Below are 227,826 nucleotides of genomic sequence, written 5' to 3'. Positions count from 1 at the left end.
CGGCGACGAGGTGGGCGGCGCGGCGTCGGGACATGGTGATGCGTGGCATCAAGGCCTCCTTCGTCGTTCCATCGTCCTATCTACATGTAGACGACCTACATGTAGGTAGGCAAGCCTATCGCGAATAGATAGGCTGGCTACATGAAGGCAGACGCCCTACGTGGCCACCTGGACGCGTTGATCATGGCGGTACTCGAATCCGAGCCCTTGCACGGGTACGCGATCACCGAGGCCCTGCGGCAGCGCAGTGGCGGGGCGCTCGAACTGCCGACGGGGACGCTGTATCCCGCCCTGCGCCGCCTGGAGCGCACCGGCTACCTGCGTAGCCGCTGGAGCACGGTCGGAGGACGTCGCCGCCGGACGTACGAGCTCACCGATGCGGGTGCACGGGCGCTCGCAACCGAACGGACGGCTTGGCGCGAGTTCACCGGGGTCGTCGAGGAGGTCCTGCGCCCGGGACCCGCGCACTGAGTGAACCGGGCGGGCCCCGACGTCAGGGCACCGTTAGGCAGCGCCGACCGAGCCGTGCCAGGCACGCCAACGGCACGAGCAGGAACGGGACGAGTGCTGCCGCCGCTCGGCCGACGTCGGGACCGAGCACGACCATCACGAGGCCCGCGGCGGTGAAGAGCGCACACGTGGCAAGGGTGAAGTGACCGATGCCGCGCGCCACGCGACGCGGGTCCACCAGCCGTAACCCCGGCCCGCACGCGACCACCGCGACGAGGGCGAGGGCGACCGTCACGGTGCCAAGCCCACCCACCAGGTCGCCCACGAGCGCGTACGTACCGGACGGGCGCCCCGTCGCACCGTCGACGATCGTCCAGAGGTGATCCCACAGCAATGGCTGGAGCGCGAGCAACACGACGATCCACAGCGCCGTCCGTTGGCCCTCCGCCACGCCGAGCTCGGCCTGGAATCCGGGGGCGACCACCGCGACCTCGCCGAACTCCTCGACCGCTCGGCGTTCGGCGGTGGCACGCGAGCAACCGGCCGCCTCGTGGGCATCGGCGGCGTCGTGCAGAGCATCGCGAGCCTCGGTGAGCAGGTCCTGCCGGGCCCGGCGGGGTCCCTGGAGCGCTCGCTCCAGGGCCTCGACGTAGGCGTCGATGGCGCCGCGACCTGTAGCTTCGCTCTCAAGCCGCACGTTCGGGATCATGTCGGTGAAGCTACTCTCATCCGCGCATCGCCGGGATCGGGGATCCCCCCAACCCGGCCAGGGTCAAGCCCGCGGTCGTGCCCGCCTGGCGGTCATCATCGTCCGTGGGCACGGCTCCACCGTCCCTCATGCGCGGATGGTGAGCGGTAGGGAACCCCGAAGCGCTTCTCGGCGGCTCTTGAGCAGTGGCGCGCTCCCGGTCACGTGCACGCGCTGCTACGGCGCCTTCCGGCGGGCACCGCGGAGTCAGCCTCACCGTGCAGACCCGTGGTGGGGGTCTGGCGTCGCCAAGTGCGCTCAACTCGATTTGTGTCGGCGTGTCGGCAGGAACTAAGGTAACCCTAACCTAAGAAGGGAGAGGCGATGGAGCGTACGTCCCGAACCGGGGCTCTCGTCACTGCACTGACCTGCTGCGCGCTCCTGGTGGCCGCGTGCGGCGCGGACGAAACGCCCCAGGAGACGGCCGTCGGCGAGGACGTCGACAACCCCGGCGAGGCGGCGGACGAAGCTGCCGACCCCGACCCGGAGGATGCGGTCGACGCGGATGACGCGGAGGTGACCGTCGAGCACGTGCAGGGCGAGACGACGGTCGAGACCGAGCCCGAGGTCGTCGTGACGTTCGACGTCGGGACGCTGGACACCCTCGACGCCATGGGCGTGCCGGTCGCCGGGGTGCCGGAGGTCGCGAACGTCCCCGCGCACCTCGAGGAGTACGCGGGGGGCGAGACGTCGATCGTCGGCAGCCTGTTCGAACCCGACCCCGAGGAGGTCAACGCGCTCGACCCCGACCTGATCATCGTCGGCGGCCGTTCCTCGGAGGCCTTCGGCGAACTCTCGGAGCTCGCGCCGACGGTCGACCTCACCGTCGACAACACCGACTTCCTCAACAGCTTCGGTGAGCAGCTCGGGGTTCTCGGGGAGATCTTCGACCGCGAGGAATGGGTCGAGGAACGGCTGGCCGTCCTCGACGAGCGGGTGGGGGAGGTCAGCGCCCTCGCCGACGACGCGGGCGACGGGTTGATCGTGATGACCAGCGGCGGCGAGGTGACCGCCTACGGCCCCGGGTCCCGCTTCGGCCTGATTCACAAGGACCTCGGGGTCGCACCGGCCGTCGAGGACGTCGAGGAGGCCACGCACGGTGACGCGGTGTCCTTCGAGTTCATCCTCGAGGCGGAGCCGGACCACCTCTTCGTCCTCGATCGGGATGCCGCGATCGGCGAGACGGGGGAGGCCGCCGAGGCCGTCCTCGACAACGAGCTCGTCGCGCAAACCCCGGCCTGGGAGAACGGCGACGTCCACTACCTCGACGAGGTCGTCTGGTACCTCGTTCCGACCGGTCTGCGCTCCGTCGAGACGATGGTCGACGAGATCGACGCGGCCCTTCGGTGAGCCGAGATGCAGGACCCGGCAGGTCCACGGCGACGACCGCGGGCCTGCCGGGCGCTCGCGCTCGGGCCGCGTCGAGGACGCGCGGCGTTCGGCGCTGGCACCTGGTGGCCGGCGCGCTGGTCCTGGCCGCTGCCGCGGGCGCCTCGCTCTTCGTCGGGGTGACCGATCTCGGGCCCCGGGACCTCGTCGTGGGCGACGACCGGGAGGCCATGGTGTTCCTGGCCAGCCGCGTCCCTCGGCTCGTGGCGATCCTTCTCGCCGGCGCCTCGATGAGCGTCGCCGGTCTGATCATGCAACACCTCGCCCGCAACCGGTTCGTCGCCCCGTCGACGGCGGGCACCGTCGAGTCCGCGATGCTGGGCGTGGTCGTCGCGACGCTGCTGTTCACGGGCGCGTCGCTCGTCGTCAAGATGGCCATCGCCGTCGCGTTCGCGCTCGCCGGCACCGCCATCTTCCTCGCGCTGTTGCGTCGCATCACCTTCCGCGACGTGATCCTCGTGCCGCTCGTGGGGCTCATGTTCGGCGGGGTCATCCGCGCCCTCACGACGTTCGTCGCCTACCGCGTGGACCTCCTCCAGACCCTGAGCTCCTGGACCACGGGCGACTTCTCGGGGGTGCTGCGTGGCCGCTACGAGCTGCTCTGGCTCGCCGCGGTGGTCGCGGTCATCGCCTACACCTACGCCGACCGGTTCACGATGGCGGGGATGGGCCGCGACCTGTCGGTCAGCCTGGGGCTCGCGTACGAGCGCACGGTCAACGTCGGTCTCGCGATCGTCGCGACGGTGACCGGCGTCACCGTCGTGGTCGTCGGTGCGGTGCCCTTCCTCGGCCTGATCGTGCCGAACCTGGTGACCATGGCGCTCGGCGACAACCTGCGGCGCGCGCTTCCCCTGACCGCGCTGAGCGGCGCGGCGTTCGTGCTCGCCTGCGACGTCATCGGGCGCACGATTCGCTTCCCCTACGAGATGCCGGTGGGCACCGTCGTCGGGGTCGTCGGCAGCGCGATCTTCCTGTTGCTCATCACGCGAGGCCGCCACCGTGCACGGTGAGCTGGACGTGGCGCGCTCGTCCGCCGCCCCGGCGCGCGGCGCGGCGACCACCACCCGCCGGCAGCGGCGCGTCCTCGTGACGCTCGGGGCGGCCGCGGTCGTCGCGGTCGTCGCGTTCTTGCTCGTCGACATCTCTGGAGACTGGGGTTTCGCTCTGGCGCTCCGCGGCCGCAAGGTCGCGGCCATGGTGCTCGTAGCGGTCGCAATCGCCGTGTCGACGGTGCTGTTCCAAACCGTCACGCACAACCGGATCCTGACCCCGAGCATCATGGGGTTCGACTCGCTGTACGTGCTGCTGCAGTCGGTCGGCGTGTACTTCCTCGGCGCGGTGGCCCTCGCGAACGCCCCGCCCGAGCTGCGCTTCGCGGTCGAGGCGACGATGATGGTCGCCTTCGCCGTGGTCCTGCACCGGTGGCTCTTCGGCCGCCACGGCCGGGACCTCTACGTGCTCGTCCTGGCCGGCATCGTGTTCGGCACCCTGTTCTCGAGCGGCACCAATCTCGTCAGCCGCCTCATCGATCCCAACGAGTACCAGACGCTGCAGGACCGCATGTTCGCGAGCTTCGGCAGTGTCGACACGCGGCTGCTCGCCTTCTCCGCGGTCGTGGTCGGCGTCGCAGTCGCGGTCGCGTGGGCCTCCCGACGGGAGCTGGACGTGGTCGCGTTGGGCCGGCACCCCGCGACCACGCTCGGGATCGAGCACCGACGCGTGGTCAACCGACAGCTCGTCCTGGTCGCCGTCCTTGTTGCGGTCTCCACGGCCCTCGTCGGCCCGATCACGTTCTTTGGCCTGCTGGTCGCCAACCTCGCCCGGCAGCTGCTGGGCACCTTCCGGCACCACCTGGCACTCCCTGCTGCGGCGCTGCTCGGGATCGTGGCGCTCGTGGTCGGACAACTCGTCCTCGAGCGCGTTCTCGGCTACACGACCGCGTTGAGCATCGTCGTCGACCTGATCGGCGGCACCTACTTCCTCGCCCTGCTGCTCAAGGAGGCCCGACGATGATCGAGGTCCGCAATCTCACGAAGGGCTACGGCGACACCGTTGTGCTCGACGACGTCAGCCTGCGGATCCCCCGCGGAGGCATCACCTCCGTGATCGGCGCGAACGGTGCGGGCAAGTCGACGTTCCTGTCGATCGTGGGCCGGCTGTTGGAGCCCGAGGCGGGGACGGTCACGATCGACGGGCTCGACACGGCCAGCACCCCGAGCCGCGAGCTCGCGCGCCGCGTCTCGATCCTGCGGCAGGACAACCACCTCACCGTCCGGCTGACGGTCCGCGAGCTCGTCACCTTCGGGCGGTTCCCCCACAGCCGGGGGCGTCCGGGGCCGGCCGACCACCGCGCGATCGACGACGCCATCGACTATCTCGAGCTCGGCCCGTTCGCGGACCGGCACCTCGACGAGCTGTCCGGAGGGCAGCGGCAGCGCGCGTTCGTGGCGATGGTGCTCTGCCAGGAGACCGACTACCTGTTGCTTGACGAGCCACTCAACAACCTCGACCTGCGCCACGCCGTGGGGATGATGCGGTTGTTCCGCCGCATCGCCGATGACCTCGACCGCACCATCCTCCTCGTCGTCCACGACATCAACTTCGCGTCCTGCCATTCCGACCGCATCGTCGCCATGCGAGACGGCCGCCTCGTCGCGGACGGGCACCCCAAGCACATCATCGACGCGCCCGTCCTCCGGAACGTCTTCGACACCCATGTCGATGTCCACGACCTCGATGGGGACCGCATCGGGGTCTACTTCCGGTAGGAACGATTGACGCTCACCAGCCACATATGATAAGGGATCCGCGCTGTTGGTGGGTATCGGGTGTCACTACCACTCGTTGGGAAGCATCTGCACACATCGGTCAAGGTGGGACAATGGAACATCATCGTGCTTATGAGGAAGGCATGAGGATCGATCTGGACCTTGAGGACATCGAGACAGGCGATGTCTACACGAGTGCGGGCCGCACGATCACCGGGGCCGACCTCGTGGGGTTCGCTGGGCTCAACGGCGACTTCAATCCCATCCACATGGACGTGACGGTCGCCGAGTACAGTCCCTTCGGTCAGCGGGTGGTGCACGGGATCTTGGGCGTTGCGGTCGCCACCGGGCTCCTCGGCGGGCTCGACGTCATGGTCAACAACGCCGGCATTCAACGCGGTCAGGGGCTCGAGCGCGCGGTCGCGTCGCACGGCTGGCCGGCTCGTCCCCGGCGAACGATCGAGGAGAGGCGATGAGCGAGGTGCAGTGGGGCAGGGGCCGTGGGGGATCGGACCAGTACGGCCGCGCGGACGAGTTGGTGCGCCGGGCCCGGGAGTTCGTGGGCGACGATGATCCGCCGCGCTACCTGGGCCGCGGGCCGGGCCGTCGGGTGCGTGAGTACGTGCTGACGTCGGCGCTGCTGCTGGAGGCGCACGTCGACAACAAGTCCGGGCCCCCCGAGATCAGCAAGTGGGTGGCCTTCCCATTGGGGCAGATCAAGGAAGTGCGTCTGGAGGACGACGTCGTCGTCGCGGTGATGCGCTGGGAGGCCTTCGGTGCCGACGAACTCGCCGTCAGCCTGCCGGGGGAGGCGGGACCGCCCCTGCTGGCGGGGGTCGGTCGCTCACCCAGTGCCGGCGATCCGTTCATGTGACCGGCAGCTCGGCGACCCCGTGCGATTGCGGCCTTGGTCGAGAAGCCTGGAGGGACCGTACGCGACGCCGCGTGGTGGCTCTCGCCGCTACGCCGCGGCCGCCACGTCCCGCACGCCAGCGCGCAGGCTCAGGCTGGCGACGACGACCTGATCGTCTACTGGAAGCCGGGCTGCTCGCACTGCCTCCGACTGCTCGCCGCGCTCGACCGCTCCGAGGGGGCGCGGGTCCGCTGGTCCATCCCCATAGTCATACCGGCGTGGTATTCACGCCGGTACCGCCCTCCGCCATCGGCTGCGTTCCGGCGCGCGCTGTCCGCTAGCTTGACGTTCGCAGGGATCAACGGGAAGGGCGCACGATGGCCGAGACACCCGATGTCCGCCCGGTGGGGGATCTGCCGAACGAGATCGGCAAGACGGCCGCTCGCGAACTCTCCGTCCATGGGATCACCAGCCTCGAGCAAGTGGCTCGGCACTCGCGGAAGGAGCTGCTGGCCATCCACGGGGTCGGCCCCAAGGCGGTCACCATCCTCGGGGAGGCGTTGGCGGCCCAGGGCCTGGATTACACGGGGCCCTGAACAAGCTGCACGAACGGTCCGGTTCCCTCGACGGGTTGTCGCCATCTGCCCCCGGACACGAACCCCACGGAGCTCTCCGGGGGCAGGTCCAGCAGCTCGCGCAGCGACCCCGCCGCCGCGTGCTCGGCAACCGCCGCGATGAGCGCGTCGCTTCGCAGCTGGCGGCTGCGGATGCGTTGCTCTACGGGCGAAGGAGGTACGAGATCTTCGCTGGCTACTGGCCGCACGTGTCCGACGATGCCCACGACGCGGCGCTCGCGCGGACGCTGCACGCGACACCGAAGTTCGTGGCGTCGACGACCCACTCGGCGCCGCTGTCGTGGCACAGCACCAAGGTGCTGGACGGTGAGCTCGGCGCTGAGGTCGCTGGTCTGAAGGCGCGGTACCAGCGAGTGCACGTGACCGGGAGCGCGGCGCTGCTTCAACGGTTGCTACGTGCCCGCCTCGTGGACCTACTCGAACTGTGGACGTTCCCGGTGCTGCTCGGTGGGGGCAAGCGGCTGTTCGCGGACGGTACGTTGCCCGCGTCATTCGACTTGGCGGAGGTGATGAGGGCGGGCTCCGGTGTGGTGATCACCACCTACCGACTCACCCCCTGACGTGGCGCTGCGCCGCGAGCTGCCGCTGCGCGAGCGCGAGTACGCGCACGACCACGACCGGTGGATCGTGGTCGCTGACGACGAGCGCGGACGGCAGCTCGCCGCGGGCGGCCATGGCGGTGGTGACGGCTCGCGCGCCCTCTCGGAGTCGCGCGCAGTCTCCCGCGTCCTCGAGCGGGATGTCGGCCGCCTCCGCAACGAGCAGCTCGATCCACTGGAGCAGATTGGACCATTCGAGCCCGCAAGTGTCCGACGCACGGTGTTCGAGTTCGCGGTGCTCGGCCCCCTCTGGCGGCAGAGATCCGGCTTGGTTCGGGCCCTCATGACGGACGGGAACGCGGGGCATGAGTGGCTCCTCGGCAGCGGGCGATGCCGCCGAGTATGATCCAGTGGTCTCTGCCAATTGTGATCCAATCTGTTGTGAGGTGGTCGTGTCTGCGTTCTCCCCCGAGCAGGTCGCCCGCCGACTCGGCGAGTGGCGAGACGAGGGCGGGCCGCTCTACGAGGCGCTCGCGTCCGCCGTCGCCCGGGCCATCGAGGAGGGCGTCCTGCCGCCGGGCGGGCAGCTGCCGGCGGAGCGGCGCCTGGCCGGGGAGCTCCATGTCTCGCGGGGCACCGTGGTCGCCGCGTACGAGGAGCTCCGTGGTCGGGGGCTGGTCGAGACCCGCCACGGCAGCGGCACGGTCGTGCGCGCGGGCGGTTCCCCCGTGAGCGGTCCGCGCGAGGCGTACGTCGCGTCGTCGCTCGCCGGCGACGGCCTGTTCCGGGGGGCGGTCGCGCGGGAGGACGACGTTCTCGACCTGTACGGGGCGTACTGGTTCGGCACCGAGGCGCTCGACGAGGACGCGGTGGCGCGCGCGACGTCGCGGGTTCTCGCAGCCGGCGCCGATCACGGCTATCACGTGCTCGGCCTGCCCGCGCTCCGCGCCGCGATCGCCGGGTGGCTCACCGACCGAGGGCTCGACACGCGCCCGTCGCAGGTGATGGTGACGACCGGTGCACAGCAGGCGATCTCCCTCGCGGCGCAGCTCTACGTCGGGGCCGGCGACCGTGTGGTGGTCGAGGAGCCCACGTTCGCGGGTGCGGTCGACGCGATGCGTGCCCAGCAGGCGACCGTCCTCCGGGTTCCGGTGGGCGCCAACGGCGCGGACGTCGCCGCGCTCGGAGAGATCCTCGCCCGCGAGTCACCGCGGCTCGTCTACCTCATCCCCTCGGTCCACAACCCGACCGGCGGTGTCATGCCCCGGCTCGCGCGCCAGCGGGTCGCCGAGCTGGTCGCCGACGCGGATGCCGTCGTGCTCGACGACGCGACGCTGTTGGAGACGCAGCGACACGGCGCGATCGTGCCGCCGATCGCGGCGTTCGCCGACGCATCCACACAGCGTCGCCTCGTCACCGTCGGGTCGTTCAGCAAGCCCCTGTGGGGTGGGCTGCGCGTCGGCTGGGTGCGGGCGGAGCCGCCGACGCTCGCGCGGCTCGCCCGGCTCAAGGCGATCGCCGACGTGGGGACGCCGCTGCTCAGCCAGGCGATCGTCGCCGAGCTGCTCGAGGACGCGGACGAGCGCTTCGGGATGCGTCGGGAGGGGCTCGGCGCGCGTCACGACGTTCTCGTGGAACGCCTCGCACGCGACTTGCCGGAGTGGCGGTGGGACGAGCCGCTCGGCGGCCTGTGCCTGTGGGTCGACCTCGCCGGTCAGGACGCCGAGGCGTTCGTGCCGGTGGCCGAGCGTCACGGCGTGGGGCTCGCGCCGCCGGGCGTGTCCTCGGCCTCCACCAGGTACCCCTCCCACCTGCGCGTTCCCTTCGGGCAGCCACCCGAGGTGCTGCACGAGGCGGTGGACCGGCTCGCCGCCGCGTGGGAGGCCTACCGTCACGAGCCGACCGGCGAGCGACGGCGCGTGCTGGTCTGACTCGCCTGCGCGGGTCGCTGGTCAGCTCGAGGGCCCGGAGGCCGTCCCCTCGTCGTACGTGGGGCAGAGCGCGACGGCGTGCCCGGTCTCCTCGAGCACGTGCTCGGCCTGTCGCAAGAGGTCGGTGACGGCCGGCGAGGCAAGGCGGTGGACCGAGGCGCGGCCGACGGGTCGGTCGGTCACCAGGCCGCAGTCCTTGAGGCAGGCGAGGTGTGCGGAGATGTTGGACTGCGAGCCCCCGATGCGCTCGACGAGGTCCACGACGCGCCGTTCACCCCGGAGGAGCTCGAGCAGAATCGCGAGGCGGGTCGGGTCCGCCAAGCCGCGGAACAGCTTGGCTGCGACCGCGGCATCGTCCGGTGCGTGCTCCGCGAGTTCGGTCATGCTCGACCTCCGAACTGATCGTCAAACGCTGTTGTCATCGCCCAGGAGCGATGATAGCCTCAGCATCGATGTCCATCGATGATAGCGGAGTTCGGACGAACTCGGCGACGAACGGCGCCCCGGCCTGTGAGAGCTCCTGCAGCGACGGATGTGGTACGGGCGAGACTGCCCGGGGCCGGACGGTCCCTTCGGTCGTGAGCTGGTGGATCATGGGCGGGGTGGCCGGGATCGTCGTCGCGGCGGCCGTCGGGGAGCGGCTGGGATGGTTCGACGCGGCCCTCGAGCGGCTGCCGTGGTGGCTGCTGGCGGCCGCGCTGCTGGTCGGTGGATGGCCGGTGTTCGCCGGTGTCGTCGCAGCGGCTCGTCGGCGGCGCGTGACCGCCCACACCCTGATGAGCATCGGGGTGCTCGCGGCGGCGGTGATCGGAGAGTGGACCGCAGCGCTCTTGATCGTGTTCTTCATGCGTCTCGCGGACTGGATCGAGCAGCGCACCGGTGAGCGGTCCCGCCAGGCCGTCCGCGAGCTCGCCGAGCTGGCGCCGGTCGTGGCGAGGGTGCTGCGCGACGGCCACGAGATCGAGCTGCCGGTCGAGCGGGTCGCTGCCGGGGATCTGGTCGTGGTGCGGCCGGGCGAACGCATCCCCGTGGACGGCGAGGTGGTCGAGGGGACCGCGCCGGTCGACGAGGCCTCGATCACGGGCGAGAGCGTGCCGGTGGACAAGGCCGGCGGGGATCGGGTGTTCGCGGCCACGATCGCCCAGGCCGGACATCTCGTGGTCGCGACCACCCGGGTGGGGGAGGACACGACCTTCGGGAGGATCCTGCACCTGGTGGGCGAGGCGGAGGCGCGCAAGGCGCCGATCCAGCGGTTCGCGGACCGATTCGCCGGCTACTACATCCCGGTGGTGGCCGCGCTCGCGCTCTTGACGCTGCTGGTCACCGGCGAGGTCCTCAACGCCGTCGCGGTCGTCGTCGTCGCCTGCGCCTGCGCGATCGTCATCGCCACGCCGGTGGCGGTCCTGGCCAGTGTCGGCTCCGCGGCCCGCCGCGGGCTGGTGATCAAGGGCGGCGACACGCTCGAACGGCTCGCGACGGTCGACGCGTTGGTGGTCGACAAGACCGGGACGCTCACCACCGGCAAGCCGGTGGTGACCGACGTGGTGCCCGTCGGTGACGGGCTCGACCCCGATCAACTGCTGAGCGCGGTCGCGGCCGTGGAGCAACGCAGCGAGCATCCACTGGCCCGGGCAGTGGTCGAGGCCGCCACCGCCGCCGGGCACCACCCGAGGTCCGGCCACGACTTCACCGCCCACCCGGGCCGGGGGGTGGCCGCCAGCCTGAACGGCCGGCGTTGGCTCGTCGGCACGCGAGTGCTGCTCACCGAGGCGGACGTCCGGATCCCCGCCGGGGTCGAGCACGTCGCGGGGTCGTTCGAGGCCGAGGGCAAGACCGTGTTCCTCGCCGCCGCCGCCGACACCGTCGTCGGCGTCCTGGCGCTCGCCGACACCGTGCGCGACGCCGTCGCGACGGCCCTCGACGAGCTCCGCCGGCTCGGTCTCGACCGGCAGGTGATGCTGACCGGGGACAACGAGCGGGTGGCGGCGACCATCGCCGAGAGCCTCGGCATCGACCACCGCGCGGACCTGCTGCCCGACGACAAGATCGCCGCGATCGAGCAGCTCCAAGCCGAGGGGCACGTCGTGCTCATGGTCGGCGACGGCATCAACGACGCGCCCGCCCTCGCGCAAGCCGACGTCGGCGCCGCCATGGGCGTCGCCGGCACCGACGCGGCCCTCGACGCCGCCGACCTCGCCCTGATGCGCGAGGACTGGGACCTCGTTCCCGACGCGCTCCTGGTCGGCCGCCGCAGCGCCCGCACCATCCGACAGAACTTGTACTTCACCGCCGGCTACAACCTCATCGGCGTCGCCCTGGCCGCCGTGGGGATCCTTCCCCCCGTCTGGGCAGCCGCGGCCCAGAGCCTGCCCGACGGGGTCGTTCTCGCCAACTCCTCCCGGCTCCTGCGCGCACCGGACCGCACCAAACGCCCCTCGTCCCCCCGGTTGCCGCAGCCTGCGAGGGAAGGCGTCGCGCGGGTTGGGCGCGGTGCCTGAAGCGCCGGAGGCCGATCGGAGCGAAGGCCTCGGGCTGTGTCCCGACGCTCCCGCCCGCGATCGCTCACCCCCGACTCGAGATCTGCTGCACGCCCCACCCGTTCCCGTCGGGATCGGAGAAGAAGACGAAGCCGACGTTGTCGAGCGCCTGCCCGCCGCGGCGGAGCCGGTCGTTGTCGCCGTCGACGGCCCGGACCTCGCTGACCTCCACCCCGCGCTGCGCGAGCTCGGCATGAGCGGCGTGGATGTCCGGGACGACGAGCTGCAGCCCCTGCAGCGAACCCGGCGGCATCTCGGGTACGACGCCTTCGCCGATCACGATCGAGCATCCCGACCCCGGCGGGGTGAGCTGGACAATGCGCTGACCCTCACCGAAGGTGGTGTCGTGATCGACACCGAACCCGACCCGCTCGACGTAGAACGCCTTGGCGGCCTCCACGTCCGACACCGGCACGACGACGACCTCGAGTGTCCAGTTCATGTGTGCCTCCCGTAGCTGTTCGTCCACTGCGTGCTGTCGCGCATACGACGGCACCGCCCCGCCGCTCTCGACATCCGCGCCGCACGGCATGTCCGAAGGGCCGATGGCGATGGTCCCCGGCGAGTTCCCGGGTGGCTGTGAGCGAGCATCCTTGTGCCGGTGTCATGCGTCTACGGGGTGACGAACACGACGCAGCACCGCAGCGACGAGGTGAGGACGAGCCGAGGATGCACACGGGGGGACATTGGTGGTGAACGAAGCGTCGTCGAGGGCCGAGCGGCCCCGAACTCGCCGAGGGATCGGTCCGCTGGGCTGGGCGGTGACGGGGGTGGTCGTGCTTGCGGTCCTGTCGTGGCTCACACCGATCGCGCTCGGCACGCTGCGCCCGGACGCCTTGCCGGGCACGGTGCTCACCGGCGTGCGGGAGTCCGGGGAGGGGGTCGGCCCGGACGCCTCGGGGGTCGACGTCGGGGGCCTCGACGGTGAACAGCTCGAGACCGCGGTCGTCGAGCTCGCGCACGCCCGCCTCGACGAGGAGATCACCGTCGAGTGGGAGGCCCCGGAGGGCGCCGTGGCCGATGACGAGCGGCTGACGGTCACCGCCGGCGAGCTCGGCTACGACGTCGACATCGACGAGACCGTCCAGCGCATCCGCGGCCGCGGCCGGCAGGTGAACCCGATCACGGCGTGGAGCGACCACATCGCGTCCATCCGCAACGGCATCGCGGTGCCCGTCGCCTCCTCCTTCGACGAGGGGCGGGCCGAGGCCTGGGCTCAGGAGACCGCCGACGACCTCGCGCTCGATCCGGAAGAGGGTGAGGTCACGCTCGAGGGGGCCTCGGTGAGCCGGCGCGACCCCGAGACGGGCGCGCGGATCGACGCCGACGAGCTGGCCGGCGAGCTGGCCCAGGCCGCGGCGACCCCGGGGGAGGCCACGCTCACCCCGGAGGTTGAGGCGCTCGAGCCCGAGACGACCACCGAGACCGTCGATGCGGGTGTCGCGGCGGCCGAGACCGCGATCGACGGCGACATCGTGCTCGCCCGGGGCGATGGGGAGGTGCGCCTGAGCCCCGAGCAGATCGGCGATCTGTTCGACGTCGAGCGCTCCGGTGGCGACTTCGCCCTCGATCTCGACACCGACGGGCTCGCCGAGACGATCGACGACGAGACCGTGGAGGCGATCGAGCGCGATCCGATCTCGAGCGAGATCACGCTGGAGGGCGGCGCGATCCAGATCAGCGACAGCCGCCAGGGGTTCGCGTTCGACCTCGACACCGCTGCCGCACAGGTCGAGGCGATCGCTGCAGGGGAGGGCGACCGCGAGCAGGAGCTCGACGTCGAGATCGTCGAGCCCGAGCGCTCCCGCGAGGAGGCCGAGGACATCGGCATCGAGGAGGTCATCAGCGAGTTCACCACCGAGTACACCGCCGGCGAGCCGCGTGCGCGCAACATCCAGCGGATCGCCGACATGGTCGACGGGGAGGTGGTCGAGCCCGGGGAGACGTTCAGCGTGAACGACCACGTCGGCCCGCGCACCGAGGAGGCCGGGTTCGAGGCCGACGGGACGATCATCGACGGGGAGCTCGAGGAGCAGGTCGGCGGCGGCGTGAGCCAGTTCGCGACCACGATGTACAACGCGATCTACTTCGGGGGCTACGAGTTCCTCGTGGCCCAGCCGCACAGCTACTACATCAGCCGCTACCCAGCGGGTCGCGAGGCGACGCTGCACTACGACCTGATCGACTTGGAGTTCCGCAACGACTCGCCGTACGGGCTGCTGATCGACACGAGCCACACCGCGGACTCGGTGACGGTGCGGATCTGGTCGACCGAATGGGTCGAGGTCGAGGCCGAGGCCAGCGACCGCACCCGCCATCGGGAGGGCCAGACCATCGACGGCTTCGACATCACGGTCACGCGCATCCTGCGCTATCCGGACGGGACCGTGGAGCGCGAGCCGCGGCACACGCGCTACGAGCCCACCGACCAGTAGCGCGCCCTCGACCGCGGGCGGCTGTGGGTTCGCTGGGCGGTGGGCTCTCCGTCGCTCCGGCCCCACGGGCAGGGCTCGTCGGCCGTGGTGGTCAGTGCGACACGACCGGTGGGGGGAACGTGATCGCGGGACGTCCCGTCGCGGGGTGGTGGTCGATCACCGCCTCGACGCCGTACACCCCGGCCAGCCGCTGCGGCGTGAGCACCTCCTCGGGCGGCCCGGCCGCCACGACCTCACCCTGGTCGAGCAGCACGAGCGCGTCGCAGAACGTCGCGGCGAGGTTGAGGTCGTGCAGGGCGGCCAGGGTCGTCACCCCGGCGTGCTGGGCGAGGGCGAGCAGCTGCAGGGCATGGGCGATGTCGAGGTGGTTGGTGGGTTCGTCGAGGACGAGCACGGTGGGCTCCTGGGCCAGCGCACGGGCCAGCTGCAGGCGCTGGCGCTCCCCGCCCGACAGGGTGTGCCACGAGCGGTCGGCGAAGCCGGTGAGCCCGACGCGCTCGAGGCAGTGCTCGGCGATCTCGTGGTCGGTGCCACGGGCCTCCTTCCAGGCACGCCGGTGCGGGGTGCGCCCGAGCAGGACGACCTCCCGCGCAGTGACCTCGACGTCGGTGTGGGCATGCTGCTCGACCACCGCCAGTCGCTGCGCCAGCTCGCGTCGGGAGAGTCGCTCGGCGACGTCGTCGCCGATCCACACCGCCCCGGCGTCGGGCGCGAGCAGCCGCGCGGTGGTGCGCAGCAGGGTGGTCTTGCCCGAGCCGTTCGGGCCGATCAGCCCGGTGAAGCTGCCCTCGGGCACGAAGAGCCCGGCCTCGGCGACCACACGTGCCGTTCCGAAGGAGACCGAGACGTCCTGAACGGTGATCGGCTCACCGCGGGCGAGGTGGGTCATACGCGGGCTCGCTGACGACGAAGGATCCACACGAACACCGGCACGCCGACCAGCGCGGTGATGATGCCCACCGGCAGCTCCCGTGGCGCGAACGCGGTGCGGGCGAGGACGTCGACCCACAGCAGCAGCAGACCGCCGGCGAGCAGGCTGGCCGGCAGCAAGCGCCGGTGGTCCGAGCCGACCAGGAACCGCATCGCGTGGGGGACCAAGAGCCCCACGAAGCCGATGGTGCCGCTGACCGCGACGAGCACGCCGGTCAGCAGCGCGCACGCCACGAGCAGCAGCCAGCGCACGCGCTCGACCTGGATGCCCAGCGTCGCGGCCGCGTCCGGGCCGAACGCGAACGCGTTGAGCGCCCGCGAGGAGGCCAGGAACAGCACCAGCACCGGCACCAGGACCGCGGACGCGGTGGCCACCGACGGCCCACGCGCGGCGGCGAGCGAGCCCGACTGCCAGAACTGCACCTCCTGGGTGGCCTGTGGGTCGGCGACCCAGATGATCAGGAACGAGGTCACCGCCGCGAAGAACGCCCCGACCGCGACGCCGGCGAGGATCACCCGGCCGGGTTGCAACGTTCCGGCGTGCTGCCCGATGGCCAGCACCAGCACGAAGCTGCCGATCGCCCCGACGAACGCGCCGCTCGACACCGCGATCAGACCGCCGCCCAACCCGACGACGATGACCGAGACCGCCCCCAGCGACGCGCCGGAGGAGATCCCCAGCAGGTAGGGGTCGGCCACGGGGTTGCGCATCAGCGTCTGCATGACCGCGCCGACGCAGGCCAGCCCTCCGCCGACCAGCACCGCGGTCAGCACTCTGGGCAGGCGCAAGTCCCAGACCAGGCTCGCGCGGATCGGCTCGACCTCCACCCCGTGCAGGCCCAGCGCGGGCCGTTGCACCCACGCGAGGCCGAGCCGCTCGCTGGCGACCGTCCACACCTCGCGTACGGACAGGTCCGCCTGCCCCAGCGCGATCGCGACGAGCACCGACACGACCACGAGGATCGCCCCGAGCGGGAGGATCAGCCGCCCCAGCAGCCGGCGCGCCGCCGACGGGCCTCCCGGCGGTGCGCTCGGGGCCGGGCTGGAGGCTGCTCGGCCGGGGACGGCTCGTCGGAGGGCCCGCCCGCGCGGCGCCTCCGTCGAGCTCGCGCCGCTCACTCCTGGTCCTCGGCCAGCTCCGCGCTGAGGGTGCGCAGGGCCTCGACGTTGTGCAGCCCCGGGGTGGTGTGCGGAAAGGGCAGGACCACGACGCGGTCCTCCTCGAACGCCCGCAGCTGCGACAGGGTCGCGTCCTCGGCGATGAACTCGCGCTTGCGCTCGATGTCGTCGTCACCGAAGTCGACCATGACGATCACGTCGGGGTCCTCCTCGACGACGTGCTCCCAGCTGGCGTCCGACCAGTGCCCGTCGAGGTCGCCGAAGATGTTGATGAGCCCGAGCTCGTCCATGATCATCGCCGGAGCGCCGCAGCAGGCACCGGTCAGCGGGTCGGCGGTGCCCACGTCCCACCAGAACGCGGACATGCCGAGGTTGCCGTCGACCTCGTCGCGCGCCTGCTCGACCTCGTCGCGCGCCTGCTCGACCTCGTCGCGCTGCTCGGCGACCAGCTGCTCGGCGGCCTCCTCCGCGTCGAGCAGCTCCCCGAGGTCGGTGTACTCGCCCCAGATCTCCTCGAACGAGAGCGGCTCGTCCTCGTCGCGGTCGGGGCAGCGGCTCGGGGCGAGGTAGGTGGCCACGCCCAGGTCGTCGAGCTCGTCGCGCGAGGCCAGGCCGTCGTCGCGGAACGTGCTGGGATAGACCGAGTAGAGGAAGTCGGGCTCGAGCTCGATGATCCGCTCGAGGCTGGGATAGTCGTCGCCGCCGGTGTCGAGGGTGTCGACGCCGTCGAGCTCGGGTTGCAGCTCCTCGCTGACGTCGTCGATCGAGCCGGAGGCAGCGACCATCCGATCGCCGAGGCCGAGCGCGAGCAGGTTCTCGATCGATGCGGTGTTGACCGCGACCAAGCGTTCGGGCGGCTGATCGACGGTGACCTCGCGATCGCAGTTGGCCACCGTCGTCTCGGGAACGTCACCCGTCTTCGACGGGTCCGCATCGTCGGCGCCGGTCTCGGCGTCGGGTTCGTCGGTGGTGTCCTCGTCGGGGGAGGAGGGGACCTCATCGGCGGAGGCGTCGCATCCGGCGAGCAAGAGGGCGGACAACCCGATGGCCACAAGCGCGTGCGGGCAGGATCGGACAGGATGCACAGGGGCGAACAGACCCATGAGAGGGACCGCCTTTCCATCACCTTGTGGACGGCTGTGTCGTGCCGTGGCCGGTCTCCTGGCTCCCGGGTCCAACGCGCGATCCGCTACCTTCCCGGACGCTCGTGCGTCCAGTGGCGCCCTGGGCGAGGCCAGAGCACGCGGAGTCCGCTTCCCGGTACACAGTGGCAAGGGCCGCGCCGGGCTTTCACCGGCTTCCCGTGCACCACGACGCGAGGGACGCTAGGGGCCCGCACCCGGCCGGCGCAAGCACGGGCCTGAGCCCCTGGGCGTCGGACGACCGCGAAGGCGGAACACCGGTCCGTTTCGAACGACGATGCAGGGGTAGGGCCTCGCCCGACTGGCGACGTGCCGTGTCGAAGGGCCACCGTGACCGGAGCCGCGGGTGTCGAGAACGAGTTCCTGCTGTGGTGTGTGCGGACCTCGCACCAGTGGGACCCGCTCGGGTTGGCGGTCGCGGGAGCGATGGCCACGATCTTCGGTGTCGCGCTGTGGCGGGGGCGCGGAGCCAAGCGTGTCGCGCGCGCCACGTCGTTCGGCGCGGGTCTCGGGGTGCTGGTCCTCGCGTTGTGGTCGCCGCTGCACGACCACGGGCACTGGTCGTTCGCGGCACACATGGCGCAGCACGTGATCCTCATCGCGATCGTGCCTCCGCTCATCCTCCTCGCACGTCCGGGCCTCGCGGTGCGCGAGGCACTGCCGCGGTCCTGGGTGCGTGGGGTCGCGCCGGTGTTCGCCGCCGGCGCGTCGGCACGTCGGCGGGCACTGAGCGGTCCCGGCCGTGTCTGTATCGCGCTGGCGCACGTGGCCGTCCTCTGGATCGTGCACGCGCCGGTGGTGTACGAGGCAGCCCTGTTCGATCCGACGTTGCACTTCATCGAGCATCTGGCGCTGATCGGCTCCGCCTATGCTGTCTGGTGGGCCGCGATGACCGCCCCGGCGGTTCGTGCCGGCGGAAGCGTGCTGGGACTCGCGCTCAGCGGTGCCGCCGGCGCGGTGCTCGCGACGCTGATCATCGTCTCGCCCACCGAATGGGCCGCCGCCCACAATCCTGCCGCCGTCGGACTTCCGCTCACCCCCGCCGAGGACCAGCAGCTCGGGGGAGGAATCATGGTGCTGGTCGGCAGCGTGGTCTGGACGCTGGCAGCCGCGACCTGTTTCGTCCGCTGGCTGCGCGCGGTCGAACAGCGACAGGCCGTCCGGGAACAGCGCGTACGCGCCGGCACCGGCGCTGGCGCGTCGGCCGACCCGGCTGTTGGGCTGGCCCACCGCGACGTGACGTGACGGCGGTCAGTGGTCGTCGTGATGGTCGGGCATGTCGGCAGTGGCGACGACCGGTACCTCGACCTCCATCGCATCGGCCTCGGCGAATTCGAGGGTGATGGCGAGGCGGTCCCCTTGTTGGAGCGGCTCCGGTTCGAGCAGCATGAGATGGAGGCCGCCCGGCTGCAGGATGACCGATTCGCCTTCGGGGAGCGGGATCTCGTCGAGCTCGGCCATCGAAGCGACCCCGTTCTCCACGGTGGTCTCGTGCAACTCGACGCTATCGGCGACTGGGCTCGAGGCACCGATGAGAGCGTCGTTCTGATCGGCGGTCAGGGTGGCGTAGACCGCAGCGTGCGGGCCAGTCGGTTCGGGCGTGGTGGGCTCGTCGACGGTCACGGTGGGCTGGTCGGCGCAACCAAGGAGCAGGGCGGTCAGGACCGCGAGGGCAGATCGCGGAACGGTGATCGTGCGCATGGGTGCTCCCGACTTCGACTGAACGGTCGACGGCGAGGGGCCGACCCTTATTGCGATTGAATTGCAATAAGTAGTAGTTTGCAGCTCCGTGACCGTGATGTCCATCCGGACGGAGTTGGCGATGCGACGTGAGCTGGTGGTGATCGTGCTGATGGGCGCGACCGTGGGTGTGCTGACCGCCTGTGGCGACCAGGGCGATCCTGGTGGATCGGGCCCGGACCGCACCGGGGCCGACGATCAGACGGAGCAGCACGACGAGGGCGGGGAAGTCCCTGACGACGAGACGCTCGTGATCGCGGTCGGTGGTGAGCCGGACAATCTCAACCCGATCTTCGGCGACATCTTCGGGTCGATCTACGGCGACCACTGGCCGATGTTCTCCAGCCTCCTGTCCTACGACGGCGACCTCGAGCTCCAGCCCGACCTCGCGGCCCGGATGCCCGAGGTCAGCGCCGACGGCACCGAAGTGACGGTCACACTGCGCGACGACGTCGCGTTCCACGACGGCGAGCCGTTCGACGCCGACGACGTGGTCTTCACGTATGAGTCGATCCTCGACGAGGAGGTCGCCACGGGGCTGCGTGAGCAGCTCTATGACTCGCTCGAGGCCGTCGAGGCGACCGGCGACCACGAGGTCTCCTTCTCGCTGTCGCGGCGTGATCCCGCCTTCCTCGACAAGCTCACGCTCGGGATCGTGCCCGAGCATCTGCTAGCCGACGAGGATCTCAACACCGCCGAGTTCAACCTCGACCCGGTCGGGACTGGACCGTTCGAGATGGAGACGTTCGACGGGGGCGAGCGGATGGTGTGGACCGGCTACGACGACTTCCACGGTGGGGAGGTCGCCTTGGAGCGGGTCGTGGTCAGCTTTCTGGGCGACGCCAACGCGCGGGTCAGCCAACTCGAGGCCGGCGCGGTCGACGTGGACGCGGCCGGTCAGCCTCCGCGGGTCGCGGAGCGCTTCGACGGCGACAGCGAGCACGAGGTCGTCACCATCCCGGGAGATCAACTCGCGCTCACCATCCCGACCACGAACGAGCAGATTGACGATCCCGAGGTGCGGCGAGCGATCGGCATGGCCATCGACCGCGACGCGCTCATCGACGGCGTTTACGCGGGCGCTGCCCGGGAGGCGGAAGGGCCCTTCGCGCCCGACCACTGGGCCCACCACCCCGTCGACGCGGGGCACGACCCCGAGGAGGCCGAGGCGGTTCTCGAGGCGGCCGGGTGGACCCGGGACAACGAGGGCGCGCGCACTCGCGACGGTGATCAGCTGTCGTTCCCGATCGTCCACGGCCACGGCGACGAGCAGACCCTCGACGCGATCCTGTCCATTCGTGACGACCTCGCCGATGTCGGCGTCGAGGTCGAGCCCGAGGAGCAGCCGGGTCGCCAGGAACTCGTCGAGCGGGTGGCCGATGGCGCGGCGTCCTTGCAGACACTGGGCAACGCCTACGATCCCGAGTTGGCGATCTACCGCGAGTTCCACTCGGAGCACGCTGACGACGATCCGGGGACGAACCCCGGGCACGTCGAGGACCCTCACGTTGACGCCGCGCTCGAGGCTGGCCGGGAGACCGGCGACCGCGCCCAACGCGCCGAGGCCTATGCCGACCTCGCCGAGGCACTCGCCGAACAGGGCAGCTGGCACTTCCTCGCCCAGCTCGACAACCAGCTGGTCGTCAGCGACCGGGTGGAGGGCGTGGACCCCGCCCGCATGGAGGGGCACATCCACGGGTGGTCGCGCGGGCTCCTGTGGAACCTCCACGAGTGGCGCCTCGAGGAATGACCGCGTGGCTACGGTCCGGCGGCGCTGCGCCCCTCGTCGTTCGGCGCTTGCTCGTCCTGCCCCTCGTGCTGGTTGCCGTGGCGGCGATGACGTTCGGGCTCGTCGCGGTCTCCCCCTACGACCCGATGGATGCCTACATGGCCGCGGCGGGCTCGGTCAGCCCGGAGACCGCGGAACGGATTGCGCGCGTGTGGGGCTTCGACGTGCCGACCCACGAGCAGTTCGGTCGGTGGCTCGCGAACGTGCTGCGCGGCGACCTCGGGCACTCCCGCCTGCTCGGCGGCCAGCCGGTCGGCGAGCAGCTGCTGGCGCGCCTGGGGCCGTCGGCGCTGCTCGTGTCGACCGCGCTCGCGCTCGTCCTCGTCGGGGGCCTCGCCGCCGGGACCCTGGCCGCGGCGTTTCACGGCAGCTGGTTCGACTGGCTCGTGCGGATGGCCTCGTACGTGTCGGTGGCTGCGCCGTCGTTCTGGATCGGTCTGCTGCTGCTATGGGTGTTCGCGGTCTGGCTGGGATGGCTCCCCGCCGGCGGGGCGGCCGACCTACGAGGGGACACCCTTCCGGCGATCAGCCTCCGGCACCTCGTCCTGCCGGCGGTGACCCTCGCCTCGATGCAGTTCGGCTGGTTCGCGATGTACGTGCGCAACCAGCTGCTCGAGGTGCTGGGCGAGGACTACGTGCGCTTCGCCGAGGCCAACGGACTGTCCCGCCTCGCGGTGTTGTTCCGTCATGCCCTGCCCAACGCCCTGCTGCCGTTCGTGACACTGAGCGGGGCGCACCTCTCCGAGCTCATCGGCGGTGCGGTCCTGGCCGAGACCGTCTTCGGCTGGCCGGGCGTCGGGAACCTCGCGGTCGAGGCAGCGACCGTGGTCGACCTGCCGTTGCTCGTCGCGATCACCCTCGCCGGCTCCGTGCTCGTGATCGTCGGCAACCTCGCCGCCGACCTCACCTACCGGGTGATCGATCCGCGTATTCGGGAAGCCGCCCGATGAGGACCGCCGCGCACGTGCGCCCGTGGCGGGCGAGCCGCACCGGGCGGACTCGTCGCCTAGCCGGCACCGGCCCACCGTGGTCGGCCATCATCGCCGGCGCGGGGCTCGCCGGGCTACTTCTCGCCGCCGTCGGGGCCGAGGTGGTGCGCCCCGACGAACACTTGCGCACCGACTTCTCGGTAGTCATGCAATCCCCGTCCTGGTCGCATCCACTCGGCACCGACGACACTGGTCGGGACCTGTTGGCGCTGCTGTTGCGTGCCCTGCGCACGTCGCTGACGGTGAGCGCGCTGGCCGCCGTCGTCGCCCTCGTCGTCGGCGCCGCGGTGGGGCTCGTCGCCGGTGCGGTCGGGGGGCGTGTCGATGCGGTAGCCATGCGGGCGATCGACTTCTTCGCCTCACAGAACCACCTGTTGTTCGGCATCCTCATCGCGGTGCTCGCCCATCCGGTGGTCGGAGGAGCCGGCGCCGTAACCCTCGCCGTCGGGCTGACCCACTGGATGCGGCTGGCGCGAATCCTCCGCGCGGAGGTACTCAGTCTGCGCGAGCGGCCGTTCGTGGCCGCGGCCGTGGGGATCGGCGCGACGCGGCGCCAGGTCATCGCGCGCCACCTCCTGCCGCACGTCTTGCCGGCGGCCGGGGTGGGCTTTGTTCTGCTGTTCCCTCACGCGATCTTTCACGAGTCCGCCCTCTCGTTTCTCGGCGTCGGCATGCCCTCGCACGAGCCGTCGCTGGGGATGCTCATCGCGGACGGACAACAGTCGCTGTTCGCCGGCGCGTGGTGGGTCGTGCTGTTCCCCGGCTTCGCGATCGTGTTCGCCTCGGTGGCGATCGGAACCGTTGGAGAGTGGTGGCAGCAGCGGCAGCAGCCACGGTGGCGCGCGGAGCTCGAGCTGTGAGCACGTTGCCGGTGTGCGCTGAGCGGGTCGCCGAGGAGGTGCTGCACGTTGCCGACCTCGGGGTGCGGTTCCGCACCCGCCGTGGGGTGGTGCCGGCCCTCGCGGGTTTGTCGTTCGATCTCGCCCCTGGGGGGACCCGCGTCGTCATCGGCGAGTCCGGCAGCGGCAAGAGCGTCCTGGCCCACACGCTGCTGGGACTCCTGCCGCGCAATGCCGAAGTTCTTGGGGCCGTGCGCTTGGCGGCGCGCCACCTCGTCGGCGCATCGGCCCGGGAGCTACGAGAGCTGCGAGCCCGGCATGTCGGCTTCGTGCCACAGAGCCCAGCGACCTCCCTCAACCCGGTTCGTCGGCTCGACTCGCTACTCACCGAGCTCGCCCGCGTCAAGGGGATCCCGGCCGAGCAGGCACCCGAGCGGGTCGACGCCGCCCTGCGCGAACTCGACCTGTCCCTCGATGCGGTCGCACGCCGCTATCCGCACCAGCTCTCCGGCGGCATGCAGCAACGGGTCCTGATCGCCGCCGCGAAACTCGGCCATCCCGCGCTCGTCGTCGCGGACGAACCGACCTCGGCGCTGGACGCCGATCTCGCCGCGGACACCGCCGACGGTCTCGTCAGCCTCGCCGAGCATGGCACGGCCGTACTAGTGATCACCCACGACCTACGCCTGGCCGAGCGCCTCGGTGGCGACACCGCCGTGCTCTACGCCGGACATCTCGTGGAGGATCGGCCCACGAGTGCGGTGTTCGACGCGCCCGCCCACCCGTACACCCAGGGCCTCCTCGCCGCTCTCCCCGAGCGCGGTGGCGTGCCCATTCCCGGGATGCCGCCCGAGCTGACCGACCTTCCCCCGGGCTGCCCTTTCGCGCCGCGCTGTGAGCGCCACCAGCTCGCGTGCGACGACGCTGTTCCCCGACCCGTCGCGGTCCGTGGCGGGTACGTGCGCTGTCTCGACCATGCTCACCGCTGAAGCGATCACCTGCCGCTACGGCCGGGGGCCGGGTGCGGTCACGGCCCTCTCCGACGTGTCGCTGCGTCTGGAACCCGGGATGCGCCTCGGCCTTACCGGACCGAGCGGGTCGGGCAAGTCGACGCTCGCGCGTGTACTCGCCCTGCTGTACGCCCCCGACGTTGGGTGCGTCATCGTCGACGGCGTACCAGTCCCCCGGGCAGGTACCGCCGCGCCCCGATGGTTGCGGCGCCGAGTGCAGCTCCTGTGGCAGTCCCCTCGCGCGGCCACCGACCCACGGGCCACTCTGCGACACGTCGTGGGCGAGCCCGCCGCGCTGGTCGGTGACGACCCCGCGCCGGTCGTGGAGCACTGGGCCCCGCGGGTGGGGTTGTCCGCGGAGCTGTTGGGCCGCCATCCGCACGAGGTCTCGGACGGTCAGCTCCAACGGGCCTGTCTCGCCCGGGCGCTGGCCTGTGAGCCCGGTTACCTGGTGGCTGACGAAGCGACCGCGATGCTGGATGTCTCCACCCAGGCGGCCCTCTTGGAGGTCATCGCTCAGGTGCAGGACGATCACGGCATGGGGGTGCTCCTCCTCACCCATGACCGGGCCGTCGCGCGACACTGGTGCGGCGAGGTCGTCCCCATCGACGAGCTCACCAGCGCTCCTGAGCGAGGGTGAGGACCAGGAATCGAGCATCCGATGAGCACACGCGAGTGAGCGGCATGCCCGGACACACCCACTCCAGCGCCGCGCGAGCTCACCGCTCGCGGCTGGCCCTGGCCCTCGTGCTCGTCGCCACGTTCTTCGTCGTCGAGCTCGTCGCGGGTTTGCTCACCGGCTCGCTGGCGCTGCTGTCCGATGCCGGGCACATGCTCACCGACGTCGTCGGGATCGGCATGGCCCTCGCGGCGATCCAGGTCGCGGCCAGCGGGTGGGCCCATCCCCGCCGCAGCTTCGGGCTCTACCGCCTGGAAGTGCTCGCGGCACTCGCGAACGCGGTGCTGCTGCTCGGCGTCGCGGGGTGGGTCCTCGTCGAGGCCGCCCGGCGTGTGGCCGATCCTCCCGAGGTGGCGGCCGTCCCGATGCTGGCCGTTGCCACGGTCGGCCTCGGGGTCAACCTCGTCGCGTTCGTCCTGCTGCACCGGGGGGCGCAGGAGAGCCTGAACATCCGGGGCGCGTACCTCGAGGTGCTCGCGGACGCCTTGAACTCCGTCGGGGCGATCCTCGCGGCGCTCGTGCTGCTGCTCACCGGCTGGCCCTACGCCGACCCGCTGTTCGCGGGGCTGATCGCGCTCTTCATCGTCCCGCGTGCCTGGCGGCTGGGGCGTGAAGCGGGTCGCATCATCCTGCAGGCCGCCCCGCCCCACGCGCCCCCGCATGAGGTGGCAGCACGTCTCGCGCGCGTGGACCAGGTATCGGACGTCCACGACGTGCACGTCTGGACGCTGACGTCGGGAATGGAGGTCCTGACCGCGCATCTCGTCGTCGCCGATGATGCGGAGACCCACGCCGTGCTCGACCGCGCGCGGGAGGTGCTCGCGCGCGAGTACGGGATCGAGCACGCGACGGTGCAGATCGAGCCCGAGAGCCACGAGGGCTGTGAGGAGGTCACGTGGTGAGTTCGGCGTACGCGAAGGAGCGTGGACGCCCCTGTCGCAGGGTGCGGTAGCCTCGCCGGAGCGCGGGGGTCTCGGTGGACTCCGGCGATGACCGGAGAGGGGTTGACCGATCATGGACAGCGACGAGCTGCGCCGACTCCAGTCACCCTTGAAGACGCAGTACCGCAGTGACCCCGACAGCGCGGTCGTCACGCTCGCGGCGGGCGGGAGCGTCGACGGCGACGGCCTGACGTGCTCGGTGGAGACCGGGCGTGCCCTGGTCGAGGCGGGGCTGCACCCCGCGACGGGTGGCGACGGGTCCAGCATCTGCTCGGGTGATCTGCTCCTCGAGGCGCTGGTCGCCTGCGCCGGGGTGACGCTGCGTGCGGTCGCGACGGCGCTGGAGGTGCCGATCCGCGCCGGACGGGTGCGTGCCGAGGGCGACATCGACTTCCGGGGGACCCTGGGCGTCGATCGGGAGGCCCCGGTCGGGTTCCGTGCGATTCGCGTGACCTTCGATCTCGACACCGACGCGGACGCCGAGACCCTCGCCAAGCTGCTGGAGCTCACTGAGCGCTACTGCGTCGTGCACCAGACCCTGGCCGGAAGCCCCGCGCTCTCCATGGAGCTCGGCGGGGCTCCGTCGCCGGCCGACCCGTAGCCGGACCGCATCACTCAATCGGCGGGTCCTCGGGCGGCGAACTGGCCTCGTCGACGCTCGAGAGGGCCGTCTCGGCGTCCATGCCCGAGCAGCGGAGCAGGTCGACGACGGTGCCGCGGACCTGGCCCACGACGCGGCCGAGTGCGACCGCTCGCGGGTCGGGGAGCACGAGACTGGCGCGGTCGACGGCCTTGAGGGCGTGGTAGCGCGTGGCCATTTGCGGGCCCTGCTCGACCGCCTGCTCGCCCAGGGACCGCACCCCGCGGGCGAGTTCCTCCACGGCCTCGACCAGGGCGGGTGGAGCAGCACGGCTCCCCGAGGCGTCGGGTCGCCGCAGGACCGCGATGGCCGCTCGGGCCAGCACGCGGGTGTTGCGTACCGCCAAGTCGACCTGGGTGGCGACGTTGGCGTACGAGTCGACCTGCGCCATCTCGTCGCGCCGCAACGGGGAGAGGTGCGCGGTCTCGTCGGCAGCGGCGAGCGTGTCGTGCAGCGCGCGCACCTGCGGGTCGATCGCGCGCGACGCGTCCAGGGCCTCCCGTGCCCTGGCGAGATCACCATCGGCCAGCGCCCGCGCGATCCGCTCGAGCGAGTCGCTCATCGCCTCGAACACCGGCGCCGCCGCCTGCCGCAGGCTGCGGACCGGGTCCATGGGCAGCAGCACCTGCGCGACCAGCACGGCCACGATCCCGCCGATCAACGCGTGGAAGAACCGGTGCGGCACGAGGCCGGCCATCGGTGGCTCCAGCGTGGCGACCAGCACCGCCGAGACCGCCGCCTGAGTGCCGAGCAGCGGGCTGCGGCTCACCGCGGTGGCGGCGGTCATCGCGAGCACGACGACGACCGTGATCTGCCAGAACCCGGTCCCGAGGCCCAGGATGATGAGGTCGGCGACCGCGATGCCGACCGCGACGCCGACGACCATCTCGATCGCTCGCCGTCCGCGACGACCCGCGGCGGTGCCCAGGGCGATCACCGCCGCGATCGGGGCGAAGAACGGGTCGTCGTACCCGATCAGGGTGCTGGCGACGAACCAGGCGAGGCCAGCCGCGAGTCCGGTCTGGATGATCGGCCGCAGCCCGGTCCGCACCCGCTGCCGGGACGCTGCGACCCGAGGTGATGTCAGGAGCTTGCGCATGGCTCGACAGGATCGCACTGGCGAGGTCGCGACCGCGCCCCGGGTTCGCGACGTCAGCCTCGGACGTTCCCACTCGCCGGGTCCACGACCGGGTTCGCGGGAGGCTCACCCGCGAGGGCCCGCACCACCTCCTCCGCCGCCATCGTGCCCATGCGGTCGATCGCCTCGGCGGTGTGGGCGCTCACGTGGTCGGTGGCGATCAGGTTCGGTGCGGCGCGCAGCGGGCTGTCCGGACCGGCTCCCACGTCGGTCGCGTAACCCCCGAGTCGGCCACTGCGCAGGAACTCGGCCACCGCGGGCTCGTCGACGAGATCCGCGCGCGCGGTGTTGACGAGCAGTGCCCGCCTGGGGAGGCGATCGAGGAGCGCCCGGTCGACCAGCGTCTCGCCGCCCGGGCGGTGCAGGGACACGACGTCGCTGGTGGCGGCCAGCTCCTCGAGGGTGCACAGCCGGACGTTGCCGGCCTCCGCCGGTGGGCGGTCGGCGAACGACGGGTCGTGCCCGAGGACCTGGCCTCCGAAGCCCTGCAGCCGCTCCGCGACGGCGCGGCCGACCCGTCCGAGCCCGACCAGGCCCACCGTGAGGGCTCCGAGCTCACGGGCCTGCGGGGGCGGCGGAGCGGACCCCGGCTCGTTTCGGCCCACGCCCCGCAGGAGGGCGAGCAGTAGCGCCAGCGTGTGGTCGGCGACCGACTCGCTGTTCGCCCCGGGGGTGTTCGTCACCCGGATGCCGCGGGCCGCCGCAGCGCCCAGGTCGGCCGCTTCGACGCCGATTCCGTAGCGGGCGATGACCTCGAGTCGCGGGGCCGCGTCGAGGTGCTCGGTGGTGATCGGACCCGTCCCGGCGATCCAGGCCACCGACTCGTCGAGGAGCGGACGCAGGCCCTCCATCCCGTGGTCGGACGGGCCTCGCCGGACGGTGAGGCCGGCGCGCTCGAGGCGCCGCTCGGGTCCGCGCGACGCGGATGCGAACGAGCGTGACGTCACGAGGGCCGCGGGCTCGGCTGCTGCGGTCACCATCCGTTCCTGCCCATGAAAGCTCTCGGCCTGATTCCGCGGCCGTGGCGTGCTCTCGGGCGACGGTCGGGCGCACCCGCCGACGGCCCTTTGACCACGACAACGCCCGCTGGCTAGACTGCTAGTAAGTATAACCATACAGGTACGAGGACAGCCAGCGGAGTTCGGCCGCGCTCGGTCGCGGGCGGAGCCCGGAGGAGGTGGACGGCGTGGAGAACAGCGGACTTCGAGTTGTCCTGGCCGGAGCGGGGCGCGCCGGGATGGTCCACGGTCGCAACCTCGCTGGCCGGGTCCCGGGCGCCCGGCTCGTGGGGGTGGCCGACGCCGACGCCGACACCGCCGAGGCCGCCGCACGCGAACTGGGCTGCGAGCGGTGGTGGGACGAGCCCGCGAAGGCGGTCGCTGACGAAGGGGTCGACGCCGTGGTGATCGCGTCGCCGACCTTCACGCACGTCGACATCGCGGTGACCGCGCTCGACGCGGGACGCCACGTGCTGTGTGAGAAGCCCCTCGCGCCGACCCTCGCGGACGCCCGTCGCATCAAGGAGGCCGCGGAGCGCTCCTCGGCGGCCTTCGTGATGGCCTTCATGCGGCGCTACTCGCCGAACGTCTCGGCGGCGAAGCGCGCGATCGAAGCCGGCGACATCGGGCGCCCGTTGTTCGCCAGGTCGACGACGCGAGGCCCGGGCCTCCCGCCGGAGTGGGCGTGGGATCCCGAGCGCTCCGCGGGCCTCATCGCGGAGGTGAACTCGCACGACCTCGACAGCGTCCGCTGGTTCGTCGGGCAGGAGTACGTGCGGGTCCACGCCGTGGGCCGCGCGGCGAAGCGGCCCGACCTCGCGGCCCGCTATCCGAACTTCGTGGACCTGATCGCGGCGACGTACGAGTTCGACGAGGGCGGCATCGCCCAGGTCGACGGGGCGTGCCCGGCCGACTACGCCTACGACGCCCGGCTCGAGGTGTACGGGACCGAGGGGGCGCTCTTCGTGGGGGACGCGCGCGAACAGGGGGCGGCCCTGGTCGTGCGCTCCGATGCGGCCCGGAGCGAGCCCGCGCAGAGTTGGCGCACGGTGTTCGCCGCCGGCTACCTGGGGGAGGACGAGCACTTCGTGCGCGTCGCGGCGGGCATCCAGGAACCAGGGACCACCGTCGACGACGGGATCCGGGCGCTCGAGGCCGCGCTCGCCACGAACCGATCCGCAGAGCTCGGCCGTCCAGTGGCGATCGCCGAGCTGTAGCGGTCCGGAGCGGTCCACCAACGCGGAGGAGACACCCATGCGCGATGCCGTCGCCCCCTTCAACGTCCTGATGGAGTTGGACAAGGGCGTGCTCGAACCGACCGACCACACGAAGCGCCGGCACTTGAGCGACATGCACGGCATGTACCTCGAGGAGCCCGACGAGGCGGCCGGCGACGCGCTCGTCTACACCGTGCACGAGATCGTGGTCCCCGAGAGCCCCGACCACATCCAGTGCTCGACGACGATCCTGCAGCCGGGACGGGTCGGGCGCGAGTTCTTCATGACCAAGGGACACTTCCACGAGGTTCGGGGCCGTTCCGAGGTGTACCTGGGCCTCCGCGGCGAGGGTCGCCTCGTCATGGCCACCGAGGGCGGGGACCACGCGGTCGAGCACATCGTCCCCGGCAGCGTGTCCTACGTCCCCGGCGGGTGGGCGCACCGCAGCGTGAACATCGGCAGCGAACTGCTGGTCTTCTTCGCCGCCTACGTCGGGGACGCCGGGCACGACTACGCGACGATCGAGGACGAGGGCCTGCCGGTGCTCCTCACCGATGCGCCCGACGGCCCCCGGGTCGAGCGAAACCCCCGCTACACACAGCGATAGGTATCCCGGGATGCAGGCGCGCGCGACCGCGGACGAGGCCGCGCCGTTGGCGGGACGGGTCGCGGTGGTGACGGGCGCGAGCCGCGGGATCGGCAGGGCGATCGCCACGCGCTTGGCCGAGGAGGGCGCGGCCGTGGGCCTGCTCGCTCGTTCGCGGCCGGATCTCGCGTCCGTCCGCGCGGAGATCTCCGTCGCCGGCATCGCGACGGCCGAGGCGGCTGACGTCGCGGACCCTGCGGCTGCCCGGGCAGCCCTCGCGGCGGTGCAGGAGCGCCTCGGGCCCGTCGACGTGCTCGTGAACAACGCGGGTCGTCTCGTGCCCCGTTCGTTCGAGGCCCTCACCCTCGAGGAATGGGACGCCACGATGGACGTGAACCTGCGCGCGGCCGTCGTGTGCACGCAGGCGTGTCTGCCCGGGATGGTCGAGCGCGGGTACGGCGTGGTCCTGAACGTCGCCTCCACCTCGGGGATCACCGGCGGGACGAGCGGCGCCGACTACGCGGCGGCGAAAGGCGGGCTCGTGGCCCTCACCCGCAGCCTCGCGCGCGAGTTCGGCCCGCAGGGCGTCCGCGTGAACGCGCTTGCCCCCAGCAAGATCGCGACCGAGATGCTCGGCGCAGGGGCGGAGGCCGCGGAGGAGATCGCGGCCCGCATCCCTCTCCGCCGGCTCGGTCACCCCACCGACGTGGCCGAGGCCGCCGCGTTCCTTGCCTCGGACCGCGCGGCCTTCGTGACCGGAGAGGTGCTCACGGTCTCGGGCGGCTACTGAACCCGTGCGCGTGTTCCGGCCTCGCCGGATTCAGCGCGCACGATCGAGCGTGCGTGAGCGCGGGACGGGTCGACGCGATCGTCGGGCGGGTCAGCGGGGACCATGTACGGTATGGCAAGCCCGCCTCGGATGCCCCTCGCTGGTGCACCGGATGGTGCCCCGTTCCTCGGGGTCATCCCGGTGTTCGAGGGTTCGCCAGACGGGTTAGATGCGGCGCGACGGGGCGGGAATGCTCGCCGTCGGCGTCGAGCGCGGTGCGCGCCACTCGGCGAGGCCGAGCATCGGGTGCCGGACCTGTGCGAGCGGCTCCGGTTGGTGGTGGCTCGAACCGAGCGGTCGCCGTGGTGGCACCGTCCATGGAACCGGGGGATCCCGATCCCCTGTGCAGGGGTGATGAACCGATGACCGAGGAACTCGAAGCACGGAGCGAGCCCGGCCCGGCCGATGAGGTCCTCATCGACCGGGAGTCGCCGATCCCGCTGTATCACCAGCTGGAGCGGCGTCTGCGCGACGAGTTCGAGAGCGGCCGTCTCTCGCCGGGCGACAAGCTCCCCTCGGAAGGAGAGCTCGCCGACCGCTACAGCGTCGCCCGCAGCGTCGTCCGTCAGGCCTTGTCGAGCCTGGCGTCGGCGGGCCTCATCTACACGCAACGAGGCCGAGGCAGCTTCGTTGCCGAGCGGAAGTTCCACGGGAGGTTCGTGCCCAGCCCGACGGGGCTCCATGACGAGCTCACGGCGGCGGGTCTGGAGATGCGCACGCGGGTGCTCCGGCAGGAGCGGGTCAAGACGCTGCCCGTGGACGTGCAGGAGTTCCTCGGTGCGACCGGGGGCTTTCGCGTGGACCGGCTCCGGACCGTGAACGGGAAGCCGCTCTCGGTGGTGACGACGTACGTCGCCGAGGACCGCATGCCCGGCCTCGAGCAGCAGGACCTCGAGGACAAGTCCCTGTACGCGTTCGCCGAGCAGGAGTACGGGCTGCGGGTCGCCCACGGGAGCCGCACGGTCGAGGCCGTGCCCGCCGATCCGGTCCTCGCCGAGCTGCTCGAGGTCGAGGAGGGCGCCAGTCTGCTCCTGCTGCGTTCGGCCACCTACGCGGAGGACGGGGATCCCTTCGAGTGGTTCGACGCATGGCACCGGGGGGACCGGACCGCCTTCGAGATCGACATCTCACCGAGCCGGGGCATGCGTCCCGTGCCGGACCGGGTCTTCGAGGCACGGCCCTCCGGCCCGCCCAGGGCCACCACACCGCACGACGACCAGGAGCGAGGTGAGCCCGAGCCAACGGCCGTGCCCCCCACGGCCTGGGCCGAGCTGGTCACGGAGGCGTTCGCGTCCGCGCCGGTGGTCGCGGTTCTGCGCGCGCCCGTCTACGGCGACCCGCAGGCCCTGGCCGAAGGCCTGCGCGACGGTGGTGTCCGGGTCGTCGAGTTCACGCTGACGGGTGCCAACGCACTGGAGGCGATCGACCAGGCGCGCGAGGTCGAGGGCGTCGTGGTCGGGGCGGGGACCGTGGTCACCCGCGAGGAGGCACGGAAGGCGGTGGCGGGGGGTGCGGAGTTCCTCGTGGCGCCCGCCAACGTTCCCGAGATCGTGGACGCGGTCGACGGCCGGGTCCCGGTCGTGCTGGCGGGCTTCACGCCGTCCGAGCTCCTCCGGTCCTGGCAGGCGACGCGGGCAGCCGTGAAGCTCTTCCCCGCTGGGGTGCTGGGACCGTCATACCTCAAGGATCTCGCCGGGCCGCTGCCGTACGTGCCGATCATGCCCTCGGGAGGGATCGACGCGACGAATGCCGCGGACTACCTGGCCGCCGGCGCGCACGCGGTCAACGTGGGCACCGCGCTCTCCCCCGTCGACGCGGTCGAGCGGGGCGACGGCGCGGAGCTCCTGCGCCGCACCCAGGATCTCGTTCGCACCCTGCCCGACACTGAGGCAGCTTGACAGGGTCCCCACTCCGCGCAACGCTACTGTTGTCCGTACAGGCATATCTGATCCGCGGAGGCTGGGTGACGGATCGTTCCTCTCTGGCCCGGCAGAGGAGCGCCGATGCCGCCGACCATGCGCGCCGTCCGCCTTGAGGGCCCGGGTCAGGCCGTCGTCCGCGAGCTCCCGGTCCCCGAGGTCGTCGACGCCGACTGGCGCGTGCTGCAGGTGGAGCGCGCGTCGATCTGCGCGACCGATCGGAAGTGGTTCGCGCGCGGGGCCTCCGAACCCCGAATCCTCGGCCACGAGATGGTGCTTCGTGACGAGGACGGGCGGCTCGTGGGTGTCCACCCCGAGGTTCCCTGCCGCGCCTGCAAGCTGTGCGCCGACGGGTGGGACAACCGCTGTCACGCGCGCTACTCGGTCGGTCTCCAGGCCGACGGGGCCCTGGCCGAACGGGTCGCCGTCCGCGAGGACCGGCTCGTCGACCTGGGCGAGCTGGCCGCCGATCAGGGAGCCCTACTGGAGCCGGTGGCGTGCTGTTGGCACGCGGCCGACATGCTCGGCGCCACCGAGGGCGATGCCGCACTCGTCATCGGTGCGGGCGCGATGGGGATCATCAGCACGTGGGTGCTCCAGGCGCTGGGGGCCCGCGTCGTCGTGATGCAACGCTCTCCCGAGCGCCGGCACCTCGCGGCCGAGCTCGGGGCCGACGCCGCGATCGGCCCCGACGACGATCCCGCCGAGGCCCTCGGGGTGCAGCCGCGGATCGCCGTCTGAGCGCTCCCGGGGCCGAACCGCTGACGTGGGCCCTCGAGCGCGTCGCGGTCGGGGGCGGCGTGCACGCGCTCGCGGGCACGCCCGGAGGCGCGCCGGTCGACGCGAACCTCGTCCACTACCGCCACCTCACGCTCGTGGGCTCGACCGGGTCGGCGCTCAAGCACTACCTGCCAGGATTGGAACTCGTGGCCAGGGGACTCGTGCCGCTCGAGCGACTGCCGGTGGAGCAGGTCGGTCTGGATGAGGTGCCGGACCGCTTGGCGAACGGGCCGGCCGGCTCCGCGCTCAAGACGATCGTTCGGCCGGGCTGAAACGGCCGTCACGTTCGCGAGGGACAAGTGTCGTCCTCTTGTAAGGAGAAGCGACAAGTGCGAACCTGCATTCCGCCGTCCGCGGTTCGGGTTCCGCGACCCGCGCCGGACCGAACGCGACGCCGGTGGCTGGCCTGAGCGACGGGGAAAGGACGCACCATGGCCCTGTTCGTGGGATGTGACCTGGGCACGACCGGGACCAAGGCGGGGGTCGTCAGCGACCGTGGAGAGATCCTGAGCGAGGCCTCCGAGGAGGTCGAGCTCCTGCATCCGCGCCCCGGCGAGGTGGAGCAGGACTTCGCGGACATCGAGGCCTCGGCGCACCGGACGATGAGGCGGGCGCTGGCGGAGGTCGACTCGAGCGAGGTGGCGGGCGTCGCGTTCTCGGGGCAGATGTCGGGGCTGGGGTTCGTCGATGCCGACCACGCGCCGGCGACGAGGTACGACTCGTGGCTCGATCAGCGCTGCGCGCCCTTCATCGAGTTGATGAACCGGCACGCTCGACGCGTGGTCGAGTTGTCCGGGTGTCCCCCGACGTACTCCCACGGGCCGAAGCTGCTGTGGTGGCAGTCGGAACGACCCGAGGAGCTGGCCCGGACGCACTGCTACGTTGTCCCGCACACCTACGTCGCCGGGCGCCTCGGGGGGCTCTCCGGGGACGACGCCTACCTCGACCTCACGTGTACGGGTTTCTCGAACCTGTCCGACACCGTGAACGGCGCGTGGTCGGACGAACTGGTCGGGCTGTTCGACGCCGAGAAGCGGGTGCTGCCGCGCATCGTGCCCCCGACCGAGGTGATCGGCCACGTGACCGCTGCGGCGGCGGAGCAGACCGGACTGCCGACGGGCGTACCGATCGCCGCGGGAGCCGGGGACCAGATCGCCGCGGCGCTCGGGGCGGGCGTCGTGACCCCGGGTGAGGCGTACGACTCGGCGGGGACGGCCAGCGTCTTCGCGGTCTGCACCGACGACTGGCGACCGGACACCGCGCACCAGACGCTGAGCCTCTTCCCGGCCGTCGTGCCCGGCCTCTACATCGCGCTCGCCTTCATCAACGGTGGCGGCTTCGCGCTGCGCTGGTTCCGCGACGAGCTGGCGGGCGACCTCGCCGACGGAGGCGACCCGTTGGAGCAGCTCAACGCGATGGCCGCGGCGGCGGGGCCGGGCGCCGGAGGTCTGCTGTGGTTCCCGAGCTTCCAGGGTGGTGTCCTCCCGCCGCGGCCCCGGGAGCGCAGCGCGTGGATCGGCCTCACGAGTGGTCACGACCGCGGGCACATGTTCCGGGCGATCCTCGAGGGCATCGCCTTCGAGTACGCCGAGTGGGTCGACCTCATCCGCGGCACCGGTCAGGAGGTGCACGACGCGCGCGCCCTCGGGGGTGGGGCGAAGTCGGACCTCTGGAACCAGATCAAGGCGGACGTTTCCGGAGTCACGTGGCACCCCACGTCGCGGCAGGAGGCCGCGATGCTCGGCAATGCGCTCGTCGCGGGAGCGGCCACGGGCTACGTCGACGACCTCACCGGCACCGCGCGCGCGTGGCAGGGGGCCCGCGAGGCGTTCGAGCCCGACGCGCAGCGGCGCGCCGCCTACGTCCCCTACCGCGACGCGTACGCGGAGCTGCGGGAAGGGCTCGCCGGCGCGTTCGCGAAGCTGTCCGCCGCGGTCGAGCAGGGCGGGGGCTGACGGCGACGCCCTCACCGCGTCTGGGCGGGATGATGCCCAATGGCGCACACGCCCCCGCCCGGGCGGGCGCCGCCGAGTGGGGAGGCTCGCCGGCGGGATGTGGGACGGGTCAGAACACCGACCGGTCCACGCCCCCGTCCACGCGGAGGGCCGACCCGGTCACCGAGGAGGCCTGCTCGGAGCAGACGAACATGATCATGGCGGCCACCTCCTCCGGGGTCGAGAGCCGGCGGATCACCGAGGCCGGCCGCTCGTTCGCGATGAAGTCGGCCTCGAACTGCTCGAGGGAGACGCCCTGCTGCTCGGCGAGGCTGCCCATGAACGCCTGGATGCCCTCCGAACGAGTGGGTCCGGGCAGTACAGAGTTCACGGTCACCCCGCTCGCCGGGTAGGACTCGGCGATCCCGACCTGAGCGGTCTTCGTCGCTCCGTAGTGCACCATCTCCGCCGGGATCTGCTGCGCGGACTCACTGCTCACGAAGACGACCCGCCCCCATCCCCGCGCGACCATGCGCGGCACGTGGTGGCGCGCGAGCCGCACCCCGCTCATCACGTTGACGTCGAAGAAGCGCTGCCACTCCTCGTCGGGGATCTGCGCGAACGGCTGCGGCCCGAACACGCCCGCGTTGTTCACGAGCACGTCGACGTCCGGGGCCTCCTCGATGGCTCGTGCGCAGCCCTCGGCCGTGCCGAGATCGGCAGTGATCCCCGTGACCTCGTCGTTGCCCGTCGCCTCCCGGAGGGTCTTGGCGGCCTCATGGACGCGGTCGGGCTCGCGGCCGTTCACGATCACCCGCGCACCCGACTCGGCGAGGCCGAGCGTGGTCGCGTACCCGATGCCGGCCGTCGAGCCCGTGACCAGCGCGCTTCGTTCGCGGAGATCGATCCGCATGTGCGACTCCTGCTCCTGAGGTGTACGCACAACATCCTGTGCTTATGAGGTCAAGCAGGTAAGTGCATCCTGAGTGCTCGGATTCACCGCTCGCGTGTCCGAACCACTACGATGTCGGACACCAGGGTGGCCATCCCGACCCTCGGGAGCGCGGAGCCATGAGCGGTGCGGCGAGTTCACGTCTCGAGCAGGTGCGCGAGCGCTACCACCAGCTGCTCGAGGAGGCCGACGACCCGAACGAGTGGGCCTACGCCTGGCGGTCCGAGCTGAACCGCGGCGGCTTCCGTGCGGTGGATCTCCTCATGGACGAGGTCGTGCACGCGGGGCGGTGCATCGGCTGCGCGGCATGCGTCACGGTCTGCCCCGTGGACGTGTTCGACTACATCGACGAACGCCCCGTCGACACGCGTACCGGCGCGTGCGTGTGGTGCGTGCTCTGCACCGAGGTGTGCCCGGTGCTGCGCCCGCCCGACAAGGACGCGCCCGATCTCGTGGACTACCGCGACGACTGCGTCGACGAGGGCTACGGGCCGTACTCCTACGCGCTGTACACGCGGGCCACGAGGCCGGAGATCCTCGAGGGCGCCCAGGACGGCGGCCTGGTCTCGACGCTGCTGATCCACGGGCTCGAGCGGGGCGCGTGGCAGGGCGCGATCGTCGGGGACACGCTGCCCGAGAACAACCAGATCGGCCGACACAAGCTCGCGACCACGGCCGAGGACGTGCTGACCTGCTCGGCCTCGCGCTACACCTACTCCCCGAACACGCTGGCCTTCGAGGAGGCGATGCAGCGCGACGTGCGCCCGGTCGCCGCGGTCGGCGTGCCCTGCCAGATCGACGGGATCCGGCTGCAGCAGAACAGCAGCATCCGCTCGGCGATGAGCACCTGGTACCGCCGCAACGTCGCGCTCACGATCGGGCTGTTCTGCTCGGAGGCCTTCACCCACGAGTCGATCCAGCGCCTCGGCGAGATGATCGAGGTCGAACCCGAGCGGATCGACAACATCAACATCAAGGGCAAGGTCGTCGTCCGGCTCGACGACGGCGAGAAGGTTGTCACCAGCCTCAAGCAGTACCGCCAGTGGGCGCGGCCTGCCTGCCTGTACTGTCTCGACTACTCGGGGGAGCAGGCCGACATCGGCGCGGGCGGCATCGGCCTCGACGGCTGGACGTACACGCTCGTGCGCACCGAGGCCGGGCACCGGTCGCTGCAGGCCGCGATCGACGACGGCTGGCTCGAGACCCGCCCGCTCGAGGACGAGCCGCGCGGCGAGGAGTTGCTGCACAAGCTCTCGGCCGAGAAGAAGCGCAACCGCCCGCTGCCGGCGAAGATGCCGACGCTCGCCGAGCGCGAGGAGCTCGGGTGGGTCGACCCGAAGACCTTCTACACCAAGGGGCCCGGCGCGCCGGCCGAGGCGGACGCCGGCAGCGCGGGGGAGTCGGGATGAGCACGTCCACAGCAACCGCGCGGCAGGTCGACGACCTCACGGTGATGGTCGCCGGGCAGGGCGGCGACGGGTCGCTGAACCTCGTCAACCTGCTGGCCGACCTCTTCGGGCGGCGCGGCCTGCACCTCTACCAGGCCCGCAACGTCGAGTCGCGGATCAAGGGCGGGCACGCCGCCGCGTTCCTGCGCGCCTCGACCGCCGACCGGCGCTGCCTCGGCGACCACTTCGACCTGCTCATCGCCTTCGACGCCGAGGCCGTCACCGAGGGTGCCCCGTACCTCGCCGACGACGCGGTCGTGCTCTACGACCCCTCCCACGACCCGTTCCCCGAGGTCGCGGTCCCCGACGGCGCCACCGTGCTCGAACTCCCCTCCGGGCGGCTCGCGGTCCGTGAGCTGCGCCGCGAGCTGTACAAGAACAGCCTCGCGTTCGGGCTGGTCGGCCACGTCGCCGGGATCGGCTCCACGGAGCTCGAGGCCGCGCTGCGCCGCGGGCTCGCGCGGCTGCCCTCGGCGGTGGTGGACGCGAACGTCGAGGCGATGACCCAAGGCCTCGCCCACGCCGAGGAGCTCGCCCCGCTCGCCGACGGCGCGACCTGGGAGATCGCCTCGGGCCAGCGCGGCCAGCGGATGTTCATCTCCGGCAACGAGGCGCTGTCGCTGGGGTTCGTCGCGGCCGGCGGCCGGTTCTTCGCCGGCTACCCGATCACGCCGGCCTCGGAGATCCTCGAGACGCTCACCAAGTGGCTGCCGCAGTTCGACGGCGTCGCGCTGCAGGCCGAGGACGAGCTCGCCGCGGTCAACATGGCGCTCGGCGCCGCGATGACCGGGACGCGGGCGATGACCGCCACGAGCGGGCCCGGCGCGGCGCTCATGCAGGAGGGCGTGGCCCACGCCGGCTCGGCCGAGATCCCGGTGGTCATCGTCGACTCGCAACGGGCGGGCCCGTCGACGGGAATGCCGACCAAGCCCGAGCAGTCCGACGTCGGGATGATGGTCAACGGCGCGTCCGGGGACTTCCCACGGGTCGTGCTCGCTCCCGGTGACCCGGTCGACGCGTTCGAGCTCGGCGTGCTCGCGGTGAACCTCGCCGACCGTCTCCAGGGCCCGGTCTATCTCGCCCTCGACCAGGTCGTCTCCCAGGATCAGACCGACGTCGTCCCGCTCGACCTCGACGGGGTCCGCATCGACCGCCACCGGGTGCTCACCGACGGCGAGCTCGCCGAGGCCGGTGAGTACCGCCGCTACCTGCGGACCGAGGACGGCGTCTCGCCGTACGCGGTGTTCGGGGTGCCCGGCGGACAGAGCCTGGTCACCGGCAACGAGCGCGACGAGTGGGGCCTGGTGACCACCAAGCCGCGCAACCGGGAAGCGATGGTCGACAAGCGCGCCCGCAAGCTCGACGCGGTGCGCCCGCACCTGCCGTCCGGGCGGACGTGGGGCGACGAGGCCGCGCCGGTCGGGCTCGTCGGCTTCGGGATGCAGACCGGGGTGATCGCCGAGGCCGCCGAACGGCTGGCCGACCGGGGTCATGCGGTCCGGTGCCTACAGCCCCGCACTCTCTCGCCGGTCACCGACGACACGACCGCGTTCGTCGAGCGCTGCGAGCGGGTCTACGTCGTCGAGCACAACGCGACCGGGCAGTACCGCGACGTGCTCGCCGCCGCGACCTCCGCGGGGCCGCGGCTGCGCGGCGTGCTGCGCTACGACGGCGTGCCCTTCCGACCCGGCGAGCTCGTCGATCGCATCCTCGCTCGGGAGGCACGCTGATGGCGACGCAACAGCTGCCGCTCACCTACCGGCCGGCCGCGCCAATCTGGTGCGCGGGGTGCGGCCATTTCGCGGTGCAGGGCGCGATCGAGAGCGCGCTCGCCCGGCTCGATCTGCCGCCGCACGAGGTAGTGATCCTCGCGGGGATCGGCTGCTCGGGCACGGTGCAGAACAACGTCGGCACGTACGGCTACCACGCCCTGCACGGCCGGGTGCTGCCCGCCGCGACCGGGGTGGCGCTGTCGAACCCGTCGCTCACCGTGATCGGTGCGGGCGGGGACGGGGACGGCTACGCGATCGGCCTCGGCCACCTCGCCCACGCGTTCCGGCGCGACGTGAGCCTGCTCTACATCGTGATGAACAACGAGACCTACGGGCTCACCAAGGGGCAGCACTCCCCGACCCACGACCCGCCGGTGGCGTACGAGAGCCACACCGAGGCCTCGCTCGACGCGGTCGCCCTCGGGCTGTCGGTCGGCGCGACCGGGTTCATCGCCCGCGGCTACAGCGGCTGGTACGAGCAGCTCGAGCGGCTCACCGTCGAGGCGCTGACCTACACACGGGAGCAGCGGGGGTTCGCGTTCCTCGAGGTGATCTCGCCGTGCATCACCTACCGGGACGCCTACCCCGAGTGGGAGCACGCCCTGGTGGACCTGGAGGCCGAGGCGGACTACGACCCCCGCGACCGCGCGGGCGCGTTCGCCCGCAGCGTGCGGCTGCGGGAGGACGGTCAGCTGCCCGCCGGGCTGATCTACCGCGACGGCCGCGAGGCCGGCACCCCCCGACCGTCGCCCGCGCACGCGCGGACCGACCTGGCGGTGATGCACGACCGCTATGTCGAGCTCGCGGCGGCGTACACGCTCGACGTCGACGCGGAGCCCGTTCGCTAGCTCCCGCAGGGAGCCGAGCTGCGCCTCTCACGGATCCCCCGGCCCTGGCGGACCCTTTCCTCAGCAGGCGCCACGAAGGCATGTGCGTTGGTCGCACAGCACGGTTACCCGCGCATGCGCGGGTAACCGTACGGCGATTCTTGGTCACCCCGATCCCGCGCCTGATCCGGCGCCCGATCCCGTGCCAGACTCGGATGCCACTCCGGATAGCGCGCTACGAACCCACCGACCAGTCGCGTGCGGTACAAGGGGGCGCGTGTCGAGCGAGGAACGCGAACCCCGGTGGCTCGGAATCGACGTTGGCGGCCGACGGAAGGGCTTCCACGTCGCCGAGCTTCACCCCAGCGGGCGCCTCGCGTTCGCGTCCGTCCGCGGCCCCCGCGTGGTCTCCGATCTCGCCGATTTCGCGCAGGCCGCACGGCCCGCGTGGGTGGCCATCGACGCTCCCGCGGCCTGGGCACCGCCCGAGGAGGTGTCGAGGGCATGCGAGCGGAGCTTCGCGCGCGCAGGCATCTGCGGGATTCGCTTCACCCCGAGTGCGGCCGTGGCGGCCGCGCGGGCGGATCGCTACTACGAGTGGATCGAGCACGGCCTCGAGCTCTGGGCCGCACTCCGAACTCGCGGAGTTCCCGTGATCGAGTGCTTCCCGACCGCCTCCTGGACGCGATGGCACGGGCCCCGGGGCCCTCGGTCGCGGGCGCAGTGGAGCCGGGCGGCCCTGGCTCAGCTGGCCGCCGGGCTCGATCTGCAAGGCGCCGAGTCGGCGACCAATCAGGATCTCCGGGACGCCGCTGCGGCGGCGCTCACCGCGCGCCAGGCCGAGCAGGGCACGGTCGAGTGGTACGGGCCGCTCGTCGTGCCGGACGGCAGCGACGCGGGCGCCCCCGGCGGTCGGACGTGAGGGTCACCGCGCCCGCGCGAGGTACTTCGCGAAGAAGCCGTCGGGCGAGGACTCCGCCTCGTCGATCGCGAAGCCGCACCGCTCGATCATGGGCTCGAGCAGCCAGGTGAAGGTGGAGTGCTCGTCTCGGATGTGCTCCTCGATCTCGGTGCGGCTCCACGCTCCTTCGACGGTGTCCGCCCCGGTCGCGCACCACGCCTCGAGGCGCTCCTCGGCCTCGGCGACGTCGAAGTCGTAGACGACGTCCCACAAGCGCAGCACCCCGCCCGGTCGCAGCATGCGGTGGACGCGGTGCAGGGCGACGGCCTTCCAGAAGTCGGGCAGGTGGTGCAGGGCGAACCGCGAGTAGACGAGGTCAGCGGGGCGCGAGCCGTGCTCGTAGGTGAGGAAGCCGGCCTGCACGACCTCGACGTTCGCGAGGCCGGCGGCGGTCGTCTTGTCGGTGAGGTGCGCGATCATCACCGGGGACACGTCCACGGCGACCACGCGTGCGCAGACCGCCGCGGCAGCGACCGTGAACTGACCGGTCCCCGCCCCGAGGTCGACGACCTCGGAGTGCTCGCCGAAGCCGACGCCGCGCAGGACGCTGACCTCAGCCTCGGCGTCGGCGTCCTCCTTCGCGTCGTAGCGCGCCACGTGACCGGCGTCCAGGTTCTCCCGGCCGGCGGCCGCCACCTCGTCGAGCGTCCAGGACCGTGCCCGGCTCATCGCATCGGCCCGCCGTGCTGGCGGAAGCGCTCGTGGCGCCACGCGAGGCGTTCGTCGCTGGGACGATCGACCGGCCGACGCGGCAGTACGCGCAAGGACTCGCCGTCGAGGTCCTGCAGTCCGTGGCGCAGCATCGGCCCGTCGATTTCGTCGAGGACGTCCCGAGTGACCTCGATCCGCAGGTCACCCGGTCGCACCCCCAGCAGCCACTGGTCATAGGCCGCGTGATGCAGCTTGCACAGCGACAAACCGTTGGCGGTGACGGCAAGGCCTTCCGGCTCGCTGTGGGGCACGATGTGCGCGGCGTCCAGCAGCGGACCGCGTCGTAGCGCGCACATGGCGCACCGCCGACGGTACGCCTCCAACACGCGTACCCGGAAGCCGTGCTGATGCAGCCGCTGGCGCGTCGGCCGTGTGACGTACGCGCGACCGTCGATCTCCATAGCGACGCCTCGGTCCTCATCCCCGGCCTGGAACACGACGTCCACGGCTAGCTCGGCTGGGCGGTCCCGACCGACGAATGCGGGGTAGACCGGCAGGTAGCGACTCTTGGCGACGCCGTAGAGGTAGACGATCGGCAGCTGGTGCTCGTACGCGAGGCGCAGGGCCGCGTTCTGCCACATGGATGGATCGGTGCCGCGGTAGGCGTAGCGCAGCTGCGTCTCGTCGAGCCAGTCGTCGTCGTACGGCGGCGGCTCACCCGGCTTCGGCGGTGCGGTGAGAATCGACAGCGCGGCGTCGAGGCCGCGTGGCTTCCAGATCCCCGGCCCCTGGCCCATCAGGGTGAAGCGTCGCCCCTGCCACTCGAACCCCTCGAGCAGCCGCGCGGCGGGCACGGCGTCGGGGTGCTGGGCGATGAGCTGGTCGAGGCGCGCGAACGCGGCCTGCCGCACCCCGTGCTCGCGCGTCTCGTCGACCATGCCGAGAGGATCGCAGACCGGCCGCCCTCCTGAGCAGGGCTCGTCGGGTCGGTGCTCGGTGGGCACCGCCCGCGGTCCCCGCTTGACCAGGCCAGCCATCAGGTCGGCATCAAGGTGCTTCATGCTGATGCTATGCGCACCACGATCCGCCTCGACGATGAGCTCTACCGCGCGGCGAAGGACTGCGAGCCACGATGGATGAGGACGAGACGCTTGCACTGGCGACACCCTCTCGACGTGGCTGACGCCCGGGAGTGCGTGAGCGTCTGCCAGCAGGGGCTTCTCGCGGCCTACGAGCGCGACCTCCCGACGGACGAGGCATCGTCGGCCGGGACGTCCAGTCGCGTGCTCATCACCATCACGAGGCCGAGCGTGGCCACGGCACCGCCGGCGAGGAAGGTCCCGGGGCGGCCGAGCCCGGTGGCGACGAAGCCGAGGCCCGCCGGCCCGACCCCCAGGACCACAGCGAGCGGATCCTGGCGCGATCGGAGGCCGGCCGGTCTGTCGGACCGCGAGGTGGAGGTGCTGCGCCTGGTCGCGCGCGGCCTGTCGAACCGGGAGGTCGCGGAGCGCCTGGTGATCTCGCCACGCACCGCCGAGCACCACGTGCAGCACGCCTATGCGAAGATCGGCGTGTCGACCCGCGCCGCGGCGGGCCTGTTCGCCATGGAGCACGGCCTGTTGTGGTGAGGGGCCGCGGAACGACGGCGCGGCGCGCATCAGCGGGGACGAGTTCGTGATGGTCCTGCCGGGGGCCTCACGAACAGCCACCGAGGATCGTGCGGCGGGGCCTGCGGCGCCGTCTCGCCGAGCCGATCCACCTCGCGCACATAGAGTTCGTCGTGAGCGCCAGTCTCGGGATCGCCGTCGACGGCGGAACCGCTCGGACCCCTGACCAACTCCTCAACGCCGCGGATCAGGACATGTACGTCGAGAAGGCCCGCTCCCGCGCGGTGAACCCTGCTCCTGGCCTGCGTGGACACCGCGACACCGAGGACGCTTGATCGCGGTGAGCGCTTCTGGGCTTCGGGTTGGGCTCGCAACAGGCCGAAGCGACTTCGCTTGCTCGTTGCAGAACGAGGCCCCCCGGCCGGCTGTCGTTGGTGAGAGTGCTCATCCGTCGGCGGTGTGGGGACCGATCTCGGCGACCACCTCGACGACGAGGTCGGCGGGGAAGCCGCCGCAGCGGGCGTGCTCGCGGATCGTCTCGACCGCCTCGGTCTCGTGGACGCAGTAGATCTTGTCTCCGGCGACGTAGCTGCGGATCCAGGTGTAGGGAACGCCGAGGTCGGCGACGACCTTGTTCGATGTGATCGCGATGTCGCGCAGCTGATCTTGGCCGAGTTCGCTCGCGCCAGGGATGCTGCGTTCGATGAGGTACGTGGGCATGTCCGCCTCCTGTCTCGGCGGTCGGTGCTGTGGCCGACCGATGGTCGCGTGGCGCCGGCGAATCCGACGCCCGGGGACCAGCTTCCGCCGGAACAGGCCCGCCGCGCATCGGGTGCCGTGCCCTACATGCGCCCTGGGATCGCCCTATATGTGCGAGCTGCTGCGCGTCCTGGGCTGAAGGGGGCGCCCGATGGGGGCCATCTGTCGACGATCGCGGTCCTTTAGGATCCGATGAGGCCGCGGTCGCGGGCGAGGCGGTCGGCCTCCCGACGGTCGGCCACCCCGAGCTTGTCCAGGATCGCCGACACGTGGTGGCCCACCGTCTTGGGGGAGATGTGCAGCGCCGCCGCGATCTCGGCGTTGGTCCGTCCTTCACCGAGCTGACCGAGCACCTCCAGCTGCCGACCCGTCAAGCCCTCGGGGTTGCCCACCGTCGCCCGGGATGGACGCCGAGGCAGATCGTGCACTCCCAACCCACGCAACCTGGCCGCCACCCGGTCGGCCAACGGTGCCGCTCCCAACCCGCCGAGGATCGTGAACGCCCGCCGCAACACGTCTGGGTCGTCCCCATCGGCCAACGCGGCCGCCACTTCGTAAGGGCACCCGATCTGCTCCCACGCGGCTGCCGCTGCGCGCCAGTCTCCGGCGATCTGCAACGCGAAGGGCCCCGCGGCGTGTTCCGGCGGGGCCCGTAGCTCGCCCGCGCACCACAGCCAGAACCCCAGTTCCCCGACCGGCCACGCCTGCTTGAGTCGGACGGCGAGCTCGAAGGTGTCCGCGACCAGCCCGACGATGTCGTCCGGGCGCCCAGCCAGCCACGCCGCCTCCGCACGGCCAGCGGCTACAGGCCACAACCGCTGGAGGTCGCCGGTCGCGCGGGCGAGGTCCCAGGCCTCGGTCAGGGGCTCGTCCGCGTCGGTGTCACCACGGCGGACGCGCAGGCGACCGAGGGTGGTCAACGCCACGATACGTGTGGGTGCGTGCTGGCTCGGACGGTTCGCGGCGTCGGTGGCCAGGCGGTCCGCTTCGGTCCACCGTCCCAGTTCGAGACACGTGCGGGCGAGCCATGCCAGGCAGTAGTCCCCGTGGATGTCCAGGTCGTGCGTCGCGCACCATCGGATCCCCTCGCGGAGCCAGTGGTCGGCGACCTCGTAGCGCCGCACCTCGCCGCTGCCGGAACCCAGCATGCGCATGACGACGCCGACGATGGTGTCGTCGCCCGACCGGTGTGCGGCCTCGAGCGCCCGCGCGAGCGTCCGCTCCGCCTGGTCGGGGTCCACGAACCACTGTGCGGCTCCTACGATGTTGAGTGCCCGTCCGAGCAGCGCGATGTCGTGGTGGTCCTCGGCGATGCCCACGGCCCGCTGCCCCAACTCGATGGCTCGAGGGATCTCGCGAGCCAGCATGTGGAGGTGCGCGCTGTAGGTGTAGGCCGTCGCCAGCGCCAGGCCCGGTGGCCGGGACTCCAACAGCGTGATGGCTTCCTCGACCGACGTCCGGGCCTCCCCGTTGCGCCCCACGCCCCAGAGCGCGTACGCCCGGCGAGCGAGGACGGTCGCGGCCCGCTCGTGATCCCCGACCTCGCGCCAGGCCGTCACGGCCCCGTCGTAGGAGCGCAGGGCGGCGGCTTCCTCGTCGATCGCCGTGCACTCGTCGGCGTGGTGTTCGAAAAGCTCCGCCCGGACGCGAGGCTCGATCCCCTCGGCGTGGGCGACCGCCCGCTCGTAGTGGGCCGCAGCCTCACGATGAGCGCCGAGCCGGCTCGCCCGCTCACCCGCCACCGGCGCATGGGCGAGGACCGCGTCGCGGTCCCCGGCCTGCTCGGCGTGGTAAGCCAAGCGAGCGGGGTCCGCTCCCGGCTGCTCGGTGAGGTGGCCCAGTACGGCCGCATGGAGCGAGAGCCGCCGCGGGACCGAGATCGACCGCTCGACCGCGAGCCGGGCCAGCTCGTGGCGGAACCTCAGCGACCGTCCCGTCGTGAGCAGCAGGCCGGCCTGAACACACGCCTCGATCGCCTCGGTGCCACCGGTCGCGACCGTGTACACCAGCTCGGGGTCGACTCGATCCGGGACGACCGCGGCCACCTCCAACAGCGAACGCGCCGATGGTGAGAGCCGACCCGCACGAGCCAGCACCGCGTCGGTGACGGTGTCGGGCACCTGCTCCGTATCGCCCGCCAGCACCTCGGTGACGAAGAACGGGTTGCCGCCCGTCACCCGGTAGACCTGTTGGCCGTCGGCGTTGCGTTCCGTGGCGAGACCGGTCACCGCGGACGGCGACAACCGTGGCAGGGCCAGGCGCCTGGCCGCAGCGAGCGTCGCCACGCTGCCGAGCACCTGCCGGAGCGGATGGTCGCTGCCGACCTCGTCGTCCCGGTAGGTCGCGACCACCAACGCGTTCACACCAGTCAGGCGCCGCGCCACGAACACCAACAGGTCCCGGGTCGCGTCATCCGCCCAATGGACGTCCTCGAACACCGCGATCGTCGGCTGCAAGGGCCACGACAACGCCTCCAGGAACCCCGAGAACCGCTCGTGGCGGGACGCACCACTGGCCATCAACGACGCCAGTTCCCCGTGCGCCGTCCGGGCGATGTCGTACAACGGGCCCAACGGCCGTGGTGTGCTCAGCGCGTCGCAGGAGCCCCACCACACCCGGGCCGCGTCGTCACGGTCGTCGCAGAACGCCCGGACCAGCGAGGTCTTGCCGATCCCCGCCTCACCGGCCACCAGCACCAGCCGGCCCACGCCGGTGCTGGCCTCCCCCAGCCACGTCCCAAGGGCGGCCAGTGCCCCCTCCCGCTCCACCAGCTCCACGCTGGCAGCGTAGAGCACCGGGTCGGGATCCACCGCCCCAGATTCGACCCCCCCTGGATGACGGGATGTCCGCGGCTCGCGTCACCGCGTCCTGACGGTCCCGTGCGGCAGCACGTGCCGCCTTGATCGCATCGGCGGCCGCGCCGAGGCACCCTGATCAGGGCGCCACAGCGGATCCGGTCATCGTAGGATCTCGGCGCGCAGCGCCCACGCGGTCCCGAACGCGGCGGCGGCCAGGGAGCCGTTCAGCACCATCGCCACGATGGGTGAGTGCCCGAGCACCGCGTGGACCGTGCCGGCAGAGACCATCACGACACCGATCCCGATCAGGCCCACCGGTCGGGTGCGGGGCCACAGCGCGAGCGCCCCGACCGCGAGTTCGGCGGTGCCCACCAGCGTCCGGAACCCCATCGACAGCCCCCAGTCCGCGAACATCGCGACATCGAAGGGCACCGGCAACAGGCGCATCACCCCTGCCCCCGCGAAGAACCATCCCAGCAGCCACCCCAGCCGCAGCGCCCACACGGGGCGGACCGGAAGCCGGACCCATCGCCCGTGCGCTTCCGGCCCCGACGGCTTGTCCACTCGCGTCGTACTCATCGCTCGTGCCTCCCTCTCCGGTGTCTGTTAGGGTTATCGATTGTTAAGTGAGCGATGGCTAGGTTAACGGTCGATAGCCGAGAGGGCAACGGTGAATCGGGAACGTCGAGCGCGCGGCCACGGTGACGAGCTCCGCGAGGAGCTCCTCGACGCGGCCGAGTCGCTGCTCGCCGAGCGCGACGACGAGCGGCAGGTCACGATCCGGGCGATCGTGGACCGGGTCGGGGTCACCCCGCCGGCGCTCTACCTGCACTTCGCGAACAAGCAGGAGCTCGTCAAGGCGGTCGTCGGCCGCCGGTTCGCGGCCCTCGGTGCGGCCATCGAGCATGCCGTGGCCGACCCCGCGGACCGAGGCGAGGCGGCCGCCGCCCTCCGCGCCGGCTGCCTCGCGTACCTCGACTGGGCGCGCGAGAACCCCGGTGGCTACGCCGTGTTGTTCCGCGTCCGGCGCGACACCCAGCTCGTCACCACCGAGGAGGTCGCCTCGGTCGCTTTCGACAGCCTCGTCGGCGGCATCCGCGCGTGTCAGGAAGCCGGCGTCAGCGGCGTCGACGACGCCCGAGCGACGGCCGCACTGGTCTGGGCCTCGCTCCACGGGCTCGCGACGTTGACCTCCCTGCGCACCCAGTTCCCGTGGCCGCCGCTCGAGACGATGGTGGACGACCTGCTCCACGGCGTCGTCGGCATCCCCTCGAAACGGGTGCAGGCCCGGTTGGGTGCGAGCGAGGAGCAAGCGTGAGCGAGATGAAGCAGCGGATGCTGAACGGGGAGCTCTACCTCGCCGACGATCGGGAGCTCGCGGACGACCGGGCGCGCGCCCAGGCGCTGCTCGATCGCTTCAACCGTGCGGCGCACGACGCGCACGGGGAGCGCGCCGCGGCGTTGCGTGAGCTGGTCGGCCATCTCGGTGAGGGCTCCGAGATCCTGCCGACGCTGCGCTGCGACTACGGGTTCCCCATCAGTGTCGGTGCCGGCACGTTCGTGAACTACGACTGCGTCCTGCTCGACGAGGCGCCGATCACGATCGGCGCCTCCTGCCAGATCGCGCCTCGGGTGCAGCTGCTCACCGCCACCCACCCGGTCGACCCGGTCGCTCGACGGCAGGGGTGGGAGTACGGCGAGCCGATCACGCTCGAGGACAACGTCTGGCTCGGAGGAGGCGTGATCGTGTGCCCCGGCGCGCGCATCGGGGAGGACACGGTCGTCGGGGCCGGCGCGGTCGTGACCGGGGACCTGCCCGGCGGGGTCGTGGCTGCCGGGACGCCCGCCCGTGTGGTGCGGGCGATCACCGACGACGACCGCGTCACTCCCGGGTGACCCGGTCGTGGGCCGTGCCGCTGTGGACACCTCTGGGGTCGGCGAGCCCGAACCGGGCCTCGAGGTCGCGGACGTACGCGATGTCGTCGGCGCGCGCCCGGGCGTCACCGGGGGTCTCCACCACCGCCGGCGCGCCGTCGGCGGCCGCGAGCTGGACGGCGATGAGCTCGTCGGGGAGCAGGTTCGCGGGTGCGGCGAGGTTCGCGTGCCGGTCCTGTCGCGAGCCGGCGGGGGCCGCGGAGCCGTTGACGTGCACGAGCTGCACCGTTCCCACGATGTCGAGCAGACCGCGCAGCCACGACTCCGGATCGTGGATGAACGCCGGATCGCCGGCGAAGGTGTGACACGTGTCCAGGCAGAAGCCGACCGGCACGTCGCTCGCGTCGACGAGCCCCCACAGGTGTGCGAGTTGCTCGAGCGTGCGGGCCATCGCCCGATCGCCGTTGCCGGTGTTCTCGATGAGCAGCGGCGTGCGCGTCCTGACGTCGGCGACCGCTCGCAGCAACTCGGTCCACCCTCGCGAGCCGACCTCGTCGGCTGCACCGGCAGTAACGTGCCCCCCGTGGACCACGACGCCGTCGAGCGCGAGCGCGTCCGCGGTTCGCAGGCTCGCGACGACGACCTCGCGCGTCTTGCGGCGCACCTCGGGGTCACCGCTCGCGGGGTTGCACAGGTACGAGGCGTGGGCGACCACCGGCACCGGGAGGTCACGCAGGTGCGGGTGCGCATCGTCGGCGGGAGGCCGCCAGGCGCGGGGCGAGGCCAGGAACACCTGCGCGACGTCCGCGTCCTGCAGCCGCACCTGCCGAGCGGCGGAGGCGGCGGGGACGTGGGCGCCCACCCGGCGTGGCGGGGACGTGGGGGTCATCGTCCCATCCCTACCCTCCGGGGCGCTTCTCGGCAGGCGCAGCCGTCCCCGCTCACGAACGATTCGCGGGAGGCGCGAACCTTTCGGCCCGATACGCTCCGAGTCGTGACGGGGGCGGGCAGCGGCGTGCGGACCAGTCCCGCCATCGCGACGCGGTGGACCGTGAACGAAGGAGGAACCATGGGCAGCGACCATCCGGGCGAGGCCTCCGACCCACCGGGGGCGTCGGAGGCGCTTCCCACGCTCGAGGACGAGGCCGACTTCCTCGACGAGCAGTGGGCGCTCGCGCACGCGCGGGCGGCCGGGGTCCTTCGGCGCCACTTCCCCGAGGCTCGCGGCGTGCCGGCGCCGCGGTCAGGTATCGAGGGGGCACGGGAGCGCCTGGCCGCCGCGGCCGAGCGGGGTGACCCGGCCCTTGCCTGGGGTCTCGCGGCCGCCGAACTCGACCGTGCCGACCTCCAGGAGGCCGACGAGCCCACACTGGTGCGCCTCGTCGCGGCCACGATCGAACTACAGGGCGACCCGGGCGGCGACCCCGAGGAGGACTCCGCGGTCATGGCGATCGAGTTCGCCGACTGGCTGTCGACCATCTCGCACCTGCTGTTGGAGGGCCCCGGCGCCGACGCTGACGCGTCCGCGCTGGCCGAGCGCGCCCTCGCCGACGGTGGCCCCGCCGCCGATGGCGACTTCGATCTGCTGGCCTATGGCTTCGAGCTCGTCGTGCCCCTGTGGCAGCTGGTCGGGGTCCTCGACGAGGAGCGCCGCCTCACCGAGCTCGGGGCCTGGCTGCTGCCACGGGCCGCCTGTCGAGCCTGGGACAGCGACTTCGACGACCCGGACACCCACCAGCCCCGTTACGCGCGCGCCCGCGGCTGGGTGCGCCCGCGCGACCTCACCGACGACGATCCCGAGGGCGAGGCGGGCGAGGAGCCCTCGGGCGGCACGCTGCCCCTGCGGGACGGGCGCGTCGTCGAGCTGTCCGCGCTCTTCGGGCGGGTCGTGGCCACGCACCGCCTCACCGACGAGGAGGTGGGCCACGAGGCGCTGGCACTCGACCCGGATCTGCCCCACTTCAGGTGGGTGGACCGCGAGGACCTGCCGCTCGAGGAGGGTGGGACGGTCGGCGTGCGCTACCGCCACGACGGCGAGACAAGCTTCACCGTCGGTCTGGTGGGCCCTGCGGGCTGGCTGGGCGACGCCGAGCCCGGCGACCTCGTCGCGCTCCGCCTCACCGATGGTCGGCTCGCGGTCGAGACGGTCGCCGAGGCCGACCTCGACACCGCGCGGGGCGAGGACACCGTCGAGCGGCTGGCCGAGACCTACGTCGCCCTGGGGGCCAGCAACGTCGCTGGGGGGCCGCTCGACCTCCCCGAGCTGCTGCTCGAGGCCGTCGGCGCCGACCCGGACCTGCTCGACCGCCCGCAGCCCCCGCTCGGGGAGCTCTGCGATGCCGCTGGCGTCGATCTCGATGGCGACTGGGACTGGGACGACCGCTCCGACCTCCGTGGGTACCAGGACGCGCTGTACGGGGAGGACCACCCCGACGAGCGCGAGCTCATCGCCCGCGAGGTGCACGGACTCGACGAGGAGCGGCTCGCGGCGTGGCACGAGGTGCGCGGTGCGATCGAGACCGTGCGCGTCCACGGCGTCGGGGCGCTGGAGGACCGGTCCCTCGTGCGCCTCGGCGCGCAGCTGGCCGAGCCGGAGGTCGCTCCCGCCGTCGTCGACGACATCCTGGGGTCGGGTCGCGGGGACGTGGAGTCCCTGGACGCGCTGGCCGCCGTGGTGGCACCGCACACGACGCGTACCGGCGCGGCCGCGTGCGCGTTCCTGCGGGCACGCTGCGCCGAGCACGACGGTCGGGACGCCGAGGCGGAGGGCCACGTCGAGGCGGCGCTCACCGCCGCCGGGACCTACGGGCCCGCGTTGCTGGACGCCGCGTGGCACGCCGAGGACCGTGGCCACGCGGCACGGGCGGCCCGGCTCCTCCGTGACGGCGGGGTGCGCGACGACGACGCGCAACTGGTGCGGGTCACCGCGTGGGCCGCCCCGGCGCCGCGCCGCGCCGCCGGTCGGAACGAGCCGTGCCCGTGCGGCTCGGGGCGGAAGTTCAAGAAGTGCTGCGGGGGCGGCGGGTCACCACCGCTGGAGCGTCGCGCGGCCTGGCTGCTCGACAAGGCCGCCGAGTTCGCCCAGCGGCCGCGGCAGCGCCCGTCCGGGATCCCGCTGGCCGAGGCGTGCGCGGGTGATGCCGCGGACTCCTCACGGCTGATGAGCGCCGTGCGCGGCTCGCTCGTCGCCGAGCTCGCGCTGTTCGAGGGCGGGTTGCTGGAGCGCTTCCTCGCGCGCCGCGGCGAGTTCCTTCCGCTCGACGAGCGCGACCTCGCCCGGCGCTGGCTCGACAGTCCTCGCCGACTGATCGACCCCGTCGCTGGTCCCGCGGACGGGAAGGCGGTGCTGCGCGATGCGCAGAGCGGCGAGGAGTTCGACGCCCTATGGTCGTTCGACGAGCCGGCGCCGACGGGTGACGAGGCCGCCTGCGCGCGGCTTCTGGACACCGGCAACGGCCACCTCGTCGGCCGCGGCGTGGTGCGGGTCCCGTCCGACGAGCGCAGCCGGGCGGCCTCGGTGCTGGCGAGCGACCCCGATGCGCTCGACCTCGCTCTCTGGGTCGGGTCGCTGGTGACATCGGCACCCGTCACGGTCGACGGGGACCCGATGATCCGTTGCCGCGCGACGTACCGCGTGCCGGAGCCGGCGGCGGCCGGGGAGGCGCTGAGCGCCCACTTCGAGGAGGCCGAGCCGGGCACCTGGCTCGGCCGGACGCACGTCCACGGCGCGAGCTGGCGGTCGGGCACGATCACGCTCGACGGTGACCGGGCGCTCATCGAGACGCTGAGCGAGGCCCGGCAGGAGCACGTTCAGGCAGCCTTCCTGCGTGCGGTTCCGGCGGCGACGTCGATCGACGAGTGGCGACGGTCCGCCGACCAGGTCGGCCGTGATTGAGATGGACCGGCGCAAGGCCATCGTCGGTCGTGGCTACGACGCGCTTGCGGACGCGTACCGTGAGTGGAGCACGCGGATCGTTGGCGACCCACGCGAGCGGCTGCTCGATGAGCTCGCCTGCCGGCTCGCCACCGGGGCCCAGGTCGTCGATCTGGGCTGCAACGACGGCCTGCCCTGGACGCGGCGGCTCGCGGAGCGGTTCGAAGTCGTCGGGGTCGACATCGCGCCCGGACAGATTGCCCAGGCACGCCGCAACGTCCCCAACGCACACTTCATCGCCGGTGATCTCGCGGCGGTGGAGCTGCCCCGTGAGGAGTTCGACGCGGTTGTCGCGCTGTACACGCTGCACCACCTTCCCCGCGAGGAGGAGGGCGACGCGCTGAGACGGATGGCGGGATGGTTGCGTCCGGGAGGCCGGCTGCTCGCCTCGTTCGGGGCAGGGCAGGTCGACGACGAGGGCGAGTGGCTCGGCGTGCCGATGGTGTTCTCCAGTCACGACGTGGCCACGAACCGCGCGCGAGTGGCCGGTGCGGGTCTCGACGTCACCCGCGAGGAGATCGTCACCATCGAGGAGCCCCAGGGTGTGGCGACGTTCCAGTGGATACTAGGGCGGCGGCCGCAGGCCTCTCGCGTGTGATCGCTGCGTGGGTAGGCTCGGGCCGATCCGACCCCGAGGAGCCCCAGTTGCGCGTCCCCACCACCGCCCGGACGACGCTGACGCCGCGGCCGACGCCTTGGCCGCGTTCGGGGCGTGGCTCACCGACGAGCTCGCACCGCAGGCCCGCGGTCACTTCCCTCTCGGCGAGGAGGCGCTCGGCCGGTTGCTGGCCGACCACCATCTGCTCGACGAGTCACCGGCGGCTGTCGCGGCCCGCGGCGAGGCGCTCTGCGCCCGCACCGACGAGGCGATGGCCGAGCTCGCGCCGCAGGGCGACTGGCGAGCGGCGCTGCACGAGGCCAAGCAGCACCGGCCCGACCACGAGGGATTGCTGCCGGCCTACCGCGAGGCCGCCGAGCGCATGACCGCGCGCTGCGCCGAGGCCGGGGTGGTCACCGATCCGGGCGTGCCGCTCACGGTCGAGGCCACCCCCGAGTTCCTGCGGCCGATGCTGAGCTACGCCGCCTACCTCGCGCCCGGAGCCTTCGACGAGCTCGCCGGTGCCGGCCGATTCTGGGTGACACCGCCGGGTGACGACGGAGGCTTGACCGACCACAACTTCGCCACGATCCAGTCGGTCTCGGCCCACGAGGGCTATCCCGGCCACCATCTCCAGCTGACCGCGGTGGGACGCAACCCGGGCATTGCTCGCCGGATGCGCGTGTCGACGCTGATGACCGAGGGGTGGGGCCTGTACTGCGAGGAGCTGATGGCCGAGGTCGGTGCCTACGACGACGCGGCGCGCCTCGCCCAGCTCGCGATGACCAAGCTGCGGGCGGTGCGGATCTGTGTCGACATGGGGCTGCAGACCGGGGCGATGTCCCCGGAGGAGGCCGTCGACCGCCTGGCGCACGAGGCCGACCTCGCGCGCTCCACCGCCGCGGGCGAGGTCGACCGCTACACGTTCACCCCCGACCAGCCGTTCACCTACCTCTACGGCGCCGAGCAGATCCGCGAGCTCCGCGCGGCCTGGCGGGCCCGCCACGGCGGTGGGCTGCGGGCGTTCCACGACGAGCTGCTGCGCTACGGCCACTTCCCGCCCGAGCTCGCCGCCGAGAGGATGCTCGCCGGGTCGGGCCGGTCCGAACCCGAGGAGTCGCCATGAGCTACCAGCCGCACCCCGAACGCTACGAGGAGATGACCTACCGCCGGTGTGGGCGCAGCGGCCTCAAGCTGCCCGCGGTCACCCTCGGCCTGTGGCAGAACTTCGGCGACGACCGACCGCTCGAGACCCAACGGGCGATCGTTCGCCGGGCCTTCGATCGCGGCGTCACCCACTTCGACCTCGCCAACAACTACGGGCCACCTCCGGGCGCGGCGGAGGAGAACTTGGGCAGGATCCTCGCCACCGATCTGGCCGGATACCGAGACGAGATCGTCGTGTCGACCAAGGCGGGGTACGACATGTGGCCGGGCCCGTACGGCGACTGGGGCTCGCGCAAGTACCTGCTCGCGAGCCTCGATCAGAGCCTCGCCCGCATGGGGCTCGAGTACGTCGACATCTTCTACTCCCACCGCGTGGACCCGCACACGCCCCTCGAGGAGACGATGGGGGCGCTGGACACCGCGGTGCGCCAGGGCAAGGCCCTGTACGCCGGGATCTCGTCGTACTCGGCGGAGCGCACCCGTCAGGCGGAGGCGATCCTGCGCGACCTCGGCACGCCGCTGCTCATCCACCAGCCCTCGTACTCGATGCTGAACCGCTGGGTCGAGGACGAGTTGCTCGACGTGCTCGGGGAGCTCGGCGTCGGGATGATCGCGTTCAGTCCGCTGGCGCAGGGGATGCTGACCGGCAAGTACCTGGGCGGCATCCCCGAGGGCTCCCGCGCGGCCCGCGACGGCACGCTGTCACCCGAGCTGCTCACCGACGACAACCTGGCGCGCATCCGGGCGCTCGACGCGATCGCCCGTGACCGCGGGCAGTCGTTGGCACAGCTCGCGATCGCCTGGGTGCTGCGCGACGAACGCGTCACCTCGGCCCTGCTGGGCGCGAGCAGCGTGCGCCAACTCGACGAGAACCTCGCGGCGCTCGAGCACCTCGCCCTCACCGAGGACGAGCTCGAAGCGATCGACGAGCACGCCACCGAGGGCGGCATCGACCTCTGGCGGGCCTCGGCGCGGAGCTGACCCGACCCCACCGCCTCGATCCCTGCACGGTCTGCGCCTCGTCCGCGGACAACAGTTGTCCGGGTTCCCGGGCAGTGTGCGGCGAGCCGCCCGCACGCGGCTTGATCCCGACCATCCGTTGGCCGAACGAACGGAGTTGCGCATGACCTCCACGAACGGCATCGCCCGCCTGCAGCTGGTCGCGTTCGACTGTCCGGACCCGCGGGCCCTGGCCGACTTCTACGCCGCGATCACCGGGTGGGAACTCGACGAGGACGCGGGGGACTGGGTCCAGTTGCGCAGTGACGCGGGCGCCACGCTCGCGTTCCAGGAGGCCCCGGACCATCAGCCGCCGGTGTGGCCGAGCTCGGACCGGTCGCAGCAAGCCCACCTCGACTTCGAGGTGCGCGACCTCGACGCTGGCGAGGAGCAGGTCCTCGCCCTGGGCGCCCGCAAGACCGAGGTGCAGCCGGGTGAGAGCTTCCGCGTCTACCTCGACCCCGCGGGCCACCCCTTCTGCCTGGTGCTGCACCCCGACGCGGTGACGACCTGATCCCACGCTCCGCGGCCGGGGTCAGCCCTCGTCGAGCGCGTGGCGGACCGCGACCTCACGGCCGGTGGCGAGATGCCCGCTCATGGCCTCCGCTGCGGCTTCGGGATCACGCTCGGCGATCGCGTCCCGGACGGCGGCGTGCTCACGCAGCGCCGCTGCCCACCGCTCGGGGTCGGCGAGGGTGGTGTGGTGCACCGAGTGCAGGTGGAGGCGCTCGATGCTCTGCCGCAGGGTGGGTTTGCGCGCCGCGTCCCAGATGGCGCGGTGGAACCGTTCGTTCGCGGCGATGCGGGTGGCGCCGTCCGCCTCGTCGCGCAGTGCGGCCATCTGCTCGTGGGCGGTGTCGATACGGGCGAGGTCGCTGCTGCGCCGGGCCTCCGCCGCTCGGCGCGCGGCGTACCCCTCGAGCAGCTGTCGGATCTCGTACACCTCGTCGAGCTCGTCGGCGGAGTAGCGGCGGACCTCGAGGCCGCCGTGGGGGGCGCGCTGCACGAGGCCGTCCTGCTCGAGACGCCGCAGTGCCTCGCGCACCGGCGTCCGGCTGACCCCGAACCGCGCGGCGAGCGAGTCCTCGACCAGTGCCGAGCCCGCAGCGAGACGTCCGGCGAGGATGGCCGTGCGAAGACCCTCGTAGGCCTCGCGGGCCCCCGAGCCGCGGACGGTGGCTCGCTGGCCGCTCATGGTCGAGCGCGGTCGGCGACCGTCGGGGTGGTCGGCTCGCCGACCTCGGCCAGGACCTCCGCGGTGTGCTCGCCCACGAGGGGCGGCCTCCGTCGGATCATCCCGCCGAGGCGGGGAGACGAGAAGGGGGCGCGGAGGTGGGCGTAGCGCCCGCCGACGCCGTTGTCGACCTCGTGGACGAGGTCGAGGGCGGCGACCTGCGGGTGGTCGAGCGCTTCCGGCAGCGTGTGGATGGGGCCGCTGGGGATCCCCTCGGCCGCGAACGCCGCGAGCCACTCGTCGCTCGTGCGCAGGGCGAGCGCGGGCCGGACGAGGGCGTTGAGCTCGTCCCGATGGCGCACGCGGGCGTGATTGTCCGCGAAGCGTTCGTCGTCGAGCGCGCCCTCGATCCCCAGCGCACGGCAGAAGCGCGCGAACAAGGCGTTGTTGCCGACGCAGACGCTCACGTGTCCGTCGTTCGTCGGGTACGTGCCGTAGGGGACGATGTAGGGATGCTCGTTGCCGGTGGGCTCGGGCGCCACCCCCGTCGAGAGGTAGGTCGCCGACTGGTAGCAGAGGGCGTTGAGGAGGCTGCCGAGCAGCGAGACGTCGATGACGTCGCCCGTCTCGCCCTGGGGACCTTGTTCGGGGCGGCGTCCTCGCAGCGAGGCGGCGAGGCTCGTCGCCGCGAACAGCCCGGTGACCACGTCCGCCACCGAGGTGTTGGTGCGGTACCCGCCTTCGCCGGGCGGGCCGGTGAGGCTCATCAGGCCGCTGAAGCCCTGGATGATGTGGTCGTAGGCCGCCGCATCGGCCCAGGGGCCGGTGCGGCCGAAGCCGCTGACATGGCACATGATGAGTTCGGGGAAGTCCCGTGCCAGGCGATCGTCGTCGAAGCCGAGGCGGGCGAGGGCGCCAGGGCGCAGGTTCTCGACGCAGACGTCGGCGTGGGTGAGGAGCCGCGCCAGCCTGTCGGCGTCGCCGCCGTCCTTGAGGTCGAGGCAGATCGAGCGCTTGTTGCGGTTCAGCGACGCGAAGTACGGCGAGGTGCCCGGATCGTCCGAGTGGTTGCGGGCCTCGTCGCCGCCTCCGGGACGCTCCACCTTGACGACGTCCGCGCCGAGGTCGCCGAGCAGCATGGTGCACAACGGCCCCGCGATGTTGCGGCTCAGATCGATGACCCGGATACCGTCCAGCGGCAGCCCGCTCATCGGGTGGCCCCGGTGGGGGTGAGACACGCGACGACCTCGCCGACGACGCGTTCGGCCTCGGCCCGCACCTCCTCGGTCGGCAGGTGCCCGAACGGGTGGCGCACCTCGACCACGGTCGCCTCCCGGTGCCCCAGGGCCTGCCACTGCTGGGCGGCCTCGTACGCGAACTGACTGGTGCACAGGGTCACGGTCGGGACGCCCCGGCCTTCCAGGACCGACATGTCGTGCAAACTGCACGACGTGCACGAGCCTCAATCGCCGATCGCGGTCAGCGCGGCATCGTAGCCCTCGAGGTCCGCCAGCAGCTCGGCCGGCGACGGACGCGAGAAGATCGGCTTCTCCGTGAGCTGGGTGTCGGCGACGCCGTGTCGCTCGCGCAGGATCCCACCGAGGGCGTCCAGCAGGACGTTCGCGTTGCCCTTGCGGTTGTCGAGCAGCGCGATCCGGGCGCCGTCGAGCGAGGCCAACCGCTCGGCCATCGGGGTGCCCTCGACGACCTTCGGGTCGACCGGCGGCACGAGCTGGAAGTCGCGGATCGCGGCGTTCAGGTCCATCGGTGGCTCCTCTACGACAGGGCGATCGGTTCGGTGGCGGCGCGGGTCCCCCAGCCGGGGATGAACAGCGAGTGCGGCCCCACGCCACCGGCGACGACCACGTGAATGTCGTCGGGCCGTCGCACGATCGGCACCATCGCGTCGTCCCGGCGGCGGTCGACCCACCGCGGCCACAGGTTGCGGTCCACGTCGTGGCCGTACATCCCCCCGGTGCGCAGCAGCCCGACCGGCAGGCGCGCGTTCTCGAACAGGAACTCCTGCACGGTGTGGCGCTTGAACCCGGCTTCCGCGACGAGGCCCGCGTGGTCGACGCCGAGCACGACCATCACCTCGCCGGAGACGTACATGTTGTTGTTGCCGAGGGACGCCATCGTGTGCGCGATCGCGCCGAGCAGTTCCATCGGGTCGGCCGCGTGGTTGTTGATGTTGTGCGGCGCTTCCCCGGGGAAGACGGTGATGGCGCTCTCCTGGGGGTCGAAGCCGCGTGTGGTGTGGAACGGGGAAAAGGGGCTCTCCTCCTCGTTCTCGCCGAAGAGGTAGGCGTACTTGCCGGGATGCCCGAACGTGGCCTTGTCCAGGGTTCCTGGTGCGGCACCGCCGATGTTGACCATGGCGAGCCGGACCGCACGTCCGATCGCGGCGTTCGCGCGGGTTCCCTGTCCCAGGCAGTTGTGGCCGCTGTTGACGCCCATCGTGTCCCGCGCAGGGCCGTTGACGAGCAGCAGCGGGGCCACCACGTGGGTCGTGCACTGAACGCCGTGGAGGTTGAACCGATCGTCCTTCATCGCGCGGAGCGCGGCCACCACCGCGGGGAAGGTCTCGGCCGGGCACCCGGCCATGACGGCGTTCGCGGCGATCCGTCCGTAGGTCGCGTCGCCCCACACGGGCGGGATCCCACCGATGCCGTCGTCGGGGTCGAGGCCGTGGGCGTCGAGGAGTCGGCGGACCGCTCGGGCGGTGGGCAGGCGGACGGGGTGGCCGTCCGTCCAGCCGGCGTCAGCGAGCGCTTCGTGCGCGGCCTCGGCGTCGTCGTACGTGGACGGGAGCTCGCAGGCCCCGTCCTCGCACTCCGCGAGCGAGGCGGGCAGTGTGGCGGATTCGGTCATCGATTACCTCCCAGGCGGCGACTGTATACAGTCGCATACGACCTGGCAAGGTCACACCGTCGGCCCCTTGCGTACAAGTGACATGTGATACAAGCTCAGATCCGAGCTGAGTGCGCAGTGTCGTTCGTGGGCGCCCGGGCCACGGTGCGCCGGCACGTGCCCAGCTCCTCCACGACCCGAGGAAGCTCGGAACGACCCACGCTAGAAGGGGAGAGGACGATGCGCAGCAACCGCAGCCGTTCGGTCACGCTGGGATTCCTGCTCGGAGCCCTGGCCTTGGTGGTGGTCGGGTGTGCCGAGGACGACGGCGAGGACGAGGCTGACCAGGCACCCGAGGAGGATGTCGAGGCGGCCGACGACGACGACACCGATCCGGACCCCGTGACCCTGGAGTTCGTCACCGCGTTCCCCGAGGACGAGGAGTTGAACGACGGCTTCTGGCACTGGGTCGAGGAGGTCGAGGAGCAGGCCCCGTGGGTGGAGATCGAGTACGCGGGTGGTCCCGACGTGATGGACCCGACCCAGCAGATCGAGGGGATCGGCTCCGGGGCGCTCGAGGCCGGCACGATGCCGGGCGACTACTACGTCCAGCAGGCGCCGTTCGCCGACATGATGCGGTACACGCCGTACACGCCCGCCGAGGAGCGAGAGAACGGCGTCTTCGAGCTCTACGAGGAGATCCACCGGGAGGCGCTCGACGTCCAGTACCTGGGCCGCAGCATGGCCGGGGTCGGGCAGGTGCTCTTCCTGACCGACGAGCAGATCGAGACGCCCAACCTGGAAGGGCTGACCGTTCGAACCTCACCCGCGACAGAACCCGTGGTAACCGGGCTCGGCGGCGCCAGTGCCGACATCCCCGCTGAGGAGATCTACACCGCACTCGAGCGAGGGACGGTCGACGGCTTCGGCTGGGCCGGTGTCGGCCCCCGTGGCTTCGGCTGGTACGAGCAGGTCGAGTACGAGCTCGCGCCCCGCTTCTACGACTCCGCGCAGAGCATCGTCGTGAACGCCGACACCTGGGACGAGCTCGACAGCGAGACCCAGGACACGCTGATGGAGATCACCGCCGAGGTGGAGCCGGAGATCGTCGACATCTACGAGGACATCGCGCTCGAGGAGGTCGAGACCTGGCGCGAGGAGGGCGGCGTCGAGCTCATCGAGTTCACCGACGACGAGGCCGCCGAGGTCCTGGAGCTCGCGTACGGCGACCCGGGCTGGGACGCGATCGACTGGGACGGCATCGTCGAGCAGACACCGCAGGCGGAGGAGATCCGGGACATCTTCGAGGAGGGCTACGGTGACGACTTCGAGGATGCGGTCCCCGGTGGGGCCACCGTCACGCGCGACGGGGAGTAGCGGGCTGGCATGAACGCCGAGCCGTCGGGGCGGTCAACCAGGTCCTCCGGTCGGCCGGATCTGCTCGATGGGGCGGTCTGGACCGGCCAAGCCCTGGCCGGGGTCCTCCTGCTGCTCGTGATGCTGAGTGTGGTGGCGGGGATCGTCGGCCGGGCCGTGTTCGCCAGCCCCTTGCCGTGGGTGCTGGAGTTGAGCGGCACGGCGCTGTTGTTCATGACGTTCCTCGCGACGGCCTACGTGGCGCGTCAGGACGCCCACGTGCGGCTCGAGCTGCTCGACATGGTCCTGTCTCCGCGGGCCATCCGTGGACTCGACGTCCTCGCGCTCACCATCCAGATCCTCGTGACCGCCGCGCTGTTCTACGCTTCCGCGGCCCTGGTTCTCAACGACCTCGACCAAGGGACCACCACCGGGGGCTATCTGCGGCTCGACCGCTGGCCGATCACCGCGATCATCCCGCTCGGGACCGGTCTGTTGCTCCTCCAGCTCCTGCGCACGCTCGTGCAGCGCGTGCGGACCGGGCGGGTGACCCGTGGCTGAGCCCCCTCGCCATCCGCGCACCAGTGGAGGGGGGCCGTAGTGGAGTGGTGGGCGTTCCTCCTGCTGTTCCTCGGCGCGCTGGTTCTGCTGTTGCTCGTGCGGGTGCCGATCGCCTTCGCGATGCTCGGGGTGGGGACCGTCGCCTCCGTCATCATGTTCGGGGGTTGGGATTCGGGCCTGCAGCAGGTCGCGTTGAGCGCGGTGCAGAGCATCGACAGCTTCGTGCTCACGCCCGTGCCGCTGTTCATCCTGATGGGCGAGGTCCTGTTCCGGGCAGGCGTCGCCCACGACGCGCTCCAGGTCCTGAACCGGGTGCTCGGCCGCGTGCCGGGCAGGCTGCCGGTCCTGGCGACCGGGGGCGGTGCGCTCTTCGGGCTCCTGTCCGGCTCCACGCTCGCCAACACGGCGTTGTTCGGCTCGAGCCTGCTGCCGGAGATGAACCGGTTCGGCTACTCCGAGCGGCTGTCGATGGGATCGATCCTCGCCTCCGGGGGACTGGCGATGATCATCCCCCCGAGCGCGCTCGCCGTGCTGTGGGGCGCGATCGCGCAGGTCTCGGTGGGTCCGCTGTTGATCGCGGGGATCGTGCCGGGCCTGCTCATGGCGGTCGGCTACCTGGTGGTGATCGCCTACTGGAGCGTGGCGCTGCGCGGGGCGCCTCGCGACGAGGAGGTCGCCCGCGCGTCCCGCCGGGAGACCGCGCGTGGGCTCTTGCGCCACGTCGCGCCGCTCGCGCTCGTGATCCTGCTGGTGCTCGGGCTCATCTTCTTCGGCATCGCAACGCCCACCGAGTCCGCGGCCGTCGGTGCGCTCGCGGCGTTCGGGGTGGTGGTGCTCGCCGGCAGGCTGAACCGCACGACCCTCCGCGCGGCGATGGTGGGCACGATCCAGACGAACACGATGATCTTCTTCATCGTGGCCGGCTCGGTGCTCTACAGTCAGCTGCTCAGTTTCAGCGGGGCCACGCGCGGGCTCATCGGCGCTATGACCGACGCAGAGCTGGCGCCGCTGCTGATGCTGTTGCTGATGATGCTCGCGGTGCTCTTCCTGGGCGCCTTCCTCGACCAGGTGTCGATCATGCTGGTGACGATCCCGCTGTTCATGCCGATCGTCGAGGCGCAGGCGTGGAACCCGATCTGGTTCGGGATCCTGATGCTGATCAACCTCCAGATCGCCGGGACCACGCCCCCGTTCGGCCTGAACCTGTTCGTCATGAAGGGCGTCGCGCCGCCGGAGACGCGGATGGGCACGGTGTACCTGTCGGCGCTCCCGTTCATCGGCTCCGACCTCGTGGTCATTGGCCTGCTGATCGCGGTCCCGACACTGGTGACGTGGCTTCCGGGGCTCATGACGACGTAGACGGCCGCCCCGCCGGTGGAGGCTGTGCGCCGCCGACGATCACCCCACAGCGGTTCCGGGCGGGGCGGTTGCGGGTGGGGCGGTTGCTGGCCGCGGATGGGCCTGGCCGGGGATGCCCCTGTGACCGCACGCTGGCTACCGGCTGGCGTCCATGATGTCGCGGTAATGAGCAGGGTCGACTCGGACATCGAGTAACCGCGGCCCCGCCGGGCCGCCCGAGACCGCGTCAACCAGCCCGCTCTCACGGTCCACTGTGGTGGCCGGCACGCCGCAGCCCTCCGCGACGCGCGCAAACGCCATCTCGCTGTAGTCGGCGAGCCGCAGACCGGCTGCGCGCGGCGAGGCCTTCACGTCGATCAGTGAGAGCTTGCGGTCGTTCAGCACGGCGACCGTCACGTTCAGCTGCAGCCGGGCGAGCGTCTCGAGCTCGGCGAGGCACATGCCGAGGCCGCCGTCGCCGGTGAAGCACACCACGGGCCGCTCCGGCTCGGCGCGCGCCGCACCGATGGCGGCCGGCAGCGCGAACCCCATCGTGGACAGCCCGTTGGAGATCAGGACGTCGAGCGGCTCGTGCGCCTCGACCAGCGGCATCACCGCGAGCATGTGCGCGCCCGCGTCGACGGTGATCCGAGACCGCGGCCCGGTGGCGGCCGCGACCACGTCGACGACGCGTTGCGGCGCGAGTCCCGCCCCGGCCGGAGCGGCCCCGGACCCGCGACCGCCGTTGCCGGCGGCATGCGCGCCCGTGGCCTCGCGCACCGCTCGGCGCAAGCCTTCGCGCGCGTCCTCCCCCTCGGCGCCGTGCCAGTCGGCGTCGCGTGCGGCGTCGACCAACGGGTGCAGCACCTCGGCGGGCGATCCGACGAGGTCGACCGTCGCCCCGAAGTAGGCGCTGTCCAGCGGCTGCGGGCTCATCGTCACGACCGGTGCCCGGTAGGGCCAGGGCCCGCCGCGGGGTTCGACGGGATCGAGGCCGATCGCGCAGATCACGTCGGCCCGCTCGAGCAGGTCGTGCTCCGGTCGCCCGTTCGTGAAGGGCGGTCCCGTCTGCGGCCACGTGTCGGGAACGAGCCCCTTCGCCTGGTAGGTGGTGAGCACCGGGCAGGGCGTGTCCGCGAGGAGGCTCCGCAGCTCGCCGGCCCACTCGAGCGCGCCGATGCCCACCAGCCACACCGGGCGTCGGGCGCGGCGCACCAGGTCGAGGGCCTCGTCCAGCCGGTGGGCGGCGTCGATCGGGAGCGGCGTGGCCACCACCTCTTCCGGTGGGCTCGGCAACGCGCCCGGGGCGGAGGCGTCCACCTCGACGTAGACCGCTCCCGGAGGCCATCCGCGTGCGTGCTCGTCGCACGCCTCCGCGAACCGGCGGCCGTCCATCTGGCGGCCCAGCACCCCGGTGGCCTTCGTGACGGGCGCGAACAGGGCCTGCTGATCCACGAGTTGGTGGCGTACCCGATGCCGCTGGTCCTGCTGCACCGTGTCGCACGCCAACACGAGCGGGAACCGGTCGAGGGTCGACTGCGCCGCGCCGTTGGCCGCAGAGGCCGCGCCGGGCCCGCGCGTCACGCTGGCCAGCTCGACCCCGCCGCGCACCTTGCCACTGACCCCGGCGGCGATGCAGGCAGCGGTTTCGCCGTGCATGAGCACGTACTGCATCCCAGCCTCGACGGCGGCCTCGCCGATCGCGAGGTTCACCCCGCCACCGGGGACCGAGAACACCGCCTCGCTCCCGGCCTCCCGCAGGGCGTGCACGAAGGTCTCCACGGGGCCCGGCTCGGTCGGGGTGTCGCTCACGGCGCCGCCTCTCGTTCTCGGGTCGGGTCAGGAAAGGCCGCCGCGCAGCGTCGCCGTACGAACCGCGAGATCCACGGCTGCCGGCCGAGGGTGTCCTCGCTGATCCAGGCGCGTTCGACGTGCCACCCGGCCGCGGTGAGCTCGTCGTCGAGCTCGGTGGGCTGCCAGTAGCGGAAGTATCGCAGCTCGCTGTCGCTGGTCGGCTCCCACGCCTCGCCGTCGCCGCGCTTGACGCAGGCGAAGCCCACGCCCGCAGGGCGCGTGAGGCGGTGCAACTCCTCGAGCGCGGCGTGCAGACCCCGGCGGTCAAGGTGCAACAGGCTCGCGGCGGCCCACCAGCCGTCGAGGCTCCCGTCGGGCAGCGGGATCTGACGCATGTCCGCGGCGGCGGCACGCCCGCGCACCTCGGGGGTCGCGAGCATCCCCGTCGACCGGTCGACGCCCACCGCAGCGAGACCAGCCCCGACGAACCACGCGAGGTCGCGGCCGGTGCCGCACCCCACGTCGAGCACTCGCGCATCGGCCGGCAGGAGCTCGAGGAAGGCGCGCTTGGCCCCGACGAGCGGGTCGGTGCCGTGCCATCGCTGACGGTACCGGTCGGCCGTGGCGTCGTAGGCCCGCACGGTGGCGTGCACGAGCTCCTCGTCCATGGCGCCTCCTCGGCCTCGTGATGCCGCGGCACCTTACCGACCTGGGCCGTTCGGACGCGGTGGGGGCACCGCGCTCACGATGGCCGAGCCGACGATCACTCGCTCGGGCGCTCGCCCGTCGGTCGCACCTCGCGCAGGGTGACCGCCGCGACGACGGCCACGGCGAGGAACACCCCGGCGTTGGCGATCGTGACGGTGCGGAGGGTCGCGAGGAAGGCGGCGTGGGCGGCGTCGAGGACCTCGGCGCCGAGGACGACGGGCAGCTCCCGAGCTGTGGCGACCGCGTCGACGATGCTCTCGCGGGCGGTGCCGGCGGCAGCCGAGGGCGTGTCCGGTGGCAAATGCAAGCGCCCGCGGTAGGTGATCGTGGCGAGGCTCCCGAACGTGGCGATGCCCAGCGCGATGCCGAGTTCGCCGCTCGTCGACGCCATGGACGCCGCCGAGCCGGCGCGCTCCGACGGCGCGGCCCCGAGCACGAGCTGGTTGAACAACGCGCCCGGCACCCCGATCCCGGCGAACAGCACGACCGCGCCGGCGAGGAGGAGACCGGTCCGGCCGACGCCCGGCACCGAGGCGAGCACCAACGCCCCGCCCGCGGCGACCACCAGGCCCGTCGCGAGGAGCCGCCCCGGTCGCACGCGGTGGGCAAGATGGGGTGTCGCGTTGATCGTGACGATCAGCGCGAGCGAGGGGATCGCGAGCCAGAGCCCCGCGCGCAGCGGCGAGAGGCCCTCGACCAGTTGGAGGAACTGGGTGAGGACCAGGACGGTGCCGTTCTGCGTGGCCGCGACGAGCAGGGCGATCAGGAGCGTGGCCCCGATCGCGGGGATCCGGAGCAGGCGGAGGTCGATCAGCGGGGTGAGCAGTCGCCGTTGCCGCCCAACGAAGACGGCTCCGAGCGCGAGACCGACCGCCAGGGCGGCCGCGGGCAGCGGCGCCCAGCCGGCGTTGGCCACCTCCTTCAGGCCGAAGACCAGCGACAGCACGGCGCCAAGGGACAGGCCCACGCTCGGGAGGTCGACCACGGCCGGGCCGGGCTTGCGGTGCTCGGGCAGCAGCCAGGGTCCGACGGCGAGCAGCAGGGCCATGACCGGCACGCCCAGCAGGAAGACCGAGCCCCACCAGAACCGTTGCAGCATCAAGCCACCGATCACCGGGCCGAGGGTGACGCCGGCCATGTACGCCGTCGTCCACGCGGCGACGGCGATGCCGAGCTGCTTGGGCTCGCCGAACATGCTCCGCAGCAGCGACAACGTCGACGGCAGGAGCATGGCGCCCGCGATCCCGAGGAGCCCGCGGGCCAGGATGAGCAGCTCCGCGGTGGGCGCGTAGGCCGCGAGCACGGATGCGACCCCGAACGCGGGGGCGCCGATCAGCAGTAGGCGTCGCCGCCCGATGGCGTCCCCGACGGCGCCCATCGTCACGAGGAAGCCCGCCGTCATGAAGACATAGCTGTCGGTGATCCACAGCTGCTGGGTGCTGGTGGCCCCGAGGTCGGCGCTGAGATGGGGGAGGGCGAGGTAGAGCACGCTCAGGTCGAGCGACAACAGCATCGTCGGCAGGGCTAGCACCGCGACCCCGAGCCACTCCCGTGGCCCCGCGCGGCCGGTGTCGCCCGCCCGCATCCCCTGTTCCAGCACGTGCCCACCCTCCCCGATTCGTGGTCTCGAGGGGTGGGACGTTCGGGGACGGCGGGGCTCATCGCCTGCCCGCGATCACCGGACGAGGTGTCCCCGCAGCGTGCGGGGCCGTGTCAACGGTTCGTGTGTCTAGCTCCCGCGGTACTGGCGATCGGCGGCGTCCCATTCGCGGTTGCGTCGCTCGACACGCTGCCGCCACCCGCGGGCGGCCTCCGGCGACTCGTAGGGGCCGAGGCGGTCGACGCCGCGGCAGCCGGGCCCTTCCTCGACCGTGTCGTGCGCGAAACACCAGTAGTAGTCAGCCACGGCGTTGCCTTGCTCTCGGATCCGTTGGCCCGGTGGTGAGCATTGCCCGCGGCAGCCGTGTCGACGCGCTGCTGACCGGCGACGTTGGATACGACGACGAGCGCGCGGCACCGTGCTCGTGTCCGGGTGCCGCGGCGCCGGCTCATCGGCCGAGTCCCCGGTAGCGGTGCAGCGCCGCGGGGACGAACACGAGCAGCAACACGGCGGGCCAGACGACGGCCATCTCGATCGCGTGGGTGGCGACCCACGAACCGTCGGACGGTGATCCGGGATTGCCGAACAGCTCACGCGCCGCCGCGACCGTCGACGACAGCGGGTTCCACTCGGCCACCGCCTGAAGCCACCGCGGCATGAGGTCCGGAGCCACGAACGCGTTCGACAACATCGCCACCGGCAGCATGAGGCCGAAGGTGCGCATCGCGGTTTCGGGTGTGCGCATCAGCAAGCCGAGCCAGATGCCGACCCAGACCAGGGCGATCCGCAGCCATAGGAGCAACCCGATCGCGGCCACGGCCGCCGCCGGCCCGGACTCGATGCGCCAACCGACCAACAATCCGACGCCCACGAGCGCGACGAGGTCCACGAGCGCGAGCGCCAGGTCGGCGCCACTGCGGCCGAGGAGCACCGACCCCGGCGTCAGGGGCATGGCCCGAAGGCGGTCGGTGACGCCACGGCTGGTGTCGGTCACCACGTACATGGCCGTGCCCGCGAGCCCGAACACCATCGTCATGCCGAACAGTCCGGGCATGAGGAACGCGCGGTAGTCGCCCCCGCCCGGGACCGAGATCGCGCTGCCGAAGACGTAGCCGAACAGCAGCACCGCGACCACGGGGAAGGCCAGGGCCGAGATCAGCTCCGCGGGCTCTCGCCGTAGCTGCAGGAGGGCACGACCGACGAGGTTCCCGGCCTCGACCGCTGCGCGGACGATTGGTGGCCGGTCGAGCACGCGGACGGGCTGGCCTTTCGACGTCGCCTCGGCGGAGGTGCTCTGTACCGGGCTCATGCGGGGACCTCCTCGTCGGCGGCCGACGTGGTGGCGTGTCCAGTGAGCTGCAGGAACACGTCGTCGAGGGTGGGTCGGCGTATCCCGAGGTCCTCGGGGGTCACGCCGGCGGAGTGGAGGTCTCGGGCGGCGGTGACGAGCGCCGCGACGCCGTCCGCGACCGGGACGTACAGGCGGCGGCTCGCTGGCTCGTAGTGCGGATCCGTCGTGCCAACGCGTTCGAGGATCCGTTGGGCGAGCTCGGGATCGTCGTCGGCGCTCAGCACGAGTTCGAGCCGCTCGGCTCCTGTGCGCTGCTTGAGATCATCGACCGGGCCCTCGGCGATGACCAGACCGCGATCGATCACCGAGACGCGGTCGGCGAGCCGGTCGGCCTCCTCCAGGTATTGCGTGGTGAGCAGGACCGTCGTGCCAGCGCCGGCCAGCGCGCGCACCGCCTCCCACACCGCTGCGCGGCTCCGTGGGTCGAGGCCGGTGGTCGGTTCGTCGAGGAACAGGACGTCGGGGTCGAGGATCAGGCTCGCCGCCAGGTCGAGGCGGCGGCCCATGCCCCCCGAGTACTCGCGGACCGGACGGTCGGCCGCGTCGGTGAGGTCGAACTGGGCGAGCAGCTCGTCGGCGCGACGCCGCGCGTCCCGCCGCCCGAGGTGCAGCAGCCGTCCGAACAGCGCGAGGTTCTCCCGGCCGGTGAGCAGCTGGTCCACCGCCGCGAATTGTCCGGTGAGGCCGATCCGCGCGCGGACCCGCGCCGGCTCGCGGTGAACATCGAAACCAGCGACCTGTGCCGTCCCCGCCTCGGCTCGAAGCAGCGTCGCGAGCACGCGCACCACCGTTGTCTTACCGGCGCCGTTGGGGCCCAGCAGGCCGTGCACGGTCCCGGACTCGACGGCGAGGTCGAGACCGTCGAGGGCCGTGGTGGTGCCGTAACGCTTGACCAGCCCCTGCGCGCGGACCGCGCAGGGGGTCGTGGGTCCAGGACCAGGGGGTGCGACCATCGATTACCTCCTCGGCAATGAACTGCGTACGCTATACGCAAACAGCGTACACCGTATCCATATCGGTCTCGAGAGGCAAGTGGGGCGCATAGGCTTTGCATCGATGGACCAGGACGTTGAGGAATCCGGCGATGGGGGCGAGGGCCGTCGCGCTGCCGACGAGCTCCGCGACGAGTTGAGGAGCGCGGGGTACGAGGTGCGCCGCGAGCTCGCGGACGCCGCGGGCGAGGTGCGTCGGGAGCTCGCGGATGCGGCCCGAGAGGCCCGCGGGGAGGTGGGGGTCGAGCCGCGGAGGTTCGTCGAAGCCTGACGGTGCTCTGGGGGCTCGACGATCCGCCTCGACGTGGCCCGAAGGCGACGATCTCGCGGGACGCGATCGTGGAAGAGGCGGTGCGGATCGCCGATGCCGAGGGGCTCGACGCCGTCTCGATGCGTGCTGTCGCGAAGGCGCTCGACGTCGGGACGATGTCGCTCTACCGTCACGTCCCGGGCAAGGATGAGCTGCTCGCGCTGATGGTCGACCGCGTGGTCGGCGAGGCACCCCGAGTCGGTGAACGGCCCGGCGGGTGGCGGGCGAAGCTCGAGGCCTATGCATGGGCGGAGTGGCAGCTCGCGCACGCCCACCCGTGGGTTCTCGCGGTGCCGGCCACCTACGCGCGGCCGGTCGCGGGCCCCAACATGCTCGCCGCGTACGAGTCCGTGCTGCACGCCGCCGACGAGACAGGGCTCCCACCCCGGGACGTCGTGCGGCTGGTGGCCGCCGTGGGCTTTCTCGCTGACGGGGCCGCCCGCGCGTCGGTCGACAGCGCGCTCGCCGCGCGCCGTACCGGGATCACGAACGAAGAGTGGTGGGGCGCGCAGGAAGCAGTTATCGGAGAGGTCTTCGACCCGGAGCGATACCCCACCTTCGCGGCCCTTGACGAGGCAGGTGCCTTCGGGTCACCGGACACGGACCAGTACGAGGACCCGATCGACTACGAGGGTGCCTTCGCGAGCGCGCTCGACGCGCTGCTCGACGGGGTCGAGGCGCGGGTGCAGAGGCGCTGACCCAACACTTGACGGTCGGGCACACACGGGTGCGTGCGCTGGCCGTACAGCACGGTTACCCGCGCATGCGCGAGTAACCGTACGGCGACTCTTGACGCCACCCGATACGGGGCAGAGGGGCGCGCAGCTTCCGCCGGTCGCGGTCCGACCGCTCAGGCGGTCGGCTGCTGTGAGTGGGCGGTCGCTCAGGCGGTCGGCTGCTCGTCAGTAGGCGGCTGTTCCGGGGCGAGGCCGGCTGCCCGGGTCACCAGGTACTGCCGCTCACGCGGATTGGTCGCGCGGGCGGCCGCGGTGTCGTAGGCCCGGAGCGCGGCCGCCGCGTCCCCGGCCAGCTCGAGCAGGTGCGCACGCACGGCGTGGAAGCGGTGGTGGTCGCCGAGGTCGGACTCGATGTGGTCGAGCACCTCCAGCGCAGCGGTCGGGCCGTCGGTCATCGCGACCGCGACCGCGCGGTTGAGGCTGACGACCGGGTTCCCGGTCAGCTGCTCGAGCAGGCGGTACAGCGAGGAGATCTCGGCCCAGTCGGTGGCCTCGTGACTCGGCGCCCGGCTGTGGGCCGCAGCGATGGCGGCCTGGAGCTGGTACTCCCCGATCTGACGGCGTCCCAACGCCTGGTCGAGTATCCCGATCCCGTCGGCGATCGAGGCTCGGTCCCAACGCTCCCGGTCCTGCTCCGCCAGGGGGATCAGTTCGCCGTCGGGTCCGGTGCGGGCGGGCCGGCGGGCATCCGTCAGCAGCATGAGGGCGAGCAGGCCCGCTGACTCCGGGTCCTCGGGAACGGCCGCCGACAGCATGCGCGTGAGCCGGATGGCCTCTGCCGAGAGGTCGACGCGGATGAGGTCGGGCCCGGAGTGGCTCGCGTAGCCCTCGTTGAACATGAGGTAGAGCACGTGCCGCACCGAGCGCAGGCGCTCGGTGCGGTCGTCGGCTTCGGGTAGCGCGAACGGGGTCGCCGAGGCGCGCACCTTGGCCTTGGCCCGACTGATGCGCTGCGCCATCGTGGCTTCCGGCATGCCGAAGGCCGTCGCGATCTCACGCGTGGTGAGCCCGCCGATCGCACGCAGCGTGAGGGGGATGGCCGCGCCCGGCGTCAGCGCCGGGTGACAGCACCGCAGCATGAGGTCGAGGGTGTCGTCGTGGCCGGGGACGGTCGGTGGATCGGCCAGCGCCCATGCGGCGGCCTGTGCCTCGCGTCGGCGTCGGCGGCCCTCGCTGCGGTGGTGGTCGAGCAGCCGACGGGAGGCGACACGGATCAGCCAGCCCAGCGGGTTCGCCGGGCGTCCCTCACGTGGCCACGTGGTGGTTGCCGCCACCAACGCCTCCTGGAGGGCGTCCTCCGCCGCGGCGAAGTCACCGTACCGCCGCGTGAGTGCCCCGAGGGCCCGCGGCGCGAGCGCGCGCAGCAGGCCCTCGGTGTCGGTCGCGTCGGTCACGTCCTCGGCCCGTCAGGCGGTCAGGTCGTCGGGCGGTGCACCCATGACCTCGCGCACCTCGATGGGCTGGCGGATTGGCGCGCCGTTCGGGCCGGGGGCGGCCGAGGAGCGCGCGGCGATCTCGATGGCCCGCTCCTGTGAGTCGACGTCGACGATTCGGAAGCCCGCGAGCAGCTCCTTGGACTCGGGGAACGGCCCGTCGGTGATCACCGGCGCGCTGGCGCCGTCGGAGACGACGAACGTCGCGAGCTCGGGGGCGGCGAGCCCTTGTGCATCGACCAGCTCGCCGAGCTCGGTGAGCTCTGCGTTGAACCCCTGTTGGAAGGCGATGTGCGCCTTGATGTCCTCCTGAGCCCACTCCGTCATCGGCGGCACGCCATCGATGGGCGCGTAGTACTGCATCAGCATGAACCGCATTTCCAGGCCCTCCGTTGCTCGGGCGACGTTCCGTCTGCGCCGCACACCCCCATGACGTCGCCGGGCCCGCGGTCTCGACATCGAGCCCTCCCACAAGGGTCGCACCTCGTGCGTGGGGATGGCAGACGCGGGGAGCGCCGTGGTCATGCTCTGTCCGCGCCACGGCTGCGAGCACGACGGGCTCAGGGGAGGTCGAGGCCGCGCACGACGGGTTCAGGGGAGGTCGAGGTCGAGCGCGCCGGGTTCAGCGGAGGTCGAGGCCACCCTCGAGCGCTCCGAGCGCGTCGTGCAGCAGGTCGACGAGCGAGGCCTCGAAGCCGCCCGCGTGCCACGTCCGCAGTGCGGCTTCGATCGCCGCGACCACGGCCCGTGCGAACACCTGGACGGCGAGGTCGTCGCGGTGCATCGCGCGCGCGTCGGCCACGAGCTCCGCGATCGCCTCCGCCGCCGCGTCGAGCTCCTGGCGCATCGCCGCGGTGACCGCCGGCTCCTCGAACGCGAGCCGCGTGGTGCGCTCCACCCGGGCGCGATCCGGTCCGAGGAACTGCGCGCCCACGAGATCGATCGCCAGACGCATCGCCTCGAGCGGGGGATGCTCGCGGAGCTCGGCGGCGAAGCGCTCGAAGGCGGGCGGGTCGTACTCGTCCCAGAGGACGACCCGCTCCTTCGTGCCGAAGTAGCGATAGACCGAGCTCGGCGACACTTCGGCCTGGTCGGCGATCTGCTCGATGGTCACCGCGTCGTAGCCGTCACGCTCGAACAGCTCGAACGCGGTCTCCTGGATCCGACGCATCGCCGCGAGCCGCTTTCGCTCCCGCAATCCCGTCTTCGCCATGAGGGCAGCCTAGCACGAGCTGATAGTGGCTCCTAAATAGAAGTATCTATGTATAGACAGTGACTATCAACCCGGGTACGATTCGGGCTCGGGCCGCGAAGGAGCAACGTCCGGCCCGGCGCGGCCGCGATCGGGCGGCCGCGCGCTCAACCGGAGGGAGCGATGCTGCGCACCGCCATCGAAGTCGCCGACCTCGCCTACCGTTATCCCCGTGCCGAAGCCCTCGCCGTGGACGGGATGACGTTCGCGGTCGAGCCCGGCGAGGTGTTCGGGTTTCTCGGCCCCAGCGGCGCCGGGAAGACGACCGCCCAGCGGGCGGTGCTCGGCCTCGTCGACGGCTGGGAGGGGCGGATCCGCCTGCTCGATCGCGATCGACGGTGGTGGGGCCGCGATCTCCACGACCGGATCGGGGTGTCGTTCGAGCTGCCGGTCGGCTATCCGCGCCTCACCGCCCGGGAGGACCTCACGCACTTCGCGAACCTGCACCGGCGGGCAGGCCGGGGCGTCGCCGACGTGCTCGGCGCCGTCGGTCTCGGGGACGCCGCCGACGAGCCGGTGGGCAGCTTCTCAAAAGGGATGCGCGCCCGGCTGAACCTCGCGCGGGCCATCCAGCACGAGCCAGAACTGCTGTTCCTCGACGAGCCGACCAGCGGGCTCGACCCCGTCAACGCCGCCGAGGTCCGCGCGCTCGTTCACGCCGAGCAGGCGCGCGGCGCGACGATCTTTCTCACCACCCACGACATGGCCACCGCCGCGAGCGTCTGCGACCGCGTCGCGTTCGTCGTCGGCGGCCGGATCGTCGCGTGCGACACCCCGCGGGCACTGCAGCTCGACCACGGGGAGCGGCGCCTGCGGGTCGAGTACCGGGTCGGTGGCGAGGTCCACGTCGCGGCGCTGTCGCTCGAGGAGGCCGCGCGCCAGCTCGCCGGGCTCCCCGAGGGCGCCATCGTCGAGACGGTGCACACGACCGAGGCGAGCCTCGACGACGTCTTCCGCGCGGTCACGGGACACGCGCTGTGAACGCGCGTGCCTGGCGCTCCGTCGTCGCGACCGAACTGCGGCTGCACCGCCGCCACGGCGTGTGGGGGCTCACCGCTGCGACCGCGCTCGCGTGGGGCGCGGTCCTTCTCGCGCTGCCGGAGGAGTGGCGCACCGAGCTCGTGCCGTGGCTCCTGCTCCTCGAGGTCGCCGGCCTCGGGTTCGTCGCCGCTCCCGCGCTCACCGTCGTCGAGCGCGCGAACGGGCTCGCCGGCGCGCTGCGCCTCGCCGGCCTCACCCCCGCGGTCGCGGTGACGGTGCGCACGGCGCTGCTCGGCGCTTACGCGCTGGCGGTCGCCATCGTCCTGCTCCTCGTCGCCGGAGAAGGCTGGGCTCCGACGGTCCTCGGCGGCGCCGTCGGCGCGACGGTGCTGCTCACGCTCGTGGCGATCGCGGTCGTCGGCGCGGCCGAGACCCTGACGGCCTACCTCGCCCGCGTCCCTCTGCTCGCCGCGCTGCTCATCGGTCCCGCGCTCGTTGACGGTCTCGGGTTGTTCGCGCACCCGCTGCTGGCGGTGTCGCCGCTGACCGGCGCACTTGAGCTGCTCGGCGGCGAACCCTCGTGGCCGGCTGCGACGTGGCTGCTCGCCGCGGTCGCCGTGGTGTGGGTCATTGCCGTGCGCCGCAGCCTGGACCCGCGCCCCGCGGCCGGCCCGGCCACGGGCCGCCGCCACCGGCGCGGGCGCATCAGGCGGCGCGAGCCCGGTAGCGGGTGGCAGGCGGTACGCTCGCTTGCGGCGGTCGACCGCGCCACCCTGCTCGGCGACCGGCTGCTGCTTATGCTGCTGGCGGGGCTGCCGCTCATCGCGATCGCCACGCGGTGGCTGAGCGGTGGCGGTGTCGCCTTCGTCGCGGAGCGTTACGGGCTCGATCTCGCCCCTCACCTGCCCGCGGTGTGGGCGTTCGTGGTCGCGATCCACGTCCCGGTGATCGTCGGGTCCCTGGTCGGGCTGCTGTGGTCCGAGGACCGCGACGCGGGGTTGTTGCCGGTGCTCGCGCTTACGCCGGCGGGCTTGCGCGTGGTGGCCGCCTATCGGCTCGGGGCCGCGATGGTCGCCGGTGCCCTCGCCGTCGCTGCCGTGCTGCTCCTCGCCGGCGCAGCGCCGGGAGCCGGCGTCAGCGGGCTGGTCGCGACCGCCGCCGCGGGCGGCGTGGTCGCGGCGGTACCGGTGGCGCTCGTGGGTGGGTTCGCCCGGGACCGGGTCCAGGCCGTCGCGCTGCTCAAGGCGACGACGGTGCCGTTGTACCTGCCGGTCGCGTGGTGGTTCCTCGACACGCCGGGGGCATGGCTGCTCGGGGTCGTGCCGACCGCGTGGGCGGCCCAGGCACTCTGGGCATCCACGCCGGCGACCGCGGCGCTCTCGGTGCTCGCGGCCGTCGCGACGACGGCGGTCGCCCTCGCGGTGCTCGTGCCCCGTATGGTGCGCAGCCCGGCCCACGCGGCGTAGGGACCGCACCGGCACACCTCCCGCCTCAGCCCGACCATGCGGACACCAGCTGTCCGGGATCTCAGGCACGCTTCCCTGGATCTCGGGCACTCTCCCCGGAGTGGTCCCCCGAGCGCGATCGAGGGAGCGGGCCGATGGCCATCGAGGTCATAGCGGCGACGGCGGACCGGTTCGACGACGTCGCCACCATGCTCGGACCGAAGAAGGACCCCGACGCCACCACCTGTTGGTGTCTGAGCCACCGGCTCGATGCGACGACGAACCGCCAGCTGGTCGGGCCGGCGCGGGGGGAGTACGTCCGGTCGCTGTGCGGCCGCGACGAGGGGCCGGGGGTGTTGGCCTACGACGATGGCGAGGTCTGCGGTTGGGCCGCGGTCGCCCCGCGGTCGGAGCTGCCCTTCGCGCGCTCGCGCAAGATCCCCCACGTCGACGACCTGCCGGTGTGGTCGGTGTGGTGCATCCGCGTGCGGCCGGGTCACCGACGGCAAGGGATCTCGCACCATCTTCTCGCCGGCGCCGTCGCGTACGCGCGTTCCCAGGGCGCCCCGGCGGTCGAGGGCTACCCCGTGGACAACCGGGGCGAGAAGGTCGACCTCACCTTGGCCTTCGTCGGCACGCGCAAGCTCTTCGAGGGGGCCGGCTTCACCAAGGCCGCCGACACCCAGTCGGTCTCCGGCGGATTCCCGCGCGTGCTCATGCGGCTGAGTCTGCTTCCTGAAGGCGGGTGACGGGGTCACCGCCACCCGCTGGCCACCGGGTGCTCAGCTCGACGCGGAGGCATCCCTGGCCTGCGCCCTTGTCCCCCTCCGCAGTCCGGGCACGAGCACGGCGGCGACCGCAACGTGCATCGCCGCGAGCGTGGCGGTGGCCGCGGCGCTGACCCCGGCGAGCGGGCCGGCCAGGGACATCAGGAGGGCGGCGAGCGCGGTGGCGGTCCACACGCCACGAGCGCGCGAAGTCAGGCGCTCGAGGAGCGCCAACAGACCCCATCCGGCAAGGCCAGCGGCGAGGCTGGCAATGGTGACCATGGCCGGGCCGACGGTCTCGGGCTCGGTCGTGCCGGGTTCGACCTGAAGCTCGACCCCGATCACGGCGACGGCGAGGGCCCACACGGCGAGGGCGGCGACCACGGCCCCACCCACGGTGAGGGCGCGGGCCGCGATGCGCGGTCGGTTCCAGCCGCGGTCCTGTGGCTGGTCGGTGCGATCGGGTTCATCCATGGCGATCCCCTTCCGCTTGTCTATGCTTGCGCAAGCATATATCTGTTCGGATGCGTGCGCAAGCATCTTTTTGATAGGGTGCAGCCATGGACACAGCCGATTCCCGCGAACGCGCCAACCCCGACGACACGAGCGCCGACGACGGCCCAGAGCCGCTGGTCGTCGAGCGCGCCGACGGGCTCAAGCACCTGCCGCCCACCCGGGCCCACGCCTTCCTCGGCCTCGTGCGCGCCGGCACGGCGCTGTCCCGGGACCTGAGCGCGCGACTCGAGGCTCGTCACGGCCTCAGCCTCCACGCGTTCGAGGTGCTGTTGCATCTCGCGGTCTTCTCTCCCGACGGGCGTCTCGGCCTCCGCCAGCTCGTCGAGCAGGCGCCCCTCAGCCAAAGCCGCGTCTCCCGCATGGTTGCCCGCCTCGAGGCCGATGGATTGGTCACCCGCGAGCACGACCCCGATGACGCGCGAGGCGTCGACGTGGCGATCACTGACGCCGGGGTCGACGTGTTCCGCCGCGCACAGGAGACCCACCTCGCCGATCTCGACGAGCGCTTCTTCTCGCGCCTGTCCTGGGACGACATCACCCGGCTCGCGACGATCACCGAGAAGCTGCTCGCCGACGAGGACGCGTGAGGGGCGTTCAGGCCGGCGTTGTCGCCGCAGCCTCACTGCTTCGCCGAACGGTCGCTGTCTCCTCCGAACGGTTGGGATGGCGTACGAGGGGGACGCTCTGCCCTCGTGAAGGCGGGACTGCTCACAGAACGAGGGGACGGTGTACGCACACCAACGATCGTGGGTGGAGTATCAGGCCTTCCTGCCGCCCGAGCTGCGCTGCGAGGGCGACCGCGTCCCGCGTGAGGAGTTCTGGGCCCACGGGGACATGCGGGTGCACCTCGACCGCCACGTCGACGAACAGGCGCCCCGGAAGCTCGTCGCCCTGCCCGGCGCGGGCGGACACGGGCGACTCATCGCCTCGGTAGGCCTCGCCGCGAGCGGGATCGCCGAGACCGTCGCCCCCGACCTCCCCGGCTACGGGCACACCGAGCTCGGCGCGCGCCGTGCTTACACCTACCACGACTGGGTCGAGGTCGTCGCCGACCTCGTCGCGAGCGAGCAGCCCCGCGACGGACGCCCGGTCGTGCTGTTCGGCGCGAGCATGGGCGGAATGCTCGCCTACAACGCCGCGGTGCGCTCGCCGGCGGTCCGGGGTGTCATCGCGACGAACCTGCTGGATCCCCGGGATCGTCGAGTGCGCCGGGCGGTCGTCCGTCACCCGAGCCTGGCGAGCGGCGTCCCGCTGCTCTTCCCGCTCGCGACGGTCGCCGGCCGGGTCCGTGTGCCGGTCCGTGCGCTCGCGAACATGCGGGCGATCGCGAACGATCCCGAGCTTGCTGCGGCGTGCGCCCGGGATCCGGTCGGCGGGGGCGATGCGGTGCCGCTGTCGTTCCTGGCTTCGTGGCTCGGGTCGCGACGGGAAGTGCCCCCGGAGCGGTTTGATCGGCCGATCCTGCTCGTTCACCCAGGCGACGATCGCTGGACGCCGCCGAACGTGTCCCAGGCCTTTCTCCGCCGCCTGCGCGGCGCCACGCGGTTACGTCCACCTCCCCGCCTGCGGCCACTTTCCAGTCGAAGAGCCGGGGGTGCGCACGATGGGCGAGGCGATCCGCGCCTTCCTCGAGGAGGTCATCCCGGGGGACCGACCTCGGCGATGACCGCGCCCGGCCAGCGAGAACGACGGCCAGGCCCTGGCCTCCCCCGGGTGCGGCCACCTCGGTCGGGAAGCGACTCACGGTCGGCAAGCGTAGGCGCGGAGGAAGACCTCGACGCCGGCGCGTGCCCGGGTCTCGACCGTCGTGGCCGAGGGCGCGTCCGCTTCGAAGAGGGCCCGATCGAGTGAGGCCCCGAGGACGAGGAACGCGAGGTGCTCGGCTGCGAGCTCGGCATCGTCGATATCCAGCAACCCGCGTGCGGCGAGGCGGGCGAGGCCGTCCGCGAGGGTCGTCATCACCCTCCCGGGCGCGCGCTCGTAGTAGTCACGGGCGAGTTCGGGAAACCGTGTCGCCTCGGCGATGAGCAGGCGGCGCAGCGACACGATCCGCCCGCCGAGCACCGACGCGGCCAGCGTGGAGGCAACCCCGCCGAGCTCCGTCGCGACGTCGTCGGTGTCGCCGATCCCCGCGGCGACCTCGACCGAGAACCGCTCGGCGGTGTCGATCGCCTCGGCGAGGACGGCACGGAACAGCTGTTCCTTACCGCCGATGACGTTGTAGATCGTGCGCTTTGATACCCGCGCCTCGCGCGCGACGTCGTCGAGGTTGGCCTCGCGGTAGCCGTGGGCGAGGTAGTGCGCGGTCGCGGCTTCGACGATCACCGCGCGGGACCGCGCGATCCGCGGATCGACCCGCACGGCGGCGGGAGCGGGGTCGGTGCCCGCCGGTTCCTGCACGGCCATCGCGGGTCGCTCCCTTCGCTCGCTGCCTGAGGCGCGCTGGAGCCGAGGGTATCTCTTGCTCTCATGAGTTTCGTATTGCACTCTTCAGTGTCCAGGCGACCGACAGCGGGCAACGAGAGGGAGCGGGAATGGATACGGCGTCAGGTCCGTCCGAGGGCTTCGACCGTTCGGCGGCGGTCACCCGCTCGCTGCTCGGCTATGGCGTCCTCGCCGGGGCGGTGTACCTCGGCGCGGGTCTCGTGCTCGCGCTCACCCGGGAGGGCTTCGAGCTCGCCCGCCACCCGTTGAGCCTGCTGATGCTCGGCGACGGCGGGTGGATGCAGCGCGCGAACCTCGTCGTCGCCGGCGCGATGGTCCTCGTCGCGGCGATCGGGGTCGCCCGCGCGCTGGGGGGCTCGCGGCACGCGGCCTACGCCGGGGGGCTCCTCGGCCTGTACGGCGCCGCGCTGCTGGCGAGCGCGGCCTTCGCTCCCGACGCGATGGCTGGCTTCCCACCCGGTGCGGCCGGAGGGGAGGCGAGCCTCTCGGGCATCCTCCACCTCGCCTCCGGCGCGGTCGGCTTCGTGAGCCTGGCCGCGGGCGCGCTCGTGGTGGCGTCGTGGTGCGCGCAGCGAGGGGCTCGGGCGTGGGCCGCCTTCACGCGTGCGAGCAGCGCGATCATCGTGCTCGGGTTCCTCGGCGGGGCTGCGCTGTCCACCCAGACACTCGGCGTGGTCGCGCTCTGGGTCGCCGTCGTCGCCGGATGGGCCTGGCTCGCCGCGACGTCGGTGCATCTCTACCGCACGGTGCCCCATCCCGACGCCGACCGCAGGGCTCCCGCTGCGTGAGGTCCGGTGATTCCCGCAGGACGTCGATCGGTTAAAGGCGTTCGAACGGTGGGGCGTATCGAAAGCGCCCCTGCAGTTGCGGGGTATAAGCGGCGAGGGGGCGTGCTTGGAAGTACTCGCCCCACTGTGGGTCGGGCGCTTCGATGGCCAGCTCCGACGCCGTCACGAAGCCGAAGCGGCGGTAGTACCCCGGGTCGCCGAGCAGGCACACCAGCGCCTCACCGCGGGCGTCGGCGGCCTCGAGCACGGTGTGCATCAGGGCTGAGCCGATCCCGCTCCCCTGGTGCTCGGGGAGCACGGCGATCGGCCCGAGGCCGAGCGCGGGCGTGCCCTCGGGCTCGATGGTCCCGCGCGTGCACACGGCGTGTCCCACCACGCCAGCGTCTCCGACGGCCACCACGGAGAGGTGTGGCAACCATCCGGGGTCGTCTCGGAGCTCCGCCAGCAGACCCACCTCCACCGGGGCGTTCGCGCCCTCGGGGGTCGGGAAGGCCGCGCCGTGCACGCTCGCCACGGCGGAGCGGTCGTCGGCCCTCTCACGTCTGATCAGCATGGACGCAAGCTACGCCAGTTCCTCAGAAGTGGCGTGGGATACGGGTTGGCCTTGCGGACAGTGGGTAGGTGTGGGTTATTGAAAAACCGAGCGATCGGTCTATGATCTGACGGAATGGAGAGCGAATGTGGGGGCCGATCGAAGGGCGTGGCCGGCCTCGTCGGCGGGGCCCTGGTGGCGGCGCTCCTCTCGACCGGAGTCTGGGGAGGCCTCCGCTGGCTGGCACCGATCTGCGTCGCCGTCGTGGCGGTCGTCGTGGCCGCGTGGCAGCGACGAGCGCGTCGGGAGCCCTCACCCGAGACGCCCGCCACGAGTGGGGGCGCCGGAGCAGGCGAGGACGGGACCATCAGCCGGCGAGTGGTTCTCGGGGGACTCGGGCTCGGGGTCGCGGCGGTCGCGGGCGGCGCCGGCTTCTACCTCGCGACGCGCTATCCCGCCGGCTCCGCGCATCGGGGCGCGCTCGCGATCATCGGGGGAACCGTCCTCGTCGGTCCGGGGCTCGACCCGCGTCGGGCAACGGTGGTGGTCCGCGACGGGGTGATCGAGGACGTGGGCGACCTCGACGTCCCCGGCGACGCCACCGTTCTCGACGCCGATGGCGCGACCATCCTGCCCGGGCTGATCGATCTGCACGTGCACGTCGGCTCCCCCGAACTCGACGCGGGGGAGGAGCCGGGCCTGCTCGCGATGCCGGGCCTGGTGGCGGATTGGGTGCGCTACTTCCCGCGGCATCGTCGCTCCGCGCTCGAGCACGGCGTGACCGCTGTTCGCAGCCTCGGCGACGAGCACCCGTGGATCGCCGACCTCCGCCGGCAGGTCGGCGACCGCGACCTCGAGGGGCCACGGCTGTTCCTCGCCGGCCCCATGTTCACCACCCGTGGCGGGCACCCGGTCGCGACGTTCGGCGCGGACCCTGACGGGGATGCGGTGCGCGTGCCCACCACGCCGGCGTCCGCTCGTGCCGCGGTGCGAGCGTTGGCCACCGCCGACGATCCCGTCGACCTCGTAAAGGTGGTGCAGGAGCGCGGCGGCCCCGACCGAGCGCTCGAACCGCTCACGACCGACGTCCTCGAGGCGATCGTTGACGAGGCGCACGCGCAGGGGTTCGCCGTGACCGCGCACTGGGGCACGTTCGACGACCTCCGCGAGCTCCTGAACGCGGGGGTCGACGGCCTCGAGCACCTCGACTCGCGAGACCTCCTCGAGGGGTGGCCCGACGACGTCCTCGCCGAGCTCGTGGATCGTGGGCTGCCGGTCACGGCCACGCTCGCCGTGGCGGAGGCCTCGCTCCCGGAGGACGTGATGGGCGTGCTGCGCGAGCGTGTGGGCGAGCTGCACGCTGTCGGCGGACGTGTGGTGGTCGGCAGCGACGCCGCGCGGCCCGGCGTCGGGTTCGGTTCCGGTGTCCACCGCGAGCTCGCGCTGCTCGTCGACAGCGGCCTCACGCCGCGCGCCGCGTTGCGGGCCGCGACCAGCGACGCGGCGGATGTGCTCGGCGTCGGGCACATCGGAGCCGTCGAGGCGGGACGTGCGGCGGATCTGCTCGTGGTCGACGGCGATCCGCTGGTCGACATCGATGCGCTCCGCGACGTGCGCGCGGTGCTGCGGGACGGTCGCAGGGTCGTGGGGTGAGCCCCGACGAGGGCGAGCCAACGGAAGGTGAGTCGTGGCCCGAACGGTCGATCCGCAGCGACATCGCGCGCGGCGCGAGCACATCCTGCACGCTGCGGCGGAGCTGTTCGCCGCCAAAGGGTTCGACGGGACGTCGGTCTCGGACATCTGCCGGGCGGCGGGGATCAGCACCGGCAACCTGTTCCACTACTTCGCCAGCAAGCGCGAGGTCTTCGCCGCGCTGCTGCGGGACGGCACGACGGCGACCGAGGAGGCGCTGGTCGCCGCGCTGGCTGACGACGACCCGTGGGAGGCGCTGCTCGGCTTCGTCGACCACCTCGTCGCGCCCGCTGCCGAGCCGCTGGTGCCAGGCCTCGTCCTGGAGGCGATGCTGCAGGCCAAACGCGACCCCGAGCTCGCGGAGCTGCTCGCGCACGACGCGGACGACGAGCGCGCCGGCGTGGTCGCAATTCTCGATCGGAGCGTCGAGGCCGGGATGCTCGACGTGTCCCTCGACGTCGATCACACCGCCGACTGGGTGATGGCGATGGTCGGCGCGGTCTACCTCCGCGCGGCCACCGACGAGCGCTTCGACGCCGCGGCGCAGCGAACAACGTTGCGTCTGACCGTCGAGCGGTTCCTCGGCCCGCACCGGCGCCATGCGTGAGCGGTGCAGGATCGTGGTCGACGATCGGCTGCCTCGCGCGCGATGAGTCGGAGCAGCCGTGTTCGTCGCCCCTGATGGGAGAAACAGCGCATCGGAAGGAACATTGCGATGGGCAACGTGCGAGTCAGCAACTTCTCGGTCTCGCTCGACGGGTACGCCGCCGGGCCGGACCAGTCGATGGACGCGCCGCTCGGCATTGGCGGCGAGCAACTCCACGAGTGGGCGTTCGCGACCCGCTCGTTCCGCGAGCCGCTCGGCATGGAGGGCGGCGTGCGCGGAGGAGTCGACGACGACCTCGTCGCGAAGGGCAACGGCGGGGTGGGCGCGACGATCATCGGGCGCAACATGTTCGGCCCGATCCGTGGTCCCTGGGGCGACAGCGACTGGAGGGGCTGGTGGGGAGCCGCCCCACCCTTCGGGCACTCGGCGTTCGTGCTCACCCACCACCCGCGGGACCCGATCGAGATGGAGGGCGGTACGACCTTCCACTTCGTCACCGAGGGGATCGAGGTCGTCCTCAAGCGGGCGCAGGACGCGGCCGGCGACGCGGATGTGCGCATCGGAGGCGGCCCCGCGACGGTGCGGCAGTTCCTCGATGCCGGACTGGTCGACGAGGTCCACCTCGCGGTGACGCCGATCCTGCTCGGCGCGGGCGAGCGCCTGTTCACCGACGCGGAGAACCTCGCCAGCGGTTACACGTGCACGGGTCAGACCCCGTCGGACGCGGTCACGCACTATCACCTGCACCGGGCCGGATAGTCGGAGTGCGTGCGGTCAGTCGTCGTGGTGATCGTGATCGGCGTCCGGACCGGACGCCCCCCTGCCCACTCAACAGCCCGGCTGGCCGTGGTTGCCGCAGCAGCTCGATCCCGTGCGCGCCTTGATCCACGTGTTGCGCAGCGCCATGCGCGCCTTGTCGGTCAACGACCCGTGCGAGGAGCGCCAGTTCTCGAGGAAGTCGTTCGAGCGTGAGCGAGCCATGCCGCGACCGTACCCACGTGCCGCGAGCGTGCACGCCGGGAGCAACCTCCCGGCACGGCGCTCGACCTCATCGGCCAGCGCCTCGGCGGGCGGCGTTACTCCCTCGCCCTCAGTCCCCATCGCGGTCCCCCGACGTGCCCGTAGAGGCGTCGCCCCACCTGTCAGGCAGACGCCCGTAGCTGTTGCGGTAGACCTTGCCCGGCTTGGGACGGGTGAACTTCAGGGCGGACCAGGTCGCGTCGACGCTCAGGCACGTGCTCTCGACGAGCACGTGCCGGTAGCCGATCTCAATGACCCTCGGGAGGGTAAGGTCGGTGCCCTGCTTGCGCCCCTTCGGCCATGACACCCAGAGGGACCCGGTGGAACCCAGGTGCGGTCTGAGCCGCGGCAGTTCCCGCTCCAGTTCGACCGCGCCCCGGGTGAACAGGTGGATGTAGTCGAACAGCCCGTCGAGCTCGTCGGCGACGTCCAACGGCGGCGCGTCGATCGCGAGCCACGAGGCCGCGGGAGGATCGACGACGAACGCGCGCGCCCCTTCGCGCAGCCCCATCTTCTGGGCCACCGTCCGACCCAACGCCGCCTCCTCCCCTCAACTGCGGTCGACGGCTCGTCGCAGCGCGGCAGCCGTGTGCGAGCCGCTCGCGCGTAGCAAATCGGTCGGCGGGCCTTCGAAGAGCACCGCGCCACCATCGTCGCCCCCCTCGGGCCCGAGGTCGACGACCCAGTCGGCGTGGGCGATGACCTGCAGGTCGTGCTCGATAACCAGGACGGTGTTCCCCCCATCGACGAGGCGGTCGAGGACGGCGAGGAGCGTATCGATGTCGGAGGCGTGCAGCCCCGTGGTGGGCTCGTCGAGCACGTAGACCGCGCCCTCACGGTGCAGCTGCGCGGCGAGCTTGATCCGCTGGCACTCCCCGCCAGACAGCGTTGTGAGCGGCTGTCCGAGCCGCAGGTAGTCCAGGCCGACATCGACAATCGCCCCGAGGATCGTTTGGACCTTGCGCTCGACCGTGAAGAAGTCCAGCGCCACCCCGGCGGTCATCTCGAGCACGTCCCCAATGCTCGCCCCCCGCAGCCGGTGGGCGAGGACGTCGTCGGTGAAGCGTTGGCCGCCACAGGCGTCGCAGGTCGACGTGAACCCCTCGAGGAACGCAAGGTCGGTGTAGATCACGCCGAGGCCCTGGCAGGACGGGCACGCCCCCGTGGAGTTCGCGCTGAACAGCGACGCGCTGACGCCGTTGGCGCGCGCGAAGGCCTTCCGGATCGGGTCGAGCATGCCGGTGTAGGTCGCGGTGTTCGACCGGCGGTTCGTGCTGACCGCGGTCTGGTCGACGACGATCGCGTCGGTGTGGCCGGCGACGAACGCGCCGTGCACGAGGGAGCTCTTGCCGGAGCCCGCGACGCCGGACACGACGGTGAGGGTCCCGGCCGGGAGGTCGAGGTCGAGGCCGCGGAGGTTGTGCTGGTAGGCATTGCGGATCTCGAGCACGCCGGCGGGCTCGCGCGGGTCCTGGCGCAGGGTCGGCAGCCGGCGCACGTGCTCGCCGGTCGGCGTCGCGGCGGTCGCGAGCGCGGCGACGGCGCCGGTGAACACGACTTCGCCGCCGTCAATGCCCGCGCCGGGGCCGATGTCGACAACGTGGTCGGCGGCGGTGATGACGTCGCGGTCGTGCTCGACGACCAGCACCGTGTTGCCTTTGTCGCGCAGCTCGAGGAGGAGCGCGACGAACCGGTCGACGTCGCGGGCGTGCAACCCGACCGTCGGTTCGTCGAACACGTAAAGCATGTCTGTGAGGCTGCTCGTGAGGTGGCGAACCATCTTGATTCGCTGCGACTCGCCGCCCGACAGCGTCGCCGTGCGCCGGTCGAGGCTGAGGTACCCCAGGCCCATGTCGACGAGGTGGCCAACTCGCTCGCGCAGGTGGCCGGCCACGGGGCCGGCTCCCGGGAGGTCGAGCTCATCGAGAAGCATGTGGAGCTCGCGTGCCTCCATCGCCGCCATTTCGGCGATGTTGTAGCCGTGCACGCGGCAGCCGAGCACCGTGTCGTTCAGCCGTGCGCCCTCGCAGGCAGGACAGGACCTCGACGTCGTGAAACGCGCGGCGATCTCGCGGGTGCGCTCGCTCATCTCGGCGACGTCGCGTTCGATCGACAGTCGCCGGAACTTGGTGGCCGCGCCCTCGTAGCTCGCGTTCACCTGGGCGGGACCGTCGCCGATGGGTACCCTGCCCTCGGTGGCGAAGAGCAGATCGTGACACTCGGCGTCGGTGTACTCGGCGAGCGGCTTGTCGGGGTCGAAGCGGCCGGAGTTGGCGTAGACCTGCCACATCCAGGTGCCGACCTTGAAGTTCGGGTGTCGCAGGGCGCCCTCGTTGAGCGAGCGCGACCAGTCGACGAACGCGTCGAGGTCGACGTCGACAACGTCGCCGAGCCCCTGGCACCGGGGGCACATCCCCTCGGGGTCGTTGAATGAGAACGTGTGGGCGTAGCCGACCCATGGCTCGCCGGCGCGGGAGAACAGCAGGCGCAGCAGCGGCGCGATGTCGCTGATCGTCCCGAGCGTCGATCGGGAGCCGCCACCGAGGCGCTTCTGGTCCACCACGATCGCCGGTGAGAGGTGCTCGATGAGGTCGGCGTCCGGCTGGCCGTAGCTCGGCAGGAACCCCCGCTGGAAGGCGGAGAACGTCTCGTTCAACTGCCGTTGGGCCTCTGCCGCGATCGTGTCGAACACCAGCGACGACTTCCCCGATCCGGATACGCCTGTTACGACGGTGAACTGGCCCTTGGGGATCTCGACGTCGACGCTCTTGAGATTGTGCTGGCGTGCGCCGGTCACACGGATCGCATCGGGATACACGGATCGTCCTTTCCGGGGGCCGGAGGTCGTGCGGGCCACCGGTCGCCGTCGGCCGAGCGGACGCGCAGCGGCCATGAGTTCAGGTGTGTGACCGGCTCATCGCGCGCGTGCCGAGGGCCACGCCGACCACGGCGAGTGCCGCGGCGACGAGCCAGCCCTGGAGGACCACGGCCTCGGCGATCCGCCCGGCGAACAGCGCACGCAGCGCCTCGACGATGTAGGTCAGGGGGTTGAGGTCGCCGGCGGTCCGCATCCAGCCGGGCCCCATCTCGAGCGGCAGCATCATTCCGGACAGGAACACGAGCGGGAACAGCAGTGAGGTCTGGACGAGGTAGAACATCTCCTGCTGCTTGCGGCACGCGATGGCGAGGGCGTGCGACAGCGAGCCCATGCTCACCCCGAGGACCGCGAGCATGGCGAGGCCGAGCAGCGCGCCGGCGGGGTGGAGCGTGAAGCCGAACGGCAGCATCACCACGACGATGAGCACTGCCTGGGCGAGCAGCTCCTGGACGTCCTTGAGCGTGCGGCCGACCAGCATCGCATGGCGGCTCATCGGGGTGACGAGCATGCGCTCGTGCGCCCCGGTCTGGATCTCGGTCAACACGGTGTAACCCGTGCCGGCGGTGCCGAACAGCGACAGCATCACGAGGATCGCCGGGACGAACCACTGCCAGTGCGCGTCGGCGGCCCCATCCGGCATGGCGCCGGCCATCCCAGGTACGCCCTCCAGCAGCGGCCCGAACAATCCCAGGAACACGAGCGGCTGGACCATGCCGAACGCGTGGCCCCATGGCTCGCGCCAGCCGGGCAGCGACTCGCGGACGAAGACCGTGCGGGCATCGCGAAGCACGCGGCTCATGCGGCGACCTGCTCGGGGGTGGCGACGGGCAGGTCGCCGGCCTCCTCGCGAAGGCTGCGACCGGTCAGGGACAGGAAGACGTCGTCGAGGGTGGGCCGGGCGACGTCGGCGCTCGACACCTTGAGCCCTTCGGCGTCGAGCGTGCGCAGCCAGGCGGGAAGCAGCGCGCGCCCCTCCGGCGCGCGGACGGTCACCACGGGCCCGTCGGTGGAGGCCTCGTGGACCTCGCCGGCCGTCACCGCCAGCTCCGCGACTCGTGCGGCGTCCTCCGGGTCGGCGGCGACGACGCTGACGCGATCCCCGGCCAACCCGGCCTTGAGACGCTCGGACGTGTCGTCGGCGATGATCCGCCCGTGGTCGATGATCACGACCCGTTCGGCCATCGCGTCGGCCTCGTCGAGGTAGTGGGTGGTAAGCAACAGCGTGGTGCCGAACTGCTCGCGCACGGCGAGGACGTGCTCCCAGAGGTTCGCCCGGTTCTGCGGGTCGAGCCCGGTGGAGGGCTCGTCGAGGAAGAGCACCGGGGGGGCGTGCATGAGCCCGAGCGCGATGTCGAGGCGACGGCGCTGCCCTCCGGACAGCGTCGCGACGGTGCGTTTGGCCAGCTCGGTCAGCTGCAGGGTGTCGAGCAGCTCGTCCGCGCGGCGGTGCGCCTCCCTGCGGCGCAGGCCGTAGGCGTAGCCTTGCACGACCAGTTCATCGCGGACCCGCTGGTAGTGGCCCGCCCCGTTGCCCTGGCCGATGTAGCCGATGCGCTGGCGCACCGCCGCCCGTGCGGAGCGGACGTCGTGGCCGGCCACCGTGGCGCGGCCCTCGCTGGGCTCCAGCAGCGTGGTGAGCATGCGCAGGGTCGTGGACTTGCCGGCGCCGTTCGGTCCCAGCACCGCCGCGAGCTCCCCCTCGCCCACGGATAGGTCGATGGCGCGGACGGCGTGGACGTACTCGCCGCGCGTCACCTTGAACCACTTGGTCAGTCCGTCGGTGTGGATCATCCCTGCCTCCCGATCGCTAAACGTACAACGTACTATACACTGTACGCCCGACAAAGCAAGGCACAAAGGGAAGCAAGGCACAAAGGGAAGCAAGGGACAAGGGAGTAGGGCCCAAGGGCGCAAGGGGCACGGACTCGGGAACGGGTGCCGGGCGCGGTCAGTACGCTTGATCGCGTCCGCCTGCTGGGAGACGTCATGCCGAGAGCCCACGACTACCCGGACGACCTGCGCGTCCTCCAACTCCTCTGGAGGCGGGAGGAGGCGCCGTCGGCGCGATCGGGCCTCACGGTCTCGAGGATCGTCGAAGCGGCGGTGGACATCGCCGACCGGGAGGGCCTGAAGGCGGTCACGATGCGCCGGGTCGCCCAGGGGCTCGGCGTCAGCACGATGTCGCTCTACAACTACGTGCCGGGCAAGGAGGAACTCGCCCACCTGATGTTCGACCACGTGTACGGGGAGGTCCCCGCGGGCGTCCCGGGCGACGGCGACTGGAGGGCGGGCCTCGAGGAGGTCGCGCGGGGGCTGTGGGCGCTGCACGAGCGTCATCCCTGGCTGGTGGATCTCCCCCTGACACGGCCGCTCGTGGGGCCCAACGCGGTGGACCGGTGGGAGGAGCAGCTGCGCGTGGTTGACGGGATCGGTCTCGCGGAGGTCGAGATGAACGCGGTGCTCGAGCTGGTGTACGGGCACGTCGACGGGATGGCTCGCCGCCGGGTGGAGATCTCCCGCGACGCCGAGCGCAGCGGCATGACCGACGACGAGTGGTGGGAGCACGTGTTCCCGGTGTTCACCCGCGTGCTGGCCGATCGTGACCTGGCGGTCTCGGCGCGGGTGGGCGAGGCGGTGGGCGCTCCGCACACCGATCCGGAGCTGGTCTTCGAGTTCGGGCTGGCGCGGATCCTCGACGGCGTCGCGGCCCTGTTGGAGCGGCGCGGCACGAACAGCGGCTGACGCGCGGGACGAGACTCACCCGGTCACGGGCTCGGCGTGAGCGCAGGGGCGGGCTCGTTGGCTTGGTGGGACAGCGTCCGGTCGAGCCAGTCGTAAACGAGCCCCGCGGTATGGACGACGTTACCCACGCCGCAATGCCCGTCGGCGCCATCGGCGGCGACGAGGTGAGTGAGCGTGGTCGGCGCGGGTGCGGTCCGCTGCAGCGCCTCGGCGCGGCGGCGCACCGCCTCCCCCTCGCCTTCGGACCACAGGGACAGCACCGGAACGGTGATCTCTGTCTCGAGCGCGCCGAGGCGGAAGCGCCGGAGCCCGGTGATCGCCTCGCCGGGACTCTGCGCACCGCTGGTCCACATCATGTAGCCGTCGATCATGTTGTCGATCGCCCAGTTCGCCCGGCGCGCGGGGGCGACGATTCGGCTCCACGCCTGAGGTGAGAGTCGATCGAGGGGGTCCCGCAGCCACGGGCCCAGCGGCCCCGGGGCGCGCTCGGCGGCAGTGTCGAGCAGCGTCTCGAACAGGTCGGGCAGCGGTGCGCTCGCGATCACCGCGGCGACACGGTCGAGCCGCGCAGCTGCCCGCAGGACATGGTATCCGCCGAAGCTCAGGCCGTAGAGCGCGGTGCGGTCGGCCTCGGCCCACTGGCGGTCCGCGACGTCCTCGATGACCGCGCCGATCGGCATCTCGCTGTCGGGGCGGAACACCTGCGTCGGGTCACGGTGCAACACCCCACGCTGGCCGGGCGCGTGGAACAGGACGACGTTGTAGCCGTGCTCGAGCGCGGTCGGCACGCCAGCGAGGAAGTACATCTCCCTGGTTCCCGCCGACCTCGGTCTCGCGATGGTTTCCAGCGCATTCGTCGGCGCGCTGTCGTGGTGGCTGGAGCATCCCGACCCGCCGCCGGCCGACCAGATCGCCGGCTGGTTCCTCGCGTTCGCGGCCCGCGGCTACCTGCCCGCGATGGGCTTCTCGGGGGACCCTCGTTCGGCCAACCTCGCGTCGTTCTCCACCCCGCCTGCGGACGAGATCCGTCCGCAACGACCGTCAGAATCCGCGCCATCGGCAAGGCGCGGGCGACGGGAGTGAGGTCGTGGACGATGAGGAGGTCGCCCGACGGCGGCTGGCGGTCCAGCGGCTGCACGGCGAGCCGTTCGACCACGCCGAGGGTGTCGTGCGCGCACTGCTCGCGGTACAGGCCCAGGACGTCGAACCGTCGGAGTGGTCGATCGGGATGCGTGCCGCCGACGCGACGCTCGACTCGATCCGCGCCGCGATCGACGGAGGCGCGCTCCTGCGCACCCATGTCCTGCGCCCGACCTGGCATCTGGTCCACCGCGACGACCTGCGGTGGCTGCTCTCGCTCACCGCGCCGCGGGTGCACGTGCGCAATCGCCCCCGCTACGCCGACCTGCACCTCGACGCCGCACTGCTCGACCGCGCGGCCGGCATCATCCGGGAGGCGGTCAAGGGCACCGCGCTGAGCCGTGCCGAGATCGGGGAGGTCCTCACCGACGCGGGCATTGACGGTGCCTCGGGTCAGCGTCTCGCCCACATCCTCATGTACGCCGAGCTCGAGCAGGTCGTGTGCAGCGGGCCGCGCCGCGGCACCACGCAGACCTACGCGGCGCTCGACGAGTTGGCCCCCGACGCCGGCACCTTCGACCGCGACACCGCGCTGCGTGAGCTCGCGCTCCGATTCGTCACGGGGCACGGCCCGGCCACCCGCGGTGACCTGCAGTGGTGGGCCTCGCTCACGGCTGCCGCCGCCGACCGCGCGCTCGATGCTGCCGGCGACGTGCTGGTCCGGGTCGAGGGCGGCGGGCGGACGTACCACCTGGCCCCGGTGCCCGAGCCGCCTGCGCCGCCACGACCGTCGGTGCTGTTGCTCCAGCCGTACGACGAGTACGTCAGCGGCGCGGCCGACAGCCGCGACGTCCACGACCCCGGGGATCTGCTCCGCGCCGCCCGGTGGCCGCGGTACAGCGGTCTGGTCACGCTCGACGGTCGGCTCGTCGGCTCGTGGCGGCGCCATGTCCGCAGTGCACACGTCGACATCGACCTCGCCGCCGACGAGGCGTTCGCCGGCGCTGCGGGTGAGGCGCTCGAGCGAGCCGCCTGGCACTACGCGACGTTCCGCGAGCGCGAACTGAGCCGGCTCACCGTGGGTGCGCCGTGAGCGAGCCCCGAGGCGGACTTCGAACCGCGGCGTGTCGGCCGCACGACCGCGGCTGCCCGCGCCCCCGGAGGCGCCCACAGGGCGTATCCTGCGGACACGATGACCCCCGACGCCCTCCCGCACCTGCGCCGCGCGCGCGACCTGGCCGATCGGCGGTACGCCGAGCCGCTCGACCTGCATGCGTTGGCGACGGAGGCGGGGTTCTCGACCTATCACTTCGCCCGCCTGTTTCGTGAGGCGTTCGGGGAGACCCCGCGCGCCTATCTCACCCGCCGGCGTGTCGAGCGGGCCAAGCACCTGCTCGCGAACGCGAACCTCACTGTCACCGAGGTGTGCGACCTCGTCGGGTTCGCGAGCCTCGGCTCGTTCAGCTCGCGGTTCACCGAGCTCGTGGGCGTCCCCCCGAGCGAGTACCGGCGCCGGCAAGCCGCCCGTGGCGGCCCGCCACCGGTCCCGGGCTGCTTCGTGATGGCGTGGGCCCGACCTCGTGGCGAGGCCACAGTCGAACGCGCGGACGGGAGCGCAAGCGGGGAGAAGCGCGGGGGTCCGGCGCGGGCGTAGGGTCACCTCGTCAGGCTCCAGCCGTCGACGAGAGGAATCGCGATGCTCACCCACCTGTCCCACGCGAACGTGTACGTGCTCGACCAGGACTCGGCGAAGGCGTTCTACACCGAGAAGCTCGGCTTCCGGGTCGCCGACGACATCTCGATGGGCGACGCGTTCGAGGGTGCCGGCGCCGGCTTCCGCTGGCTGACGGTCAGCCCCCCGGATCAGCCCGACCTGAAGCTGATCCTCTCCGACTACCGGATGGGCAACGACGAGGGCACCGCCGCGACGCTCCGAGACCTCGTCGCCAAGGGCACCTTCGGCGCCGGGGTCCTCGCCACCGACGACTGCCAGAAGGCCTACGAGGAGCTGTCTGCCCGCGGCGTCGAGTTCGTGCAGGAGCCGACCGAGCGGCCCTACGGCATCGAGGCGGTGCTGCGCGACGACTCGGGGAACTGGTTCAGCCTCACCCAGGCTCGGGAGGGGTAGCGCCCCCAAGTCGATGTCACAGCGCGGTCGACCTGCTCGTCAAGGAGGGTGACGACGACAGGAAGGAGCGATCGTGCGCATCCTGGTTGCCGGCGCGACCGGCGTGCTCGGTCGAGCGGTCGTGCCGAGGCTGTACGGGGCCGGTCACGAGGTGCTCGGCGTCTCGCGTCGCGATACCTCGGACCGGTTCCTGCGCGACACCGGCGCGACGCCGGTCCGCCTCGACGTCTTCGACGCGGACGCGACCACGGCGCTCGCGGCCGGTGAGCGGATCGAGGCCGTGCTGAACCTCGCGACCCACGTCCCGCGAGGCAACGCCGCGCTGCGGCCCGGGGCGTGGCGGACCCACGATCGGCTGCGCCGGGACGCGTCGCGGGCACTCGCCACCGCGGCGATCGGCGCGGGCGCGAGGTTCGTGCAGGAGTCCTTCGCGCCGGCCTACCCCGATCGCGGGCCGGCGTGGATCACCGAGGACGTGCCCCTCGAACCGGTCGCGCAGACCGCCACCGTGCCCGATGCGGAGGCGAGCGCGAAGCAGGTCACCGACGCGGCCGGCGCCGGAGTGGCCCTGCGCTTCGGGCTGTTCTACGGCCCGGAGGCGTCGGGGGAGCTGCTCGCCGCGGCTCGCAAGGGTCGGCTGCGCCTTCCCGGGGAGCCGGGAGGCTACGTCTCGCTGATCCACGTCGACGACGCGGCCACGGCGGTGGTCGCGGCGTTGGGCGTGCCGCCGGGCGTGTACAACGTCGTCGAGGACGAGCCCACCACCCGGGCCGAGCACGCGGCGATCCTCACCGAGCTCCTCGCTGTGCGGAGGGTGCGCCCCATGCCGCGGTTGCTCGGTCGCCATCCCATGCTGCGGGCGCTCGCGCGCTCGCACCGCGTCTCGAACGCCCGGTTCCGGGAGGTGGCAAGCTGGCAGCCGGCGCATCCGTCGCCACGGACGGGTTGGCGGGAGGTGCTGGAGGTGCTGGAGGTCGTGGATGTCCCGGGTTGATCGCGAGGTTGACCGCGAGCGGACCGAGCCCGCCGGCGCGGCGGACGCGGCCGCGGTGCACGAGCGCCTCGTCCGCGACGAGCAGGACCGGCTGTTCGGCCTCGCCTACCGCATGCTCGGATCGGTCGCCGAGGCCGAGGACGCCGTCGGGGAGGCGTACCTGCGCTGGTCGCGCATCGACACCACGCAGATCGACGAGCCCGCCGCGTGGCTCACCACCGTCGTCACCAGGATCTGTGTCGACCGGCTGCGGTCGGCGCAACGCCAGCGCGAGACGTACGTCGGTTCGTGGCTGCCCGAGCCCGTCGCGACCGCGGTCGATCCCGCCGACGCCGCGAGCACGGCGGATTCTCTGAGCATCGCGTTCCTCATCCTGCTCGAGGCGTTGTCACCGCTCGAGCGCGCGGCGTTCCTGCTGCACGACGTGTTCGGCTACGCCCACGACGAGGTCGCCGCGATGCTCGACCGCAAGCCCGCCGCGGTCCGCCAGCTCGTGCGGCGTGCCCGCGACCACGTCGCCTCGCGGTCCCATCGCTACGAGACCGACCCGGACCGCCAGCGCGAGGTCGTCGAGGCGTTCCAGGTGGCCTGCGGCGACGGGGACCTGGAGGCGATGATGGAGCTGCTGGCGCCCGACGTGGCGTTCGTCGGCGACGGCGGGGGCGTCGTGCCGGCGGTGCCGGCACCGATCGTGGGCGCCGAGCGGGTCGCCAAGCTCGTCCGCGGGCTCTATGTCACCGGGGAGCGCAAGGGCCTGCGCTCGCAGCCGATGGAGGTCAACGCGGCCCCGGCGGTGTGGGTCCGGGAGCCGGACGGCAGCACCTCGTCGGTCCTCGTTTTCGAGGTCACCGACGGGCGGGTCAGCGCGATTCGCGGGATCCGCAACCCGGCCAAGCTCGCCGCGTTCCCGAACCGGCGGCCAGAGGACACGACCGCGTGACCTCGCACGTGCCTGCGGCGTGGCGGGCGGACGGACAGGTCGCCAGCGCGGCGTTGCTCCTCGTAACTTGTGCCCATGGGTGGTGCCCGGGATGACGCGGTGATGCTCGAGCTCGATGGCCACGAGGTCCGGGTGTCGAGTCCCGACAAGGTGTTCTTCGCCGAGCGGGGCGAGACCAAGCGCGACCTGATCGGCTACTACCAAGCGGTGGCCGAACCGCTGCTCGCCGCGATGGGCGGACGACCGGTGCTGCTCGAACGCCACCCGGACGGCGCGAGCGGGTCGTCGTTCTTCCAGAAGCGCGTGCCCAAGTCGGCGCCGTCGTGGCTGATCACCACCAAGGTCAGCACGGTCAACGGCACCGTCTCCGACGCGCTCGTGGCCGCCGACCTGGCCCACGTGGCCTGGGCGGTCAACCTCGGCTGCCTGGGTTTTCACGTCTGGCCGAGCACCGCCGCGGACCAGAACCACTCCGACGAGCTGCGCCTCGACCTCGACCCGCAACCGGGCACGGGGTTCGCGGAGGCCCGGGAGGCCGCCAAGGAGCTGCGGACCCTCCTCCACGAGGTGGGCCTCGAGGGTTACCCCAAGACCACCGGCAAGCGCGGGATCCACGTGTACCTGCGGCTCGAGCCGCACTGGGATCCTTACGAGGTGCGCTCGGCGGCGGTGGCGGTGGCCCGCGAGCTCGAGCGCCGGCGCCCCGACCTGCTGACCGCTCAGTGGTGGAAGGAGGAGCGGGGGCGGCGCATCTTCGTCGACTACAACCAGAACGCGCCGCACAAGACCGTGTTCGGCGCCTGGTGCGTGCGTGCCCGCCGCGGCGCGCAGGTCTCCACCCCGTTCCACTGGGACGAGCTCGACGAGCTGGATCCCGACGAGCTCACGATCGCCACCGTGCCGCAGCGGGTCGCCGAGCGAGGGGATCCGTGGGCACCGATGGTCTCCCGCCCGCAGTCGCTGGAGCCGCTGCTCGCCATGAACGAGCGCGATCGAGCGAACGGCCTCATGGACGCGCCGTGGCCGCCGGTCTATCCCAAGATGCCCGACGAGCCGCCACGCGTCGCCCCGAGCCGGGCCAAGGGCTCGTCGGAGGCCGACGGCGCCCAGCAAGGGGAGGGCGCGTAGTCGGGGTGGGCGGGCCGCAGGGCAGACACCGAGCCCAGGTGCAGGCACCGATGAGTTCCGGTGCCCCGCATCGTCGATCCCGCCGGGAAGGGCACGAGGGCTGACCGTGCCGACCGCCGGAGCCGAGGGGGCACCATGAGCGGACAACACCAAGACGCCGCCACCGACGAGCATCGCGTCCGTTCGGCCGACGGCACCATGATCGCGTTGCAACGCGGCGGCGCCGGTCCGCCGGTCGTCATGGTCGACCCCGCCGGCGGCTACCGGGACTTCGACAACATCCGCGGGCTGGGTGCGCTGCTCGCGGAGCACTTCACGGTCCACACGTACGACCGTCGGGGCCGAGGCAACAGCACGGACACGCAGCCGTACGCCATCCAGCGCGAGGTCGACGATCTGGAGGCGGTCATCGATGCGGCCGGTGGAGCCGCGATGGTGTACGGCCTGTCGTCCGGGGCGTTGTTGGCCGTGCACGCGGCGGCCAGCGGGCTCCCGATCCGGAAGCTGGCGTTGTTCGAGCCACCGATCGACCCTGATGGCCAGCCGGGCGACGACCTGTCGTCGCGGGTCGCCGAGCGCGTCGACGCGGGCGAGCGCGGCGAGGCGGTGGACCTCTTCCTCGGGTCGATCGGCGTCCCGGACGAGGTGATCGCCGGGATGGGACCGGTCAAGCCCGCGCTCGAGAGGGTCGCGCACACGCTCGTCTACGACTGCACGATCGCCGAGTCGACCCCGCTGGAGCTGCTCGGCGAGGTGACCGTGCCCGCGCTCGTGATGGACAGCGAGGCCAGCTCCGACGACCTCACCGGTGGGGCGGCCGCGGTGGCCGAAGCGTTGCCTCTCGGCGCGCACCGGCGCCTCCCCGGCGAATGGCACGGCGTGGCCGACGAGGAGCTCGCTCCGGTGCTGATGGAGTTCTTCCGCGCCTGACGGACCCGATTCCGGGTCCTTCCGCGCCCGTCGGGCCCGGTCGCCGAAGGTCAGCCGTGCCAGTAGTCACTCGGGACGTGCCTGAGCGGCTGCGCCGCGATGTCCGAGCGCACCGGGCCCTGCCGGCCGGCAGGGAGGGATTGCGCGGCGCCTGTGAGCCTCCCGCGGCAGGCCCGGCAGAGCGACGGGGGCCCGCTGGGGGCATCCGTCGAGGTCGCGAACCGGCGTCGGCAGTGCCGGCACCGTTGCGACTGGGTCAAGGAGTGAGCGACCGGCATGCGGGTTCACGTTCTCCTATCACGGTCTTGAGTGGGGTGAGAGCGACGTCCGATTCGGTTCAGCCTTCCAGCCGGGAGCGAGGCGTGTCCACGACGAAGGTCCCCGCGTCGAAGGGCCGACCGGTCCGCTGCGGGTCTCGGGATGCCGTTTTCGGCCACGAGTCGGGTCGGATCGCTCGTAGGCTCGGTCCTCCACCGGCTACCGAGTGATTCAAGTGATCGGATTCGGGCGATGCCGGGCCTCAAGCGAGGAAGGGGGCGAGGGTGCCGTACCGCACGACCATCGAGCCGTTCCGTATCAAGAGCGTCGAGCCGATCCGATTCACCACTGCCGCCGAACGCGAACGGGCGCTCGCCGAGGCCGGCTACAACCTGTTCACGCTCGCCGCCGACGACGTGCTCATCGACCTGCTCACCGACTCGGGCACCGGCGCGATGTCCACCGAGCAGTGGGCGGCACTCATGCGCGGCGACGAGTCGTACGCGGGAGCGCGCTCGTTCGCTCGGTTCGAGCGCGCGGTGCACGATCTGACGGGGATGCCGTACGTGATCCCGACCCACCAGGGCCGGGCCGCGGAGAGCATCCTCTTCCGTCAGGTGGCCGGCGCGGACTCGATCGTGCCGAACAACACCCACTTCGACACCACCCGCGCCAATGTCGAGCAGACCGGGGCGGTGGCGGTGGACCTGGCCTGCGAGGCCGCACGCGACCTACGCAGCGAGGTCGATTTCAAGGGCGACCTCGACATCGTTGGGCTGAGGGCGACGATCGACGAGGTCGGGGCGGACCGCGTGCCGCTGGTGATGATCACGATCACCAACAACTCCGGCGGTGGGCAGCCCGTGTCGATGGCGAACCTGCGCGCTGCTCGTGAGGTGTGCGACGAGTACGGGATCCCCCTGTTCCTCGATGCCTGTCGGTTCGCCGAGAACGCGTGGTTCGTCACGCAGCGGGAGCCCGGTTACGCCGAGCACGAGCCCCGGGAGGTCGCGCGGGAGGCCTTCGCGCTCGCGGACGGATGCACGATCAGCTTCAAGAAGGACGGCTTCGCGAACATCGGGGGGCTACTCGCGCTCCGCGATCCCGAGCTCGCCGAGCGGTGCCGGACCCAGCTCATCCTCACCGAAGGGTTTCCCACCTACGGGGGGTTGGCCGGACGCGACCTCGATGCGATCGCCCAGGGGCTCCAGGAGGTCACCGACCCTGACTACTTGCGGTACCGCGTACGAACCGCGGCGTACCTCGCCGAGATCGCCGAGGCGGCGGGCGCTCCGACGGTCCGCCCACCCGGGGGCCATGCCGTGTACCTCGACGCGGCCGGCCTGCTGCCGCACATCCCGCCGCACGAACTGCCGGCGCAGTCGCTCGCGCTCGAGCTCTATCGCGAGGGGGGCGTCCGGGGCGTGGAGATCGGCACGCTGATGTTCGGCCGGCCCGACCCCCACGGAGGGCCGGACACAGCGGCGCCCTATGAGCTGGTGCGGCTCGCGCTGCCCCGCCGGGTGTACACGCAGAGCCACGTCGACTACGTGGGGGAGGTCATCGCGATGGTCGCGGGGCGCGCGGGAGAGCTCGGGGGCTACCGGATCGTCGGCAGCCTCGCTGGTTGCGGCACTTCACCGCGCGCCTCGCGCCGCTCACCGGTTGAAGGAGCGGGGCATGATCGACCGGCCCCGAGTAGACGTCGTGCGAGGGAATGCGTGGCGGTCGAGCCACGTTGGTAAAGTCCGTACATACGGATGAATGGAGACCTCGATGGACGTGCAACGCCTGCACACCCCCGGTCTGGGGGACCACAGCTACCTGGTCACGCACGAGGGCCGCGGCGTGCTGATCGATCCGCAGCGTGACGTGGAGCGGTTCGATGCGGCACTCGCCGAGGCGGACGTGCCCCTTCGCGCCGTGCTGGAGACCCACCTGCACAACGACTACGTCTCCGGCGCCCCACACCTGGCCAGCGCCCACGGGGCCGAGCTCGTCCTCCCTGCCGCCGCGGGCGCGGCCTACGCCCATCGGCCGGCGTTCCACGGCGAGGACCACGACCTCGGGGGTGGGCTGGTCATCCACCCGATCCACACCCCCGGGCACACCCCCGAGCACACCAGCTACCTCGTGTTCGTGGACGGGGAGCCGGTCGCGCTGTTCACGGGGGGCAGCCTGCTCGTGGGCTCGGCAGGCCGGACCGACCTGGTCAGCGAGGCCCAGGCCCGCCAGCTGGCCCGCCTGCAGCACGGGTCCCTGCAGCGCTTGGCGCAGCTTCCCGGGCACGTGGGCGTCTACCCCACCCACGGGGAGGGCTCGTTCTGCACCGCCACCGGCGCGGGGCAGAGCGTGAGCGACATCGCGGCCGAGTGTCAGGCCAATCCGGCGCTCGGGCACGCCGACGCGGAGGCCTTCGCCGACTGGCAGCTGGCCGGCCTGCAGCCGTATCCCGACTTCTACGCGCGGATGGGATCGGCGAACCTGCTCGGCCGCACCCCCATGCCCTCGACCGCGATCCCGAAGCTCGACGTCGACGACGTCGACCGTCTGGAGGGGGCCGCGGAGCTGATAGACGTTCGCCCACGCCACGAGGCTGCTGCCGGTCACATCCCCGGTTCGCAGCTCATCGAACTCGGTGACGACTTCGGGGTCTGGACCGGGTGGGTCATCGACCTCGATGCGCCCGTGGTCCTGGTCGCCGACGAGGCGGTTGACGTGTCCGAGGCCGTGCGTCAGCTCGGGCGCATCGGCATCGACGACGTTCGCGGCGCGTTGCCGATCGATGCGTGGACCGCAGCGGGACGTTCGCTGCGGACGCTGGAGGTCGCCACGGTCGCGGAGGTCGCTGGTGTCAGCGAGCGCGACGCCAACCGCGACGTCCTGGACGTGCGCAGCCCCGGCGAGGTGGCCGACGGGACCCTCCTCGGCGCACAGCACCGCTACGTGCCGGACCTCGCCGGGGACCCCGGCCGCTGGTTGCCGGTCGGGCGCGATCCGTACGTGGTCTGCGGGTCTGGTCGGCGCGCCGCGATCGCGGCCGGGCTGCTCGCCCGCCGCGGCTACACGCCGGTGCCGCTGCTCGACGGGGGGATGGACGACGTGCTCGCGGCCGCCGACGGGACCTGAACCCGTCCGGTGAGCCGTTCGGAGCCGCTTGCCTCCCCCTCCGACCCCCGACCACGAGGAACAACGGCCGATGTCCAGGACCCACGCCTCGCCGCGCCACCAGCGGCCGAGGATGGTGCCGGCCTGGCTGCGTGGCTACGACGGGCCCACGGCGCGCGCTGATGGGCTCGCCGGCCTCACCGTGGCGGTGCTGCTGGTCCCCCAGGCGATGGCCTACGCGACACTCGCCGGCCTGCCGCCGGTGGTCGGGCTCTACGCGGCGACGCTGCCGGTCGTGGTCTACGCGTTCCTCGGCACCAGCGGCCAGCTCGCGGTGGGTCCGGTCGCCATCGTCGCCCTGCTCACCGGCTCGGCGGTCGCTCCGCACGCCGGCGACCCCACCGAGGCCGTGGGGTTCGCCGCGTTGCTCGCGCTCCTGGTCGGGGGGATCCAGGTGGCGCTCGCGCTGTTGCGCCTGTCGTGGCTCACCAAGGTCCTCACCCACGCGGTGATCGTCGGGTTCACCAGCGCCGCCGCGCTCGTGATCGCGCTCAGCCAGGCCCAGGACCTGCTGGGTATCGACGGCGCCCGGGGCGACACGGCGCTCGGGACGGTGGGGGCGGTCGCAGCCAGGCTCGACGGTGCGCATCTGCCCACCGGAGCCCTCGCCCTCGGGTCCATCGTGCTGTTGCTCGCGTTCCGGAGATGGGCGCCGCGAGCCCCGGGCTTCCTCCTGCTGCTCGTGGCCGGAGTGGCGGTCTCCGCCGGCTTGGGTCTCGAGGGGGCGGGCGTGGCTGTCGTGGGCGACATCCCCGCGGGTCTCCCCGTGCCGTCGCTGCCGCCCCTCGACGTGGCCGTCGCGGTCTCGTTGCTGCCTTCGGCCGTGGCGATCGCGCTGATCGGGCACGCCGAGGGGTGGAGCGTCGCACGGGCGCTGGCCCGCACCACCCGGGAACAGCCTCGTGCCGGTCGGGAGCTCGCGGCCGTGGGCAGCGCCAACGTCGCCGCGGGGCTCTTCAGCGCGATGTCGGTCGCCGGGGGGATTCTCGCGCAGCGCGGTCAACCACGAGGCCGGTGCCCGCACACCGGCGGCGAGCCTGGTCACCGCGGCGCTCATCGTGGTCGTGGCCACCGTTGCGACGCCGCTGCTGGAGCCCCTGCCCCGCGCGGTGCTCGGTGGCGTCATCGTCGTGGCGGTGCTGCGCCTAGTCGATCTCCCGGAGATCGTTCGGCTGTGGCGAGAGCACCGCGCCGAGGGCACCGTCGCGGGGGTCACGTTCGTGGCGACGCTGACGGTCGGTGTCGAGCCGGGGCTCGGCGTCGGCGTCGTGGCCGGGCTGCTCGCAGCCGCGTGGCGGCGTCGGGAGAGCGCCCACGACGCACGCACCGATAGCGGTCACGAGCACCGGCCCCCGACCTCTTCGAGTGCGCCCGGCGCGCGACTTCTGCGCGTTGGATCGAGCCACTACGGCCGACGTGCCTCAGTCAGCGGGGTCGCCGAGATCGTGGCGGGTCTGGCATCTGACGGCAACAGGTCCGTGGTCCCCGCACGGCCGGGCCCTCCGGCACTGGCCCGGCCCGGGTAGCGGACGAGGATGGGTTGGAGGCGTGGGAGGCGCCGCAACAGCCGGGAAAGGCCCACGCGCCCGGCATCGAGACCGCGCAGGATCAGGAGCCGTCTCGCCGCTCGTCACGGACTCGCGCCGTTCCTGGGACTGAAACGCGGGCGGGTGTCCACGCGCGATCCCGCGGAGCTCGCCCGGCGGGCACGCACGGCGCTCGAGGGCGCCGGAGGCATGTTCACCAAGCTCGGGCAACTGCTCGCGACCCGCCCGGACCTCCTGCCGCCCGAGGCGCTGACCGAGTTCGGTCGGTTGCACGCCTCGGCCAGACCGTTGACCCGCGAGGAGGTGCAGGCGGCGATCGCCGCGGAGGTGGGCGACATCGACGCGGTCTTTGCGGAGATCGACTGGGAGCCGTTGGGCTCCGCGTCGATCGCGCAGGCCCACACCGCGCGCCTGCACGACGGCCGCGAGGTCGTCCTCAAGATCCGTCGGCCGGCGCTTGAGGACGTCGTCGAGCGTGATCTGGCGATCGCCGTGTGGTTGGCCCGGACCGCAGAGCGGCGCACGAACTGGGGCCGCGCGTACGAGGTCACGGCCTTGGCCGAGGAGTTCGCGCACGCGCTGCGCGCCGAGCTGGACTTTCGCCACGAGGGCGAGGCCACCGTCGAGATGGCCGCGGCCGTGGCCGATTATCCCGGTGTGCGGGTGCCCTGGATCGACGAGGCGCACACCACCGAGCGGCTCCTCGTCATGGAGCGTTTGGTGGGTCCCACGCTGTCGGCGGCCCCCCGCGAGCGGCTGGTGGGCGACGCGGGGGTCCTCGGCGACGACCTGTGCGCCTCGCAGGTGACGGCGATGATGGCCGGCGAGCGGTTCCACGGCGATCCGCATCCCGGCAACGTCGTGCTGTGCACCGACGGCTCGCTCGGGCTCATCGACTTCGGGGTGACCGGCAAGCTCGACACGTTCGAGCGCTCGTCGATGTTCCAGATGCTGCTGGCGATCAAGCTCGAGGAGCCCTCCCTGCTCTACGAGTCACTGGTGGCCGTCGGCGCGCTGAGCCCCGCCCGCGATCCCGACGAGATCGAGCGCGCACTGGCACGCTTCATGGCCGCCAACCTCGGGCCGGGGCTGCCGCCCGCGCAGGCATTGACCGACCTGCTGCGGCTGACGACCGAGCTGGGCCTGCGCCTCCCGCCGCAGGCGTCGACGATGTTCCGCGCGCTGGCGACGCTGGCGGGCACCCTGGAGCAGCTGTCCCCCGGCTATCCGTTGATCGAGCGGGTCGCCGCGCTCGGCGGTGCCGAGGCTCGTGAGCGCATGACCCCGGCGTCAGTGGGCGAGTTCGTGCAGCACGAGTGGGCCCAGTTGGGCCCGCTGCTGCGCCGTGCCCCTCGCCACCTCGACCGCCTCGCCACCGTGGTCGAGCACGGTGGGCTGACCGCGCGGGTGCGGCTGTTCGCCGACGCTGCCGATGTCCGCGTCGTCGAGCGGTTGCTCGACCGTGCGGTGCTCGCGGTGCTCTCGCTGGGTGTCGGGCTGCTGTCGGTGCTTATGCTCGGGACCGAGGTCGGCCCGGAGCTCGCCGGCGCCGACGTGCGCCTGATCGAGGTGCTCGGCTGGACGGGATTGTTCGCCGGCACCGTGCTGATGTTGCGCGTCCTGCTCGACGTGTTGCGTGCCGAGCCTCGGGGTCCGTGACCCTCCCCACCCCGGGCTCGCGCGTCGGTGTGGCCTCGCGTGGGGCCACCGCCTCGCATGGCCGGTGGCCCCACGCCGATCCTACGAAGGGCGCAGCTGGTGACCCCTCAGTCGTCGAGGCGCTCGATGCGGCCCTCGACGCCGGTGTCGACGGGTTCGCCGTCCCGGTCCTCGATGGTGTCCATCATGAACTGCGACAGCAGCGGGCCGCCGTCGGCGTCGACGATCACCTCGGCCTCCTCGGCGAGCATCTCGTAGGCGTCACCACCGCCGAGGGTGAAGTCGTTGGTCGCGATCGTGTAGGTCGCGTCCTCGTCGACCGGCTCGCCGTTCACCGTGAACTCGGTGACGCGCTCGCCCTCTGGGGCGCTGCCGTCGAAGGTCATCTCGATGCCGCTGACCTGCAGGAAGCGCCCGTCTCCGGTGTCGATCGCCGACACGCTGTGCTCGAGCATCTCCTCGATGATGTCGCCGGGGATCTCCGCACTGACCACGTAGTTGTCGAACGGCAGGATCTCGACCACGTCGAGCCGGGTGATGTCGCCCGGCTCGTAGAGCTCGTCGGAGCGGATGCCGCCGCTGTTCTGGACCGCGATGTCGGTGTCGTGGTACTCGCGCATCGAGTCCGCGATGAAGTTCCCGATCCCGGTTTCCTCATTGCGGACGACGTCGGTGCGGGTGTCCCACTCGACCGTGCGCTCGCCGATCACCTCGCCTAGGGCTTCGTCGAGCTGCTCCTCGTAGTGGTCGATGACGGCTTGCACCTCGGGATGCGGCTCGAGGTCCAGCTCCTCGAGGTCGTGGCGCGTGAAGTCGTGGCCGCGAACCTCGCCGGTGCTCGGGTTGACCGACAGGGTGAGTTCGCCCAGGTGGTCGTACTCGTCACCCACGAACGAGACCAGCGTGCCGTTGCGCTCCTCTGGCTCGTCGAGCACCTCGGAGCAGTGGTCGCCGACCATCGCGTGAATGTCGTCGCGGGCGTCGGCGACATCACGAGCGTCGGAGCCGCAGAGGTGGGAGGCGACGACGATGACGTCCGCCCCGTCGGCCTCCATCTGCGGGACGACCTCGTCGAGGGCCTCGTTCGCGTCGATCTGCTCGGCCTCGCCGTTCAGCGACGTGATCGTGGCCATCCCCTCGGGACCGAGCCCGGTCACGCCGACGGTGACCTCGCCCATCTCCTCGAGGATGTACGGCTCGACGCCGAGCTCGGCCCCGAACACGTCCCCGGTCTCGGGGTCGCGCACGTTCGCGGTCACCCAGGGGAACTCGCTGTCGGCGAGCAGGTCACGGGCGTTGTCCGGCCCGTAGTCGAACTCGTGGTTCCCGAGCGTGGTCACGTCCAGCGGAGATTCGTTCAGGGCATCGATCATGTGCTGGCCGCGGAAGACGCTCGACATCACCGACGGCGCGATCTCGTCTCCGTTACCGACGAAGATCGCATGGTCGTTGGCTTCCTTGCGCTCCTCCACGAGCGTGCTGTAGGTCGCGAGGTTCGGCTCGTCGGCGTCCCCGAACGAGCCGTGCAGATGGGTGTCGTGCAGGATCGTCACGTCCACGTCGTGACCCGGCGGGTCGACCCCGTCCGGCGGGCCCGGCGGTACGCCGTCCGGGGGTCCCGGTGGTACACCGTCGGGCGGGCCGACCGCGTGGTCCGGCGGACCCCCGGCGTGCTCCGGCGGGCCGGGACTGGCCCCCACGGTCGGGGCGGCCAACAGCATCATCGCGGCGATGGCGCCGATGAGGACCATCGTCGGTCGTCGGTGGTCACGGGTCGTGCGTGGCGGGTGGGTCTTCGACATAGCGGTCACCTCCGGTGACGTGAACCGGCATCTCGAACGGTTCGGACCCGGGTTCCAGCACCAGACACGAACCGTTGCCGGTGAAGCCGTGCTGCTCGGAGGCCGACCCCCGTCTCGACCTCCGAGTGTCGGATCGCGGGGGCGCCCGGTTCGGCCGCCCCCGCGAGGGCTCAGTTGCCCGGCGGGCCCCCGCCTGCCGGCGGGCCGCCGGGACGCTGTTCGAGCTCGATGACGGTGTCGCCGAGCTCGTTGCCGTCGGCGTCGAAGGCGGTCAGCGTCGTATCGCCGGCGGTGTCGGTCGAGAACCGGGCGTGGTACTCGCCGTCCCCACCGCGCTGGTTGACGTCGGCCTCGAAGGTCTCACCGTCCGAGGTCTCCACCTCGACGGTGATGTCGGCGTCGTCGACGGGGTCACCCTCCGCGTCGGTCACGGAGAACGGCACGACGTTCGTGCGGACGGTCATCGCCCGGCCGCGGGGATCGCCGAACTCGGCCTCGATCTGCGGCTCGGGCTCCTCCTCGAACTGGAGGCCCAGCAGGATCGGGTCGTGGTCGGACGAGCGGAACTCGCTCTCGTCCTGGTCCTCCTCGTTGTTCCAGGCGTTGTAGTCGAACGCCGCCGGCTCATCGACGTTGATGTGCCAGACGTCGGCGTCGACCAGCCGTCCGGCGTCCACCAACTCGTCGGAGACGAGTCCGTGGTCGAGCCGGCCGTGCTCCCCGTCGAACACGTAGGTGTAGACCTCGCCGAGCTGGTCGGCGAGCGTGTCCTGGTAACCGGCGTCGAGGATCGCCTGGACCGGGTCCTCCTGGGCGTAGGCGTTGATGTCGCCGATGATGGCGATCTCGTCCGCGCCGGTGCCGGTGGGGTCGTCCTCCTCGAGCCAGCGCACGAGCTCCTCGGCGGAGTCGGTGCGCGTCCCGTTGCAGTTGCCCTGCCACTCGTCGTCGTCGCCGATGTTGCCTTCCTCGTCGCACCCGGAGCCCTTGGACTTCAGGTGGTTCACGGCGGCGACGAAGACGTCACCGGTGTCGGTCTCGAACGCCTGCGTGACCGCTGGGCGGTTGCGCTCCTGGTCCGCGTCGCGCGGGTTGACCATGGCCTCCTGGTCGGAGACCGCCGGCTCGCCGACGGGGGTGACCTCCTCCGGCTGGTAGATCAGCGCGTTCGAGATCGCGTCGTTGCCGATCAGTTCGTCCTGACCGACGTAGTCGTAGGTGCCCTCGCCGGCCTCGTCGTTGAGGCGCTCGACGAGGTCGTCGATCGCCGCGTCCTCTTCACCGAAGTTGTTCTCGATCTCCATGAGCCCGACGACGTCGGCGTCCATCTTCGTGATGGCCGTGACGATCTTCGCGGCCTGGAGCTCGAACTCCTCCTCGGTGGAGGCGCCGCGGTCGCCGAGCGTCGTGAAGTAGTTGAGGACGTTGAAGCCGGCGACGGTCACCGTCTCCGTGCCCTCGTCGGCGCCGGCGAGCACGTCCGGCGGCTCGTCCGGCCGCGGGTTGTCCTCGTTAGTGAACTCGATCGCGTCCTTGTCGGTCGGCTGGACGCGGTAGTTGCCGTGCTGGTAGTGGGTGATGCCCTCGATGACGTCCTCGGTCTGCGCGCCGGCGCGGTCGGCGCCGTTCTCCAGCCACGGCGTCGGGGAGGCGTTCTCCTCGCTGCTGGCGTCGTCGAGCTTGATCCAGCTGTTGAGGTTGTCCTCCTGCTCCTGCTCGACGAGGTCGAGTTCGGTGTGCGGGTCGTACAACTCGGTGGGGTTCCAGAGGCGGCCGGTGGCGCTCAGGTCCAACTCGCCGAACTGCCCCTGGAAGTAGTTCTGGGTGACGGTCATGGCCCCTTCGGCGGAGGTCATGTCCACACGCATCCCGGCGATCGCCGCGAGCTCGGTGCGATCGTCGACCGGCATCTCGAGGTCGATGGCCTCGGGGAGCTCCTGCTCACTGTCGAGCACGTCGATGTCGGCCCAGCTGAGCTGGACGGTTCCGTTGAACTCGTCGACCTCACCGGTCACGCACACCTCGTCGCCCACGGCCACGACGTCGTCGTCATCGTCGGGGGCGTAGACCATGATCCCCTGCGATCCGTCCGCGTCGAGGTCGAGCTCGGGCTCCTGGACGAAGAAGGCGTTCAGCCCGTCCAGGAAGTTCGCGGTGACCACGCCTTCGACGGCGACGTCCTCGTCGAGCATGTCGGTGTCCGGCAGCCCGTCGTCGCCGACGGTGTTGATCTCGGAGATCGCGGTCGGGTCGTCGCAGCTCGGCGCCTCGCCGTTCCCGTTGTCGTCATCGACGCTGCGTGCGTCCTTCTCGAAGTCGGTCGCGTTGTCACCGGTGTCGTCGATCCGGTGGTGCGACAGGCCCTGGTCACCTTCAGCTGAGGTCAACTCCTCGGCGGGGTCTCCCTGGGTGCAGTTGTTGTTGTTCGTCCCGAAGCCGACCCCATCGACCACCACATCGTCACCATCGACCACGCGCGCGCCGCCGTCGTCGGAGATGGAGACGCCGTAGGTCGCGTCCGGCGTCCGGTCCCCGGTGTAGTCGCCGTCCTTCGCGACGAGGTAGTCCTCACCAGCCCCGAGCACGGTCCCGTCGTCGATCGAGACCTGCGTACCGACGAAACCACTTCCGGTGTTGTTGCACCGCTCGATCGCCCAACCGGACACATCGACGTTCGAACCGCCGACGTTCTCGATGCGCACGAAGTTGTCCTGCGCACCCCCAGGTCCACGCGTCGACATCTCCACCAACTGGACCTCACCGTCGGCGGTGTCGTCGACGGACCGTGCGGCCTTCTCGAAGTCGCTCGCGTTGTCACCGGTGTCGTCCACGCGGTGGTGGCTGAGGCCATCGTCGCCCTCCCCGGTGGTGAGTGGATCCCCGGGATCGCCGACGGTGCAGTTGTTCGCGTTGGTCCCGAAGCCGACGCTGTCGAGGATCTCGCCGTCGTCGTTGATGCGCGCGCCGCCGTCGTCGGAGATGGAGACGCCGTAGGTCGCGTCGGGCTCGCGATCGCCCGTGTAACCGTCATCGTGCGCGACGAGGTACTCGTCGCCCGGCTCCAGGGTCGTCCCGTCCTCGACGGTGACCTGGGTGCCCACGAACCCGGTGCCGGTGTTGTTGCACCGCTGGATCTCCCAGCCGGACGCGTCGACCGCCTCGTCCCCGTGGTTCGTGACGAGGATGAAATTGTCCGTGGCTCCGCCGGGTCCGCGGGTCGCCATCTCGTTGATCAACACTTCGTCAAAGTCATCGTGCTCATCCGCGATGACGGGGGCGCCGATCACCAGCACGACGAGTAGGGACAGGCTGAGCAGTAACGCTGCCCGGGATGCCTTCATGACCACTCCCTTCGAGGTTGTGGGGCGGTGGATGTGGGGGCCACCGCTGGTGCCGGGGTGGCCCGCCTCGTGGTGCGGGTCCCAGCGGATCGAGGATCCTTGCAAGCCAAGTTGTTGAACGAAAGGAATCCGTAGGGGACGTTCCGGACACACAACATGTAGGGGTCCGGGAACGCACGGAGCCACGAGCGCTTGAGGCGCGTGAGTCCGGCTTCCGCGCGGATCATGCGGTGGTCGCACGCGCGGAGGGGCGCCGTGCCGAAGCCGCGAGCCTGAAGGCGCGGTCCTTCACTGGAACTCGACCGCGTTTACGCTCAGCCTTCGGGAGGCATTGCGCTGACGGTCCAGGTGAGGGCAGTAGAAGGAGGCGGGATGATCACTCGGAGCATCTTTCCGAACGTCGAGATCCCCGACGTCACGGTGCCCGAGCTCGTGCTGGGTGGCGTCGAGGGCAACGGTGACGCGCCCGCGATCGTCGACGGTGCCACCAACCGGGTCGTGTCGCGGAGTGAGCTCGCGCGAAGCGCGGCCGGGTTCGCGACCGCCCTGCGCAGGCTCGGGATCCGCCCCGACGACGTCGTCGCGCTGCACCTGCCCAACGGTCCGGCCTTCGCCGCGGCGTTCCACGGCGTGCTGCTCGCCGGGGCGATCGTGACGACCGTCAACCCCCTGTACACCGCCGAGGAGCTCGGCCACCAGCTCGCGGACTCGGCCGCGAAGGTGCTCGTCACCGCCGACGCGCTGCTGGCGACGGCCGAGCCCGCCGCGTCGAAGGCGGGCGATCTCACCCTCGTCGTCGTGGGGGAGGCGCCGCAGGGCGCGCTCGCGTTCGACGACCTGCTCGCGACGAAGCCCCGGCTGGAGGAGGACCCCCGCGACCCGCACTCGGCGCTGGCGGTGCTGCCCTACTCGAGCGGCACCACCGGCCTACCGAAGGGCGTCGAGCTCACCCACCGCAACCTGGTCGCCAACCTCTGCCAGAGCCAGCCGTTCCTGCAGATCGAGCCGTGGGACCGGGTCGTGGCGGTGCTGCCGTTCTTTCACATCTACGGAATGGTCGTGGTGCTCAACCTCGGGCTGTGGCAGGGCGCGCGCGTGGTGACCCTTCCCCGCTTCGATCTCGCCCAGTTCCTCGGGGTGATCGAGCAGCAGCGCATCACGCGCGCCTTCGTGGTCCCGCCCATTGCGCTCGCGCTCGCCCACGACCCGTCGGTCGACGAGCACGATCTCAGCAGCCTGCGCATGGTGCTCTCCGGCGCTGCACCTCTGAGCCCCGAGGTGGCCGCCACGATCGAGCGGCGGCTGGGCTGCGGTGTCGCGCAGGGCTACGGACTGACCGAGACGAGCCCGGTCACCCACCTCTCGTCGCTGCAGCCGGGTGGGAACCGGCACGACGCCGTCGGGCTCGTCGTGCCGAACACCGAGGCCGCCATCCGCCACCCGGACGGGACGATGGCCGGCATCGGGGAGGAGGGCGAGCTGGTGGTACGCGGGCCGCAGGTCATGCGCGGCTACCTGGGGCGCCCCGATGAGACCGCGAACACGATCGACGACGACGGATGGTTGCGCACGGGGGACCTCGCGGTGCGTGACGAGGACGGCCGGTTCCGCATCGTCGACCGCCTGAAGGAGCTCATCAAGTACAAGGGGTTCCAGGTGCCGCCCGCCGAGCTCGAGGCGCTGCTGCTCGAGCACGAGGGGGTGGCCGACTGCGCGGTCGTCGGCGTGCCTGATGCCGAGGCCGGCGAGCTGCCGAAGGCCGTGGTCGTCGCCGCGGGCGAGCTCGATCCCGAGGACCTCATGGCGTGGGTCGCCGAGCGGGTCGCGCCGCACAAGCGCGTCCGACAGGTCGAGTTCGTCGACCGGATACCCAAGTCGGCATCGGGCAAGATCCTGCGCCGCGAGCTGCGGTAGGCGGCCCGCTCGAGCGGAGGTGCCCAGCCGGCCGGGAGAGGCCAGCCACGGGGACTCGCCTCGCGACGTAGGGTTCGGATCGGGCGCTGTGCGCCCGTACCGAAGCTCGCGATTCCCGGGGGAACCACCGATGTCCGTCGATGATCCGTGGCTGCCCACGGAGCAGGGCCACACGAACCGCGGACGGACCATCCTGCTGCGGGTTCTACGCGTGGTCGCCTGGACCGTCGCCCTGATCGTCCTTCTCGCGCTGATCGCCGTGCTGTGGGGTGAAGGCTTCCAGTAGCACGTCGGGGGCCGTTGCCTCGGACCCACCAACCGCTGCATCCTCGAAGGTCCCGGCGGCGTCGGACCGGACGAGGAGCAAGCCAAGGCTCGCGTCCGATCGAGCGGGGTCATGCAGGGGTTCCGGAACGGTGACCGCGACCAGTTCGCGGAGGTTTTCGCGGCGCACGTCAGCGAGGTGGGACGACTCGCGCAAGCTCTGTGCGGTAACTCGGAGGTCGCCCGGGACGCGACCGCCGAGGCCTTCGCGAAGACCTACGAGCAGTGGAGGCGCGGGCGCGTCGACCGCGTGGCCGGGTACGTGCGGCGGGCGGTGGTCAACGAGGTCAACAGTCACTTCCGGCGTGTCGGGCGTCAGCGCACGTTCGAGAGTCGCCGTCGTGGCGACGGGCGTGCGGACACCCCGGCGCCCGAGCAGCACGACGATGCCGATCGCGTGCGCGTGCTGCTCGAGGAGCTCCCCGAGCGGCAACGCACCGCCGTCGTGCTCCGGTACTGGGCCGACCTGTCGGTCGAGGAGGTCGCGGAGGCGATGGGCTGTCCGAACGGCACAGCGAAGTCGCTGCTCTCGCGCGGATTGGCCCGTCTGCGCGAGGGCGCCGAGCTCGCCGGCGATCGGGAGGGTGAAGCGCCATGACGGATCCGAGGATTCGCGGAGCCCTGGAGCGGCGTGCAGGCGATGGTCCCGATCCGAGCGAGGTGTGGGTCCGCGCGGACCGACGCATCGTGCGGCGCCGCATCCACCGGTGGGCCGGTGGCGCCGCGAGCGCGGTGGTCCTCGTGGGAGTGGCGCTGGCCGGCACCGCTTGGCTCCTACCGGATCGGCATGCCGACGTGTTCCTCGGTGCGGTCGGTGCAGGCGACGAGGTCACCGTCGATAACGCGGTGCTCACGGTGCCCGACGACTGGGAGGTCCACGAGCCGCCGTTCGGGTCCGCCGAGGACTGGGACGGGGGTCTCGGACCCCCCCTCGAGGAGCCTTCCGGCCGCGACGAGGACGTGGAGGCGGGGGGCCCCGGGGCCGACGACTGCCCCGACGTGGATCCCGATGGATTCGTGCTGCTCATCGTGGACGACGGGCCCGCCGCGACATGCGCGGAGCTGCTCGACGACTGGCGGGGTCTGGCCATCAGTCCGCTGGCAAGGGTCCTCCCGAGTCTGGGCACGGCGCCGAGGGTGTTGACCGATGGGGAGCACGACACCGCCGGAACGGTGCCCGCCCACCGAGTGGATGCGCCGCTCGTCACGGAGGTCGCCCGGGAAGTGCCGTCAGAGCCGCACTGGTCCACCTTCCTCGCGCCGGGTGTCGACGTCGCGGTGGAGGCCCGAGGGCTCGACACGGCCGAGGTCGCCGAGGTCCTGGCCACCCTGCAGCCAGCGGCGGAGCTCCGTTCGGACGCGGTACTGAGCTGGCTGATGTCGGGACGGGACCCCGAATCCGAGGGGCCGGACCCCGTTCTCGGCTGGGCGGTGGACGGTGAGGGCCGGTTCCACGTGTGGCACGAGGAGGAGGTCGAAGGCCGGGAGTTCGGCGCGTCTGCATGGCCCGGGCAGACCGCCGAGCGGTTCGGCGGATTGCTGCGCACACCAGACGAGGCACGGGTCATCGCGACCCGAGCGGACGATGACGAGTCATACGAGTACGTGCTGGGTGGGGACGACGCAGCACGGGTGGCCGAGCGCTGGCAGCCGGACGGTGCGGCCATCGCATGGTTGGAGACCGGGCCGCAGCCGACGCTGCGGGTCGCCGACTGGGGGAGTCCCGACCGTCTCGTCGATGGCGCCGATCCCGACGAGTACGAGGTCTCGCTCCGTGGCGACGGGCTCCGGGAGGACCTCGGGGCGCTCGAATGGGTCGATCGTGACGGGGACGAGGTGCTGCGCCTGTTCGAGACCGGGGTCGACGGCGTCGGACCAAGGGAGTACGAGATCGTCGTGCACCGGACCGAACAAGGCACCCTGGAGTTCGAGTTGCCCACCGAACTGGAGGGTGAGGACTGACGCTGTCCGCGCCCGACCGAGCCGCGTCGGTCGCCGGTTCACGCCCTGTTCGGTAATCTATAGAACCTCGGCCGAAGTGCTTGAGGTCCTAGTTCGGGGCTCCTACGCTGCTCGTTATTCCGGTCGGCTGGCGACCGTTACGGAAGAGACATTCCGTGCCGGCGGCGGCACCCGGGACACCCCCACGCTCGGTGCCCAGGAAGGACGGGAGATGATCGCTCTGCTCGGTCGCAGATCCGCCTCGCTCGTGTGCCTGCTGCTCGTCGTCCTCGTCGCGGCCGCGTGCGGAGCCCCGGACGACGACGAGGCCGACGACGACGCCGACGTCGCGGAGGACGAGACCGACGAGCCCGACGACGAGCCGGACGACGACGAGCCCGACGACGCGGGCGACCGGCCCGACTCGCTGGTGGTGGACAACTCGTTCGTGCTCACGACCGCGGACCCCGGTCGCCAGTGGGAGCCCACCGGTCACACGGTGGCCCGCGCGCTCTACGACACGTTGTTCACCTTCGAGGCCGGCGACGTGAGCGAGCCGGTGCCCATGCTCGTCGATGACTGGGAGATGGACGACGACGCGGAGCACTTCACGTTCGAACTGCGCGACGACGTCACGTTCACCGACGGGAGCCAGCTCACCGCCGACGACGTGGAGTTCAGCCTGCGGCGTCAACGGAACCTCCTCGGCTCTGGATCGTTCCTGCTCGAGGAGGTCGAGCGCATCGAGGCGGTCGACGACCTGACCGTGGAGATGGAGACCGAGCGGCCCCTGCCGACGCTCATCAGCAAGCTCACCTCGCCCGCCCTCGGCATCGTCAACCGCGAGGAGGTCGAGGCCGCCGGCGGCACCGCCGAGGAGGGCGCCGACCAGGACGACGAGGCCGAGGCCCACCTCAACGAGCAGTCCGCCGGCAGCGGTCCGTTCGAGCTCGAGAGCTTCTCCGCGGAGGAGCAGGTGGTGTTCACCCGCAACGACGACTACTGGGGCGAGGTGCCCGAGTTCGAACGCATCGTGCTGCGCAACGTCGAGACGGAGACGCAGCGGCTCAACATCCAGAGCGGCGAGAGCCACCTGGTGCTCGATCTCGCCGGGCGCGACCTGGAGGAGGTGGACGAGGCCGGCCTGCAGGTCGACAGCGACGCGGCGCCAGACAGCTGGGTCATGAGCGCGAACGCGGACGAGGAGCTGTCCCCCGTGACCGCGTCGCCCGAGTTCTGGGAGGCGGTGCGCCACGGGCTCGACTACGAGGAGCTCGTCGACTTCGCCGGGCCGGACACCCGCTTCGCCCCGAGCGTGATCGGCGAGCAGTTCCTCGGCGCGCTCCCGCAGGACGAGGTCCCCGAGCGCGACCTCGATCGGGTGGAGGAGTCCCTCGACGCTGCGGGTTACGACGGCGAGGACGTCGAGCTGACGTACCCGAGCGACATCAACTTCAACGGGTTGGCCTTCGAGCCGGTGGCCGAGATCGTGCAGTCGCAACTGGACGAGGCGGGGCTCTCGGTGGTCCTGGATCCCGCCCCCATCGAGACCTTCCTCGAACGGGATCGCGACGGGGACACGGAGCTGGCGCTGTCGCCGAACGCCCCGAACTTCCCCGATCCTGAGGCCTACCTCACGTTCATGCCCGGCGCGTTGCACGGCGAGCGCGCGGGCTGGCCCGAGGACGCCGCGCCCGCGGTCACCGAGGTCGGGGACGCCGCGCGGGTCGCGACCGACGACGACCGGGAGGAGGCGTACCGGGAGTGGCAACGCGCGCTCCAGGAGGAGTCCCCGTTCTTCCCGTTGTTCCAGCCGGCCGAAGCGCTGGTCGCCGACTCCTCGATGACCGGGGTGGTCTACGACTCGAACTGGCGCGTGAACCTGGCGGACCTCGGCTGGGAGTAGCCGGGGTTCCCCGTTGACGGGCGCGGCGCTCTGGAGGTTCGTCGCCCGGCGGTTGGCAGCGGCGGTGCTGCTCGCCGTCGGGGCGACGCTGGTCTCGTTCCTGCTCACCCAGGTCGTGCCGGGGGATCCCATCTCGGCGAACCTGTCGGAGCAGGCGCTCGAGAACCCCGAGGCCGTCGCCGCGTTCGAGGAGCGGTACGGCCTCGATCAACCGTTGCCGGTGCAGTACGGGCGCTACCTGACCAACGTGCTGCAGGGCGACCTGGGCGAGAGTCAGCAGAGCCGCCGACCGGTCACCGAGGACCTCGCCGACTTCGTGCCCGCCACGATGGAGCTGGCGCTCACCGCGATCGTCATCGCGGTCCTGCTGGGGGTGGCCTTCGGCACCATCGCGGCCGTCCGTGCCGGCCGGTCAATCGACCAGTTCCTGCGGGTGGTGTCGCTGCTCGGCCTGTCGATGCCCCCGTTCTGGTTGGCGCTCGTCGCCGTCTACCTCTTCAACTTCGAGCTCGGCCTCGTCCCGAGCTCCGGGCGCCTCGACCCCGTGTTGATCCCTCCAGAGACCGTGACGGGGGCGATGACGGTGGACGCCGTGCTGGACGGCGACTGGGAGGCGTTCCGCTCGGCGCTGCACCACCTCGTGCTGCCGGCGTCGGTACTCGCGGCCTTCGCGGTGGGGCTCTTCACGCGGTTCACGCGCTCGAGCGTGCTGGAGGTCATCGAGCAGGACTACATCCGCGCCGCCTGGGCCAAGGGCCTGCATGGGCGCCGCGTGGTGATCGGCCACGTGCTGCGGGCGGCGCTCGTGCCGGTCATCACCGTCGCGAGCCTCGCGTTCGGCAGCATGCTGTCCGGTACGGTGCTGATCGAGAGCATCTTCTCCTGGCCCGGGGTGGGCTCGTACGCGTTCCGCAGCGCGCTCAACCTCGACGTGCCGGCGATCATGGGCGTGTCGCTCTTCGTCGCGCTCGTGTACGTGACGATCAACTTCGTCGTCGACGTGCTGTACGGCGTGATCGACCCGAGGATCCGGATCGAGTGAGCACCGAGACCCCCACCCTCGATCGGGCGATGCGGCGCCAGCAGCGCCGCCTCGTCCGTTCGCCCTGGCGCCAGCCGCTCGCGCTCATCGGCGCGGGCATCGTCGGCACGTGGCTCGTGCTCGCGTTGCTCGCCCCGTGGATCACTCCGTTCGAGCCGCTCGCGCAGACCGCCGAGCGGTTGGCGCCGCCCTCGATCGACCACTGGTTCGGGACCGACCGGGTGGGTCGCGACATCCTCACCCGCGTGCTCTACGGCGCGCGGACCTCGATCCCGCTGGCGCTGATCATCGTCGCCGTCGCCGCCACCATCGGTAGCCTCGTCGGCGCGGTCGCGGGCTACGCGGGCGGTGTCGTCGACAACGTCCTGATGCGGCTGGTGGACCTCTTCTTCGCGTTCCCGAACATCATCCTCGCGATGGCGGTCACCGCGGCGCTCGGCCCTGACCTGCGCAACGCGGTCATCGCGATCGTGGTGGTGTCGTGGCCGGTGTACGCGCGGGTGGTCCGGGGCCTCGTCCTGTCGATCCGCGAAATGGACTACTTCCAGGCCAGCCGGTTGGCCGGCGTGGCCGGCCCCGCCGCGCTACGCCGCGACGTGCTCCCGAACGTCGCCGGCAGCGTCGCCGTGCTCGCCACCCTCGAGATGGGCAACGCGGTGCTCCTGCTGTCGGCCCTGTCGTTCCTCGGCCTCGGTGCCCGACCTCCCGCTCCCGAGTGGGGGTCGATGGTGGCCGCCGGCGCGGACTCGTTCGCGGCCTGGTGGGTGGGGATGTTCCCCGGGCTCGCGATCGTGACGATCGTGCTCGCCTTCAACCTGCTCGGCGACAATCTGCGCGACGCGCTCGACCCGAGGACGTCGAAGGGCCTCGGCAGGAGGGCCCTGTGACCGAGGCGCTGCTCGAGCTACGCGACCTGCGGGTCTGGCTCCCGTCGGCCGACGGTCTCGTGCCCGTCGTGCACGGCATCGACCTCGACGTCCGCGAGCGCACGATCCACGGCATCGCGGGCGAGAGCGGCAGCGGCAAGTCGCTGACCGCCTCGTCGGTGCTCGGGCTGCTGCCACCCGGCGGGACCGCCTCGGGCTCGGTGCGGTTCCGCGGGCAGGAGCTGCTGGGGATGCCGATGCGGGCACTGCGCCGGATCCGCGGCAACGAGATCGCGATGGTGTTCCAGGACCCCATGACCACGCTGCACCCCATGCTGCGGGTGGAGCGGCTGCTCACCGAGCACCTGCGGCACCACCGGCGGACGTCGGCCCGCTCGGCGCGCCACCGCGCGGTCGAGCTCTTGCGGATGGTGCGGGTCCCCGACCCCGAGGGCGCGCTGCGGGCATTCCCGCACCAGTTCTCGGGTGGGATGCGCCAGCGGCTCGCGCTCGCGATCGCCCTGGCCTGCGAGCCCCGCGTCCTCATCGCCGACGAGCCCACCACGGCGCTCGACGTGACGGTGCAGGCCGAGATCCTCGGCCTGCTCGACAGCTTCCGGGACGAACTGGGGATCGCGATCGTGCTCATCACCCACGACCTCGGCGTGCTGGCCGCGATGGCCGACGAGCTCGCGGTGTTCTACGCCGGTCGGGTGGTCGAGCACGGCACCGCCGACCAGCTGCTCACCGAGCCGCGCCATCCCTACACCCGCGGGCTGCTGGAGGCCCTGCCCGGGGGAGGCGCCGACGAGGACGCCCAGTCGCCGGACGGGCAGGGACCCGGGTTCCTGCAGTCGATCCCCGGGCGACCGCCGAGCCCGCTCGAGCTGCCCCCCGGCTGCGCCTTCCACCCCCGGTGCGGTTACGCGTTGGCCTCCTGTCGCGAGCACGTCCCCGACCTCGTGAGGCTCGAGGACGGCCGCCGCTCGGCGTGCCCCGTCGATCCGCTCGTGCCGGTGACGGATCGGATGGGATGAGAATGGGGTTGCTCTCGTTCCGCGACGTGCACGTTGAGTTCGCCCGCAAGGGGCGCGCGCCGGTGCACGCGGTCGCCGGGGTCGACCTCGACCTGGAGGAGGGCGAGATCCTCGGCCTCGTCGGGGAGTCGGGCTGCGGGAAGTCGACGCTCGCGCGCGCCGGTGTGGGGCTGATGCCGCTGTCGGGGGGCGAGGTCGTCTTCGACGGCGAGCCGATCCGCCACGTGCGCGGGCGCGCGCGGCCGGAACGCGAGCGCAAGTTGCAGATGGTCTTCCAGGACCCGTTCGCGTCGCTGAACCCGCGGCGCCGGATCGGCGAGCAAATCACCGACGCCCTGCGGGGCCACGCTTCACGGCAGGAGCGCCGCCGGCGCGCCGGCGCGCTCCTCGAGCAGGTCGGCCTGGAGGCGCGCGACGCGCCCCGCTACCCGCATCAGTTCTCCGGCGGGCAGCGGCAGCGGATCGCGATCGCCCGGGCGCTCGCACCCGAGCCGCGGGTGATCGTCGCCGACGAGCCCGTCGCCGCGCTCGACGCGTCGATCCAGGCGCAGGTGGCCAACGTGCTCGTCGAGCTGCGCCGCGATCTCGGACTATCGATCCTGTTCATCAGCCACGACCTCTCCCTCGTACGGCACGTGTGCGACCGGGTCGCGGTCATGTACCTCGGCCGCATCGCGGAGCTCGGGCCGACGGCCTCCATGTGGCGGCTCCCGCTGCACCCCTACACGGAAGCGCTGATCCGCGCCGTCCCGCACCCCGAGCAGGTGGGGGTCGCGCCGAGCGGGCTGCCCGGCGAGGTTCCCGATCCCGCCGATCCCCCCGACGGCTGCGTCTTCCATCCCAGGTGTCCGTACGCTCACGACGCCTGCATGCCGGAGCACCCGTCACTGCGGACCGTCGGTGACGCCCGGCAGGTCGCGTGCGTGCTCCACGAGCCGGGCGGGCAGGCACGGCGTCCGGAGGAAGCAGCACGAGCACCGGCCGGCGAACGACCAGGAGGAGCCCACCCGTGACCGACCTGCTACTGACCGATTGCACCGTGTGGGACGCCTCGGGAGCCGGGGCGCGCCCCGACGCCGGCGTGCTGATCCGCGACGGCGCCGTCGCGGCGGTCGGCCCCGTCGAGGACGTGCGCTCGCGGGCGCGGGAGGGCGATGGGCCGGAGCCGCGCCCGTGCGAGCTCGGCGGGGCGACCGTCCTGCCGGGGCTCGGCAACCTCCACACCCATTTCAGCCTGCGCCACCCGGGCGCGGCCGGCGCCCTGCTGGCGACCGAGAGCGACGCCGAGCTCGCGTTCCGCATGGCCGGCAACGCCGCCGCGGCCCTGCGCGCAGGGGTCACGACGGTGCGCTGCGTGGGCGAGAGCCGTGGCGCGGATTTCGCGCTACAGGCGGCGATCGCGGCCGGGACGGTCCCGGGGCCGCGCGTGTTCACCGCGGGGCAGGGCCTCTGCTGCACGGGGGGACACGGCCACGGGGGCGACGGGACCCTGGAGTGCGACGGCGAGGCCGGGTTCCGTCACGGCGTGCGCGCGCAGCTGCGGGCGGGCGCGGACCTCATCAAGGTGATGATCAGCGGCGGGATCGCCGGCGAGCACGAGGGGATCGACACGCCCCAGCTGGCGACCGACGAGCTCGCGGCAGTGCTGGAGGTCGCCCACGCCTGGGGTCGCCGAGTGACAGCGCACGCGGGACCCGCCGGTGCCATCGCGGAAGCGGTCGAGCTCGGCCTCGACGGCGTCGAGCACGGCTACGAGTTGACGCCCGAGGTCGCGCAGGCGATGGCCGACCGGGGCGTGCAGCTCGTCCCCACCCTGGTGGTGACCCGCTGCCGCGAGTACTTCGAGCGCATGGGCGTGCCGGCATGGATGATGGAGCGAGCGCTCGGGGCGGGCGAGCGGCACATGGCGTCCTTCGCGGCGGCGCTCGAGGCCGGCGTTCCCATCGGCCTGGGCTCGGACATGCTGCCGGCCGAGCCCTACGAGGACACCACCGCCACGGTGCGCGAGCTCGAGTTCATGGTCGAGGGCGGGATGACGCCCGAGGCCGCGCTCGAGGCCGCGACCCTGGAGCCGGTTCGTTGGCTGGGGGCGGCCGACCAGCTGGGCACGCTCGAGGTCGGCAAGCGCGCCGACCTGATCGCGGTCGAGGGGGACCCGCTCGCCGACATCGCCGCGCTGCGGCGGCTGCACCTCGTCCTCCGCGACGGGCGCGTGGCCCGCGACGACCGCGCGCTCCTGCCCCGCGAGCGTTAGCGCAGCTTCGGCAAGACCTCCCGGCCGAGCAGCTCGACCCCCTCCCGGTCGGTGAGGCCGTGGGGGGTGCCGAACTCGACGCGGGCGGCACCGGCCTCGAGCACACCGCGTGCGATGGCCGCGACGTGGTCGGGGTCCCCCGCGAACGCGAAGCGGTCGAGCAGGTCGTCGGGGATCGCCGCGCCCGCCTCGCGGGGCCGACCGGCCTGCAGATGGCCGCGCAGCTCGGTGAGCAGGTCGGATGGCAGCTCCAGCGTGGGGTCGAGGTCGGCGACCACGTCGATGTACATCGCGACCTCGCGCCGGGCGTGGCGGCGAGCCTCGTCGCCGTCGCGCGCGACGACGGTGACCGCGCCGACGACCACGCCGACCTCGTCGACGTCGCGCCCTACGGCGTCCGCGCCGACCCGGATGCGCTCGCGCATGACGCTGACCATGTCGGGGTTGGCGGTGCCGCCGATCTTCACCTCGTCGGCGATCTCGCCGGCCAGGGCCGCCGCGCGCGGACCCCACGTGCCGATGAGCAGCGGCACGCGCGAGCGTGCGGGCTCGTAGGCCAGCCTCGTCCCCCGGGCCAGGCGGAACACCTCGCCCTCGAAGCCCCGATCGTCGGCGCCGAGCAGCCGACCGACGACAGTGGCGGCCTCCCGCAGCGTGGTGACCGGTCGGGTCTGCTCGATGCCCACGTCGCCGAGCCACGCGCCCCGGGCCATGCCGACGTAGGCGCGCCCGTGCGATGCCAGGTCCAGCGCCGCGGTCTGTCCCGCGATCTCGAACGGCGCGAGCGAGTACGGGTTCAGGCACGCGGGCCCGAGGCGCACCCGTTCGGTGACCCCCGCCATGACGAGCAACGGGAAGACCGGCGGTTGATACATGAGGTCGCTGAAGACGCTGAGCACGTCGAAGCCCGCGGCCTCCGCCGCCCTCGCCAGCTCGGCGTACTCCTCGGCGGTCTTGTCGCTCTGGAACCCCAGCCCGATCTCGGGACGGTCACGACGCATGGATGCTCCTGTTCTCGCGCCGGGCGGGGGCGCGTCGGGCGATGGGGTCATGTCAGGTCGTCGGTGCGCAGCGTGACCTTCCGGGTGCGCTCGACCCGCATGATGAGCCGCTCGTCCGGATCGGGGCACGCGACCTCGGCGTCCTGGGCCATCCAGTCGCTGTCGGCGAGCTCCCGCTGCTTCGCGGGCAGCAGCGGCAGCACCGCCTGGAGCGCGTACAGGCAGAAGTGCTTGCCCTCGGGCAGGCGGATCTCGTTCGAGTTGGTCAGCTCGAAACAGTCCCCGGGGGCCATCCCGCACACCGATCGTCCCTCGATCCGGTCGACGGTGACCCGCAGGTCATACAGCTGCATCTCCTCGCTCACGGGCTCTCCTTCATCCCTCGCGAACTCACGGTCCTTCGAACGTGATCCCGATTTTGAGGGCATCGTCCCGCCGCGACGCCGCGTGCTCGATCGCGTCGCCGATCCGCTCGATCGGGTAGGTGTGCGTGAGCCACCCGTCGACGTTCACGGTGCCTCGCTCGATGAGGTCGACCGCGGCGCGGAACGAACGCAGGCCGGGCTCGCTCTGGGCGCCGTACGTGGCGTGCGCGGACGCGCGGCGGCGGAACAGCGTCTCGAACGGGAAGGGCGCGGAGCCGGTGCGCTCGGGGAGGCCGAACAGGCCCAGGGTGCCGTGATCGGCCAGGGCGGCGACGGCCTCGGCCCGAGCGGCATCGTGACCGGCCGCCTCGACGACCAGGTCGGCGCCGCGGCCGTCCGTGACGGACAGGACCGATTCGCCGAGGGCGCCCGCATCCGCTCCGATCGCCGCCTCGGCCCCCAGAGCGCGTGCCCGTTCGCGGCGCGCGGGATCGGGATCGGACACGACGATCGTCCGGACGTCGCGGCGGCGCAGCTCCTGCACGAACAGCAGGCCGGCCGAGCCGGCCCCGACGACGGCGGCATGATCCACGCCGTCGGGTGACCAGAAGCGGTCCAGCGCGGCCAGGACGGTGCCGAGGTGCTGGGCGAGGACGAGCCGCGCGGGCGGGATGCCGACCGGCAGCGGCACGACCGAGCCCGCCGGCAGCGCCTGGTACTCCGCGAAACCGGACGCCGTCGGCGCTTCGGGGACGGTCAGCACGGATCGGCCCGGGGCCAGGCCCGAGGCCTCACCGGCAACGACCGTGCCGACGCCCTCGTGCCCCGGATAACCGGGATGGTAGGGCGGGGACGCCGCGCCGATGCCGCCCTGGACGGCGTGGAGGTCGCTGCCGCACACCGCGGCGAGCTCGGTGCGCACGAGCAGCTCCCCCGAGCGGGGACGCGGGGCGGGGACGAGTCGGCATGTGATCCGCCCGTCCTCCTCGAGGCAGGCCGCGCGCATCATGTCGCGACGAGGTCGGGCGAAAGGTCGGCCACGGTCGGGGCGCCCAGCAGCGTCATCGCTCGCTCGAGCTCCTCGTGCAACTCTGTCAGGACCGCTGCCGCGCCGTCGCGACCGCCCGCGGCGAGCCCCCAGATCACCGGGCGGCCGACGAGCACCCCGCGAGCGCCCAGTGCGAGTGCCGCGGCAACGGCCGTGCCGCTGCGGACGCCGCCGTCGACGTACAGCTCGGCGCCAGCATCGAGGCGCGGCGCGATCTCCCGGAGCGCGTCGACGGTCGACACGGCACCGTCGACCTGGCGGCCGCCGTGGTTCGACACGATGACGCCGCTCGCACCGGCCTCGATGCAGGCCGCCGCATCGTCCGCGCGCAGCACCCCCTTCACGAACAGCGGCAGGTCGCGCAACGCGGCGAGCCAGGCCAGGTCGTCGAAGGTCAGGCCGGGCTCCAGGGCCGCGTCGGAGTACTCGTCCATGGCGCCGCCACTGTCGGAGTTCAGGCTGGCGCGGACGTTCGCGAGTTCCAGATCCTCGGGCAGCTCGAATCCGTTTGCCCGGTCACGCCGGCGAATACCCGGCACGGGGGCGTCGACGGTGACCACCAGCGCCTCGAACCCGGTGTCGGCCGCACGGTCCACGAGATCCCGCGTCATCCCACGATCGCGATGGACGTAGAGCTGGAACCACCGACGCGCGCCCGGCGCGACGCGGGCGACGGACTCGAGCGACTGCGTCGCCATCGTCGCCGCGACGAAGACCGCGCCGACCTGCGCGGCGGCCGCCGCCGATCCCTGTTCACCGTCGACGTGTGCCAGCCGGTGCATCGCGGTGGGAGCCACCATGATCGGCGTGGGGGTCGCGCGGTCGAGGAGGGTGGTCGAGGCGTCGACGCTGCCCACGTCGCGCAGGACTCGTGGCCGAAGTCGCAGGCGGTGCCAGGCGTCCTCGTTGTCCCGGAGCGTCCGCTCATCCTCGGCGCCGCCGACGATGTAGTCGAACGCCGGTTGGCCCATCCGCTCGCGCGCGCGAGCCACGAGCGGCTCGAGATCCATGGCTGCCCTTCCTGCCCTGCCTGCTCGAGCGCCGTCTTCGCCCTAACAGGTCGTCGTCACCACCCCGACGACCGACTTGGCCCGTCGGGACCTCAGATCTCCATCCCCCCGCTCACGCGGAATGATTGGCCCGTGATCCCGCTCGCTGCATCGGAGAGCAGGAACCGCACGGTGGCGGCGACCTCCGAGCCCGTGACGAACCGCCGCAACGGGATCCGTGCCTCGTACTGCTCCTTCAGCTCGTCGAACGGCTGACCCAGGGCCTCCGCTCGGTGGGCGATCACGTCGGTCGACCGTTGCCCCTCCGTGGGGCCCGGCGAGACGACGTTCACCCGGATTCCGTAGGGGCCCACCTCCGCGGCGAGGGTGCGGCTCAACCCTTCGAGACCCCACTTGGACGCGGCATAGGGAGCACGCAGGGGGTAGGACTGCACGCCCGCGACCGAGCCGATGTTCACGATGCTGCCGTGGCCCGCGGCGATCATCGCCGGGAGCGCGTGCCGAGCCGTGAGGAACGGCCCGACGAGGTTCGCCTCGAGGGTGGAGGTGAACGCGTCGGCCGAGAGCTCGTGCACCGGGGCCGTCGGCCCGCTGACCGCGGCGTTGTTGACGAGACAGGTCACGGGGCCGAATGCCTGGTGGGTCTCGTCGAGCGCTCGGAGCACGTCCTCCTCGTGCGCGACGTCGGCCCGGACGGCCACCACCGACTCCCCCAGCTGCTCCGAGGTGGCTTCGAGCGCAGCGGTGTCCCGGCCGGTGATCCCGACCCGGGCGCCGCTGGACGCGAGCTCCTCGGCGATGGCGCGGCCGATGCCGCGGTTGCCGCCCGTCACGAGGGCGACCTCGCCGGCCAGCGAGGGTGGCTCAGCCATGATGCCCCCTCGCGCCGGGCCCTTCGCTCGGCCACGACCAGGGGGCCCGCAGATCGGCGCGCGCCAGCAGTCCGCTGGCTGCGGCGTCGGCGCGGGGAAGCAGCTCATCGAGGTCGATGGTCCGCAGCCGTCCACGCTCGACGAGCTGCTGGCCGTTGACCCAGACGCTCTCGACACTGCGGTCGGGCGCGTTGAGCACCAGGTTCTGGACGGGGTGCAGGAGCGGTCGCCATTCGGGATGCTCGGTCGACCACGCCACGAGGTCGGCGCGCTTGCCGACCTCCAGCGACCCGATCTCGTCGTCGAGCCAGAGGCAGGCCGCGCCCTGTCGCGTCGCCATCTCGAGCGCCGTCTCCGGCGGGATCATGCGTTGGTCCATCCGGAAGTCCTTGTACAGGGTCGCCGCGAGGTACATGAGCTGGAGCATCCGGAAGTGGTTGGAGCCGTTGGCGCTGTCACTGCCGAGTCCGACGGGGACGCCGGACTCGAGCATCTCCGGGATCAGCCCGTAGCGGTGCAGGCCCTTGACGTGCCGAAGGGCGGCGGTCGGGCAGTGGGCGACCCGGACGCCGGCTTCGGCGAAGCGCTCCACGTCCTCCATGTCGACGTAGACCGCGTGGGTGAGCTTGGTTGCGCCGTCGAGCCAGCCGAGCTCCTCGAGCGTCTCGGCGGGCACGAGCTGGCCGCCGTGGTCGGGGTGGACGCTCGCGTGCATCACCGCGGCCCCGGCGCCGCGGTCGGTCGCCAGCTCCTTGGCCTCCCGCAAGAGGGGCTCGCTGGCGGTGCCGAGGCCGAGGAGGATCACCGACGCGCTGACCCGGTCCCCGTAGTCGTCGCGGCAGCCGTCGAGCATCGCCTCGTTCGCGTCGAGCGCCGCACGTGTCGTCTCGAGGCGGGGGAGTCCGTCCGGTCCCTGGTCGCTGGTCCAGCGGCCGAGCTGCCCGCGGATGCCGGTGGCCTCCACCACGTCGGCGGCCGCGCGCCAGTCGAGCAGGGTGCCCGCCTCGCAGAACGTGGTCGTACCGGTCAGCAACAACTCGGCGACCGCGAGCTCCGCGCAGGTGCGTTCGTCGTCGGGCTCCAGGGCACCGTAGAGATGGAACAACCAGTCGGGCAGCCACTCGGTGGGCCCGGCGTGGTCGGGCACCAGACCGCGGCCCAGCTGTTCGCCGAGGTGCACGTGCGTGTCGACGAACCCCGGGGTGATGACCCGGTCGGTGCAGTCGACGATCGCTGCGTCCGACGGCGCCGCCGCGGTCACCTCGTCGGCGGGACCGACGGCCGTGATGCGCCCGCTCCGCTCGTCGAAGGCCACGGCGCCGTCGGGCAGCACCCGCCGACGGTCGTCCACGGTCAACACGAGCGCGTGCGCGAGAATCGTGGTCATTGGGCCCCCTCGTCGCTCCAGGCGAGCAGGCGACGGCGCGCGGTGAGGAACGCGCGGTCGAGGAGCAGCCCCAGCACCGCGATGACGGCGATGGAGACGTACATGTCCGCGGTCCGCAGCAGTCGCCAGCCCACGTCCATCATGTTCCCGAGGCCGTCGCCCCCGGCGATCATCTCGCCCAGGTAGACGCCGATGATCGCGCCCACCAGACCGATCCGTGCCCCGGTGAGGATCCCCGGCAGGGAGGCGGGCAGGACGACCCGGGGGAACGTGCGGCGCTCGCTGGTGCCGAGCGCTCGCGCGGACCACAGCAACCGCGGGTCGATCTGCGAGCTCGCCGCCGCCGTCGCGAGCAGGATGGGAAAGACCGACTCCGCGAAGCCGAGGGCCACCTTCGAGGCCGTCCCCAGCCCGAAGATGATCAACAACGCGGGGTAGATCGCGATCTTGGGCGTCGGGAACAGGTAGGCCACCAACGGTCGCAGTGCGAGGCGCACGGTGGTGAGACGTCCCATGAGCAGCCCGAGTGTCGTGCCGACCACCAGGGCGAGCCCGTACGCGGCGAAGATGCGTCCCAGGGTGGTCACCAGTTCGCCCTGCAGGCTGCCGTCGCCGACCAGTTCCCAGGCGCGTTCCGCCACCGAGACGGGCCCGGGGAGCACGAACGGGGACAAGAGTTCGGCGGTGACGAGCAGCTGCCAGACCACCAGCAGGAGCACGATCGGATAGACCCGCAGCGCGATCCAGCCGAGGCCGCCCACGACACGGACAGGGACCCCGCGATCGATGCTTTCGGTGGCGACAGCCCCGGGCGCGGCGAGCCCGGAGTCGGTCGTGGGACCACGGGGACTCTGCTCGGTGGGGCTGCTCACACCTGCCCCTCCAGCCACGGGACCGCGACGCGCACGAGGCGGACGTACACGAAGTCGAGCAGGAACCCGACGGTGGCGAGGACGAGGCCCGTCGCCCAGACCACCACGTTCTGGCCGTGGTCCCAGTTGGTGAAGAGGAAGGCGCCGATGCCCGCTTGGCGGATCAGCAGCTCCGAGGCCAGGACCGTGAAGATCGAGATCGCGATTCCGATGCGCAGCCCCGAGAGGACCTGCGGCAGCGCGGCCGGCAGGACCACTCGCCAGAGGGTGGCTCGGCGGCTGGTGCCCAGGGCACGGGCCGACCACAGCAGGTGCGGGTTGATGTTCTGTGCACCGTGGTAGGCGGAGATCACGATCGGGATGATCGCGCCGAGGACGACGATGCCCACCATCGACAGCAGACCGACCCCGAACCAGAGCACCAGGATCAGGATCAGGGCCGCCCGCGGGACCGGATAGCTCAACGTGAGGATGGGGTCGATCAAGTAGAAGAGGACGCGCGACCGACCCATCAGGATCCCCACCGCCACCCCCAGAACGATCGCGATGCCGAAGCCCAGCGCCCATCGTCCTGCGGTCGCGGCCATGTTCTCAGCGAAGGCCGGATGTCCGAGCACTTGGACCAGGCCGCCGACGGTGCGGGTGAACGGCGGCATCACGGCGTCGCTCACCCAGCCCACCCGTGGCGCGAGCTCCCACAATCCCAGTACGACGGCCACGGAGGCCGTGGGCAGCAGGACGGTCGCGACGGGCCCCCGACCGGTGGCGCGGGGCGTGGCCGCGGTCGGGTAGGCGTCAGCCGCCATCGACGGGGGCTTCGGCGGTAGCGGCGCCGGTCTGCGTGGAGGGTCTGGTCTCGTGCAGCAGATCCCACAGGTGGTGGTGCAGCTCGGCGAAGCGGGGATCGCGGAGGATCCCCTTTCGATCGCGCGGTCGTGGGATCTCCACGTCCACCACCGACTTGATGCGGGCGGGACGCTGCGAGAACACGACGACCCGGTCCGAGAAGAAGAGTGCCTCCTCGACCGCGTGCGTCACGAACAGGACGGTCTTGCCCGTGCGTTCCCAGATGCTACTGAGCTCGGTCTGCATCTCTGCGCGGGTCTGCGCGTCGAGCGCGCCCAGGGGCTCGTCCATCAACAACACGTCCGGATCGGTCGCGAGCGTGCGGGCGATCGCGACCCGCTGCTTCATCCCCCCGGACAGCTCCTTGGGGTACAAGCGCTCCATGCCCTGGAGGCCCACCATGTGGATGTAGTGCTCGGCGCGTTCCTGCTGCTCGCGCCGGGAGAGGCCCTGCTCGGCGAGACCGTACGTGATGTTGCCGTGCACCGTCTTCCACGGGAAGAGCGCGAACTCCTGGAACACGATGCCCCGCTCGGGCCCGGGGCCGGTGATGGGGGTGCCGCCGACGCTCACCGAGCCGCCGGTGGCCTCGACGAACCCGCCCACGATGTAGAGGAACGTCGACTTCCCGCAGCCCGACGGGCCGAGGATCGAGACGAACTCGCCGGGGGCGACGTCCATGTCGACGTGGGCGATCGCCTCGACGTCGCCGCGACGGCGGTTGGGGAACACCTTCGCCACCCCACGCGCCTGCACCTCCATGCCCTGGGTGGTAGCGCGATCCGAGGTGGTGGCCCGGGGCGGGGGTTGGCTGCGGTCGCTCAGGGCGTCCTCGATGTGCTATCTGGTGGCTGCGGCCGGGGACGCGAGAGGAGGGTGCGCGCCCCGTTGCCCGTTCAGGTTCCTGATCGGGTCAGTCCTCCGCCTCCAGCGTGAACTCCTCGTCCACGTGCTCGCGTACGTCGAGCTCGGGGAGCTCGCCGACCTCGTGGAAGAAGTCCCAGTTGTCCTGGAGCGCTTCCACGTCCAAGCCACCCTGCGGTGGCCGGTTGTAGTCGAGATCGTCGATCAGCAGGAACCCCTCCAGCAGGTCCTCGGGCATTTCCGTGGCCTCGTGGGTCGCGGTGATCACGTCATCGCGGTTGTCCGGATCCAGTACCCATTCGGTGACCGTTTGCCAGTCCTCCTGGAAGGCCTCGACGACCTCGGGATGCTCCTCGATGAACTCGCCCCGGAAGCCCTGGAGCAGCTGCACGAACGGATCAACGACGTCGGTGACGCAGAACAGGGTCTCGAAGTCGCCGCTGTCGAGGGCTTGGATACCGAAGAAGCTGGCGAGCTCCATCACGTCGATCTCCCCCTCGCGCAGCGCTTCCTCGCCCTGCGCGAACGGCACCTCGACGACCTCGTAGTCCTCGTCCTCGGTGAGTCCGGCCTCCTCGAACTCCGCGCGGCCGATGTAGTGGGTGGAGCCCCCGATCGCCGAGGTGCCGCGCACGCGCCCCTCGAGGTCGGCTGGCTCCTCGATGTCGTCGTCGGCCCGTACGACGTACGGGGTCGTGCAGATCTCCCGCTCCTCGATCATCGCGCCGGTCAGGACGATGTCGGCGCCCTCGGCGAGCCCGTTTGCGCTGGAGAGCCCGCCCACGGTGGCTCCGTCCAACGTGCCCGCGGCCAGCCCCTGAACTCCGAGCGCGGTACCGGCGAACTGCAGCCACTCGACCTCGTACTCCTCACCGAGGTTGGGGGCGACCTCGGGGAAGGCCATCATGACGTACTTGTGTTCCTCGACGGGCACGCCCCAGCCCATGCGGATCGTGACGAGATCCTCGTCGTCGGGCTCGTCGTCGTCGGGCTCGTCCTCGTCGTCGTCGGGCTCGTCCTCGTCGGCCGGATCCTCGTCCTCGGGTTCCTCGTCGGGTTCCGGCTCGTCCGGTTCCTCGTCGTCGCCCGGCGGCTCCTCGATCGCGACGTCCTCGTCGTCGCACGCCGCCAACACCAGCGCGAGAAGGACGACCATGGCGAGTATCCCGCTGAACCTCATCGCTGGCCTCTCCGTCCGGTCCCGTGCCGAGGGCGCGGACGAGTGTGCGTGGCGAAGCAGCGTATAACGCGATTGTGACGACGTGCAAGAGCGCAACATACACGGGCTGGCGCTGGTCAATAGCCCTCCGTGCCGTCCACACGCCCTTCGAGATCGCCCTCGGAGAGGTAGGCACGGACGTTACGTTCGATGTGGGCGGCGAGCTCGGGCAGGTGGGCCGACCAGGGAATCCCGTCGTGCGGGTTCGCGATGTGCGGCGTGATCAGGACGTTGGGGAACGACCACAACGGGTGGTCACGCGGCAGCGGCTCGGGGTCGGTGACGTCGAGGGCGGCTCCCCCGAGATGCCCGGAGCGAAGGGAGCGCACGAGGGCGTCGGTGTCGACGAGTCCACCGCGCGCGACGTTCACCACCCACCCGCCCGGCGGTAGGCGATCCAGCAGCTCCTGCCCGACCAGGCCGCGCGTGCGGGGTGTGAGCGCGCAGCAGAGGACCAGGAAGTCCGCGGTGGTCGCCGCATCGTGCAGTTGGTCCGCCGGATGTGTTCGCTCGAACTCCGGAACCGGGCGCCCGTGGCGGTTCACGCCCACGACCCGGGACCCGAACGGCGCGAGCAGCGCCGCGACCCGGCGTCCGATGCCGCCCGTGCCGACGACGAGCGTGGAGGCGTGCTCGAGGCGACGCCCGACCGGGGCGGCACCCCACTCATCGGCCCTGGCGGCGGCGGGGAGCTGCTTCGCGCCCGCGAGCACCATCGCCGCGGCGTGCTCGGCAACGCCCGGGGCGTACACGCCCTTCGCGCACGTCCACGTGCGAGTGTCGTCGATGATGCCCGAGGCCAGCCACTGCTCCACCCCCGCGATCGGCAACGCCACCCAACGGTGCTGTGGGCCGAGCACGGCACGCAGTGCCTCGATGTCCGCGGGACTGGTCCACACGATGGCGTCGGCCGTCTCCGGCGTGGCCAGCGTCGCGCCACCCGCCTGCACCGCCGCTTCGATCTCCTCGACACGCGTCGGCGTGACCGCCACCCGTCCTCGGCGTTGCATCGGGACCTCTCGTCGTCGACGGCAGGGAACTCGGCGATCTCGCCCGGCGCGGCGGGGCCGGCCCGGGTGGCGCCTCGGAGGGTCAGGCCGGGTCCATCGCGTCGTCGAGCGCGTGGAGCAGCCGTTCGGTCTGTGACTCGGTGCCGATCGTGATCCGCAGATGGCCGGGGTGGCCCCACAGACGCCCGCCGCGGACGACGACCCCGTGATCGATGAGCCGTTCCCAGACCCGGTCGTCGTCGCGGCCGGTGTCGGCCCACACGAAGTTGGCCTGGCTCGCCGGCACGGGGAGTCCGCGGGCGTCCAGTGCCTGCGTCAGCAACCGGCGGTTGCGCGCGGTCACCTCGCGGGTGTTGGCGAGGTGCGCATGGTCGCCGAGAGCCGCGACCGCGGCGTGCTCGGCCAGTCGGTTCAATGCGAAGGCGGGGCGCACGCGGGTCACGAGGTCGGCCACCGCCGGATGCCCGACGAGATAGCCCACGCGCAGGCCGGCGAGCCCGTAGGCCTTCGAGAAGGTCCGGACGGCCACGATCCGTGGATCCTGCGCGAGCAGCTCGATGCCGTCGGGGTGGTCGGCATCGCTGTACTCCACGTACGCCTCGTCGAGCACGAGCAACGCCCCCTCGGGCAGGGCGGCCAGGAGCCGCTCGACATCCGCGCGCGCCATCGACGTCCCGGTGGGATTGTTGGGGGTCGCCGCGAACACGATCCGGGTCGCCGGGGTGATCGCGTCGGCCAACGCCGTCGCGTCGTACTCCCAGCCGTCGAGGTCGACCTCGACGGGCGTCGCGCCCGACGCGATCGTCGCGATGCGGTAGACCGGGAACGAGGGGCGCGGCATGACCGCCTCGGACCCCGGCTCGAGGAACGCCTGGGCCAGCAGGCCGAGCGCCTGCTCGGCCCCTCCGGTGGCCACGACGGCGTTCGCTGCGACCCCGAGCACCTCGCCGAGCGCGGCGCGCAGGCTGTTGCTCGCCCCATCCGGATAGAGGTGGGCGTCATGCGCCGCGTCCTGCAGCACCTTCTGGGCGAGCGGGGAGGCCCCCAGCGGGTTCTGGTTGGCCGCGAGCTCGAGCACGTCGGTGATGCCGCGCTCATGGCAGAGGTCGAGCGCCGAACGCCCGGCAACGTACGACGGCAGGCTCAAGACCCGCTCGGAGCCGACCGGGAGCCGGCGATCGATCGTGTCCCCACCGTCCTCGGGCATCTTGATCCTCCGCGGGCGCCGACCCGGGCGCTTGCTCACCGGCCGGGCCGCATGCTGTTGATGGCACCGTGATCTCGGTCGGCAACCTACCAGCGCGCGGTCGGTGGCCTCGCGGTGGCCGGCCCCCGAAGGGCGCGTCAGCGGCTCATCAGCGGTCGGTATCGGCGAACACGTCCAACCAGCCAGCTCCCGGCGAGACCAGCGAAAAGTGGTCGGCATCGCCGCGTTCGTCGAGCTGCACGATCGCCCCGGCTGCGCGGGCGACCGTCGCGTACGCGCGGCTCTGGGACACGGGCACCAGGTCGTCGTCGACGCCGTGCACGAGCGTGAGCGGCACCTCGGTGGGCACCGCCCCGGTGGGGCAGGCCCGTCCGGGGTCGGCGCCGGCGAGCATCCGCTCGAGCGCACCGCCGCCCAGATCGCCCGCGTTGGCGAGGTCCGCGAGGGGGGCCAGGGCGATCACCGCCTCGAGCGGTGGAGCAGTCGGTTGCCCGGCCGCCCAGAGGGCCAGCTGTCCGCCGGCCGAGTGGCCCACCACCATCACCGGTGGGTCGCCGGGACCGCGCGCCCGGTCGGCTGCGGTCAGCACCGCCAGCGCGTCCGCACCGCACCCCGGCCACTCGCCGTCCGTGTCGATGCGGCGGTACTCGGCGTTCCACGTGCGGGCTCCACGTTGCGCCAGGTCGACCGCCAGTCCGTCCATGAGGTCGCGCTCCCAGGGAGCGAGCCAGAACCCGCCGTGCAGGAGCACGACGGTGGACAGCGGGCCATCCGCGCCGGCCGTGTCCGGATCGGGGACCGGACCCGCCCCGGCGCGCTGGGCCCGGTCCGGTTCGCGCACCTCGACGACCTGCTCGGGGTGGCGGCCGTAGGTCCGCGTGCTCGATGGCCACGCGAGCGTCCAGGCGAGGTGGTGCAGCGCCCACCACGCGCCGTCGATGCCGCGTCCGTGCATGACGCGGGCGCCGTGTCGGGCGAGGAACGACGTCCGCGGCTCCGGGCCGCGGCGGGTGAGGTCGCGCAGGTGCAGGTCCACCACCGGGCCGGCGCGTGTGGCCGTGGCCGCACCGACGCGCGGGTCGTCGAAGGCCGCGTCGCCTGCCAGGACCACGACGCCGTCCGCGACGACCTCGGCCAAGCGGTCGGCGCACCGGGAGGCGTCCACCTCCTCGCAGCGGGCCTCCACGTCGAGGTGGGTGGCCCAGCCCTCGATCCAGTCGACGAGCCGGGCGAGCCGCCCGGGGGCGGGGTGCACGAGCCCGCGTCGCGTGGGGTCGGTGCCCGGGCCCAGCAGGACGGCGACCGTGCCGCTGCTCATGCCCCGGCGACCTCGGTGAGGCGGTCGAACAGCGCGTCGATGTCGGCGGGGTCGTGGTAAATGCCGAAACCGAAGCGGATCCGGTCGCCCCGGCGGTCGGTGACGACGTCCCGCTCGGCGAGGCGGGCTTGCAGCGCGCCGGCCTCGGGGGTCTCGAAGGTGAGGAAGTGCCCGCGGTCGGGGACCCAGGGCGGGGGCACGAGGCCATCGAGGTCGACGGCACCGACGGCTCCGGCGCTGAGCATGTCGAGTGCCTGCTGCTGCAGCCCGCCCACGTGGGCGTGGATCGCGGCCACGTCGAGGCCCATCTCGTCGACCCAACGCTGTGCGGCGTTGAAGCGCAGGATCCCGGTGGGGTCGAACGTCGCGCCGAGGAACCGTCGCCCGTCGTCGGGGTAGGCGACCCGATCGGCGGCCCCCTCGTCTCGGGCGCCGAAGGCGGCGAACCAGCCGGTGTCCCGCGGTCGCGGGCCCCAGCCCGGCGGGCAGTGCAGGAAGCACGCCCCTTCACCCGCCATCGCGTACTTGTACGCGCCGGCGGTGTAGAAGGCCCGGTCGGCGATCCCGGACAGGTCGGTCGGGACCGCCATGAACCCGTGATAGCCATCGAGGAGCACCAGCGGATCCTCGGGCAGCGCCGCGACGAGCCCCGGCAGGTCGGGCACCACGTACCCGGAGGAGAAGAACACGTGGCTCACGAGCACGAGATCGTGCGCGCCGGCCCGGGCGGCGTCGACGAAGCGGTCGGGGAACGAGTCGAAGGGCTCGGCGGCCACCCGCGTGACGGTGGCGGCCCCCGCCTCCTCCAGCCGGCGCAACTGGCGCTCGGCCGTGTGGAACTCGGCGTCGCTGGTGAGCACCCGCGAGACCCCGGGCGGCACGCACGAGAGGATCCGCAGCAGGAACTCGTGGGTGTTCGGGGCGAACGCGACCGTCGCGGGGTCGGGCAGCGCGAGGCGACGCGCGACGTGACCGGCCGCCTCGGGCACGACCCGGTCGAAGAGCAGCTCCCACTTGCCGTCGAGGTGGCGCGCGGCGAGGTCCCAGGCGGCGAGCTGCGCCTCGCGGGTGACGTCCGGCCAGGGATGATGGCTGTGCGCGGCGAAGTGCAGCCGACCCGGCGCGGCCTCGAGCGCCTGCCCGAAGTGCGCCTTGTAGCTCACGCCGGGGCGCTCTCGTAACGGAAGGAGAGCTGCTCGCGGACCTCCGCGGGCAGCTCGGGAAGCGCGGATCGTGGGACGAAGAACGTCGGGAGGTCGAACAGGTCGCGGAAGACCCGGTGCTTGCGGGCCGCGGCCTCGAGGTAGGTGTGTCCGGCCGTGCCCCCGGTGCCGACCTTGCCGCCGATCATGCGGTGGGCGAGCAGCGCGTGGCGGTAGCGCCACGCGGCGAAGCCCTCGTCGATGTCCGTGACGGCGGTCAGCAGGCGGAACGGGAGTTGGAACAGCGGCTCGTCACGGTAGAGGCTGATGAGCAGGGCGGCGCAGAACGCGTCCTGAGAGAGTTGACGGTGCCCGCGCTCGCGGAGGCGCTCGTACTGCTCCGCGTCGAACAGCGTCTCGAACTGCGCGGCGCTCTCCTCGACGGCCTGCAGCTGCTCGTCCCGGCTCGCGTCGTCGAGGTTCGGGTGCTCGGAAACCTTCGCGCGTTCGCGCTCGAGCATGGCGTCGACGGCCTCGCGGTAGGCCGCCCAGAAGTCGAAGTCCCCGAACCGCAGGAACGGGGTGCGCGCGAGCCAGCGGTCGATGGCGTCGCGCAGGTTGGGGGCCCGTTCCGTCTCCTCGATCATTCGACGGTGCTCGTCGGACATGACGTCGGTGTAGGACGCCCCGGCGATCGTGAGCCGCTGCTCGGGATCGAGGCCGAGGCGGTTCTCGACCAGACGGAACTGCACGCTCTGGAAACCCGAGGCGGGCGCCAACTGCTCGCGGAAGTCGAGGAAGTCGAGGGGGGTCATCGTCTCGAGCACCTCGAGCTGCCCGGTGAGCAGCCGCTGGATCGCGATGATGCGGTCGAGCCGGTCCACGACCCGTCCCATCTCCTTCTCCGGCACCGTGTCGGCGTGCATCGTGCCGACCGCGTCGTCGAGTTCGACGAGGATCTGCTTGAACCACAGCTCGAAGCACTGGTGGACGATGATGAACAGCATCTCGTCGTGGGCGGGCTCGCCCTCGCCCCCGCTGATCGGCTGCTGGCTCGCCAGCAGCGCGTCGAGGCCCAAGTAGTCCCAGTAGTAGAGCTCGCCTTCGGTGCCCATGGCAGCGCCCTCCGACCGCGTCCGTGTCTCCCGCGTCAGCGCAGCCTACCTGACGAGACGTTGACGGGGGTCATGACTGCGCAATAATCGCGTCCCGCGGCGCGGCGGCCAGCGCGGTGACCGCGGTGCCGACGCGATGGTTCCCGTGTGCCGAGAGGGATCGCACCATGACCGAGGCCGTGCCCGCCGCAGCGTCCGACGCCGAGCTGGGCGAACCCAATCTCCCCGAGACCCTGAACCTGGCCGACTGGTTCCTCACCGCGCGGCTGCGCGAGGGCCGCGGGGACCGGACCGCCGTGCGGACCGGGACCGGGGAGCTGTCGTACACCGACGTCGACGCGCTCGCTCGCCGCTGCGCCACCGCGCTCGCCGAGCTCGGGGCCCGCCGGGAGGACCGGGTGATGCTCGCCCTCCCCGACGGGCCCGCGTTCGTCGGCGCGTTCTTCGGGGCGAGCCATCTGGGGGCCGTGCCGGTCATGGTGAACCCGGGCCTCACGGTCGAGAACCTCGCGGCGATCGTCTCGTACGTGCGGCCGGCGGCGATCGTGTGCGACCGCGGGGACACCGAGCGGCTCGAGCGCGCCACCGGCGAGGCGGGTGCCCGGCCGGCGTGGCTCGACCTGGACCCCGAGGCCGAACCGTCGGAGTTGCCCGCGCCCGGCACGCCGCCGCTCGAGGCCCCCGTGCCCACCCACCGGGACGACCCGGCGGTCTGGCTGTTCTCCGGTGGCACCACGGGCCGCCCGAAGGCGGTCGTGCAGACCCACGGGGCGTTCGTGAACACGACGCGCTGCTACGCGCAGGGCGTCATCGGCTACGCCGAGGACGACATCACGATCTCGGTCCCGGGTCTGTACTTCGGCTACGCGACCGGCTCGAACCTGCTCTTCCCGTTCGCCGTCGGCGCCTCGACGGCGCTGTTCTCGGCGCACCCGACCGCGGACGTCCTGTTCGACGAGATCGCGTGGCACCGGCCGACCATCCTCGTGACCGTCCCGAAGATGGTGCACGAGATGACCAACCACCCCCGGGCGGCCACCGAGGACCTGTCGTGCCTGCGGGTGGCCACGAGCGCGGGCGAGGCCCTGCCGCCGGCGCTGCTGCAGCGGTGGACCGACACGTTCGGGGTGGAGCTCCTGGACGGTCTCGGCACCGCCGAGATGTGGCACATCTTCGTCTCCAACCGCCCCGGCGACGTGCGGCCCGGCACCCTCGGACGCCCGGTCCCCGGTTTCGACGTGCGTGTCCGCGACACCGAGGGGCGCGACGTGGCGCCCGGGGAGGTGGGCCGACTGTGGGTGCGGGGGCACTCGCGGGCGATCTCCTACTGGCAGGACCTGCCCAAGACGATGGAGGCCTTCCGCGGTGAGTGGTTCGTCGCCGGTGACCTGGTGCAGCAGCACGAGGACGGCACGATCAGCTACGTCGGACGAGGCGACGACGCGCTCAAGGTGAGCGGCAAGTGGGTCCTGCCGGGGGAGGTCGAGGACTGCCTCATCGAGCACGAGGCCGTCGGCCAGTGCGCCGTGGTCGGTGTGCCCGACGACCACGGCCTCACCAAGCCGGTCGCCTTCGTGCGGCCGAGCGAGCCCACCGGGGACGACACGGACTCGCTGGCCGAGCGCTTGCGGGCGCACGCGCTGGACCGGCTGGAGCCGAACAAGGTGCCGCGCCGGATCGTCGTGTTGGAAGACTTCCCGTCGACGCACCTCGGCAAGATCGACCGCGGTGCGTTGCGCGCCATGCTCGCCGACGGCTGAGCGCGTCAGCCGAGGCAGTCGGCGAGCCGGTCGATCTGGTCGCGGTCGGCGACCGCGGGGAACAGGATCAGGTGGTCGCAGCCGGCGTCGGCGTAGCCCTCCACGAGCTCGCGGACGGCGAGGGGCGTGTCGAGCAGGCCCTCGGCGATCCGCTCCGCGAAGTGCCCGGTGAAGGCGTAGTAGTCGCGCAGGTACTCGCGGCCGCGGTCCGCTGCGTCCCCGAGCGCGAAGTAGGCCATGCCCCACAGCTGCGGCTCTCCGGGACGGCCCAGGTCGGCCCACGCGGCCCGGGCCTGGTCGGCGGCGCGAGCGAACGCGCGCGGCGGTCCGCCCGCGTGCACGAAGCCGTCGCCCTCCCGCGCCATGCGCGCCATCGCCGGCCCCGAGCTCCCGCCGACGAGCACCGTCGGACGGTCCCGGCCGTCGACGCGTGGGCCGACCGCCGGGTCCTCCCACACCTCGCGGAACGCGCGCAGCTGGTCGTCGAGCCGCCGGCCTCGCTCCTCGTACGGGTGCTCGCCCTCGTCGTAGTCGTCTCTCCGGGCGCCCACGGCGACCCCGAGCACGAGCCGGCCACCCGCGAGCGCGTCCAGGCTCGCGATCTGCTTCGCGAGCGTCGTCGTCTCCCGCAGCGGCGAGATCAGGATCGAGGTCGCGAGCTGGATCCGGCTGGTCACCGCCGCGGCGGCGGAGAGGGCCACGAGCGGCTCGTAGTTGCCGTACCGGACCCGGTCGACGGTGCCGAGGCTGGCGAACGGCCCCGCTTCCGCCGCACGGGCCCAGTCGACGAGCACGTCGGGGCTGCACCCCGGCACGCAGCTCGGCAGACCGACTCCCACCTTCATGTCCAGCTCCTCACAGGTCGTGGGCCCACCCGGGCACGGCGGGATGGGGGCGTCCGAGCACGCACAGGTCGGCCTGACCCCCGGCGAGGACGTGGCTCGCGTCGAGCGGATCGCGGATCGCGCCCGAGGCGATCGTCGGCACGCCCGCCTCGTTGCGGATCAGGTCGGACCAGCCCGCGCCCCAGTGGGGCTCGTAGCCGGGCGCCCCCCGCGGTGTGGTCTGGCCGGCGACGACGTTGAAGAGGCCCACCCCGGCGTCGGCGAGCGTGCGGGCGCCGGCGACCGCGTCCTCGGGCGAGGTCCCGCCCCGCTCGAGGTCGCTGGCGGACCAGCAGACAGAGAGGGTCGCCGCCCCGTCCAGGGCTTCGAGCACCGCCGCGACGACCTCGCCGGGGTAGGCGAGACGGTCGCGCCAGTCGTCGGCGTCGCCCGTGAGTGGTGACCAGTAGCCGCCGAGCAGGAACCCGTGGCCGAGGTGCACCTCCACGAGGTCGAACCCGGCGTGCGCCGCTCGGCGGGCCGCGTCCGCGAAGGCCTCGCGGACCCGCACGCGGCCCTCCGCGTCGAGCGGGGTGGGTGCCGGCGACCGTGGCGTGTAGGGACGGGAGGAGGCGGCGACCAGCGGCCAGGCGTCCCGCAGGGGCACGTCCACCCCCTCACGGCGTGGCCGGGTCGCGCCGCGGGCACCCGCGTGGACGAGCTGCATCCCGACCGCCACGTCGTCCGCGCGCTCGCGTGCGGCCGCCCGGGCGTCGCGCCACGCCGCCTCCTGCTCGTCGGTGTAGCACCCCGGGGTCTCCGGGGTGATGCGCCCCTCGGGGGTCACCGCGACGCGCTCGACCAGCGCGAGACCCGCGCCGCCGGCCGCCAGCGCCGCCAGACGGGTCGGAGTGGCTTCGTCCGGCTGCCCGTCGCGTCCGGTCGCGACCTCCTCGCTGGCGAGCACCATGCGATTGCCGAGCCCGAGCCCGGCGATCCGGGCGGGGGCGAAGGCCGGGGGTGGCGCGGCGGTCGGGGCCGTCGGCTCGCCACGCGGCTGGCTGCGGGCCGCGAACCACCGGTCCACGGCGGTCACGAACGTCGGGTCACGCTGGCGGATGCGCTCGTAGGTCAGGCGCGAACGGGCCAACAGGCCGAACGCCAACTGGGGCGTCGGCAGGTGCACGTAGCGGTCGGTGCGCGAGAACCACTGGAGGCTCTCGCGCGCGACCTCCTGCATGCGCTCGACCACCGGCTTGCGCTCGGCCTCGTACGCGACGAGCGCGCTCGCCACGTCGGTCGTGGTGTCCACGGCCCGGGCGAGCGCGATGGCGTCCTCCATCGCGAGCTTGGTGCCCGAGCCGATGGAGAAGTGCGCGGTGTGGGCCGCGTCGCCGAGGAGGGCGAGGCGGTCGTGGTGCCACGCGCGGTTCGAGAGCGTCGTCCACTCCAGCCAGCGGGAGTAGTTCCCCATCAGGGGGTGTCCGCCGAGGTGGTCGGCGAACAGCTCCTCGCAGAACTTGATCGCGTGCGGGTCGCTCTCGCCGGGCGCGAGCTCACCGGCGGCCCGGGTGTCGAGCCCGGCTCGCTGCCAGACCTCGGGGGCACACTCGACGATGAAGGTGGCCAGCTCGGTGTCGTACGGGTAGGCGTGCGCCTGGAAGACCCCGGCCTCGTGCTCGGCGAAGACGAACGTGAAGGCGTCGTAGCGCCGGGTCGTGCCGAGCCAGATGAACCGTCCCCCTTCGACCCGCCGCCGCGGCGCGAACACGTCCGCGTACTGGTCCCGCACCCGGCTGTTGATGCCGTCGGCAGCGAGGACGAGGTCGGCGCCGCCGAGGTCGGTGGGGTCAACCTCGGTCTCGAACCGCAGGTCCACGCCCAGCTCGCCGCAACGCTCCTGCAGGATCTGCAGCAGACGCTTGCGGCTGATCGCGGCGAAGCGGTTGCCGAGCGCCCGCACGACGCGCCCGCGGTGCTCGACGTCGACGGGGTCCCAACGGGCACAGGCGCGCAGCAGGCGGTCGTAGCTGATCGCGTCGGTGTCCTCGAGCTCGGCGAGGGTCGCGGCGCTGAACACCACGCCCCACCCGAACGTGTCGTCGGGCGCGTTGCGCTCGTAGACGGTGACGTGGCGCGTCGGGTCCCCGCGCTTGAGCAGGATCGCGGCGTACAGGCCCGCGGGGCCACCCCCGACCGTGGTGATTCGCACCGTCTGTCACCCTCCGACGCCGCTCGACGTCACCCCGCGCGGGCCGCGATGCTCGCGCGGGCCGTGACCTGTCGGCATCGTAACCGCCGTCACATCGGTAAGATGCCTCACCCCGCTCCGAGCGTCCGTGAGCGGCCAGCCCGTGAGCGACCCGCGGTGGTCCGCCCACTGAGGGAGCCCGCCCGCAAAGGAGCTGCCATGGCCGACGCCGACCGCCCCGACGACGTGGCCGGGATGACGCTGCCCCTGGATCTCGACGGACGCGTGGATGCGGTGCGCGACGCGGTCGCCTCGTCGGCCGAGGGCGCCCGCGACGACGGGCGGGTCGACCGTGCGCTGCTGGCCGAACTCGGCGCGAGGGGGATGATCGGTCGGATCTTCCCCGAGGAGTTCGGTGGCCGAGGCCCGGCCGCCGCGTCGGCGGTCGAGCTCTGCGTGTTGCGCGAGGGCGCGGCCCGCGCGTCCACGGCCGCCGAGACCGCGATCGCGTTGCAGGGGCTCGGGGCGTTCTCGATCCTGCAGGCGGGCTCCCGGGCGCTCGCGCAGCGGTGGATCCCTGCGGTGGCCCGCGGCGAGGCCGTGGCGTCGTTCGCGCTGACCGAGCCGCAGGCCGGATCCGACCCGGCGGCGCTGGAGCTCGCGGCCGAGCCCGACGGTGACGGCTGGCGGTTGTCGGGCGAGAAGGCCTGGATCTCGAACGCGCCCGACGCGGACGTCTACACCGTCTTCGCGCGCACGAGCCCCGCATCCGACGGCCGGGGCGGCCGTGGGGTGACCGCGTTCGTGGTGGCCGGCGACGCGCCCGGGCTCACCGGGGAGCCGCTCGACCTGATCGCCCCGCACGCGGTCGGACGGCTCGCGTTCGACGCGGTGCCCGTCTCGCGGGACGACGTGCTGGGAGAGGTCGACGCGGGGCTGCGCGTCGCGATGGCCACCCTCGACCGCTTCCGCCCGAGCGTCGGCGCGTTCGCGGTCGGCATGGCGCAGGCCGCGCTCGACGCCGCGATCGCCTACACCCAGCAGCGCGAGACGTTCGGCAAACCGCTGGCCGCGCACCAGGCGGTGGCGCACGACCTCGCGGAGATGGCCACGCGCACCCAGGCCGCCCGGCTGCTCGTCTACGATGCGGCCGCCCGGCTCGACGCGGGTCACCGCGCCACGCAGGCTGCGGCCATGGCGAAGCTGCACGCGACCGAGACCGCCCAGTGGGTCGTCGACCGGGCGCTGCAGTTCCACGGCGCCGCCGGCCTCGAGGAGGGCCACCTGCTCGGGCACCTGTACCGCGAGGTCCGCGCGCCCCGCATCTACGAGGGCGCCAGCGAGATCCAGCGCACCATCGTCGCCCGCGAGCTCCTCGGATGACGCCGGACGAGGCGCGCACCGCGCTGGTGACCGGCGGCGGTCGGGGCATCGGCCGCGCGGTCGTGGCCCGCCTCGCCGCCGAGGACTACGACGTCGTCGCGACCGGCCGGGACCGCGGGACCCTGGAGGAGGCCGCGGCCGAAGCCGACGCGGCGTCGGGACGCCGCGGTGCAGTCACCGTGAGGGAGTGCGACGTCACCGACGAGGCGGAGGTCGCCGATCTGGCGGCGGAGGCCGGGCCGGTGGCGGTCCTCGTCAACAACGCCGGGGTGGCCGGCTCCGCGCCGCTCGGGCGCACGTCCCTCGACCAGTGGCGAGCGTGCCTCGACGTGAACGCGACCGGCGCGTTCCTGATGACCCGCGCGGTGATCGACGGGATGCGCGAGCGCGGGCAGGGCCGGATCGTGATCGTGGCCTCCACCGCGGGCCTCGCCGGCGCCCGCTACACCGCGGCCTACACGGCCTCGAAGCACGCTGCGGTCGGGCTGATGCGCGTCGCCGCGGCCGAGCTGGCGGGCACGGGTGCGACCGCGAACGCCGTGTGCCCATCGTTCGTGCGCTCGGAGATGACCGACCGCACGATCACCACGATCACCGAGGCGACCGGCCGCTCGCGCGAGGAGGCTCTCGACGCGCTCCTCGAGGCCTCGCCGCTCGGACGACTCCTCGAACCCGAGGAGGTCGCCGACGCGGTCGCCTACCTGTGTGGACCGCGCGCGTCGGCGGTGAACGGCCAGACCATCGTGATGGACGGAGGTGAGTTGCAGACGTGAGCCCGTTCCGTGCCTCGCCGGGCTTCACCGGCGCATGGGAGCACTTCGACCTCGCGGTCGACGACGGCGTGGCCACGATCACGCTCGACCGCCCCGATCGCCTGAACGCGTTGACCTTCGAGGCCTACGCCGACCTGCGCGACCTCTTCGCCGAGCTCGAGCACCGCGACGACGTCCGCGCGGTCGTGCTGACCGGACGCGGCAAGGGGTTCTGCTCGGGTGGCGACGTCGAGGACATCATCGGCGAGCTGCAGGGCGCCGAGCCGAAGGAGCTGCTCGAATTCACGCGCATGACCGGCGCGGTCGTGCAGCGCATGCGCGAGGTTCCGCTGCCGATCGTCGCCGGTGTCAACGGCACGGCCGCCGGCGCCGGCGCCGTCCTCGCGCTCGCGGCGGACTTCCGGGTCGTCGCGCGCTCGGCGAGGTTCGCGTTCCTGTTCACGCGCGTGGGCCTCGCCGGCGCCGACATGGGCGCGGCCTACCTGCTGCCCCGACACGTCGGCCTCGGCCGCGCCACCGAGCTGCTCATGCTCGGTGACCGCGTCGACGCGGAGACCGCCGAGCGCTACGGCCTGGTCACCCGACTCGTCGACGACGAGCTGCTCGCCGACGAGGCCGGGGCGCTCGCCCGGCAGCTGGCCGACGGCCCGGCGATGGCGCACGCGGCCACGAAGTCCCTGCTCACGCGCGAGCTCGACATGGGGTTGTCCGCGGCGATCGAGACCGAGGCCATGACCCAGGCCCTGCTGATGGGCGCGGAGGACCACGCCGAGTTCGCCCGAGCGTGGCAGGAGGGTCGATCCCCCGAATGGCGCGGACGATGAGCACCAGCGACCCCGCCCACGGCGAGCCTCCCGAGACCCACGGGGCCCCCGAGCCCCCCGGGGCCGGACGCCCCGGTCACACGCACCGGCTCATCACGGACGTGCCGGGCAACGCTGCGGCCGCCGGGTTCGCGCACGCGGTCGTGCCGGCGGCCGGGCGCACCGTGTACCTGGCCGGGCAGACCGCGCTCAACCCGGACGGGGGCCTCGAGGGCGAGGACATCGTCGCCCAGCTCGACCGCGCGGCCGGCAACCTCCTGCGCGCCCTCGCCGCGGCCGGTGGCGAACCCCACCACCTGGTGTCGCTGCAGCTGTTCGTCACCGACGTCGAGGCCTATCGCGCGCGCCTGCGCGACCTCGGGGGGGTCTGGCGCGCCCATTTTGGGCGCCACTACCCGGCGATGGGGCTGTTCGGGGTGGCTCGCCTGTTCGACGAGGACGCGCTCGTCGAGCTGATGGGCGTCGCGGTCGTGCCGCCGGCCGAGCCGTGAGTCACGTCGCGTCGAGGGTCCCGCCTACCTCGCCGCGTTGATGACCCGCTCGACGTGCAGGCGGGCGGGCTTCTCGAGGCGCTCCAGCAGGGTGTCGAACAGGCGCGCCGCCGTCTCGCCCTGCCAGTTCGCGGGCAACACCTCGGAGGGGAGGCCGGGGTCGAGGTAGGGCATCTGGCGCCACTCGTGCAGCAGGAGCGTGTAGTCCACGAACGCTTGGCGGTGGTCGCCGCCGTCGCGTTCCCAGCGTTCCAGCACCGGCCGCGCGGTCGCCACGAACGAGGCGTACCGGGCCGCGAGGCCGTCCAGGTCCCAGCACCGGGCGATCAGGTCCGGCGGCTCGCGGAACGCCTCGTGATGGGCGTGGAACAGGTCGACGTGGCCCTCGAGGCCGAGTCCGCGCACCGTCTGCGCCGCGGGCTCGAACGTGCGCCACGGGGCGATCCACACGCCGCTCGACAGGTTGCCGAAGCCGAGCCACGTAAGCGCCGACCGCAGCTTGTGCCGTCGATCCCGCTCGCCCTCTGGCACGGAGAACGTCGCGATGACCCAACCGTCGGCGAGGTCGGCCGGCTCGGTGGTCGTGAAGATGGCGACGTCGCCCTCCGCGAACATGCGCTCGGCCTCGTCGCTCAAGGCGTACCCTGCGACGCCGTCCCGGCGTGAGCCGACGAGCAAGCCCTTGCGCTTCATCCTCGACACGGCCGACCGTACCGCCTGCTCGTCGACCCCCAGCTCACCGAGCAGATGGACGAGGTCGGCGACGGCGATCCATCCCCCGGCCGGGCGGACGTACGCGCCGAACAGGTCGTAGATGAGCGACCGGGACCGGGTGGGGCGCATGCGGCATCTCCTGCGACCGAGCGGGCGCCAGCCTACTCATTGGTGGGCGAGGCGATCGATGGCCGTCCGCAGCCGTTCGTGGGCGTGTGCGTCGGCGTGCAACGGGGCGAGGAGCGCGTCGTCCAGCTCGTCGGCGAGCTGGGTGCGCAGGCGGCGCGAAACGGCGGTCTCGTGGCGTCGTCGTCCCACGTGGCGTGCCTGGCGGGTGAGGAGGCCGACCACGACCCGCCCGAGCAGGCCACCCAGGAACAACGCGGTCGGCCACGGGATCTCGCCGACGGCGGTGGGGCTCGGCAGCGGGGGCAGCTGCAGCCACGCCACCACCCCGAGCGCCGCGAGCCAGGCGAAACCGGCGATCAGCGCGAGCTCCGCGGCAGTGCCGAGCACCCGCGCCGCCGCCCACCAGCGTCGCCGCGCCGGGCGCAGCTCGACGCGATCAACCGCTGCTGCCAGGCGCGGCACCGCGTCGTGCACCGCGGTGTCCACGGTGGCGTCGAGGGCGGGCGTGGTCCGTGGCATCTCCTGGTTCAGGGCGCTGGTGAGGCGGCTCGCGGCGGCGTCGCGCGTGGTCGACTCGGCACGGTGGCCGCCGACGACGCCCTCGGTCACGCTGCGCACGATCTGCACCGGCAGCCGCCCGAGGTACGCCATGGGCGAGCGTGCGGCGTCGCGGGCCTCGCGGTCGTAGGCGACCCCGGCCTCCTGGACCGCGCGATGCCCGTCGAGCGCGTCCATGGCCGCGGGCAGCAACGCGTCCCGCTGACGCGGCACGTCCGGTGTCGGCGGCAAGGCGGACCGCAGCGGTCCCGCCAGAGCGGCGGCGTCGGCGGCGATGCGCGTGAGCGCCGCGCTCCGGCTGCGCGCCAGCTCGTCGAGTCGGTCGCGCAACGCGTCGACCCCCCGGCCGGTGTGCGCGGACGTGGCGACCAGCGTGGCCTCCCCGAGCCCCGCCCCCTCCAGCAGGTCGGCGAGGTCGTCGCGGCATGTGCGCAGCGCCTCGTCGTCGAGCTCATCGCTGCGGTTCAGGGCGCAGAGCACGACCCGCGCGTGGGCCGAGAGATCCCGCAGCAGCTCGTCGTGCAGGTCGGCGCGGGCGTACTTCAGCGGGTCGACGACCCACACGAGCGCGTCCACGCGCTCGACGAGTCGTGTGGCCGTCTCGTGGTGGTGGCGCACGACCGAGTCGTGGTCGGGAAGGTCGATCAGCACGAGGCCGGGCGGCCAGGCGACCGGGTGCTGGCGCGGGGCCTCGCTCCTGTCGAGAGCGCGGCGCACGGGGATGCCGAGCCAGTCGAGCAGTTCGTCCACGGCCGCGTCCGGGTCCGCGAACAGGGCGGTGGGGACGTCGGTCGTCGGCCGTCGCACGCCCTCCTCGACCACCGTGGCGCCGGCGAGGGCGTTGGCGAGCGCCGACTTGCCCACGCCGGTGCCCCCCGCCAGCGCGGCGACCGTCCCACCGGCTCCTCGGGCGAGACGCTCGTCCAGACGCGCGCGGAGCTCGGCGGCACGCGCGACGACCGCCTCGTCCAGCCGACCGGGGCCGTCCGCGGCGACGACTCCGAGCCCGTGACGGAGCTCGTCGGCACCCGGTGGGTGGGACGTGAGGTTCCCGGTCAACGGTCCGCCCCCACCGCAGCGCGGAGGGCTGCGACGGCCTCGTCCGGTGGCTCGACGGCCGCGAGCGCGTCATCGAATCGGTGTCGCTCGACGTCGGCCAGGCGACCCACGCGGCCGCGCAGGTCGGTGCGCGCCTCCTCGAGCAGCCGGTTGAGGTTCTGCTCGCCGAAGAGCTTCACGAGCAACGCCTGGCTCGCGGCGCTGGCAGCGGCGGCGATCCCGACCTCACCGCCGGTGAGGCCACCGCTGGTCGCGAAGAGCACGAGGATCGCCGAGGTCGCGACGGCGTTCAGCCCGGTCGACCACCGCCGGGCACGCGCTTTGCGCTCGGCGCCGATCGTGGCGACCAACTCGGCGACGTGCCGCTCCCAGGCATCGATCTCGGCGCGGCCTCGGCGGTCGAGGTCGGTCGAGACCGTCTCGAGCTCGGGGGCGCGATCGAGCACGTGGCGGCCGGTCGCGTCCCCGGCCCAAGCGGTGCGCGCGGTGCGGTGGGCCTCGTGCAGCCGGCGGCGGAGCACTTCGGCGAGGGTGTCGGCGACCTCGGCCTGCACGCGTCGCGCCTCGTCGGCGGGAGGCCGGCCCATGGCGCCACGCACGAACTCCCCCATGCGCTGGGCGGTGGTCTGCACGCGCACGAGCGTCTCGTTGGCTCCCACCAACGCGCGCCAGCGGTTCAGGACGTCGGCGCGCAGCGGGATCCCGGCGTCGAGCTCTGCGTCGACGACGCCGGGGACCTCGCTGAACGGCCGCTCGGCGGCCGCGCGTAGGCGCTCCGCCGCCGCCTGCTCGGCCTCGACGGCCTCGAGCAGCGGTCCGAGTTCGCCGGGAAGGGCGCGCCGTGCCCCGGCGATCGCCCGCTCCCGGACCTCGACGCGCTGCTCGGGGGTCGCGAGGGAACGCAGCCAGTTCGTGATCTCGGCGACCGCGACGTCGGGGATCGCCCCCTCGGTCACGGTCGCGAAGGGAACGACGAACCGGGCGTCGGGGGCGGCCGCGTGCTCGGTGAGCACGCGGGTCGCGTCGTCGACGACGACCTCACGCTCGTGCGGGCGGACCTGGGTGAGCACCAGCGCGATCAGGGCGTGACGTTCGGACGCCCGGCGCAGATAGCCCACCCCGACCGCGTCCGCGTACGTGCGGGGGGTCGAGAGCCACAGCCACGCGTCGCCCGCGTCGAGGGCGTCCTCGGCCAGGAGCCGGTTGGCGCCCTCGACGCTGTCGACGTCGGGGGTGTCGAGCAGCGCGACACCCACCGGCAGCGCGTCCCGCTCGGCGACGATCAGCCGCCGACCACGTCCGCTGGCGTCGTCCGTTTCCGGAGCCCGGGCGAGCTCGGGCAGGATCCGCTCGGCGTCGAACCAGCCGCGGTCGTCGGGGTGGCAGACCAGGACGGGGGTGCGCGTGGTCGGCCGGCGGACCCCCTCAGCGGCGACCGCCGAACCGGCCAGCGTGTTCACCGTCGTCGTCTTCCCCGCGCCACTGCCGCCCGCGACGACGACGAGCAGGGGCGCCCGCGGCTCCGCCGCTCGATCCACGAGGCCGCGCAGGAGCCGCTGGAGCCGGTCGCGCTCGGTACGCCATCCGGATCCGAGCGCCTCGGTCAGCTCGAGTGGCAGCTCCCCCAGCTCGTCGGCCAGACGGCGCAGCACCTCCGGCTCACCGGGCTGCGCGCCGGTGCCGAGGCTGTGGTCGGTCATGGGGCTGCTCCCGCCGGTGACGTCGCGGATCCGCCCGCACAACTACCACACGGGCGGGGCCGCCGCGGGGGAGCCGACCACGAGAGCCCTCCCGACCGTGCCACTCGGAGGGGCCGGCGCCGGGAGGGCTGCTCGGGCGCGGGAGCAGGCGGGAGCGTCAGTCGGTGACGACGACGTCGAGCTCCATGCCGGCCTCGCGGTGGCCGGGCACGTCGCACCAACCTGTGGTGTCCTCCTCGAAGGGGCCGGCCTGGAACGTCCCGGCCTCCCCGGGGTTGACCATGTCGCTCTCGCCTTCGCCGTCGAACACGAGGTCGTGCTCGGCGCCGCCCTCGTTGGCGAGCGTGAACTCGACCGTCGCGCCAGCCGGGACCACGATCTCGGAGGGTTCGAAGAACATGTCGCCCAACTCGAGCTCAATCTCGACGACCGCTCCGTCGGCGTCCGCCTCGGCTTCGTCACCGCCGTCATCGGCCTCGTCGGGTTCGTCCAGCTCCTGCTCCCCTGCGGCGGCGGTCTCCTCGGGCTCGTCGTCGGTCTCGCAGGCGGCCAGCCCCAGGGCCAGCAGCCCGGCGAGCAGGCTCAGCAACAGCGTGCGGGTCATCGGTGTCGTCCTTTCGGCTGTGTCGGGTGGTCGTGTGTGTGTGGTCGTGGGTGGATGGCACGACGCCGGGTGCGAGTGCGCGGGGTGGTGCGACCACCCCGCGCGGCCCGGTTCGGTGGGGTCCCGGTGTTAGTGGCCGTCCTCGTCGGCGTCCACGTCACCGACCTCGAAGACGCCGACCGCGCCCTGGGCCATGTCCGCGAACTCGTGGTCAACAAACGGGTAGACGCCGTCGGTGTCGAAGGTGAACTCGGCGAAGCCCCCCTGGCTGGCCTGCAGGCCGAGCACCTGGGCGCCACCCTCGGTCTCCTCGTCCGGCCGGAGCTGGTAGGAGCCCTCCTTGAAGACCGTGTCGAAGATCGTGCCGATCACGTGGAACGAGCTCGACGCGCTGGGTCCGTTGTTCTGCAGCCACACGCGGACGCGCTCGCCCGGCTCGACGTCGTCGATCGGTTCGTGGGCGTACTGGGCGGGGTAGCCGTTGAACACGACGGCGTCCCAGTCGCGGTCGACCATCTTGTCGTAGTCCTGGATCCCGCCCTGCTCCCCGAAGTAGTACTCGTGCTGGACGAGCCAGAACTCGTGGTCGACGGGCTCGAGGTCGGGCGGGTCGACGATGACCGCGCCGTGCTGGCCCTGGGCGGTGTGCTGCAGCACCGGCTCCGTGCCGCAGTGGTACATGAAGATGCCGGCGTGCTGCGCCTCGAACTCGTAGGTGAGCTCCTCGCCGGGTTGAATGGTGCGCATCTCCTCGTTCGGGGCGACCTTCGAGGCGTGGAAGTCGATCGAGTGACCCATCTCGCCGTCGTTGATGAACGTGATCTCGAACGTGTCGCCGACCGACCCGCGGATCACGGGGCCGGGAACCTGGTCGTTGTAGCCCCAGACGCGTTGGGTGACGCCCGGTGCGACCTCCTGCTCCATCTCGGTCGCGCGGATCTCCATCTCGTGGTGGTCGCCCTCCGGGGCGGGGTCGAGGCGGGGGTCGCGTGCTTCGAAGTCGTGACCCGGCGCGGCGTTCGGGTCGAGCTCGACGTAGTCCCCGCCGTCCTCGTCCGCTTCGTCGCCCTCATTGGCGGCGAGCTCGGGGTCCGCGGGCTCGTCGGCGCCTTCGTCGGCGCCGCCCTCGTTGTTCGCGGTGTCGGGCAGGTCCAGGTCCTCGGGGCCGCCCTCCGCGACGCCGGAGTCCTCGGTGGTTGCACAGGCTGCCGCCAGTAGCACGATCGCAGCCAGGGCGGCCAGCAGCAGGCCTGGTCGCGTCCAGTTCATGGGATCCTCCTCGGCGTGGTCCTTCGCCGGAGGAGTATCCCTTACTGCCTAACTAATCGTTATGTCGAAGGTCACTCGCTGGCGGGACCAACGTCCCTGCGACGGACCGAGGGTCCCGAACGGGTCGTCCGACGCGCGGAGAGCCCGACCGGTGTGACCCTGGCGGGGTGGCCGTTGACCCCCGCAGCACGGACCGCGTACGCTCACGTGCGACGTCGAGCGACGTCGCGACGGAGTGCCACGGCACGGACGCAGGGGGCGCCAACGATGTGGATCGGCATCGCTGCCGAGGGCCACGGGCGACTCGTGTCCGAACGGCGACCGCGCTAGCGCCACCACCGCGCGCCCGCCGGGCCGGCACCGGACGACCCCTCGCCGGTCCTCGCCCCTTCGCATCCGCCCACGTGCGCTCAGAGGCTCCGTGATGTCGCTCCTGCACCGATCGCTGCGCCCGTCCCGTCGGGTCACGACCCCCGCCGCCCACTGGCGCCTGCTCGCCGACCTCGTGCGGCCTCACCGGGGCCGGGTGGCGGTCCTCGCTCTCGTCCTCGCGGTGGCGAGCGCGTTGCCGCTCGCGGGACCGCAGCTGCTGCGAGCCTTCATCGACTCGGCCCTCGAAGGGGCGGCGCTGGGGGTGCTGCTCGGCATCGCCGGCGCCTACCTCGCCGTGGGGGTCGGCGCGCAGCTCGCCACCGTCGGGGTCACCTACGCCGCCAACCGGGTCGCGTGGGACGCGACCAACGCGCTGCGTGAGCGTGCCGCCCTGCACGCCCTGCGGCTCGACCTCGCCTACCACCGCGACACCCGGCCGGGCGCCCTGATCCAGCGCGTCGACGGCGACGCGACCGAGATCGCGCGGTTCATAACCGACTTCGTCGTGCGCGTCGCAGTGGCGGCACTGATGCTCGGCGGCGCGATGGTTCTCGTCGCGCGCGAGGACTGGCGGGTCGCCGCCGGGCTGGGCGCGTTCGTCGCGGTCGGGGCGCTCCTCGTGGTGCGGCTGCGCGACCACGCCGTGCCGGCCTCCACCGCGCAGAGTCGCGCGGAGGCGCGCGTGCACGGCACGGTCGAGGAGCGCCTTGCCGGAGCCGAGGACCTGCGTGCGCTGGGCGCCGCTCCCCACGCGCTCGCGCGGCTGCACCAGGCGAGCGCCGAGCTGCTGACGTCGTCTCGCTGGGCGTTCGCGCGGCAGGCTGACCTGTGGGGCACCCTCACCGCGCTGTCGGCGTTGGCCGCGGTCGGCATGCTGCTCGCGGGCGGCTGGCTGCACCTCACCGGCGCGGTAACGCTCGGGACCGTGGTGCTGCTGTGGCAGTACGTCGACGTGCTGCGCCGGCCGCTCGAGGAGGTCTCCGAGCAGTTGCAGGAGGTCCAGCGCGCCGCCGCCGGTGCGGCCCGCATCGCCGGACTGCTCGACACCGAGCCGAGCCTCGAGCCCGGAGGCGATGCGCGGCTGCCGCCCGGCCCGCTGTCCGTCGTGTGCGACGGTGTCGGCTTCGCCTACCCCGACGACGGCGTGCCCGTGCTCGAGGAGGTCGACCTGTCGGTGCCTGCCGGCACCACGCTGGGCCTCGTCGGGCGGACCGGGTGCGGCAAGACGACCCTCGCGCGGCTGGCCCTCCGCCTCATGGATCCGACGAAGGGAGCGGTGCGCGTCGGAGGCCTCGACCTGCGGGACGTGGCCGACGACAGCCGCCGTGCGCGGCTCGCGATCGTGACGCAGGACGTGCAGTTGCTGCGCGGCACCCTGCGCGACAACCTCACCTTGTTCGGCGCGACCCCGGCGCCCGACGCGACGTTGCGGGCCCTGCTCGGGGAGCTCGGGCTCGGCGCGTGGCTGGAGGCGCTACCCGGCGGCCTCGACACCGAGCTCGGTGCGGGCGGCTCGGGCACGTCCGCGGGCCAGGCGCAGTTGCTCGGCCTGGCCCGGGTGTTCCTGCGCGACCCCGGCGTCGTCGTGCTCGACGAGGCCTCGAGCCGGGTCGACCCGGCCACTCAGGCCCGCATCGACGCGGCCACCGCGCGGCTGCTCGCCGGGCGCACGAGCGTCGTCATCGCCCACCGGCTGTCGACGATCCGTGCCTGCGATGCCACCGCGGTCATGGCCGCCGGTCGGGTCGTCGAGCACGGCCCGACCCGCGAGCTGGCCGCCGACTCGGGATCGCACCTGGCGCGCCTGCTCGCCACCGAGGCCGCCGACGAGGAGCCGGTCTTCCCGATCGACCACGACGACCCTTGGGGGTCCGCATGAGCGCCCCGAGCGGCCGGGCCGCCGCCGACGGTGACGCGACGGTCCGCGACGTCCTGCGCATCGGCGCGGCGATCGCTCGCTTCCGTCCCGGGCTCTTCTGGGGAGCACTCGCGCTCTGGGTCGGCTTCTGGGTCCTGCCGCTCGCGTTCGGGTTGGGACTGCGGTGGCTCGTGGACACCATCGCTGCTGGCGCGCCGTTGCGATCGTTGGTGGGGATCGGCGGGCTCGTGCTGGCGGCGGAGGCCACGCGAATCGTCGTGTTCGGTGGAGCGCTACGCACGTGGATCCGGTGGTGGGTGATCAGCCAGACCCAGATGCGGGCCAACCTTCTGGACGGCCAACTCGCCCGCGAGCCGGACCGACGCGCGAGGCCCGTCGAGGATCCGGCGGCGGCGGTGACCGTGTTCCGCGACGACGTCGACGACGCCACGATCTTCGTCGACACGTGGATGGACGCCGCCGGGGTCGTGGTCTTCGCGGTCGCGGCGCTGGCGATCATGGCGGGCATCGATCCGCTCGTCGCCGCCGTGGTGCTCGTGCCGGTCGCCGTGTCGTTCGCGTTGAACAACGCACTCGCGACGTGGCTGCGCCGGTGGCGCCGCGCCGACCGCGAGGCGACGGAGGGCGTGACCGGGTTCCTCGGCGACGCCTTCGCCTCGGTGCTGACGATCAAGACCGCGGGCGCGGAGCGGGCGGTGGTCGACCGCCTGGCCGTCCGCAACGCGCGCCGGCGCACGACCGCGCTGCGCGACCGGCTGCTCGAGGACGCGCTCCGCGGCGCGAACACCGCCTCGGTGCCCGTCACGATCGGCCTCGTGCTGCTCGTGGCGGCCGGTGGCCTGCGCGACGAGGTCTTGTCCGTCGGGGACCTCACCCTGGTCGCGTCGTACGCGACGACGCTGGTGGCGCTGCCACTGTTCGCCGGGCTGCTGGTCAGCCGCGGTCGCCACCTGCAGGTGGCCGCCAACCGGCTGGCTCGGCTGTTGCCCGGTGACGATCCCCACCGGGCGGTCGCACCCCGCGACGAGCGCGTCGAGGCGCTCACCCGGGTGATCGACCAGCCGGGAGAGACCCCGATCCGCAACGACCCCCCGGGTGCGCCTGCCGGACCGGTCGCGGTCGAGGTGCGCGGTCTCGCGGCCCTGCACCGGGACGGCACCCCGGGCATCGCGGGGGTCGACCTCGACCTGCCGGCCGGCACGGTGACGGTGGTCACGGGTCCGGTCGGGGCCGGCAAGACCACGTTCCTGCGCGCCCTGCTCGGCCTGCTGCCCACGGAGGGCGAGGTGCGCTGGGACGGCGAGCCGATCGCCGACCTCGCCGCGCACATGGTGCCCCCGAACGCCGCCTACGTCGCGCAGGTGCCCCGGCTGTTCACCGAGCCGCTGCGCGACAACCTGCGGCTGGGGCGCGACCTCGACGACGAGGAACTCCACGCGGCAGCGGAGCGGGCCCAGATCGCCGCCGAGGTCGCCGCGATGCCCGACGGGCTCGACACGGTGGTCGGTTCGCGCGGTGTTCGGCTGTCGGGGGGACAGGTGCAGCGGGCCGCGACGGCGCGGGCGTTGGCGCATCGCCCCCGGTTACTGGTCGTCGACGACCTGTCGAGCGCGGTGGACGTCGAGACCGAGCAGGCGCTGTGGAAGGCCCTCCGCGAGGACGGGTCGAGCACCGTGCTCGCGGTCAGCCACCGTGCCGTCGCCCGGCGGCACGCCGACCGGGTCGTCAGGCTCGAGGGCGGCCGCCTGCGCGAGCTCGACTGACCACGCCTGCCGACCCGCGACGATCAGGCCGGCTGCGTGACCTCCACGCCGAGACGGTGCAGGACGTCCCGCGCCGAGTAGTCCTGCGCACCGTCGGGCACGAACCGAGCGACGTGCACGAGGTCGTCCCCGGAGGTCACGATCGGCGCCTCGGTGACGCCCTTGTGGATCTGGGCGAACCCTGCGGTGGCGAGCAGCCCGTTGCACAGGCACTTGCGGCCCTCGGTCTCGGCGACGTCGCCGCCCTTCTTCTCGTAGTCCTCGACCGGCTCGGACGGGCAGCGTTGACCGAGTTTGCCGTCCTCGCGTCGGTAGGTGTGGGTGAGGAAGCCGAGGTCGCAGATGCGCTCGCGCTGCGCGTAGACCTCCGCATCGTCCATGGTCCCCTCCATCTCGGCGACCTTGAACGGGAAGCCGGTGGGGGACGCGTGGGCGTCCGTGCGGACCTTCGCCTCACCCGCAAGGGCCTGCTGCAACAGGCTCTGGCGCAGCGGCTCGCTGATGCCCGACTCCTGGCACATGGCGAAGGCGGTGCCGACCTGGATGCCGCGTGCGCCCACCGACCGGGCGTCCGCGATCGCGCCGGGATGACCCTGCCCGCCCGCGAGCCAGAACGGCAGACCCAGATCGGCCACCTTGTCGAAGTCGACCTCGTCCTTGGCGCCGTAGACGGGCTGTCCCTCGTCGTCGAGCTGCAGGCGTCCTCGCGGCGGGGCGTTGTGGCCGCCGGCCACGTGGGCCTCGACGACGAACCCGTCCGGGCAGGTGACCGGATCGCGGGCGAGCGCCGCCGCGAGCGTCGCGGAACTGACGATCGCCAGGAAGTTGGGGCGTCCGACCTCGATCGGCTCGTGGGCCTCCCCGCTCTTGGGGTCGGTCCACAGCTCCCGCGGGTCGAAGCGCAGGTAGCCGTCCTCGGGGTTCTTCTCGCCCGCGACCTCGACCGCCATCTCGACCACGTCGTGGGTCGCCAGCCGGTCGAGCATCGCGGGGATGTCGCGGGGGATACCCGCACCCATCACGGCCACGTCGACGCCGGCCAGCACCGCCCCGTACAGCGTGGCCGGATTCGGGAGCTTCACCTTGTGCAGCAGGTTCACCCCGACGGGCCCGTCGTGCCCCTCGGCGGCGAGGAAGACCTCCGCGAAGCTCGCGGCGACGGTCAACTCGACCAGCGGCCGCTTCGGCGTGAGGTTCCAGGCGGGCACCGCCTTGTAGGGCTTGCCGGCGGGGCGGCCGCCCTCGACGAAGTAGCGGTCGATGATGCGCTCGCCGACCCCGGGGATCGGGAACGCCTCGAGGGCGCGGCGCATGTGTCCGCCCGGATCGCCGTCCTGCAGTCGGCGGGCGACGACGACGCCGATCGCGGTGCCCGAGACGACGCCCACGCCCCCTGATCGGGCCACCTCCTGGGCGAGCGGCCAGTGGCTGACCGCGACGCCCATGCCGCCCTGGATGATCTCGGGCAGCGGGCCGCGTTCGGCGACGGGTGTGCGGGCAGGGTGGATGGTCGTGCGCACGGTGCCTCCTCGGAAGCGGCTCCGGGGTGGGGTAGGCGCCGGGCTCTGGAGCACCTACGCAAGCGTAGCTTACGGGTCCGTAGCCTACGCCAGCGTAGGTGGTGCGCAAACGTGGTTTCGGCGCTGAATGGCCGCAGATTTCGCTCGCTTCCGCGCCACCGGCGGGTTTCTCGGTCCCGCCCTCGAGGGTGTGCGCGCTCACCGCACGCCCCCGCGGAAGTTCACGCGTGGACGCGTCCCCACAGCCACTGGTGGAAGGTGTCGTCGCCGGCGGCCCAGAGCCCTCCACCCACGGCGAGGCTCACGCCCCGCGCAACGATACGCGCGGAAGGTCGGGCGGGTGCTCGAGGCCGAACACCTGTAGGTAGAACGACAGCTCGGCCTCGAGCGCGGCGATCTGGTTCTCGGCCTTGCGGAAGCCGTGCTGCTCGTCCGGGAAGGCGACGTACGCGTGCGGGATTCCGCGCTCGGCGAGGGCGGCGACCATCGCCTCCGCCTGCGACGGGGGCACCACGAGGTCCTCGAGGCCCTGCAGCAGGATGATCGGACAGCTCGCCTGCCCGGCGTGCTGCAACGGTGAGCGCGCGTCGTAGACGTCGCGCCGCTCGGGGAACGGTGCGATCAGGCCGTCGAGGTAGCGGGACTCGAACTTGTGGGTCTCCTCGGCGAGCAGGGCGGGATCGGCGACGCCGAAGTGGCTCGCGCCGGCCGCGAAGGTGTCGGTGAACGTCAGCGCGCAGAGCGTCGTGTAGCCGCTCGCGCTGCCGCCGCGGATGGCCAGACGTGTCGGGTCGGCGTCCCCGCGTTCGGCGAGGAACCGTGCGGAGGAAGCGCAGTCGTCGACGTCGGCGAGGCCCCATCGTCCCTTGAGCGCGTCACGGTAGGCCCGTCCGAAACCCGTGCTGCCGCGATAGTTCACGTCCGCGACGGCGAAGCCGCGGCTGGTCCAGAACGCCGTCGACAACGACAGCGACGGCGGGCTGTGGCCGGTCGGGCCGCCGTGGCTCGTGACGATCGCCGGGGGCCGTTCTCCCTCCGGGCCCCGGTGCGTCGGGCTCGTCGGTGGGTAGACGAAGGCCTGGGTCCGCTCTCCGTCCCCGGTCGGCAGCCACACCGATTCGGGCTCGGGCAGCCAGTCCGGATCGACCGGCAGGTCGCGGGAGCGATGGACGCTGCGTGGCTCACACGTCGAGGCGGCGACGTCCACCTCCACGATCTCCTCGAAGAGCCGGGGGGACGCGCCCACGTACCAGAGCCGCCGCCCGTCGGTGGCAAGGCTGCGGCAGACGGTGTGTGCGACCGGCAGCGGCGTGACGGTCCCCGCGGCGGGATCGAGGAGGGCCGGCCGCTCCACGGCGTCCTCGATCCGCACCACGGCGATCCGGCCGTCGTCGAGGAAGGCCGCCGGGGTCTGGCCGAACTGCCACGGCGGCAGGGCGAGGTCGTCGGCGACCGGCGCGAGGTTCTGCGGCTGCCGGTCCGCGGCGGCGTCCGGATCCTCGACCCGGTGGAGGTTCCACCAGCCGGACCGATCGCTCATGAAGTGCAGCGCGCCGTCGGGCGCCCACGTGGGCAGGATCACGCTCTCACCACTGCCGTGGCCGCCGGCGACGGCCGCGGGCCGGGACACGGCGGTCCCCTCGAGCCGTGCGACCCACAGCGTCGTCTCGTCCCAGGGCATGCTGGGGTGGTCCCATCCCACCCAGGCCAGATGCCGCCCGTCGGGGCTGGGCCGCGGGGCGGCGACGAAGTCGTGCCCGCCGGCCAGGCGCGTCGGCGCGCCCTGCCCGTCGGCGGGGACCGCGACGAGCTCGTTGACGACGTCGGTCGCGGCCGGGCCGTGGTGGCGTTCGCGCACGCACAGCAGGTGTCGACGGTCCGCGGTCGGGGTGAGGTCGGCGTAGCGCAGCGCGGCGGGCTCGCTCGGCTCGGGGGTGATCGGTCGCGGCGCCCCTCCCGGGTCGAGGCGGTGGATGCGCTGATCCTCGAACTCGGTGTACCAGCACGTGCCGTCGTCGACCGCGTAGGCGCCGCCGCCGTACTCGTGCACCCGGGTGCGAACGTTCGCCTCCTCAGGAGTGACATCGGCCACCGTGCCGTCCGGGTCGCGGCGCACGATCGCGGTGCGGCCGCCTTCGTCGGGCCGCTGCTCGAGCCACCAGAGGCCGGCCCCGTCGACACGCAGCTCACCGAGGCGGCGCGCTCCCTGCACCACGAGTTCGGGCGAGATCGGTGACTCCCAGGCCCCGTACGGCTCGGTGCGCATCCCGCCCCCTCGACGGTCGGCGACGATCGTGGTCCGATCGCTGCCAGCGTCTCATGGCAGGAGGTCGACGGCCACGCGCAGGCGGTCGAGGGTGAGGTCGCCGGCCGCGGTCGCCCAGGCGATGTCCCCGCCGTCGCGCCCCGTGGCGACGCGCACGACCGTGTCCACCGGAGCGAGGCCGGTCGGGTCGAGCTGCCGCCACCCGAGCCCGTCGTGGGCCTCCACGACCGCGTGGAAGTCCGGGGGGTCGAGGCGGGGCGCGTAGACCCCCACCACGCGGGCGGGCACGCCGAGTCCGCGGAGCAGGCTCGTGGCCAGGTGCGCGTGGTCGCGGCACACCCCGGTACGCCGCAGCAGCACCGTGTCGGCCGCCGCCTCGGGGGACGAGTCCTCGCGGTCGTAGGCGATGTGGGTGCGCACCCAGCCGCTCACGGCATCGAGCAGCGCTCCGGTGCGGGGCTCGTCGCCGAACAGGGCCGGTCAGAGGACCGCGCCGGCCCCGCGGGGCGGCGCGGACTTGCGGATCCTCGCACGTGCGTTAGCTTCGCGTGCACTGTCGAGCCGCCGCGGCGCGCGGCGGCTCGGTCCCGGCCTTCGACGGAGGCCGGGCGGGCGACAGGTACCAGGAAGCCGGTGCGAGTCCGGCGCGGTCCCGCCACTGTGACCGAGGAGCGAACCCGACACGCCACTGCGGCCGCCGCCGTGGGAAGGCCGGGGGAGCAACGATTCGGAAGCCAGGAGACTGACCTGCCGCCCCGATCCCGACCGGGGACGAGGACATCCCCACGGAGGTCTCCATGCAGACGGTCACGGCGTCTCCCACCCCGCACCCATCGACGTCGGGGTTCCCGCCCGGCTGGGTTCACCAGGGGTGGCACGTGCGCGACGTGTTCCGCCGCTGAGGGCGGTCATGTCGCGCGCGCAGCTCGCGCGCGGGCTCGGGGACGGCGCGAGCCGTCGCGGCTGTCCCGACGCCCCGTCGCGCGCCCTCGGGGCGTCCCCGCTCGGACCCACGTCCGGCGCGGGCCCGGTGCTGGGGCTCGCGGTCGGCCTCCTCGCCGATCGCGTCGTGGGCGATCCCCGGCGGGCACACCCCGTCGCGGCGTTCGGTGCCGTCGCGACGGCGGTGGAGCACCGCCTGTGGCGCGATGCGCGTTCGGCGGGTGCGCTCCACGTCGTGTTGCTCGTCGGGGCCCCGGCCGCGGCGAGTCATCTGGTCGGACGCTGGCTGGAGCGCCGGGCGGCAGCCGCGTCGCTGACGTGGCTCGCCGCGGCGCTCGCGATCGCGCTCGGGGCCCGGTCGCTCGAGGAGGAGGGGCGCGCGGTCGGTGACGCGCTGGCCGCCGGGGACCTCGCCTCCGCGCGTGCGCGCCTGCCCGCCCTCTGCGGGCGCGACCCGGCACCGCTCGACGCGGCAGGCCTCGCCGCCGCCGCCGCGGAGTCGGTCGCGGAGAACACGGCGGACGCGGTCGCCGGACCGCTCGTGTGGGCTGCGATCGGCGGGCCCGCCGGCGTGGTGGCGCACCGGGCGGCGAACACGCTCGACGCGATGGTCGGGCACCGCTCGGCCCGCTACCAGCGGTTCGGGCAGCCCGCCGCTCGGCTGGACGACGCGCTGGGGTGGCTGCCCGCCCGGATGACGACGAGCGCGTTCATCGCGATCGCCCCGCTCTTCGGGGGCTCGCCGGCGGTCGCCGCTCGCGTCGTGCGGCGCGACGCGGCGCGCCACCCCAGTCCCAACGCGGGCCCCTGCGAAGCCGCGATGGCCGGTGCGCTCGACGTCCGGCTGGGCGGCGAGGTGCGCTACCCCGGAGTGGCCCGGGTCCAGCAACGAGGACCGCTCGGCGACGGCCGCGCCCCGGGCGCGGAGGACGTGCGCCGGGCCGTGGCGCTCTCGCGGGCGGCGGGCCTGGTGATCGCGGTGCTGACCGGGGTCGTGCTCGCGGCTCGTGACCGTGCCCGGCACGGAGGTGGCCCGTGAGCGGGGGGCTCCTGGTCACCGGCACCTCCTCGGACGCGGGCAAGTCCCTCGTCACCGCGGGAATCTGCCGCTGGCTGGCACGCTGCGGGCTCCGTGTGGCGCCGTTCAAGGCGCAGAACATGGCCCTGAACTCCGCCGTCGCCGCCGATGGTGCAGAGATCGGTCGCGCCCAGGCGCTGCAGGCCGCCGCCGCCGGCGCGCCCACCGAGGCGGCGATGAACCCGGTCCTGCTGAAGCCCACCGGGGAGCGCACGAGCCAGGTCGTCGTCCTGGGACGCCCCGACGGGATCGCCGGCGCGCAGGACTACCAGCAACGAAAGACGCGCCTGGCCGGGGTGGTGGCCGAGTCACTCGCGGACCTGCGCGCACGCTACGACGTCGTCGTGTGCGAGGGCGCGGGCAGCCCCGCCGAGATCAACCTCCGCCACGCGGACCTCGCGAACCTCGGCCTCGCCCGCGCCGCGGACCTGCCGGTCGTGCTCGTCGGCGACATCGACCGCGGCGGCGCGTTCGCCTCGCTCTACGGCACGCTCGCGCTGCTGGAGCCCGCCGACCAGCGGCTGGTCGCCGGGTTCCTGCTGAACAAGTTCCGCGGGGACCCGGAGGTGCTCGCCCCCGGCCTCGAGCAGCTCGCGGCGCTCACCGGGCGCCGCGTGCTGGGCACCCTGCCGTGGCTCGAGGGCGCCTGGCTCGACGTCGAGGACTCCCTCACCCTCGAGGCGCGCGAGGTCCTCGCGCAGCCACCGGTCGGCGACGAGGGCCTCGACGTGGCGGTCGCGCGGCTGCCACGGATGAGCAACTTCACCGACCTCGATCCGCTCGCGTGCGAGCCCGGCGTCGACGTGCGCTTCACCACCCGGGCCGACGAGCTCGCGAACGCCGACCTGGCGGTCATCCCCGGTTCGAAGGCGACCGTGGACGACCTCGCGTTCTGTCGGGAGCGCGGCCTCGCCCGGGCGGTGGTCGAGCGCGCCCGGCGGGGCGCCCCCGTGCTCGGCCTCTGCGGCGGCTACCAGATGCTCGGGCGCGCCATCATCGACGACGTCGAGTCGGCGGCCGGTCGCGTGGAGGGGCTCGGCCTCCTCCCGATCGACACGCGCTTCTGGGCCGAGAAGCACACGACGTGGCGAGTGGGCACGAGCCCGCTGTTCGGCGGCGTCCCCGCGGGGGGTTACGAGATCCGCCACGGCCGCGTCTCCTCGGACGGCGACCCGTGGCTCGTGAGCGACGACGGGGAGGTCGAGGGCTGCGTCGCCGGGGCGGTGCTCGGCACGAGCTGGCACGGACTGCTGGAGCACGACGCGCTCCGCCGCCGGCTGCTCGGCTGGGTCGCCGACCGTCGCGGTCGGGCGTTCGTTCCTGGCGAGGTGTCCTTCGAGGCGGTCCGGGAGCGCCACCTCGACCGGCTCGGCGACCTCGTGGCCGACCACGCCGACACCGCCGCCTTGCGCGCCCTGGTCGTCCACGGCGCACCGGCCGACCTGCCGGTGGTCCCCCCCGCTCCGGCCGTCCCCACCACCGACTCCCCCCACAACTCCTCCCACGAGGTGTCCGCGTGATCACCCTGCTCACCACGGCCGACACCGAGCTGCTCGCTGCCGCACGGGCCGCGGACCTGCTCCCCCCGGAGGCACCGACGCTGTCCGCGCGCAACCCGGTGCGCGATCTGCCCGGCGCCGGCGACGTCGATGCGCTGCTCGCGCAGGCACCCGACGTCGTCGTCGTCCGGCTGCTCGGCGGACGTCGCGCCTGGCCCGACGGGCTGGACCGGCTCGCCGCGGGGTGCCGCGAGTCGGACGTGCCGCTCGTGGCCGTCAGCGGCGAGGCGGAGGCCGACGCGGAGCTCACCGCGCTGTCGACCGCTCCGCCCGAGGTGACCGCGGAGGTGTTCCGCTACCTCACCGAGGGCGGGGTCGCGAACACCGCGCAGCTGGTGCGCTATATCGCCGACCGGCTGCTCGGCCACGGCCTGGGCCACGCGCCCCCCGAGCCCTTGCCCGAGGACGGCATCTGGGACCACCGCGCGGCCGGTCCCGACGGTGACCTGATCGACGCGGGCGAGGCCGACGCGCGCCTCGACCCCGCGCGTCCGACCGTGGGGATCGTCTTCTACCGCACCCACTGGATGAGCGGGAACACCGAGTTCGTCGCCGAGCTCTGCGCACGGCTCGAGGCCGCCGGCGCCAACGCGCTCCCCGTGGTCACCGCGACGCTCAGGCCCCGCGCGGACGGGCACGGCGACCGGCGGGTCCCGGCGCTCGACCTGGTCGCCGGGCGGGTCGACGCGCTCGTCGTGACCGTGCTCGCCAGCGGCGGCCGTGGTGCGGCCGACCTCGACGCCGGCGGGGGTGCCCTGAGCGAGGACGCCTGGGACGCCGGCGCGCTCGCCGAACTCGACGTGCCGATCGTGCAGGCCCTGTGCCTGACCTCGTCCCGGGCCGCGTGGGAGGCGAGCGACCAGGGCGTCTCGCCGATGGACACCGCCATGCAGGTCGCGGTGCCCGAGTTCGACGGGCGGCTGGTGACCGTGCCCGCCTCCTTCAAGGAGCTCGGCAGCGAAGGCGTGCCGCGCTACGTGCCCGACAGCGAGCGCTGCGGGCGGGTCGCGGGGATCGCGACGCGACTGGCACGGCTGCGGCACGCCGCGAACGCCGACAAGCGCGTCGCGGTCGTGCTGTCGAACTACCCGACCCGGCACAGCCGCATCGGCAACGGCGTGGGGCTCGACACGCCCGCCAGCGCCGCACGGCTGCTCGACGCGCTGACCGCGGCGGGCTACGACACCGGCGATTGGGGCACCGGCCACTGGGCGCCCGAGCCCGCCTCGACCCCGCCGCCCGACGCGGCCTCGACCCCGCCCCCCGACGCGGGGCGGGCCGCGGAGGACGAGGTCGAGCTCGCCGACCCCCGCGGCGACGCGCTCGTGCACGCGCTGATCGCCGCAGGCGGGTTCGACGAGGAGTTCCTCACCGAGGAGCAGCTCGCGCGCATCCCCTACCGCCTGGGCCGTGACCGCTACACCGAACTGCTCGGGGGGTTGCCCGACGACCTCGTCGCGGCCGTGACCGCGCAGTGGGGCGACGCGCCCGGCGAGATCCACGCCCACGAGGGGACGCTCTGCTTCGCCGGGCTGGCCTTCGGCAACGTCCTGCTCGCGATCCAGCCGCCCCGCGGGTTCGGCGAGGACCCGGTGGCCATCTACCACGACCCGGATCTGCCGCCGACGCACCACTACCTCGGCTTCTACCGCTGGCTCGACGCGGACTGGGGCGCGGACGCGGTCGTGCACCTCGGCAAGCACGGCACGCTCGAGTGGCTGCCCGGCAAGAGCCTCGGTCTGTCGGCGTCGTGCGCGCCGGACGCGGCGCTCGGCGACCTGCCGCTCGTCTACCCGTTCGTCGTCGACGACCCCGGCGAAGGCACGCAGGCCAAACGCCGAGCGCACGCGACCATCGTCGATCACCTCGTCCCGCCGATGACGCGCGCGGACACCTACGACGAGCTCACCCGCCTCGAGCAGCTGCTCGACGAGTACGAGCACGTGAAGGCGATGGATCCGGCGAAGGCGCCGGCCCTGCGCGGCGAGATGTGGCAGGTGATGCGCGCGATCCAGCTCGACGCGGACCTGCGGCACCGCGCGCCCCACCTCGTGCCGGACGAGGCCGCGGACGCCGAGTCCATCGAGCCGGGCTCGTTCGAGGACTTGCTCGTCGAGGTCGACGGTTACCTCTGCGAGCTCAAGGACACCCAGATCCGCGGCGGGCTGCACGTGCTCGGCGCCGCGCCCGAGGGGGACACGCGACGCGACCTCGCCCTCGCGATCCTGCGGCTGCCCCAGGCCGGGCTGCCGGGTCTGCGTCAGGCGCTCGCCGCCGCGCTCGGCCTCGACGAGGCCAAACTGCTCGACGCCCCGGGTCAGCCCGTCGACCCGCCGCCCGCGCTCGCCGAGCGGGGTGAGCCGGTCCGCACGGCCGGCGATCTCGTCGACCGGCTGGAGGACGTCGCCCGCGACCTGCTCGACGGGCTCGCAGCCCGGGACTGGGACACGCGTGAGGCCGGCTCGGTGCTCGACGCGGTGCTGCCCCTGCCGACGGGCGACGCTCGGGAGGAGGTCGAGGCCGTGCTCCGCCTCGCCGGGGACCAGGTCGTCCCGCGGCTCGCCGCGACCGACCGCGAGCTCGCCCGCTGTGTCAGCGCGCTCGACGGGCGCTTCGTGCCGTCCGGACCCTCCGGCGCGCCCACCCGCGGGCGCCTCGACGTGCTGCCCACCGGCAAGAACTTCTACGGCGTCGATCCGAAGGCGTTGCCGAGCGAGCTGTCCTGGCAGGTCGGCCAGCGCCTGGCTGACGACCTCGTCCGCCGCCACCTCGACGAGACCGGCGAGTACCCCACCGCCGTCGGGCTGATCGTGTGGGGGACCGCGGCGATGCGCACCCACGGCGACGACCTCGCCGAGATCCTCGCGCTGCTCGGCGTGCGGCCGGTGTGGAACCGCGAGTCGCGGCGCGTGACCGGGCTGGAGCTGATCGGCCCGGCCGAGCTCGGCCGGCCCCGCGTCGACGTGACCGCACGGATCAGCGGGTTCTTCCGCGATGCCTTCCCCCACCTGGTGGAGCTCGTCGACGACGCGGTGCAGCTCGCCGCCGACGCGACCGACGAGCCGCCCGAGCAGAACCCGATCGCCGCGCGCGTCGCCGCCGACGAGCTCGCCGGGGTTCCGCGCCGCCGCGCGACCGCGCGAGTGTTCGGGTCGAAGCCGGGTGCCTACGGCGCGGGGCTGTTGCCCCTGGTCGACGCGGGCAACTGGTCGACCGACGCCGATCTCGCCGAGGTCTACGCGACCTGGGGCGGTTACGCGTACGGCCGGGGCCTGGACGGCGAGCCGGCGCGGTCGGACATGGAGCGCGTGTTCTCGCGCCTCGAGGTCGCGGTCAAGAACACCGACACGCGCGAGCACGACCTCTACGACGCCGACGACTACTTCCAGTATCACGGCGGGATGGTCGCCACGGTCCGCGCGCTGACGGGCGCGAGCCCGCGCGCCTACGTCGGGGACTCCTCGGATCCCGCCCGCGTGGCGACCCGCGACCTCGCCGAGGAGACCGCGCGCGTGTTCCGGTCGCGGGTGGTGAACCCGAAGTGGATCGAGGGGATGCGCCGCCACGGCTACAAGGGCGCGTTCGAGATGGCCGCGACCGTCGACTACCTCTTCGGCTACGACGCGACCAGCGGGGTCGTGGACGACTGGATGTACGAGCGGTTGGCCGAGGCCTACGTCTTCGACGAGCAGGTCGCCGAGTTCACGCGCGAGTCGAACCCGTGGGCCCGCCGCGCGATCACCGAGCGGCTGCTCGAGGCGGCCGACCGCGGGCTCTGGTCCGCACCGGACCCGGACACGCTCGCCGGCCTCCGGGACGTGGCGCTGGCGATGGAAGCCGAACTCGAGGACCGCACCGCCGGCGAGGGGGATGCCCGATGACCGCACCGTACCCGTTCACCGCGATCGTCGGCGCGGACGACCTGCGCCTCGCGCTGGCGCTCTCCGCCGTGGACCCGGGGGTGGGCGGCGTGCTGGTCCGCGGTGAGAAGGGCACCGCGAAGTCGACCGCGGCCCGCGGGCTGGCCACCCTGCTGCCCGACGTCCCCGTGGTCGACGGCTGCCGCTTCGCCTGCGACCCGCAGCGCCCCGACGCCGACTGCCCGGACGGCCCGCACGCGGCCGACGTCGGCGCGCGGCAGCGTCCGGCGCGGCTCGTGGAGCTGCCCGTGGGGGCGAGCGAGGATCGACTCGTCGGCTCCATCGACCTCGAACGCGCCCTCGCCGAGGGCGCGCGACGGTTCGAGCCGGGGCTGCTCGCGAGCGCGCACCGGGGCGTGCTCTACGTCGACGAGGTCAACCTCCTCGGCGACCACCTCGTCGACGCGCTGCTCGATGCCTCCGCCAGCGGGGTGTGCACCGTCGAGCGCGAGGGCGTCAGCGTCCGCCACGCTGCCCGGTTCCAGCTCATCGGGTCGATGAACCCCGAGGAGGGCGAGCTGCGCCCGCAGCTGCTCGACCGGTTCGGCCTGTCGGTAGATGTGCGCGCGAGCCGCGAGCCGGCCGAACGCGCCGAGGTGGTCCGCCGGCGGCTCGCGCACGAGGCCGATCCGGAGGGCTTCGCGGCCGCGTGGCAGGAGGAGGAGGCCGCGCTCGCGGTCGCGCTGGCGGCCGCGCGCGATCGGCTGGCCCATGTGCGTCTGGGCGACCGTGCACTCGAGGCGGTCGTGGCCGCCTGCACCGCGGTCGAGGTCGACGGGTTGCGCGCCGACGTCGTGACCGCTCGCGCCGCGGTCGCCCACGCCGCCTGGGCCGGCAGGGAGGAGGTCGCGGTCGCCGACGTGCGCGCCGCGGCGCGCCTCGCCCTGCCGCACCGACGGCGCCGAGGCCCCTTCGAGGAGCCGGGCCTCGACGACGACACCCTCGACGAGGCGTTGCGCGAGCACGCGGAAGCCGAGGCGGAGGCGAGCGACGAGCGCACGGGCGGCCCGGGCGAGCCGGAGGGTGGTACGGAGAGCCGCGCATCCGCGGGTAACCGTTCGGCGGGTCCGGGGGAGGCCGGCGACGCGGGCGGTGACCGCGCGGGCGAGCCGGAGGCTGGTACGGAGAGCCGCGCATCCGCGGGTAACCGTTCGGCGGGTCCGGGGGAGGCCGACGGCGCGGGCGGTGACCGCGCGGGCGAGCCGGAGGCTGGTACGGAAAGCCGCGCATCCGCGGGTAACCGTTCGGCGGGTCGGGAGGAGGCGGGTACTGCGGGCCAGGCGGGGGAGGCGGATACGGCAGGGGCAGCGGGTACGGCGGGGGGCGAGGCCGCCACCCGGGTGCTGCCGGCCGGTGAGCGATTCCAGCCGGTACGGCTCGAGGCCGCGGGCGGCGGCCGTCTCGGCGGTGGGCCCGCAGTGGAAGGACGGCGGAGCCCGGCCCCTTCCGAACACGGTCGTCACACCGGGGCTCGGCGGCCCGTCGACCCCGCCCGCCCCGTGCGGGACGTGGACCTGCCGGCCAGCCTCCGTGCGGCGGCCCCCCGGCTCGCTGCCCGTGCGGCCGCCGAACGCGTCGAGGCCCCCACGCAACAGCGTGGCCGCGGTGCGGCCGTCGCCCTGCGGCCGGGCGACCTGCGCGAGAAGGTCCGCGAGGGCCGCGAGGGCAACCTCGTCCTGTTCGTGGTCGACGCGAGCGGCTCGATGGCCGCCCGGCGCCGGATGACGGCGGTGAAGGGGGCGGCCCTCAGCCTGCTCGCCGACGCCTACCAGCGGCGCGACACCGTAGGCGTCGTCGTGTTCCGCGGTGACGACGCCGAGGTCGCGCTCCCCCCGACGACCTCGGTCGAGCGGGCCGCGGCGAGGCTCGAGGACCTGCCCACCGGCGGCCGCACCCCGCTGGCGAGCGGTCTCGAGCGCGCCGCCGACGTGATCGCCGTCGCCCGGCGCCGGGAGCCGCGCCGCCGGCCGCTGCTCGTGCTGCTCACCGACGGGCGCGCGACGTCGGCGCGCGAGGACGGTGACCCGGTCGCCGCGGCCCGAGACGCCGCCGCCGGCCTCGCGGCCCAGGGCGTGCCCGGCGTCGTGGTCGACACCGAGCAGGGTCGTCTGCGGCTGCGGCTCGCCGCCCCCCTGGCGGCAGTGCTCGGCGCGCCCTGCATCCGCCTCGACGAGCTCGCGAGCGGCGCGCTCGCGGGGGTGGTGCGGACCGCGACGGGCCGCACCACCGACCGGTCCACCACCCACAGGAGGGCTCCGAGATGACGACCGAGCCGACGGAGAAGACGGCGCTGTCCGGCGCCGACGAGATCACCCTGCGCAAGCGTGACCGACCGCTCGTGCTCGTCAACACCGGGAACGGCAAGGGCAAGTCGACGTCATCGTTCGGGGTCATCCAGCGCGGATGGGCGCAGGGATGGCACGTCGGCGTCTACCAGTTCGTGAAGTCGGCGAAGTGGCCGACCGGCGAGCAGCGTGCCGCCGCCGCACTCGACGCGTCCGAGGACGGCGGTCGCATCAGCTGGTTCAAGGGGGGCGACGGATGGACGTGGCTGTCCCGCGACCTGGAGCACTCCGCCGACCTCGCCCGGGAGGGCTGGGCGGAGGCCAAGCGCCGGATCGAGGACGCCACCTATCGCCTCATCGTCCTCGACGAGTTCACGTACCCGATGACGTTCGGCTGGGTCGACACCGACGAGGTGGTCGACACGATCGCGAATCGCCCCGGCTTCCAGCACGTGCTCGTCACCGGGCGGGACGCGCCGCAGCAACTCGTCGACCTCGCCGACCTCGTGAGCGAGGTCCACAAGGTGAAGCATCCGTTCGACGACGGCCACAAGGGCCAGAAGGGCATCGAGTGGTGAGGCCGAACGACCACACCGCGGACGCTGGCCACGCGCCGGCCCCCGCCGGTCCGCTCGTCGTCGCGGTGCCCGACGGCGCGCCCGACGACCTCGGTGCGGCGGACCGCGACGGGCGGCCCACGACGCTCGAGCTCGCCGCCACCCCCGCGCTCGACGACCTCGTCGCGTCAGGCCGGCCGCGGCGGGTCACGACGATCCCCGAGGGATTGCCCGCCGGTACCGAGGTCGGGCTCGCCGGGCTCCTGGGGCTCACGGTCGACGAGCCCGCGGCGCGCGGCCGTCTCGAGGCTGCCGCTTGCGGTGAGCCGCTCGAGGCGGGGGAGGCCGCCTGGCGGCTCGACCTCGATCCCCCCGAGGCGCCCCCTGCCGACGCGGTCGCGGCGATCGGCCGCGCACTGGCCGCCAGGGGCGCGCGGGTCCGCGCGCTCGGAGGGCACCGGCTGCTGCTCGTGGGACCGGCGGCCTGGGGTGACGGGCCGCCCGGCCCTCACCAGACCGGTGAGCCGCTCGAGAACCTGGTCGGCGGTCCGCTCGCGGAGGCAGCGGAGGCCGCGGCCTGCGCGCTGCGCCGTTCGGGGGTCGACGCGCGCGTCTGGCCCTGGGGTCGTGTCGGCGGAGCCCACGGGTCGGCGCCGGCGGTGCTCGGACGCGAGGTCGACGTCGTCGCCGGGAGCCCGGCGGCGGCGGGGCTCGCGGCGCTGGCGGGCGCCTCGGTGCATCAGGTCCCGACCGCCGCCCTCGACACCGGGGAGATCGCCGCGCTCGTCCGCGAGGCACCCTCCGACGCGATGTTGCTGGTCCACGACGGACGACCGGACGAGGCCGCGCACGCGGGCGAGCCACCGGCGAAGGTCGCTGCCGTCGAGACCTTCGACGCCACGATCGTCGCGCCCGTGGCCGCCGCGTTGCGCGAGCGTGGCGCCGGCTCGCTGCTCGTGTGCGCCGATCACGGCTGCGACCCCGCGACCCGGTCGCACACCCGGGCGCCGGTGCCCGCTGTGACCTGGCACCCCGCTGCCCGCACGTCCCGGGAAGGGGAGGCCGCCCCGCGGGCCACCGAGCGTGCCGTCGCCGCGCTGCCGGCCGAGCCGGTGGCCGAACTCGTCGCGGCACTCGCGGGCGGGTCCCTGCGGACGCGCGGGGCGCTGGCAGGCGCCACGGGCCCTCGAGGCGGGGGGGTGGTGGCGTCATGAGCCTCACGATCCCGCGGTTGGTGGTCGCCGGCACCCATTCGGGGGTCGGCAAGACCACGGTCGCGACCGGGCTGATGGCCGCGTTCGCCGACCGTGGACGCAGGGTCACGTCGTTCAAGGTGGGTCCGGACTTCATCGACCCGAGCTACCACCGGCTCGCGACCGGCCGCCCCGCCCGCAACCTCGACGCGGTGCTGTCCGGCGCGGACCGTCTCGCCCCGCTCTTCGCGCACGGTGCCCGCGACGCCGACATCGCGGTCGTCGAGGGTGTCATGGGGTTGTTCGACGGAGCGGCGCGCCCGCTGCCCGAAGCGGGCGACACCGGGCCGGGCGCGCCGGCCTCCACCGCCCACGTCGCGCGGCTGCTCGACGCCCCGATCGTGCTCGTGGTCGACGCGGGCGCGCTCAGCACCTCGGTGGCGGCGATCGTGCACGGGTTCGTGAGCTTCGATCCCGCGCTGCGCGTCGCCGGGGTGGTCTGCAACCGGGTGGGCTCCGAGCGCCACGCCCAGTTGCTCGCCGAGGCCCTCGATCCCTTGGGGGTGCCCATGCTCGGGACCCTGCCGGTCGACGAGCGGATCGCCGCGCCCTCGAAGCATCTCGGGCTCGTGCCCGCCGCGGAGCGGGACGCCGACGCTCGCCGCGCGGTCGGCTCCCTCGGCCAGCGGCTCGCCGAGCGGCTCGACCTCGAGCGCGTCGAACGCATCGCGGCCGACGCCCCGCCGGTGCACGATCCGGCGTGGGACCCCGCGGAGGCCGTCGACGGCGAGGTCCCGCACGAGCGTGCCCCGGGGCCCGCGCCGCGGGTCGCGGTCGCGGGAGGCCCCGCCTTCACGTTCACCTACCCCGAGCACCGTGAGTTGCTCGCCGCCGCGGGAGCCGACGTCCTCGACGTCGACCCGGTCCGCGATCCACGCCTGCCCGAGGGCACGGACGCACTGGTGGTCGGCGGCGGCTTCCCGGAGACCTACGCCGACGAACTGTCGGCGAACGCGACCCTGCGGGCGGAGGTCGCCGCCCTCGCGGCCCGGGATGCGCCGATCCTGGCGGAGTGCGGCGGGCTGCTGTACCTCGCGCGTGCCCTCGACGGACGGGAGATGTGCGGCGTGCTGCCGGCCGAGGCGGCCATGACCGAGAAGCTCGTGCTCGGCTACCGTGAGGCGACGGCCGCCACCGACTCGGTCGCGTGGCACGCCGGGGAGCGCAGCCGCGGCCACGAGTTCCACCGGACCCGCATCGCCCCCGGCGTGGGCGCGCAGCCCGCGTGGCACCTCGACGACCGCCCGGAGGGCTTCGTCGCCGGCTCGGTGCACGCGAGCTACTTGCACACCCACTGGTCCGCGACCCCGGCCGTGGCCGCGCGGGTGATGCGAGGAGCCCGCGCGAGGGGCGGCCGGCGGAGGGTGGCGCCGTGAGCGGTTCATGGCTCGTCGGCGTCGGTGTGGGCCCGGGGGACCCGGAGTTGCTCACCGTTCGCGCGGTGCGCACCCTCGCGCGCGCCGACGTCGTGACCGTCCCCGCGAGCCGCGACGGCGGGCCGGGCCGGGCGGAGCAGGTCGTCGCCGCCCACGTCGTGCCCGCGCGCGTCGAGCGGCTCCCGTTCGCGCTCGGTGGCGACGCGAGCGAGCGAGGCCCCGCGGTCGACGAGAGCGCCTCGATCGTCGTCGCACACTTGGACGCTGGCCGCACGGTGACGTTCGCGACGCTCGGGGATCCCCACCTCTACGCGACCTTCACGCCGCTGGCCGCGGAGGTGCACGCGCGGCGCCCCCGGGCGCAGATCTCGAGTGTGCCGGGCATCACCGCCGCGCAGGATCTCGCCTCCCGGACGGGCGCCGTGCTGGCGGTCGGCGACGAATCGCTCACCTGGATCCCGCTCGCGCGCCCGCCCGAGGGCGAGCCCGACAACTGGACCAGGCTCGAGGAGGCGCTCGCGGACGGCGGGCCCGTGGTCGTCTACAAGGCGGGCCGGCACCTCCCGGCGCTGCGCCGCGCGCTCCGGCGTGCCGGTCGCGAGGGGGACGCGGTGGTCGGTTCAGACCTCGGCGGCGTGCACCAACGGCTCGACCTCCCCGACGACGGGCCGGCGCCCTACTTCTCGACGGTGCTCGTGCCGGGCCCGTCCTGCCCCCGAACCGGAGGTGCCTCGTGAGGACGCCCGCCCATGCCAGTAACGGCGTCACGCCCGAGGCCGCTCCTCGCGGTCGGGTGACCTTCGTGGGCGCGGGGCCGGGGGCGCCCGACCTGCTCACCCTCCGGGGCCGCGATCGCATCGCCGCGGCCGACGTGGTCATCTACCCCGGCAGCCTCGTGCCCGCCGAGGTCACCACCCACGCGCCTCCCGATGCCGAGGTCCTCGACTCGCGGGCGCAGACCCTGGAGGGACTTGCCGACGTCTACGACCGCGCCCGAGCCGAGGGGCTGCACGTCGCACGCCTGGCGTCCGGCGATCCGAGCCTGTACGGAGCGCTCGTGGAACAGCTCGCCGAGGTCGCCGTCCGCGACCTCGACTGGGAGGTGGTCGCCGGTGTCTCCTCCCTGGGAGCCGCCGCGGCAGCCCTCGGTGCCGAGCTGACCGTGCCGGAAGTGGCGCAGTCGACGATCCTCACCCGCCTGGCAACGGCCACACCGATGCCCGAGGGCGAGGACGTCCGCGCCTTCGCGGCGCACGGCACCACGATGGCGCTCTTCCTCTCGGCCAAGCGCAGCAAGCGGCTCGAGGCCGAGCTGCGCGCCGGCGGCTACCCGCCGGAGACGCCGTGCGCCGTGGTGTACCGCGTGACGTGGCCGGACGAGGCCGTGCACCGCTGTCGGCTCGACGAGCTCGCGGCCACGCTGCGGGCCGGCGGGTACGTCCGCCACACGCTCGTGCTCGTCGGCGACGCGATCGGTGCGACACCCGGCGCGACGCGCAGCCACCTCTACGACCCCGGCTTCCGCCATCATTCCCGTCTCGGTCCCGCGGTTCGGGCGACGGATCCCGGCGGCTCGGGGACCGGGTGAGCGCGGTGAGCGAGCCGACGGATCGCGACGCCGGACGCGCAGCGGCCCCGCCACTGCGAGAACCGGACCTGCCGCGCACGGCCAAGGACCGGCCGGAGGCACGCCGCACCGGCTGGACGACCGGCACGTGCGCGGCGGTCGCGGCGAAGGCCGCGGCACTGCAGCTCGCGGGCCGGGCCGTTCCCCGCGAAGTCGACGTGGCGCTCCCCGAGCCGTTCGAGGGCCGCCTGCGCGTCGCGCTGCCCGTGTCCTCGACCGCGCGCGACGACCGCGACCCGCCCGGATGGGCGGAGGCCGTGGTCGTGAAGGACGCGGGCGACGATCCGGACGTGACCGACGGAGCACACGTCACCGTGCGGCTCGAACGCTCCCCTGACACGGTCGCCCCTGACGCGGTCGCCCCTGACGCGGCCCGCACCGACGCGGTCCGCGAGCCCTCGCTCGCGTTCGCGGCCGGCGAGGGCGTCGGCACGGTCACCAAGCCGGGGCTCGGCCTCGAGGTCGGGGGTCCGGCGATCAACGCCGTGCCGCGCAGGATGATCGGCGGGAGCGTCGGCGAGATCCTGCCCGCGGCGGCGCTGCGGTGCGTGATCTCGGTGCCCGGCGGCGAGCAGATGGCCAAGAAGACCACGAACAAGCGGCTCGGTATCGTCGGCGGGATCTCGATCCTCGGCACGACCGGGGTGGTGCGCCCGTTCTCGACCGCGTCGTGGCGCGCGTCGGTGGAGCAGCAGATCGACGTGCTCGCCACCCAGGGCGGCCGGCAGGTGGTGCTCGCGACCGGCGGGCGCAGCGAGCGCGCCGCGATGCGCCTGCTGCCGGACCTGCCCGAAGCCGCGTTCGTAGAGGTCGGCGACTTCACCGGTGCGGCGCTCCGCCGGGCGGTCGAGCACGGCCTCGAGACCGTGCGGTTCGTCGGGATGGCCGGCAAGCTCGCCAAGCTCGCGGCCGGCGTGATGATGACCCACTGGACCCGCTCCAAGGTCGACCCGGCGATCCTCGCGTGCCTCACCGCCGAGGCGGGCGGACCCGCGGAGACCGTCGCCGCGGTCGAGGAGGCGAACACCGGCCGCCACGCCTACGAACTGTGGACGGATGCGGGGCTCGTCGGTGCGGTCGGGACGCGGCTGTGCGACCGGGTGGCCGACAACCTCGCCCGGTTCGTCGACGGTGCCCTGGTGGCCCATGTCGCGCTCGTGGACTTCGACTCGTTCGGGCTCGTCGCCGCGAGCGCCGGCTGGGACACCCCCGTGCGGGGAGGCGCAGCGTGAGCACTGCGACCGAATCGTGCACGGTGATCGGCCTCTCGTGCGCCCACGACGACCCTGTCGCGGGTCTGTCCGCGGGTGCTCGCGCCGCGCTGGAGCGGGCGGCCGTCGTGGTCGGCAGCGACCGCCAGCGCGCAGCGATCGCGCCGCTCGTGCCCACCGGGACCGAGCAGCTCCCGATCGGCGGGGACCTCGCTGGCCTCGACGTCGCGGGCGACCGGCCCGGGCCGACCGTCGTGCTGGCCTCGGGCGATCCGGGCTTCTTCGGCGTGCTGCGTGCGGTGCGCACGCGGTGGCCCGAACCGGACGCGATCACCGTCGAGCCCGCGCTCTCCTCGGTGCAGGCGGTGTGCGCGGCGGCGGGGGAGCCGTGGGACGACGCGGTCGTCCTGTCCGCGCACGGCCGCGACCCGCGACCGGTGCTGCACGCCTGCCGGCGGCTGGCCAAGGCCGTGGTGCTCACCGGACCCGCGTTCGGTCCCGCCGAGCTGCTCGGCGGCCTCGACGCGCGGCCCCGACGCGCCGTCGTCGGCGAGCGGCTCGGCAGCACCGACGCCCGGGTGCACACCGCGCGCACCCCGGCCTCCCCCGGACCGGCCTCCCCCGGACCGGCCTGGCCCGCCGCCTGGCTCGACGCCGGCGCGTGGCACGAGCCGAACGTCGTCGTGCTCACCGACGAGTCGCCGGAGACCGGCGCGGGTCGCACACGGTCGTGGGCGACCCCCGAGCGGGAAACCCCCACCGCCTGGGCGCTGCCCGAGGAGGCGTTCGATCACCGCGACGGGATGATCACCAAAGCGGAGGTGCGTGCCCTGGCGCTCGCATGGCTGGGTCCCGGCCTGGGCGACCTCGTGTGGGACGTCGGCGCGGGCTCGGGGGCCGTGGCGGTCGAGTGCGCGCGCCTCGGCGCTGCAGCGGTGGCGCTCGACCGCGACCCGGGACAGGTGGCCCGGGCGCGCGCGAACGCGGCGGCCCACGGGGTGCCCGTCGACGCGCGGGAGGGCGCGGCCCCGGGAGCGCTCGCCGACCTGCCCGACCCGGATGCGGTCTTCGTCGGCGGGGGAGGCCGTGAGATCGCCGAGGTCGTGGGCGCTTGCGCGGCGCGAGGGCCCCGGGTGATCGTGACGGCGGTGGCCGCGCTCGAGCGCGTCGCACCGGCGGGGGAGGCGCTCACCGCGGCGGGCTACACCGTCGACGGCACGCAGCTGCAGTCCGCGCGTCTGGCGCCGCTGGGAGAGGCCCGCCGTCTCTCCGCGCAGAATCCGGTGGTGCTGGTGCGGGGCGTCGTCCCCTCCGCGGGCGCCCAGGAGGTCCGGCCAGCGGGCGCATCGGAGGTCCGGCCATGAGGGTCGCGATCCTCGCGGCCACGGACCACGGCGCACGGCACGCGGGCCACCTCGCGGCGGCGCTGCCGGACGCGCACGTGTTCGCAGGACGGCTCGGCGACCGGATCGAGCAGGCGTGGCGGCACGGCGACGGGCTCGTCGTCTGCGGCGCCGTCGGCGCCGCCGTGCGAGTGATCGCGCCGCTGCTCGACGACAAGCACACCGATCCGGCGGTCGTCGTCGTCGACGACGCGGCCCGCCACGCGGTCGTGCTCGCCGGCGCCCACCGCGGCGGCAACGCGCTCGCCGACCGGGTCGCCGACGCGCTCGGCGCGCAGCCGGTGGTGACGACGGCCACCGACACGCTCGGGCGGGCGAGCCTCGACGGGCTCGGCACGGCGTGCGGGGGACGGCTCGACCCGGACGTGGCCGACGTCGCGGAGGTCACCGCCGCACTGCTCGCGGGCACGCGGGTGGCCCGGTGGCGCGAGCAACCGTGGCCGACCGGCCCGCTGCCCGGACCGGTCACCGACGTCCCCAGCCTCGAGGAAGGGGACCCGCCGCTCATCGCCGTCACCGACCGACGGATCGCCGTGCCACGCCCGGCGGTCGTGGTGCGCCCCCCCTCGCTGATCGTCGGCGTCGGCGCGAGTCGCGGGGCCACCACGGCCGAGGTGGCCGCAGCCATCGACGGCGCGCTCGCCGACGCGGGGCTGTCCTCGGCGAGCGTCGCGTCGCTGGCCACGGTCGAGGCGAAGGCCGACGAGCCCGCCCTGCGGGCTGTCGCCGAGGCGCGCGGATGGCCGCTCGAGCTGCACCCCGCGGGGGCACTCGCCCGCGTCCCGGTGCCCAACCCCTCGGAGGAGGCCGCTCGGGCGGTCGGCACCGCGAGCGTCGCGGAGGCCGCGGCGCTGGCCTCCGCGCAGGGCACGCTCGTCGTCGAGAAGCGCCGCTCCGCACCGGAGGCCGGCGCGGCCATGGCCACCGTCGCGGTCGCGCGTCGACCGGCGCGGGGGCATCTGCGGCTGGTCTCCACCGGGCCGGGCGATCCGGCCCTGGTGCCTCAGATGGCCCGGGATGCGCTCGCGGGCGCGGAGGTCGTCGTGGGGCTCGATCAGTACATCGAGCGCGTCCGCGGGTGGCTCCGCCCGGGCTGCGTCATCGACGCGACGCCGATCGGCGACGAGGTCGGCCGTGCCGACCGGGCCATCGCCTCCGCCTTGGAGGGTCGGGTGGTGGTTCTGCTGTCCGGGGGCGACGTCGGAGTGTACGCTATGGCCTCGCCGACGCTGGAGCGGCTCGCCTCGGCGACCGACCTCGAGGTCGACGTGGTGCCGGGCATCACCTCCGCCAACGCGGCGGCCGCCCGGCTCGGGGCGCCGCTCGGCCACGATCACTGCGCCATCAGCCTCTCGGACCTGATGACGCCCTGGGAGACGATCGCGCGTCGGCTGGAGGCCGCCGCCTGGGGCGACCTCACCCTCGCGCTCTACAACCCCCGCAGCCGCGATCGCGACTGGCAGCTACCCGAGGCCCGCCGGCTGCTGCTCGCGCACCGGTCCCCGGACACGCCCGTGGGGATCGTGCGCGACGTGTTCCGCGAGCCCGAGGAGGTCCGCCTCACCACCCTCGGCGAGCTCGACCCCGCGACGGTCGACATGCGCACCGTCGTGGTGATCGGCTCGAGCCGGAGCGTCGTCGTCGGGGGACGGTTCGTGACCCCACGCGGCTACGAGCCGCAGGGGGATCGTGACGACGTCGCCGCCGGCGACGGTCCTGCCCGGGCCGACGACGGTCCTGCCCGGAGCCCCGCGGGCCGGACGGTCCACCCGATAGAGACCGAGTCCTACCGGCGGATGCGCGAGTGGCTCGACCTCACCCACCTGGCGCCGGCGACGCGGGCCGTCGTCGAACGCGTCGTGCACGCCAGTGCCGACCCCTCGTACGTCGAGGATCTCGTCACCGACGAGGCCGCGCTGCGTGCTGGGCGCGACGCGCTGGCCAGCGGCGCGTCGCTCGTCGTCGACGTGCGGATGGTGGCCGCCGGCCTGCGCGCGCGGCTCGATCCGATCGTCGCGATCGACGAGGCCCCGCCCACCGCGCCCGAGGGCTCGACCCGCACCGCGGGCGGCATGCGCCGCGCGCTGACGAGCGCCGGGGCGGGAGCGGTGGTGGTCGTCGGGTGCGCGCCGACCGCGCTGTTCGCCGTCATCGACGCGTGTCGCGAGGACGGCCTCGCGCCGTCACTGGTCATCGGGTTGCCCGTCGGCTTCGTCGACGCCGCCGAATCGAAGGCCGCGTTGCGGGCCAGCGGGCTGCCGAGCTGTTCGAACCACGGCCCCAAGGGCGGCTCCGCGGTCGCGGCGGCCGCCTGCAACGCGCTCGCCGACCTCGTGGAGGTCCCCCATGTCCCCTGATGCCCGACCGAACGGCCTGCACCCAGACGGCGGCTCGAGCGGCCCGAGGGCCCAGGATCCGGCACTGCTCATCGCTGCCCACGGCACGCGCTCGCCGGCCGGGGTGGCCGAATGCGCGGCGCTGGTCGACCGGGTGCGGGCCCGCGCGCCGGAACTGGCGGTCGCGCACGGGTTCATCGAGCTGAGCCCGCCGCCGATCGCCGCCTCCATCGACGAGCTGGTCGCGGCCGGCCGCCGCTCCATCGTGGTCGTGCCGCTGGTGCTCTTCGACGCCGGGCACTCCAAGACCGACGTCCCCGCGGTCGTCAACGCCGCCCGTGCCCGCCATCGCGGGGTGACGTTCACGTACGGACAGGGGCTCGGGATCGATCACGACCTCGTCGCGGCGACCCACGAACGGCTGGCCGACGTGGTACCGGAACCCGAACGGAGCGAGACCGCCGTCCTGCTGGTCGGGCGGGGCGCGACGGACCCCGCGAGCAACGCGGAGGCCCAGCGCCTCGGCCGGCTCCTGTGGGAGGGTCGCAGCTGGTCGGAGGTGGAGGTCGCGTACGTGAGCCTCACCGCACCGCGCGTCCCCGAAGGCCTCGACCGGCTCCACCGCCTCGGCCACACCCGGGTCGCGGTCGTGCCGTACTTCCTCTTCGCGGGCGTCCTGGTCGACCGCATCGGTGAGCAGGCACGGGCCTTCGCGGCCTCCCGGCCAGCGACCGAGGTCCGCGTCGCGGGTCACCTGGGATCGTGCGACGCCGTGGCCGACCGAGTGCTGCAGCGGTATCGCGAGGCCCGGGATGGGCAGGTCCGGCGCGACTGCGACACCTGCGTCTACCGGGTGGAGGTGCCGGGGTTCGAATCGAAGGCCGGCGCGCCGCTCGTGCCGCACCACCATCCCGACGACCCGTCGACGCACGGGCATGGCCCCCACGCCACACGAGATCTCCACACCCACGCAACCCCCGAGGCCCGGGGTGTGGACGGAACCGCCGGTTCTCACTCGCCCTCCGGTCCACACCCCGTGGAGCAGGCAGCCGGTGTGGACCGAACCGGCGGTCCGAACGGGGCCTCCCGTCCACACCTGTCGGATGGCGCGTCCGGCGAACGCATGCGATCGCGTCCCGACCCGCGCGCACCGCGGGAGTAGCCGTGGCGCGACGCGTGCTCGTCACCGGAGGCGTGCGGTCGGGGAAGTCCGCCCGCGCCGAGTCCTGGCTCGCCGGGGACGGCGACGTCGTCTACCTGGCGACACTGCGGGCGGACGAGGCCGACGAGGAGCTCGCCGGCCGCATCGCGCGCCACCGGGCTCGCCGCCCCGACGATTGGCGCACCGTGCAGGTCGTCGGCGAGGCCCCGCCGCTGCCCGACGCGCTCCGCGCGGCCGGCGACGAAGCCGCGGTGCTGTTCGACGGTCTCGGCGCCTGGCTGGCGGACCGGTTCGACGACCTCGACGCGGCCCTCGACGAGCTCGACGCGTTCTGGCGGGCCGCCGGGCACCGCCGGGGCGGCCCCGTCCTGGTCGTCGCCGAGGAGGCCGGCCTCGGCCTCCTCCCGAGCGACGGCGCGTCGCGCCGGTGGCTCGATGCGCTCGGCGACGCCCGCCAGCGCTTGGCGGCCGAGGCGGACGAGGTCGAGCTCGTCGTGGCGGGGCGGGTCGTTCCGCTTCCCGCGGGGGAGTCTGCGTCGTCGAGCCCGGCGGGGGAGGCCGCGCCCTTGAGCCCGGCGGGGGAGGCCGCGCCCTTGAGCTCGGCGGGGGAGGCCCGGCCGCCCACGTCCGGCGCGGCCGCTGAGCCGTGGGGCGGCCCCCACGGCGCCGCCCGACCGGACCCGTTGCGCGTGCACGGCGATACCGCGGCCGGTGCGGCGGAGCTCGACCTCGCCGTGAACGTCCACTGGTCGGGGCCGCCCGAGGGGCTGCGCACCGCCCTCGTGCAGGCGCTCGAGGGCGTGGACCGCTACCCCGATCCCGCCTCCGCCGCCGCGACGATGGCCGCACGGTTCGGTCGCGACCCGTCCGAGGTCCTCATCACCGCCGGGGCGGTAGACGCCCTGTGGTTGCTCGCCTTCGCCGGGGGCGTCCGCCGCGCCTGCGTCGTGCATCCGCAGTTCACCGAACCCGAGGCCGCGTTGCGGACCGCGGGCGTGCCGGTGCATCGGCTCTCACGGGACCCCGCCGCCGAGTGGCGCCTCGACCCGGCCGGTGTGCCCGACGACGCGGACCTCGTCGTGCTCGGCAACCCCAACAACCCCACCGGCACGCTCGATCCCCCGGACGTCATCGCGTCGCTCTGTCGACCGGGGCGCCTCACCGTCGTCGACGAGGCGTTCATGGACTTCGTCGACGAGCCCGGGGCCGGGCTCGCCCACGTGCGTGACCTACCCGGCCTGGTGGTCCTGCGGACCGTCACCAAGCTCTGGTCGATCCCCGGGATCCGTGCGGGGTGCCTGCTCGGCCCGTCGGACCTCGTGACGCGGCTCGCTGCCGCGCACCGGCCGTGGCCCACCGGGACGCTCGCGCACGTCGCGCTCGCCTGGTGCGCCGGCGACGAGGCCTACCGCCGCACGGTGGCGGCCGAGGTCGCCACCGCCCGCGACGAGCTGCAGCGCGGCCTCACGGGGATCGCGGGCGTGGTCAGCTGGCCGAGCGCCGCGAACTTCGTACTCCTGCGCGTCCCCCACGGCGAGGCCGTGGCCGACGCGCTGGCCGCGCGGGGGATCGCGGTGCGACGGTCGACGTTCCCCGGGCTCTCGCGCGACCACCTGCGGGTCGCGGTCCGCGCCCCCGGGACCAACCGCGGGTTCCTGGACGCACTGTCCAGGGCCGTCGTCGAGGCCGGCGCGTGATCCCCGCCGACGGCGCGCCGCGACTCCTCGAAGGGGCGCTCGTCGTGCGGTTCCCGCAGACCCGGCCCTGCGCCTCGACCGCCGTGCTCGGCGGAGGGGTCGGCTGGATCCGTTCGTGGCTGAACCTCGAGGTGCCCCGCGACTACGCGCGTACCGATCCCGCCGCGCACTTGGCCGAGCGGGCCCGAGGCCTGCGTCTCAGCGGGCCCGTCGTCGGGATGCTCACGGCCGCGGCCGTCGGCGATCACAGCGAGGGGTTCGGTGACGGCGCCCGTGCGGTGGCCACCGTGGGGCTCGGCCGGCCGCTGGCCGCGGCCGGTGGCTCCCGCTCGTCGGTCTCCACGGGCCTGGAGGCCGCGAACGTCGAGGTGGGCACCATCAACCTCCTGGTGACGACCGCCGTGCCGCTCAGCCCCACGGGCCTGCTCGGCGCACTGCAGACTGCCGTCGAGGCCAAGGTCCAGGCACTGTCGGGACGAGGCGTCGTGGGCCCCGACGGCGTCACGCCGGCGACCGGCACCGCGACCGACAGCCTCTGCGTCACCGCAGCAGCCGCGGAGGCGGCGCCCCCGTGGACACCGCACCTCCCGAGGACGTCGACGCCGTCCGACTTCGCGGGCCCGGCCACGCCGGTCGGCGCGGCGATCGCCTCGGCGGTCCACGACGCCGTCGGCGACGGTGTCGACCGGTGGCGGTCCCGTGTCGCGTCCGGCGGGTCGTCCACAGCCGTTTGACCGAGCCGCTGCCGCCTCGCCCGCGCGGGGGCACACTGCGGTGACCGCCCACCCTTGGGGTCGGGGAAGCGGACAGCTCGCGGGGGAGGGCGATGCGCCGACCGATGCGCCGCACCAGGCGCGTGGTCGTCGTCGCCGTGCTCGCAAGCTTGCTGGTGCTGGCGCTCGTGGCGCCCGCGGCCGCTCACCCGCCCGGTTCGGGGCCACCGCCGACCGCCGAGCTCTCCGCCGACGGTCGCGCGGTGACCCTCGTCTGGAGGGCACAGGACGACGACGTCGCCGACCTGCTCGAGCATCTCGACCTCGTCCCCGAGGGCACGAGCGAGCAGTATCGCTGGTGGGCGGTCGGGGACCCGCTGCCCGAGGACGAGCGCCTGGAGGCATCGGCGGATCCCGTGCTCGTGGAGTACGTCCACGAGCGCGTCGCACTGGATCAGGACGGCGTCGGCTGCGAGCGCACGGTCGAACCCGCCCGCGACGTGCTCGACGGTGGGATCGAGGTGCGCTTCGCCTGTCCCGAGCCGGTCGACCGTGTGGAGCTCGAGATCGTGCTGCTGCACGACGTCGATCCCGGCTACCGGACCGTCGCGTTCGCGGGTGAGGCGGGGGAGGGCGACTTCGCGGCCTTCACCTCCGACGTGCCACGCCACGTGATGACCCTCGACGGCGGCAGCGACCCACTGGGGGCGTTGACGGCCTGGCCCGGCCTGACCGAGTCCGCCCAGGCCCGCGTCGACGCGCTGGCCGACGTGGAACCGACCGTGCCGGCACTGGCCGTGGGCATCCTGCTCGCGCTCGCCGTCGGTGCCGGCCACGGACTCGCGCCGGGTCACGCGAAGGCCGCGACCGCGGCGTACCTGAGCGGGGGGAGGGGACGACGGCGCGACGCGTTGGCGGTCGGCGCGCTCGTCGCCGTCGCGCACACCGGGACCGTGCTCGCGCTCGGCGCGATCCTGCACCTGGTGCCCTGGAACCCGGCCCGCAGCGCCGCGATCGGCCCCGCGCTCGCCGTCGTGGCCGGATGCGTGATCGTCGTGGTCGGTGTGACGATGCTGCGGCGTCCGGGCCACCACCATCACCACGGCGGGCACGGACACGTCCCCCGGCGTCGCGAGCTCGCGGCGGTCGGGCTCGCCGGTGGGCTCTTGCCCTCGCCCACCGCTCTGGTCCTGCTCGGTACGACCTGGCTGGCCGGGCGGGTCGAGGTCGGCCTGCTGCTCGTGGCCGCGTTCGGGGTCGGGCTGGCCGCCAGCGTCGCTGCGATCGCGACCCTCGCGCTCGCGGGCCGCGATGCGCTCGTCCGGCGCAGTACGGACAGCCAACTGGCGCACCGGATCGCGACCGCGGTGCCGGTCCTCGGCGCGACCGTGGTCGTCGGCAGCGGTACGCTCCTCGCCGTCGTCGGCCTGCTCGGTCTCACCTGAACGGCCGTTCGGGTCCACCCGGACTGCGGGCGCGTTCGACGGGAGCGCCGGGGGGTGCCATACTCCCATTGACTTTCGTTCGTATCGGTGGCACGAGGCGAACGTCTGGCGGGATCGATGTAGGCGGCGGGTCGATGACACCGCCCCGACAGGGGATCGACAGGCATGGGCGACGCGGGGACGCCGGGCGACGCGCCGTCGACCGCAGCGACGGCGATCGGTGAGTCGGGCACGCCGACCGCGGGCGAGAGGATGCGTCGCCGCGTCTACCTGCTGGCGCTCCTCGTCGGGGTGCCGGCGGTGTTCGCCACCTGGGCGGTGCGCGGGGAGACCGATGCGTTCATCGGGGTCCTCTACCTGCCGTTCGGTGCGCTGCTGACCCTGCTCGGCCTCGGGATGCTCACGCGCCGGCTCAGCGTCGCCCGCGCCGAGCGGGTCGCGCTGGTCACCGTCTCGGCCTTCGTGCTCGCCCAGGTGGCGTGGCTCGTGCACACCGCCCCGGACCTCGCGTCCGCGCAGCTCGCGTTGAGCGAGTCCTCGTTCCTGAACGTGGTGATCCTGTTCCTGTTCTCGTTCCTCGCGTTGGAGACCCGCGACGGCGTCCGCCTGTCGACGGCGATCTACGCCGCGCTCACGGTGATCATCGGCAGCCGTGTGCTGCCGGAGGTGCTCGCGGGCGCGCCGGTGACGGGGCTTCTCGGGTTCGTGCGCGCCCTCGTGGCGCTCGGGGCGATCCTGTTGCTGTTGCGGGGCCTCGCGCACCTGAAGGACCAGCTCGCGGCGTCGGAGGACGACGCTCAGCGGCTCGAGGGGCTCGCGCACACCGATGCGCTCACGGGGCTGCCCAACCGTCGGGCGCTGCAGGCGGCCCTGACCGAGCGGCTCTCGGGCGAGGACGACTGCTCCGTCATCGTCATCGACGTCGACCACTTCAAGCTGGTCAACGATGCCCACGGCCACGAGGTCGGCGATGCGGTGTTGCGCGCGGTCGGCACCGCCCTGGAGCAGGAGACACGGCGCGGCGACCTGGTGGGCCGATGGGGCGGGGAGGAGTTCCTCGTCCTCGCCAGCGGGGGTGCGGACGCGGCCCAGCGGCTCGCCGGCCGCGCCCGCGAAGCCCTGGCCCGGCTCCACCACCCGGTGGTCGGGCGCGTCACCGCGAGCTTCGGCGTCGCGACGCAACGGGGCGCCGAGTCGCCGCACGAACTCCTCTCGCGCGCAGACCGGGCCGTCTACGAAGCGAAGGCCGCCGGGCGCAACCGCGTGGCCAAGGCTGCCTGACGCGCGCATATCAGCCCGCGCTGCCGATCCGCTGGACAGCGCCCGGTCGAACGCCCGCCGATGAGCGCGAGGGACGGACGACGTCTGACTTGGCTGATAGCGCAATGTCTGCCAACAAGGTATCGGTCGATGGTCAGCGATGAAGTATCAACACTGCAGGACGGTCGAAAGGTCATCGGTTGGGCGCACGTCTCCAGCGATGGAGTCGCCGCGGGGCCGGACGAGGGCGTGTCCCTACTGGCCGAGAATGTGCGGCACGAGCCGATGACGGCCTACTTCGAGGGCTTGTGGGGCGGTGCGGACACGGTCCTGCTGGGGCGCACGAACTACGAGGAGTCGTCGGAGGTTTGGCCGCCGGTGGCAGAGACCCGCAGGCCCCGGCACGCGATCGGGCGTTCGCCGCCTGGCTCGACGGGGCCGAAAAAGTCGTCTTCTCCCGGACGCTGTGCGCCGTCGATTGGAAGCACGCTCGGGTGACCGCCGATCTCTGCACCGAGGTGCGAGCACTCAAGAGGACGCGGGGCAGCGACATCCTCGTACTCAACAGCGCGAGCATCATCCGTGCGCTCCTCGACGTCGAACTGCTCGACGAGCTCTACGTGGACCTGCTCCCCGGCATCGGCGGCGATGGGACGCGCCTGCTGCCACCGGACGGCCGGCCCGCATTGGCTTGGCGTCTCGAGGACGTCACCACGTTCTGCACGGGCGCGCTCGGCCTGCGCTACAAACGCGGGCGATGACGCCGGCGTTCGCCGTGAACCCGGTGTGTCCGTCCGCGTCCGAACGCGCGTTGCGTTACGCGTCCGCTTGCTCGGTGACGGGCGGGCAGGTGCAAACGAGGTGCTTGTCGCCGTACGCGTTGTCGATGCGCGCTACGGGCGGCCAGTACTTCGCGTCACGCCGCGCCCCGACCGGGTGGGCGGCCTCGTCGCGGGAGTAGGGGCGATCCCAGTCGTCGCGCAACAGGTCGCTCGCGGTGTGCGGCGCGCGCCGCAGCGGGCTGTCCTCCAACGGCACCGCGCCGGAGCGCACGGCATCGACCTCGTCGGCGATCTGCAGCATGGCCGCGCAGAAGCGGTCGAGCTCCTCCTTCGGCTCGGACTCGGTCGGCTCGACCATGAGCGTGCCGGCGACGGGGAACGACATCGTCGGCGCGTGGATCCCGTGATCGATGAGCCGCTTCGCGATGTCCTCCGCGGTGATCCCGCTCTCCTTCGCGACCGGCCGGATGTCGACGATGCACTCGTGCGCGACCGTGCCGGCTGGGCCGGTGTAGAGGATCGGGAAGCGTTCGGACAGCCGGCGCGCGACGTAGTTCGCGGCGAGGATCGCGACCTCGGACGCGCGGGTGAGGCCCTCGTCGCCCATCATCGCGATGTAGGCCCACGAGATCGGCAGGATGCCCGCCGAGCCCCACGGCGCCGCGCTGATCGCGCCCACCCCCGTCTCCTGCGGGCCGGCCTCGGGGCGCGCGCGGCTCGTCGGGAGATACGGGGCGAGGTGCGCCCGCGCGGCCACCGGTCCGACGCCGGGCCCCCCACCCCCGTGGGGGATGCAGAACGTCTTGTGCAGGTTGAGATGGCTGACGTCCGCGCCAAACTCGCCGGGCCGGCCGAGGCCGCAGAGCGCGTTCAGGTTCGCCCCGTCCAGGTACACCTGCCCACCGTGCTCGTGGACCATCCGGCAGAGGTCGGTGATGCTCTCCTCGAACACCCCGTGGGTCGAGGGGTAGGTCACCATGATCGCTGCGACCCGATCGGCGTGCTCGTCGAGCTTCGCCTCGAGATCGCCCAGGTCGACGTTCCCGTGCGTGTCGCACGCGACGACGACCACGCGCATCCCGACCATCGCCGCGCTCGCCGCGTTCGTGCCGTGTGCGGACTCGGGGATCAGGCAGACGTCGCGCTGGTCGTCGCCGCGCTCCTCGTGGTAGCGCTTGATCGCCAGCAGCCCCGCGAACTCGCCCTGCGCGCCGGCGTTGGGCTGCAGGCTCACCGTGTCGTAACCGGTGATCTCGACGAGCCAGTCCTCCAACTCCCCGATGAGCTGCAGGTAGCCCTCCGCCTGGTCGACCGGCGCGAACGGGTGCAGCTGGGTGAACTCGGGCCAGCTGATGGGCTCCATCTCGGCGGCCGCGTTGAGCTTCATCGTGCACGACCCGAGCGGGATCGACGTCCGGTCCAGGGCGAGGTCCTGATCGGACAGCCGGCGCAGCTCGCGCATCATGGCGGTTTCGGAGCGGAAGCTGTGGAACACCTCGTGGGTGAGGTAGTCGTCCTCGCGCCGAAGCTCCTGTGGCACGCGGGCCCCGGGGGCGGACACCCCCGCGGGATCCGCGCCGAACGCCGTCAGGACGGCGTCGACCGTCGCGTCGTCGGTGGTCTCGTCGACACTCACGCCGACGGTGTCGCTGTCGATGTGGCGCAGGTTCAGCCCCTGGGTGCGCGCGAGGTCGCAGATCGCCGTCGCGCGACCGGGGACGCGAGCAGTGACGGTGTCGAAGAACGCCTCGTGGGCGAGCTCGGCGTTGACGGTCTCGAGGCCGTCGGCGAGCCGCGACGCGTGCCGGTGCACCCGCTCGGCGATGGCCCGCAAGCCCTCGGGTCCGTGGTAGCAGGCGTACATCGCCGCGACGATCGCGGGCAGGGACTGCGCGGTGCAGACGTTGCTGGTCGCCTTCTCACGGCGGATGTGCTGTTCCCGGGTCTGCAACGCGAGCCGCAGGGCACGGTTGCCGTGCGCGTCGACCGAGACGCCGACCAGCCGCCCGGGCAGCTGGCGGGTCACGCTCTCCCGCGCCGCGATGTAACCCGCGTGGGGGCCGCCGAACCACATCGGAACCCCGAACCGCTGCGTGGACCCGACGGCGATGTCCGCCCCCTGCGCGCCGGGGGAGGCGAGCAACGTGAGCGCGAGGAGGTCGGCCGCGACGACCGTGATCGCGCCGACCTCGTGCGCGGCGGTGATCGCCGGTCCGAGGTGCCTCACTCCACCGGTGGAGGTGGGGTACGACAGGAGCACGCCGAACGTGTCGTCGGTGAGGTCGGCGACCGGGTCACCGACCACGACGTCGAGGCCGAGCGCCCGCGCCCGGGTCGCCACCACGTCGATGGTCTGCGGGTGCGTGTCGGCGTCGATGACGAAGCGCTCGCCCGGGCCGCCCGGCGCGCCCCGCGCCGCCGCGCGTCGCGCCATGGCCATCCCCTCGGCGGCGGCGGTCCCCTCGTCGAGCAGCGACGCGTTCGCGATGTCCAGACCGGTCAGGTCCGTCACCATCGTCTGGAAGGTGAGGAGCGCCTCGAGCCGGCCCTGGCTGATCTCGGGCTGGTAGGGCGTGTAGGCGGTGTACCACGCGGGGTTCTCGAGCACGTTCCGTCGGATGACCGCGGGCGTGATGGTGCCGTGGTAGCCCATGCCGATGAGGCTGGTCATCGGCTCGTTGCGGTCGGCGAGCTCGGCGAGGCGGGCCTGGGCCTCCTCCTCGCTGCGGGCCGCTGGCAGGGCCAGCGGCCGGTCGCTGCGGATCGCTTTCGGGATGGTCTCGTCGAGAAGTTCCTCGACGGAGTCGTACCCGAGTGCTCGGAGCATCTCGGCCTGGTCAGCCGCCGACGGTCCGATGTGCCGGTCGCTGAAGGTCGTCTCGTGCGAGCTCACGGTGTCTCCTCGGCCGGGGAACGTGGATCAGCGGACAACGCGATGGGGAACGAACGGCAGGGCGGCGACCTGTGCGTCGAGCGGACGGCCCCGCTCCACGGCAACGAGCGGTGTGCCGGGCTCGGTGTGGGTCGGGGGGACGTAGCCCATCCCGATGGGCCCCCCGACGGTGGGCCCGTGCGACCCGCTGGTCAGCGGTCCCAGGGGCGCGGTATCCGGGTCGGTGAGCTCGGCTCCGGGTCGAGCGAGTCGGCGCCCGACCAGTCGCACACCGACGCGCACGCGCTCGGGGCCCTGCTCGAGTTGTCGAGCGACCGTCTCCGCTCCCGGGTACCCGCCGTCGGGCCCACGTCGGCGTTTGGGGATCGCCCAGGTGAGGCCCGCCTCGACGGGCGTCGTGGTCTCGTCGAGATCCTGGCCGTACAGGCACAGGCCGGCCTCGAGCCGCAGGCTGTCCCGCGCACCGAGACCGGCGAACGCGACCTCCTCCTGCGCCAGCATTCGCTCCGCGAGCGGGGCGAGATCGTCGGCCGCGGCCGCGAGCTCGAACCCGTCCTCGCCGGTGTAGCCCGAGCGACTCACCCGGACGTCGACACCGTCCACCGACACGGTCGCGCCGTCCATGAACGACAGCTCGCGGACCTCGGGGGCGAGTCTGCCGAGTGCATTCACCGCGTGGGGCCCCTGCAAGGCGAGCAGGCCGCGGTCCCGGCGGAGCTCGATCCGCACGCCGGAGGGCAGCTGCTCCTGGAGATGCGCGAGGTCGGTGTCGATTCGTGCGGCGTTCAGCACGAGCGTGAAGCCCGAGCCCGTGTGGCTCACGAACAGGTCGTCGACGATCCCGGCGCGGTCGTTCGTCAGGAACGTGTACCGGCTGCGGTCCGGCGCGAGCGTCGTGATCCCGCCGGGCACGACCGTCTCGAGAGCCGCCGCGGTCTCCTCGAGCGAGCGGTCGGGGGCCTCGACGGAGGCGATCCCCATGTGCGCGACGTCGAACAGTGAGGCGGCCGCGCGCGTGTGCTCGTGCTCGGCGATCATGCCGCGGTACTGGACCGGCATCTCGAAGCCCGCGAACGGCACCATCCGCGCACCGTGCGCGACGTGCAGCGCGTGCAGCGGTGTTCGGGCGAGGGGTGGGTCGCTCGGGGCTGTGTCGCTCACGGTCGATCCTGACAGTCGCGCGGGCAGCCTGCGGTCGGCAAGCTGCCCCGGCTCTGTCGTTGAGACCTGAGAGTTTCACCGGGTCACGGGGACCCGACTCGCCCCTTCGGTACCGGCCCGCGGGCCGATGTCTCCAGAGGTGCCTCGTCGTCGCAGTACGGGTGCCTGAGAGATTCCCGGGGCGGGTTGCTCCTTCGGCGCTCCGGCCGCCGGGTGCCGCTGGTGGCGGCATCGGCGCGCGGAGACTCTCCTGCGACGCGTCCTTGGCTGCCTCTTGACGGTAGCCGGTCGTGCCGTGGGTCTCAAGGCCCGCCACCGGCGGGACGGTCTCCGGAGGGCGTCCCTTCCCGGGAAGCACCACGGATGCGAGCTGCCTGGGAGACTTCCGGCATGATCGATCACTCGCACTCCGATGGGCTCAGTCTGCTGAGCTGGAACGTGTGGTGGAGATTCGGGCCTTGGCGGGAGCGCCAGCCCGCGATCCTCGAGGTCCTGCGCCGAGCCGACGCTGACGTCGTGACCCTTCAGGAGGTTTGGGCCAGTGGGGGCGAGAACCTCGCGGTCTAGCTCGGGGAGCGCCTGGGACTGGAGGTCGCATGGGCTCCGTCGCCTGCCCCGTGGGAACTGCAGCGGCAGATCGGGGACGACAGCGTCGACTTCGGGCTCGCGGTGCTCAGTCGGTGGCCCATCATCAGCGCTCGCGTCTGGCGCCTGCCCATCGGCGGCGGCGTCGACCTGGCTCGTATCGCCCTCGGAGTCGATCTGCAGACACCCGGCGGACCCCTGCCCGTGCTGACCACCCACCTCAGCGCGTTGCGGGACGGGTCCTGGCTGCGGCAACGGCAGGTCGCCGTGCTCGGTGAGGCCTTACGCACGCTCGACGCCGGTTCGCGCAGGTCCATCGTGACGGGGGACCTCAACGCGACCCCGGACGCCGACGAGGTGCGCGCTTTGACCGGCGGCACGTCCACGCCGCACGTGGGTATGCGATTCGTCGACGCCTGGGCGCAGACTCGTCCCGCGGAGCTCGGTCGGACGCTCGACCCCGCCAACCCCCACGTGTCCGGGGATGTCCCCTCGGGGCGGATCGACTACGTGCTCGCCGCCGCCGGGGGCGCCGAGGCGCGTGGCCGAGTGCGCTCCACCGAACTGGTCGGCGTCGAGCCCGTGGACGGGGTCATGGCCTCCGACCACTACGGCGTGTTGGCCCGACTGCGGTGCTAGCTGGCTGAGGTGGCTCGGTTTCAGCGCGTTGCTGCGACGTTCGAGGAGAGAATTTGTTTTGAATGGGGTCCGCCCGCGCAAGGTTTCCGTATCGGAAGTTCCAGAGTCAACGTTGGAAACCGTAAACGTTGGCCATGTGGATGTATTGTTGAGTTGCCGGGAAGTAATCGTGTCGGGCTCTCAATTTCGCTTCGTGTGTTCGTCGGGGCCACCTGAACGTTCGTACTCCCGGCTTTCGAGTTGTCGGTCGGCCGTTCGCACACGTTCCCCATCGGGTGAGTCGGCGGGTACGGACACGGCGCTTGAGCGCTGGCGCCCTACGGCCGTCCCGCACGCTGCCCGGCACGGGTGCGTTCTGGAATCCGACGCGAGTTCGGACGACGGCTACGACGTCGATGGTGTTATGGCAACAGGCGGGATCTTTCTGTTCGCTGGTCCTGGCACCTGGCCCAAGAGGCGTTGTCCGTCCGGGCTGTTGTTGGCTACGCGCAGAACTTGCTGAATGTTCCGCGTCCGCAACACCGATGGACCAGGAGGTGTCCACATGCGGAGGACATTCACGCTCGTGGCCGCGCTCGCGGCTTTGATGCTCGTTATGGCACCGCTCGCGGTTGCGCAGGAGGATGGAGAGGTTCCCCCGCCGAATCCCCCCTGCGTGGGTCCGGGCGCCGCCGGAGAAATGAACCCCCACTGCGACGAGGACGGCAACTTCAACCCGCCGGGCTTGCAACCCGCCGAGGAGGACGAGGCGCCGGAGGACGAGGCGCCGGAGGACGAGGCGCCTGAGGAGGAGGCCCCTGAGGAGGAGGCTCCTGAGGAGGAGGCTCCCGAGGAGGAGGCCCCTGAGGAGGAGGCTCCCGAGGAGGAGGCCCCTGAGGAGGAGGCTCCCGAGGAGGAGGCCCCTGAGGAGGAGGCTCCCGAGGAGGAGGCCCCTGAGGAGGAGGCCCCTGAGGAGGAGGCTCCTGAGGAGGAGGCCCCTGAGGAGGAGGCTCCCGAGGAGGAGGCCCCTGAGGAGGAGGCTCCCGAGGAGGAGGCTCCCGAGGAGGAGGCCCCTGAGGAGGAGGCTCCCGAGGAGGAGGGGCCTGAGGAGGAGGCTCCCGAGGAGGAGGCTCCCGAGGAGGAGGCCCCCGAGGAGGAGGCCCCTGAGGAGGAGGCCCCTGAGGAGGAGGCCCCTGAGGAGGAGGCTCCCGAGGACGAGGCGCCGGAGGCGCCGGAGGCTGGCATCGAAACCGGCATCTTCGCGGAGTTCGTGCTGTTCATCGAGCACGTCCAGAACCTCATCGTCGGTGACGGCGTCGAGTTGATCGACGAGGCGCCGGAGGACGAGGCCCCGGAGGAGGAGGCCCCTGAGGACGAGGCTCCGGAGGATGAGGCTCCCGAGGGCGAGGCGCCCGAGGAGGAGGCGCCGGAGGACGAGGCGCCCGAGGAGGAGGCGCCGGAGGACGAGGCGCCCGAGGATGAGGCGCCGGAGGATGAGGCGCCCGAGGAGGAGGCGCCGGAGGATGAGGCGCCGGAGGACGAGGCCCCTGAGGACGAGGACGAGACGTCGGATGCCGAAGCCGACGTCGTCGCCAACACCTGGGTCTCGGCCGAGGTTGTCCTCATGGTCGACTACGTCGAAAACCTGTTCCTGCTCGACGCCTAGGCTCCTCGAGCGAGCACCTGAAGGGGGATCCCGGTCGGGATCCCCTTTCTTCGTCTCGCCGCACCATGCGCCGCGGCCACGCTCCGGTGCTGGAGCAGCAGCTGTCGGTAGACGAGAACCGCCCTCACACGGAACCAGACCCCCGGGCGCTGCCCCCGGGGGACCGTGTCGGACGGGTGTCGGCACCCGGGGGGAGCGCGCGCATAGGCTGGTCAGGGCCAACCCGCATTGCTTGGGGCACGTCCCCGGTTTCCTTCCACGGGCCAGCCTGTCACGCTTCCGAACAGCGACGCCGAGCTTGGCGGGAGGCTCCGCGAGCTGAGAGGAGCAACGAGACCATGACTGATCCAGGTTCCCAGCAGCCTTCCGGGCAACCGCCCCATCAGTACCAACAGCCCCATCAGTACCAACAGCCCTATCAGTACCAGCAGCAGCCGGGCGGGCAGAAGCAGCACACGACGACCGGGATCGTCTCGCTCGTGTTCGGGATCATCCAGTTCTTCGTGCTGCCCGTAATCGGGGCGATCGTCGCGCTCATCACCGGCTACATGTCGCGCAACGAGGCCGAGGACAACCCCAACCTGAGCGACGACCTCGGTCGGGTGGGGCGCATCCTCGGATGGGTCGGGCTCGCCCTCACCGTTGTCGGCATCGTGTTCATGCTGCTCGTCTTCGGAGTCGTCCTCGGTACGGGCTTCCTGGGAGTCCACCCGTAGCGGCGCCGGACATCGCCGAGTTGTCCGTGAAGGTCCGTCGTCGCGTCATAAGGGTCTGATTCTCCATCACCGATGGCCAAGGGCATCGGGATCGGCGGGAACGTAGGGTCGGCGGTCGAGGACGAGATGCGGCAGGCGATGACGTGGAACCTTCACCGGTTGCGGTGCGTCGCAATGGTGACCGCACTACCGAGGGGCACGGCCCCAGAGTCGCGGTGGCCCGTGGCGAGGAGGAGGAGATGGCCCGGCGAGGGATGCGCATCGGTCTGTTGCTGATCGTGGTCCTGCTCGCGGCGGCCTGTGCCGAGGACGCGATCCCCGTCGTGGACGAACCACCGGAGGAGCAGGCGCCCGCGGCTGAGATCGAGATCGCCGTGCAGCCCGACGAGGACGCCACGACCACCGAGTACGCCCTGCGGTGCGGTGACGATCCCGGGTGGTCGGGCGACGCGCCCACCGACCGCGCCGAGCTACCTGCGGACGAGGTGTGCGACGACCTTCCCGACCGGATCGAGGCGGCCCGGGAGGCGCTCGCGGCCGAGACCTGCACCCAGGAGTATGGCGGGCCACAGACCGCGAGTGTGACGGGTGTGATGGACGGCGAGGACGTCCATCTCGACGTCCACCGGACCGACGGATGCGGAATCGGCGCCTGGGAGGCGCTCCAACCACTTCTGGGCCCGGCGGAGAACGGGGAGATGGTCGAGTAGGGTCACGGCCTCGCCACAGGAGGAGGCCACATGCCCACGCTTGTCGAACAACCCACCACCGTCGAAGCCGTCGGGACGAAGCCCAAGGTCATCGACGAGTACGTCGGACGCGTCAACACGGGCGACGACACGATCAGCATCGCTCGCATGCGCAGTCCGGGTGGCTGGGAGGAGCCGGGGCAACGCCCCGAGTTCCAGGAGTGGACGCTCGTTGTGCACGGCGTGCTCGTCGTCGAGCACGAGGGTGGCCGCCTCGAGGTGCGCGAAGGTCAAGCCGTCCGTGCCGAAGCCGGTGAGTGGGTGCGCTACAGCTCCCCTTATCCCGACGGCGCCGAGTACGTCGCCGTCTGCCGCCCCGCGTTCGCGCCAGAGACCGTGCACCGCGACGAGTGACAGCGAAACGGGGCGACGCGAACGCCGCCCCGTTCAGGCACTATCTCGCTCAGGCCGCGTGGCCGGCCTTGGTCTTGCCGTTCTCGTTGTCGTCGGCCTCCGACGGGCTGCCCGGCTCCGTTGCGGTCGTCTCGACCGGCGCCTCCAGGAGTTCCGAGTGCCATTCGGTGTCGTCCTCGCGCGCGGTGAAGACCTCGCGAGCGTCGGCCTCGGGGGGTGCCGGGACGTCGCCGTCCTTCCACATGCGGGACGCGCCACCATCGACGGCTCGCACCGAGGTCAAGTAGGCGATCGTTCGGTGCGCCTCGTCGTAGGCACCCGCGCTCCCGGAGCCGACCGAGGTCCAGCCGAGATCGGAGCTCCAGCCCTCGTTGCGCAGGCGTTCACGCAGCTCCCCTGCGGCCTGCTCGGTCAGCTGGCGGTCCGACGTGCGGTCGCTCATCGTCTTGATCCGTTCCATCGTCGGTGACGTCCGGTTCGCTTGAGTGGGCTGGCGTTGGTTCGTCCTCCCACTCTGCCTCAACGCCTGCGGGGCCGTCAGTCTTCCCGTTCGCGCGTGTGGAACGCCAGATCCTCGGTCGGTGGTGGGGGGTGTGCCATGGCCGGAAGTCCGCCCCCCGAGCTCTTCGCGCCGTGTGGTGTGTGTCATCCGGATCGCTCGGGTCCTGTCGGCACGGAACCCGACGGGTTCAGTTGTGTGTACGAGGCCGCAGTCCCGACGCCTACTATCCATCGTCGCCGCGTTCACCGTTTCGCACCCGCCTTCTGCGTCCCGGGCGCTCACCCGGCTCCGACGGTGATGGCCGCGACGCCCACGAGCGCGAGGACAACGCCGACCAGCTGGACGCCGGCGAGCCGTTCACCGAGTACCGTGCGCGCCAGGAGCATCGTGGGCGCGGGCGACAGGGCCGCGACGACCGCGACGAGGCTGAGCAGGCCCTGCATCGTCGCTAGAGCCAACGCGAGGCTCGCCAGGGCGCCCAGAGCCCCGGCCCCCAGGATCGTCAGGAGGTCGCGGCGAGTGGCGCGCGGCCGGGGCCGGCGCCGTAGCAGCAGCGTGCTCAGGAGCGCGAGGCCCACGGCGGCCGCCGACACCACGGGCCACAGGGGGTCCCCTCCGGCGGTGCCCTGGCCGATGCCGATCACGAAGGCGCCGAATCCCACTCCACCGATCGTGCCGCCCAGCAATCCGGCGGACGGCGGCGCGTCGGGCTGGGGGTCGTGCGGCGCGTGGGTGAGCATCGGGATCGCGGCGAGCGCGGCGAGCATCCCGATCCCGGCCAGCAGGGACGGTCGCTCCCCGGCGACGAACCCGAACCCCACCGGCACGAGAGCCGCGATGACCGCCGTGACCGTCGCGACGAGACCCATACGCCCCGCGGCAAGCGCGTTGAAGTACGCGATCGTGCCGACGCCCAGGCCGACTCCCCCGACGGCGCCCCACCCCACGGCCTGGCTCGTGGGCGCGCCCGTGAGCGGTGTCGCTGCCAGCAGCAGGAGGAACGTCACGACCTGCACGCCGACCGCGACCGGTACCGCGCTGATGCGTCGCGAGGTCAGCCCGGCGAGGAAGTCCCCGGCGCCGTAGCCCACCGCGGTCACCAGCGCGAGCGCGACGGCCACCCGCTACCCGCGAGTGGCGGCGCTCAGCGCGACGCTCACGATCGTCACGACCAGCGACCCGAGCAGTGCGGCGAGGAAGCCGTCGACGGTGAAGTCGAGGCCGAGGACTCCCCCGAGCCAGGCGGAGAACCAGAGCAGCAGTGCGTTCACGACGAACGTGAAGAGCCCGAACGTGAGCAGGACGAGGGGGAACGTCAGCGTCCGCAGGATGGGGCCGAGCACGGCGTTGACGACGCCGAACAGGACGGCCACCAGGGCGATCGTGATCGCCTGGTCGGTGGCCTCGGTGCCGCCGATCTCCACGCCGGGCACGAGCAGCGTCGCGATCCAGATCGCGACGCCGTTGACGATCGCTCGGAGGAGGAATGCTCGCATGGGCTAACGGTACATGTCGGCTTCACACGGCGGGGCGGGGCGCTCTTGCCTGATCCGACGGTGGCGTGTGAACGTTATCCGGACGCCTCCGCGACGTCCGGGCGATGGGCGGCGATGTACCGCTCGTGGTCCCAACCGGCGAGGAACCCCGTGGCCGCTCCGTGCCCGCGCGTGCGGAGTTCCTCGGCCTCCTCCCGGGACAGGTCGAAGTTGAGCGTGGAGACCCCGGAGGTGTCCACGAACATCGTGCGGTCCTGCACCCCCGGGTCGTCGAGGTGGCGCGCATCGTGGGCGCCACGCATCGTCGCGACGAGGGAGGCGGCGAGGCTCAGCGGCCCCCGAACCGGGGTCACGGCAAGACCCGGCGGCTCGCGTTCCGAGAGCTTCACGCCGAACGTCGGCCAGCGCGGGCGCAGCCCGTCCGTCCGGTCGAAGAGTCCGACGGGGAAGTTCGACAGCAACCCACCGTCGACCAGGGTGGAGGCCCCCGCCGTGCCGTGGTGGCGCACTTTCGCGGCACGGAAGAAGAACGGGATCGCCATCGAGGCGCGGACGGCGTCGACGACGCGCTGGCGGTCCGGATCCAGGCCGAAGTGTTCCTGATAGTCCCAGGGCAGGCGCACCAACCGGCCCCGCGACACGTCGGCGGCGACGACCACGAGGCGATACCGCAAGTAGGTCGGCAGGTCGGAGCCGGGATCGTCGACGCGCAGGTCGCCGAACGTGGTGACCCCGTGCTCGGCGAGCAGGGCCTCCAGCCACGTCACCAGTTCCTCGCCCCGGTAGATGCCGCCGTGCCGGAGGATCCCGACGAGGGGGCCGAGCAGGGGGACGCGTCCCAGCAGCCCGGTGTCGGTGAATCGGCGGTAGTCGAGCTCGCCGAGGACCGTCCGCATCTCGGACGTCGGCATGTCGGCGGCGGTGAGCGCGCCGACGATCGCGCCCGCCGAGGTGCCAGCGACGCGCGGGAAGGCGTAGCCTTCGGCGGTCAGCGCCTCGATGGCCCCCACGAGCGCCGTACCCTTGACTCCGCCGCCCTCGAGGACGAGGTCGGCGTACCACTGCTCGTCGCTCATGCGGGCAGCCTGCGCCGGTTCCTCCCCCATCGCAAGGGCCAGGTGCAGTGGGCCGAAGCGGATCTCCGGGCACGACGTGTGCCAGCCTGGGGACGTGGAGTCCGCGCGCGTCGACCGGTGGCTGTGGGCGGTGCGCCTGTGCAAGACCCGTTCGCAGGCCACCGAGGCCTGTCGGGCTGGGCACGTGGAGGTCAACGACCGCAAGGCCAAGCCCGCCTCGACGGTGCGGGTCGGTGACACCGTGCGGGCGTGGCTACACGGTCGCGAACGCGTCGTCGAGGTCGCTCGGATCATCGACGAACGCGTCGGTGCGCCGGTCGCGAGGGAGTGCGTGGTGGATCACAGTCCGCCTCCCCCACCGCGCGAGGCACCGCCCCCGGGAGCTCGACGGCCGCGCGGCGCCGGCCGGCCCACGAAACGGGAACGCCGCCAGCTCGACCAGTGGTGGGGTCGTCGCGGCCGCTGACCCCCGGCGCATGGAAACCGCTGCGCCGTGCGTCGAAGCCTGTGATCCCGAGCGGGACCTTTCCTTTCGTCATGCGGGCGTCCCGTTCGCAGCGCACACAGGAGATCGACGGAAATGGCGCGAGCAGTCGGGCGGGTCGCAGTGGTGCTGGCGGTGCTGGCCGTCGCGTTCTTCATCCGGGCTCCGGATGGGACGGCCGATCAGACGGACGCCCACGAGCTCACCGGCGACGATCCGGTGTCGAGCGCGGTCGAGTTCGCGCGGCTCGCCCACCCCGACGGCGCGGTGGAGGAGGTGGTGCTCGGTCGAGCCGACGTGTTCAGCGACACGCTCGCCGCGGGCTCGGTCACCGGCCAGCCGGTCCTGCTCACCCCCACGGACGAGCTCGCAGCGCTCACCGCCGAGGAGCTCGATCGGCTCGGGGCGCAGCGGGTGACGATCCTCGGTGGGCCCGCCGCCGTCGCACCCGAGGTGGAGGAGGACTTGCGCGCCCGGGGATACGAGGTCGAGCGGCACTGGGGCGAGGATCGCGTCGGGACCGCGTTGGCCGTCGCCCGAGAACGGCACGCGGATGCGAGCGACACCACCGTGGTGCTCGCCCGCGCCCATGGCGAGGGCACGCAGGCCTTCGTCGACGCGCTCGGTGGCTCGGCGCTCACCCATGCCATGGCAGGCCCCGTGCTCTTGACCCCCAGCGACAATCTCGACGAGGACGTCGCCGCCTACCTGCAGGAGGCGGATGCCCGCGAGGTCGTGATCGCCGGTGGCTCGGCGGCCGTCTCGGAAGCGGTCGAAGAGGAACTGGCCGCGCTCGGGGTGACCGCCGAGCGCGCCGCCGGTCAGGGACGCAGTGGCACTGCGGTCGCGCAGAACGTGCGGCGGGGCGTGGCCCACGCCAGCGACGCGTCCTCGGTGTTGCTGCTCGACGGCGACGACGAGGGCTCCTGGGCAGCGGGGTTCGCGGCCGGCCCGTGGGCCGCGGAGACCGGGGCCGCGCTCGTGCTCACCCGGGGCGGCCGTCTCCCGAACGAGACGACGACGTTCCTCGCGAACGCCAACGGGCCGCAGTTGCGTTGCGGATCGAGCGTGACCGCGAACGTGTGCGAGCACGCCGGTCGAGCGCTCGAGTTGCCCCCGTTCGCCTCCGCGGGTGGCATCACGCTGCACCAGCCGTCGACGCTCGTGGAGCTGATCGGCTGGCACGAGTCCAACGACCGCGGCGCGCAACAACTTCAGCCCGCCTCGTCCGCGTCACCGCATCTCACCCTCGACAGCCGGGGCCGTGACGCGCCGTCGCGGTCCTCGGCCGACGTCGTCATGGACCCGGACCGACCGGTGCGCTCGCCGGTCAGCGGGGAGGTCGTCCGCACCGGCACCTACCAGCTGTACTGCCGCCACAACGACGGGTTCGCGGTGATCGCGCCCGACTCCCGCCCCGAATGGGAGGTCAAAGTGCTGCACATGCGCGGCCTACGGGTGAACGAAGGCGACCGGGTCGTGCAGGGTGAGACGCTGCTCGCGGACGGGCCTCGACCGTTCCCGTTCCGATCGCAGGTCGACGACGAGTCCAGCCACCACGACTGGCCGCACGTCCACATCGAGGTCCTTGACCCGTCGGTGTGGAACCCGCCGTCCTCGGGTTGCTGAACGCGTCGCACGCCGGGCGCGAACGGGCCTTCGCCTCTCAGGCAGCGGCCGGCTCGTCACATCGGGCCGCCGTCAGCCTCCCGACACCGCGGGGACGAATGCGATCTCGCTGCCGGCACGCAGCGGTTGGTCCGGCTGGCGCAGACGGGTCGGTTCGCCGTCGACGACGCAGAGCACGTGGGTCCGCAGCGCGCCGCCCTCGTCGAACAGGTGAGGACGGAGCTCGGGGTGACGGGCGAGGAGCGACGCGATCGCGTCGCCGACGGTCGACGCCTCCACCTCGACCTCGCGCACTCGGCCGACGGCTGGCTGCAGGACTCCCGGAAGGCGGACGGTCACCGGCATCGCGCTAGACGACCGCCACCGAGAGGACCCGCGGCAGGGTCACGGGCACCGGCGACCAGCGCTCGCCGGCGTCGTCGCTGGCCCAGACCGCGCCCGAGGTCGTGCCGCAGAACACGCCGCCGTCGCCGTCCCCGGTCAGCGCGCCCCGCAGCACGGCCGTGTACGTGGGATGGCCGGGCCAGCCGGTCCCGGCCGGGCGCCAGCTGTCGCCGTCGTCGTCGCTGCACCAGGCGCCGAAGCGGCCGTCCACCGGCACCCGGTTCTCGTCGGCCTCCAGCGGCACGACGAACAATCGGCCGCTCGCGTCGTCGCGCCACATCGGGAAGCCGAACGCGGCCGGCAGACCCCGCTCGATGCGCTCCCACGTGTCGCCCCCGTCGGCGGTGCGGTAGACGCCGGAGTGGTCCTGGCGCCAGATCCGCGCCGGATCCCGGGGATCGTGGGCGAGACCGTGCACGCACCACCCGGCGGGCGTCCCCTCCTCCTCGCTCTCCGGTATGACGGGTGCGACACCCTCGTCGACGCGCCGGAACGTCGCGCCGTCGTCGTCCGAGCGGAAGACACCCACCGCCGAGACGCCGACCCAGGCACGGCCGTCAGCAACGAGAACCCGGTGGGCCGCCAGGCCGCCGAGCCCGGGGAACCAGTTCGCACGATCGGGGAGCATGTTGAAGCTCTCGACGCCCTGCCAGGTCACGCCCCCGTCCTCGCTGGTGAACAGGCCGGCGTCCTCGACTCCGGCGACGATGGAATCGCCCCAGTGGGTGAGTGTCCAGATCTCCTGCAGGCGCGGAGCCCCCTCGGCGTCCTGCTCGTACGTCGGGACCCCCGGTGCTTGTTGCCATGCCTCGGGGTCGGCGTGACGCGACCGGGGCGCGCGGTGGATCGAGGCCCCGAACCAGTTGCTGGCCAGCGCCGCGATCGTCTGGCCGTCGTGCGAGGTCCATGCGGTGACCTTCCAACCGGGGAACAAGGGGCCGGCGAGCTCCCACCCCCGGTCGGGCGCGCCGTCGACGAGATAGCCGCCCTTCTCGGTGCCGACGGCCAGCGTGACCATGTCCACCCCCTCTGGCCGCGTGCCGGGCTCGCGACGAGGATCGACCGGCGGGCCCGCACCGTCAATGCCGAGATGCTGTGGCGTCAGCGGCTGTCGGCCTCGCGCAGCAAGCCGGCGATCATTCGTTCGAGTGTCGCCGGTCACGCGGTCCGCGGCTGACGTGGCCATCGGCGACCGCGACGCCCTCGGCCCGTAGGTGCGCGGCCTGCTCGACCTCGAGGCCGGGAGCCAGGCGCCCGGTGGCGGTGACCACCCGCCACCAGGGCAGCCCGTCGGCCTCGCGCAGCACGTGGCCGACCGCCCGGGCGGCGCCGGGGGAGCCGGCCTCCGCCGCGACGTCGCCGTAGCTCACGACCTCGCCGGGCCCGAGTGCACGGACCACGGCGACCACGCGGTCGCCGAAACTCGACTGCGGTACGGACCGGCGCACGTCGAACGCCTCGTGTTACGCGGTGCGCGAGGCGTTCGCCTCGATCGCCTCGTGCAGGAACCGGGCGAGACCTGGCGCGACGCGCTCGTAGTAGGCGGTGAACCGCTCGTCGTCGACGTACATGCGCCCGAGGCCCCGATGCATCTCGTGGCCACAGTCGTAGAACCAGCGCACGAGGTGCTGCCGATGCGCCTCGGCGAGGTCCATGGCCCGCTCGCTGTCCGGCGCCTCCCCGTCGGCGAGCGCGGCGGCGAGCCCTTGCTCGATCTCCGCGCCCTCCGCCTGGATGGCCCGCCAGTCGTCGGCGGTGTACCGCGCGGTGCGCTGCTTCGACTGCGCCCACGCGTCGGTGTCGCCCCAGCGTTCGTACGCTTCGTCCTCGTAGTCCTCCGGCAGCCAGTCGCCGAAGAGCTCGAGTCGCTCCTCGGGTGTCAGGTTCACGTTCATGTCGTCGGCCTCCAATGCCTCGTCGACGGCCGCGAGCATGTGCTCGAGCCGCGCGATCCGCTCGCCGAGGATCTTCCGCTGCCGCGCGAGGTGGTCGCGCGGGCGAGCCGCCGGGTCGTCGAGCAGGACCGCGATCTCCTCGAGGCCGAACCCGAGCGCGCGGTAGGCGAGGATCTGCTGCAGCCGCTCCAGCTCCTCGGACGTGTAGCAGCGGTAGCCCGCCGCGGTGCGCTCGCTCGGGACGAGCAGCCCGATCGCGTCGTAGTGGTGCAGCGTGCGCACCGTGACGCCCGCCAGTTCGGCGACCTCCCCGACCGTGTATCGCATGGGTTCCACCTCCTTGCTCGACGAAGGCTGCGGCCTGACGTCGCGGGAGGGTCAACCGCGCCGCGCGTTTCGGGTCGCAAATTGTGCGCGGACCGCGCGCATCGGTCGCGATGCATCTCGTGGGCAGGGACGGGCCGAGCCGGGTGACACTCACGCCGCCCCGTCTCCCTCAACCTTCGCGGATGATGGCGAGCAGTTCGAGCGCGGCCTCCCCGAGCCGCTGGTCGCCATCGATCCGAGCGTGGGACCGGGCCGTGTGCGGATCGGTCATCCGCACCGCCAGCCGCCATGTGGTATCGGCATCGAGCGTCACGCTCGTTCCGGCCTCGGGTCGCTCCTCGAACCCCCAGCCGTCCGTGTCGCGCGTGACCGTCCATCGTCCGCCCGCTGGTTCGGGCACGACGAACGCCAGGCGGCTCCCGGCCGGCGCGGGGGTGTCCGCGAGCGTGTGCGGGAGTGCCCGGAGGAACGTGTCCAGTATCGGCTGCAGCGTCGCCGGGTCATCTTCGACCGGCAGGCCGACGGCCTCCCAGATCTGTTGGTGGTGGACCCAGACCTCGGTGAGGTCCCGGGCCGCGTCCAGCCACACCGGCGCGGCGCCGGGACCCGCCCACGAGACCTCCTCGCCCAACGCGTCGAGCTCCGCGGCGGCCCACAGATCGGCGATCTGCGGGCCCGTCCAGGCCAGCAGCTCCACCAGGAGGCGGGGACTGAGCCGCTGCGCGGCCTCCACCCACTGGGCGTTGTGCCGGTCGATGAAGCGCGTCAGCGGCTCGCCCGACGCGGGCCCCGGACCGGGGTGCTCGTCGCGCGTCCGGGCCAAGCGGGAGAGGTCGGTGCCGAGCAGGTGCGCGGCCACGTCGGCGACCGTCCACCCCGGACAGGCCGTCGGTCGGGTCCACTCCGAGCCGTCCAGGCCGCGCAGCGTCGCGAGCAGTCCGGAGCGTTGCGGACCGAACCGATCGCGCACGTCGAGGCGCGGCCCGAACGCGCGGGCGAGCCCGGCCTCGTCGGCACGTCCGTCGCTCATGAGCGGTCGCTCGCGCGGGTTCAGCCGCGCGTGACCAGGCGGCGGTCGAGCGCGGCCCGCAGACCGCCCTCGGGATCGAGCACGTGCCAGAACCCGTCGGCGGAGCCGTGCTCCTCGCCCAGCGCCGCGAGGAACGCCGCCAGCACCTCCGCCGGTGCGCCGAGACGTACGTCGCGGTCGATGTCGTCGGCGGTGAGCTCGGGATCGTGGCGGGGCAGGGTCATGCGCATCGCGGCGTGGCTGCGGACGTAGTCGTCGATGACGAGGCGCTCCTCGACCCCGACTCCCAGGAGCGTCAGCGCGGTCGTGACGCCGGTGCGGTCCTTGCCGATCGCGCAGTGCACGAGCACCGCACCGTCGGCGTCCGCGACCCGCGCGGCGACCGCGCGCAGTTGGGCAACGTTCTCGGAGGCCATCCACGCGTAGTAGCGGCCCACATCGGCTGGGCGGATCTCGTCGGAGGCGAACATCGCGTCGCTGACGTGCGGCGGGGCCTCCACCGCGAACGGGATCGCGTGGCGCTGGACACGGTCCGCCAGCGCCGGTGGCAGCGGCTTGCGCTCCGCCTCGTCGTCGCGGCGGAGATCGATCACGTCGGTCACCCCGAACCGGTCGGCGAGGGCGACGGCGTCGTGCGGCTCGGCGAGCGAGGGCGACTCGCTCCGCAGCAGCACCCCGGGACGTATGCGGCCACCGTCGCGGGTGGGCAGTCCTCCGAGGTCGCGCAGGTTGGGCAGGGACGGCAGGGCCACGTCGAGGGTCGTCATGCCCCTAGCTTGCCGCACGCGAGCGGCGCCTTGGCGACCGCGGGGTGAACGGTCGGGGTGGGTGCCCCGGGCGTGGCAGGAGGACGGCCGCCACCGCGCTGCCGACGGCGAGCAGGAGCCAGCCCGGCCAGTAGCCGCCGGCGAGGGTCGCGAACGCGCCGATCAGCAGCGGGGCGCCGGCCTGCGCGAGCTGCACGACCCGGACGGCCCTGCCCTGGGTGACCCCGAACCCCCGGAGCCCGAACAGATCGACGATGTAGAGCGGCTTGACGACGGTCATGGCCCCGGAGCCGAGGCCGAACAGCACGACCATCGCGACGTCCGCGGTGAGGGTGGGGACGACCAGCGGTAGGAGCAGGCCGACCGCTTGAGAGCCGAACGACACGGCCATGGCGGCGCGCGCGGTCAGCCATCCGAGCGCCGGCCCCACCACGAGGCGCCCGAGGACCTTGGCCACGCCGACGCCTCCCGCCAGCGCGGCCGCGAGCGCGGCGGACCGGCCCGCTTCGAGCAGGAAGGCCACGAGGTGCGCGCCGACCGCGACCATCGGGGTGGCACCGAGCACGAGCGCGAGGACGAGCCGGCGCAGCGTGGGGCTGGTGGCCAGCGTCGGCGGTTGGTGCGCGGGTGCGCCGGCCGCCGGCGGGGGAGCCGGTGCCGGATGCGCGGGAGCCGCGGGTCCGGGCGCGGCTGGCGGTTCAGCGGCGGGTTCCGGGCCGGCCGCGGCGTCGTCCGGCGCGGTCGCGCCCGCGCCCGCAGGATCGGCGGGATCCGGGGCGACGACCCGCCCGCGCGGGGGGAGGCCGAGCAGGTGCAGCGGCGTGGCGATCGCGGCCAGGGCGAGACCCAGGATCAAGAGGGCGTCACGCCAGCCGAGCGCGCTGGCCAGCGCCTCGGTCAGCGGGATGAAGATCGTGCTCGCGAACCCGGCCGCGACGGTCACCACCAGCACGGATCGGCGGCGCCGCCCGGGCGCGTGCCGGGTGATGGCGGCGAACGCGGGCTCGTAGAGGGACATGGCCATGCCGAGGCCGATCACGACCCACGCGAGCACGTAGGTCACGAAGCCCGTCGTGCTCGCCCACGCGACGACGCCCGTGCCGCCGACCAGGGAGCCGGCGACCATCACGCCCCGTGCGCCGAACCGGTCGATCGCGCGCCCGATCGTCGGCGCGCACAGGCCGGCGGTCACCAGGCCGACGGTCAGCCCGGCCGAGGCCTGTGCGCTCGACCAACCCAGCTCGGCGCGCATCGGCTCGAGGACGACGCCGAACGCGTAGAGCAGGACCCCGTACCCGACGGTCGCCGTGACCGCGAGCGCCCCCGCCAGCGCGTGGGTGCGGGCGGGGGCCTCCCCCTCGGCGGGCGGGGTCCTGCGGCTGCTCACGTCTCGCAGCACCCCGTCCCGATGGTCGCGAGCTCGGCTGTCGGGGTGGGGGCGCCGCACACGCCCGTCTCGGGGAGCTCGAGATCGATCCGCTGCGCCGACTCCGCGTCCCCGGCCAGCGCGGCGGCCACCGACCGCACCTGTTCGTACCCGGTCCGCGCGAGGAACGTGGGGGCACGCCCGTAGCTCTTCATCCCGACCACGTAGAGGTCGGGCTCGTCGGGATGCGCGAGCTCGGCGGCGCCGTGCGGGGGTACGGTCCCGCAGCTGTGCACGTTCGGATCGATGAGCGGGGCGAGCGCCCGCGTGCTCTCCACCGAGGGATGCAGGTCGAGGCGCAACTCGGCCAGCAGCCGCAGCTCGGGGCGGAAGCCGGTGGCTCGCACCACGACGTCGAGGGGGCCGATGGACCGGTCGCCGGCGTGCAGGACGACGCCCTGCTCGTCCCGGGTGACGGCGTCGGTCGGGAAGCGGGTCACCAGGTCGATGCCGGGGCGATCCACCGCGGCCTGCGCGGTCTCGCCGACCGCCGCGCGGGCGGGCAGCTGGTCGGCGCTCCCGCCGCCGAAGGCGGGCCCGTCGCCGCGGGTGACCCACACGACCTCGGTGCCGGGCTCCTCGTCGACGAGGCGGGCGAGATCACCGATCACCTGTTGGGCGGAATGGCCGCTGCCCACGATCGCGGTGCGCCTGCCGGCGTGCGCGGTCCGGTCGGCGCCCAGGACGTCGGGCATGCCGCTGGGGATCCGGTCCCCCTCGGCCTCCTCCCCGAGTGCGGGCAGCCCGTCCGCGCCGAGCGGGTTCGGGCTGAACCAGGTTCCGGTCGCGTCGATCACCGCGCGGGCGCGCAGCCGCCGCTCGCCGCCCGGGCCGCGGAGGTGGAGCACGAACGGACGTCGGTCGCGGTCGGTGTCGGCGAGCCGGTCCGCGCGCTCCCGGCTGACCGCGACGACCCGCGTGGAGAGGCGCAGCGCGTGCGCGATCGCGGGCGTCTCGGCCAGCGGCTGGAGGTACTCGGTCACCCACTCGCCGCCGGTGGGCAGGCCCTCGGGGTCGGGCTCGCGCCAGCCGGTGGGTGCCAGGAGCTCCCGAGCGGCCGGATCGACGAGCATCGCCCACGGGCTGAACAACCGCACGTGCGCCCATTCGCGCACGGCGGTCGCGACCCGGTCGCCGGCCTCGAGCAGGACGACCGGAAGGCCGCGCGCGTGCAGGTGGGCGGTGGCGGCGAGCCCGACCGGGCCGGCGCCGAGCACCGCCACCGGCGTCTCGGTATCGGTGTCGAAGGTGTGTGCTGTGGACATGGAGGCTCCTCGTTCTGGTCGGGATGGTGCACTCGCGTCGTTGCGTCCGGGGAGACGAGGAGGCTGCCCGGTGGACGCAGGCGAATTTCCCTGCGTCCATCCTCGCGGTTGCACGTCCTAATGGGGAAGGAGTCACGTAGGAACCGAGGAGCCGACCGATGCGTGTTCATGCCCTCGAGCGCTCGCTGATGACGTCCGGGCGTCGCGCGGTGGCACGATGACCGGCATGGCTGACCCGTCGGCATCACACCAGGCGGCGAGTGCCCGCGCCGCCTCGCTGGACGAGGGGACGTGGCGGGAGTTGCTCCGGCGGCTGGGTGGGTTCGTCCGCAAGCGGGTCGCCGACCGTGACGACGCCGACGACATCGTCGCCGACGTGCTCCTGCGCATCCACGAGCGCATCGAGACCCTCGATGACCGCGACCGGCTCCTGCCCTGGGTCTTCCAGATCACACGCAACGCGATCGTGGATCACCATCGCGCGGTCGGCCGCCAGCGCGAGCAACCCACCGACACCGTGCCCGAGCCGCTCGAGCCCGGCGAGGAGGACGATGCCGAGACCGCCGCCCTGCGCGCCGAGGTGGTGGGCTGCCTGGCGCCCCTGCTCGACCGCCTCGACACCCCCTACCGCGAGGCGCTCGAGCTGGTGGAGGAGCGGGGCCTGACCCACACCGAGGCCGCCGAGCGCGTCGGGATCTCGGTCTCGGGGATGAAGTCGCGGGTCCAGCGGGCACGCCGACAGGTCGCCAGCGAGTTGGACCGGTGCTGCGAGTTCGCGCTCGACGGCCGCGGGTCCCCGATCGGGTGGCGCAAGCGCGCCGGTACTCCGGAGATCCGCTCCGGGGCGTCCTCGAGCACGGGGGAGGGACGCGAGGACCCCTCGACCTGAGGGGCGGTCCATCCGACCCTCGGTGCGTCCGGCCGGGTCGGTCGCGGTGGCGGTCAGGCGGGTGTCGGGGTCAAAGCCTCGATCGCCTTGCGCGTCGCCTCCGGGTCACCGCCGCTCGTGGCCAGGGCCGCGAGCAGCAGCATGCGTGCCTTGGCCCCGTCGAGATCGCCGACCGCGACTGCGCCCACAGCCGCGAAGTGGTTCGCGGACCCGTCACCGGGTTGCGACCACACGCCGCCCGACTCGCACCGCGACGCGAGCAGCACGATCGTGCCGCGTCGTGTCACGTCGTCGACGGCCGTGACGACGTCCATGGGCGCGGTCCCGGCGCCGAACGCCTCCAGCACGATCCCTGCTGCGCCCGCGTCGGCAGCGGCGCGCACGAGGGCGCCGTCGGTGCCCGCTGCCAGCCGGACCAGATCGACCCGGTGCCCGAGGGGTGCCACTGGCCACGCGTCGCGGCGAGCGACCGCCTGGTGCCGGAGGAAGGCGTCCCCGGCGACTTGACCGACGGTGGCGCGGGCGGGACCGAACGGCTCCAAGGACGCGGTGTGACGCTTGCCGGCCGCGGCTGCCGGGATGACGGTCCCCCCGAGGCACACGAGGACGCCGACGTCGCGGGCCACCTCGCTGGCGGCGACGAGAATCGCGTCCCGAATGTTCGCGGGCCCGTCGCCCACCGGGTGCCCGGCAGGGCGTTGCGCCCCGGTGAAGACGATCGGGTCGTCGCCGCCGTGCCAGAGGTCGGCGAGGAACGCGACCTCCTCGAGGATGTCGGTGCCGTGGAGCACCACCACGCCGCCGATGTCCTCGCGCGCGGCCTCCATCACCGCCGTTCTGGCCACGAGTTCGACGGCGTCGAGGCCCATGAGATGGCTCGGGAGCCGCAGCAGGTCCCGGCATTCGAGCGCCGCGAGCTCGTCCGCCTCGGGAACCTCTGCGAGGAGCTCCTCGCCCGTGCGGAGCGACACCCGGTCACCGCGAGTGACGGTCGCGATCGTTCCGCCGGTCGCGAGAACGCACACGCGCGGTCGGGTCACCTGAACCTCCGGATCACCTCGTTCCACTCAGGACCGCCGGGGACTGCGCTGCGCGAAGTCGTCGGCGATCTCCTCGAACGTCGCCCACCGCACGCCGGGGTGCGCGTTGATGTGCGCGAGCAGCCGCTCGAGCATGAGCAGCACCTGGGGCCGCCCCGAGACGTCGGGGTGGACGGTGAGCAGGTACACCCCGTAGTCCATCTCCCGGTACATCCAGTCGAACTGGTCGCGCCAGAGGTCCTCGATGTCCCGTGGGCTCACGAAGCCGTGGCTGTTCGGGTTCGCCTTGATGAACATCATCGGCGGCAGGTCGTCCAGGTACCAGCTGGCCGGCAGCTCGATGAGGTCGCTCGGCGTGCCCCGCTGGTACGGCTTCATCCAGGCCTCCGCGGGCTGGCTGAAGTCGATCTTCGTCCAGCTCTCGCCCACCGGTGCGTAGTACGGGGTGTGGTCGTCGTGCATGAGGCTGTTGTCGTACTTGATGCCGGCCTCGAGCAGCAGCTCCACCGAGTTCTCCGACAGTTCCCACCACGGCGCAACATAGCCCGCCGGCCGCCGGCCCGACACCCGCTCAACCAGCTGGATGCAGTTGTGCAGGATCGCCTGCTCCTGGTCCCGGCTGAGGCTCAGCGGGTTCTCGTGGGTGTAGCCGTGCAGGCCCAGCTCGTGCCCCGCCTCGACCACGGCCTCGGCCTGATGGGGGAAGGACTCGATGGAGTGGCCGGGCCAGAACCACGTGCTCGGCAGCTCGTAGCGCCGGAAGAACTCGAGCAGGCGCGGGATCCCGACCTCGCCGGCGAAGGCTCCGCGGCTGATGTCCATCGGCGAGTCCTCGCCACCGTACGAGCCGAGCCACCCAGCTATGGCGTCGACGTGCACGCCGAGCGCGCAGAAGATCTCCTTGCCACCAGCAGCGGTGTCCATCTCGTTCCTCCTTGCTCGGGATCGTTATATGCCGAGGTACGCCCTCCGCACCTCGTCGGACGCCGAGAGCTCCTCGGCGGAGCCGCTCATCGCGACCACCCCGTTCTCGAGCACCGACCCGCGGTCGACGAGCTTCAGGGTCTGCGCGACGTTCTGCTCGACCATGAGGACGGTGACGCCCTCGCGGTGGATGTCCTGCACCCGCTCCATCACCTCGCGGACCAGAAGGGGGGCGAGGCCGAGCGACGGTTCGTCGAGCATGAGGAGACGGGGGCGCGTCATGAGGGCTCGGGCGAGCGCGAGCATCTGCTGCTCGCCGCCGGAGAGCGAGCCGGCCATTTGTTCCCGGCGCTCTCGCAGGCGCGGGAACAGCTCCAAGGCCAGTTCGAGGGTCTCGGCTTCGCCGTCGCGGGCGCGGGCCGCGTGCGCACCCAGCCGGAGGTTGTCCAGGACGCTCAGGAAGGGGAACACCATGCGCCCCTCGGGCACCTGGACGAGTCCGCGCTCCACCCGCTCGTGTGGGGGGTCAGCGGTGATGTCGTCGCCGTCGAAACGGATCGCGCCGGCCGTCACCGGGACCAGCCCCGAGATCGCCCGCAACAGCGTGGTCTTCCCGGCCGCGTTCGCGCCGAGCACCGCGACGGCCTCGCCCTCCTCGACGGCCAGGGAGACCGACGACAGCGCGCACATGTCACCGTAGTGGACCGCGATGTCCTGGACCTCAAGCAGTGCCATCGGTGTCTCCGCCGTCGGTCGCGTCCTCCGCCGGCTCGCCCAGGTAGGCGGCGACGACGTCCGGGTGGTGGGCGATCTCCTGGGGGTTCCCTCGGCCAGCTTCGCGCCGTGGTTCAACACGACGATCCGGTCGGCGAGCTGCATGATCGCCTTCATGTTGTGCTCGATGATGAGGAACGTGAGCCCCTCCCCGTTGAGACGCCGAAGGATGTCAAGCGTGCCGTTCACCTCGGTGGGGGTGAGCCCACCCATGATCTCGTCGAGGAGAAGCAGGCGCGCGTCCGTGGCGAGTGCGCGGGCGAGCTCGAGGCGCTTGCGGAGCGCGAGCGGGAGACCACGGGCGTAGCTGTGCGCGAACTCCTCGAGCCCCAGGGTGCGAAGGGCATCGCCCGCCACGTCGCGGGCAGTCGGGACTCGCTGCCCGCGCGTCAGCGCCGCGACGACCACGTTGTCCAACACGGACAGGTTGCCGAAGGGCTTCACGATCTGGAAGGTCCGCCCGATCCCCCGGCGGCTGCGGTCGGCGGGACCGAGTCGCGCGATGTCCTCACCGCGGAACGTGATCACGCCGCTCGTGGGGCGGACGAGGCCCGAGACGACGTTGAACGTCGTGGTTTTCCCGGCCCCGTTGGGTCCGATGAGGCCGAGGATCTCGCCCTCCGCGACCTCGAAGCTCACGTGATCGACGGCACGCAACCCCGTGAAGTCGACCGTCACCTCCGAGACGCTGAGCATCACCGGGCCCCCCGTCGCCGGGCGAGCCGTCGTCCCGTCGCCTGGAGCCAGGGCAGCGCTCCCCGCGGCGCGAGCACCACGATCACGACGAGCAGCAGGCCGTAGACCATGAGGGACGGCCCGCCGCCGAGCTGGGCCCGGAGGATCTCGCCGAGAGGGATGACGATCACCGCTCCGAGCATCGGCCCCCACGCGGTGCCCATCCCTCCGACGATCGCGACCAGCGCGATCTGCACCGAGAGCTCGAACTGGGTGGTGCTGTCCGGGTCGATGTACTGCACGAACTGGGCGTACACCGTCCCGGCCACCGCGGTGAGCGCGGCGGAGAGCGCGGCGGCCACCAGCTTCCACCGCACCACGCGGACGCCGACGGAGCGGGCCGCGTCCTCGTCCTCACGGATGGCGACGAGGTAGTAACCGAAGCGGACGCGCTCCAGCCAGAGGGTGACGCCGACCACGAGCCCCACGAGTCCGAGCCCGAGGTACCAATACGCCTCGAGGGAGGCGAACAGCATGTTCTCCCAGCCCCCGTCGAACGGGACGACGAGGCCGGCGGCGCCGCGAGTGATCTCCCGCAGGTTCACCGCCAAGATGTGGACCACGAACCCGAACGCGAGTGTCGCCAGCACGAAGAACGGCCCGCGAAGCCGGAACGTGATCGCCCCGAGCACGAGGCCGAGCAGGGCCGCGAGGCCTGCGCCGGCGAACAGGCCGAGCCAGGGTGAGATGTCGAACTCGAGGAACAGCAGGGTGGAGGTGTACGCGCCGACGCCGAGGAAGGCCGCGTGGCCGAGCGACAGTCCTCCGGCGTACCCCGCCGCGATGTTCCAGGCGCTCGCGAGGGCTCCCCAGATGAGCACCTGGATCGCGAGGTCCACCCAGTAGCCGCTCGGGAGCAGATGCGGGAAGACCAGCAGCACGGCGATGACGACGAGCCCGCCGATGAGCATGCCCCCCTGGCGCACCCTGCCCGGACCGGTTCCCGCGGCGGGGTCCGGGTGGTCGCTGGGCGGGGAGGTGGAGGTCGTCTCCGATGACATCTAGGCCCCTTGGTAGACCTCGGCGCCCCGCCGGCCGAGCAGGCCCTGCGGACGCAGCACGAGGACGGCGATGAACACGAGGAAGTAGGCGATCTCCGCCCAGGCGGCGCCGATGAGGAACCCGACGACCGACTGCACCACGCCGATCAGAAGTGCGGCGACCACCGCGCCTACTACACTGCCGAGGCCCCCGAGGACGACGATCACGAACGCGGTGATCACGAAGGACAGCCCGACCCGCGGGAAGGCGGAGAACACCGGCATGGCGAGGGCGCCCATCGCGCCGGCGCCCGCGACGGCGATCGCGTAGGTGAGCATGTAGACGCGTCCCACGTTGATGCCCATGAGCGCGGCCGCGTCGCGGTTCTGCGCCACGGCCTGGATGGACTTGCCGAAGCGGGTGTAGGTGAGGAGCGCCCAGAGCGCCAGGGCGAGGCCGAGGGCGACGACGAAGGACACGACGAGAGGGACGCTGGCCCGCACCTCGCCGAGCGAGAAGGCGGTGCCGGTGTAGCCGGTGGTCACCGAGCGCGTGTCCGCCGACCAGACCGTGAGGGCGAAGTTCTGCAGGAAGATCGACAGCCCGAGGGTGGCGAAGACCACGGTGACCTCGGGTGCGCCGATCGTGTGGCGGATGATGAGCCGGTCGGTGAGCAACCCGAGTGCGAACACCGCAGGCACGACGGCGAAGACCGACACGTACGGGTCGAGGTCCCACAGGGCCCACATCCAGAACGCCCCGTACATGCCGAGCATCATGAACTCGCCGTGAGCGAAATTCACGACGCGCAGGACACCGAAGATCAGGGTCAGCCCGACGGCCAACAACGCGTAGATGCCGCCCGTGAGCAGGCCTGAGGTCACGATCTGCAGGACAAGGTCCACCTGGGATCCTTCTCGGTGGGGTGGTGGCGGGGCGACCCCGGAGGGGGGAGTCCGGGGTCACCCCGGTCGGAGGCCAGAGGGAGGGGTCGTGCCGTCGCCGCGGGGCGGCCGGAGCCGCGCCGCGGCGCTCGGTCACTCCTCGTCCTCGGGCTCCTCGATCTCGTCGCGCTCGGCAGGGGGCGGCAGCGGCACGTTGATGAAGTCGGCCACCGCGAACTCCTCGGGGAACACCACGGCGAGCTCCTGGTCCTGCCACTGCTGGACCACCGGCTCGGCGCGCAGGTTCTGCCCCGGCGTCTCGTGGTCGTCGCCGGCGAACTCGAACCCGAACCCGGTGATGGAGTCCTCGGGCGCGACATCGACCTGCTCGGCCGCCTCACGCAGATCCTCCGAGCTCGTGGAAGCCGCGTTCGGCAGGATCTCGTTCAGGAACACCCAGGTGCCCATGAACCCCCAGTCCGTGTACACGCCCTGGTCGTAGCCCTCCTCCTCGAGCTTCTCCTGCATCCGCTCGAGCAGCTCGACCGTCTCGTCGTTGAGCGCCTCGGTGTCGATCGACCCCGAGGTCGGCGGCACGATGTTGAAGATTCCGTCGGACGCCTCCCCGAGGGGCTCGGCGAAGTCCGTCTGGCCATAGCCACCGCCGGCGCCGATCGCGGCGGGGATCTCCACGTCCAGCTCCTGGGCCTGGCGCCAGAACAGGATGCCGTCCGAGATCTGCGACACGTGGACGACCGCGTCGACGTCGTTCTCGTCGATCTGCAGCAGCGTGGAGGAGAAGTCCGAGATCGTGCCGGCGTCGTAGCTCTCCTCGACGACGACCTCCGGGGCCTCCCCCTCGAGGACGTCGAGCGCGGCATCGGCGATGGACGTGCCGAACTCGTCGTCGGTGTAGACCATCGCGACGTTCATGTCGTCCGGGCTCACGCCGAGCTCGTCGGCGAGGCCCGAGCCGATGAACTCGGCGGCGTAGCCCCCGAGGTCACGGGACGAGATCGTGGTGCGCAGGATGTTCTCCGGGCCCTCCGTGAGGCTCGCGGCGAAGGCCGTGGTCTCGAGGTAGGGCGTGTCGAGCCGCTGGGCCGCCGGCACGGCGGCGCTCGCGATGGCGCTCGAGTAGGTCCCGACGATGACGTCGACGTCGTCCTCCTCGACCAGCTGCCGCACCGCCGAGGTGCCGGCCTCTGGATCCGGGGCGTCCGCATCGACGAGCTCCACGGGGGTCCCGTCGAGCCCGCCGTCCTCGTTGAACAGCTCCACGGCGACTTCGACGCCCTGCAGCGCCTCGGTCGCCTCGAACGCGAGGTCGCCCGACTGGGGGAACATGGCCCCGAGCCGGACGTCGGCCTCCTCGTCGGGGGCTTCCTCGGCCTCGGCCTCGTCGGCCTCCTCGTCGGGGGCTTCCTCGTCGGTCTCGTCGTCGGGGTCGTCGGCGGCCTCCTCCGCCTCGCATGCGGCGAGAGCGAGGAGCAACGAGGACAGCAGCAATGCGAGCAGGGCGGATCTGTGTGCGATACTCATTTGTTTCCCTTCAGTCGCGGCAGGCTCGTGCGGGTCAGCGTCGTCCACCTTGGATCCGGCTCGTGAGCACCTCGGTGAGGACCCGCTGCGACTGCGCGAGGTGAGCCTCGACGGCTTCCTGCGCGCGGTCGGGGTCCCCCGCGGTGACCGCCTCCACGAGATCGTCGTGCGAGAACATCATCTGGGTGTCGGGTCCCAGCTCTCGGTAGACCCAGTGCCAGAGGCGTGCGCTGGCCGGCAGCAGCCGGGTGAGCGCGTCCTCCAGGAACGGGTTCCGGCCCAGGGCGGCAATGGCCAGATGCAGCGCCTGGTCGTGCTCGAGGAACCGACGGGCCATCGCGTTCTGCGGCTCCTCCCCGCCACCGTCGCCCTCCGCGTCCGGCGCGGAGTGCTCCCACAACACCTTCGCCTCGTGACGGGCCGAACGGATCGCCGCGAAGCGCGCGGCCTGGGTCTCGATCGCCAAGCGTGCGTCGTAGACGGTTGAGACGTCGAGCGCGTTGATGCCCGCCACTCGGATGCCCTTGCGGGCGAGCGGCTCGACGAGGCCCAGGGCGGAAAGCAGCGTGACGGCGCGCCGGAGTGGCTCCCTGGTGAGTTGGAGATCGGCGGCGATCTGCCGCTCGGTCAGGAGTTCACCGGGCTCGTATTCCAGCGTGACGATGCAGCTGAGCAGACGCCTGAACGCCTCGTCGCTGTGGAGCATGGCACGCCCGCCCTCGGGCGGGTGCTCGCCGGCGAGCTCCCGCCGCAGCGTGTCGAGTGCTGCTGTGCCCATGATGGTACGTGTAGCAGCCACCCCACTGAACAGTCAACTGGAATGTCAGTCATCAGTGCAGGGGCGAGGGCGCGTGACTTTCGTCGGATGCGACGGGGTGCCCAGGGACTCCCGAGCTCGGGGGAGCGTCGAGCGAACCGTCCTCGCGGTGCTGCCTGGAGTCCAGTCGGTAGACGACCCCGTGTATGCAGTCATAACAGTAGCCATGCCACGGGTTCGTGTATGTGGAAATAACTTGGAAAGGCATGGATGCGTGGTATCCTATCGATCAGATGTTCGAGATGGGTGGTGGTCCGGCGGGGAACCGGGCGAGAGTGCGGGGGCAGAGCCCGCTGCCGCACGCGGGCGTCGCGTGGGAGCGCCCCTCGGGGTACGACCCCGGGCTGGAAGCTGCGGAGACGCCGTCGCCGTCGTCCGGTCCCGGCGCGTTGGAGCCCGCCCTCGAGCACCTCGATGCGGCGCTCGACGCCCTGGCGGCGGTCGACCCCGAGGTTGAGCCCGCGGACGATCTCGCCCACGCGACGGTCGAGACCCAGCGTCTGTCGAACCGACTGGATGGGGCTCGGCTGGGACTCCTGGAGGCGTTCGACCGTCGCGAGATCCACCGCGACGACGGGGCGGTGACGGCCGCCTCCTGGTGGCGCAGCCGCACGCGGGTCGACGACGCCCGGTCCCGACGAATGCTCCGTGCGGCCTCGCGCGCGCCGGAGCTACCGCGGATGCGGGCCCAGCTCGAGCGCGGCGAGATCACCCTCGCCCACCTGATGGTCGTGACCGACGCCGCCACGCCGCGGCGCTTCGAGGCCGTTGCGGCCTGCGAGGAGGCGCTGTCGGAGCTGGCGGCCACCAACCCGCCCACGGACGTGCGTCAGGCCGTCAAGCGCATCATCGAGCTCGCCGACCGTGACGGTGCGGACAAGGGCGGCGAGGACCCGGACGAGCAGGACCGACGCGACGATCCGCGCCGGGAGCTGTTCCTCGCCAGCATCGTCGACGGGCTCGGCGACCTCCAGGGAACGCTGGACCCCGTCACGAGAGAGGGGCTGCAGGCACTCCTCGGTGCGTTCGACGAGCCCGACCCCGTCGAGACCTCCGCCGAACAGCGGCGCACCCCCGCCCAGCGGCGGCACGACGCGTTCGCGGCACTCATCGCTCACGCGCTCGGAGTGCCCGACCTCCCGCAGGTGCAGCGTGCCCGCCCACACGTTCTCGTCACGATCGACCTCGCGACCCTGCTCGGTCTCGATCCCCAGCATCCGATCGCGGGGCACTCCCTGGCCGACATTGCGCGGTTGATCGGCGTCGATCCCGAGGATCTCGTGGGAGGTGCCCTGGCCACGGCCGGGGACGAGGGCGGGGTGGCCACGACCGAAGCCACCACGGCAGCAGACGACGGGGCCGACGAGGCGCACTCCGTCGGGACCGGCGAACACGGCCACGCTGAACCCACGGCCGTTGCGCCCGCCCACGCTGCCCGACCCTGCCGACCGGACGGCACCCCTTTGCTGCCGCCGCCGGCTGCGCGGTTCGGATCCGGCGCTTCGCTCGACGCGGCAACGGCGCGGCTGCTCGTTCGCGAGGCCACTGTGCGCGCGGTGCTGACCATGGGGCCGTGGAAGGCCGTCAGCGTGGGCCGTAGCCAGAGGACGTTACCCGGGTGGCTGCGCACCGTGCTCACCGGCATCCACCGGCACTGCCGCGGGCCCGACTGCGACCGCCCGATGGCGTGGACCGACGCCCATCACGTGGACCCCTGGGACGAGGGCGGCGAGACGGACCTGAACGCCACGCTGCCCCTGTGTCGTGCGCACCACCAGCTGATCACGCGAGACGGGTGGGACGCGAGACCCGACCCGACCACGGGTGAGGTCGCGTGGACGGGTCCGGACGGTCGCCGCATCGTGGTTCCGCCGCCGATCTGACGGGCTCTCGGGTCCCCGCTGCCGCGTCAGCTGCGATCGCGTGCGGTGAACGCGAGCAGGTCGGGTTCGAAGAAGACCGGCTCGTCCGGTGCCGCCGCGGCCCACTCGCGCATCGCTTCGATGCCTGCGGCGAACTCGTCGTCGGGGATGGAGTGCAGGAGCGAGTCCGCTCGTTGGCGGGCGCGCTCGACGAACGCGAGCCGGTTCGACGCGGTGGTCTCGCGGGGTCGGCAGTACCAGGCGAGCTCCAGTCCGGCGAGCTCGAAAGCGTCGCGTACCTCCTTGAGCTCGGGGAACGCGGCCGCCCTCCGTGCCGAGGAAGGGAAGAACCGCGCCGGGTACTGGTCCGTGTAACCCATCCGCGATGAGAAGCTCGTGCGCACCAGCGCGACCCCCTCGGGAGCCAGGACGCGAGCGGTCTCGCGTGCGCCGGCCACGAGATCACGGAACTGGTGCACGACCGTCGACAGCCACGCCGCCGCGCAGCTCGCATCACTGAGGGGGAGCGCTTCCGCCACGGCCTGGACCGCGTCGACCGCCGCGAGCTCCTTGCGTGCGAGCACATCGAGCATTGCCGTGGACGGTTCGACGGCGACCACGTGCGCCCCAGTCCAGCGAACGATCCGCTCGCACCAGAGCCCGGTCCCCGCTCCGAGGTCGAGGATTGGGCCGCGGGGCCCACGGGCGAGCTCTGCAGTCACCCGATCGCGAACCTCGACGAGGTGCTCGTCGGGTGCGGCTCGCTCGAGGTCGAACGCCGCGGCCCGTTCATGGTCATAGTCGCGCCACCCCATGACGGGGATCGTACGGCCCACCCGCCGTCACCCGGGCGGGCTCGTGCACAGCCCGCCCGAGTCACGGTGCCCCTTGGCCCTCAGGGATCGATCGCGTCCTCCACCGCCTGCTCGACGTCGCTGCTCACCGCGGCGGGCCCGCCGAAGATCAACGCTCGCTCGATGTCGTCGGCGCGATCCTCGAGGTAGGTCTCGACGACCGGCGGCAGCGCGTCCTGCCGGACGAGCAGCATCGGGCCACCGAGCTTGCCCAGCTGCACGCCGCCCGACAGGGCGTCCGCGAAGTCCCCGCCGGTGGCGATTCCCACGGACTCGGGCGAGCTGAAGAACTCCTCGGCCACGTCGATCGCCGTCTCGTATCGGTCGGCCCCGACGATCGGAGTCGCGTCGGGCGCGGCCTCGGCTGCCGGCCCACCCATCGCGTAGACGTCCGGGTCGTCCGTGCGGCTGTCCAGGTAATCCTGGGTGTCGTCGGCCATCCGCTCGCCACGGGTCAGCAGCACCCCGCCGTCGATGGCCTCACCCGTCGCCCCGGCCAGCGGGTCGGGAAAGTCCACGCCGGTGGCGAGCAGCAGCGCCCCTGGGTCGTTGAGGCCGTGCTCGACGATCTCTGTAGCGGTCTCGTAGCGGTCGGCGCCGCCGATCCGGATCGCGTTGTAGCCCAGCTCCTCGACGCGCTCCTCGACCTCCTCGCTGAGGGCGGCGGTCTGCCCGAGGAGATAGACGTTGTTACCCGCGGGGAGCACGCGCTCGAGCTCGGCCGCGGTGCCCGCGTGCAACCGCTCGGGCATGCTGAACAGCAGCGGGGCGTCCTCCTGCACCGCGAGCGGGGTGCCCGACAGGGCGTCGGGGAAGATGTCCGCCCGCGTCAGCACGACCGCGCTGGCCTCTCCGTCGTCGTAGCACTCCTCGCTCGTCTCGATCGCGGTGTCGAACCGGTCATCACCCGCGATCCGGTCCGTGCCGGTCGGGAAATCGTCCGCGGGGCACGGGGTCGTGAAGCCGATCCACACGTCCTCGCTGTCCTGCGCCGGGTCGGTGGTGTCACTGTCGGCGATGGCTTCGTTCGTGGCCGACGAGGTCTGGGTCTCCGCGGTCACGGTGATCGTCACCGTCGTGCTCTCGCCCGGTGACAGGTCGCCGAGGTCGCAGGTGACCTCGCCGCCGGCCTCGCTGCAGTCGCCCGACGGGTCCACCGACTCGAACGCCACCTGGGCGGGCAGGGTGTCGGTGAGCGTGGCGCCCTCCGCGGTCACGTCGCCCTCGTTGGTGACCTCGATCTCGTAGTCGAACTCGTCGCCGACCAGCACCTGGTTGGGTGCGGATTTGTCGACGCCGAGGCCGACCTCGGGGTCGGCGACCTCCCGCTCGTACGCGCCGATGTCGCACGCGGCCCCCTGCGGACGGCTCACCCCCCGCTGGTCGTCGGTGGCACCGCAGCCATCCATGTGCTCGACGGCGGGGCTGTCGGAGGGCAGCGCGTGGGTCTCGGTGTCACCGGGCGCGTTCAACGCGAGGTCGTCGAGGTCCGGGTCGGTGTCGGTGAGGTCGCCCGTCTCGCCGAGGTCGCAGGTGTCCGCGTCCTCGAGGTTGTCGCCCAGGGAGGTGATGTCCCCGACACAGTTGGGGGCGTTGACACCGCCTGTCGCCTCGTTGTCCGCGATGATCGTCGCCAGGAGCGATACCTGCTCTCCCTCGGCATTGGCGATGACCCCGGCCACTGGCTCGCCGTGTTCCAGGACGTTGTCGGCGATCGTCACGTGTGTGAGGTCGAGAGTCGACCCGGCCGCGTCATCGGATCCTTGATTGGCGATCGCGGCCGCGTGCTGGTCGGTGCTGTTGCCGCTCACCGTGGTGTTCAGGAGACTCAACTGCCCGCCGTTCTGCGCCAACGCGCCGCCAGCCCCGCTGCTGCTGTTGTCGGCGAAGACGGAGTGCGCGATCTCCACGGTCCGGGACTCCTGGTCCTCCGGCGTGAAGCTGGCGATCGCGCCCCCGCTGGCGAAGCCGCCCGTCGCGCTGTTGCCGCGGAAGGCCGAGTTGCTGACGTCGATGTGCCCGCCGGGTTCGAGTCCTCCGTCGTGCCGGACACCGTTGGTGACGGCGCCGCCGGGGCCGCTGGCCTCGTTGTCCTCCAGGACGGTTCCGTCGAGGCTCAACTCCGGGGAGAGGTCCCCGAGTCCGAGCAGCGCGATCCCGCCGCCGGCCTCCGCGGAGTTGTCGCTGATCGTGCTGTTGGAGATCGAGGCGGAGATCCCGCCCTCCAGAGCCTGGAGTGCGATCCCACCTCCGAGACCCTCGGCCTCGTTCTCGTCGACCAGGCTGTCCTCGCTGATGGTCATCTCGGGAGCGGGGCTGGGGGCGGCCACTGCGATACCTCCACCGTTGCCGCCGGCCATGTTGCCGGTCACCCGAGAGTCTTCGAGGGTGAGGGACGCGTCGCCGTGGACCAGGGTCCCCCCGCCATCGTTTGCAGTGCCCCCGTTCGTGACCTGAACGCCGTCCAGGCTCAGATCGGCACCGTGGTGGACGGTGAACACCCGGTACTGCTGGCCGAGGGGGTTCGCGTCGATGACAGTCTCGTCCTGGCCAGCGCCTTGGACGGTGATGTCGCTCGCGATCTCGAGGTCTCCGTACTCGCCCGAGTCGACGCCGGCGGCCAGCGTCAGCGGATACGTCTCGTCCTCGAGGACGATCGTCGCGGCGTCGTCCGGCGAGTCGTTGGCCTCGAGGATGGCACCGCGCAGGCTGCACTCGTCGTCGTCGCAGGTGCTCGTGTCGTCGGTGGTATCGACCTCGAACGTCTCGTCCGCTCGCGCCTCGGGTGCGGTGGCGACGAGGCCCGCGATCATCAGCGCGAGCGCCCCTGCGATCACGCCGAAGGCCAGCAGCGTGGGTCCGTGACGTTGGCTGGTGGTCGTGTGGCCAGGTGCCTGCATGGTCTCTCCCTTGACGCGGTCCCGGATCGCGAGCCGTAGGCCCGCGCGCACGTCCAGTGACGTTAACCAGCGGCCCGGCATGGGCGAAGGGCGGCGAAACCTCGATACCGGGACAGCGCCGGGATACCGCGGCGTTGCGGCACGGCGAGGACGGGGCATTGCGGCAGGACGAGGGCGGGGCGATTACGGCAGGGCGAGGACGGAAATCCCCCAGGGGGATCGCGCGCTCGCACCCAACCCCGTTTCGCGACCGTGGAGGGCGGCATGTCGGATACCGGCACACCCCGCAACGTGACCCAGAAGCTCATCGCCGAGCACCTCGTCGAGGGTGAGCTCACTCCCGGAGCCGAGATCGGCGTCTCGATCGACCAGACCCTCACGCAGGACGCGACCGGGACGATGGTCATGCTGGAGCTCGAGGCGATGGGCCTCGACCGCGTCCAGACCGAGCTGTCCGCGCAGTACGTTGACCACAACCTCCTGCAGACCGACCAGCGCAACCCCGACGACCACCGTTTCCTGGAGTCGGCGTCCCGGCGCTTCGGCCTGTGGTTCTCGCCGCCCGGCAACGGGGTCAGCCATCCGGTGCACCAGGAGCGGTTCGGGCGTCCCGGTGCGACGATGCTCGGTTCGGACAGCCACACGTGCGCCGCCGGGGCGATCGGGATGCTCGCCATCGGCGCCGGCGGGCTGGCGGTCGCGGCCGCGATGGCCGGCGAGCCGTTCCACGTCCAAATGCCCGAGGTCTGGGGGGTGCGCCTCAGCGGTGAGCTGCCCGAGTGGGTGTCGGCGAAGGACGTGATCCTCGAGCTGCTGCGTCGCCACGACGTGAAGGGCGGTCAGGGCCGAGTGATCGAGTACTACGGCCCGGGGCTGGCCGGGTTGTCGGCGATGGATCGCCACGTCATCGCGAACATGGGCGCCGAGCTCGGGGCGACCACGACCGTCTTCCCGGCCGACGACGAGGTGCGCCGGTACCTGACCCTGGAGCAGCGTCCCCAGGACTTCCGGCCGCTCGAGGCCGACGACGGCGCCACGTACGACGTCCACGAGGAGATCGATCTCGGCCGGCTCGAGCCGCTCGTGGCCCTGCCGTCCTCGCCGGGCAACGTGGTGGGGGTGCGTGAGGCCGCGGGTGCCCCCATCTATCAGGCGTACATCGGGTCGTCGGCCAACCCTGGACTGCGCGACTTCGCGGTGCCGGCGATGGTCGTCAAGGGGCTGCGCACCGACCCGAGCGTGTCGTTCGACGTCAACCCGACGTCGCGGCAGATGCTCGAGAATCTGGGTGCGATGGACCTGCTGATGCCGCTGTTGCACGCCGGCGCCCGGTTGCATCAGGCCGGCTGCAACGGGTGCATCGGGATGGGCCAGGCGCCGGCGACCGGGATGCCGAGCCTGCGCACGACCCCGCGCAACTTCCCGGGGCGTTCGGGCACGCGGGAGGACGCCGTGTACCTGGTCTCGCCCGAGACCGCGGTCGCGTCGGCCCTGACCGGCGAGATCACCGACCCTCGTGACTTGCCCGACCGGTTCGGGATCACCTATCCGCGCTACCGCGACCCCGATCCCGGGGACTACATCGTCAACTCCCAGATGCTGGAGCCGCCCCTGCCCCTGGAGGAGGCGCGACGGGTCGAGCTGGTCCGCAGCGACAACATCGTGCCGCTGCCGGAGTTCGACGCGCTGCCCGACACGCTCGAGGTGCCGGTGCTGCTGAAGGTGGGTGACAACGTCTCGACCGACGAGATCCTGCCGGCGGGCCAGCGCGTGCTGCCGTACCGGTCGAACATCCCCAAGATCAGCGAGTTCTGCTTCGAGGTGCTCGACGAGACGTATCACCAGCGGGCGCGTGAGACCGGTGACCACGCCATCGTCGGCGGCGAGACCTACGGTCAGGGATCCAGCCGCGAGCACGCGGTGATCGCGCCCCGCTACCTGGGCCTACGGCTCGTCGTCGCGAAGTCCATCGCGCGCATCCACTGGCAGAACCTGCCGAACTTCGGCGTCCTCGGGCTGGAGTTCGACGATGCCGCCGACTACGACCGGATCGTGCAAGGCTCGGTGTTGCGCATCGAGGACGTGATCGCACAGCTCCGCGCCGGCAAGGACGTAACCGCCACGGTCGACGACGAGCCGATCACCCTGACCCACCGCCTGTCGGAGCGCCAGGTCGGGATGCTGGCGCGCGGCGGCTACATCAACGAGCTCGCCGACCGCCGGTAGGGGGCGGACTGCGGGGTGGCTCGCGTCAGTGCGCACCTCGCGCGATGCTGGAGTGCCGGGATCCCCGTGACGTCAAGGAGCAGCTGTGGAGTCGTCGGTCCACCTGACCCAGACCGCGGAGTGGGAGGCCCTCGCGGCGCACCACCATGAGCTTGCGGACACGCACCTGCGCGACCTGTTCGCCAGCGATCCGGACCGGGGGGAACGACTGGTCGTCGAGGCCGGCGACCTCTACCTCGACTACTCGAAGCATCGCCTCACGTCCGAGACGATCGAGCGGCTCACCGACCTCGGCGCACGGGTCGACCTGCTCGGGCGGGCGGCGGCGATGATGGGCGGCGACCGGATCAACACGACCGAGGACCGCGCCGTCCTGCACACCGCGCTGCGCGCGCCGCGTGACGCGGTGGTCACCCTCGACGGCGAGAACGTCGTTCCGGCGGTGCACGAGGTCCTCGACCGGATGCGCGCGTTCGCCGAGGCGGTGCGGTCAGGGAAGTGGACCGGGTACACCGGCAGGCCGGTGCGCACGGTCGTGAACATCGGGATCGGCGGCAGCGACCTCGGTCCCGCCATGGCGACGCGCGCGTTGCGCAGCTACTGCCATCCCGCCCTCGACGTCCGCTTCGTGTCGAACATCGACGGGGCGGACCTCGCCCATGCCCTCGCGGATCTCGACCCTGCAGAGACCCTGTTCATCGTCGCGTCGAAGACGTTCACGACGCTGGAGACGCTCACCAATGCGGCGAGCGCGCGCGACTGGCTCGTGGCGGCCCTCGGGGACGAGGCCGCGGTCGCGTACCACTTCGCGGCGGTGTCGACCGCCACGGAGAAGGTCGAGGCGTTCGGGATCGATCCGGCGAACATGTTCGAGTTCTGGGAGTGGGTCGGGGGTCGGTACTCGTTGCCGTCGGCGATCGGCCTGCCGCTCATGATCGCGATCGGCCCGGAGCGGTTCGACGAGTTCCTGGCCGGCTACCGCGTGATCGACGAGCACTTCGCGAGCGCGCCGCTCACGGAGAACCTTCCGGCGCTCATGGGGCTGATCGGCGTGTGGTACGTGAACCTCTTCGACGCTCCGACCCACGCGATCCTGCCGTACAACGAGGAGTTGGTGCGCTTCCCCGCCTTCCTGCAGCAGCTCGACATGGAGTCGAACGGCAAGCGCGTCACGCGGGAGGGGGAGGCCGTCGACTACCACACCGGGCCCGTCGTGTGGGGTGAGCCGGGTACGAACGGCCAGCACGCGTTCTTCCAGCTCCTGCACCAGGGCACGCGGATCGTCCCGTGCGACTTCATCGGGACGTGCCGTCCCACCCACGAGCTCGACGTGCACCACGACCTGCTGACCGCGAACCTCTTCGCCCAGGGCGAGGCGCTCGCGTTCGGCAAGCCGGCGCCGGCCGTGTCAGCCGAGGGAGTGCCCGACGAGCTCGTGCCCCACCGCGCGTTCCCGGGGAACGTGCCGTCGAGCACGCTGCTCGTGCCGCAGCTCACCCCGCACGTCCTCGGCCAGCTGATCGCGGCCTACGAGCACAAGGTGTTCACCCAGGGCGTGGTGTGGGACATCAACTCCTTCGACCAGTGGGGTGTCGAGCTCGGCAAGGCCCTCGCCAACCGGATCTCGCCGGAGTTGCAGCGGGCCGCGGAGCCCGAGCTCGCTCACGACAGCTCGACGAACGCCCTGATCCGCCGCTATCGCCGACTGCGGTCACGGCACGCCTAGGTGGCCACGCCTCGCTCACCTGTCACCGGGTTGCGGGCGTGGGGATCGGGCGTGCCGTTGTCCCACAGATCCGGGCTGAGGCCCGCTCGCCGGACGGTCTCCTCGGCGTCGTCGCGGGCGTCGGCGGCGACCACCAGGAGCAGCCCGCCGGGTGCCCAGCCCTCCCGTGCGAGTGCCTCGGCGACGCGTTCCACCGGCTGGGCGTGCACGGCGTCCGCTCCGAGCGAGCGATACGTGTCGGCGACGAGGACCAGACGCCCGCCGTCGCCGGGGATGAGGCCGACCAGCGCGACGAAGTGGCCCACGTCCCACTCGGGTCCCACCGGCTCGGCGGTGCCCGTGTCGAGGTAGCCGAGCAGGTGCCTGATCGGGGGGCGGGAGCCCCAGAGAAGCCCGGTGCGGATGTTGGCGATCGCCGTGACCGGCGACCGCCAGGCGGAGAGGTCCTCCAACAGCTCGGTGACCGCCTCGGCCGTCCACGTGCCGGACGCGGGCACCGTCGCCACCGCACCGGCGCCGTGGAACTCGATCGCGCGGGCGAGCCCGCTGGCCGACGTGCCGGCCTCGTCGGGGGAGGCCGCGCGGGCGATCGCGGGATCGGTGATCGCCCGCCCGATCTCCCCGGGTGGGAGGGAGGCACGAGGGTCGGCGGAGCGCCGTGTGCCCGCGGCGGCCGCAACGGCCTGCTGGTCGACCTCGGCCACGCCCGCGGCGGCGAGCGCCAGCGACCCCCAGAACGCGCCGCACAACTCGTCGCGCTGCGGCAGCGCAGCGTGGTGGAGAGCGAGCAGGGGTTGGCTCCCCGGCAGGAGCATCGTCACCGCGTCACCTCCGGTCAGTACCTCCAGCGGTGCGCCGCGATCGTCTCGTCGAGTGGGCGATCGGCCGCCCAGGCCGCGTCGGACCGGCGGGTGGCGAGGAACGAGCCGAGCAACGCGTCGCCGAGCGCCTCCCGCACTCGCGGGGAGGCATCCAGCGCGGCCGCCTGCTCCCCGAGGGACGAGGGCAGGTGCTGGATGCCGTGGCGCTCGCGGTCCTCGTCGCTCCAGCGGCCGGGATCGTCCTGGACGGGCTCGGGCGGGGTGAGTTCGTCCTCGATCCCGGGGTGGCGCCCGAGGTAGAACTCGAGCTCGTAGCGGACGTGCAGGTGCAGGCCCCGCTGCGCGGCTTTGCCCACCTGACATTCGAGCGCGCCGCGTTGGTCGTCGCCCAGGGTGTTCCGTCAGCGGTGACCTGGCGCCCGGGAGCCCAGGCGAAGCGCGGCTGCCCCGCCAGGCGGCTCAGCCGGTCGACGAGCGGGATCAGCCGCACGTCACCGCTCGCGTTGGGGAGCCCCTCGTGGTCGAAGGTGATGACGTCGTGGGTGTCGAACACCGCGAACAGCGTGGTGATCCCGATGCCCCGCCGAGCGGCGTCGGGTAGCCGGTGCACTGGCACCGTGCGGGAGCGGGGGATCCCGTTGTTGTCGGCCCAGGCGATCGTGACGCCGGCGATGCCGTCGGCCTCGAGCTCCTCGGCGATCGCGGCGACGTGGTCGGGGTCGGGGTTGCCGACGACGTCGTCGGTCGAGCCGTGCGTGGGGGTTGGCACGTCGCGCACCTCCTGCGGCCTGGCAAGGACGTTGTGGGGTCGCCGGCAACGATAGGCCGTACGTCCAGCATCGTGCGTCGCCCTACCCTGAGACCGTCATGCCCTCATCCCCGAAGGAGCTCCGCCGGCGGCTGTCCGGCCTGATGCTGCGCGACGAGCGGCGCCTGGGGCGTCGACTCGAACGGGCGCGGCGCAGGTCCGAGGGCCGGGACCGCGCCCTCGACGAGGTCGCCACCGAGATCGCCGAGGCCGAGGATCGCGTCGCCCGGCGCCGCGCGTCGGTTCCCGAGATCTCCTACCCCGAGGAGCTCCCGGTCAGCCAGGCTCGCGACGAGATCGCCGAGGCACTCCGGGAGCACCAGGTCGTGGTCGTCGCGGGCGAGACCGGCTCGGGCAAGACCACGCAGCTGCCGAAGCTGTGCCTCGACCTCGGCCGCGGCGTCCGCGGCAAGGTGGGGCACACCCAGCCACGGCGGCTCGCGGCCCGCACCGTCGCGGCCCGCGTCGCCGAGGAACTCGCGGTCGAGGTGGGTGACGAGGTCGGCTACCAGGTGCGGTTCACCGACCGCTCGCGGGACGACACGCTGCTCAAGGTGATGACCGATGGGATCCTGCTCGCCGAGACGCAGGGCGATCCCGCGTTGCGCGCCTACGACACGCTGATCATCGACGAGGCGCACGAGCGCAGCCTCAACGTCGACTTCCTGCTCGGCTACGTGAAGCAGCTGCTACCGCGCCGTCCCGACCTCAAGGTGATCATCACCTCCGCGACGATCGACGTCGAGCGGTTCAGCGAGCACTTCGACGGTGCACCGACCGTCGAGGTCTCCGGGCGCACCTACCCGGTCGAGGTGCGCTACCGACCCTTGGAGGCCGAGGAGGACGACGACGAGGACCAGGATCAGCTGACCGGGATCGGCGCCGCGGTCGACGAGCTCGTGGCGGAGACGCGCGGCGACATCCTCGTGTTCCTGCCCGGTGAGCGCGACATCCGCGAGACCGCCGAGATGCTCGAGGGCAAGCAGCTGCCGGGCACCGAGATCCTGCCGTTGTACGCGCGACAGACGCCGGGAGAGCAGCAGCGGGTGTTCCACCCCGGGGGCCAGCGTCGCATCGTGCTGGCCACCAACGTCGCGGAGACGAGCCTCACCGTGCCGGGCATCCGCGCGGTCATCGACCCCGGGACCGCGCGGGTCAGCCGCTACAACCCGCGCACGAAGGTGCAGCGCCTGCCGATCGAGAAGGTCAGCCAGGCCAGCGCCCGCCAGCGCGCCGGCCGCTGTGGCCGCCTCGGTCCGGGGATCTGCATCCGGCTCTACGCCGAGGAGGACTTCGAGGCGCGCCCCGAGTTCACCGACCCCGAGGTCCAGCGCACCAACCTCGCCTCGGTGATCCTGCAGATGACCGCGCTCGGGCTGGGCGAGGTCGAGGACTTCCCGTTCCTCGACCCGCCCGACCAGCGACGCGTACGGGCGGCGGAGCAACTGCTCGCCGAGCTCGGCGCCGTCGAGCGGACCGCCGACGCGGAGGCCGAGGGCGAGACCGGGCCGCGGCGCCTCACCCCGATCGGTCGGACGCTCGCGCGGCTGCCGGTCGATCCCCGGCTCGGCCGGATGCTCGTCGAGGCCGACCGTCGCGGCTGCGTGCGGGAGGTCCTGGTCCTCGTTGCGGCCCTGTCGCTCCAGGATCCGCGTCAACGCCCCGAGAAGCGGCGCCAGGAGGCCGACGGCTACCACGGCCGGTTCGCCGACGAGACGTCGGACTTCGCGGGCTTTGTGAACCTGTGGGAGTACCTGCGCGAGCAACGACGCGCGCTGTCCGGCAACCGGTTCCGTCGCCGGTGCCGCGAGGAGTTCCTGCACCACCTGCGGGTGCGCGAGTGGTTCGACCTGCACGCGCAGCTGCGCGAGCTCGTGCGCGAGCAGGACCTCGCGTGGAACGACTCGCCCGCCGACCCCGGGCAGGTGCACCGAGCGCTCCTCTCGGGGCTGCTCGGCCAGATCGGGGTGCGCCAGCGCGAGGCGCGCGAGTACCAGGGGCCCCGCAACACGCGCTTCGCGATCTGGCCCGGCTCGGCGGTCGCGAAGTCCCCGCCGACCTACGTGATGGCCGGGGAACTCGTCGAGACCTCGCGGCTGTGGGCGCGGGTGGTCGCGCGGATCGAGCCGGAGTGGGCCGAGGAGCTCGGCGGCCATCTCGTCGCGCGGAGTCACTCCGAGCCGTGGTGGGACCGCGAACGGGGTGCCGCGGTCGCGTACGAGCGGGTCACGCTCTACGGGGTCCCGCTCGTCGAGCAGCGTCTCGCCACCTACGCGCGCATCGACCGGCGCAAGGCGCGCGAGCTGTTCATCCAGCACGCGCTGGTCGAGGGCGAGTGGGAGACCCACCACGCGTTCTTCGCCGAGAACCGGCGGCTGCTCGAGGAGGCCAGCGAGCTCGAGGACCGCGCCCGCCGCCGCGACCTGATCGCGGGGCAGGACACGCTCCACGCCTTCTACGACGCCCGCGTGCCCGATGACGTCGCGACGGTTGCCGACTTCGACGCGTGGTGGAAGGACGCCCGCGCCGAGCAACCCGACCTCTTGACGTTCACCCGCGAGCTCCTCTACGAGGGTGCGGCCGCGGAGGTCGCTGCCGGCCAGTACCCCGATCACTGGCCCTACCGCGACCACCGGTTCACGATCTCCTACCGGTTCGAGCCCGGCGCGCCCGACGACGGCGTGACCGTCCACGTCCCGCTGGCCGCGCTCAGCGAGTTGCACCCCGCACCGTTCACCTGGCAGGTGCCGGGCTTGCGCGCCGAACTGGTCGACACGCTGCTGCGGGGGCTGCCCAAAGGCGTGCGCCGCGAGCTCCCGCCGATCGCGGACCTCGTGGGTGCGGTGCTGGCCCGGCTGCAGCCCGCCGCGGAGCCGATCACCGCGGTCCTCGCCCGGGAGGTCGAGCACCTCACGGGTGTGGACGTGCCGCGCGACGCCTTCGACCTCGACCGGCTGCCCGACCACCTGCGCGTGAACTTTCGCGTCGTCGACGGCGAACGAACCGTCGCCGAGGGCCGTGACCTCGCCGCGTTGCAGCGGGAGCTGGCGCCCGACCTGCGTGAGGTCGTCGCGCGGTC

Annotated in this window: 206 protein-coding genes, 2 pseudogenes and 3 riboswitches (2 of these 211 only partly in view); of the genes and pseudogenes, 115 read left to right on the top strand and 93 right to left on the bottom strand. The window is 72.6% G+C overall.

The features are described from left to right. Positions 1 to 49, bottom strand: partial view of a cupredoxin domain-containing protein gene (locus tag ER308_RS10570; RefSeq protein ID WP_131154955.1) — the 5' portion only. It extends 320 nt beyond the left edge of the window; only the first 49 of its 369 coding nucleotides appear in the window; the start codon lies at positions 47 to 49; its stop codon lies off the left edge, out of view. Positions 50 to 141: 92 nt separating this feature from the next. On the opposite strand from ER308_RS10570, the gene ER308_RS10565 reads away from it, so the two are divergent. After that, a complete protein-coding gene (locus tag ER308_RS10565) occupies positions 142 to 471 on the top strand; it encodes a PadR family transcriptional regulator (RefSeq protein WP_131154954.1) in 330 nt (109 codons plus the stop codon). A gap of 22 nt (positions 472 to 493) precedes the next feature. On the opposite strand, the gene ER308_RS10560 is transcribed toward ER308_RS10565, so the two are convergent. Continuing rightward, the gene (locus ER308_RS10560; RefSeq protein ID WP_131154953.1) at positions 494 to 1,159 is read right to left on the bottom strand and encodes a permease prefix domain 1-containing protein; all 666 of its coding nucleotides are present in this window, start codon (positions 1,157 to 1,159) and stop codon (positions 494 to 496) included. Between the two features lie 363 nt (positions 1,160 to 1,522). Here ER308_RS10560 and ER308_RS10555 point away from each other — a divergent pair, with 363 nt between their 5' ends. The 8 genes from ER308_RS10555 (at position 1,523) to ER308_RS10520 (ending at position 7,403) form a co-directional block, all read left to right on the top strand. Further along, a complete protein-coding gene (locus ER308_RS10555; RefSeq protein ID WP_205746009.1) occupies positions 1,523 to 2,548 on the top strand; it encodes a siderophore ABC transporter substrate-binding protein in 1,026 nt (341 codons plus the stop codon). Positions 2,549 to 2,592: 44 nt separating this feature from the next. Then, positions 2,593 to 3,597: an ABC transporter permease gene (locus ER308_RS10550; protein ID WP_131156987.1), complete on the top strand. Its 1,005-nt coding sequence runs from the start codon at positions 2,593 to 2,595 to the stop codon at positions 3,595 to 3,597. 7 nt (positions 3,598 to 3,604) lie between these two features. Beyond that, positions 3,605 to 4,600 (top strand): iron chelate uptake ABC transporter family permease subunit, encoded by a 996-nt coding sequence (locus ER308_RS10545; RefSeq protein ID WP_131156986.1) that lies wholly within the window; start codon positions 3,605 to 3,607, stop codon positions 4,598 to 4,600. Then, the gene (locus ER308_RS10540) at positions 4,597 to 5,355 is read left to right on the top strand and encodes an iron ABC transporter ATP-binding protein (RefSeq protein ID WP_131154952.1); all 759 of its coding nucleotides are present in this window, start codon (positions 4,597 to 4,599) and stop codon (positions 5,353 to 5,355) included. The genes ER308_RS10545 and ER308_RS10540 overlap by 4 nt, the downstream gene beginning before the upstream one ends. Positions 5,356 to 5,498: 143 nt before the next feature. Next, positions 5,499 to 5,831 (top strand): MaoC/PaaZ C-terminal domain-containing protein, encoded by a 333-nt coding sequence (locus ER308_RS10535; RefSeq protein WP_131154951.1) that lies wholly within the window; start codon positions 5,499 to 5,501, stop codon positions 5,829 to 5,831. Beyond that, positions 5,828 to 6,229: a hypothetical protein gene (locus tag ER308_RS10530; protein WP_131154950.1), complete on the top strand. Its 402-nt coding sequence runs from the start codon at positions 5,828 to 5,830 to the stop codon at positions 6,227 to 6,229. The genes ER308_RS10535 and ER308_RS10530 overlap by 4 nt, the downstream gene beginning before the upstream one ends. 356 nt (positions 6,230 to 6,585) lie before the next feature. Further along, the gene (locus ER308_RS10525) at positions 6,586 to 6,804 is read left to right on the top strand and encodes a helix-hairpin-helix domain-containing protein (RefSeq protein WP_131154949.1); all 219 of its coding nucleotides are present in this window, start codon (positions 6,586 to 6,588) and stop codon (positions 6,802 to 6,804) included. A 119-nt stretch (positions 6,805 to 6,923) separates the two neighbouring features. Further along, positions 6,924 to 7,403, top strand: coding sequence for a dihydrofolate reductase family protein (locus ER308_RS10520; protein ID WP_165491988.1), 480 nt, complete (start codon positions 6,924 to 6,926; stop codon positions 7,401 to 7,403). Here the strand turns inward: ER308_RS10520 and ER308_RS10515 are convergent. Further along, the gene (locus ER308_RS10515) at positions 7,393 to 7,749 is read right to left on the bottom strand and encodes a hypothetical protein (protein WP_131154947.1); all 357 of its coding nucleotides are present in this window, start codon (positions 7,747 to 7,749) and stop codon (positions 7,393 to 7,395) included. The two genes, ER308_RS10520 and ER308_RS10515, sit on opposite strands and share 11 nt — an antisense overlap. Positions 7,750 to 7,834: 85 nt before the next feature. Here ER308_RS10515 and ER308_RS10510 point away from each other — a divergent pair, with 85 nt between their 5' ends. After that, a complete protein-coding gene (locus tag ER308_RS10510; RefSeq protein ID WP_165491987.1) occupies positions 7,835 to 9,313 on the top strand; it encodes an aminotransferase-like domain-containing protein in 1,479 nt (492 codons plus the stop codon). A 21-nt stretch (positions 9,314 to 9,334) separates the two neighbouring features. Here the strand turns inward: ER308_RS10510 and ER308_RS10505 are convergent, their stop codons facing one another. Beyond that, entirely contained in the window at positions 9,335 to 9,697 is a 363-nt protein-coding gene (locus ER308_RS10505; RefSeq protein ID WP_131154945.1) for an ArsR/SmtB family transcription factor, read from the bottom strand. A gap of 194 nt (positions 9,698 to 9,891) precedes the next feature. Between ER308_RS10505 and ER308_RS10500 the strand changes: the two genes are divergently transcribed. Next, the gene (locus ER308_RS10500; protein ID WP_165491986.1) at positions 9,892 to 11,811 is read left to right on the top strand and encodes a heavy metal translocating P-type ATPase; all 1,920 of its coding nucleotides are present in this window, start codon (positions 9,892 to 9,894) and stop codon (positions 11,809 to 11,811) included. A 64-nt stretch (positions 11,812 to 11,875) separates the two neighbouring features. Here ER308_RS10500 and ER308_RS10495 read toward each other — a convergent pair whose 3' ends face one another. Then, the gene (locus ER308_RS10495) at positions 11,876 to 12,292 is read right to left on the bottom strand and encodes a VOC family protein (protein WP_131154943.1); all 417 of its coding nucleotides are present in this window, start codon (positions 12,290 to 12,292) and stop codon (positions 11,876 to 11,878) included. Between the two features lie 319 nt (positions 12,293 to 12,611). On the opposite strand from ER308_RS10495, the gene ER308_RS10490 reads away from it, so the two are divergent. Beyond that, the gene (locus tag ER308_RS10490; protein WP_165491985.1) at positions 12,612 to 14,285 is read left to right on the top strand and encodes a VanW family protein; all 1,674 of its coding nucleotides are present in this window, start codon (positions 12,612 to 12,614) and stop codon (positions 14,283 to 14,285) included. Between the two features lie 91 nt (positions 14,286 to 14,376). On the opposite strand, the gene ER308_RS10485 is transcribed toward ER308_RS10490, so the two are convergent. Genes ER308_RS10485 through ER308_RS10475 form a run of 3 tightly spaced genes read right to left on the bottom strand, consistent with a single transcriptional unit; the run spans position 14,377 to position 17,374 of the window. Continuing rightward, on the bottom strand, positions 14,377 to 15,174 hold the full coding sequence (locus ER308_RS10485) for an ABC transporter ATP-binding protein (protein WP_131154941.1): 798 nt from the start codon (positions 15,172 to 15,174) through the stop codon (positions 14,377 to 14,379). After that, positions 15,171 to 16,334 carry a FecCD family ABC transporter permease gene (locus tag ER308_RS10480; protein WP_205746007.1) on the bottom strand — a complete coding sequence of 388 codons (1,164 nt, stop codon included), beginning with the start codon at positions 16,332 to 16,334 and terminating at the stop codon, positions 15,171 to 15,173. The genes ER308_RS10485 and ER308_RS10480 overlap by 4 nt, the downstream gene beginning before the upstream one ends. Continuing rightward, on the bottom strand, positions 16,331 to 17,374 hold the full coding sequence (locus ER308_RS10475; RefSeq protein ID WP_205746006.1) for an ABC transporter substrate-binding protein: 1,044 nt from the start codon (positions 17,372 to 17,374) through the stop codon (positions 16,331 to 16,333). Before ER308_RS10475 ends, ER308_RS10480 begins: the two co-directional genes overlap by 4 nt. 94 nt (positions 17,375 to 17,468) lie before the next feature. Beyond that, a riboswitch (cobalamin riboswitch) is annotated at positions 17,469 to 17,662 on the bottom strand. 144 nt (positions 17,663 to 17,806) lie between these two features. Between ER308_RS10475 and ER308_RS10470 the strand changes: the two genes are divergently transcribed. Continuing rightward, positions 17,807 to 18,721: a cytochrome c oxidase assembly protein gene (locus ER308_RS10470; RefSeq protein WP_131154940.1), complete on the top strand. Its 915-nt coding sequence runs from the start codon at positions 17,807 to 17,809 to the stop codon at positions 18,719 to 18,721. 6 nt (positions 18,722 to 18,727) lie between these two features. On the opposite strand, the gene ER308_RS10465 is transcribed toward ER308_RS10470, so the two are convergent. After that, positions 18,728 to 19,282, bottom strand: coding sequence for a copper chaperone PCu(A)C (locus ER308_RS10465; protein WP_131154939.1), 555 nt, complete (start codon positions 19,280 to 19,282; stop codon positions 18,728 to 18,730). A 16-nt stretch (positions 19,283 to 19,298) separates the two neighbouring features. Here ER308_RS10465 and ER308_RS10460 point away from each other — a divergent pair, with 16 nt between their 5' ends. The 7 genes from ER308_RS10460 (at position 19,299) to ER308_RS10430 (ending at position 26,064) form a co-directional block, all read left to right on the top strand. Beyond that, positions 19,299 to 20,966, top strand: coding sequence for an ABC transporter substrate-binding protein (locus ER308_RS10460; RefSeq protein ID WP_165491984.1), 1,668 nt, complete (start codon positions 19,299 to 19,301; stop codon positions 20,964 to 20,966). After that, a complete protein-coding gene (locus tag ER308_RS10455) occupies positions 20,963 to 21,955 on the top strand; it encodes an ABC transporter permease (protein ID WP_131154937.1) in 993 nt (330 codons plus the stop codon). The genes ER308_RS10460 and ER308_RS10455 overlap by 4 nt, the downstream gene beginning before the upstream one ends. Continuing rightward, entirely contained in the window at positions 21,952 to 22,854 is a 903-nt protein-coding gene (locus ER308_RS10450; protein WP_131154936.1) for an ABC transporter permease, read from the top strand. Before ER308_RS10455 ends, ER308_RS10450 begins: the two co-directional genes overlap by 4 nt. Then, complete coding sequence (locus tag ER308_RS10445; protein WP_165491983.1) at positions 22,851 to 23,822, top strand: ABC transporter ATP-binding protein; 972 nt, start codon at positions 22,851 to 22,853, stop codon at positions 23,820 to 23,822. The genes ER308_RS10450 and ER308_RS10445 overlap by 4 nt, the downstream gene beginning before the upstream one ends. Next, on the top strand, positions 23,809 to 24,483 hold the full coding sequence (locus tag ER308_RS10440; protein ID WP_131154934.1) for an ABC transporter ATP-binding protein: 675 nt from the start codon (positions 23,809 to 23,811) through the stop codon (positions 24,481 to 24,483). Before ER308_RS10445 ends, ER308_RS10440 begins: the two co-directional genes overlap by 14 nt. A gap of 44 nt (positions 24,484 to 24,527) precedes the next feature. Further along, complete coding sequence (locus ER308_RS10435; RefSeq protein WP_131156983.1) at positions 24,528 to 25,424, top strand: cation diffusion facilitator family transporter; 897 nt, start codon at positions 24,528 to 24,530, stop codon at positions 25,422 to 25,424. Positions 25,425 to 25,536: 112 nt separating this feature from the next. After that, the gene (locus ER308_RS10430) at positions 25,537 to 26,064 is read left to right on the top strand and encodes an OsmC family protein (protein ID WP_131154933.1); all 528 of its coding nucleotides are present in this window, start codon (positions 25,537 to 25,539) and stop codon (positions 26,062 to 26,064) included. A 10-nt stretch (positions 26,065 to 26,074) separates the two neighbouring features. Here ER308_RS10430 and ER308_RS10425 read toward each other — a convergent pair whose 3' ends face one another. Next, entirely contained in the window at positions 26,075 to 27,202 is a 1,128-nt protein-coding gene (locus tag ER308_RS10425; protein ID WP_131154932.1) for an FUSC family protein, read from the bottom strand. A gap of 53 nt (positions 27,203 to 27,255) precedes the next feature. After that, the gene (locus ER308_RS10420; protein WP_205746004.1) at positions 27,256 to 28,218 is read right to left on the bottom strand and encodes an NAD(P)-dependent oxidoreductase; all 963 of its coding nucleotides are present in this window, start codon (positions 28,216 to 28,218) and stop codon (positions 27,256 to 27,258) included. Positions 28,219 to 28,427: 209 nt separating this feature from the next. On the opposite strand from ER308_RS10420, the gene ER308_RS10415 reads away from it, so the two are divergent. From ER308_RS10415 to ER308_RS10385, 7 genes are all read left to right on the top strand, one after another. Continuing rightward, complete coding sequence (locus tag ER308_RS10415; RefSeq protein WP_131154930.1) at positions 28,428 to 29,456, top strand: Gfo/Idh/MocA family protein; 1,029 nt, start codon at positions 28,428 to 28,430, stop codon at positions 29,454 to 29,456. 37 nt (positions 29,457 to 29,493) lie between these two features. Next, positions 29,494 to 30,063: a glucose-6-phosphate isomerase family protein gene (locus tag ER308_RS10410; RefSeq protein ID WP_165491982.1), complete on the top strand. Its 570-nt coding sequence runs from the start codon at positions 29,494 to 29,496 to the stop codon at positions 30,061 to 30,063. Positions 30,064 to 30,073: 10 nt separating this feature from the next. Then, positions 30,074 to 30,832, top strand: coding sequence for an SDR family NAD(P)-dependent oxidoreductase (locus ER308_RS10405; RefSeq protein WP_165491981.1), 759 nt, complete (start codon positions 30,074 to 30,076; stop codon positions 30,830 to 30,832). A gap of 401 nt (positions 30,833 to 31,233) precedes the next feature. Next, positions 31,234 to 32,769, top strand: coding sequence for a UTRA domain-containing protein (locus tag ER308_RS10400; protein ID WP_165491980.1), 1,536 nt, complete (start codon positions 31,234 to 31,236; stop codon positions 32,767 to 32,769). 105 nt (positions 32,770 to 32,874) lie between these two features. Next, positions 32,875 to 33,531: an alcohol dehydrogenase catalytic domain-containing protein gene (locus tag ER308_RS10395; protein WP_131154926.1), complete on the top strand. Its 657-nt coding sequence runs from the start codon at positions 32,875 to 32,877 to the stop codon at positions 33,529 to 33,531. Positions 33,532 to 33,590: 59 nt separating this feature from the next. Further along, positions 33,591 to 33,842: an MDR/zinc-dependent alcohol dehydrogenase-like family protein gene (locus ER308_RS10390; protein WP_131154925.1), complete on the top strand. Its 252-nt coding sequence runs from the start codon at positions 33,591 to 33,593 to the stop codon at positions 33,840 to 33,842. Positions 33,843 to 34,001: 159 nt separating this feature from the next. Continuing rightward, the gene (locus tag ER308_RS10385; RefSeq protein WP_131154924.1) at positions 34,002 to 35,525 is read left to right on the top strand and encodes a xylulokinase; all 1,524 of its coding nucleotides are present in this window, start codon (positions 34,002 to 34,004) and stop codon (positions 35,523 to 35,525) included. 109 nt (positions 35,526 to 35,634) lie between these two features. Here the strand turns inward: ER308_RS10385 and ER308_RS10380 are convergent, their stop codons facing one another. Next, positions 35,635 to 36,417, bottom strand: coding sequence for an SDR family NAD(P)-dependent oxidoreductase (locus tag ER308_RS10380; RefSeq protein WP_131154923.1), 783 nt, complete (start codon positions 36,415 to 36,417; stop codon positions 35,635 to 35,637). Between the two features lie 158 nt (positions 36,418 to 36,575). Between ER308_RS10380 and ER308_RS10375 the strand changes: the two genes are divergently transcribed. The 4 genes from ER308_RS10375 to ER308_RS10360 all read left to right on the top strand — a co-directional run bounded on the left by ER308_RS10375 (position 36,576) and on the right by ER308_RS10360 (position 41,425). After that, positions 36,576 to 37,865 carry a Coenzyme F420 hydrogenase/dehydrogenase, beta subunit C-terminal domain gene (locus tag ER308_RS10375; RefSeq protein ID WP_131154922.1) on the top strand — a complete coding sequence of 430 codons (1,290 nt, stop codon included), beginning with the start codon at positions 36,576 to 36,578 and terminating at the stop codon, positions 37,863 to 37,865. Beyond that, on the top strand, positions 37,862 to 39,634 hold the full coding sequence (locus tag ER308_RS10370; protein WP_131154921.1) for a 2-oxoacid:acceptor oxidoreductase subunit alpha: 1,773 nt from the start codon (positions 37,862 to 37,864) through the stop codon (positions 39,632 to 39,634). The genes ER308_RS10375 and ER308_RS10370 overlap by 4 nt, the downstream gene beginning before the upstream one ends. Further along, complete coding sequence (locus ER308_RS10365) at positions 39,634 to 40,524, top strand: thiamine pyrophosphate-dependent enzyme (protein WP_131154920.1); 891 nt, start codon at positions 39,634 to 39,636, stop codon at positions 40,522 to 40,524. Before ER308_RS10370 ends, ER308_RS10365 begins: the two co-directional genes overlap by 1 nt. Positions 40,525 to 40,780: 256 nt before the next feature. Beyond that, positions 40,781 to 41,425, top strand: a complete 645-nt coding sequence (locus tag ER308_RS10360) for a DUF429 domain-containing protein (protein WP_165491979.1) — start codon at positions 40,781 to 40,783, stop codon at positions 41,423 to 41,425. A gap of 3 nt (positions 41,426 to 41,428) precedes the next feature. On the opposite strand, the gene ER308_RS10355 is transcribed toward ER308_RS10360, so the two are convergent. The 3 genes from ER308_RS10355 to ER308_RS22375 all read right to left on the bottom strand — a co-directional run bounded on the left by ER308_RS10355 (position 41,429) and on the right by ER308_RS22375 (position 43,517). Next, a complete protein-coding gene (locus ER308_RS10355) occupies positions 41,429 to 42,133 on the bottom strand; it encodes a class I SAM-dependent methyltransferase (RefSeq protein ID WP_131154918.1) in 705 nt (234 codons plus the stop codon). Beyond that, positions 42,130 to 43,053, bottom strand: coding sequence for an HNH endonuclease (locus tag ER308_RS10350; RefSeq protein ID WP_131154917.1), 924 nt, complete (start codon positions 43,051 to 43,053; stop codon positions 42,130 to 42,132). The genes ER308_RS10355 and ER308_RS10350 overlap by 4 nt, the downstream gene beginning before the upstream one ends. 290 nt (positions 43,054 to 43,343) lie before the next feature. Further along, entirely contained in the window at positions 43,344 to 43,517 is a 174-nt protein-coding gene (locus ER308_RS22375) for a hypothetical protein (protein WP_165491679.1), read from the bottom strand. On the opposite strand from ER308_RS22375, the gene ER308_RS22785 reads away from it, so the two are divergent. Both ER308_RS22785 and ER308_RS10340 read left to right on the top strand, forming a co-directional pair. Then, positions 43,474 to 43,743 carry a response regulator transcription factor gene (locus ER308_RS22785; RefSeq protein WP_276319893.1) on the top strand — a complete coding sequence of 90 codons (270 nt, stop codon included), beginning with the start codon at positions 43,474 to 43,476 and terminating at the stop codon, positions 43,741 to 43,743. The genes ER308_RS22375 and ER308_RS22785 overlap by 44 nt on opposite strands. An 89-nt stretch (positions 43,744 to 43,832) precedes the next feature. Beyond that, a complete protein-coding gene (locus ER308_RS10340) occupies positions 43,833 to 44,057 on the top strand; it encodes a diguanylate cyclase domain-containing protein (protein ID WP_165491978.1) in 225 nt (74 codons plus the stop codon). A gap of 109 nt (positions 44,058 to 44,166) precedes the next feature. On the opposite strand, the gene ER308_RS10335 is transcribed toward ER308_RS10340, so the two are convergent. The 3 genes from ER308_RS10335 to ER308_RS10325 all read right to left on the bottom strand — a co-directional run bounded on the left by ER308_RS10335 (position 44,167) and on the right by ER308_RS10325 (position 47,858). Further along, positions 44,167 to 44,442 carry a DUF4242 domain-containing protein gene (locus ER308_RS10335; protein WP_131154915.1) on the bottom strand — a complete coding sequence of 92 codons (276 nt, stop codon included), beginning with the start codon at positions 44,440 to 44,442 and terminating at the stop codon, positions 44,167 to 44,169. 221 nt (positions 44,443 to 44,663) lie between these two features. Beyond that, a complete protein-coding gene (locus ER308_RS10330; protein WP_131154914.1) occupies positions 44,664 to 47,291 on the bottom strand; it encodes an ATP-binding protein in 2,628 nt (875 codons plus the stop codon). Positions 47,292 to 47,438: 147 nt separating this feature from the next. Further along, positions 47,439 to 47,858: a DoxX family protein gene (locus ER308_RS10325; RefSeq protein WP_131154913.1), complete on the bottom strand. Its 420-nt coding sequence runs from the start codon at positions 47,856 to 47,858 to the stop codon at positions 47,439 to 47,441. Positions 47,859 to 47,949: 91 nt separating this feature from the next. On the opposite strand from ER308_RS10325, the gene ER308_RS10320 reads away from it, so the two are divergent. Together ER308_RS10320 and ER308_RS10315 are read left to right on the top strand one after the other, a co-directional pair. Continuing rightward, positions 47,950 to 48,597, top strand: coding sequence for a TetR/AcrR family transcriptional regulator (locus tag ER308_RS10320; protein WP_131154912.1), 648 nt, complete (start codon positions 47,950 to 47,952; stop codon positions 48,595 to 48,597). After that, entirely contained in the window at positions 48,594 to 49,175 is a 582-nt protein-coding gene (locus ER308_RS10315; protein ID WP_131154911.1) for a sugar O-acetyltransferase, read from the top strand. Before ER308_RS10320 ends, ER308_RS10315 begins: the two co-directional genes overlap by 4 nt. On the opposite strand, the gene ER308_RS10310 is transcribed toward ER308_RS10315, so the two are convergent. Then, a complete protein-coding gene (locus tag ER308_RS10310) occupies positions 49,162 to 50,043 on the bottom strand; it encodes a TIM barrel protein (RefSeq protein WP_165491977.1) in 882 nt (293 codons plus the stop codon). The genes ER308_RS10315 and ER308_RS10310 overlap by 14 nt on opposite strands. Positions 50,044 to 50,223: 180 nt before the next feature. On the opposite strand from ER308_RS10310, the gene ER308_RS10305 reads away from it, so the two are divergent. The 5 genes from ER308_RS10305 (at position 50,224) to ER308_RS10285 (ending at position 56,366) form a co-directional block, all read left to right on the top strand. Next, complete coding sequence (locus tag ER308_RS10305) at positions 50,224 to 53,049, top strand: SEC-C domain-containing protein (protein WP_131154909.1); 2,826 nt, start codon at positions 50,224 to 50,226, stop codon at positions 53,047 to 53,049. Position 53,050: 1 nt separating this feature from the next. Next, positions 53,051 to 53,686, top strand: coding sequence for a class I SAM-dependent methyltransferase (locus ER308_RS10300; RefSeq protein ID WP_131156982.1), 636 nt, complete (start codon positions 53,051 to 53,053; stop codon positions 53,684 to 53,686). A 7-nt stretch (positions 53,687 to 53,693) separates the two neighbouring features. Next, on the top strand, positions 53,694 to 54,812 hold the full coding sequence (locus tag ER308_RS10295; RefSeq protein ID WP_131154908.1) for a DUF885 domain-containing protein: 1,119 nt from the start codon (positions 53,694 to 53,696) through the stop codon (positions 54,810 to 54,812). Next, on the top strand, positions 54,809 to 55,834 hold the full coding sequence (gene mgrA, locus ER308_RS10290) for an L-glyceraldehyde 3-phosphate reductase (protein WP_131154907.1): 1,026 nt from the start codon (positions 54,809 to 54,811) through the stop codon (positions 55,832 to 55,834). Before ER308_RS10295 ends, mgrA begins: the two co-directional genes overlap by 4 nt. A gap of 142 nt (positions 55,835 to 55,976) precedes the next feature. Beyond that, the gene (locus ER308_RS10285) at positions 55,977 to 56,366 is read left to right on the top strand and encodes a VOC family protein (RefSeq protein WP_131154906.1); all 390 of its coding nucleotides are present in this window, start codon (positions 55,977 to 55,979) and stop codon (positions 56,364 to 56,366) included. A 21-nt stretch (positions 56,367 to 56,387) separates the two neighbouring features. On the opposite strand, the gene ER308_RS10280 is transcribed toward ER308_RS10285, so the two are convergent. The 4 genes from ER308_RS10280 to ER308_RS10260 are packed head-to-tail and all read right to left on the bottom strand — an operon-like array spanning position 56,388 to position 59,897. Further along, positions 56,388 to 57,047 (bottom strand): GntR family transcriptional regulator, encoded by a 660-nt coding sequence (locus tag ER308_RS10280; RefSeq protein WP_131154905.1) that lies wholly within the window; start codon positions 57,045 to 57,047, stop codon positions 56,388 to 56,390. Beyond that, complete coding sequence (locus ER308_RS10275; protein ID WP_131154904.1) at positions 57,044 to 58,237, bottom strand: CaiB/BaiF CoA transferase family protein; 1,194 nt, start codon at positions 58,235 to 58,237, stop codon at positions 57,044 to 57,046. The genes ER308_RS10280 and ER308_RS10275 overlap by 4 nt, the downstream gene beginning before the upstream one ends. After that, a complete protein-coding gene (locus ER308_RS23195; RefSeq protein ID WP_420826229.1) occupies positions 58,234 to 58,791 on the bottom strand; it encodes a UGSC family (seleno)protein in 558 nt (185 codons plus the stop codon). The genes ER308_RS10275 and ER308_RS23195 overlap by 4 nt, the downstream gene beginning before the upstream one ends. Positions 58,792 to 58,802: 11 nt before the next feature. Continuing rightward, complete coding sequence (locus tag ER308_RS10260) at positions 58,803 to 59,897, bottom strand: hypothetical protein (RefSeq protein ID WP_131154901.1); 1,095 nt, start codon at positions 59,895 to 59,897, stop codon at positions 58,803 to 58,805. 219 nt (positions 59,898 to 60,116) lie between these two features. On the opposite strand from ER308_RS10260, the gene dctP reads away from it, so the two are divergent. From dctP to ER308_RS10245, 3 genes are read left to right on the top strand one after another with little or no spacing between them, the layout of a single operon-like run. Then, a complete protein-coding gene (gene dctP, locus ER308_RS10255) occupies positions 60,117 to 61,253 on the top strand; it encodes a TRAP transporter substrate-binding protein DctP (protein ID WP_131154900.1) in 1,137 nt (378 codons plus the stop codon). A 9-nt stretch (positions 61,254 to 61,262) separates the two neighbouring features. Next, positions 61,263 to 61,793 (top strand): TRAP transporter small permease, encoded by a 531-nt coding sequence (locus ER308_RS10250; RefSeq protein ID WP_131154899.1) that lies wholly within the window; start codon positions 61,263 to 61,265, stop codon positions 61,791 to 61,793. Positions 61,794 to 61,832: 39 nt separating this feature from the next. Next, entirely contained in the window at positions 61,833 to 63,152 is a 1,320-nt protein-coding gene (locus ER308_RS10245) for a TRAP transporter large permease (protein ID WP_131154898.1), read from the top strand. Between the two features lie 135 nt (positions 63,153 to 63,287). On the opposite strand, the gene ER308_RS10240 is transcribed toward ER308_RS10245, so the two are convergent. From ER308_RS10240 to ER308_RS10220, 6 genes are all read right to left on the bottom strand, one after another. Further along, positions 63,288 to 64,943: a thiamine pyrophosphate-binding protein gene (locus ER308_RS10240; RefSeq protein ID WP_131154897.1), complete on the bottom strand. Its 1,656-nt coding sequence runs from the start codon at positions 64,941 to 64,943 to the stop codon at positions 63,288 to 63,290. After that, positions 64,940 to 65,593, bottom strand: coding sequence for a class I SAM-dependent methyltransferase (locus ER308_RS10235; protein ID WP_131154896.1), 654 nt, complete (start codon positions 65,591 to 65,593; stop codon positions 64,940 to 64,942). The genes ER308_RS10240 and ER308_RS10235 overlap by 4 nt, the downstream gene beginning before the upstream one ends. Positions 65,594 to 65,688: 95 nt before the next feature. Further along, positions 65,689 to 67,233, bottom strand: a complete 1,545-nt coding sequence (locus ER308_RS10230; RefSeq protein WP_205746001.1) for an MFS transporter — start codon at positions 67,231 to 67,233, stop codon at positions 65,689 to 65,691. Between the two features lie 129 nt (positions 67,234 to 67,362). Next, entirely contained in the window at positions 67,363 to 67,539 is a 177-nt protein-coding gene (locus ER308_RS21545; protein ID WP_165491975.1) for a hypothetical protein, read from the bottom strand. Positions 67,540 to 67,681: 142 nt separating this feature from the next. Further along, the gene (locus ER308_RS10225) at positions 67,682 to 68,542 is read right to left on the bottom strand and encodes an ABC transporter permease (protein WP_131154895.1); all 861 of its coding nucleotides are present in this window, start codon (positions 68,540 to 68,542) and stop codon (positions 67,682 to 67,684) included. Continuing rightward, a complete protein-coding gene (locus tag ER308_RS10220) occupies positions 68,539 to 69,537 on the bottom strand; it encodes an ATP-binding cassette domain-containing protein (RefSeq protein ID WP_131154894.1) in 999 nt (332 codons plus the stop codon). Before ER308_RS10220 ends, ER308_RS10225 begins: the two co-directional genes overlap by 4 nt. Positions 69,538 to 69,640: 103 nt before the next feature. On the opposite strand from ER308_RS10220, the gene ER308_RS10215 reads away from it, so the two are divergent. Together ER308_RS10215 and ER308_RS10210 are read left to right on the top strand one after the other, a co-directional pair. After that, positions 69,641 to 69,847 carry a hypothetical protein gene (locus tag ER308_RS10215; RefSeq protein WP_131154893.1) on the top strand — a complete coding sequence of 69 codons (207 nt, stop codon included), beginning with the start codon at positions 69,641 to 69,643 and terminating at the stop codon, positions 69,845 to 69,847. A gap of 68 nt (positions 69,848 to 69,915) precedes the next feature. Further along, on the top strand, positions 69,916 to 70,584 hold the full coding sequence (locus tag ER308_RS10210) for a TetR/AcrR family transcriptional regulator (protein WP_131154892.1): 669 nt from the start codon (positions 69,916 to 69,918) through the stop codon (positions 70,582 to 70,584). A gap of 185 nt (positions 70,585 to 70,769) precedes the next feature. Here the strand turns inward: ER308_RS10210 and ER308_RS10205 are convergent, their stop codons facing one another. The 3 genes from ER308_RS10205 to ER308_RS10195 all read right to left on the bottom strand — a co-directional run bounded on the left by ER308_RS10205 (position 70,770) and on the right by ER308_RS10195 (position 73,269). Next, positions 70,770 to 72,017: an RNA polymerase sigma factor gene (locus ER308_RS10205; RefSeq protein ID WP_131154891.1), complete on the bottom strand. Its 1,248-nt coding sequence runs from the start codon at positions 72,015 to 72,017 to the stop codon at positions 70,770 to 70,772. A gap of 12 nt (positions 72,018 to 72,029) precedes the next feature. After that, positions 72,030 to 72,434, bottom strand: a complete 405-nt coding sequence (locus tag ER308_RS10200) for a YciI family protein (protein WP_131154890.1) — start codon at positions 72,432 to 72,434, stop codon at positions 72,030 to 72,032. A 244-nt stretch (positions 72,435 to 72,678) separates the two neighbouring features. After that, on the bottom strand, positions 72,679 to 73,269 hold the full coding sequence (locus ER308_RS10195; protein ID WP_131154889.1) for a TetR/AcrR family transcriptional regulator: 591 nt from the start codon (positions 73,267 to 73,269) through the stop codon (positions 72,679 to 72,681). A 165-nt stretch (positions 73,270 to 73,434) separates the two neighbouring features. Here ER308_RS10195 and ER308_RS10190 point away from each other — a divergent pair, with 165 nt between their 5' ends. The 3 genes from ER308_RS10190 to ER308_RS10180 all read left to right on the top strand — a co-directional run bounded on the left by ER308_RS10190 (position 73,435) and on the right by ER308_RS10180 (position 76,483). After that, complete coding sequence (locus ER308_RS10190; protein WP_420826254.1) at positions 73,435 to 74,289, top strand: ABC transporter ATP-binding protein; 855 nt, start codon at positions 73,435 to 73,437, stop codon at positions 74,287 to 74,289. Further along, on the top strand, positions 74,286 to 75,755 hold the full coding sequence (locus tag ER308_RS10185) for a hypothetical protein (RefSeq protein ID WP_131154887.1): 1,470 nt from the start codon (positions 74,286 to 74,288) through the stop codon (positions 75,753 to 75,755). Before ER308_RS10190 ends, ER308_RS10185 begins: the two co-directional genes overlap by 4 nt. Before the next feature lie 134 nt (positions 75,756 to 75,889). Then, positions 75,890 to 76,483 carry a GNAT family N-acetyltransferase gene (locus ER308_RS10180; protein WP_131154886.1) on the top strand — a complete coding sequence of 198 codons (594 nt, stop codon included), beginning with the start codon at positions 75,890 to 75,892 and terminating at the stop codon, positions 76,481 to 76,483. A 33-nt stretch (positions 76,484 to 76,516) separates the two neighbouring features. Here ER308_RS10180 and ER308_RS10175 read toward each other — a convergent pair whose 3' ends face one another. Then, a complete protein-coding gene (locus ER308_RS10175) occupies positions 76,517 to 76,975 on the bottom strand; it encodes a DUF6069 family protein (protein WP_205746000.1) in 459 nt (152 codons plus the stop codon). Between the two features lie 86 nt (positions 76,976 to 77,061). Here ER308_RS10175 and ER308_RS10170 point away from each other — a divergent pair, with 86 nt between their 5' ends. Together ER308_RS10170 and ER308_RS10165 are read left to right on the top strand one after the other, a co-directional pair. After that, positions 77,062 to 77,604 carry a MarR family winged helix-turn-helix transcriptional regulator gene (locus ER308_RS10170; RefSeq protein ID WP_131154885.1) on the top strand — a complete coding sequence of 181 codons (543 nt, stop codon included), beginning with the start codon at positions 77,062 to 77,064 and terminating at the stop codon, positions 77,602 to 77,604. Between the two features lie 163 nt (positions 77,605 to 77,767). Next, positions 77,768 to 78,868 (top strand): alpha/beta hydrolase, encoded by a 1,101-nt coding sequence (locus ER308_RS10165; protein ID WP_131154884.1) that lies wholly within the window; start codon positions 77,768 to 77,770, stop codon positions 78,866 to 78,868. Here ER308_RS10165 and ER308_RS10160 read toward each other — a convergent pair. Continuing rightward, positions 78,758 to 79,423, bottom strand: coding sequence for a TetR/AcrR family transcriptional regulator (locus tag ER308_RS10160; RefSeq protein WP_131154883.1), 666 nt, complete (start codon positions 79,421 to 79,423; stop codon positions 78,758 to 78,760). The two genes, ER308_RS10165 and ER308_RS10160, sit on opposite strands and share 111 nt — an antisense overlap. Before the next feature lie 128 nt (positions 79,424 to 79,551). Between ER308_RS10160 and ER308_RS10155 the strand changes: the two genes are divergently transcribed. Further along, positions 79,552 to 80,250: a DUF998 domain-containing protein gene (locus ER308_RS10155; RefSeq protein ID WP_131154882.1), complete on the top strand. Its 699-nt coding sequence runs from the start codon at positions 79,552 to 79,554 to the stop codon at positions 80,248 to 80,250. A 31-nt stretch (positions 80,251 to 80,281) separates the two neighbouring features. Here the strand turns inward: ER308_RS10155 and ER308_RS10150 are convergent, their stop codons facing one another. Beyond that, positions 80,282 to 80,803 carry a GNAT family N-acetyltransferase gene (locus tag ER308_RS10150; protein WP_131154881.1) on the bottom strand — a complete coding sequence of 174 codons (522 nt, stop codon included), beginning with the start codon at positions 80,801 to 80,803 and terminating at the stop codon, positions 80,282 to 80,284. Between the two features lie 114 nt (positions 80,804 to 80,917). Between ER308_RS10150 and ER308_RS10145 the strand changes: the two genes are divergently transcribed. The 3 genes from ER308_RS10145 to ER308_RS10135 all read left to right on the top strand — a co-directional run bounded on the left by ER308_RS10145 (position 80,918) and on the right by ER308_RS10135 (position 83,840). Further along, positions 80,918 to 82,435 carry an amidohydrolase family protein gene (locus tag ER308_RS10145; protein WP_131154880.1) on the top strand — a complete coding sequence of 506 codons (1,518 nt, stop codon included), beginning with the start codon at positions 80,918 to 80,920 and terminating at the stop codon, positions 82,433 to 82,435. 34 nt (positions 82,436 to 82,469) lie between these two features. Then, positions 82,470 to 83,081, top strand: a complete 612-nt coding sequence (locus ER308_RS10140) for a TetR/AcrR family transcriptional regulator (RefSeq protein ID WP_131154879.1) — start codon at positions 82,470 to 82,472, stop codon at positions 83,079 to 83,081. Between the two features lie 108 nt (positions 83,082 to 83,189). Continuing rightward, complete coding sequence (locus tag ER308_RS10135) at positions 83,190 to 83,840, top strand: dihydrofolate reductase family protein (RefSeq protein ID WP_131154878.1); 651 nt, start codon at positions 83,190 to 83,192, stop codon at positions 83,838 to 83,840. A gap of 69 nt (positions 83,841 to 83,909) precedes the next feature. Here the strand turns inward: ER308_RS10135 and ER308_RS21540 are convergent, their stop codons facing one another. The 5 genes from ER308_RS21540 to ER308_RS10115 all read right to left on the bottom strand — a co-directional run bounded on the left by ER308_RS21540 (position 83,910) and on the right by ER308_RS10115 (position 88,770). After that, positions 83,910 to 84,062, bottom strand: coding sequence for a hypothetical protein (locus tag ER308_RS21540; RefSeq protein WP_165491974.1), 153 nt, complete (start codon positions 84,060 to 84,062; stop codon positions 83,910 to 83,912). Positions 84,063 to 84,171: 109 nt separating this feature from the next. Next, positions 84,172 to 84,636 carry a hypothetical protein gene (locus ER308_RS10130; RefSeq protein ID WP_205745999.1) on the bottom strand — a complete coding sequence of 155 codons (465 nt, stop codon included), beginning with the start codon at positions 84,634 to 84,636 and terminating at the stop codon, positions 84,172 to 84,174. 15 nt (positions 84,637 to 84,651) lie between these two features. Then, positions 84,652 to 86,919: an ATP-binding cassette domain-containing protein gene (locus tag ER308_RS10125; protein WP_205745998.1), complete on the bottom strand. Its 2,268-nt coding sequence runs from the start codon at positions 86,917 to 86,919 to the stop codon at positions 84,652 to 84,654. A gap of 79 nt (positions 86,920 to 86,998) precedes the next feature. Continuing rightward, the gene (locus ER308_RS10120) at positions 86,999 to 87,778 is read right to left on the bottom strand and encodes an ABC transporter permease (protein WP_131154876.1); all 780 of its coding nucleotides are present in this window, start codon (positions 87,776 to 87,778) and stop codon (positions 86,999 to 87,001) included. After that, a complete protein-coding gene (locus ER308_RS10115; RefSeq protein ID WP_131154875.1) occupies positions 87,775 to 88,770 on the bottom strand; it encodes an ATP-binding cassette domain-containing protein in 996 nt (331 codons plus the stop codon). The genes ER308_RS10120 and ER308_RS10115 overlap by 4 nt, the downstream gene beginning before the upstream one ends. Before the next feature lie 195 nt (positions 88,771 to 88,965). Between ER308_RS10115 and ER308_RS10110 the strand changes: the two genes are divergently transcribed. Beyond that, positions 88,966 to 89,721: a TetR/AcrR family transcriptional regulator gene (locus ER308_RS10110; protein WP_131154874.1), complete on the top strand. Its 756-nt coding sequence runs from the start codon at positions 88,966 to 88,968 to the stop codon at positions 89,719 to 89,721. Positions 89,722 to 89,744: 23 nt separating this feature from the next. On the opposite strand, the gene ER308_RS10105 is transcribed toward ER308_RS10110, so the two are convergent. After that, positions 89,745 to 90,527 carry an alpha/beta hydrolase family protein gene (locus ER308_RS10105; RefSeq protein WP_131154873.1) on the bottom strand — a complete coding sequence of 261 codons (783 nt, stop codon included), beginning with the start codon at positions 90,525 to 90,527 and terminating at the stop codon, positions 89,745 to 89,747. 31 nt (positions 90,528 to 90,558) lie between these two features. On the opposite strand from ER308_RS10105, the gene ER308_RS21535 reads away from it, so the two are divergent. The 13 genes and pseudogenes from ER308_RS21535 (at position 90,559) to ER308_RS10045 (ending at position 103,553) form a co-directional block, all read left to right on the top strand. After that, a complete protein-coding gene (locus tag ER308_RS21535) occupies positions 90,559 to 90,804 on the top strand; it encodes a hypothetical protein (RefSeq protein ID WP_165491973.1) in 246 nt (81 codons plus the stop codon). Between the two features lie 4 nt (positions 90,805 to 90,808). Then, a complete protein-coding gene (locus ER308_RS10100) occupies positions 90,809 to 91,894 on the top strand; it encodes a winged helix DNA-binding domain-containing protein (RefSeq protein ID WP_165491972.1) in 1,086 nt (361 codons plus the stop codon). Positions 91,895 to 91,993: 99 nt separating this feature from the next. Then, complete coding sequence (locus tag ER308_RS10095) at positions 91,994 to 92,455, top strand: helix-turn-helix transcriptional regulator (protein ID WP_131154871.1); 462 nt, start codon at positions 91,994 to 91,996, stop codon at positions 92,453 to 92,455. Between the two features lie 42 nt (positions 92,456 to 92,497). Beyond that, positions 92,498 to 92,929: a VOC family protein gene (locus ER308_RS10090; protein WP_131154870.1), complete on the top strand. Its 432-nt coding sequence runs from the start codon at positions 92,498 to 92,500 to the stop codon at positions 92,927 to 92,929. Between the two features lie 73 nt (positions 92,930 to 93,002). Next, complete coding sequence (locus ER308_RS10085) at positions 93,003 to 93,923, top strand: NAD-dependent epimerase/dehydratase family protein (protein ID WP_131154869.1); 921 nt, start codon at positions 93,003 to 93,005, stop codon at positions 93,921 to 93,923. Then, positions 93,910 to 94,863 (top strand): RNA polymerase sigma factor SigJ, encoded by a 954-nt coding sequence (sigJ, locus tag ER308_RS10080; RefSeq protein WP_131154868.1) that lies wholly within the window; start codon positions 93,910 to 93,912, stop codon positions 94,861 to 94,863. The genes ER308_RS10085 and sigJ overlap by 14 nt, the downstream gene beginning before the upstream one ends. Positions 94,864 to 94,938: 75 nt before the next feature. Next, on the top strand, positions 94,939 to 95,991 hold the full coding sequence (gene ligD / locus ER308_RS10075; protein WP_131154867.1) for a non-homologous end-joining DNA ligase: 1,053 nt from the start codon (positions 94,939 to 94,941) through the stop codon (positions 95,989 to 95,991). Positions 95,992 to 96,126: 135 nt separating this feature from the next. Further along, a complete protein-coding gene (locus tag ER308_RS10070) occupies positions 96,127 to 96,921 on the top strand; it encodes an alpha/beta fold hydrolase (RefSeq protein WP_131154866.1) in 795 nt (264 codons plus the stop codon). Between the two features lie 542 nt (positions 96,922 to 97,463). Next, positions 97,464 to 98,924: a tryptophanase gene (locus ER308_RS10065; protein WP_205745997.1), complete on the top strand. Its 1,461-nt coding sequence runs from the start codon at positions 97,464 to 97,466 to the stop codon at positions 98,922 to 98,924. A gap of 31 nt (positions 98,925 to 98,955) precedes the next feature. Further along, positions 98,956 to 100,308, top strand: coding sequence for an MBL fold metallo-hydrolase (locus ER308_RS10060; RefSeq protein ID WP_131154865.1), 1,353 nt, complete (start codon positions 98,956 to 98,958; stop codon positions 100,306 to 100,308). Positions 100,309 to 100,378: 70 nt separating this feature from the next. After that, a pseudogene (locus tag ER308_RS10055) lies at positions 100,379 to 101,320 on the top strand (SulP family inorganic anion transporter); the annotation flags it as partial. Next, positions 101,250 to 101,873, top strand: a complete 624-nt coding sequence (locus ER308_RS23190; protein WP_131154863.1) for a SulP family inorganic anion transporter — start codon at positions 101,250 to 101,252, stop codon at positions 101,871 to 101,873. The pseudogene ER308_RS10055 and the gene ER308_RS23190, both read left to right, overlap by 71 nt. A gap of 144 nt (positions 101,874 to 102,017) precedes the next feature. After that, entirely contained in the window at positions 102,018 to 103,553 is a 1,536-nt protein-coding gene (locus ER308_RS10045; RefSeq protein WP_165491971.1) for an ABC1 kinase family protein, read from the top strand. Positions 103,554 to 103,660: 107 nt separating this feature from the next. Here ER308_RS10045 and ER308_RS10040 read toward each other — a convergent pair whose 3' ends face one another. Together ER308_RS10040 and ER308_RS10035 are read right to left on the bottom strand one after the other, a co-directional pair. Next, positions 103,661 to 105,355 (bottom strand): bifunctional metallophosphatase/5'-nucleotidase, encoded by a 1,695-nt coding sequence (locus ER308_RS10040; protein ID WP_131154861.1) that lies wholly within the window; start codon positions 105,353 to 105,355, stop codon positions 103,661 to 103,663. A 170-nt stretch (positions 105,356 to 105,525) separates the two neighbouring features. Continuing rightward, positions 105,526 to 108,696 carry an ExeM/NucH family extracellular endonuclease gene (locus tag ER308_RS10035; RefSeq protein ID WP_131154860.1) on the bottom strand — a complete coding sequence of 1,057 codons (3,171 nt, stop codon included), beginning with the start codon at positions 108,694 to 108,696 and terminating at the stop codon, positions 105,526 to 105,528. A gap of 372 nt (positions 108,697 to 109,068) precedes the next feature. Between ER308_RS10035 and ER308_RS10030 the strand changes: the two genes are divergently transcribed. The 10 genes from ER308_RS10030 (at position 109,069) to ER308_RS09990 (ending at position 119,980) form a co-directional block, all read left to right on the top strand. Then, a complete protein-coding gene (locus ER308_RS10030) occupies positions 109,069 to 110,610 on the top strand; it encodes an AMP-binding protein (protein WP_131154859.1) in 1,542 nt (513 codons plus the stop codon). Positions 110,611 to 110,740: 130 nt separating this feature from the next. Continuing rightward, the gene (locus ER308_RS21530; RefSeq protein WP_165491970.1) at positions 110,741 to 110,896 is read left to right on the top strand and encodes a hypothetical protein; all 156 of its coding nucleotides are present in this window, start codon (positions 110,741 to 110,743) and stop codon (positions 110,894 to 110,896) included. A gap of 111 nt (positions 110,897 to 111,007) precedes the next feature. Beyond that, positions 111,008 to 111,532 (top strand): RNA polymerase sigma factor, encoded by a 525-nt coding sequence (locus ER308_RS10025; RefSeq protein WP_131154858.1) that lies wholly within the window; start codon positions 111,008 to 111,010, stop codon positions 111,530 to 111,532. Continuing rightward, positions 111,529 to 112,896 (top strand): hypothetical protein, encoded by a 1,368-nt coding sequence (locus ER308_RS10020; RefSeq protein ID WP_131154857.1) that lies wholly within the window; start codon positions 111,529 to 111,531, stop codon positions 112,894 to 112,896. Before ER308_RS10025 ends, ER308_RS10020 begins: the two co-directional genes overlap by 4 nt. Before the next feature lie 211 nt (positions 112,897 to 113,107). Then, the gene (locus ER308_RS10015) at positions 113,108 to 114,781 is read left to right on the top strand and encodes an ABC transporter substrate-binding protein (protein WP_131154856.1); all 1,674 of its coding nucleotides are present in this window, start codon (positions 113,108 to 113,110) and stop codon (positions 114,779 to 114,781) included. Between the two features lie 13 nt (positions 114,782 to 114,794). After that, a complete protein-coding gene (locus ER308_RS10010; protein WP_131154855.1) occupies positions 114,795 to 115,823 on the top strand; it encodes an ABC transporter permease in 1,029 nt (342 codons plus the stop codon). Then, entirely contained in the window at positions 115,820 to 116,710 is an 891-nt protein-coding gene (locus ER308_RS10005; protein WP_205745996.1) for an ABC transporter permease, read from the top strand. The genes ER308_RS10010 and ER308_RS10005 overlap by 4 nt, the downstream gene beginning before the upstream one ends. After that, positions 116,707 to 117,726: an ABC transporter ATP-binding protein gene (locus ER308_RS10000; RefSeq protein WP_131154854.1), complete on the top strand. Its 1,020-nt coding sequence runs from the start codon at positions 116,707 to 116,709 to the stop codon at positions 117,724 to 117,726. The genes ER308_RS10005 and ER308_RS10000 overlap by 4 nt, the downstream gene beginning before the upstream one ends. Positions 117,727 to 117,728: 2 nt before the next feature. Then, positions 117,729 to 118,739, top strand: coding sequence for an ABC transporter ATP-binding protein (locus ER308_RS09995; RefSeq protein ID WP_131156977.1), 1,011 nt, complete (start codon positions 117,729 to 117,731; stop codon positions 118,737 to 118,739). Next, positions 118,736 to 119,980 carry an amidohydrolase family protein gene (locus ER308_RS09990; protein ID WP_131154853.1) on the top strand — a complete coding sequence of 415 codons (1,245 nt, stop codon included), beginning with the start codon at positions 118,736 to 118,738 and terminating at the stop codon, positions 119,978 to 119,980. The genes ER308_RS09995 and ER308_RS09990 overlap by 4 nt, the downstream gene beginning before the upstream one ends. On the opposite strand, the gene ER308_RS09985 is transcribed toward ER308_RS09990, so the two are convergent. The 15 genes from ER308_RS09985 to ER308_RS09915 form a co-directional block, all read right to left on the bottom strand. Then, entirely contained in the window at positions 119,977 to 120,981 is a 1,005-nt protein-coding gene (locus tag ER308_RS09985; RefSeq protein ID WP_131154852.1) for an LLM class flavin-dependent oxidoreductase, read from the bottom strand. The genes ER308_RS09990 and ER308_RS09985 overlap by 4 nt on opposite strands. Positions 120,982 to 121,028: 47 nt before the next feature. Then, the gene (locus tag ER308_RS09980) at positions 121,029 to 121,346 is read right to left on the bottom strand and encodes a TIGR04076 family protein (RefSeq protein ID WP_205745994.1); all 318 of its coding nucleotides are present in this window, start codon (positions 121,344 to 121,346) and stop codon (positions 121,029 to 121,031) included. A 25-nt stretch (positions 121,347 to 121,371) separates the two neighbouring features. Further along, entirely contained in the window at positions 121,372 to 122,355 is a 984-nt protein-coding gene (locus tag ER308_RS09975) for a zinc-dependent alcohol dehydrogenase (protein WP_131154850.1), read from the bottom strand. Further along, positions 122,352 to 123,404, bottom strand: coding sequence for an alpha-hydroxy acid oxidase (locus tag ER308_RS09970; RefSeq protein ID WP_131154849.1), 1,053 nt, complete (start codon positions 123,402 to 123,404; stop codon positions 122,352 to 122,354). The genes ER308_RS09975 and ER308_RS09970 overlap by 4 nt, the downstream gene beginning before the upstream one ends. 92 nt (positions 123,405 to 123,496) lie before the next feature. Beyond that, entirely contained in the window at positions 123,497 to 124,276 is a 780-nt protein-coding gene (locus tag ER308_RS09965; RefSeq protein ID WP_165491969.1) for an SDR family NAD(P)-dependent oxidoreductase, read from the bottom strand. After that, complete coding sequence (locus tag ER308_RS09960) at positions 124,269 to 125,663, bottom strand: amidohydrolase family protein (RefSeq protein WP_131154847.1); 1,395 nt, start codon at positions 125,661 to 125,663, stop codon at positions 124,269 to 124,271. Before ER308_RS09960 ends, ER308_RS09965 begins: the two co-directional genes overlap by 8 nt. Next, positions 125,660 to 126,535 carry an ABC transporter permease gene (locus ER308_RS09955; protein WP_131154846.1) on the bottom strand — a complete coding sequence of 292 codons (876 nt, stop codon included), beginning with the start codon at positions 126,533 to 126,535 and terminating at the stop codon, positions 125,660 to 125,662. The genes ER308_RS09960 and ER308_RS09955 overlap by 4 nt, the downstream gene beginning before the upstream one ends. Further along, positions 126,532 to 127,341, bottom strand: coding sequence for an ABC transporter permease (locus ER308_RS09950; RefSeq protein WP_131154845.1), 810 nt, complete (start codon positions 127,339 to 127,341; stop codon positions 126,532 to 126,534). Before ER308_RS09950 ends, ER308_RS09955 begins: the two co-directional genes overlap by 4 nt. Next, positions 127,331 to 128,143, bottom strand: coding sequence for an ABC transporter ATP-binding protein (locus tag ER308_RS09945; protein ID WP_131154844.1), 813 nt, complete (start codon positions 128,141 to 128,143; stop codon positions 127,331 to 127,333). The genes ER308_RS09950 and ER308_RS09945 overlap by 11 nt, the downstream gene beginning before the upstream one ends. A 151-nt stretch (positions 128,144 to 128,294) precedes the next feature. Then, positions 128,295 to 129,425: an ABC transporter substrate-binding protein gene (locus ER308_RS09940; protein WP_165491968.1), complete on the bottom strand. Its 1,131-nt coding sequence runs from the start codon at positions 129,423 to 129,425 to the stop codon at positions 128,295 to 128,297. Positions 129,426 to 129,541: 116 nt separating this feature from the next. Further along, positions 129,542 to 130,474: an NAD(P)-dependent oxidoreductase gene (locus ER308_RS09935; protein WP_131154842.1), complete on the bottom strand. Its 933-nt coding sequence runs from the start codon at positions 130,472 to 130,474 to the stop codon at positions 129,542 to 129,544. Positions 130,475 to 130,556: 82 nt separating this feature from the next. Next, positions 130,557 to 131,681 (bottom strand): histidinol-phosphate transaminase, encoded by a 1,125-nt coding sequence (gene hisC, locus ER308_RS09930; RefSeq protein WP_165491967.1) that lies wholly within the window; start codon positions 131,679 to 131,681, stop codon positions 130,557 to 130,559. 148 nt (positions 131,682 to 131,829) lie between these two features. Next, positions 131,830 to 132,999 carry an alpha/beta hydrolase gene (locus tag ER308_RS09925; RefSeq protein ID WP_131154840.1) on the bottom strand — a complete coding sequence of 390 codons (1,170 nt, stop codon included), beginning with the start codon at positions 132,997 to 132,999 and terminating at the stop codon, positions 131,830 to 131,832. Beyond that, positions 132,996 to 134,162, bottom strand: a complete 1,167-nt coding sequence (locus ER308_RS09920; protein ID WP_131154839.1) for an aminotransferase class V-fold PLP-dependent enzyme — start codon at positions 134,160 to 134,162, stop codon at positions 132,996 to 132,998. The genes ER308_RS09925 and ER308_RS09920 overlap by 4 nt, the downstream gene beginning before the upstream one ends. Continuing rightward, the gene (locus ER308_RS09915) at positions 134,159 to 135,256 is read right to left on the bottom strand and encodes a tryptophan 2,3-dioxygenase family protein (protein ID WP_131154838.1); all 1,098 of its coding nucleotides are present in this window, start codon (positions 135,254 to 135,256) and stop codon (positions 134,159 to 134,161) included. Before ER308_RS09915 ends, ER308_RS09920 begins: the two co-directional genes overlap by 4 nt. A 167-nt stretch (positions 135,257 to 135,423) precedes the next feature. On the opposite strand from ER308_RS09915, the gene ER308_RS09910 reads away from it, so the two are divergent. After that, complete coding sequence (locus tag ER308_RS09910) at positions 135,424 to 137,016, top strand: benzoate-CoA ligase family protein (RefSeq protein WP_131154837.1); 1,593 nt, start codon at positions 135,424 to 135,426, stop codon at positions 137,014 to 137,016. A 5-nt stretch (positions 137,017 to 137,021) separates the two neighbouring features. Here ER308_RS09910 and ER308_RS09905 read toward each other — a convergent pair whose 3' ends face one another. Further along, complete coding sequence (locus ER308_RS09905) at positions 137,022 to 137,861, bottom strand: LLM class flavin-dependent oxidoreductase (RefSeq protein WP_131154836.1); 840 nt, start codon at positions 137,859 to 137,861, stop codon at positions 137,022 to 137,024. Between the two features lie 10 nt (positions 137,862 to 137,871). After that, positions 137,872 to 140,052: an oxidoreductase gene (locus tag ER308_RS09900; RefSeq protein WP_131154835.1), complete on the bottom strand. Its 2,181-nt coding sequence runs from the start codon at positions 140,050 to 140,052 to the stop codon at positions 137,872 to 137,874. Positions 140,053 to 140,250: 198 nt separating this feature from the next. On the opposite strand from ER308_RS09900, the gene ER308_RS09895 reads away from it, so the two are divergent. The 4 genes from ER308_RS09895 to ER308_RS09880 are packed head-to-tail and all read left to right on the top strand — an operon-like array spanning position 140,251 to position 143,502. After that, entirely contained in the window at positions 140,251 to 141,414 is a 1,164-nt protein-coding gene (locus ER308_RS09895) for an acyl-CoA dehydrogenase family protein (RefSeq protein ID WP_205745993.1), read from the top strand. Continuing rightward, positions 141,411 to 142,187, top strand: a complete 777-nt coding sequence (locus ER308_RS09890) for an SDR family NAD(P)-dependent oxidoreductase (RefSeq protein ID WP_131154834.1) — start codon at positions 141,411 to 141,413, stop codon at positions 142,185 to 142,187. The genes ER308_RS09895 and ER308_RS09890 overlap by 4 nt, the downstream gene beginning before the upstream one ends. Continuing rightward, positions 142,184 to 143,011: an enoyl-CoA hydratase family protein gene (locus ER308_RS09885; RefSeq protein ID WP_131154833.1), complete on the top strand. Its 828-nt coding sequence runs from the start codon at positions 142,184 to 142,186 to the stop codon at positions 143,009 to 143,011. Before ER308_RS09890 ends, ER308_RS09885 begins: the two co-directional genes overlap by 4 nt. After that, entirely contained in the window at positions 143,008 to 143,502 is a 495-nt protein-coding gene (locus ER308_RS09880) for a RidA family protein (protein WP_131154832.1), read from the top strand. Before ER308_RS09885 ends, ER308_RS09880 begins: the two co-directional genes overlap by 4 nt. A gap of 24 nt (positions 143,503 to 143,526) precedes the next feature. Here ER308_RS09880 and ER308_RS09875 read toward each other — a convergent pair whose 3' ends face one another. The 5 genes from ER308_RS09875 to ER308_RS09855 all read right to left on the bottom strand — a co-directional run bounded on the left by ER308_RS09875 (position 143,527) and on the right by ER308_RS09855 (position 149,535). Beyond that, complete coding sequence (locus ER308_RS09875) at positions 143,527 to 144,345, bottom strand: PaaX family transcriptional regulator (RefSeq protein WP_131154831.1); 819 nt, start codon at positions 144,343 to 144,345, stop codon at positions 143,527 to 143,529. Between the two features lie 36 nt (positions 144,346 to 144,381). Next, positions 144,382 to 145,962, bottom strand: coding sequence for a GTPase (locus tag ER308_RS09870; RefSeq protein WP_131154830.1), 1,581 nt, complete (start codon positions 145,960 to 145,962; stop codon positions 144,382 to 144,384). Beyond that, on the bottom strand, positions 145,959 to 147,662 hold the full coding sequence (locus ER308_RS09865) for a P-loop NTPase family protein (protein WP_131154829.1): 1,704 nt from the start codon (positions 147,660 to 147,662) through the stop codon (positions 145,959 to 145,961). Before ER308_RS09865 ends, ER308_RS09870 begins: the two co-directional genes overlap by 4 nt. 157 nt (positions 147,663 to 147,819) lie before the next feature. Beyond that, on the bottom strand, positions 147,820 to 148,266 hold the full coding sequence (locus ER308_RS09860; protein WP_131154828.1) for a cupredoxin domain-containing protein: 447 nt from the start codon (positions 148,264 to 148,266) through the stop codon (positions 147,820 to 147,822). 129 nt (positions 148,267 to 148,395) lie between these two features. After that, a complete protein-coding gene (locus ER308_RS09855; RefSeq protein WP_131154827.1) occupies positions 148,396 to 149,535 on the bottom strand; it encodes a multicopper oxidase domain-containing protein in 1,140 nt (379 codons plus the stop codon). Between the two features lie 424 nt (positions 149,536 to 149,959). Between ER308_RS09855 and ER308_RS09850 the strand changes: the two genes are divergently transcribed. Together ER308_RS09850 and ER308_RS09845 are read left to right on the top strand one after the other, a co-directional pair. Further along, on the top strand, positions 149,960 to 151,786 hold the full coding sequence (locus tag ER308_RS09850; RefSeq protein ID WP_131154826.1) for an ABC transporter ATP-binding protein: 1,827 nt from the start codon (positions 149,960 to 149,962) through the stop codon (positions 151,784 to 151,786). Beyond that, entirely contained in the window at positions 151,783 to 153,549 is a 1,767-nt protein-coding gene (locus ER308_RS09845) for an ATP-binding cassette domain-containing protein (protein WP_131154825.1), read from the top strand. Before ER308_RS09850 ends, ER308_RS09845 begins: the two co-directional genes overlap by 4 nt. Positions 153,550 to 153,572: 23 nt before the next feature. Here ER308_RS09845 and ER308_RS09840 read toward each other — a convergent pair whose 3' ends face one another. The 3 genes from ER308_RS09840 to ER308_RS09830 form a co-directional block, all read right to left on the bottom strand. Continuing rightward, a complete protein-coding gene (locus tag ER308_RS09840) occupies positions 153,573 to 155,069 on the bottom strand; it encodes a nitronate monooxygenase (protein WP_205745992.1) in 1,497 nt (498 codons plus the stop codon). Positions 155,070 to 155,370: 301 nt separating this feature from the next. After that, complete coding sequence (locus ER308_RS09835) at positions 155,371 to 157,335, bottom strand: alpha/beta hydrolase family protein (RefSeq protein ID WP_131154824.1); 1,965 nt, start codon at positions 157,333 to 157,335, stop codon at positions 155,371 to 155,373. Between the two features lie 51 nt (positions 157,336 to 157,386). After that, positions 157,387 to 157,767: a transglutaminase-like domain-containing protein gene (locus tag ER308_RS09830; RefSeq protein WP_165491966.1), complete on the bottom strand. Its 381-nt coding sequence runs from the start codon at positions 157,765 to 157,767 to the stop codon at positions 157,387 to 157,389. Between the two features lie 191 nt (positions 157,768 to 157,958). Next, a riboswitch (cobalamin riboswitch) is annotated at positions 157,959 to 158,080 on the top strand. A gap of 165 nt (positions 158,081 to 158,245) precedes the next feature. Here ER308_RS09830 and cbiB point away from each other — a divergent pair. From cbiB to ER308_RS09740, 18 genes are all read left to right on the top strand, one after another. After that, complete coding sequence (gene cbiB / locus ER308_RS09825) at positions 158,246 to 159,316, top strand: adenosylcobinamide-phosphate synthase CbiB (RefSeq protein ID WP_131154822.1); 1,071 nt, start codon at positions 158,246 to 158,248, stop codon at positions 159,314 to 159,316. After that, on the top strand, positions 159,313 to 160,875 hold the full coding sequence (locus ER308_RS09820) for a cobyric acid synthase (protein ID WP_131154821.1): 1,563 nt from the start codon (positions 159,313 to 159,315) through the stop codon (positions 160,873 to 160,875). The genes cbiB and ER308_RS09820 overlap by 4 nt, the downstream gene beginning before the upstream one ends. Continuing rightward, entirely contained in the window at positions 160,872 to 164,795 is a 3,924-nt protein-coding gene (cobN, locus tag ER308_RS09815; protein WP_205745991.1) for a cobaltochelatase subunit CobN, read from the top strand. Before ER308_RS09820 ends, cobN begins: the two co-directional genes overlap by 4 nt. Further along, the gene (locus ER308_RS09810) at positions 164,792 to 167,098 is read left to right on the top strand and encodes a VWA domain-containing protein (protein WP_131154820.1); all 2,307 of its coding nucleotides are present in this window, start codon (positions 164,792 to 164,794) and stop codon (positions 167,096 to 167,098) included. The genes cobN and ER308_RS09810 overlap by 4 nt, the downstream gene beginning before the upstream one ends. Continuing rightward, a complete protein-coding gene (gene cobO, locus ER308_RS09805) occupies positions 167,095 to 167,697 on the top strand; it encodes a cob(I)yrinic acid a,c-diamide adenosyltransferase (protein WP_131154819.1) in 603 nt (200 codons plus the stop codon). The genes ER308_RS09810 and cobO overlap by 4 nt, the downstream gene beginning before the upstream one ends. Next, positions 167,694 to 168,890, top strand: coding sequence for an alkaline phosphatase family protein (locus ER308_RS09800; protein WP_165491965.1), 1,197 nt, complete (start codon positions 167,694 to 167,696; stop codon positions 168,888 to 168,890). Before cobO ends, ER308_RS09800 begins: the two co-directional genes overlap by 4 nt. Then, on the top strand, positions 168,887 to 170,305 hold the full coding sequence (locus ER308_RS09795; protein WP_131154817.1) for a cobyrinic acid a,c-diamide synthase CobB: 1,419 nt from the start codon (positions 168,887 to 168,889) through the stop codon (positions 170,303 to 170,305). Before ER308_RS09800 ends, ER308_RS09795 begins: the two co-directional genes overlap by 4 nt. Further along, positions 170,302 to 171,042, top strand: coding sequence for a precorrin-2 C(20)-methyltransferase (cobI, locus tag ER308_RS09790; RefSeq protein WP_131154816.1), 741 nt, complete (start codon positions 170,302 to 170,304; stop codon positions 171,040 to 171,042). Before ER308_RS09795 ends, cobI begins: the two co-directional genes overlap by 4 nt. A 56-nt stretch (positions 171,043 to 171,098) precedes the next feature. After that, entirely contained in the window at positions 171,099 to 171,893 is a 795-nt protein-coding gene (gene cobM / locus ER308_RS09785) for a precorrin-4 C(11)-methyltransferase (RefSeq protein WP_205745990.1), read from the top strand. Between the two features lie 5 nt (positions 171,894 to 171,898). Next, positions 171,899 to 173,164, top strand: coding sequence for a cobalt-precorrin-5B (C(1))-methyltransferase (locus tag ER308_RS09780; RefSeq protein WP_131154814.1), 1,266 nt, complete (start codon positions 171,899 to 171,901; stop codon positions 173,162 to 173,164). Further along, the gene (gene cbiE / locus ER308_RS09775; protein WP_165491964.1) at positions 173,161 to 174,507 is read left to right on the top strand and encodes a precorrin-6y C5,15-methyltransferase (decarboxylating) subunit CbiE; all 1,347 of its coding nucleotides are present in this window, start codon (positions 173,161 to 173,163) and stop codon (positions 174,505 to 174,507) included. The genes ER308_RS09780 and cbiE overlap by 4 nt, the downstream gene beginning before the upstream one ends. Continuing rightward, positions 174,504 to 176,903, top strand: coding sequence for a precorrin-3B C(17)-methyltransferase (cobJ, locus tag ER308_RS09770; RefSeq protein ID WP_131154813.1), 2,400 nt, complete (start codon positions 174,504 to 174,506; stop codon positions 176,901 to 176,903). The genes cbiE and cobJ overlap by 4 nt, the downstream gene beginning before the upstream one ends. After that, complete coding sequence (locus ER308_RS09765) at positions 176,893 to 178,044, top strand: sirohydrochlorin chelatase (RefSeq protein ID WP_131154812.1); 1,152 nt, start codon at positions 176,893 to 176,895, stop codon at positions 178,042 to 178,044. Before cobJ ends, ER308_RS09765 begins: the two co-directional genes overlap by 11 nt. 2 nt (positions 178,045 to 178,046) lie before the next feature. Continuing rightward, positions 178,047 to 179,741, top strand: a complete 1,695-nt coding sequence (locus ER308_RS09760; RefSeq protein ID WP_165491963.1) for a bifunctional adenosylcobinamide kinase/adenosylcobinamide-phosphate guanylyltransferase — start codon at positions 178,047 to 178,049, stop codon at positions 179,739 to 179,741. Beyond that, positions 179,738 to 180,475, top strand: a complete 738-nt coding sequence (locus ER308_RS09755) for an adenosylcobinamide amidohydrolase (RefSeq protein ID WP_131154810.1) — start codon at positions 179,738 to 179,740, stop codon at positions 180,473 to 180,475. The genes ER308_RS09760 and ER308_RS09755 overlap by 4 nt, the downstream gene beginning before the upstream one ends. A 104-nt stretch (positions 180,476 to 180,579) precedes the next feature. Continuing rightward, positions 180,580 to 181,899, top strand: coding sequence for a hypothetical protein (locus ER308_RS09750; protein ID WP_131154809.1), 1,320 nt, complete (start codon positions 180,580 to 180,582; stop codon positions 181,897 to 181,899). Between the two features lie 165 nt (positions 181,900 to 182,064). Beyond that, positions 182,065 to 183,180 (top strand): GGDEF domain-containing protein, encoded by a 1,116-nt coding sequence (locus ER308_RS09745; protein WP_131154808.1) that lies wholly within the window; start codon positions 182,065 to 182,067, stop codon positions 183,178 to 183,180. Positions 183,181 to 183,527: 347 nt separating this feature from the next. Beyond that, complete coding sequence (locus ER308_RS09740) at positions 183,528 to 183,920, top strand: dihydrofolate reductase family protein (RefSeq protein ID WP_165491962.1); 393 nt, start codon at positions 183,528 to 183,530, stop codon at positions 183,918 to 183,920. Between the two features lie 55 nt (positions 183,921 to 183,975). Here ER308_RS09740 and gcvP read toward each other — a convergent pair whose 3' ends face one another. Both gcvP and gcvT read right to left on the bottom strand, forming a co-directional pair. Beyond that, complete coding sequence (gene gcvP / locus ER308_RS09735) at positions 183,976 to 186,834, bottom strand: aminomethyl-transferring glycine dehydrogenase (protein WP_131154806.1); 2,859 nt, start codon at positions 186,832 to 186,834, stop codon at positions 183,976 to 183,978. Positions 186,835 to 186,861: 27 nt separating this feature from the next. After that, entirely contained in the window at positions 186,862 to 187,995 is a 1,134-nt protein-coding gene (gene gcvT / locus ER308_RS09730) for a glycine cleavage system aminomethyltransferase GcvT (protein ID WP_131154805.1), read from the bottom strand. 143 nt (positions 187,996 to 188,138) lie between these two features. Continuing rightward, positions 188,139 to 188,258, bottom strand: a riboswitch (glycine riboswitch). Between the two features lie 100 nt (positions 188,259 to 188,358). Between gcvT and ER308_RS09725 the strand changes: the two are divergent. The 5 genes and pseudogenes from ER308_RS09725 (at position 188,359) to ER308_RS09710 (ending at position 192,683) form a co-directional block, all read left to right on the top strand. After that, positions 188,359 to 189,219: pseudogene (locus tag ER308_RS09725) on the top strand (endonuclease/exonuclease/phosphatase family protein). Between the two features lie 544 nt (positions 189,220 to 189,763). Further along, the gene (locus ER308_RS21520; protein WP_165491959.1) at positions 189,764 to 190,864 is read left to right on the top strand and encodes a hypothetical protein; all 1,101 of its coding nucleotides are present in this window, start codon (positions 189,764 to 189,766) and stop codon (positions 190,862 to 190,864) included. A gap of 338 nt (positions 190,865 to 191,202) precedes the next feature. Further along, complete coding sequence (locus ER308_RS09720; RefSeq protein WP_131154803.1) at positions 191,203 to 191,580, top strand: DUF4190 domain-containing protein; 378 nt, start codon at positions 191,203 to 191,205, stop codon at positions 191,578 to 191,580. Between the two features lie 239 nt (positions 191,581 to 191,819). Further along, positions 191,820 to 192,290, top strand: coding sequence for a hypothetical protein (locus tag ER308_RS09715; protein ID WP_131154802.1), 471 nt, complete (start codon positions 191,820 to 191,822; stop codon positions 192,288 to 192,290). A gap of 30 nt (positions 192,291 to 192,320) precedes the next feature. Then, complete coding sequence (locus ER308_RS09710) at positions 192,321 to 192,683, top strand: cupin domain-containing protein (protein ID WP_131154801.1); 363 nt, start codon at positions 192,321 to 192,323, stop codon at positions 192,681 to 192,683. Positions 192,684 to 192,732: 49 nt separating this feature from the next. On the opposite strand, the gene ER308_RS09705 is transcribed toward ER308_RS09710, so the two are convergent. The 4 genes from ER308_RS09705 to ER308_RS09690 all read right to left on the bottom strand — a co-directional run bounded on the left by ER308_RS09705 (position 192,733) and on the right by ER308_RS09690 (position 195,757). Beyond that, positions 192,733 to 193,125 carry a hypothetical protein gene (locus tag ER308_RS09705; RefSeq protein ID WP_131154800.1) on the bottom strand — a complete coding sequence of 131 codons (393 nt, stop codon included), beginning with the start codon at positions 193,123 to 193,125 and terminating at the stop codon, positions 192,733 to 192,735. 338 nt (positions 193,126 to 193,463) lie between these two features. Beyond that, positions 193,464 to 194,306, bottom strand: a complete 843-nt coding sequence (locus tag ER308_RS09700; RefSeq protein ID WP_131154799.1) for an EamA family transporter — start codon at positions 194,304 to 194,306, stop codon at positions 193,464 to 193,466. Positions 194,307 to 194,309: 3 nt separating this feature from the next. Beyond that, positions 194,310 to 194,681, bottom strand: a complete 372-nt coding sequence (locus ER308_RS09695; protein ID WP_131154798.1) for a phage holin family protein — start codon at positions 194,679 to 194,681, stop codon at positions 194,310 to 194,312. A 74-nt stretch (positions 194,682 to 194,755) separates the two neighbouring features. Further along, complete coding sequence (locus ER308_RS09690; protein ID WP_131154797.1) at positions 194,756 to 195,757, bottom strand: patatin-like phospholipase family protein; 1,002 nt, start codon at positions 195,755 to 195,757, stop codon at positions 194,756 to 194,758. A gap of 94 nt (positions 195,758 to 195,851) precedes the next feature. Here ER308_RS09690 and ER308_RS09685 point away from each other — a divergent pair, with 94 nt between their 5' ends. Then, positions 195,852 to 196,223 carry an RNA-binding S4 domain-containing protein gene (locus tag ER308_RS09685; RefSeq protein ID WP_240732019.1) on the top strand — a complete coding sequence of 124 codons (372 nt, stop codon included), beginning with the start codon at positions 195,852 to 195,854 and terminating at the stop codon, positions 196,221 to 196,223. Positions 196,224 to 196,337: 114 nt separating this feature from the next. Next, the gene (locus tag ER308_RS09680) at positions 196,338 to 197,870 is read left to right on the top strand and encodes a cell wall-binding repeat-containing protein (RefSeq protein WP_131154795.1); all 1,533 of its coding nucleotides are present in this window, start codon (positions 196,338 to 196,340) and stop codon (positions 197,868 to 197,870) included. A gap of 72 nt (positions 197,871 to 197,942) precedes the next feature. Here the strand turns inward: ER308_RS09680 and ER308_RS09675 are convergent, their stop codons facing one another. The 8 genes from ER308_RS09675 to ER308_RS09640 form a co-directional block, all read right to left on the bottom strand. Beyond that, a complete protein-coding gene (locus tag ER308_RS09675; RefSeq protein ID WP_131154794.1) occupies positions 197,943 to 198,215 on the bottom strand; it encodes a MoaD/ThiS family protein in 273 nt (90 codons plus the stop codon). A gap of 4 nt (positions 198,216 to 198,219) precedes the next feature. Beyond that, a complete protein-coding gene (locus ER308_RS09670; protein ID WP_131154793.1) occupies positions 198,220 to 199,272 on the bottom strand; it encodes a beta propeller repeat protein in 1,053 nt (350 codons plus the stop codon). 118 nt (positions 199,273 to 199,390) lie between these two features. Next, a complete protein-coding gene (locus tag ER308_RS09665) occupies positions 199,391 to 199,702 on the bottom strand; it encodes an MGMT family protein (protein ID WP_131154792.1) in 312 nt (103 codons plus the stop codon). Between the two features lie 15 nt (positions 199,703 to 199,717). Continuing rightward, on the bottom strand, positions 199,718 to 200,476 hold the full coding sequence (locus ER308_RS09660; protein WP_131154791.1) for a MerR family transcriptional regulator: 759 nt from the start codon (positions 200,474 to 200,476) through the stop codon (positions 199,718 to 199,720). 169 nt (positions 200,477 to 200,645) lie between these two features. After that, on the bottom strand, positions 200,646 to 201,506 hold the full coding sequence (locus tag ER308_RS09655; protein WP_131154790.1) for a maleylpyruvate isomerase family mycothiol-dependent enzyme: 861 nt from the start codon (positions 201,504 to 201,506) through the stop codon (positions 200,646 to 200,648). A gap of 20 nt (positions 201,507 to 201,526) precedes the next feature. Further along, entirely contained in the window at positions 201,527 to 202,273 is a 747-nt protein-coding gene (locus ER308_RS09650) for a tyrosine-protein phosphatase (protein WP_131154789.1), read from the bottom strand. A gap of 4 nt (positions 202,274 to 202,277) precedes the next feature. Next, positions 202,278 to 203,660 carry an MFS transporter gene (locus ER308_RS09645; RefSeq protein WP_131154788.1) on the bottom strand — a complete coding sequence of 461 codons (1,383 nt, stop codon included), beginning with the start codon at positions 203,658 to 203,660 and terminating at the stop codon, positions 202,278 to 202,280. Then, on the bottom strand, positions 203,657 to 204,964 hold the full coding sequence (locus ER308_RS09640) for an FAD-dependent oxidoreductase (RefSeq protein WP_131154787.1): 1,308 nt from the start codon (positions 204,962 to 204,964) through the stop codon (positions 203,657 to 203,659). Before ER308_RS09640 ends, ER308_RS09645 begins: the two co-directional genes overlap by 4 nt. A gap of 226 nt (positions 204,965 to 205,190) precedes the next feature. Between ER308_RS09640 and ER308_RS09635 the strand changes: the two genes are divergently transcribed. Further along, complete coding sequence (locus ER308_RS09635; RefSeq protein ID WP_165491958.1) at positions 205,191 to 205,853, top strand: sigma-70 family RNA polymerase sigma factor; 663 nt, start codon at positions 205,191 to 205,193, stop codon at positions 205,851 to 205,853. 53 nt (positions 205,854 to 205,906) lie between these two features. Here ER308_RS09635 and ER308_RS09630 read toward each other — a convergent pair whose 3' ends face one another. The 7 genes from ER308_RS09630 to ER308_RS09600 all read right to left on the bottom strand — a co-directional run bounded on the left by ER308_RS09630 (position 205,907) and on the right by ER308_RS09600 (position 213,511). Further along, positions 205,907 to 206,893: an asparaginase domain-containing protein gene (locus ER308_RS09630; protein ID WP_165491957.1), complete on the bottom strand. Its 987-nt coding sequence runs from the start codon at positions 206,891 to 206,893 to the stop codon at positions 205,907 to 205,909. Positions 206,894 to 206,920: 27 nt separating this feature from the next. Continuing rightward, entirely contained in the window at positions 206,921 to 207,817 is an 897-nt protein-coding gene (locus ER308_RS09625; RefSeq protein ID WP_131154784.1) for a polysaccharide deacetylase family protein, read from the bottom strand. Between the two features lie 24 nt (positions 207,818 to 207,841). Further along, the gene (locus ER308_RS23375) at positions 207,842 to 209,287 is read right to left on the bottom strand and encodes an ATP-binding cassette domain-containing protein (protein ID WP_131154783.1); all 1,446 of its coding nucleotides are present in this window, start codon (positions 209,285 to 209,287) and stop codon (positions 207,842 to 207,844) included. Further along, positions 209,287 to 210,327 carry a branched-chain amino acid ABC transporter permease gene (locus tag ER308_RS09615; RefSeq protein WP_131154782.1) on the bottom strand — a complete coding sequence of 347 codons (1,041 nt, stop codon included), beginning with the start codon at positions 210,325 to 210,327 and terminating at the stop codon, positions 209,287 to 209,289. Before ER308_RS09615 ends, ER308_RS23375 begins: the two co-directional genes overlap by 1 nt. Beyond that, positions 210,328 to 211,212: a branched-chain amino acid ABC transporter permease gene (locus tag ER308_RS09610; RefSeq protein WP_131154781.1), complete on the bottom strand. Its 885-nt coding sequence runs from the start codon at positions 211,210 to 211,212 to the stop codon at positions 210,328 to 210,330. Between the two features lie 132 nt (positions 211,213 to 211,344). Beyond that, complete coding sequence (locus ER308_RS09605; RefSeq protein WP_131154780.1) at positions 211,345 to 212,733, bottom strand: ABC transporter substrate-binding protein; 1,389 nt, start codon at positions 212,731 to 212,733, stop codon at positions 211,345 to 211,347. A gap of 34 nt (positions 212,734 to 212,767) precedes the next feature. After that, positions 212,768 to 213,511, bottom strand: coding sequence for a GntR family transcriptional regulator (locus ER308_RS09600; RefSeq protein WP_131154779.1), 744 nt, complete (start codon positions 213,509 to 213,511; stop codon positions 212,768 to 212,770). Positions 213,512 to 213,783: 272 nt separating this feature from the next. Between ER308_RS09600 and ER308_RS09595 the strand changes: the two genes are divergently transcribed. Then, a complete protein-coding gene (locus tag ER308_RS09595) occupies positions 213,784 to 215,433 on the top strand; it encodes an HNH endonuclease signature motif containing protein (RefSeq protein ID WP_165491956.1) in 1,650 nt (549 codons plus the stop codon). Between the two features lie 26 nt (positions 215,434 to 215,459). Here ER308_RS09595 and ER308_RS09590 read toward each other — a convergent pair whose 3' ends face one another. Further along, positions 215,460 to 216,227 (bottom strand): class I SAM-dependent methyltransferase, encoded by a 768-nt coding sequence (locus ER308_RS09590; protein ID WP_131154777.1) that lies wholly within the window; start codon positions 216,225 to 216,227, stop codon positions 215,460 to 215,462. Between the two features lie 80 nt (positions 216,228 to 216,307). Then, entirely contained in the window at positions 216,308 to 219,166 is a 2,859-nt protein-coding gene (locus tag ER308_RS09585) for a cell wall-binding repeat-containing protein (RefSeq protein ID WP_165491955.1), read from the bottom strand. A gap of 264 nt (positions 219,167 to 219,430) precedes the next feature. On the opposite strand from ER308_RS09585, the gene ER308_RS09580 reads away from it, so the two are divergent. Together ER308_RS09580 and pgi are read left to right on the top strand one after the other, a co-directional pair. Next, on the top strand, positions 219,431 to 221,392 hold the full coding sequence (locus tag ER308_RS09580) for an aconitate hydratase (protein WP_131154775.1): 1,962 nt from the start codon (positions 219,431 to 219,433) through the stop codon (positions 221,390 to 221,392). A gap of 85 nt (positions 221,393 to 221,477) precedes the next feature. After that, positions 221,478 to 223,118, top strand: a complete 1,641-nt coding sequence (pgi, locus tag ER308_RS09575; protein WP_131154774.1) for a glucose-6-phosphate isomerase — start codon at positions 221,478 to 221,480, stop codon at positions 223,116 to 223,118. On the opposite strand, the gene ER308_RS09570 is transcribed toward pgi, so the two are convergent. Together ER308_RS09570 and ER308_RS09565 are read right to left on the bottom strand one after the other, a co-directional pair. After that, on the bottom strand, positions 223,115 to 223,933 hold the full coding sequence (locus ER308_RS09570; RefSeq protein WP_338029796.1) for a DUF6885 family protein: 819 nt from the start codon (positions 223,931 to 223,933) through the stop codon (positions 223,115 to 223,117). The two genes, pgi and ER308_RS09570, sit on opposite strands and share 4 nt — an antisense overlap. 20 nt (positions 223,934 to 223,953) lie before the next feature. Continuing rightward, positions 223,954 to 224,295, bottom strand: coding sequence for a glutamine synthetase (locus ER308_RS09565; protein WP_165491954.1), 342 nt, complete (start codon positions 224,293 to 224,295; stop codon positions 223,954 to 223,956). Positions 224,296 to 224,806: 511 nt separating this feature from the next. Between ER308_RS09565 and hrpA the strand changes: the two genes are divergently transcribed. Then, positions 224,807 to 227,826, top strand: the 5' portion of a protein-coding gene (gene hrpA / locus ER308_RS09560) for an ATP-dependent RNA helicase HrpA (RefSeq protein ID WP_131154771.1). Its footprint extends 868 nt past the window's final position; only the first 3,020 of its 3,888 coding nucleotides appear in the window; it begins with the start codon at positions 224,807 to 224,809; its stop codon lies off the right edge, out of view.

Source organism: Egibacter rhizosphaerae (genome assembly GCF_004322855.1).
In the GTDB taxonomy this organism is placed as follows: Bacteria; Actinomycetota; Nitriliruptoria; order Euzebyales; family Egibacteraceae; genus Egibacter; species Egibacter rhizosphaerae.
The sequence above is the reverse complement of the archived record's forward strand: the minus strand, read 5'-3'. Positions and strand labels throughout refer to the sequence as shown.

What these genes read in the sequence shown, in the direction of transcription:
- ER308_RS10565 (WP_131154954.1), top strand. Translation starts at nt 142, where the DNA reads ATGAAGGCAGACGCCCTACGTGGCCACCTGGACGCGTTGATCATGGCG.
- ER308_RS10560 (WP_131154953.1), bottom strand. Translation starts at nt 1,159, where the DNA reads ATGATCCCGAACGTGCGGCTTGAGAGCGAAGCTACAGGTCGCGGCGCC.
- ER308_RS10555 (WP_205746009.1), top strand. Translation starts at nt 1,523, where the DNA reads ATGGAGCGTACGTCCCGAACCGGGGCTCTCGTCACTGCACTGACCTGC.
- ER308_RS10540 (WP_131154952.1), top strand. Translation starts at nt 4,597, where the DNA reads ATGATCGAGGTCCGCAATCTCACGAAGGGCTACGGCGACACCGTTGTG.
- ER308_RS10535 (WP_131154951.1), top strand. Translation starts at nt 5,499, where the DNA reads ATGAGGATCGATCTGGACCTTGAGGACATCGAGACAGGCGATGTCTAC.
- ER308_RS10530 (WP_131154950.1), top strand. Translation starts at nt 5,828, where the DNA reads ATGAGCGAGGTGCAGTGGGGCAGGGGCCGTGGGGGATCGGACCAGTAC.
- ER308_RS10525 (WP_131154949.1), top strand. Translation starts at nt 6,586, where the DNA reads ATGGCCGAGACACCCGATGTCCGCCCGGTGGGGGATCTGCCGAACGAG.
- ER308_RS10515 (WP_131154947.1), bottom strand. Translation starts at nt 7,749, where the DNA reads ATGCCCCGCGTTCCCGTCCGTCATGAGGGCCCGAACCAAGCCGGATCT.
- ER308_RS10505 (WP_131154945.1), bottom strand. Translation starts at nt 9,697, where the DNA reads ATGACCGAACTCGCGGAGCACGCACCGGACGATGCCGCGGTCGCAGCC.
- ER308_RS10495 (WP_131154943.1), bottom strand. Translation starts at nt 12,292, where the DNA reads ATGAACTGGACACTCGAGGTCGTCGTCGTGCCGGTGTCGGACGTGGAG.
- ER308_RS10485 (WP_131154941.1), bottom strand. Translation starts at nt 15,174, where the DNA reads ATGACCCACCTCGCCCGCGGTGAGCCGATCACCGTTCAGGACGTCTCG.
- ER308_RS10465 (WP_131154939.1), bottom strand. Translation starts at nt 19,282, where the DNA reads ATGGACATCACGGTCACGGAGCTGCAAACTACTACTTATTGCAATTCA.
- ER308_RS10460 (WP_165491984.1), top strand. Translation starts at nt 19,299, where the DNA reads ATGCGACGTGAGCTGGTGGTGATCGTGCTGATGGGCGCGACCGTGGGT.
- ER308_RS10455 (WP_131154937.1), top strand. Translation starts at nt 20,963, where the DNA reads ATGACCGCGTGGCTACGGTCCGGCGGCGCTGCGCCCCTCGTCGTTCGG.
- ER308_RS10450 (WP_131154936.1), top strand. Translation starts at nt 21,952, where the DNA reads ATGAGGACCGCCGCGCACGTGCGCCCGTGGCGGGCGAGCCGCACCGGG.
- ER308_RS10440 (WP_131154934.1), top strand. Translation starts at nt 23,809, where the DNA reads ATGCTCACCGCTGAAGCGATCACCTGCCGCTACGGCCGGGGGCCGGGT.
- ER308_RS10435 (WP_131156983.1), top strand. Translation starts at nt 24,528, where the DNA reads ATGCCCGGACACACCCACTCCAGCGCCGCGCGAGCTCACCGCTCGCGG.
- ER308_RS10430 (WP_131154933.1), top strand. Translation starts at nt 25,537, where the DNA reads ATGGACAGCGACGAGCTGCGCCGACTCCAGTCACCCTTGAAGACGCAG.
- ER308_RS10425 (WP_131154932.1), bottom strand. Translation starts at nt 27,202, where the DNA reads ATGCGCAAGCTCCTGACATCACCTCGGGTCGCAGCGTCCCGGCAGCGG.
- ER308_RS10410 (WP_165491982.1), top strand. Translation starts at nt 29,494, where the DNA reads ATGCGCGATGCCGTCGCCCCCTTCAACGTCCTGATGGAGTTGGACAAG.
- ER308_RS10405 (WP_165491981.1), top strand. Translation starts at nt 30,074, where the DNA reads ATGCAGGCGCGCGCGACCGCGGACGAGGCCGCGCCGTTGGCGGGACGG.
- ER308_RS10400 (WP_165491980.1), top strand. Translation starts at nt 31,234, where the DNA reads ATGACCGAGGAACTCGAAGCACGGAGCGAGCCCGGCCCGGCCGATGAG.
- ER308_RS10395 (WP_131154926.1), top strand. Translation starts at nt 32,875, where the DNA reads ATGCCGCCGACCATGCGCGCCGTCCGCCTTGAGGGCCCGGGTCAGGCC.
- ER308_RS10385 (WP_131154924.1), top strand. Translation starts at nt 34,002, where the DNA reads ATGGCCCTGTTCGTGGGATGTGACCTGGGCACGACCGGGACCAAGGCG.
- ER308_RS10380 (WP_131154923.1), bottom strand. Translation starts at nt 36,417, where the DNA reads ATGCGGATCGATCTCCGCGAACGAAGCGCGCTGGTCACGGGCTCGACG.
- ER308_RS10375 (WP_131154922.1), top strand. Translation starts at nt 36,576, where the DNA reads ATGAGCGGTGCGGCGAGTTCACGTCTCGAGCAGGTGCGCGAGCGCTAC.
- ER308_RS10370 (WP_131154921.1), top strand. Translation starts at nt 37,862, where the DNA reads ATGAGCACGTCCACAGCAACCGCGCGGCAGGTCGACGACCTCACGGTG.
- ER308_RS10365 (WP_131154920.1), top strand. Translation starts at nt 39,634, where the DNA reads ATGGCGACGCAACAGCTGCCGCTCACCTACCGGCCGGCCGCGCCAATC.
- ER308_RS10355 (WP_131154918.1), bottom strand. Translation starts at nt 42,133, where the DNA reads ATGAGCCGGGCACGGTCCTGGACGCTCGACGAGGTGGCGGCCGCCGGC.
- ER308_RS10350 (WP_131154917.1), bottom strand. Translation starts at nt 43,053, where the DNA reads ATGGTCGACGAGACGCGCGAGCACGGGGTGCGGCAGGCCGCGTTCGCG.
- ER308_RS10335 (WP_131154915.1), bottom strand. Translation starts at nt 44,442, where the DNA reads ATGCCCACGTACCTCATCGAACGCAGCATCCCTGGCGCGAGCGAACTC.
- ER308_RS10325 (WP_131154913.1), bottom strand. Translation starts at nt 47,858, where the DNA reads ATGAGTACGACGCGAGTGGACAAGCCGTCGGGGCCGGAAGCGCACGGG.
- ER308_RS10310 (WP_165491977.1), bottom strand. Translation starts at nt 50,043, where the DNA reads ATGACCCCCACGTCCCCGCCACGCCGGGTGGGCGCCCACGTCCCCGCC.
- ER308_RS10305 (WP_131154909.1), top strand. Translation starts at nt 50,224, where the DNA reads ATGGGCAGCGACCATCCGGGCGAGGCCTCCGACCCACCGGGGGCGTCG.
- ER308_RS10300 (WP_131156982.1), top strand. Translation starts at nt 53,051, where the DNA reads ATGGACCGGCGCAAGGCCATCGTCGGTCGTGGCTACGACGCGCTTGCG.
- mgrA (WP_131154907.1), top strand. Translation starts at nt 54,809, where the DNA reads ATGAGCTACCAGCCGCACCCCGAACGCTACGAGGAGATGACCTACCGC.
- ER308_RS10285 (WP_131154906.1), top strand. Translation starts at nt 55,977, where the DNA reads ATGACCTCCACGAACGGCATCGCCCGCCTGCAGCTGGTCGCGTTCGAC.
- ER308_RS10280 (WP_131154905.1), bottom strand. Translation starts at nt 57,047, where the DNA reads ATGAGCGGCCAGCGAGCCACCGTCCGCGGCTCGGGGGCCCGCGAGGCC.
- ER308_RS10275 (WP_131154904.1), bottom strand. Translation starts at nt 58,237, where the DNA reads ATGAGCGGGCTGCCGCTGGACGGTATCCGGGTCATCGATCTGAGCCGC.
- ER308_RS10260 (WP_131154901.1), bottom strand. Translation starts at nt 59,897, where the DNA reads ATGACCGAATCCGCCACACTGCCCGCCTCGCTCGCGGAGTGCGAGGAC.
- dctP (WP_131154900.1), top strand. Translation starts at nt 60,117, where the DNA reads ATGCGCAGCAACCGCAGCCGTTCGGTCACGCTGGGATTCCTGCTCGGA.
- ER308_RS10250 (WP_131154899.1), top strand. Translation starts at nt 61,263, where the DNA reads ATGAACGCCGAGCCGTCGGGGCGGTCAACCAGGTCCTCCGGTCGGCCG.
- ER308_RS10235 (WP_131154896.1), bottom strand. Translation starts at nt 65,593, where the DNA reads ATGGACGAGGAGCTCGTGCACGCCACCGTGCGGGCCTACGACGCCACG.
- ER308_RS10225 (WP_131154895.1), bottom strand. Translation starts at nt 68,542, where the DNA reads ATGAGCCCGGTACAGAGCACCTCCGCCGAGGCGACGTCGAAAGGCCAG.
- ER308_RS10220 (WP_131154894.1), bottom strand. Translation starts at nt 69,537, where the DNA reads ATGGTCGCACCCCCTGGTCCTGGACCCACGACCCCCTGCGCGGTCCGC.
- ER308_RS10215 (WP_131154893.1), top strand. Translation starts at nt 69,641, where the DNA reads ATGGACCAGGACGTTGAGGAATCCGGCGATGGGGGCGAGGGCCGTCGC.
- ER308_RS10200 (WP_131154890.1), bottom strand. Translation starts at nt 72,434, where the DNA reads ATGCGGTTCATGCTGATGCAGTACTACGCGCCCATCGATGGCGTGCCG.
- ER308_RS10195 (WP_131154889.1), bottom strand. Translation starts at nt 73,269, where the DNA reads ATGGCGAAGACGGGATTGCGGGAGCGAAAGCGGCTCGCGGCGATGCGT.
- ER308_RS10180 (WP_131154886.1), top strand. Translation starts at nt 75,890, where the DNA reads ATGGCCATCGAGGTCATAGCGGCGACGGCGGACCGGTTCGACGACGTC.
- ER308_RS10175 (WP_205746000.1), bottom strand. Translation starts at nt 76,975, where the DNA reads ATGGATGAACCCGATCGCACCGACCAGCCACAGGACCGCGGCTGGAAC.
- ER308_RS10170 (WP_131154885.1), top strand. Translation starts at nt 77,062, where the DNA reads ATGGACACAGCCGATTCCCGCGAACGCGCCAACCCCGACGACACGAGC.
- ER308_RS10160 (WP_131154883.1), bottom strand. Translation starts at nt 79,423, where the DNA reads ATGGCCGTGCAGGAACCGGCGGGCACCGACCCCGCTCCCGCCGCCGTG.
- ER308_RS10155 (WP_131154882.1), top strand. Translation starts at nt 79,552, where the DNA reads ATGGATACGGCGTCAGGTCCGTCCGAGGGCTTCGACCGTTCGGCGGCG.
- ER308_RS10150 (WP_131154881.1), bottom strand. Translation starts at nt 80,803, where the DNA reads ATGCTGATCAGACGTGAGAGGGCCGACGACCGCTCCGCCGTGGCGAGC.
- ER308_RS10145 (WP_131154880.1), top strand. Translation starts at nt 80,918, where the DNA reads ATGGAGAGCGAATGTGGGGGCCGATCGAAGGGCGTGGCCGGCCTCGTC.
- ER308_RS10135 (WP_131154878.1), top strand. Translation starts at nt 83,190, where the DNA reads ATGGGCAACGTGCGAGTCAGCAACTTCTCGGTCTCGCTCGACGGGTAC.
- ER308_RS21540 (WP_165491974.1), bottom strand. Translation starts at nt 84,062, where the DNA reads ATGGCTCGCTCACGCTCGAACGACTTCCTCGAGAACTGGCGCTCCTCG.
- ER308_RS10120 (WP_131154876.1), bottom strand. Translation starts at nt 87,778, where the DNA reads ATGAGCCGCGTGCTTCGCGATGCCCGCACGGTCTTCGTCCGCGAGTCG.
- ER308_RS10115 (WP_131154875.1), bottom strand. Translation starts at nt 88,770, where the DNA reads ATGATCCACACCGACGGACTGACCAAGTGGTTCAAGGTGACGCGCGGC.
- ER308_RS10110 (WP_131154874.1), top strand. Translation starts at nt 88,966, where the DNA reads ATGCCGAGAGCCCACGACTACCCGGACGACCTGCGCGTCCTCCAACTC.
- ER308_RS10105 (WP_131154873.1), bottom strand. Translation starts at nt 90,527, where the DNA reads ATGTACTTCCTCGCTGGCGTGCCGACCGCGCTCGAGCACGGCTACAAC.
- ER308_RS21535 (WP_165491973.1), top strand. Translation starts at nt 90,559, where the DNA reads ATGGTTTCCAGCGCATTCGTCGGCGCGCTGTCGTGGTGGCTGGAGCAT.
- ER308_RS10095 (WP_131154871.1), top strand. Translation starts at nt 91,994, where the DNA reads ATGACCCCCGACGCCCTCCCGCACCTGCGCCGCGCGCGCGACCTGGCC.
- ER308_RS10090 (WP_131154870.1), top strand. Translation starts at nt 92,498, where the DNA reads ATGCTCACCCACCTGTCCCACGCGAACGTGTACGTGCTCGACCAGGAC.
- sigJ (WP_131154868.1), top strand. Translation starts at nt 93,910, where the DNA reads ATGTCCCGGGTTGATCGCGAGGTTGACCGCGAGCGGACCGAGCCCGCC.
- ligD (WP_131154867.1), top strand. Translation starts at nt 94,939, where the DNA reads ATGGGTGGTGCCCGGGATGACGCGGTGATGCTCGAGCTCGATGGCCAC.
- ER308_RS10070 (WP_131154866.1), top strand. Translation starts at nt 96,127, where the DNA reads ATGAGCGGACAACACCAAGACGCCGCCACCGACGAGCATCGCGTCCGT.
- ER308_RS10060 (WP_131154865.1), top strand. Translation starts at nt 98,956, where the DNA reads ATGGACGTGCAACGCCTGCACACCCCCGGTCTGGGGGACCACAGCTAC.
- ER308_RS10040 (WP_131154861.1), bottom strand. Translation starts at nt 105,355, where the DNA reads ATGTCGAAGACCCACCCGCCACGCACGACCCGTGACCACCGACGACCG.
- ER308_RS10035 (WP_131154860.1), bottom strand. Translation starts at nt 108,696, where the DNA reads ATGAAGGCATCCCGGGCAGCGTTACTGCTCAGCCTGTCCCTACTCGTC.
- ER308_RS10030 (WP_131154859.1), top strand. Translation starts at nt 109,069, where the DNA reads ATGATCACTCGGAGCATCTTTCCGAACGTCGAGATCCCCGACGTCACG.
- ER308_RS21530 (WP_165491970.1), top strand. Translation starts at nt 110,741, where the DNA reads ATGTCCGTCGATGATCCGTGGCTGCCCACGGAGCAGGGCCACACGAAC.
- ER308_RS10025 (WP_131154858.1), top strand. Translation starts at nt 111,008, where the DNA reads ATGCAGGGGTTCCGGAACGGTGACCGCGACCAGTTCGCGGAGGTTTTC.
- ER308_RS10020 (WP_131154857.1), top strand. Translation starts at nt 111,529, where the DNA reads ATGACGGATCCGAGGATTCGCGGAGCCCTGGAGCGGCGTGCAGGCGAT.
- ER308_RS10015 (WP_131154856.1), top strand. Translation starts at nt 113,108, where the DNA reads ATGATCGCTCTGCTCGGTCGCAGATCCGCCTCGCTCGTGTGCCTGCTG.
- ER308_RS09995 (WP_131156977.1), top strand. Translation starts at nt 117,729, where the DNA reads ATGGGGTTGCTCTCGTTCCGCGACGTGCACGTTGAGTTCGCCCGCAAG.
- ER308_RS09985 (WP_131154852.1), bottom strand. Translation starts at nt 120,981, where the DNA reads ATGCGTCGTGACCGTCCCGAGATCGGGCTGGGGTTCCAGAGCGACAAG.
- ER308_RS09975 (WP_131154850.1), bottom strand. Translation starts at nt 122,355, where the DNA reads ATGATGCGCGCGGCCTGCCTCGAGGAGGACGGGCGGATCACATGCCGA.
- ER308_RS09970 (WP_131154849.1), bottom strand. Translation starts at nt 123,404, where the DNA reads ATGGATCTCGAGCCGCTCGTGGCTCGCGCGCGCGAGCGGATGGGCCAA.
- ER308_RS09965 (WP_165491969.1), bottom strand. Translation starts at nt 124,276, where the DNA reads ATGGCTGAGCCACCCTCGCTGGCCGGCGAGGTCGCCCTCGTGACGGGC.
- ER308_RS09960 (WP_131154847.1), bottom strand. Translation starts at nt 125,663, where the DNA reads ATGACCACGATTCTCGCGCACGCGCTCGTGTTGACCGTGGACGACCGT.
- ER308_RS09950 (WP_131154845.1), bottom strand. Translation starts at nt 127,341, where the DNA reads ATGGCGGCTGACGCCTACCCGACCGCGGCCACGCCCCGCGCCACCGGT.
- ER308_RS09945 (WP_131154844.1), bottom strand. Translation starts at nt 128,143, where the DNA reads ATGGAGGTGCAGGCGCGTGGGGTGGCGAAGGTGTTCCCCAACCGCCGT.
- ER308_RS09940 (WP_165491968.1), bottom strand. Translation starts at nt 129,425, where the DNA reads ATGAGGTTCAGCGGGATACTCGCCATGGTCGTCCTTCTCGCGCTGGTG.
- ER308_RS09935 (WP_131154842.1), bottom strand. Translation starts at nt 130,474, where the DNA reads ATGCAACGCCGAGGACGGGTGGCGGTCACGCCGACGCGTGTCGAGGAG.
- hisC (WP_165491967.1), bottom strand. Translation starts at nt 131,681, where the DNA reads ATGCCCGAGGACGGTGGGGACACGATCGATCGCCGGCTCCCGGTCGGC.
- ER308_RS09925 (WP_131154840.1), bottom strand. Translation starts at nt 132,999, where the DNA reads ATGAGCAGCGGCACGGTCGCCGTCCTGCTGGGCCCGGGCACCGACCCC.
- ER308_RS09915 (WP_131154838.1), bottom strand. Translation starts at nt 135,256, where the DNA reads ATGGGCACCGAAGGCGAGCTCTACTACTGGGACTACTTGGGCCTCGAC.
- ER308_RS09910 (WP_131154837.1), top strand. Translation starts at nt 135,424, where the DNA reads ATGACCGAGGCCGTGCCCGCCGCAGCGTCCGACGCCGAGCTGGGCGAA.
- ER308_RS09905 (WP_131154836.1), bottom strand. Translation starts at nt 137,861, where the DNA reads ATGAAGGTGGGAGTCGGTCTGCCGAGCTGCGTGCCGGGGTGCAGCCCC.
- ER308_RS09895 (WP_205745993.1), top strand. Translation starts at nt 140,251, where the DNA reads ATGGCCGACGCCGACCGCCCCGACGACGTGGCCGGGATGACGCTGCCC.
- ER308_RS09890 (WP_131154834.1), top strand. Translation starts at nt 141,411, where the DNA reads ATGACGCCGGACGAGGCGCGCACCGCGCTGGTGACCGGCGGCGGTCGG.
- ER308_RS09880 (WP_131154832.1), top strand. Translation starts at nt 143,008, where the DNA reads ATGAGCACCAGCGACCCCGCCCACGGCGAGCCTCCCGAGACCCACGGG.
- ER308_RS09875 (WP_131154831.1), bottom strand. Translation starts at nt 144,345, where the DNA reads ATGCGCCCCACCCGGTCCCGGTCGCTCATCTACGACCTGTTCGGCGCG.
- ER308_RS09865 (WP_131154829.1), bottom strand. Translation starts at nt 147,662, where the DNA reads ATGACCGACCACAGCCTCGGCACCGGCGCGCAGCCCGGTGAGCCGGAG.
- ER308_RS09860 (WP_131154828.1), bottom strand. Translation starts at nt 148,266, where the DNA reads ATGACCCGCACGCTGTTGCTGAGCCTGCTCGCCGGGCTGCTGGCCCTG.
- ER308_RS09855 (WP_131154827.1), bottom strand. Translation starts at nt 149,535, where the DNA reads ATGAACTGGACGCGACCAGGCCTGCTGCTGGCCGCCCTGGCTGCGATC.
- ER308_RS09850 (WP_131154826.1), top strand. Translation starts at nt 149,960, where the DNA reads ATGTCGCTCCTGCACCGATCGCTGCGCCCGTCCCGTCGGGTCACGACC.
- ER308_RS09845 (WP_131154825.1), top strand. Translation starts at nt 151,783, where the DNA reads ATGAGCGCCCCGAGCGGCCGGGCCGCCGCCGACGGTGACGCGACGGTC.
- ER308_RS09835 (WP_131154824.1), bottom strand. Translation starts at nt 157,335, where the DNA reads ATGCGCACCGAGCCGTACGGGGCCTGGGAGTCACCGATCTCGCCCGAA.
- cbiB (WP_131154822.1), top strand. Translation starts at nt 158,246, where the DNA reads ATGTCGCGCGCGCAGCTCGCGCGCGGGCTCGGGGACGGCGCGAGCCGT.
- ER308_RS09810 (WP_131154820.1), top strand. Translation starts at nt 164,792, where the DNA reads ATGACCGCACCGTACCCGTTCACCGCGATCGTCGGCGCGGACGACCTG.
- cobO (WP_131154819.1), top strand. Translation starts at nt 167,095, where the DNA reads ATGACGACCGAGCCGACGGAGAAGACGGCGCTGTCCGGCGCCGACGAG.
- ER308_RS09795 (WP_131154817.1), top strand. Translation starts at nt 168,887, where the DNA reads ATGAGCCTCACGATCCCGCGGTTGGTGGTCGCCGGCACCCATTCGGGG.
- cobJ (WP_131154813.1), top strand. Translation starts at nt 174,504, where the DNA reads ATGAGGGTCGCGATCCTCGCGGCCACGGACCACGGCGCACGGCACGCG.
- ER308_RS09765 (WP_131154812.1), top strand. Translation starts at nt 176,893, where the DNA reads ATGTCCCCTGATGCCCGACCGAACGGCCTGCACCCAGACGGCGGCTCG.
- ER308_RS09750 (WP_131154809.1), top strand. Translation starts at nt 180,580, where the DNA reads ATGCGCCGCACCAGGCGCGTGGTCGTCGTCGCCGTGCTCGCAAGCTTG.
- ER308_RS09745 (WP_131154808.1), top strand. Translation starts at nt 182,065, where the DNA reads ATGGGCGACGCGGGGACGCCGGGCGACGCGCCGTCGACCGCAGCGACG.
- ER308_RS21520 (WP_165491959.1), top strand. Translation starts at nt 189,764, where the DNA reads ATGCGGAGGACATTCACGCTCGTGGCCGCGCTCGCGGCTTTGATGCTC.
- ER308_RS09720 (WP_131154803.1), top strand. Translation starts at nt 191,203, where the DNA reads ATGACTGATCCAGGTTCCCAGCAGCCTTCCGGGCAACCGCCCCATCAG.
- ER308_RS09715 (WP_131154802.1), top strand. Translation starts at nt 191,820, where the DNA reads ATGGCCCGGCGAGGGATGCGCATCGGTCTGTTGCTGATCGTGGTCCTG.
- ER308_RS09710 (WP_131154801.1), top strand. Translation starts at nt 192,321, where the DNA reads ATGCCCACGCTTGTCGAACAACCCACCACCGTCGAAGCCGTCGGGACG.
- ER308_RS09705 (WP_131154800.1), bottom strand. Translation starts at nt 193,125, where the DNA reads ATGAGCGACCGCACGTCGGACCGCCAGCTGACCGAGCAGGCCGCAGGG.
- ER308_RS09695 (WP_131154798.1), bottom strand. Translation starts at nt 194,681, where the DNA reads ATGCGAGCATTCCTCCTCCGAGCGATCGTCAACGGCGTCGCGATCTGG.
- ER308_RS09690 (WP_131154797.1), bottom strand. Translation starts at nt 195,757, where the DNA reads ATGAGCGACGAGCAGTGGTACGCCGACCTCGTCCTCGAGGGCGGCGGA.
- ER308_RS09680 (WP_131154795.1), top strand. Translation starts at nt 196,338, where the DNA reads ATGGCGCGAGCAGTCGGGCGGGTCGCAGTGGTGCTGGCGGTGCTGGCC.
- ER308_RS09675 (WP_131154794.1), bottom strand. Translation starts at nt 198,215, where the DNA reads ATGCCGGTGACCGTCCGCCTTCCGGGAGTCCTGCAGCCAGCCGTCGGC.
- ER308_RS09670 (WP_131154793.1), bottom strand. Translation starts at nt 199,272, where the DNA reads ATGGTCACGCTGGCCGTCGGCACCGAGAAGGGCGGCTATCTCGTCGAC.
- ER308_RS09660 (WP_131154791.1), bottom strand. Translation starts at nt 200,476, where the DNA reads ATGCGATACACGGTCGGGGAGGTCGCCGAACTGGCGGGCGTCACGGTG.
- ER308_RS09655 (WP_131154790.1), bottom strand. Translation starts at nt 201,506, where the DNA reads ATGAGCGACGGACGTGCCGACGAGGCCGGGCTCGCCCGCGCGTTCGGG.
- ER308_RS09650 (WP_131154789.1), bottom strand. Translation starts at nt 202,273, where the DNA reads ATGACGACCCTCGACGTGGCCCTGCCGTCCCTGCCCAACCTGCGCGAC.
- ER308_RS09640 (WP_131154787.1), bottom strand. Translation starts at nt 204,964, where the DNA reads ATGTCCACAGCACACACCTTCGACACCGATACCGAGACGCCGGTGGCG.
- ER308_RS09635 (WP_165491958.1), top strand. Translation starts at nt 205,191, where the DNA reads ATGGCTGACCCGTCGGCATCACACCAGGCGGCGAGTGCCCGCGCCGCC.
- ER308_RS09625 (WP_131154784.1), bottom strand. Translation starts at nt 207,817, where the DNA reads ATGGACACCGCTGCTGGTGGCAAGGAGATCTTCTGCGCGCTCGGCGTG.
- ER308_RS23375 (WP_131154783.1), bottom strand. Translation starts at nt 209,287, where the DNA reads ATGCTCAGCGTCTCGGAGGTGACGGTCGACTTCACGGGGTTGCGTGCC.
- ER308_RS09615 (WP_131154782.1), bottom strand. Translation starts at nt 210,327, where the DNA reads ATGTCATCGGAGACGACCTCCACCTCCCCGCCCAGCGACCACCCGGAC.
- ER308_RS09605 (WP_131154780.1), bottom strand. Translation starts at nt 212,733, where the DNA reads ATGAGTATCGCACACAGATCCGCCCTGCTCGCATTGCTGCTGTCCTCG.
- ER308_RS09600 (WP_131154779.1), bottom strand. Translation starts at nt 213,511, where the DNA reads ATGGGCACAGCAGCACTCGACACGCTGCGGCGGGAGCTCGCCGGCGAG.
- ER308_RS09595 (WP_165491956.1), top strand. Translation starts at nt 213,784, where the DNA reads ATGTTCGAGATGGGTGGTGGTCCGGCGGGGAACCGGGCGAGAGTGCGG.
- ER308_RS09590 (WP_131154777.1), bottom strand. Translation starts at nt 216,227, where the DNA reads ATGGGGTGGCGCGACTATGACCATGAACGGGCCGCGGCGTTCGACCTC.
- ER308_RS09585 (WP_165491955.1), bottom strand. Translation starts at nt 219,166, where the DNA reads ATGCAGGCACCTGGCCACACGACCACCAGCCAACGTCACGGACCCACG.
- ER308_RS09580 (WP_131154775.1), top strand. Translation starts at nt 219,431, where the DNA reads ATGTCGGATACCGGCACACCCCGCAACGTGACCCAGAAGCTCATCGCC.
- ER308_RS09570 (WP_338029796.1), bottom strand. Translation starts at nt 223,933, where the DNA reads ATGCTCCTGCCGGGGAGCCAACCCCTGCTCGCTCTCCACCACGCTGCG.